198 protein-coding genes, 1 other RNA gene, 2 pseudogenes and 1 other annotated feature (2 of these 202 only partly in view) are annotated in these 229,667 nt (G+C 73.2%); of the genes and pseudogenes, 78 read left to right on the top strand and 123 right to left on the bottom strand.

Features of this window, described 5'->3' with window-relative positions:
- Positions 1 to 470 (top strand): IS5 family transposase gene (locus tag KGD83_RS11895; protein ID WP_212643818.1). Its coding sequence is split into 2 segments (ribosomal slippage): positions 1 to 6 and positions 5 to 470, totalling 798 coding nucleotides (it extends 326 nt beyond the left edge of the window); the frame shifts between segments, so codons are not numbered across the junction.
- Positions 471 to 543: 73 nt separating this feature from the next.
- On the opposite strand, the gene KGD83_RS11890 is transcribed toward KGD83_RS11895, so the two are convergent.
- The 3 genes from KGD83_RS11890 to KGD83_RS11880 are packed head-to-tail and all read right to left on the bottom strand — an operon-like array spanning position 544 to position 4,192.
- The gene (locus KGD83_RS11890) at positions 544 to 1,086 is read right to left on the bottom strand and encodes a hypothetical protein (RefSeq protein ID WP_212643817.1); all 543 of its coding nucleotides are present in this window, start codon (positions 1,084 to 1,086) and stop codon (positions 544 to 546) included.
- Between the two features lie 53 nt (positions 1,087 to 1,139).
- Complete coding sequence (locus KGD83_RS11885; RefSeq protein WP_212643816.1) at positions 1,140 to 3,830, bottom strand: TPR repeat region-containing protein; 2,691 nt, start codon at positions 3,828 to 3,830, stop codon at positions 1,140 to 1,142.
- A gap of 41 nt (positions 3,831 to 3,871) precedes the next feature.
- A complete protein-coding gene (locus KGD83_RS11880) occupies positions 3,872 to 4,192 on the bottom strand; it encodes a hypothetical protein (protein ID WP_212643815.1) in 321 nt (106 codons plus the stop codon).
- 330 nt (positions 4,193 to 4,522) lie between these two features.
- Between KGD83_RS11880 and KGD83_RS11875 the strand changes: the two genes are divergently transcribed.
- Both KGD83_RS11875 and KGD83_RS11870 read left to right on the top strand, forming a co-directional pair.
- On the top strand, positions 4,523 to 4,783 hold the full coding sequence (locus tag KGD83_RS11875) for a hypothetical protein (protein WP_212643814.1): 261 nt from the start codon (positions 4,523 to 4,525) through the stop codon (positions 4,781 to 4,783).
- 5 nt (positions 4,784 to 4,788) lie between these two features.
- Positions 4,789 to 6,057 (top strand): annotated as a pseudogene (locus KGD83_RS11870) (IS3 family transposase).
- Positions 5,067 to 5,180, top strand: a sequence feature (AL1L pseudoknot). (Overlaps the previous pseudogene by 114 nt.)
- Before the next feature lie 187 nt (positions 6,058 to 6,244).
- Here KGD83_RS11870 and KGD83_RS11865 read toward each other — a convergent pair.
- Entirely contained in the window at positions 6,245 to 6,499 is a 255-nt protein-coding gene (locus KGD83_RS11865) for a hypothetical protein (protein ID WP_212643813.1), read from the bottom strand.
- A gap of 367 nt (positions 6,500 to 6,866) precedes the next feature.
- Entirely contained in the window at positions 6,867 to 7,853 is a 987-nt protein-coding gene (locus KGD83_RS11860) for a bile acid:sodium symporter family protein (protein WP_212643812.1), read from the bottom strand.
- 225 nt (positions 7,854 to 8,078) lie between these two features.
- Between KGD83_RS11860 and KGD83_RS11855 the strand changes: the two genes are divergently transcribed.
- A complete protein-coding gene (locus KGD83_RS11855; protein WP_212643811.1) occupies positions 8,079 to 8,747 on the top strand; it encodes a restriction endonuclease in 669 nt (222 codons plus the stop codon).
- Between the two features lie 19 nt (positions 8,748 to 8,766).
- Here the strand turns inward: KGD83_RS11855 and KGD83_RS11850 are convergent, their stop codons facing one another.
- The 3 genes from KGD83_RS11850 to KGD83_RS11840 all read right to left on the bottom strand — a co-directional run bounded on the left by KGD83_RS11850 (position 8,767) and on the right by KGD83_RS11840 (position 11,203).
- Positions 8,767 to 9,549: a DUF4253 domain-containing protein gene (locus KGD83_RS11850; protein WP_212643810.1), complete on the bottom strand. Its 783-nt coding sequence runs from the start codon at positions 9,547 to 9,549 to the stop codon at positions 8,767 to 8,769.
- Between the two features lie 161 nt (positions 9,550 to 9,710).
- A complete protein-coding gene (locus tag KGD83_RS11845) occupies positions 9,711 to 10,676 on the bottom strand; it encodes a TIGR03557 family F420-dependent LLM class oxidoreductase (RefSeq protein ID WP_212643809.1) in 966 nt (321 codons plus the stop codon).
- A 209-nt stretch (positions 10,677 to 10,885) separates the two neighbouring features.
- A complete protein-coding gene (locus KGD83_RS11840) occupies positions 10,886 to 11,203 on the bottom strand; it encodes a hypothetical protein (protein WP_212643808.1) in 318 nt (105 codons plus the stop codon).
- Positions 11,204 to 11,795: 592 nt separating this feature from the next.
- Here KGD83_RS11840 and KGD83_RS11835 point away from each other — a divergent pair.
- Positions 11,796 to 12,599: an MBL fold metallo-hydrolase gene (locus KGD83_RS11835; RefSeq protein ID WP_212643807.1), complete on the top strand. Its 804-nt coding sequence runs from the start codon at positions 11,796 to 11,798 to the stop codon at positions 12,597 to 12,599.
- A 138-nt stretch (positions 12,600 to 12,737) separates the two neighbouring features.
- On the top strand, positions 12,738 to 14,423 hold the full coding sequence (locus tag KGD83_RS11830) for an ABC-F family ATP-binding cassette domain-containing protein (protein WP_212643806.1): 1,686 nt from the start codon (positions 12,738 to 12,740) through the stop codon (positions 14,421 to 14,423).
- A gap of 178 nt (positions 14,424 to 14,601) precedes the next feature.
- Here the strand turns inward: KGD83_RS11830 and KGD83_RS11825 are convergent, their stop codons facing one another.
- From KGD83_RS11825 to KGD83_RS11785, 9 genes are all read right to left on the bottom strand, one after another.
- Entirely contained in the window at positions 14,602 to 15,546 is a 945-nt protein-coding gene (locus tag KGD83_RS11825) for a hypothetical protein (protein WP_212643805.1), read from the bottom strand.
- A 294-nt stretch (positions 15,547 to 15,840) separates the two neighbouring features.
- The gene (locus KGD83_RS11820) at positions 15,841 to 17,091 is read right to left on the bottom strand and encodes a cytochrome P450 family protein (protein ID WP_212643804.1); all 1,251 of its coding nucleotides are present in this window, start codon (positions 17,089 to 17,091) and stop codon (positions 15,841 to 15,843) included.
- Entirely contained in the window at positions 17,091 to 18,305 is a 1,215-nt protein-coding gene (locus KGD83_RS11815; RefSeq protein ID WP_212643803.1) for a cytochrome P450, read from the bottom strand. Before KGD83_RS11815 ends, KGD83_RS11820 begins: the two co-directional genes overlap by 1 nt.
- A 137-nt stretch (positions 18,306 to 18,442) precedes the next feature.
- Positions 18,443 to 19,687 (bottom strand): cytochrome P450 family protein, encoded by a 1,245-nt coding sequence (locus KGD83_RS11810; RefSeq protein ID WP_212643802.1) that lies wholly within the window; start codon positions 19,685 to 19,687, stop codon positions 18,443 to 18,445.
- Positions 19,687 to 20,922 (bottom strand): cytochrome P450, encoded by a 1,236-nt coding sequence (locus KGD83_RS11805; RefSeq protein WP_394358115.1) that lies wholly within the window; start codon positions 20,920 to 20,922, stop codon positions 19,687 to 19,689. Before KGD83_RS11805 ends, KGD83_RS11810 begins: the two co-directional genes overlap by 1 nt.
- A gap of 11 nt (positions 20,923 to 20,933) precedes the next feature.
- Positions 20,934 to 21,590, bottom strand: a complete 657-nt coding sequence (locus tag KGD83_RS11800; RefSeq protein ID WP_212643800.1) for a GTP-binding protein — start codon at positions 21,588 to 21,590, stop codon at positions 20,934 to 20,936.
- Positions 21,571 to 21,930, bottom strand: coding sequence for a DUF742 domain-containing protein (locus KGD83_RS11795; protein ID WP_212643799.1), 360 nt, complete (start codon positions 21,928 to 21,930; stop codon positions 21,571 to 21,573). Before KGD83_RS11795 ends, KGD83_RS11800 begins: the two co-directional genes overlap by 20 nt.
- Complete coding sequence (locus tag KGD83_RS11790; protein ID WP_013153774.1) at positions 21,927 to 22,331, bottom strand: roadblock/LC7 domain-containing protein; 405 nt, start codon at positions 22,329 to 22,331, stop codon at positions 21,927 to 21,929. Before KGD83_RS11790 ends, KGD83_RS11795 begins: the two co-directional genes overlap by 4 nt.
- On the bottom strand, positions 22,331 to 23,680 hold the full coding sequence (locus tag KGD83_RS11785) for an ATP-binding protein (RefSeq protein WP_212643798.1): 1,350 nt from the start codon (positions 23,678 to 23,680) through the stop codon (positions 22,331 to 22,333). Before KGD83_RS11785 ends, KGD83_RS11790 begins: the two co-directional genes overlap by 1 nt.
- Before the next feature lie 999 nt (positions 23,681 to 24,679).
- Between KGD83_RS11785 and KGD83_RS11780 the strand changes: the two genes are divergently transcribed.
- Positions 24,680 to 25,063, top strand: coding sequence for an RNA polymerase-binding protein RbpA (locus tag KGD83_RS11780; RefSeq protein ID WP_013153776.1), 384 nt, complete (start codon positions 24,680 to 24,682; stop codon positions 25,061 to 25,063).
- 186 nt (positions 25,064 to 25,249) lie between these two features.
- Here the strand turns inward: KGD83_RS11780 and KGD83_RS11775 are convergent, their stop codons facing one another.
- From KGD83_RS11775 to KGD83_RS11760, 4 genes are all read right to left on the bottom strand, one after another.
- On the bottom strand, positions 25,250 to 26,041 hold the full coding sequence (locus tag KGD83_RS11775) for an HAD-IIA family hydrolase (RefSeq protein ID WP_249352284.1): 792 nt from the start codon (positions 26,039 to 26,041) through the stop codon (positions 25,250 to 25,252).
- A gap of 261 nt (positions 26,042 to 26,302) precedes the next feature.
- Entirely contained in the window at positions 26,303 to 27,055 is a 753-nt protein-coding gene (locus tag KGD83_RS11770) for an SCO1664 family protein (RefSeq protein WP_212643797.1), read from the bottom strand.
- A 58-nt stretch (positions 27,056 to 27,113) separates the two neighbouring features.
- Positions 27,114 to 27,695 (bottom strand): DUF3090 domain-containing protein, encoded by a 582-nt coding sequence (locus KGD83_RS11765; RefSeq protein ID WP_047872134.1) that lies wholly within the window; start codon positions 27,693 to 27,695, stop codon positions 27,114 to 27,116.
- Between the two features lie 224 nt (positions 27,696 to 27,919).
- Positions 27,920 to 28,714, bottom strand: a complete 795-nt coding sequence (locus KGD83_RS11760; RefSeq protein ID WP_212643796.1) for an MSMEG_4193 family putative phosphomutase — start codon at positions 28,712 to 28,714, stop codon at positions 27,920 to 27,922.
- A gap of 232 nt (positions 28,715 to 28,946) precedes the next feature.
- On the opposite strand from KGD83_RS11760, the gene KGD83_RS11755 reads away from it, so the two are divergent.
- Positions 28,947 to 29,900, top strand: a complete 954-nt coding sequence (locus tag KGD83_RS11755; RefSeq protein WP_212643795.1) for an aldo/keto reductase — start codon at positions 28,947 to 28,949, stop codon at positions 29,898 to 29,900.
- Between the two features lie 149 nt (positions 29,901 to 30,049).
- Here the strand turns inward: KGD83_RS11755 and KGD83_RS11750 are convergent, their stop codons facing one another.
- The gene (locus KGD83_RS11750; protein ID WP_212643794.1) at positions 30,050 to 32,323 is read right to left on the bottom strand and encodes an LLM class flavin-dependent oxidoreductase; all 2,274 of its coding nucleotides are present in this window, start codon (positions 32,321 to 32,323) and stop codon (positions 30,050 to 30,052) included.
- Between the two features lie 100 nt (positions 32,324 to 32,423).
- Here KGD83_RS11750 and KGD83_RS11745 point away from each other — a divergent pair, with 100 nt between their 5' ends.
- Together KGD83_RS11745 and KGD83_RS11740 are read left to right on the top strand one after the other, a co-directional pair.
- The gene (locus KGD83_RS11745; protein WP_212643793.1) at positions 32,424 to 33,077 is read left to right on the top strand and encodes a MarR family winged helix-turn-helix transcriptional regulator; all 654 of its coding nucleotides are present in this window, start codon (positions 32,424 to 32,426) and stop codon (positions 33,075 to 33,077) included.
- Between the two features lie 263 nt (positions 33,078 to 33,340).
- Positions 33,341 to 35,407, top strand: coding sequence for a helix-hairpin-helix domain-containing protein (locus tag KGD83_RS11740; RefSeq protein WP_212643792.1), 2,067 nt, complete (start codon positions 33,341 to 33,343; stop codon positions 35,405 to 35,407).
- A 329-nt stretch (positions 35,408 to 35,736) separates the two neighbouring features.
- On the opposite strand, the gene KGD83_RS11735 is transcribed toward KGD83_RS11740, so the two are convergent.
- From KGD83_RS11735 to KGD83_RS11720, 4 genes are all read right to left on the bottom strand, one after another.
- Complete coding sequence (locus tag KGD83_RS11735; protein ID WP_212643791.1) at positions 35,737 to 35,943, bottom strand: hypothetical protein; 207 nt, start codon at positions 35,941 to 35,943, stop codon at positions 35,737 to 35,739.
- Between the two features lie 138 nt (positions 35,944 to 36,081).
- The gene (locus tag KGD83_RS11730) at positions 36,082 to 36,252 is read right to left on the bottom strand and encodes a DUF397 domain-containing protein (protein WP_212643790.1); all 171 of its coding nucleotides are present in this window, start codon (positions 36,250 to 36,252) and stop codon (positions 36,082 to 36,084) included.
- A 3-nt stretch (positions 36,253 to 36,255) separates the two neighbouring features.
- On the bottom strand, positions 36,256 to 36,432 hold the full coding sequence (locus tag KGD83_RS11725; protein WP_130394115.1) for a DUF397 domain-containing protein: 177 nt from the start codon (positions 36,430 to 36,432) through the stop codon (positions 36,256 to 36,258).
- Positions 36,429 to 37,190 (bottom strand): Scr1 family TA system antitoxin-like transcriptional regulator, encoded by a 762-nt coding sequence (locus KGD83_RS11720; RefSeq protein ID WP_212643789.1) that lies wholly within the window; start codon positions 37,188 to 37,190, stop codon positions 36,429 to 36,431. The genes KGD83_RS11725 and KGD83_RS11720 overlap by 4 nt, the downstream gene beginning before the upstream one ends.
- A 229-nt stretch (positions 37,191 to 37,419) precedes the next feature.
- On the opposite strand from KGD83_RS11720, the gene KGD83_RS11715 reads away from it, so the two are divergent.
- Together KGD83_RS11715 and KGD83_RS11710 are read left to right on the top strand one after the other, a co-directional pair.
- The gene (locus tag KGD83_RS11715) at positions 37,420 to 37,872 is read left to right on the top strand and encodes an ATP-binding protein (RefSeq protein WP_212643788.1); all 453 of its coding nucleotides are present in this window, start codon (positions 37,420 to 37,422) and stop codon (positions 37,870 to 37,872) included.
- Positions 37,873 to 38,068: 196 nt separating this feature from the next.
- Complete coding sequence (locus KGD83_RS11710) at positions 38,069 to 38,281, top strand: helix-turn-helix domain-containing protein (protein WP_019608368.1); 213 nt, start codon at positions 38,069 to 38,071, stop codon at positions 38,279 to 38,281.
- Positions 38,282 to 38,424: 143 nt separating this feature from the next.
- On the opposite strand, the gene KGD83_RS11705 is transcribed toward KGD83_RS11710, so the two are convergent.
- Positions 38,425 to 39,051 (bottom strand): TetR/AcrR family transcriptional regulator, encoded by a 627-nt coding sequence (locus KGD83_RS11705; protein ID WP_212643787.1) that lies wholly within the window; start codon positions 39,049 to 39,051, stop codon positions 38,425 to 38,427.
- 63 nt (positions 39,052 to 39,114) lie between these two features.
- On the opposite strand from KGD83_RS11705, the gene KGD83_RS11700 reads away from it, so the two are divergent.
- Positions 39,115 to 40,533, top strand: coding sequence for a serine hydrolase domain-containing protein (locus tag KGD83_RS11700; protein ID WP_212643786.1), 1,419 nt, complete (start codon positions 39,115 to 39,117; stop codon positions 40,531 to 40,533).
- 73 nt (positions 40,534 to 40,606) lie between these two features.
- On the opposite strand, the gene KGD83_RS11695 is transcribed toward KGD83_RS11700, so the two are convergent.
- From KGD83_RS11695 to KGD83_RS11655, 9 genes are all read right to left on the bottom strand, one after another.
- On the bottom strand, positions 40,607 to 41,476 hold the full coding sequence (locus KGD83_RS11695; RefSeq protein WP_212643785.1) for a carbohydrate ABC transporter permease: 870 nt from the start codon (positions 41,474 to 41,476) through the stop codon (positions 40,607 to 40,609).
- Positions 41,473 to 42,345, bottom strand: coding sequence for a carbohydrate ABC transporter permease (locus KGD83_RS11690; RefSeq protein WP_212644387.1), 873 nt, complete (start codon positions 42,343 to 42,345; stop codon positions 41,473 to 41,475). The genes KGD83_RS11695 and KGD83_RS11690 overlap by 4 nt, the downstream gene beginning before the upstream one ends.
- A 118-nt stretch (positions 42,346 to 42,463) precedes the next feature.
- On the bottom strand, positions 42,464 to 43,723 hold the full coding sequence (locus KGD83_RS11685; protein WP_212644386.1) for an ABC transporter substrate-binding protein: 1,260 nt from the start codon (positions 43,721 to 43,723) through the stop codon (positions 42,464 to 42,466).
- Between the two features lie 254 nt (positions 43,724 to 43,977).
- A complete protein-coding gene (locus tag KGD83_RS11680; protein WP_212643784.1) occupies positions 43,978 to 44,739 on the bottom strand; it encodes an SDR family NAD(P)-dependent oxidoreductase in 762 nt (253 codons plus the stop codon).
- Between the two features lie 201 nt (positions 44,740 to 44,940).
- Positions 44,941 to 45,705 (bottom strand): enoyl-ACP reductase FabI, encoded by a 765-nt coding sequence (gene fabI, locus KGD83_RS11675; protein ID WP_019608363.1) that lies wholly within the window; start codon positions 45,703 to 45,705, stop codon positions 44,941 to 44,943.
- Between the two features lie 85 nt (positions 45,706 to 45,790).
- Positions 45,791 to 46,495, bottom strand: coding sequence for a 3-oxoacyl-ACP reductase FabG (fabG, locus tag KGD83_RS11670; protein WP_212643783.1), 705 nt, complete (start codon positions 46,493 to 46,495; stop codon positions 45,791 to 45,793).
- 196 nt (positions 46,496 to 46,691) lie between these two features.
- Entirely contained in the window at positions 46,692 to 47,123 is a 432-nt protein-coding gene (locus KGD83_RS11665; protein ID WP_212643782.1) for a hypothetical protein, read from the bottom strand.
- A 109-nt stretch (positions 47,124 to 47,232) separates the two neighbouring features.
- Positions 47,233 to 47,892, bottom strand: coding sequence for a response regulator (locus tag KGD83_RS11660; protein WP_212643781.1), 660 nt, complete (start codon positions 47,890 to 47,892; stop codon positions 47,233 to 47,235).
- On the bottom strand, positions 47,867 to 49,153 hold the full coding sequence (locus KGD83_RS11655) for a sensor histidine kinase (RefSeq protein WP_212643780.1): 1,287 nt from the start codon (positions 49,151 to 49,153) through the stop codon (positions 47,867 to 47,869). The genes KGD83_RS11660 and KGD83_RS11655 overlap by 26 nt, the downstream gene beginning before the upstream one ends.
- A gap of 334 nt (positions 49,154 to 49,487) precedes the next feature.
- Between KGD83_RS11655 and KGD83_RS11650 the strand changes: the two genes are divergently transcribed.
- Positions 49,488 to 50,255, top strand: a complete 768-nt coding sequence (locus tag KGD83_RS11650) for an ABC transporter ATP-binding protein (protein WP_212643779.1) — start codon at positions 49,488 to 49,490, stop codon at positions 50,253 to 50,255.
- A 5-nt stretch (positions 50,256 to 50,260) separates the two neighbouring features.
- Positions 50,261 to 53,008: an ABC transporter permease gene (locus tag KGD83_RS11645; protein ID WP_212643778.1), complete on the top strand. Its 2,748-nt coding sequence runs from the start codon at positions 50,261 to 50,263 to the stop codon at positions 53,006 to 53,008.
- A gap of 170 nt (positions 53,009 to 53,178) precedes the next feature.
- Here the strand turns inward: KGD83_RS11645 and KGD83_RS11640 are convergent, their stop codons facing one another.
- The 4 genes from KGD83_RS11640 to KGD83_RS11625 form a co-directional block, all read right to left on the bottom strand.
- Positions 53,179 to 53,610, bottom strand: a complete 432-nt coding sequence (locus KGD83_RS11640; RefSeq protein ID WP_212644385.1) for a hypothetical protein — start codon at positions 53,608 to 53,610, stop codon at positions 53,179 to 53,181.
- Between the two features lie 129 nt (positions 53,611 to 53,739).
- Complete coding sequence (locus KGD83_RS11635) at positions 53,740 to 54,558, bottom strand: polyprenol monophosphomannose synthase (RefSeq protein WP_212643777.1); 819 nt, start codon at positions 54,556 to 54,558, stop codon at positions 53,740 to 53,742.
- 128 nt (positions 54,559 to 54,686) lie between these two features.
- Positions 54,687 to 55,493 (bottom strand): DeoR/GlpR family DNA-binding transcription regulator, encoded by an 807-nt coding sequence (locus KGD83_RS11630; protein WP_212643776.1) that lies wholly within the window; start codon positions 55,491 to 55,493, stop codon positions 54,687 to 54,689.
- Positions 55,494 to 55,545: 52 nt separating this feature from the next.
- Complete coding sequence (locus KGD83_RS11625) at positions 55,546 to 55,773, bottom strand: hypothetical protein (RefSeq protein WP_212643775.1); 228 nt, start codon at positions 55,771 to 55,773, stop codon at positions 55,546 to 55,548.
- A 94-nt stretch (positions 55,774 to 55,867) separates the two neighbouring features.
- Between KGD83_RS11625 and KGD83_RS11620 the strand changes: the two genes are divergently transcribed.
- On the top strand, positions 55,868 to 56,692 hold the full coding sequence (locus tag KGD83_RS11620; RefSeq protein WP_212643774.1) for a 4'-phosphopantetheinyl transferase family protein: 825 nt from the start codon (positions 55,868 to 55,870) through the stop codon (positions 56,690 to 56,692).
- Between the two features lie 50 nt (positions 56,693 to 56,742).
- Here KGD83_RS11620 and KGD83_RS11615 read toward each other — a convergent pair whose 3' ends face one another.
- Positions 56,743 to 57,900 (bottom strand): acyl-CoA dehydrogenase family protein, encoded by a 1,158-nt coding sequence (locus KGD83_RS11615; RefSeq protein WP_212643773.1) that lies wholly within the window; start codon positions 57,898 to 57,900, stop codon positions 56,743 to 56,745.
- 220 nt (positions 57,901 to 58,120) lie between these two features.
- On the opposite strand from KGD83_RS11615, the gene KGD83_RS11610 reads away from it, so the two are divergent.
- Together KGD83_RS11610 and KGD83_RS11605 are read left to right on the top strand one after the other, a co-directional pair.
- A complete protein-coding gene (locus tag KGD83_RS11610) occupies positions 58,121 to 59,113 on the top strand; it encodes a LysR family transcriptional regulator (RefSeq protein WP_212643772.1) in 993 nt (330 codons plus the stop codon).
- 215 nt (positions 59,114 to 59,328) lie between these two features.
- A complete protein-coding gene (locus KGD83_RS11605; protein WP_212643771.1) occupies positions 59,329 to 60,639 on the top strand; it encodes an ABC transporter substrate-binding protein in 1,311 nt (436 codons plus the stop codon).
- 249 nt (positions 60,640 to 60,888) lie between these two features.
- Here KGD83_RS11605 and KGD83_RS11600 read toward each other — a convergent pair whose 3' ends face one another.
- From KGD83_RS11600 to KGD83_RS11550, 11 genes are all read right to left on the bottom strand, one after another.
- Entirely contained in the window at positions 60,889 to 61,545 is a 657-nt protein-coding gene (locus tag KGD83_RS11600; protein WP_212643770.1) for a TVP38/TMEM64 family protein, read from the bottom strand.
- 78 nt (positions 61,546 to 61,623) lie between these two features.
- Positions 61,624 to 63,015: a sensor histidine kinase gene (locus tag KGD83_RS11595; RefSeq protein ID WP_212644384.1), complete on the bottom strand. Its 1,392-nt coding sequence runs from the start codon at positions 63,013 to 63,015 to the stop codon at positions 61,624 to 61,626.
- Positions 63,016 to 63,135: 120 nt separating this feature from the next.
- On the bottom strand, positions 63,136 to 63,909 hold the full coding sequence (locus KGD83_RS11590) for a TIGR03943 family putative permease subunit (protein WP_212643769.1): 774 nt from the start codon (positions 63,907 to 63,909) through the stop codon (positions 63,136 to 63,138).
- On the bottom strand, positions 63,906 to 65,012 hold the full coding sequence (locus KGD83_RS11585) for a permease (RefSeq protein WP_212643768.1): 1,107 nt from the start codon (positions 65,010 to 65,012) through the stop codon (positions 63,906 to 63,908). The genes KGD83_RS11590 and KGD83_RS11585 overlap by 4 nt, the downstream gene beginning before the upstream one ends.
- 146 nt (positions 65,013 to 65,158) lie before the next feature.
- The gene (locus KGD83_RS11580) at positions 65,159 to 66,790 is read right to left on the bottom strand and encodes an alanine/glycine:cation symporter family protein (protein WP_212643767.1); all 1,632 of its coding nucleotides are present in this window, start codon (positions 66,788 to 66,790) and stop codon (positions 65,159 to 65,161) included.
- Between the two features lie 428 nt (positions 66,791 to 67,218).
- Entirely contained in the window at positions 67,219 to 68,826 is a 1,608-nt protein-coding gene (locus tag KGD83_RS11575; RefSeq protein WP_212643766.1) for a DEAD/DEAH box helicase, read from the bottom strand.
- A gap of 429 nt (positions 68,827 to 69,255) precedes the next feature.
- A complete protein-coding gene (locus tag KGD83_RS11570) occupies positions 69,256 to 70,095 on the bottom strand; it encodes an enoyl-CoA hydratase/isomerase family protein (protein ID WP_212643765.1) in 840 nt (279 codons plus the stop codon).
- 83 nt (positions 70,096 to 70,178) lie between these two features.
- Positions 70,179 to 70,385 (bottom strand): helix-turn-helix domain-containing protein, encoded by a 207-nt coding sequence (locus tag KGD83_RS11565; protein WP_013153820.1) that lies wholly within the window; start codon positions 70,383 to 70,385, stop codon positions 70,179 to 70,181.
- 210 nt (positions 70,386 to 70,595) lie between these two features.
- Complete coding sequence (locus KGD83_RS11560) at positions 70,596 to 72,194, bottom strand: ABC-F family ATP-binding cassette domain-containing protein (RefSeq protein WP_047868313.1); 1,599 nt, start codon at positions 72,192 to 72,194, stop codon at positions 70,596 to 70,598.
- 274 nt (positions 72,195 to 72,468) lie between these two features.
- Complete coding sequence (locus KGD83_RS11555) at positions 72,469 to 73,797, bottom strand: AI-2E family transporter (protein ID WP_394358106.1); 1,329 nt, start codon at positions 73,795 to 73,797, stop codon at positions 72,469 to 72,471.
- A gap of 127 nt (positions 73,798 to 73,924) precedes the next feature.
- Positions 73,925 to 74,332, bottom strand: coding sequence for a YccF domain-containing protein (locus KGD83_RS11550; protein ID WP_212643764.1), 408 nt, complete (start codon positions 74,330 to 74,332; stop codon positions 73,925 to 73,927).
- Between the two features lie 802 nt (positions 74,333 to 75,134).
- Between KGD83_RS11550 and KGD83_RS11545 the strand changes: the two genes are divergently transcribed.
- Positions 75,135 to 75,434 (top strand): WhiB family transcriptional regulator, encoded by a 300-nt coding sequence (locus KGD83_RS11545; protein WP_013153824.1) that lies wholly within the window; start codon positions 75,135 to 75,137, stop codon positions 75,432 to 75,434.
- A 181-nt stretch (positions 75,435 to 75,615) separates the two neighbouring features.
- Here KGD83_RS11545 and KGD83_RS11540 read toward each other — a convergent pair whose 3' ends face one another.
- Together KGD83_RS11540 and KGD83_RS11535 are read right to left on the bottom strand one after the other, a co-directional pair.
- Positions 75,616 to 76,959, bottom strand: a complete 1,344-nt coding sequence (locus KGD83_RS11540) for a phosphoribosyltransferase family protein (protein WP_212643763.1) — start codon at positions 76,957 to 76,959, stop codon at positions 75,616 to 75,618.
- A 130-nt stretch (positions 76,960 to 77,089) separates the two neighbouring features.
- Positions 77,090 to 77,650, bottom strand: a complete 561-nt coding sequence (locus tag KGD83_RS11535; RefSeq protein ID WP_212643762.1) for a GNAT family N-acetyltransferase — start codon at positions 77,648 to 77,650, stop codon at positions 77,090 to 77,092.
- Between the two features lie 447 nt (positions 77,651 to 78,097).
- On the opposite strand from KGD83_RS11535, the gene KGD83_RS11530 reads away from it, so the two are divergent.
- Positions 78,098 to 79,294 (top strand): MFS transporter, encoded by a 1,197-nt coding sequence (locus KGD83_RS11530; RefSeq protein WP_212643761.1) that lies wholly within the window; start codon positions 78,098 to 78,100, stop codon positions 79,292 to 79,294.
- 136 nt (positions 79,295 to 79,430) lie between these two features.
- Here the strand turns inward: KGD83_RS11530 and KGD83_RS11525 are convergent, their stop codons facing one another.
- From KGD83_RS11525 to KGD83_RS11505, 5 genes are all read right to left on the bottom strand, one after another.
- Entirely contained in the window at positions 79,431 to 80,291 is an 861-nt protein-coding gene (locus KGD83_RS11525) for a hypothetical protein (protein WP_212643760.1), read from the bottom strand.
- 30 nt (positions 80,292 to 80,321) lie between these two features.
- Positions 80,322 to 81,803 carry a hypothetical protein gene (locus tag KGD83_RS11520; RefSeq protein WP_212643759.1) on the bottom strand — a complete coding sequence of 494 codons (1,482 nt, stop codon included), beginning with the start codon at positions 81,801 to 81,803 and terminating at the stop codon, positions 80,322 to 80,324.
- 393 nt (positions 81,804 to 82,196) lie between these two features.
- Positions 82,197 to 82,970: a hypothetical protein gene (locus tag KGD83_RS11515; protein WP_249352279.1), complete on the bottom strand. Its 774-nt coding sequence runs from the start codon at positions 82,968 to 82,970 to the stop codon at positions 82,197 to 82,199.
- A complete protein-coding gene (locus KGD83_RS11510) occupies positions 82,967 to 83,440 on the bottom strand; it encodes a hypothetical protein (protein ID WP_212643758.1) in 474 nt (157 codons plus the stop codon). Before KGD83_RS11510 ends, KGD83_RS11515 begins: the two co-directional genes overlap by 4 nt.
- 147 nt (positions 83,441 to 83,587) lie before the next feature.
- Positions 83,588 to 84,598, bottom strand: a complete 1,011-nt coding sequence (locus tag KGD83_RS11505) for a YihY/virulence factor BrkB family protein (protein ID WP_212643757.1) — start codon at positions 84,596 to 84,598, stop codon at positions 83,588 to 83,590.
- 128 nt (positions 84,599 to 84,726) lie between these two features.
- Here KGD83_RS11505 and KGD83_RS29230 point away from each other — a divergent pair, with 128 nt between their 5' ends.
- The 10 genes from KGD83_RS29230 to KGD83_RS11460 all read left to right on the top strand — a co-directional run bounded on the left by KGD83_RS29230 (position 84,727) and on the right by KGD83_RS11460 (position 95,952).
- The gene (locus KGD83_RS29230) at positions 84,727 to 84,816 is read left to right on the top strand and encodes a putative leader peptide (protein WP_017564358.1); all 90 of its coding nucleotides are present in this window, start codon (positions 84,727 to 84,729) and stop codon (positions 84,814 to 84,816) included.
- A gap of 178 nt (positions 84,817 to 84,994) precedes the next feature.
- Positions 84,995 to 86,692 carry a nitrite/sulfite reductase gene (locus KGD83_RS11500; RefSeq protein WP_212643756.1) on the top strand — a complete coding sequence of 566 codons (1,698 nt, stop codon included), beginning with the start codon at positions 84,995 to 84,997 and terminating at the stop codon, positions 86,690 to 86,692.
- Between the two features lie 125 nt (positions 86,693 to 86,817).
- On the top strand, positions 86,818 to 87,024 hold the full coding sequence (locus tag KGD83_RS11495) for a hypothetical protein (RefSeq protein WP_013153834.1): 207 nt from the start codon (positions 86,818 to 86,820) through the stop codon (positions 87,022 to 87,024).
- Positions 87,021 to 87,725 (top strand): phosphoadenylyl-sulfate reductase, encoded by a 705-nt coding sequence (locus KGD83_RS11490; protein WP_212643755.1) that lies wholly within the window; start codon positions 87,021 to 87,023, stop codon positions 87,723 to 87,725. Before KGD83_RS11495 ends, KGD83_RS11490 begins: the two co-directional genes overlap by 4 nt.
- Before the next feature lie 103 nt (positions 87,726 to 87,828).
- Positions 87,829 to 88,620: a sirohydrochlorin chelatase gene (locus KGD83_RS11485; RefSeq protein WP_212643754.1), complete on the top strand. Its 792-nt coding sequence runs from the start codon at positions 87,829 to 87,831 to the stop codon at positions 88,618 to 88,620.
- Positions 88,621 to 88,792: 172 nt separating this feature from the next.
- Positions 88,793 to 89,482, top strand: coding sequence for a pyridoxine/pyridoxamine 5'-phosphate oxidase (locus KGD83_RS11480; RefSeq protein WP_212643753.1), 690 nt, complete (start codon positions 88,793 to 88,795; stop codon positions 89,480 to 89,482).
- 158 nt (positions 89,483 to 89,640) lie between these two features.
- Positions 89,641 to 91,272: an acyl-CoA dehydrogenase family protein gene (locus KGD83_RS11475; protein ID WP_212643752.1), complete on the top strand. Its 1,632-nt coding sequence runs from the start codon at positions 89,641 to 89,643 to the stop codon at positions 91,270 to 91,272.
- 468 nt (positions 91,273 to 91,740) lie between these two features.
- Entirely contained in the window at positions 91,741 to 93,903 is a 2,163-nt protein-coding gene (glgX, locus tag KGD83_RS11470; RefSeq protein ID WP_212643751.1) for a glycogen debranching protein GlgX, read from the top strand.
- Positions 93,904 to 94,191: 288 nt separating this feature from the next.
- Positions 94,192 to 94,992 (top strand): dihydrofolate reductase family protein, encoded by an 801-nt coding sequence (locus tag KGD83_RS11465; protein WP_212643750.1) that lies wholly within the window; start codon positions 94,192 to 94,194, stop codon positions 94,990 to 94,992.
- A gap of 174 nt (positions 94,993 to 95,166) precedes the next feature.
- Complete coding sequence (locus KGD83_RS11460) at positions 95,167 to 95,952, top strand: GntR family transcriptional regulator (protein WP_212643749.1); 786 nt, start codon at positions 95,167 to 95,169, stop codon at positions 95,950 to 95,952.
- A gap of 120 nt (positions 95,953 to 96,072) precedes the next feature.
- Here the strand turns inward: KGD83_RS11460 and KGD83_RS11455 are convergent, their stop codons facing one another.
- The gene (locus tag KGD83_RS11455) at positions 96,073 to 96,504 is read right to left on the bottom strand and encodes a hypothetical protein (RefSeq protein ID WP_249352276.1); all 432 of its coding nucleotides are present in this window, start codon (positions 96,502 to 96,504) and stop codon (positions 96,073 to 96,075) included.
- A gap of 205 nt (positions 96,505 to 96,709) precedes the next feature.
- Here KGD83_RS11455 and msrB point away from each other — a divergent pair, with 205 nt between their 5' ends.
- The 3 genes from msrB to KGD83_RS11440 all read left to right on the top strand — a co-directional run bounded on the left by msrB (position 96,710) and on the right by KGD83_RS11440 (position 98,873).
- On the top strand, positions 96,710 to 97,153 hold the full coding sequence (gene msrB, locus KGD83_RS11450) for a peptide-methionine (R)-S-oxide reductase MsrB (RefSeq protein WP_212643748.1): 444 nt from the start codon (positions 96,710 to 96,712) through the stop codon (positions 97,151 to 97,153).
- Positions 97,154 to 97,414: 261 nt separating this feature from the next.
- On the top strand, positions 97,415 to 98,083 hold the full coding sequence (locus tag KGD83_RS11445) for a phosphatidylserine decarboxylase (RefSeq protein ID WP_212643747.1): 669 nt from the start codon (positions 97,415 to 97,417) through the stop codon (positions 98,081 to 98,083).
- A complete protein-coding gene (locus KGD83_RS11440) occupies positions 98,070 to 98,873 on the top strand; it encodes a CDP-alcohol phosphatidyltransferase family protein (protein WP_212643746.1) in 804 nt (267 codons plus the stop codon). Before KGD83_RS11445 ends, KGD83_RS11440 begins: the two co-directional genes overlap by 14 nt.
- A gap of 239 nt (positions 98,874 to 99,112) precedes the next feature.
- On the opposite strand, the gene hemQ is transcribed toward KGD83_RS11440, so the two are convergent.
- Positions 99,113 to 99,823: a hydrogen peroxide-dependent heme synthase gene (gene hemQ, locus KGD83_RS11435; protein ID WP_212643745.1), complete on the bottom strand. Its 711-nt coding sequence runs from the start codon at positions 99,821 to 99,823 to the stop codon at positions 99,113 to 99,115.
- Positions 99,820 to 101,286 carry a protoporphyrinogen oxidase gene (hemG, locus tag KGD83_RS11430; protein ID WP_212643744.1) on the bottom strand — a complete coding sequence of 489 codons (1,467 nt, stop codon included), beginning with the start codon at positions 101,284 to 101,286 and terminating at the stop codon, positions 99,820 to 99,822. Before hemG ends, hemQ begins: the two co-directional genes overlap by 4 nt.
- A 199-nt stretch (positions 101,287 to 101,485) precedes the next feature.
- Here hemG and KGD83_RS11425 point away from each other — a divergent pair, with 199 nt between their 5' ends.
- Positions 101,486 to 102,583, top strand: a complete 1,098-nt coding sequence (locus KGD83_RS11425) for a DUF4349 domain-containing protein (RefSeq protein ID WP_212643743.1) — start codon at positions 101,486 to 101,488, stop codon at positions 102,581 to 102,583.
- Positions 102,584 to 102,790: 207 nt separating this feature from the next.
- Here KGD83_RS11425 and hemE read toward each other — a convergent pair whose 3' ends face one another.
- On the bottom strand, positions 102,791 to 103,816 hold the full coding sequence (hemE, locus tag KGD83_RS11420; RefSeq protein ID WP_212644380.1) for a uroporphyrinogen decarboxylase: 1,026 nt from the start codon (positions 103,814 to 103,816) through the stop codon (positions 102,791 to 102,793).
- A gap of 304 nt (positions 103,817 to 104,120) precedes the next feature.
- Here hemE and KGD83_RS11415 point away from each other — a divergent pair, with 304 nt between their 5' ends.
- The 5 genes from KGD83_RS11415 (at position 104,121) to KGD83_RS11390 (ending at position 111,455) form a co-directional block, all read left to right on the top strand.
- Positions 104,121 to 104,696, top strand: a complete 576-nt coding sequence (locus tag KGD83_RS11415; protein ID WP_212643742.1) for a DUF3000 domain-containing protein — start codon at positions 104,121 to 104,123, stop codon at positions 104,694 to 104,696.
- Positions 104,697 to 104,785: 89 nt separating this feature from the next.
- On the top strand, positions 104,786 to 106,039 hold the full coding sequence (locus KGD83_RS11410; protein WP_212644379.1) for a ribonuclease D: 1,254 nt from the start codon (positions 104,786 to 104,788) through the stop codon (positions 106,037 to 106,039).
- 200 nt (positions 106,040 to 106,239) lie between these two features.
- Positions 106,240 to 107,277: a tetratricopeptide repeat protein gene (locus tag KGD83_RS11405; protein WP_212644378.1), complete on the top strand. Its 1,038-nt coding sequence runs from the start codon at positions 106,240 to 106,242 to the stop codon at positions 107,275 to 107,277.
- 888 nt (positions 107,278 to 108,165) lie between these two features.
- Positions 108,166 to 109,365 (top strand): thiolase family protein, encoded by a 1,200-nt coding sequence (locus KGD83_RS11395; protein ID WP_212643741.1) that lies wholly within the window; start codon positions 108,166 to 108,168, stop codon positions 109,363 to 109,365.
- The gene (locus tag KGD83_RS11390; RefSeq protein ID WP_212643740.1) at positions 109,362 to 111,455 is read left to right on the top strand and encodes a 3-hydroxyacyl-CoA dehydrogenase NAD-binding domain-containing protein; all 2,094 of its coding nucleotides are present in this window, start codon (positions 109,362 to 109,364) and stop codon (positions 111,453 to 111,455) included. Before KGD83_RS11395 ends, KGD83_RS11390 begins: the two co-directional genes overlap by 4 nt.
- Before the next feature lie 81 nt (positions 111,456 to 111,536).
- Here the strand turns inward: KGD83_RS11390 and KGD83_RS11385 are convergent, their stop codons facing one another.
- The 3 genes from KGD83_RS11385 to KGD83_RS11375 form a co-directional block, all read right to left on the bottom strand.
- Complete coding sequence (locus KGD83_RS11385) at positions 111,537 to 111,836, bottom strand: YrhK family protein (protein WP_212643739.1); 300 nt, start codon at positions 111,834 to 111,836, stop codon at positions 111,537 to 111,539.
- Between the two features lie 428 nt (positions 111,837 to 112,264).
- Positions 112,265 to 112,858, bottom strand: coding sequence for a hypothetical protein (locus tag KGD83_RS29120; protein WP_212643738.1), 594 nt, complete (start codon positions 112,856 to 112,858; stop codon positions 112,265 to 112,267).
- A gap of 96 nt (positions 112,859 to 112,954) precedes the next feature.
- The gene (locus KGD83_RS11375) at positions 112,955 to 115,171 is read right to left on the bottom strand and encodes an MMPL family transporter (RefSeq protein WP_212643737.1); all 2,217 of its coding nucleotides are present in this window, start codon (positions 115,169 to 115,171) and stop codon (positions 112,955 to 112,957) included.
- Positions 115,172 to 115,321: 150 nt separating this feature from the next.
- On the opposite strand from KGD83_RS11375, the gene KGD83_RS11370 reads away from it, so the two are divergent.
- A complete protein-coding gene (locus tag KGD83_RS11370) occupies positions 115,322 to 116,104 on the top strand; it encodes a TetR/AcrR family transcriptional regulator (protein ID WP_212643736.1) in 783 nt (260 codons plus the stop codon).
- Between the two features lie 94 nt (positions 116,105 to 116,198).
- A complete protein-coding gene (locus tag KGD83_RS29115; RefSeq protein WP_212643735.1) occupies positions 116,199 to 117,539 on the top strand; it encodes a neutral zinc metallopeptidase in 1,341 nt (446 codons plus the stop codon).
- A 36-nt stretch (positions 117,540 to 117,575) separates the two neighbouring features.
- On the opposite strand, the gene KGD83_RS11360 is transcribed toward KGD83_RS29115, so the two are convergent.
- From KGD83_RS11360 to KGD83_RS11325, 9 genes and pseudogenes are all read right to left on the bottom strand, one after another.
- Entirely contained in the window at positions 117,576 to 118,976 is a 1,401-nt protein-coding gene (locus KGD83_RS11360) for an FAD-dependent oxidoreductase (RefSeq protein WP_212643734.1), read from the bottom strand.
- A gap of 54 nt (positions 118,977 to 119,030) precedes the next feature.
- Entirely contained in the window at positions 119,031 to 120,959 is a 1,929-nt protein-coding gene (gene dxs, locus KGD83_RS11355) for a 1-deoxy-D-xylulose-5-phosphate synthase (protein ID WP_212643733.1), read from the bottom strand.
- A gap of 222 nt (positions 120,960 to 121,181) precedes the next feature.
- The gene (locus KGD83_RS11350) at positions 121,182 to 121,967 is read right to left on the bottom strand and encodes a sulfite exporter TauE/SafE family protein (protein WP_212643732.1); all 786 of its coding nucleotides are present in this window, start codon (positions 121,965 to 121,967) and stop codon (positions 121,182 to 121,184) included.
- A gap of 37 nt (positions 121,968 to 122,004) precedes the next feature.
- Positions 122,005 to 122,442 carry a hypothetical protein gene (locus KGD83_RS29110; protein ID WP_338036954.1) on the bottom strand — a complete coding sequence of 146 codons (438 nt, stop codon included), beginning with the start codon at positions 122,440 to 122,442 and terminating at the stop codon, positions 122,005 to 122,007.
- Positions 122,443 to 122,656: 214 nt separating this feature from the next.
- A pseudogene (locus KGD83_RS29105) lies at positions 122,657 to 122,944 on the bottom strand (styrene monooxygenase/indole monooxygenase family protein); the annotation flags it as partial.
- 178 nt (positions 122,945 to 123,122) lie between these two features.
- On the bottom strand, positions 123,123 to 124,403 hold the full coding sequence (locus KGD83_RS11340) for a sugar ABC transporter permease (RefSeq protein ID WP_212643731.1): 1,281 nt from the start codon (positions 124,401 to 124,403) through the stop codon (positions 123,123 to 123,125).
- Positions 124,403 to 125,200: an ATP-binding cassette domain-containing protein gene (locus KGD83_RS11335; RefSeq protein WP_212643730.1), complete on the bottom strand. Its 798-nt coding sequence runs from the start codon at positions 125,198 to 125,200 to the stop codon at positions 124,403 to 124,405. The genes KGD83_RS11340 and KGD83_RS11335 overlap by 1 nt, the downstream gene beginning before the upstream one ends.
- Positions 125,201 to 125,288: 88 nt before the next feature.
- Positions 125,289 to 126,431, bottom strand: coding sequence for an ABC transporter substrate-binding protein (locus KGD83_RS11330; RefSeq protein WP_212643729.1), 1,143 nt, complete (start codon positions 126,429 to 126,431; stop codon positions 125,289 to 125,291).
- 906 nt (positions 126,432 to 127,337) lie between these two features.
- Positions 127,338 to 128,528, bottom strand: coding sequence for an ROK family transcriptional regulator (locus KGD83_RS11325; RefSeq protein ID WP_212643728.1), 1,191 nt, complete (start codon positions 128,526 to 128,528; stop codon positions 127,338 to 127,340).
- A 111-nt stretch (positions 128,529 to 128,639) separates the two neighbouring features.
- On the opposite strand from KGD83_RS11325, the gene KGD83_RS11320 reads away from it, so the two are divergent.
- Complete coding sequence (locus KGD83_RS11320; protein WP_212643727.1) at positions 128,640 to 129,248, top strand: uridine kinase family protein; 609 nt, start codon at positions 128,640 to 128,642, stop codon at positions 129,246 to 129,248.
- A gap of 16 nt (positions 129,249 to 129,264) precedes the next feature.
- Here the strand turns inward: KGD83_RS11320 and KGD83_RS11315 are convergent, their stop codons facing one another.
- On the bottom strand, positions 129,265 to 130,155 hold the full coding sequence (locus KGD83_RS11315) for an alpha/beta hydrolase (protein ID WP_212643726.1): 891 nt from the start codon (positions 130,153 to 130,155) through the stop codon (positions 129,265 to 129,267).
- A 163-nt stretch (positions 130,156 to 130,318) separates the two neighbouring features.
- On the opposite strand from KGD83_RS11315, the gene KGD83_RS11310 reads away from it, so the two are divergent.
- Positions 130,319 to 130,975 (top strand): TetR/AcrR family transcriptional regulator, encoded by a 657-nt coding sequence (locus KGD83_RS11310; RefSeq protein ID WP_212643725.1) that lies wholly within the window; start codon positions 130,319 to 130,321, stop codon positions 130,973 to 130,975.
- Here the strand turns inward: KGD83_RS11310 and KGD83_RS11305 are convergent.
- From KGD83_RS11305 to KGD83_RS11290, 4 genes are all read right to left on the bottom strand, one after another.
- Positions 130,965 to 131,657: a potassium channel family protein gene (locus KGD83_RS11305; RefSeq protein ID WP_249352274.1), complete on the bottom strand. Its 693-nt coding sequence runs from the start codon at positions 131,655 to 131,657 to the stop codon at positions 130,965 to 130,967. The two genes, KGD83_RS11310 and KGD83_RS11305, sit on opposite strands and share 11 nt — an antisense overlap.
- Positions 131,658 to 131,734: 77 nt before the next feature.
- Positions 131,735 to 134,077, bottom strand: a complete 2,343-nt coding sequence (locus KGD83_RS11300) for a serine/threonine protein kinase (RefSeq protein ID WP_212643724.1) — start codon at positions 134,075 to 134,077, stop codon at positions 131,735 to 131,737.
- A gap of 204 nt (positions 134,078 to 134,281) precedes the next feature.
- Positions 134,282 to 135,619, bottom strand: coding sequence for a hypothetical protein (locus tag KGD83_RS11295; RefSeq protein WP_212643723.1), 1,338 nt, complete (start codon positions 135,617 to 135,619; stop codon positions 134,282 to 134,284).
- Entirely contained in the window at positions 135,609 to 137,618 is a 2,010-nt protein-coding gene (locus KGD83_RS11290; protein WP_212643722.1) for a hypothetical protein, read from the bottom strand. Before KGD83_RS11290 ends, KGD83_RS11295 begins: the two co-directional genes overlap by 11 nt.
- 348 nt (positions 137,619 to 137,966) lie before the next feature.
- On the opposite strand from KGD83_RS11290, the gene KGD83_RS11285 reads away from it, so the two are divergent.
- Entirely contained in the window at positions 137,967 to 138,218 is a 252-nt protein-coding gene (locus KGD83_RS11285; RefSeq protein ID WP_017564305.1) for a hypothetical protein, read from the top strand.
- 572 nt (positions 138,219 to 138,790) lie between these two features.
- Positions 138,791 to 139,054, top strand: a complete 264-nt coding sequence (locus KGD83_RS11280) for a hypothetical protein (protein ID WP_150252605.1) — start codon at positions 138,791 to 138,793, stop codon at positions 139,052 to 139,054.
- 175 nt (positions 139,055 to 139,229) lie between these two features.
- On the opposite strand, the gene KGD83_RS11275 is transcribed toward KGD83_RS11280, so the two are convergent.
- From KGD83_RS11275 to KGD83_RS11265, 3 genes are all read right to left on the bottom strand, one after another.
- Positions 139,230 to 139,661, bottom strand: coding sequence for an SRPBCC family protein (locus KGD83_RS11275; RefSeq protein WP_013153883.1), 432 nt, complete (start codon positions 139,659 to 139,661; stop codon positions 139,230 to 139,232).
- Positions 139,662 to 139,869: 208 nt separating this feature from the next.
- The gene (gene acnA, locus KGD83_RS11270; protein WP_212643721.1) at positions 139,870 to 142,593 is read right to left on the bottom strand and encodes an aconitate hydratase AcnA; all 2,724 of its coding nucleotides are present in this window, start codon (positions 142,591 to 142,593) and stop codon (positions 139,870 to 139,872) included.
- A gap of 812 nt (positions 142,594 to 143,405) precedes the next feature.
- Positions 143,406 to 144,341, bottom strand: coding sequence for an LLM class F420-dependent oxidoreductase (locus tag KGD83_RS11265; protein ID WP_212643720.1), 936 nt, complete (start codon positions 144,339 to 144,341; stop codon positions 143,406 to 143,408).
- 125 nt (positions 144,342 to 144,466) lie between these two features.
- Between KGD83_RS11265 and KGD83_RS11260 the strand changes: the two genes are divergently transcribed.
- From KGD83_RS11260 to KGD83_RS11240, 5 genes are all read left to right on the top strand, one after another.
- A complete protein-coding gene (locus KGD83_RS11260; RefSeq protein WP_212643719.1) occupies positions 144,467 to 145,054 on the top strand; it encodes an RNA polymerase sigma factor in 588 nt (195 codons plus the stop codon).
- Complete coding sequence (locus tag KGD83_RS11255) at positions 145,051 to 145,851, top strand: zf-HC2 domain-containing protein (protein WP_212643718.1); 801 nt, start codon at positions 145,051 to 145,053, stop codon at positions 145,849 to 145,851. The genes KGD83_RS11260 and KGD83_RS11255 overlap by 4 nt, the downstream gene beginning before the upstream one ends.
- Positions 145,848 to 146,738: an ATP-binding cassette domain-containing protein gene (locus KGD83_RS11250; protein WP_212643717.1), complete on the top strand. Its 891-nt coding sequence runs from the start codon at positions 145,848 to 145,850 to the stop codon at positions 146,736 to 146,738. The genes KGD83_RS11255 and KGD83_RS11250 overlap by 4 nt, the downstream gene beginning before the upstream one ends.
- Complete coding sequence (locus tag KGD83_RS11245; protein ID WP_212643716.1) at positions 146,735 to 148,366, top strand: hypothetical protein; 1,632 nt, start codon at positions 146,735 to 146,737, stop codon at positions 148,364 to 148,366. Before KGD83_RS11250 ends, KGD83_RS11245 begins: the two co-directional genes overlap by 4 nt.
- A gap of 104 nt (positions 148,367 to 148,470) precedes the next feature.
- Positions 148,471 to 150,828 carry a M64 family metallopeptidase gene (locus KGD83_RS11240; protein WP_212643715.1) on the top strand — a complete coding sequence of 786 codons (2,358 nt, stop codon included), beginning with the start codon at positions 148,471 to 148,473 and terminating at the stop codon, positions 150,826 to 150,828.
- 138 nt (positions 150,829 to 150,966) lie between these two features.
- On the opposite strand, the gene KGD83_RS11235 is transcribed toward KGD83_RS11240, so the two are convergent.
- Positions 150,967 to 152,253 (bottom strand): class I SAM-dependent RNA methyltransferase, encoded by a 1,287-nt coding sequence (locus tag KGD83_RS11235; RefSeq protein WP_212643714.1) that lies wholly within the window; start codon positions 152,251 to 152,253, stop codon positions 150,967 to 150,969.
- 217 nt (positions 152,254 to 152,470) lie between these two features.
- Here KGD83_RS11235 and KGD83_RS11230 point away from each other — a divergent pair, with 217 nt between their 5' ends.
- Positions 152,471 to 153,142 carry a potassium channel family protein gene (locus tag KGD83_RS11230; RefSeq protein WP_212644376.1) on the top strand — a complete coding sequence of 224 codons (672 nt, stop codon included), beginning with the start codon at positions 152,471 to 152,473 and terminating at the stop codon, positions 153,140 to 153,142.
- The gene (locus tag KGD83_RS11225; protein ID WP_212643713.1) at positions 153,135 to 153,824 is read left to right on the top strand and encodes a potassium channel family protein; all 690 of its coding nucleotides are present in this window, start codon (positions 153,135 to 153,137) and stop codon (positions 153,822 to 153,824) included. Before KGD83_RS11230 ends, KGD83_RS11225 begins: the two co-directional genes overlap by 8 nt.
- Positions 153,825 to 153,849: 25 nt before the next feature.
- Here the strand turns inward: KGD83_RS11225 and KGD83_RS11220 are convergent, their stop codons facing one another.
- Complete coding sequence (locus KGD83_RS11220) at positions 153,850 to 154,692, bottom strand: DUF3159 domain-containing protein (RefSeq protein WP_212643712.1); 843 nt, start codon at positions 154,690 to 154,692, stop codon at positions 153,850 to 153,852.
- 275 nt (positions 154,693 to 154,967) lie between these two features.
- On the opposite strand from KGD83_RS11220, the gene KGD83_RS11215 reads away from it, so the two are divergent.
- On the top strand, positions 154,968 to 156,071 hold the full coding sequence (locus KGD83_RS11215; RefSeq protein ID WP_212643711.1) for a serpin family protein: 1,104 nt from the start codon (positions 154,968 to 154,970) through the stop codon (positions 156,069 to 156,071).
- A gap of 43 nt (positions 156,072 to 156,114) precedes the next feature.
- On the opposite strand, the gene KGD83_RS11210 is transcribed toward KGD83_RS11215, so the two are convergent.
- From KGD83_RS11210 to valS, 4 genes are all read right to left on the bottom strand, one after another.
- Positions 156,115 to 156,855: a PIG-L deacetylase family protein gene (locus KGD83_RS11210; protein ID WP_212643710.1), complete on the bottom strand. Its 741-nt coding sequence runs from the start codon at positions 156,853 to 156,855 to the stop codon at positions 156,115 to 156,117.
- Between the two features lie 81 nt (positions 156,856 to 156,936).
- A complete protein-coding gene (locus KGD83_RS11205; RefSeq protein WP_212643709.1) occupies positions 156,937 to 157,800 on the bottom strand; it encodes a DUF3710 domain-containing protein in 864 nt (287 codons plus the stop codon).
- Positions 157,801 to 157,856: 56 nt separating this feature from the next.
- Positions 157,857 to 158,333: a dUTP diphosphatase gene (gene dut / locus KGD83_RS11200; RefSeq protein WP_212643708.1), complete on the bottom strand. Its 477-nt coding sequence runs from the start codon at positions 158,331 to 158,333 to the stop codon at positions 157,857 to 157,859.
- A gap of 235 nt (positions 158,334 to 158,568) precedes the next feature.
- Positions 158,569 to 161,145: a valine--tRNA ligase gene (gene valS / locus KGD83_RS11195; RefSeq protein WP_212643707.1), complete on the bottom strand. Its 2,577-nt coding sequence runs from the start codon at positions 161,143 to 161,145 to the stop codon at positions 158,569 to 158,571.
- A 204-nt stretch (positions 161,146 to 161,349) separates the two neighbouring features.
- On the opposite strand from valS, the gene KGD83_RS11190 reads away from it, so the two are divergent.
- Positions 161,350 to 161,628 carry a DUF4235 domain-containing protein gene (locus KGD83_RS11190; protein WP_047869069.1) on the top strand — a complete coding sequence of 93 codons (279 nt, stop codon included), beginning with the start codon at positions 161,350 to 161,352 and terminating at the stop codon, positions 161,626 to 161,628.
- Between the two features lie 183 nt (positions 161,629 to 161,811).
- On the opposite strand, the gene KGD83_RS11185 is transcribed toward KGD83_RS11190, so the two are convergent.
- The 3 genes from KGD83_RS11185 to KGD83_RS11175 form a co-directional block, all read right to left on the bottom strand.
- On the bottom strand, positions 161,812 to 162,108 hold the full coding sequence (locus KGD83_RS11185; RefSeq protein ID WP_013153901.1) for a DUF4193 domain-containing protein: 297 nt from the start codon (positions 162,106 to 162,108) through the stop codon (positions 161,812 to 161,814).
- A 461-nt stretch (positions 162,109 to 162,569) separates the two neighbouring features.
- The gene (locus KGD83_RS11180; protein WP_212643706.1) at positions 162,570 to 163,820 is read right to left on the bottom strand and encodes a sensor histidine kinase; all 1,251 of its coding nucleotides are present in this window, start codon (positions 163,818 to 163,820) and stop codon (positions 162,570 to 162,572) included.
- The gene (locus KGD83_RS11175; RefSeq protein ID WP_026338173.1) at positions 163,817 to 164,470 is read right to left on the bottom strand and encodes a response regulator transcription factor; all 654 of its coding nucleotides are present in this window, start codon (positions 164,468 to 164,470) and stop codon (positions 163,817 to 163,819) included. Before KGD83_RS11175 ends, KGD83_RS11180 begins: the two co-directional genes overlap by 4 nt.
- A gap of 686 nt (positions 164,471 to 165,156) precedes the next feature.
- On the opposite strand from KGD83_RS11175, the gene KGD83_RS11170 reads away from it, so the two are divergent.
- Positions 165,157 to 165,321 (top strand): hypothetical protein, encoded by a 165-nt coding sequence (locus tag KGD83_RS11170; RefSeq protein ID WP_200904074.1) that lies wholly within the window; start codon positions 165,157 to 165,159, stop codon positions 165,319 to 165,321.
- A 107-nt stretch (positions 165,322 to 165,428) separates the two neighbouring features.
- Here the strand turns inward: KGD83_RS11170 and KGD83_RS11165 are convergent, their stop codons facing one another.
- From KGD83_RS11165 to KGD83_RS11155, 3 genes are all read right to left on the bottom strand, one after another.
- Positions 165,429 to 166,241, bottom strand: coding sequence for an inositol monophosphatase family protein (locus KGD83_RS11165; protein WP_212643705.1), 813 nt, complete (start codon positions 166,239 to 166,241; stop codon positions 165,429 to 165,431).
- Between the two features lie 97 nt (positions 166,242 to 166,338).
- A complete protein-coding gene (locus KGD83_RS11160) occupies positions 166,339 to 168,375 on the bottom strand; it encodes a S9 family peptidase (RefSeq protein ID WP_212643704.1) in 2,037 nt (678 codons plus the stop codon).
- 286 nt (positions 168,376 to 168,661) lie between these two features.
- A complete protein-coding gene (locus KGD83_RS11155; protein ID WP_249352272.1) occupies positions 168,662 to 169,681 on the bottom strand; it encodes a ferrochelatase in 1,020 nt (339 codons plus the stop codon).
- Between the two features lie 145 nt (positions 169,682 to 169,826).
- On the opposite strand from KGD83_RS11155, the gene KGD83_RS11150 reads away from it, so the two are divergent.
- Positions 169,827 to 171,125 (top strand): D-arabinono-1,4-lactone oxidase, encoded by a 1,299-nt coding sequence (locus KGD83_RS11150; RefSeq protein WP_212643703.1) that lies wholly within the window; start codon positions 169,827 to 169,829, stop codon positions 171,123 to 171,125.
- 640 nt (positions 171,126 to 171,765) lie between these two features.
- Here KGD83_RS11150 and KGD83_RS11145 read toward each other — a convergent pair.
- A complete protein-coding gene (locus KGD83_RS11145) occupies positions 171,766 to 172,836 on the bottom strand; it encodes a hypothetical protein (protein ID WP_212643702.1) in 1,071 nt (356 codons plus the stop codon).
- 578 nt (positions 172,837 to 173,414) lie between these two features.
- On the opposite strand from KGD83_RS11145, the gene sepH reads away from it, so the two are divergent.
- Positions 173,415 to 174,842: a septation protein SepH gene (gene sepH, locus KGD83_RS11140; RefSeq protein WP_212643701.1), complete on the top strand. Its 1,428-nt coding sequence runs from the start codon at positions 173,415 to 173,417 to the stop codon at positions 174,840 to 174,842.
- A 55-nt stretch (positions 174,843 to 174,897) separates the two neighbouring features.
- Here the strand turns inward: sepH and KGD83_RS11135 are convergent, their stop codons facing one another.
- Both KGD83_RS11135 and KGD83_RS11130 read right to left on the bottom strand, forming a co-directional pair.
- Complete coding sequence (locus KGD83_RS11135; protein WP_212643700.1) at positions 174,898 to 176,829, bottom strand: PH domain-containing protein; 1,932 nt, start codon at positions 176,827 to 176,829, stop codon at positions 174,898 to 174,900.
- On the bottom strand, positions 176,829 to 177,401 hold the full coding sequence (locus KGD83_RS11130; RefSeq protein WP_394358105.1) for a PH domain-containing protein: 573 nt from the start codon (positions 177,399 to 177,401) through the stop codon (positions 176,829 to 176,831). Before KGD83_RS11130 ends, KGD83_RS11135 begins: the two co-directional genes overlap by 1 nt.
- 214 nt (positions 177,402 to 177,615) lie before the next feature.
- On the opposite strand from KGD83_RS11130, the gene KGD83_RS11125 reads away from it, so the two are divergent.
- Together KGD83_RS11125 and KGD83_RS11120 are read left to right on the top strand one after the other, a co-directional pair.
- A complete protein-coding gene (locus tag KGD83_RS11125) occupies positions 177,616 to 178,590 on the top strand; it encodes an ATP-binding cassette domain-containing protein (protein WP_212643698.1) in 975 nt (324 codons plus the stop codon).
- On the top strand, positions 178,587 to 179,420 hold the full coding sequence (locus KGD83_RS11120; RefSeq protein WP_212643697.1) for an ABC transporter permease: 834 nt from the start codon (positions 178,587 to 178,589) through the stop codon (positions 179,418 to 179,420). The genes KGD83_RS11125 and KGD83_RS11120 overlap by 4 nt, the downstream gene beginning before the upstream one ends.
- A gap of 175 nt (positions 179,421 to 179,595) precedes the next feature.
- Here KGD83_RS11120 and KGD83_RS11115 read toward each other — a convergent pair whose 3' ends face one another.
- Positions 179,596 to 182,877, bottom strand: a complete 3,282-nt coding sequence (locus tag KGD83_RS11115) for an AfsR/SARP family transcriptional regulator (RefSeq protein ID WP_212643696.1) — start codon at positions 182,875 to 182,877, stop codon at positions 179,596 to 179,598.
- A gap of 303 nt (positions 182,878 to 183,180) precedes the next feature.
- On the opposite strand from KGD83_RS11115, the gene KGD83_RS11110 reads away from it, so the two are divergent.
- The 3 genes from KGD83_RS11110 (at position 183,181) to KGD83_RS11100 (ending at position 189,287) form a co-directional block, all read left to right on the top strand.
- Positions 183,181 to 183,837, top strand: a complete 657-nt coding sequence (locus KGD83_RS11110; RefSeq protein WP_212643695.1) for a YbhB/YbcL family Raf kinase inhibitor-like protein — start codon at positions 183,181 to 183,183, stop codon at positions 183,835 to 183,837.
- Positions 183,838 to 184,189: 352 nt separating this feature from the next.
- The gene (locus KGD83_RS11105; RefSeq protein WP_212643694.1) at positions 184,190 to 186,580 is read left to right on the top strand and encodes a hypothetical protein; all 2,391 of its coding nucleotides are present in this window, start codon (positions 184,190 to 184,192) and stop codon (positions 186,578 to 186,580) included.
- Between the two features lie 340 nt (positions 186,581 to 186,920).
- Positions 186,921 to 189,287, top strand: a complete 2,367-nt coding sequence (locus KGD83_RS11100; RefSeq protein WP_212643693.1) for a SulP family inorganic anion transporter — start codon at positions 186,921 to 186,923, stop codon at positions 189,285 to 189,287.
- Here the strand turns inward: KGD83_RS11100 and KGD83_RS11095 are convergent.
- From KGD83_RS11095 to KGD83_RS11070, 6 genes are all read right to left on the bottom strand, one after another.
- Positions 189,236 to 189,385, bottom strand: a complete 150-nt coding sequence (locus KGD83_RS11095) for a hypothetical protein (protein WP_013153920.1) — start codon at positions 189,383 to 189,385, stop codon at positions 189,236 to 189,238. The genes KGD83_RS11100 and KGD83_RS11095 overlap by 52 nt on opposite strands.
- Before the next feature lie 373 nt (positions 189,386 to 189,758).
- Positions 189,759 to 190,144: RNase P RNA component class A (rnpB, locus tag KGD83_RS11090), an RNA gene on the bottom strand.
- Positions 190,145 to 190,196: 52 nt separating this feature from the next.
- Positions 190,197 to 190,838, bottom strand: coding sequence for a histidine phosphatase family protein (locus tag KGD83_RS11085; RefSeq protein ID WP_212643692.1), 642 nt, complete (start codon positions 190,836 to 190,838; stop codon positions 190,197 to 190,199).
- Complete coding sequence (locus KGD83_RS11080) at positions 190,835 to 191,596, bottom strand: zinc ribbon domain-containing protein (RefSeq protein WP_212643691.1); 762 nt, start codon at positions 191,594 to 191,596, stop codon at positions 190,835 to 190,837. Before KGD83_RS11080 ends, KGD83_RS11085 begins: the two co-directional genes overlap by 4 nt.
- 98 nt (positions 191,597 to 191,694) lie before the next feature.
- Positions 191,695 to 192,558, bottom strand: a complete 864-nt coding sequence (locus KGD83_RS11075; protein ID WP_212643690.1) for a Nif3-like dinuclear metal center hexameric protein — start codon at positions 192,556 to 192,558, stop codon at positions 191,695 to 191,697.
- Between the two features lie 53 nt (positions 192,559 to 192,611).
- The gene (locus tag KGD83_RS11070) at positions 192,612 to 193,574 is read right to left on the bottom strand and encodes a helix-turn-helix transcriptional regulator (RefSeq protein WP_212643689.1); all 963 of its coding nucleotides are present in this window, start codon (positions 193,572 to 193,574) and stop codon (positions 192,612 to 192,614) included.
- Between the two features lie 62 nt (positions 193,575 to 193,636).
- On the opposite strand from KGD83_RS11070, the gene KGD83_RS11065 reads away from it, so the two are divergent.
- Together KGD83_RS11065 and KGD83_RS11060 are read left to right on the top strand one after the other, a co-directional pair.
- Positions 193,637 to 195,040, top strand: coding sequence for an FAD-binding oxidoreductase (locus KGD83_RS11065; RefSeq protein ID WP_212643688.1), 1,404 nt, complete (start codon positions 193,637 to 193,639; stop codon positions 195,038 to 195,040).
- 244 nt (positions 195,041 to 195,284) lie between these two features.
- The gene (locus KGD83_RS11060; RefSeq protein WP_212643687.1) at positions 195,285 to 196,148 is read left to right on the top strand and encodes a deoxyribonuclease IV; all 864 of its coding nucleotides are present in this window, start codon (positions 195,285 to 195,287) and stop codon (positions 196,146 to 196,148) included.
- Positions 196,149 to 196,167: 19 nt separating this feature from the next.
- Here KGD83_RS11060 and KGD83_RS11055 read toward each other — a convergent pair whose 3' ends face one another.
- Entirely contained in the window at positions 196,168 to 196,827 is a 660-nt protein-coding gene (locus KGD83_RS11055) for a winged helix-turn-helix domain-containing protein (RefSeq protein WP_212643686.1), read from the bottom strand.
- 99 nt (positions 196,828 to 196,926) lie between these two features.
- Complete coding sequence (locus KGD83_RS11050; protein WP_212643685.1) at positions 196,927 to 198,228, bottom strand: MFS transporter; 1,302 nt, start codon at positions 198,226 to 198,228, stop codon at positions 196,927 to 196,929.
- A 230-nt stretch (positions 198,229 to 198,458) separates the two neighbouring features.
- Between KGD83_RS11050 and KGD83_RS11045 the strand changes: the two genes are divergently transcribed.
- Together KGD83_RS11045 and KGD83_RS11040 are read left to right on the top strand one after the other, a co-directional pair.
- Positions 198,459 to 198,809 carry a hypothetical protein gene (locus tag KGD83_RS11045; protein WP_212643684.1) on the top strand — a complete coding sequence of 117 codons (351 nt, stop codon included), beginning with the start codon at positions 198,459 to 198,461 and terminating at the stop codon, positions 198,807 to 198,809.
- A gap of 413 nt (positions 198,810 to 199,222) precedes the next feature.
- Positions 199,223 to 201,592, top strand: a complete 2,370-nt coding sequence (locus KGD83_RS11040) for a Tex family protein (protein ID WP_212643683.1) — start codon at positions 199,223 to 199,225, stop codon at positions 201,590 to 201,592.
- Between the two features lie 164 nt (positions 201,593 to 201,756).
- Here the strand turns inward: KGD83_RS11040 and KGD83_RS11035 are convergent, their stop codons facing one another.
- The 3 genes from KGD83_RS11035 to KGD83_RS11025 all read right to left on the bottom strand — a co-directional run bounded on the left by KGD83_RS11035 (position 201,757) and on the right by KGD83_RS11025 (position 206,797).
- A complete protein-coding gene (locus KGD83_RS11035) occupies positions 201,757 to 203,784 on the bottom strand; it encodes a CocE/NonD family hydrolase (RefSeq protein WP_212643682.1) in 2,028 nt (675 codons plus the stop codon).
- Positions 203,781 to 205,082, bottom strand: coding sequence for an ATP-grasp domain-containing protein (locus tag KGD83_RS11030; protein WP_212643681.1), 1,302 nt, complete (start codon positions 205,080 to 205,082; stop codon positions 203,781 to 203,783). Before KGD83_RS11030 ends, KGD83_RS11035 begins: the two co-directional genes overlap by 4 nt.
- A 209-nt stretch (positions 205,083 to 205,291) precedes the next feature.
- Entirely contained in the window at positions 205,292 to 206,797 is a 1,506-nt protein-coding gene (locus KGD83_RS11025) for a carboxylesterase/lipase family protein (RefSeq protein WP_212643680.1), read from the bottom strand.
- Positions 206,798 to 206,995: 198 nt separating this feature from the next.
- Between KGD83_RS11025 and KGD83_RS11020 the strand changes: the two genes are divergently transcribed.
- Entirely contained in the window at positions 206,996 to 207,952 is a 957-nt protein-coding gene (locus KGD83_RS11020) for a quinone oxidoreductase family protein (RefSeq protein WP_212643679.1), read from the top strand.
- 166 nt (positions 207,953 to 208,118) lie between these two features.
- Here KGD83_RS11020 and KGD83_RS11015 read toward each other — a convergent pair whose 3' ends face one another.
- Positions 208,119 to 208,412 carry a GNAT family N-acetyltransferase gene (locus tag KGD83_RS11015; protein ID WP_212643678.1) on the bottom strand — a complete coding sequence of 98 codons (294 nt, stop codon included), beginning with the start codon at positions 208,410 to 208,412 and terminating at the stop codon, positions 208,119 to 208,121.
- A gap of 150 nt (positions 208,413 to 208,562) precedes the next feature.
- On the opposite strand from KGD83_RS11015, the gene KGD83_RS11010 reads away from it, so the two are divergent.
- Genes KGD83_RS11010 through KGD83_RS10995 form a run of 4 tightly spaced genes read left to right on the top strand, consistent with a single transcriptional unit; the run spans position 208,563 to position 212,332 of the window.
- Positions 208,563 to 209,318 carry an SDR family oxidoreductase gene (locus KGD83_RS11010; protein ID WP_212643677.1) on the top strand — a complete coding sequence of 252 codons (756 nt, stop codon included), beginning with the start codon at positions 208,563 to 208,565 and terminating at the stop codon, positions 209,316 to 209,318.
- Between the two features lies 1 nt (position 209,319).
- Positions 209,320 to 210,096, top strand: coding sequence for an SDR family oxidoreductase (locus tag KGD83_RS11005; protein ID WP_212643676.1), 777 nt, complete (start codon positions 209,320 to 209,322; stop codon positions 210,094 to 210,096).
- Positions 210,093 to 211,118, top strand: a complete 1,026-nt coding sequence (locus tag KGD83_RS11000) for a phosphotransferase family protein (protein ID WP_212643675.1) — start codon at positions 210,093 to 210,095, stop codon at positions 211,116 to 211,118. The genes KGD83_RS11005 and KGD83_RS11000 overlap by 4 nt, the downstream gene beginning before the upstream one ends.
- Positions 211,119 to 211,120: 2 nt before the next feature.
- Positions 211,121 to 212,332: an acyl-CoA dehydrogenase family protein gene (locus KGD83_RS10995; protein WP_212643674.1), complete on the top strand. Its 1,212-nt coding sequence runs from the start codon at positions 211,121 to 211,123 to the stop codon at positions 212,330 to 212,332.
- A 6-nt stretch (positions 212,333 to 212,338) separates the two neighbouring features.
- On the opposite strand, the gene KGD83_RS10990 is transcribed toward KGD83_RS10995, so the two are convergent.
- The 3 genes from KGD83_RS10990 to KGD83_RS10980 form a co-directional block, all read right to left on the bottom strand.
- Complete coding sequence (locus KGD83_RS10990; RefSeq protein WP_212643673.1) at positions 212,339 to 212,953, bottom strand: TetR/AcrR family transcriptional regulator; 615 nt, start codon at positions 212,951 to 212,953, stop codon at positions 212,339 to 212,341.
- Positions 212,954 to 213,051: 98 nt separating this feature from the next.
- Positions 213,052 to 213,807: an HD domain-containing protein gene (locus tag KGD83_RS29225; RefSeq protein WP_212643672.1), complete on the bottom strand. Its 756-nt coding sequence runs from the start codon at positions 213,805 to 213,807 to the stop codon at positions 213,052 to 213,054.
- A gap of 67 nt (positions 213,808 to 213,874) precedes the next feature.
- A complete protein-coding gene (locus KGD83_RS10980) occupies positions 213,875 to 214,291 on the bottom strand; it encodes a VOC family protein (RefSeq protein WP_212643671.1) in 417 nt (138 codons plus the stop codon).
- An 84-nt stretch (positions 214,292 to 214,375) separates the two neighbouring features.
- Between KGD83_RS10980 and KGD83_RS10975 the strand changes: the two genes are divergently transcribed.
- Both KGD83_RS10975 and KGD83_RS10970 read left to right on the top strand, forming a co-directional pair.
- Positions 214,376 to 214,972, top strand: a complete 597-nt coding sequence (locus KGD83_RS10975) for a TetR/AcrR family transcriptional regulator (RefSeq protein ID WP_212643670.1) — start codon at positions 214,376 to 214,378, stop codon at positions 214,970 to 214,972.
- A gap of 103 nt (positions 214,973 to 215,075) precedes the next feature.
- On the top strand, positions 215,076 to 215,567 hold the full coding sequence (locus KGD83_RS10970; RefSeq protein WP_212643669.1) for a GbsR/MarR family transcriptional regulator: 492 nt from the start codon (positions 215,076 to 215,078) through the stop codon (positions 215,565 to 215,567).
- 84 nt (positions 215,568 to 215,651) lie between these two features.
- Here the strand turns inward: KGD83_RS10970 and KGD83_RS10965 are convergent, their stop codons facing one another.
- The 4 genes from KGD83_RS10965 to KGD83_RS10950 are packed head-to-tail and all read right to left on the bottom strand — an operon-like array spanning position 215,652 to position 219,598.
- On the bottom strand, positions 215,652 to 216,434 hold the full coding sequence (locus KGD83_RS10965; RefSeq protein ID WP_249352270.1) for an ABC transporter ATP-binding protein: 783 nt from the start codon (positions 216,432 to 216,434) through the stop codon (positions 215,652 to 215,654).
- Positions 216,431 to 217,537 carry a FecCD family ABC transporter permease gene (locus KGD83_RS10960; RefSeq protein WP_394358104.1) on the bottom strand — a complete coding sequence of 369 codons (1,107 nt, stop codon included), beginning with the start codon at positions 217,535 to 217,537 and terminating at the stop codon, positions 216,431 to 216,433. The genes KGD83_RS10965 and KGD83_RS10960 overlap by 4 nt, the downstream gene beginning before the upstream one ends.
- On the bottom strand, positions 217,534 to 218,559 hold the full coding sequence (locus KGD83_RS10955; protein WP_212643667.1) for a FecCD family ABC transporter permease: 1,026 nt from the start codon (positions 218,557 to 218,559) through the stop codon (positions 217,534 to 217,536). The genes KGD83_RS10960 and KGD83_RS10955 overlap by 4 nt, the downstream gene beginning before the upstream one ends.
- A gap of 7 nt (positions 218,560 to 218,566) precedes the next feature.
- Positions 218,567 to 219,598: an iron-siderophore ABC transporter substrate-binding protein gene (locus KGD83_RS10950; protein ID WP_212643666.1), complete on the bottom strand. Its 1,032-nt coding sequence runs from the start codon at positions 219,596 to 219,598 to the stop codon at positions 218,567 to 218,569.
- A 289-nt stretch (positions 219,599 to 219,887) separates the two neighbouring features.
- On the opposite strand from KGD83_RS10950, the gene KGD83_RS10945 reads away from it, so the two are divergent.
- Together KGD83_RS10945 and KGD83_RS10940 are read left to right on the top strand one after the other, a co-directional pair.
- Complete coding sequence (locus tag KGD83_RS10945; protein WP_212643665.1) at positions 219,888 to 220,112, top strand: hypothetical protein; 225 nt, start codon at positions 219,888 to 219,890, stop codon at positions 220,110 to 220,112.
- A 311-nt stretch (positions 220,113 to 220,423) separates the two neighbouring features.
- Positions 220,424 to 221,230 (top strand): cyclase family protein, encoded by an 807-nt coding sequence (locus KGD83_RS10940; protein ID WP_212643664.1) that lies wholly within the window; start codon positions 220,424 to 220,426, stop codon positions 221,228 to 221,230.
- Positions 221,231 to 221,241: 11 nt separating this feature from the next.
- Here KGD83_RS10940 and KGD83_RS10935 read toward each other — a convergent pair whose 3' ends face one another.
- Positions 221,242 to 222,462, bottom strand: a complete 1,221-nt coding sequence (locus KGD83_RS10935) for a PP2C family protein-serine/threonine phosphatase (RefSeq protein WP_212643663.1) — start codon at positions 222,460 to 222,462, stop codon at positions 221,242 to 221,244.
- A gap of 95 nt (positions 222,463 to 222,557) precedes the next feature.
- Positions 222,558 to 223,844 carry an ATP-dependent Clp protease ATP-binding subunit ClpX gene (clpX, locus tag KGD83_RS10930; RefSeq protein WP_212643662.1) on the bottom strand — a complete coding sequence of 429 codons (1,287 nt, stop codon included), beginning with the start codon at positions 223,842 to 223,844 and terminating at the stop codon, positions 222,558 to 222,560.
- A 330-nt stretch (positions 223,845 to 224,174) separates the two neighbouring features.
- On the opposite strand from clpX, the gene KGD83_RS10925 reads away from it, so the two are divergent.
- Genes KGD83_RS10925 through KGD83_RS10915 form a run of 3 tightly spaced genes read left to right on the top strand, consistent with a single transcriptional unit; the run spans position 224,175 to position 227,469 of the window.
- Positions 224,175 to 225,260, top strand: coding sequence for an AAA family ATPase (locus KGD83_RS10925; RefSeq protein ID WP_212643661.1), 1,086 nt, complete (start codon positions 224,175 to 224,177; stop codon positions 225,258 to 225,260).
- Positions 225,257 to 226,681 carry a vWA domain-containing protein gene (locus tag KGD83_RS10920; RefSeq protein ID WP_212643660.1) on the top strand — a complete coding sequence of 475 codons (1,425 nt, stop codon included), beginning with the start codon at positions 225,257 to 225,259 and terminating at the stop codon, positions 226,679 to 226,681. Before KGD83_RS10925 ends, KGD83_RS10920 begins: the two co-directional genes overlap by 4 nt.
- Positions 226,678 to 227,469, top strand: a complete 792-nt coding sequence (locus KGD83_RS10915) for a hypothetical protein (protein WP_212643659.1) — start codon at positions 226,678 to 226,680, stop codon at positions 227,467 to 227,469. Before KGD83_RS10920 ends, KGD83_RS10915 begins: the two co-directional genes overlap by 4 nt.
- Positions 227,470 to 227,591: 122 nt before the next feature.
- Here the strand turns inward: KGD83_RS10915 and KGD83_RS10910 are convergent, their stop codons facing one another.
- From KGD83_RS10910 to KGD83_RS10900, 3 genes are all read right to left on the bottom strand, one after another.
- Positions 227,592 to 228,674, bottom strand: coding sequence for a TetR/AcrR family transcriptional regulator (locus KGD83_RS10910; protein WP_212644373.1), 1,083 nt, complete (start codon positions 228,672 to 228,674; stop codon positions 227,592 to 227,594).
- A gap of 185 nt (positions 228,675 to 228,859) precedes the next feature.
- Entirely contained in the window at positions 228,860 to 229,378 is a 519-nt protein-coding gene (locus KGD83_RS10905) for a 3'-5' exoribonuclease (protein ID WP_212643658.1), read from the bottom strand.
- Positions 229,379 to 229,611: 233 nt separating this feature from the next.
- Positions 229,612 to 229,667, bottom strand: the 3' portion of a protein-coding gene (locus KGD83_RS10900) for a pectate lyase family protein (RefSeq protein WP_449411850.1). The gene runs 1,501 nt beyond the window's last position; the window shows 56 of its 1,557 coding nt (coding positions 1,502-1,557); its start codon lies off the right edge, out of view — the gene reads right to left on this strand; the stop codon is at positions 229,612 to 229,614.

Below are 229,667 nucleotides of genomic sequence, written 5' to 3'. Positions count from 1 at the left end.
AGAACACGGGGCCAAACCCCACTGATAGGGGCAAGTCCGGCTCCAAGCTCCACCTGCTGTGCGACAACCAGGGTCTCCCGCTGACCTGCGCCGTCTCCGCGGCCAACGTCAACGACATCGAAGCACTCAAGCCCCTGGTCCGAGGTATCCCCGCGGTGCGATCGCGGCGAGGTCCCCGGCGGCGGCGTCCGGCCAAGCTCCACGGCGACAAGGCCTACCACTCCAGGGCTCAGCGCCGCTGGCTGCGAGAGCGCGGCATCGGAGTGCGTCTGGCCCGCCCTGGCATCGAGTCCTCCCGACGCCTGGGTCGGCACCGGTACAAGATCAAGCGCTCGATCGCCTGGCTGGGCTCCTACCGCAGGTTGAACGTGCGCTGGGAACGCAAGGCCTCCACTTTCCTGGCCATGCTCGGCATCGCCTGCATCCTCATCTGTTACAAGCACCTGGCCAAGCATGCTGATGGCTTTTGAGATGAGCTCTGAGGAGGCAATCCGAACTGGGAGGGTATCCCCGTATCACCCATGAGCCGCACCCGTCAGTCTTTTACAGTTCGCCGGAGCCGCAGTCGACATAGTCGCTGATGCTTTCCGAATACTCTGCGGGGGAACGGTAGGAGTCTGCGTACAGATCTATGTACTGCTGCACGAAATCACCACCTGAGAGGGATGGCGAGCTGCACCACGTGACGTCGTTGGCTTGGAGGACCTCGGACAGCCCTGCGTCGACTGCGTTCATGTGGGTGCCCTCAGCCGGCTGCTCAGATGTCTCCCATTCAGAAATACTTGTCTCAGCGACGTACGAGCCCTCGGAGACGAAGACGGCACCAGAACCGACAAGGCTTTCTTTGAAGTCCTGCCCGGCGCTTTCGATGATCTGCTCAGAATCCCCCTCACCGAGCATGCGACCGAGGGTTTCTATACTGACCTTCCTCCTGATGAATTCCGCGCTGGGCGGGTTGCTCTCCTGAACCTCCGATGTGATCGACGACGGGCCTTGGCCACCCTGGGATGAACACCCAGCGGACTGGACGAGGAGGGCAGCCAGCAGTGCAACTGACAGGACCCTGCTGATTGCCTCGCTACTCACCCTTCCTCCACACTCTTCTTCTCACTGCACCTTCCATGATCCGCACCCTCTTTTCACCCTCCACCGGCCTCACCCTCCTCCTCGGTCTTTTCAGCCTCTTCCTGAGGGTTCAGGATACCGTCGATGAGCTTATGGCGATCGCCGTAAGCCTCTCCGAACGCACCAGCCATATCTTGGCCGTTCTTCAGCCCCCGATCGGACGTAGAAAATGTCGTGTTTTCAAGAGCAGAAGCCACGACATCATCCAGGTCGTCGAACTCACCTGCATCGTGACCCTCATCCTGCCATACCTCGGAGTCAATATCGATAGCCATGGACCCGTCGCTCCTGCGCTCGGCTGCACCGGATTCGATGAGGATATCAATGTATTCCTGAGGCGGCGGGCTTTCGAAGTTTCCAACCCTGGAGTTCAGGATGTGCTCCAGGATCATGATTCTCTGTTCGCTTCTGTTGGACTCATCACTCTGACCGATCGGCAGACGAGGAGAAACAACGGGCTCATCGCCCGCCAGGATTCCAGTAAGCCACTCCGCCCCCAACCCCAGCCCTTGGCTGAGACTTTCTCCGATGACGGGTATGCCGCTGGCAAGCTCCGCCGAAGTTTCCAAAGAAAGCCCGTACAGCATTTCCTTTCTCTCGTGCGCCTCCTGCTGGTCCAACTGTCTGCGACCCGATTCCTCCAGCAATGCGTTGTCTATCAGGGAACTGAGGGTTGCCGAGCCTCTACCTGCGGCGTATTGGTCACCCGTTTCCAGGTAGGTCTCCATGAGGAGCCCTTGGTAGGTGGACGCGGAACCGATCGTCCGCACTGCGGTGTCATCGTTCCCCATCAGATACTCCATGAACGACAGTCGCTCTTCGAGTCCTATTTCGAACCAGTTGTGCTCAGAGTCGTAATTCCCCACTCCGGTGGTGGCGATCTCCTCTTCCACCGGCTCACCGCTCTCGTCGAACATCTCGTTCCCGTCCTCGTCCAGCGCTACGCTGGTTTCCGAGGGGTCGCTGTGGGCGAAGCCGAATATGTAGGCGTCGAAGATGTCGGCCAGGTTGTCGGCCAGTTCGGTGTTGAACGCGGTGAAGGACGCGTTGCTGTAGTCCGTGCCCTCGATGTCCACACCGGTGTTGGTGAGCGCCTCGTGCATCTCGGCGGTCGTGATCATCTCGACGAAACCCGCGGCGGCACGGCCAGCCCGGTCGCGCTCTTCCTGGTCCTGGCTGTGTGCGTCCTGGGCGATCCACTCGATCATGTCGCCCACGGTCTCCCCGTTGTCCTCCCACGGGTGGGTGAAGAGGCCTTCGACGGCGGTGTTGATCATTTCCTCAGGGGAACCCCACTGTTCGGTATGGGGGCTGAACCGCTGGAACTGCCCTTCCTCGCCGTGGTAGGTCCCCATGAGGTTGGGGTGGACGTAGGGTTCGCGTTCGCCGTCCTCGTTCTCGGCACCGGCGAAGAGGTCGTGCATCGCGTCCTCGTTGCGGTTTGCCACGTCCATGAGCGAAAGAACGTCGTCCTCAGGGATGAACTGGTCCATGACCGCGGAGTACTCGTCCGAGTACATGCCCATGGACAGGCTCAGGGTCATGGAGAGCGTGTACCCGGGCTCCATCGACTCGTGAGCGTTCCCCAGCATCGCGGCCAGGGATCGGGCGTCCTCCGCCCAGGCGTGCGACGAGGGCGGCGTACTGCCGGAAGGCGTCAGATGCGGTCCTTCGGCAGCTTCCCGGACACTGGGGGGCAGGTCGTAATAACCTCCGCCCACATGGGGGTCCGAGAGCGCGAGGAGTCCGTCACCCAGCACACCGAGCGCGTGTTCGCGCTCCTCGTCGGTCAGGTGGTCCCCCTCCATCGACGCGGGTATGTCGATGACCCCGCCGGGCTGGCTGCGTTCCAGTTCGTCATAGAACACATCGAGGAAGTCCATCTCCTCGGAGCGGTAACCAGTGCCTCCCTGCTGGGCCTGCATCGCGTTGGTGGTGACCATGCTCATCATGAGCATGAGTTCGTGGTAGTTCTCGTCCAGGGGCTTGTCACCGGACCAGTAGGACGAGAGTTGGTCGGCCCACTCCTGGGCGTTCTCCTCGGTCAACTCCTGGCCGTCCACGAGCATCGTGTAACGGTTGGGGTCGAGATTGTAGAAGGCCCAGGAGTTGATCCCGGCGTCGATGAGGGCCTGAACGTTGGCCTTGGTCGGCCCCTCTCCCAGGTCCGCGGCGACCTCGTCGGCGTGCTCCTCGAAGTTGCGGTAGTTGGTGCGCTCGCGCTCCTGGAGTTCGGTCAGCTTCGCGGCGACCTCGTCGTAGATGTCGCGGCACTTGCTGGCGTCGCTGATGCCGAACACGCCCCCGCGCTCGGGATGGGCGGCGGTGATGGTCTGGCCCTGGAAGTCGGCCGGGATCTCGCCTTCCTTCTTGGTGCGGAAGTCGAACCACTCGGTGTTCTGCGCCTCGCGCTCGTCCTTGAACTCCTCGACGTGCTGCGCCCACTCCTCGAGCTTGGAGGCGGCGTAGGTGATCGCCACCCCGGCGTCCCGCCAGTACTGGTAGTCCTCTTCCGACAGTCCCTTGACGTTCCATGCCAGGAGGTCGGTGAACTGCGTGGCGGTGGAGTTGAACTGCCCGGTCAGGTCGTCGGACCGTCCCAGCAGACGTGCTTGGAGGATGGTGAGCTCCTCCGCCCGTGTCCGAATCGCTTCCGGATTGGCGGTCGTGGAACGGGGCTCGAAGGAAAGGTCGAAGGTGGCCATGGCTCACTTTGAGTTCGGGGAGGTCAGGGGCAACGAGGAGGTCAGAAGTTGACGTCGAGGTCCCAGGGGGTGTCGTAGTGCTCGGCGGCCTCCAGGTCGTTCAAGGCTGTTTCGGAGGCTCCCGCCTGGATGTTGTTGGCCAGCCGCAGACCGTGTTCCTGCATCTCGACGAGGGTGGGGGCGTACTCCTCCTTGTAGGCACGCAGGGCCGAGGAGACCTCGTCACGCTGGGCGACGGTCTCGGCGTCCTCCATGATCAGATCGAACATGTCGGCCAGCCCTGCCATGGCCTCAGCGAGGGCTTCGGCGAGCTCGCCGCCCTGGAGGGCCTCGATCGGGTTGGCGCCAGCCTCGCCTGCCATGTTGGGGAACTCCTTAGACCAGGTGTGGGGTGTGAAGGGTGGGAATGCTCGTAAAATTAGCAGCCGTAACCAGGGGTAAGCACACCGGCATCGAATTCCGTATTGGCAGAAAGGCTGGTCAGTTGGACTCTCTGGCGGGAATGACCGATTCCGGCCACCTTAAGAACGAACTCCCTGTTCGCCGTCACACACCCAGCTACACGAAACGAGGGCTCCGCCAGAGTGAGCGTGAGCACCATACCTGCCGAGACGACAGATAGCCCGTCCTCGACATGTAGGCAGCCTGGTCGTGTACACGCAAGAACTGGCCGGTTGGGAAAGGACTCAACCATGGCAGCGCAGGGGCCCAGCCTGTGGCAGATCAACGACACGGCCATGAGCGACCTGACCGAGAAGATCTTCAGCGACCACGGTCAGACCGGAGAGACGGGCTGGATGGAGGGGTGGCCACTCGGTAACGCACAACCATTACGCCACCGGCGGTCCAAGGCTCAGCCGATGCCCGCCTCGGTCAGGAACCGGCTGGGCTGGCCCGACCACGACATGTTTCGTGCCGGGTGTGATGGAGGCTCTCAAACCTGGGAAGGATGAGAGTCATGCCAGCACCGAGGAAGTACCCGCCTGAGCTGCGCGAACGAGCGATCCGGATGGCCGTGGACGCCCGCCGCAACCCGACCACCCGCGACGGGGCCATCGCCCGAGTGGCCGACCAGTTGGGCATCAACCGCGAAACGCTGCGCAACTGGGTCACCCAGGCCGAGATCGACCAGGGGACCCGGCCCGGCACCACCACCGACCAGGCCCACAAGATCGCCGAGCTCGAACGCGAGGTGCGGGAACTGCGCCGGGCGAACGCGATCCTGAAGTCAGCGTCGGCTTTCTTCGCGGCGGAGCTCGACCGCCCACACACCAGGTAGTCGCCTACATCGACCTGTACCGGCAGGAGTTCGGGGTCGAGCCGATCTGTCAGGTGTTGCAGATCGCCCCGTCCACCTACTACGCGGCCAAGAGCCGAGCCCCGTCGCTGCGTTCGCGCACCGATGAGACCACCACCGCCAAGATCCGGCAGGTGCACACCGACAACTACGCCGTCTACGGGGTGCGCAAGGTCCACGCCGAGCTGAACCGCCAAGGCCACCGGGTGGCCCGCTGCACCGTGCACCGGCTGATGCGCCAGGCCGGACTACGCGGGATCACCCGCGCCAGAGGCCCGCGCACCACCACCCCGGCTCCGGGACCGGACACCAGGCCGGACCTGGTCGAGAGGGCGTTCACCGCGGACGCTCCGAACCGGTTGTGGGTCGCCGACATCACCTACGTCCGCACCTTCGCCGGGTGGGTCTACGCCGCGTTCGTGATCGATGTGTTCTCCCGCCGGGTGGTGGGCTGGCAGGTGTCGCGGTCGTTGCGCACCGATCTGGCCCTGGACGCGTTGGAGATGGCGGTCTGGAACCGGTCCCATGTCGGCCGACGCATCGACGGCTTGGTTCACCACTCCGACCGCGGGGTGCAGTATCTGGCGGTGCGCTACACCCAGCGCCTGTTCGAGGCGGGTGCGGTGGCCTCGGTCGGCACCACCGGCGATTCCTATGACTGTCATTCTCTTCGTACCGGATCCCGCAAGGATCAACGCTCTGGCCGAGGCGTTCCACTCGTTGTTCAAGGCCGAGCTGATCCGCAACCGGGGCCCGTGGAGGAACCTGGACGAAGTGGAGATCGCGGTGGCCGAGTACGTGGACTGGTTCAACCACCGACGCCTGCACGGCGAGATCGGCTTGGTCCCGCCGGCCGAGTTCGAAGACGGCTTCTACGGGCAGCGGGCCGGGTCAACAGAGGACGAAGCGTTGGTTCCGAGCCTCCAATAAACCCGGCACGAAACACGGTGTCACCACGTCGATCCTCGGGTTCGTCCTCTTCAACCTCTTCTGCCTCGGATTCGGTCTGGTGTTCGCCCAGGCCGCGTTGGGCCTGGGTACCGCACTCCTGAGGAGGGCGTGGTTGCGCCGGAGCGCGCCCCCGGAACCGTGAGCCCCCTGCGAAAGGGCGCGTGCGTCAGTCGTAGGAGCAGCGGGGGTGCGGGACGATCCCGCGTTCGGTCCTGCGGGGGCGCGGGCAGCGGCCGCGCACGCGGTCGCGGAGGGCCTTGCGGCGCGGGTCGGCCTCCGCGGCGGGTGCGGTGACGGGCGTGGTGTGCGCGGGAGGGGCGCACGGCGCGAGGAGGACGTGGGGGTCTCCCAGCGCGGCGGTGAGGGCGAGTGCGAGGAGTCCGGAGCAGGGGCGCAGGAACCGACGGTGTCGCTCGGGCATGGGCACCAGCCTGACAGCCGTCGCCTTGCGCGGTGGGTCGATCACGCGAGGAGAGGTGTCCGGTTCAGGCCAGGGACCGCACGTGTGAACCGTGTTGCGCCCGGGTAGCCGGTTCGGCCGGTGAGGTGGAGACACGCGTTCTGGGAACGAACCCCGGCGCCGCCCGCAGCGTTGCCGCGCCCGCGGCATGCACGCGCCCGGCGCGGGCGCGGGCGCGGGCGCGGGTGGCGAGGAGGAGGGTACGGGTAGGCAGGGCCTCGGCCGAGGGCGGGAGGCGATCCGTCCACCGGGGATAGCGGACCCGGCGCGAGGCGGCGTCCTCGGACCGGGGCGCAAACGGGCGGAGCGGAAGCGGGCGGGGCGCGGGTCAGGCCCCGGGCGGGCCCTCCGCACCGCTCCCGGTGGGCGCGGACTCGGCCGGGGCGTCCGCGGGCGGGCGGCGGGCCCAGTAGGTGGCCACGAGCGCGCCGGAGATGTTGTGCCAGACCGAGAACAGGGCGCCGGGCAGGGCGGCGAGCGGTGCGAAGTGGGCGGTCGCCAGGGCCGCGGCCAGACCGGAGTTCTGCATCCCCACCTCGACGCTGACCGCGCGGCGGGCGGCCTCGGGCAGCTTGGTGACCACTCCGACCAGGTAGCCGAGCGCCAGTCCCAGGGAGTTGTGCAGCACCACGGCCAGGGCGACCAGGAGGCCGGAGGAGAGCACGGCGTCGGCGTTGGCGCCCACCACCGCGGCGACCACGACGACGATACCGAGGACGGACACCAGCGGCAGGAGGGGCAGGACCCTCTCCACGAACCGGCGCGCTGCCATGCGCAGCAGCAGTCCGGCCAGGACCGGGACCAGGACGACCTGGAGGATGGAGACGAACAGGTCGCCGGCGGCGACGGGCAGGGTGGAACCGGCCAGGGCCAGGACCAGGAGCGGGGTCAGCAGCGGGGCGAGCAGGGTGGAGATCGAGGTCATCGCCACCGACAGGGCCACGTCGCCGCGGGCGAGGTAGACGATGACGTTGGAGGCGGTGCCGCCGGGGGCGGAGCCGACCAGGACCATGCCCACAACGAGCAGCGGCGGCAGGCCGAGGGCCTGGGCGATTCCCCATCCCAGGAGCGGCATGACCGTGTACTGGACCAGGACGCCGAGGACGACGGCCTTGGGGTGCCTGGCCACGATCGCGAAGTCCACGGGGCGCATGGTGAGCCCCATGCCGAACATGATCACCCCGAGCAGCAGGGAGATGTAGGGGGCGAGGAGGGCGGCCTGCCCGGGGGCGGCCAGGCCCACGATCCCTCCGGCGAGGACCAGCAGGGCGAACCACCTGCCGACGAGGTCGGCGACGCGCGTGAGAACTGACATCGAAGGACTACTTCCCGTGGGTGCCCCGGGGCGGCGGGACACCGCTCCCCGGGCGGTCGCCGCCGCGAGGGTCGGCCGCCGCGCGGCCATGGTAGTCCCCGCGTTCGGCGCGAGCGGTGGTCAGGGCGGGTCCCGGACCGGAAACGGCTCCGCGCCGTGGCGTTCCCCACAGGGCACCGGCGCCGGGGCGGGTGACGAACCGCCCGGACGGGGAAGAGGCAGTCCATGACCGACATCTCCCCGGACGAAGCGGCCGAAGACAGGACGTACCCCGACAGGACACACCCCGGCGGGGGCCGGACCGGGCCCCGGGAGTGGCGGTTCGTGTGGCGCCACCGGTACGCCCTCGTGCTGGCCCTGGTCGTGGCGCTGATGGTCGGCGCGTGGGTGGCCCAGAGTTCGGCGCGGCCGCTGCTGTGGGCGGTGGCGGCGCTGGGGGTGGCGGCCCTGCTGTGGTGGTGCCGCATGCGGCTGCGCCTGGCCCGGGAGAAGTGGCGGGTGGCGCGGGTCGACCTGTCGGAGGTCGACCGGATGACCGGTGTGGAGTTCGAGGAGCACGTCGCGGGGCTGATGCGCACGCACGGCTACACCGCCGTGACGGTGGTCGGCGGGGCCGACGACGGAGGGGTGGACGTGCTGGGCCGGGCACCGGACGGGCAGGCCGTGGTGGTGCAGTGCAAGCGGTGGAACAGCCCGGTGCCCCCGAACGAGGTCCGTGCCTTCCTCGGCGTCCTCGCCACCAGTTACGAGGGGTACCGGGGGGTGTTCGTGGCCTCGAACGGCTTCACCGAGGCCGCCGCCCGTGAGGGCGAGGGGTACATGACCCTGGTGGACCGGGAGCGGCTGGCGCGGTGGATGGGCGGTTCGGGCGCTCCCGAACCGCCTCCGGCTTGACCGGCGCGGTGCCGCTCGCTCAGTCCCACCAGAAGCGCCAGACGGGGCAGCCGACCAACTGCTCCGCGTAGACCTCCAGCCTGCCGGGGCTGGTGTTCTGCCAGATGTTGTCCGGGCAGAAGGCGAAGTGCTCGGCCGCCGCGCGCAGGGCGGCCCCGGTGTCGGCGGGCGGAGCCGCGACGCTCAGGGTGAGGGTGCCGAAGCCCATGCCCAGCACGCGCGCGCCGAAGCGGCGTTCCCAGTCGGACACGACGGCCGCGAACACGGCGGTGTCGTTGTCGTAGTTGAGCGGTCCCGCCCAACCGGACGCGGCCACGGCCTCGGCGCCCGAGGAGGCCGGGACGAGCCCCAGGCGCGAGCCCACTCCGTTCTCGACCAGAATCTCCGCGCACTCGGCGGCTGACTCCCCCGGGTCCTCCTCCACCTGCGCGGCCGGTGCCCGTCCCGGCCAGGACGCTCCGTAGGGCGCGGTCACCGACAAACGGTCGGCACCGGGATCGGCCTCCTCGCCGCAGGCGTGCTCCTTCCACCACCGGGCCAGCAGTGCCTCCGGGTCGTGGTCGGAGGGCGAGGAGGTCCATTCGGGGTACAGCTCCTGGGACTCCCAGGGCCGGTCCGGTTCGCCGCGCAGTCCGTCCAGGAGCAGCGGCCACAGCCCGGAACGGGGGTGTTCGGCCTGCAGCCGGGACCACAGTCCGAACGGCGCGGGGTCATCGCTCAGCCACAGCAGCGGGGCGCCCTCCTGGGAGGACACAGTGCGTCCGGGCGGGAGCGGGACGGACAGCCTCTTCTGGAAATCCATGGCCGCCACCGTAGGCGTCCCCGGTGACAGTTCCGGCGGCTCGGGCGCGTCCGAGCCGCAGCGCCGCACCGGTTCCGACCGGCGCGGCACCGTCCGGTCCGCGCCGGACCGGACGGTCACCGGTGCGCGCCCCGGCCGGTCAGTCGGCACGGGCGGACCGGTCAGGTGGCGAGTGCGCGCAGGGGTCCGTCCAGCTCGCGCCGGTAGAAGTCGACGAACCCGTCCGGGTCGGGCCCGGCGTTCTGCATCACCAGGCGGTCGAAGCCCGCGTCGACGTACGCGCGGACGGCCTCGACGTAGCGTTCGGGGTCGGGACCGCAGGCGAAGTGCCCGAGGACGTCCTCCTCCCGGACGGTGGTGGTGGCGGCCGCGAAGTTGACCGGGTTGGGCAGCTCGCTCATGACCTTCCAGCCGGTCAGCGCCCAGCGGGAGGTCTCCAGGGCCGCCTGCGCGGCGGTGTGCTCGTCCTCCGCCCAGGCCATGGGCACCTCGGCGTAGCCGGGGCCGTCTCCCCCGGCGTCGCGGTAGTCCCGCACGATCTTGGACTTGGGTTCGGTGGCGAACAGCCCGTCGCCGAGTTCGGCGGCGAGTTTGGCCGACTGCCCTCCGCTGGCGGCGACGGCGATCAGCGGCGCCTCCTCGGGCAGGTCGAACACCCGGGCGTCCTCCAGGCGCAGGTACTCGCCCTCGTAGGACTGGTAGCCGCCGCCCCACAGGAGACGGATGATCTCCAGGGCCTCGCGCAGCATGTGGTGGCGCACCTGGACGGCGTCGGGGAACTCCTGGCCGACGACGTGTTCGTTGAGCCGCTCCCCGGAGCCGACACCGAGGACGAAGCGTCCCTTCGACATCAGGGCGAGGGTGGCGGCGGCCTGGGCGATGATCGCCGGGTGGTAGCGCACGGTCGGGCAGGTCACCCCGGTCGCCAGCCCGATCCGCTCGGTCCTGGCGGCGATGGCGCCGAGCACGGTCCAGGCGAAGGGCGAGTGGCCCTGGTTGTCCAGCCAGGGGTGGTAGTGGTCGCTGATCTCCACGAAGTCGAACCCGGCGCGCTCGGCCAGCTCCGCCTGCCGGACCAGCTCCTCCGGCCCGAAGGCCTCGGCCGCCAGTTTGTACCCGATCTGCATGCGTCTCCCCTGTTCGGTGGTGTCGAGCCCGGTCCGCGCACACCGGCGGGGCCCGCCCTCGGTAAGACCGGTGGCACAACGCGGGCCCCTGACACCACTCACCGTTCACCCAGGGCACCCATACAACTACCGCTCGAGGTCACGAAGGGGTTGCGACACACACCCTCCCCGGATCCGGGCCGGAGCGGGCTCCCGTTCGCGGCTCCACGTCACCCGACGGACAGCAGCACGTCCAGACCGGTATCCGGATGATAGGCCCAGGATGCCTGAATACCGTTCCACTCCGCTGACTGCCGCCCGTCCAGAGCACGTGTCTGCTCCATTTGGGAAACCACGCTGTCCGGCGCCTCCAGTTCGTCGAGAACGCAGTGGAGTTCAGCGACGGAGATTCCCGCCGAATCCGTCGCCCCCCGGTTGTCGAGGTCCAGAGAACGGCCTTCGTCACCGATACTGGCAGTCGGCCGGTTGTACAGGCCGCATACTTCCACCGCACCCTCGAAAGGGTTCCCGGAGAAGTCCGCACTCACCACCGTGAGAGTGCCGCCGATACCGAGAAAAAGTCCGGCAGCGACGCCGCAGCAGACCAGGAGCGCCGCGGACCGGGGACTGCGCTCCAGAGGCTCCTGTGAGCGGAGAGGGGGAGCGGTCGGAGCTGAACCGGCGAGGACCGGCGGGGCCGGGGGAGGCGGGAACCGAGAGGGCGGAGACGGATACGGAGCGTGCTGACCGGCCGGATCCTGACGCATGTTCGGTTCAGGGGTCACCGAAACCTCCACGGAGCAAAGGAGAACAGCACTGGAAGGGCGGAAAGCAATTACTACCACAAGAACCGGCGGCTGAACTCAGCTCTCCCAAAATACGTACGGGCCGGCACACGGAGCGATCAGAGAAGCACATTGCGCCGACACCGCTTCCGTAAGACGCGAAGAAGGGCGAAAGGTTGACGGGACGAACGTTTTTTGGATGCTCTCACGGACCGCTCGCTCCTGTGCGCGGTCACGTACTCCGATCGGCCTTTCGACGGAGCGCCGGTCCTCTCGACCGGGACCCGCGCTCGCGGCCGAGCGAAGGACCCCGGTACGGCTGGTAGCCCGGAGCCGGGCCGGGTAGTGCGGGGGCATGGACGGTAGCGAGCACGACCGCTGGATCCAGTTCGTCGGAAACGCCACGGTGCTCATCGGCTGGGACGGTCTCGTGGTGATGACCGACCCCAACTTCCTGCACGAGGGGCAGTGGGCCTACCTGGGGTACGGCCTGGCCACCCGCCGCCGGATCGGCCCCGCCCTGGACGTCTGCGACATCGGCCGGGTGGACGGGATCGTGCTCTCGCACATGCACGGCGACCACTTCGACCGGGTCGCGCGGCGCGGCCTGGCCAGGCAGACGCCGATCCTGACCACCGGCCAGGCCGCCCGCCGCCTGGACCGGTGGGGGTTCGACGCCGCGGTGGGCCTGCGGACCTGGGAGGAGGAGACCATCACCCGCGGCCGCGTCCGGGTCCGCGTCACCTCGGTCCCCGGACGCCACGGGCCCCGGCTCGTGCACCGGCTGCTGCCGCCGGTCATGGGCAGCATCCTGGAGTTCGGCGGGACCGGGGAACAGGACGCGTTCCGCATCTACGTCACCGGCGACACCCTGGTCTACGAGGACATCGCGCGGATACCCGAGCAGTATCCGCACATCGACATGGCGCTGCTCCACCTGGGCGGCACGGCGCTGCCCGGCGGGATCCTGGTGACCATGGACGACAGGCAGGGCGCCGAGATGTCCCGCCTGGTGAACCCGGCGGTCGCCGCGCCCATCCACTACGACGACTACCGGCGCTTCAAGTCCCCGCTCAGCCGCTTCCTCGACCGCATGGAGGGCCTGGGCCGGGGCGAGCGCGTCCGACTGCTCCCCCGAGGGCAACGCGTGCCCCTCTGACCTGGGCCGTGCGCTGCCCGGCGCCGCCGCCTGTACCCGGGAAAACCGGTTGCGGGCGCGCGTCGCGCCGTGGAAACCTGCCGGGGCGCTCGCGGCGGTGACAGGGCGCCTACGGCGGAACCCCTGTGGAGAGCGGTCTTGGGCTACATCGACGTCAACCAGGTCGGCCACACCCTGTCCGACGGCAGGGTCCTGCTGGACTCGGTGTCCTTCCGCGTCGGCGAGGGGTCCAAGACGGCGCTGGTCGGGGCCAACGGCGCGGGCAAGAGCACCCTGCTGCGGATCGTGCGCGGCGAGCAGCGCCCCCGGAGCGGCGCGGTCACCCTGGACGGTGAACTCGGCGTGATGCCGCAGTTCATCGGGCACGTGCGCGACGAGACCACCGTGCACGAACTGCTGGTGTCGGTCTCCCCCGCACCGGTGCGCGAGGCGCACGCGGACTTGGAGGCTGCCGAGGCGGCCATGATGGTCGACGACGGCGAGAGGACGCAGATGCGCTACGCCGCGGCCATCGCCCGCTACGGCGACGCCGGGGGCTACGACGCCGAGGTCGTGTGGGACCAGTGCTGCACGGCGGCGCTGGGCGCCCCCTACGAGCGCTGCCGGTGGCGCGAGGTGCGCACGCTGTCGGGCGGGGAGCAGAAACGGCTGGTCGTCGAGGCCCTGCTGCGGGGCCCGGCGCCGGTGCTGCTGTTGGACGAGCCGGACAACTACCTCGACGTGCCGGGCAAGCGCTGGCTGGAGGAGGCGCTGCTGGCGACCCCCAAGACGGTCCTGTTCGTCTCGCACGACCGGGAGCTGCTGAGCCGGGTCCCGGACCGGATCGTCACGGTCGAACTGGGCGCCGCGGGCAACACGGCGTGGGTGCACGGGGGCGCGTTCGACACCTACCACGACGCCCGCCGGGAGCGGTTCGCGCGGCTGGACGAGCTGCGGCGGCGCTGGGACGAGGAGCACGCCAAGCTCAGGGCGCTGGTGGCCGCCTACAAGCAGAAGGCCGCCTACAACTCCGACATGGCCTCGCGCTACCAGTCGGCGCGGACCCGGCTGCGCAGGTTCGAGGAGGCGGGGCCGCCGCAGAAGCTGCCCCGCGAGCAGAACCTGCGGATGCGGTTGCGCGGGGGCCGGACGGGCAGGCGGGCGCTGGTGTGCGAGGGGTTGGAGCTGACCGGGCTGATGCGCCCGTTCGACCTGGAGGTCTGGTACGGCGAGCGGGTGGCGGTGCTGGGCTCCAACGGCTCGGGCAAGTCGCACTTCCTGCGGCTGGCGGCCGGGGGCGGCAGCGACCCGGAGTCGTCGGTGCTGCCGGAGGAGGAGCGGACGAAGGTGCCGCCGGTGGAGCACAGCGGAACGGCCAGGCTGGGCGCGCGGGTGCTGCCGGGATGGTTCGCGCAGACCCACGAGCACCCCGAGTTCGCGGGGCGCACGCTGCTGGACATCCTGCACCGGGGTCAGGGCACCCGCCGGGGCGTGCCCCGCGACGAGGCGGGGCGGGCGCTGGACCGCTACGAGCTGGCACCGGCCGCGGAGCAGACCTTCGACACGCTCTCGGGCGGTCAGCAGGCGCGGTTCCAGATCCTGCTGCTGGAGCTGTCGGGGGCGACGATGCTGCTGCTGGACGAGCCCACGGACAACCTGGACGTGGTGTCGGCGGAGGCGCTGGAGTCGGCGCTGGAGGCCTACGACGGCACGATCCTGGCGGTGACGCACGACCGCTGGTTCGCGCGCGGGTTCGACCGGTTCGTGGTGTTCGGCGCCGACGGAGGTGTCTACGAGGCTCCGGAGCCGGTGTGGGACGAGGGGCGGGTGCACCGCGAGCGGTAGGGGGCTCGGAACCGGTGTGTGAGCGCCGCTGGGGAGCGCCGGAACGGGCGTGCCCGCGCGGGTCATACGCGGTGAGCACCTCCGGTCTGGGCAGCTACCGGGTACGGCATCCTCGTCTCGGACCTGCCCGCGCGGATCATGCTCGGCGAGCACCGCGGGCAGGGGCACGGCCCCGCCGCTATCCGACGGGCAGTTCGATGTCGATCACGGCCGAGCACTCCTCCAGGCAGCCGCCCACGGTGAGCGTGCCGCCGGGTTCGGCTCCGGGGAAGAGGAACGCGGCGTGGGTGCCCTCTCCGCGGTCGAGCGCGTAGCGCCCCACCGCCTCGCTCGCCCGGAGCCCGCCGCCCCCGCCCTGGCCGCCGTCGCCTCCTCCGCCGGCGTAGGAGGCCTGGAACAGGTCCAGGCTGACCCTGTCGGCGGTGGTGAACTCCACCGTCACCGCCAGGGGTTCGCCGGAGGCGGCCCGGTGGGCGGTCAGCAGCCGGGCGCGCACCCCCTCGGACTCGTCCGTGACGTCCTCGGCGACCAGCAGGCCGGGGCCCGGATCGCGGCCGTCCACGCGCAGGTCGGCGAGCAGACCGTCCTCGGCGGTGAAGCTGCCGTAGGCGACGCAGACCGGCTCGGTGTCCGGATCTTCGCCGGAACAGAGCTCGTAGCCGTCCGGGGTCTGCCCGACCTCGGCGTCCGGGGCGGGGCGGCCCCCGTCGGCCCGGGCCTGGGCGATGGCCGTCTGGTGGAGCAGGTGGGCGCGGGCGGCGGAGTCCTCGGCGGTGCGGGGCAGCCCCTCCCGCATCCGCCCGGGGTCCCCGGTCCGGGCCAGGGAGTCCATGTAGTCCGCGACGCTCCGGCTCGGCGCAGCCACCGCGCGCGCACCCTCCGCACCGGTTCCGGCGAGGGGTCCGTGCGGGGAGGGCCCGCCCCGGGGCTCGGCGCTCGGGGCCGCGGACCGCTCGGGTCCGTGCGGCGCGCCGTCGGCGTCCGGCTGTCCGGGCCGGGGTCCGGGCAGGGCGGTGGGGTGGAGCGACCACTCCTCCCCCGGGGCGGCGTCCGGCGGCGCCCCGCAGCCGGAGGCGACGAGCGTGGCCAGGGCCGCGGCGGCGGCCAGCCTGGTCGGCGTCATGTCCGTTCCCTTCCCCGTGCGGACCGGCGGCCAGCCGAGCCTACGGCCGGGAGGCGTCAACACGGGGGTCGCACGGCGTAAGGACTTCTTGACGCGGGGCGGGAGCCGTCCCGGGACACCTGCCTGCCCCGGGACGGCGGGGAGGCCGGGCCCGGTACCGCCCGCCCCGCGACGCGGACCACCCCGGCCGCGCCGCCCCGGCCGGAGCGCGGCGGGGCCGCACGGCGCGGACCCCGCTCCCCGGCCGTGGCTGCCCGGGGCGCGGGGCGGTGCGCACGCCGTGCGGCCCACCGGTCAGGGGCGCAGCAGGACCGGGAACTTCCTCAGGCTGGTGACCGAGAGCGCGGACTGCACCCGCAGCTCCTCGTCGGGGACGGCCAGCCGCAGCTCGGGGAAGCGCTCGAAGAGCATCGGCAGGATGATCCCGGCCTCCAGGCGCGACAGCGGCGCCCCGGGGCAGATGTGCGGGCCGTACCCGAAGGTGATGTGGCGCCCCTTGGTGCGCTGCGGGTCGAAGACGGACGGGTCCGGGTCCTCGCCGAACTCCGCGCGGTCGCGGGTGGCCGCGCCGTAGTGCGTCATCAGCGCCTCGCCCTTGCGGATGGTCTGTCCGCCGACCTCCACGTCCTCGGTGGCGAAGCGGAACATCATGACGTTGTTGGGCGGGTCGTAGCGCAGCGTCTCCTCCACGACCTGCTCCCACGTGACCTTGTCCGCCTTGAGCAGGGCGAACTGGTCGGGGTGGGCGAGCAGGGCGCGCACCACGTTGTTGAGCAGGTTGACGGTGGTCTCGTGCCCGGCCGCCACCACCGTCAGCAGGGTGATGGTGACCTCGGTGTCGCTGAGGGAGTCGCCGTCCTCCCGGGCCCTGAGCAGGTCGGCGGTGAAGTCGTCGTGCTCGTCCAGGCTGGCGCGCTTGCGGGCGACCATCTCGGCGAAGAACTGGAACAGGGCGCCGTAGATCCGCAGGTGCTCGCCCTCCTCGGTGGTGCCGGAGAAGAGCTTGGCGTACATCTCGCCGAGCTGGGCGTACTCGGCCTCGGCCACCCCGTACAGTTCGCCGATCACCCCCATGGGAACCCGGAAGGTGAACTCCGACTTCAGGTCCAGGGGTTCGTGCGCGCGCGGCTCCAGGGCGTCAAGCGCCCGGGCGGTGACCTCCTCGATGCGCGGGCGCAGGCGCTCCACCCGGCGCGCCGAGAACGGGCTGGCGGTGAGCCTGCGCATGCGCCGGTGGGCGGCGCCGTCCTGGGCCAGCATGTTGGAGCCGTCGGTGGGGATCGTGCCCATCAGCGGCCAGCCCTCGGGGACCCGGCCGCTCTGGTAGTCGTCCCAGTGGTCGACGCTCTTGACGAACCGGGGGTCGTTGAGGGTGGCGCGGCTGACCTCGTGGTGGGTGGTGGCCCAGGCGCGGACCCCGCCGGGGAGTTCGACCCGGGTGACGGGTCCGGCCTGGTGGAGGCGTTCGCGGTCGGCCTGCACGTCGTCGGGGACGGCGTGCACCAGCGGGATTCCGTCGGGGGTGTGCTGGACGGGGCAGGGCATCACAGGACTCCTTGCGGGGGTGTGGGGGTGAAGGCGACCGGCAGCGAGACGACTCCCCGCACCCAGGGCGAGGGCCGCCAGCGGACCTCCTCGGCGGGGATGGCCAGTTCGACGTCGGGCAGGCGGTCCAGCAGCACCTCCACCGCCGTGACCGCCATGACCTCGGCGATCCCCTGCGCGGCGTGGGGGCAGCTGTGCTCGCCGTGGGAGAAGGACAGGTGGGCGTGGTTGCCCCGGACGGCCGAGGAGCGCTCGCCGGTGTGCAGCCGCGGGTCCTTGTTGGCCGCGGCGTAGCCCAGCAGGAGCAGGTCGCCCCTGCGGATGACCCGGCCGTCCAGCTCGACGTCGCGGGCGGCGAAGCGCCCGGCGTTCATCTGGGACGGGGAGTCCTCCCAGAGGACCTCGGCCAGGGCCTCGCGGACGCTGCTGCGGGCGCCCGCCATGGAGGCGGAGAAGCGGTCGTCGGTGAGCATCAGGCGCAGCGCGTTGCCGATCCACTCGGAGGTGGTCTGGTGGGCTCCGCCCAGGACGGCGACCAGTTCGGCGACCAGGTCCGCGTCGCCGTAGCCCGCCGGATGGGCGATCATCCGGGACACCACGTCGGGCCCGGGCTCGGCGCGGCGGGAGGCGACGAGCCGGGTGAACTCGGCCGCGATCTCGACGTGGGCCCCGACCGCGTCGGGACCGGCGTCGAACATGGTGCCCATCAGGGTGGTGACCGCCTCGCCGCGGTCGTCGTCGAGGCCGTACATCCAGCACAGGACCAGGGACGGGAGCCGCTGCGCGTAGTGCGTGCGCAGGTCGGTGCCGCTGGAGGCGCAGAACCCGTCGACGAGGCGGTCGGCCAGGCGCGCGGTGACCGCGCGCAGCTCGTGCGGGTCGGCCCCGTTCAGGGCGTCGTTGACCGCGGCGGTGCGGCGCCGGTGCTCCTCGCCCTCGGCGGAGAGCAGGTTGGGCTGGGGCGCGAGCACCGGCAGCAGCGGCCAGTCCCGCGGCACCCGGTCCCAGGCGTTCCAGCGGCGGGGGTCGCGCGCGAACACCTCGGGGGTGTTGAGGACGTGGTGGAGCTCGTGGTAGCCGATGACCAGCCACGCGGGCACGTCGCCCTCCATGAGCACGGGCACCACGGAACCGTGTTCGGCGCGCATGGCCCGGTAGGAGCCCTGGGGGTCGGCGTTGAAGCTGGGGTCGTACAGCCGGACGGGGTCGGCCACTCTCGGTCCTTTGTGGTGAAGGGTACGGGCGGCCGCTCGGCTCGGCCGCCGGGGACGGGTTCGGGGCCGCCTCCGGGGTTCCGGGGACACCGGAGGCGGGTCCGATGGGCGCGTCGGCCGGGTCTTGGGCCGAGGCGCTAGGGACGCAGCAGGACGGGCAGTTCCCGGAGGCTGTTGACGATGATCGAGGGGTGGCGGCGCAGCTCCCCGTCGGGGACCGCCAGCTCCAGGTCGGGGTAGCGCTCGAAGAGCATGGGCAGGGCGATCCGTCCCTCCATGCGGGCCAGGGTGGCCCCGGGGCACACGTGCGGCCCGTACCCGAAGGAGATGTGGCGGCCCTGGGAGCGGGTGAGGTCGAAGGCGTCGGGGCGGGGGTCCTCACCGTGCTCGGCCCGGTCGCGGCTGACCGCCCCGTAGGAGACCATGAGCGCCTCCCCCCTGCGGATCGTGCTCCCGGCGGCCTCGACGTCCTCGGTGGCGAACCGGAAGATCATGTTGGAGGTGGGCGGGTCGTAGCGCAGCGTCTCCTCCACGACCGCGTCCCAGCCGACCTTCCCCTCCTTGACCAGGGCGAACTGATCGGGATGGGCGAGCAGGGCGCGCACGGCGTTGCACAGCAGGTTGACGGTGGTCTCGTGCCCGGCGGCCACGGTGACCTGGAGGGTGCCGCGCACCTCCAGGTCGGTGAGGGCGTCGCCGTTCTCGTCCGCGCGGAGGAGCTCGCTGGTCAGGTCCTGCCCGGGCCGGGCGCGCCTGTCGGCGACCATGTCGTCGTAGTACTTCTCCAGGGTGGCGTAGACCCGCATGAACTCCTCGGGGCCGGTGACCGAGGAGAAGAACTCCACGTACAGCTCACGCAGGTGGTCGAACTCGCTCCGGTCCACCCCGTACAGCTCGCCGATGACGTTCATCGGCAGCCGGAAGGCGAACTCCGACTTCAGGTCCAGGGGTTCGTGCGCGCGGGGCTCCATGGCGTCGAGCAGTTCGGCGGTGAGCTCGTGGACGCGCGGGCGCAGGCGCTCGACGCTGCGCGCGGAGAAGGCCCGGGCGGTGAGCAGGCGCAGCCTGCGGTGCTCGGCCCCGTCGGCGCCCAGGAGGTTGGTGGGGGTCGGCGGGATGGTGCTGAGCAGCGGCCAGGCCTCGGGGACGCGGCCGCTCTGGTAGTCGTCCCAGTGGGCGACGTCCTTGACCAGGCGGGGGTCGGTGAGCAGCGCGCGGGCGGCCTCGTGATGGGTGACGGCCCAGGCGGTCACCCCGCCCGGCAGTTCGACCCGGGTGAGGGGCCCGGCGGCGTACAGGGCCTCGCGCTCGGCGCGCAGGTCGGTGACGTGGGGGTCCAGGACCACGGTGCCGTGGGGGTCGTGCTGTAGGGGGCAGGGCATCAGTTCGCTCCCAGGGGCGGTACGGGGGTGAAGGCCACGGGCAGTGAGGCGACGCCCCGCACCCAGGGTGAGGGGCGCCATCGCAGCTCGGAGGGGTCGACGGTGAGTTCGAGGTCGGGCAGCCGGTCCATGAGCACCTCGATACCGGTCACCGCGACGACCTCGGCGATCTCCTGGGCCGGGTAGGGGCAGGAGTGCTCGCCGTGGGAGAAGGACAGGTGGGCGTGGTTGCCCCGGTCGCCGGGAGCGGGGCCCGCGGAGCGCACACGCGGGTCGGTGTTGGCCCCCGCCAGCCCGAGCAGCACCATGTCGCCCCGGCGGATGACCTGTCCGCCGAGCTCCACGTCGTGGGCGGCGAAGCGGCCCGCGTGGACCTGTGTGGGGGTGTCCTCCCACAGGACCTCGTTGAGGGCCTCCCTGGCGCTGCGGCGGGCGCCCGCGAGGGAGGAGGCGAAGTGGTCGTCGGTCAGCATCAGGCGCAGCGCGTTGCCCAGCCACTCGCCGGTGGGCTGGTTGCCGCCCCCGAGCAGGACGACCAGCTCGGGAACCGCCTCCTCGTCGGTGTAGCCCGCCGGGTGGGCGAGCAGGCGCGAGACCACGTCCGGCCCGGGCTCGGCGCGCCGTCGGGCGACGAGTTCGGTCATGGCGGCCAGGAGGGCGCGCTGGGCCTCCAGTGCCCGGGCCCCGCCGTCGATCATGGTGGTCATGAGGGAGGCGACGTGGTCGCCGCGCTCGTCGTCCAGCCCGTAGAGCCAGCTCAGCACCAGGGCCGGCAGGCGGGCGGTGTAGGAGGGGCGCAGGTCCGTCCCGGCCGAGGCGCAGAAGCCGTCGACGAGGCGGTCGGCCAGGCGCGCGGTGACCGCGCGCAGCTCGTGCGGGTCGGTCCCGGCCAGGGCGTCGGCGACCGCTCCGGCGCGCCTGCGGTGCTCGTCCCCTTCCGAGTACAGGACGGTGGGCAGCCGCATCACCAGCGGCAGCAGCGGCCAGTCCGGCGGCACCCGGTCCCAGGCGTTCCAGCGGTGCGAGGCGCGCGCGAACACCTCGGGGGTGTTGAGGACTTGTTGGAGCTCGTGGTAGCCGATGACCAGCCACGCGGGGACGTCGCCCTCCATGAGCACGGGCACCACGGAACCGTGTTCGGCGCGCATGGCCCGGTACAGGCCGCCGGGGCCGGTCCGGAAGTCGGGGCCGTGGAGGCGGACCGGGCAGGTCCCGGTACTGTTCACCGGGCGGATCCGGGGGCCGCTCACCGGGCGGCTGCCGCGACCAGGGCGCGGACGTGGCCGACCAGCGCGATGAGGACCTGTTTGGCCGAGTCGCGTGCGCGCGCGTCGCAGCGCAGCAGGGGGACCGAGGCGTCCAGGTCCAGGGCGGCGCGCACCTTCTCCAGACTGTGCTCGGCCTCGCCGAAGTCGTTGTGGGCCACGACGAAGGGGGTGCCCTGGGCCTCCAGGCGGTCGATGGCGTAGAAGGAGTCCTCCAGGCGCCGGGTGTCCACCAGGACCACCGCGCCCAGGGCTCCGGAGAAGAGGCGGTCCCACAGGAACCAGAAGCGCTCCTGGCCGGGGGCGCCGAAGACGTAGAGCACCGAGGCGGCGTCCAGGGTGATACGGCCGAAGTCGAAGGCGACGGTGGTGGCGCGCTTGGACTCCACCCCGTCCACGTCGTCGACGCCGTGCCCCGCCCGGGTCATGGTCTCCTCGGTGCTGAGCGGGCGGATCTCGCTGACCGAGCGGACCAGGGTGGTCTTGCCGACCCCGAAGCCGCCCACGACCGCGATCTTGAGGGCGTACTCGGCGGTGTCGGGCAGAGGGGCGCGGGCGGCCTCGCGGGCGCGGTCCGCCGGGGCGGGCGGGGAGTCGGGGGGCGGGGCCGAGGGGGGATCAGAGGTTGTGGAGTGCAACGAGCACCTTCTCCAACACTTCCGGGGAGGCGAGGGGGTGGGCCGGTGAGGGCGCGGGGCGGGGGTGGCGCGCGGTGGCCAGGCCGGTGTCGAGCAGGTCGGTGACCAGGATGCGCACGATCGCCACGGGCAGGCGCAGGTGGGCGGAGATCTCCACCACCGCCGTCGGGCCGCGGCACAGCCGCAGGATCCGGGCGTGCTCGGACTGCATGCCGGGGGCGGGCGCGCTCTCGGCCACGATGAGGGTCACCGCGTCCAGGGAGTCGTCGGCCCCGCCGCTGCGGCCCGAGGTGATGACGTAGAGGCGGTCCGGACCCTCCTGCTGGTGCGGGCGCGTCATACCGGTCCGGCTCCGGCGCGGGGCGGGGTGGTCAGGTGCTCGCCCATCTGCTCGACCAGCTCGTTCATGTTGTGGCCGACCAGACCTGGTTCGGCCTCCTCGGAGGTGATGACGGCCAGGTGGGCGCCGTGTCCGGCCTCGACGATGAACAGCAGGCCGCCGTAGAACTCGGCCATGGCCTGGCGGACGCCGCCCGCCCCGTCGCCGAACTCCACCGAGGCGCTGTGCGCCAGGCTCTGCACCCCGGCGGCGATCGCGGCGAGGTGGTCGGCGCTGTCGGCGCGCAGGCCGGAGCTGTGGCAGAGCTTGAGCCCGTCGCGGGAGAGCACGAGGGCGTGGCGGGTGCCGGGCGTGCGTTCCAGGAGGCCTTCGAGGAGCCAGGTCAGCGTGTCGAGGTCCATCATGCGTCCTTGTCGTTCGGGCCGCGCACCGCGGAGCGGAACTCGCCGAAGCCCCTCGCCACGGCGGCGGGGTTGCTCCTGCGGGGTGCGGGCCTGGTGTTCTCGGCCGCCGCGAGGGTCCGGCCGCGGCGGCGCCGGGGCAGTCCGTCGACCTCCTGCGCGGCGGTCTCCGCCGCGGCCGGGGGGATCGCGGCGGGTGTGGGGGCGGTGCCGGGTTCCCGTGCGGGCCCGGGCAGGGACGCCGGGGAGTCGGGGACCACGGGCTCGGGGAGGGGTTTGACGAGCTTGCGGGGCAGCAGCAGGACGACCGCCGTGCCGCCTCGCGAGGAGGAGCGGAAGGACACCGACAGGCCGTAGCGGTGGGCGATCTGGCCGACGACCGACAGACCGAGGCGGGTTCCGGAGATGGCGGCCAGGTCCAGGCCGTTCTCGACGGCGCGGCGGGCGCGGCGCAGCGCCTCCTCCCCCATGACCAGGCCGCCGTCCTCGACCATGACCGCGATTCCGGCCTGGACCTCCTCGACGTGGACGTGGACCTCGGCGGTGGGCGGGGAGAACCTGGCGGCGTTGTCCAGGATCTCGGCCAGGGCGTGGATGACGCCCTCGGCGGCGAACCCGGCGACCGCCCGCGTGGAGGCGTTGTGCACGCGGACGCGCTGGTAGGCGCCGATGCGGGCCATGGCTCCGCGGACGACGCTCTCCATACCGATGGCCCGGCCCCAGCGGCGGCCGGAGCGGGCCCCGGTGAGGACGGCGATGCTGTCGGCGACGCGTCCGACCTGGGCGGTGCTGTGGTCCAGGTGCATCAGGTCGCCGAGGACGTCGGCGCTGGTGTCCCCGTCGCCGTGGCGCTCCTGCATCCGGCGCAGGTCGGCGAGCATGGTGGTGCTCAGTGCCTGGACGCGCCCGGCGGCGGTGGCGCAGGCGGCCATGGCGGCCGAGCGGCGGCGTTCGGCGGCGGCGATCTCGGTGGCGGCGGCCCTGAGGACGGCGCGGCCCCCGTGGTCGGCGGGCAGGGGCAGGGCGCGCAGGGCGGTGTCGGCGGAGTCGCCCGCGCGCAGGCGCCGGGCCAGGAGCGGCAGGTGCTCGTCGGCCAGGGAGGCGGTGTCGGCGCGCAGCGCGTCGAGCCGGGCGCCCAGGCCGCTGATCCGCCGGGCGCGCCGGTCGAGCAGCACCGCGAGGACCAGCAGGAGCAGGAGGGGGACCGCGGAGGCGGCCAGGACGGGCAGGGTCCGGGCCTCGGGCGCGGCCCAAAGGGGCACGGCCCAGAAGGGCAGCGCCGCGAGCGGGAGGAGGAACCAGCGCGACGCGGGCACGGCTCCTCGGGGGAGGGGGGTCTCAGCAGTCATGGGGCTCCACGTCCGGCCGCGCCGTCGCTCCTGGTTCCGGCACGTGAGGACGCACCGAAGGGGACATTTCCGGCACGATGTGCACATCCAAAGGAAGGGATTAATTACCCCTACCTACGCTTTTCGGTGCACGGCGAGTCAACATACCACCAGACACCTCGGGCGGCCATGGCGGCACAATGGAATCCTTATCGCACACGGGTGGCGGAGAGCTGGATTCCCTACCACAGCGCGGATTCCGGAGAGTGATAATCAGCGGAGCGAGAACGTCCGACCTTTTCTGGAATCCATTGTCGGGCGCACGGCTTTTCCAGTCGTGAACTGCGGGAACCGTACGTCGGCGGGCGCGCAGGGAAGCGCGGTGAGGGTGGACGCAGTGTGACGGGCGGGGTCGGTGCGGGGCCGCCCCGCGGCCACGGGTGGCCGGGAGCGGCCGCGGACGTCGGCGCGGAACTGGCCTGAGTCGGCCACGGGTCCGGCCGGGGACGGACGCCGACCGACGGGACGGCGCGGCGGGTCGCGAACGGCGACCGGAGGAACCGCGCGGCGGTCGAGGGGACGAAGAGGACGGCGACCGGCTGGCGGACGGAAGGAACACGACCGGCCGCCGACCGACGGCGGCGGGCCGTGCGGAGGGAACGTGCTCGACGACGACGGACACGCGGCCGCGCATCCATCGGCGGGACCCCGCCGCTGCCGATTCGGCCCCGGGGCCGCGTCCCCGCCCCCACCAGGCAGGAGGGTGCGCCGGGAGGGCGAAAGCGGGGCTTAGCGGATGTTTTTCGCCCCTGGCGGGCGTATATAGAGACACACCCGAAACAGTCAGCCTGGAGTGTCCCAGGTCACATGTGCCACACTCAGCGCACCGGACGATGTTTTGGGATCGGGGTGGCCCCCGGACGCCGGAGGTGGTTCGACCTCAGGTCAGCGGGGAATCTTGACGTGGACCGACGCGTTACACCCCGCGAGACCGCACAAGCGCCTGGAGGCACCCACACGATGGCCGAGCGAGCACTTCGCGGCACCCGGCTCGGGGCGACGAGCTACGAGAACGACCGCAACACCGACCTGGCTCCGCGGCAGGAAGTCACCTACGACTGCACCCGGGGCCACCGCTTCTCGGTCACCTTCGCGACCGAGGCAGAGATTCCCGCCGAGTGGGAGTGCCGTTTCTGCGGCGACCGCGCCCTGCGGCGGGACGGCTCCGGCGAGGAGCCCAAGAACGCCAAGCCCACGCGCACCCACTGGGACATGCTGCTGGAGCGCCGGAGCATGGAGGACCTGGAAGAGGTCCTCGCCGAGCGCCTGGCCCTGCTCCGCGCCCGCCGCCGCGAGGAGGCGGCCAAGGTGGAGGAGATCGCCAGGCAGCGGCAGAGCGCCTGAGCACCCGCGACACACGGGGGCGGCGGACACGGTCCGCCGCCCCCGTCGTCGTGTCGGCCCCCGGCGGCACCCGGGCCGGGGGAGCGATCCCGTTCCCATCGCCGTGCGGGCGCCCGCACGGCGATGGGAGCGGGATCACCGCGGGAAGACGGCGTGCGCCCCTCCGCGGCGGCCCCGGCGCGGACCCTAGTCCCGCTGGAAGGGGTCGCGGGTGATGCCCACCAGGTCTTTGACCGACCCGATCACACGGGTGGGGCGGTAGGGGAACTGCTCGGCGGTCTCGCGCTCGGAGATGCCCGAGAGCACCAGCACGGTCTGGAGGCCCGCCTCCAGACCGCTGAGCACGTCGGTGTCCATCCGGTCGCCCACCATCAGGGTGTTCTCCGAGTGCGCGCCGATCCGGCGCAGCGCCGACCGCATCATCAGCGGGTTGGGCTTGCCCACGAAGTAGGGGCGGCGGCCGGTGGCCTTCTCGATCAGCGCGGCGACCGCGCCCGTGGCGGGCAGCGGACCCTCGGCGCTGGGACCGGTCTCGTCGGGGTTGGTGGCGATGAACCGCGCGCCGCCGCGCACCAGCCGGATCGCGCGGGTTATCGCCTCGAAGCTGTAGGTGCGGGTCTCACCGAGCACCACGTAGTCGGGGTCGCGCTCGGTCATCACGTAGCCGACGTTGTGCAGGGCGGTGGTCAGGCCGGACTCGCCGACGACGTAGGCCGACCCGTTGGGGCGCTGGGTCTGGAGGAACTGGGCGGTGGCCAGGGCCGACGTCCAGATCGACTCCTCGGGGATGTCCAGGCCCGAGCTGAGCAGACGCGCGCGCAGATCGCGGGGGGTGTAGATGGAGTTGTTGGTCAACACCATGAACGGAATCCCGTTCTCGCGCAGCTCCGCGATGAGCTCGTCCGCGCCCGGGATGGGGTGCTGCTCGCGTACGAGCACGCCGTCCATGTCGAATAGGTAGTTCCACTCGTTGCTCACGTGCCCATTGTGCCGTCCGGGGCAAGGAGCACGCCATTCCCACCCCCTGGTAGGCGAGTACCCTCACACCGCTCCGGTCCCGGCGGCGGGCTCCTCCTCAAGGAAACGCCCGTCCGGGCGCGGGGGGAGCGGTCCTCCGGCCCCGGCCCGCACGCACCCGATCTCCGCCACGGGGTTCCCTCCCACCGGTGCCGCCGGGCCCTACGACGTCCCCGGAGCGGCTCGGGTTCGCGGTCGGGCGGGCGGAGGCCGTCCCCGGACTCAGATCGGCGGCCAGGGCACCGCGGGCCAGTCCGGCGCCGGGTAGGGGTGGATGCCGTGCCGGATGAGCAGGTCCACCCGGCTGCGCACCGCGTAGGCCTCCGGTCCGGTCAGGTGCCGCGCCAACTCCTCGGACAGGGCGCTGTCCGCGTCGGCGAGCTGGTCGCGCACCGACCCCAGGGCCTCCAGGGCGTCCTGGGGCAGCGGCTGGCCCTGCCACTGCCACAGCACGGTGCGCAGCTTGTAGTCCTCGGCGAGGGAGACCCCGTGGTCGCAGCCGTACAGGTGGCCGCCGGGGGTGGGCAGCAGGTGGCCGATCTTGCGGTCGGAGTTGTTGATGACCGCGTCGAACACCGCCATGCGGCGCAGGTCGGTGTTGTCGGTCTCCCGTGCCAGGGCGACCAGGTCCACGGTGGAGTCTCCGTGCACCCACAGCTGCACCATGCCCTCGCCGAACGGGCCGTCCCGGTGCACGGTGGGCGGGACGATCCCCCAGCCCAGGGCCTCGGAGACGGCGTGGGCGCTCACCTCGCGCCCGGCCAGGGTCCCGTCGGGGAAGTCCCACAGCGGCCGCTCCCCCGCCACCGGCTTGTACACGCATGCGGCCGAGCGCACGCCGTCGGAGACGGTGCAGTACAAGGTGGCGTTGGAGGCGGCGGTCAGCCGCCCCTCGACGGTGATCTCTCCGGTGCGGAGCAGATCGAGCCCGACGGCCGGACTGAGGCCGTCGAAGGCGTCGGCTGTGTCCCTCATCGCGGGCCCCCGGGTCTGCGCGGCCGGCGGCCCGCCGGTGGTGTGCTCATCGGCGTGCTCAGACGAGGCTGTCCGGTCGGTAGCCGTTCTGGCGTACGCAGATGTGGCCGCTGGGGTCGAGCGGGCGTCCGCACAGCGGGCAGTCCGGGCGTCCGGCGGCGACCACCTTCAGCGCGCGTCCGGCGAAGGAGCGCGCGGCGCCGGGGGTGAGGTAGACGCGCAGGACGTCGCGGTGGGCGGGGGCCTCCTCGGCGAAGACCTCCAGCTCCTCCTCGTCGTCCTCCAGCAGGTCCTCACCGGCGGTCTCGTCGATCTCCTGGGCCTCGATGATGACGCGGGCGGCCTCGGCGTCCCAGGCCAGGGCCAGGGTGCCGACCCGGAAGTCCTGCTCGATGGGCTGCTCCAGGGGAGCGTCGTCCTCGGGCGGAGCGGTGTCCTCCGGCGGGGAGCCGAAGCGCCGGTGCACCTCTTCCAGTAGTTCCTCGATACGGGTGGCGAGCGCCTCGACCTGCGCCTTCTCCAGGACCACGCTGGTGATGCGCCCCTCGCCCACGGCTTGGAGGAAGAAGGTGCGGTCTCCCGGCTGGCCCACGGTCCCCGCGACGAACCGCTCCGGCGGATTGAACTGAAAGACGGGCATGCCAAGAACCTTACGGGATGCGGGCCTCCCGGTGCCAAACCTGCCGGAAGCGCTGGTGGACCCGGGTGGGACCGAAGGGCCGGGCACCGGGCGGGTGCGCGCCGCGCCGCGGTGCCGTGGCCTCGGCCGTCGAGGTCGCAGCCCGGCCCCGGCGGCCCGCCGGGGCCGGGCTGGACGCGCGCGGGGGCGAGTCCCGGCGTCCCGCCGACGCGGAGGCGGGACCGTCAGGGGGCGTCGGCGGCGGTCTCCTGGGAGCCCGCGCCGCCGCCCACGGCCGCGTCGCCGCTGGCCTCGGCGGGGGTCGGCAGGCTCGCGGTCAGGCTCTCCCCCGTGTCGTTGAGCTTGTTGAGGAAGGGACGGGTGCGCGTGTAGGTGATGGAGGTGACCGAACAGGGGTCCACCCGCAGCCGCTGGAACAGGTCCAGGTGCATGCCGAGGGCGTCGGCGACGACGGCCTTGATGATGTCGCCGTGGCTGCACACCACGTACACGGGCGGGTCCTGGGGCGCGGACGGGGCGCCCGGGGCCGGGTCCCGGGGCGGTGCAGTGAGCAGGCGGGCGTTCCAGTCGCGCACGGCCGCGACCGCGCGGGCCGAGGACTCGGCCAGGGCCTCCCCGCCGGGGAAGCGCGCGGCGCTGGGGTGGTCCTGCACCACGCGCCAGAGGGGTTCGTCGGACAGTTCGCCGAGGCCGCGACCGGTCCAGGAGCCGTAGTCGCACTCCACGAAGCGCTCGTCGGTGGTGACGGGGACGCCGAGCTGCGCGGCGACGGCCTCGGCGGTCTCCTGGCAGCGTTCGAGCGGGCTGGAGACCAGGGCCGCCGGTCGGAGCCCGGTGAGCCGACCGGCCAGGTGCGCGGCCTGGACGCGGCCGGTGTCGTTGAGGTGGACGCCCTCGGCGCGCCCCGCCAGGCGGGGGCCGGTGGCGTCGGTCATCCCGTGCCGGACGAGGAGGAGGGTGACCGCCTCGGGTGCGGGCGGCGGGGGCGGAGTGTCCTGGGGTGCTGCGGGTGTCGCCATGGTCACAGGGTAGGCCCGCGGCGGACGGGAGGGCAGGACCCCGGCCGCGGTCGCGGGAACGCTGTGCCGCGGCGGGCGCGGCGGATCCGGGCCACCAGGTTCGCGGAGCCCGTTCGCGGAGCCGGAACACGGGCGCGGGCGCGGCGAACGCCCCGGTCACGGCCGCGTCCGAGGGGAGCGGCGGGGGTGTGCCCGAAGGGCCGCGTCGGACGGACGCGGTACTCTCCGCCGCATGGAACAGCGACAGGTGGGCAGATCAGGGCTCTGGGTCTCTCGTACCGCTCTCGGCACGATGACCTGGGGCAAGGACACCTCCGAGGAGGAGGCCGGGCAGCAGCTCACCGCGTTCGTCGACGCGGGCGGCACGCTCGTGGACACCGCGGACATCTACACCGGCGGCCAGAGCGAGCGGATCCTGGGGCGCCTGCTGCGCGCCTCGGTGCGCCGCGAGGACGTGGTGGTGGCAACCAAGACCGGCCACACGCCCGACGGCTACCGGCCGGTGGACGCCTCCCGACGGCACCTGCTGGCCTCCCTGGACGCCTCGCTGCGACGCCTGCAGACCGACTACGTGGACCTGTGGCAGCTGCACGTGTTCGACCCCTCCACGCCGCCCGAGGAGTCGCTGGCCGCGATGGAGACGGCGGTTGCGGCGGGCAAGGCGCGCTACGTGGGCACGGGGAACCTGGAGTCGTGGCAGTTCGCGACCCTGGCCACCTGGCAGCGCGCGCGGCCCGGGAGCGTGCCCCTGGTGAGCGTGGGGACCGAGTACTCGCTGCTCAACCGGGGCGCCGACCACGGCCTGCGGCCCGCCGCGGCGGTGTCCGGGGCCCACCTCATCTCGTGGTCGCCGCTGGGACGCGGCGTGCTCACCGCCAAGTACCGCAACGGGACTCCGCCGGACTCGCGGGCGGCCTTCCCCCACATGGCGCCGTACGTGGAGCCCTACCTGGACGAGCGCAGCCGCCGGGTGGTGGAGTCGGTGTGCACGGCGGCCGAAGGGCTGGGCGTGTCGCCGCTGGCGGTGGCGCTGAGCTGGGCGCGCGACCAGGAGGGCGTGGCCGCGGCGGTGGTCGGTCCGCGCACCCTCGCGCAGCTGGAGGAGATCCTCGGCGTGGAGGGCGTGGAACTGCCGCCCAAGATCCGCGACGCGCTCGACGACGCCACGGCTCGCCCCGAGCGCTGACACCCCTCCCCGTCGTCGGCGCGCCCCCGGACCCTCCTCCGGAAACCACGCGCGGCGAACGCGCGGAGCGGCACCGAACGGCGGCGACGCCCCCGGCGCACGCGCGCGGGAGAAGCCCCACCGGCCGTCCGGCTTCCGGCCGTGCCCGGTCAGCCCCGGGTCGCGGGCGGGATCGGGAAGTTCTTGTCGAACACGTTGTGCGGGTCGTACACGGCCTTCAGGGCCCGCAGCCGGTCCAGAGTGGGCTCGGGGAAGGCCTGCGCGAGCACCTCGGGCCCGGTACGGGTGTCGAAGCTCAGGTACATGCCCTCCAGGTGCTTGTCCAGGTCCGCCCACCGCTGGTCCATGCGCACGGCGCTCCGGGTCGCCGTCATGGCCGCCAACACGAAGTTCTGCGACCGGTGGGCGTAGGCGGTGGCGTCGGCCGCCAGGTCGTTGACCGCGCCGCCCACCTGTCTGAGCTGCATGAACATGACGTCGCCCGAGGTGAGCAGCCCGGCCAGGCCCTCGGCCGCGTCCGGGGTGACGTGGTGCAGCAGGCCCGAGCGCGCCTCGGGCAGCCCGTGACCCTGGTGGGGCCCGTCGGGTCGGGCCAGGATCGCGGGGTAGGGGGCGAGCTGGGCGCGCTGGTCCAGGACCGGGCCCACGGACAGGAAGGGCTCCAGCGCCCGCACGGCCAGGTCGGTGTCCTCCCCGGCGTAGACCACCATGGCCTGGGCCGCCGGGCCGCGCCCGCCGCGCGCGGGGCCGGTGGTGAGGAAGGCGGTGACCTCGCGCGGCGCGGCCTCGGCGACCTCGCCCCAGGCCCGGAGGAAGGCGGCGGTGTCGGTCGCGTCGTAGACGAACTGGCCGAGGACGACGTCGCGCACCGGGGCGGCCGTGGCCTCGACGGCGGTGAGCACGCCGAAGTTGGCGCCCGCGCCGCGCATGGCCCAGAACAGGTCGGGGTGGTGGTCGGCGTCGGCGCGCACGGGCGTTCCGTCCGCGGTGACCACCTCGACGGCGGTGACGTTGTCGATGGTCAGACCGTGGGCGCGGGACATGTAGCCCACGCCGCCGGTGGTGGCCAGGCCCCCGACGCCCACTCCCCCGTGGTCGCCCGAGCTGAGCGCCAGGCCGTGGAGGGCGAGGGTGTCGGCGACATCGCCCCAGCGGGCCCCGGCGCCGATCCGGACCAGGCCGGAGTCCGCGTCCAGCACCTCGGCGCCGTTCATCCGCGACAGGTCCACGACGACGCCGTCGCCGGTGGAACGTCCGCTGATGCCGTGGCCGCCGCTGCGCACGTGCAGGTCGGCGTCCTGGGCGCGGGCGTGGGCGAGGGCCTCGGCGACCTCCTCGGCGCTGCCGGGGCGCAGGACCAGGCCCGGTGAGCCCTTCTGCATGTAGCCGTGGCGGACGCGGGCGTAGGCGCGGTCACCGGGTTCGACGGCGTGCTCGCGCAGGCTCTCGGGAACGCCGTCGTAGTCGATGCCCGAACGGCGCGCGGCCAGGGAGGCGGCGGCGCGGGCCGGGCCGGTGTCGGTGCCCGCGTCGGCGCGTTCGCGGTCCACGGCCTCGCGCAGGGCGGGGGCGACCTCGGCGCCGAAGGTCTGGATGGTGCGCGGGTCGTCGGTGCCCACGATGAACGTGGAGTAGCCGTGTTCGAGGACCAGGGGCAGCAGGTCGTCCACCCACTGCTCGGGCGGGCCCTGGAGGAAGTCCTTCCCGGTGGGCAGGAACGCGATCTGGGCGAGGTTGAGCATGCGGCGGACCTGGCGGGGGTCGCGCCCGGCGGCCTGCGCGGCCTCGTCGATGGTCCGGTGGGCCCCGGCCATGTCCTCCAGCTTGAGGTAGCCGAGGCTGGGCAGCCAGCCGTCCGCCTTGGCGCCGACCAGGCGCAGCATGCGGGGCTTGTAGGCGCCCAGGCTGATGCCGATCTCGTGGGCTGGGGCGGGGCCGCGCTTCATGCCGCGCACGCGGTGGTGCTCCCCGTCGACGCGGACGCCGCCGCGGGCGTCGGTGTCCCAGACGGCGCGGATGACGTCGATGCCCTCGCTGAGCGCGTCGACGGCTTGGCGCGGGGTGAGGCGCTTGCCCCCCATGCCCTCGATCCCGTCCCAGAACGCTCCGGCGCCCAGGGCGAGTTCGAAACGGCCGTGGGAGAGAAGGTCGAGGCTGGCGGCGGAACGGGCGAGCATCGCTGGCGGGCGCAGGGGCAGGTTGAGGACGTTGGCCGACACGCTCAGGCGCGTGGTGCGCGCGGCCGCCCAGCTCAGCAGGGTCCAGGTGTCGAGGAAGCCGGGGTTGTAGGGGTGGTCCTGGAAGGTGGCCAGGTCCAGTCCGGCCGCCTCGGTGAGTTCGGCGAGCGCGACGGTGCGGTCGGGGTCCTGCGCCGCGGGTGTGATGAAGGTGCCGAACCTCAGGGGGTGTCCGTAGTCGGGCATTGGGTTCTCTCCTCGGGAGGAAGCCGGAACTAGTTTGTCGAACCAACGATGCTGGCAACAACTTATCTTGTGTTCCACCTATTCCTGGTAGCCTCGGAGCATGGCACTCCCCACTTCCAAGCCCGGTCGGACCCCGGCCGGGGACGCGGGCCCGAACACGGGCACGGCCGCCGACACGGGCACGGCACCGGAAGCGGGCGCGGACCCGGCTCCGGGACAGGACACCGACCTGGGGTGGTCGCTGGCCGTGCTCCTGCGCCGGTGGCACGAGCGGGTGGAGGCGGTCCTGGACGGGGTCCCGCACGGCAGCCGCGGCTACCACGTGCTCACCGCGGTCTCGCTCGACGAGCCCCCCACCCAGGCGGCCCTGGCCGAGCGGCTGCTCATCGACCGCAGCGTGATGACCTACCTCCTCGACGACCTGGAGGAGGCCGGCCTCGTGCGGCGCCGGGTGGACCCCGGCGACCGGCGGGTGCGGCGGGTGTGCGCCACCGCGCACGGCCACGAGGTGCTGGCCTCGCTCAGCGAACGCGTGCGTGAGGCGGAGGAGCACGTCCTGGCGGGACTCGACCCGCCCGCGCGAGAACTGTTCCGCCGGATCGCCCAGCTCGCGGCCGTCTCCGTTCAGGAGTCCTCCCCCACGACCGACCCGTGCGCGGCCGTGCGCCGGGTCGTCGGTCCGGACGATCCGGGAGGGAGGCCGGTGAAGCGGGAGGGGCGGCGGGGGCGCGGCAACCGGGCGAAGCGGGAGTAGCGGGCGGGCCGGGGGCGCTCCCAGGGCCGGAATGGTCCGGCGTCGGGGAGGTTCCGGAACGCGTCCGGGAGACGCTCGGGGTCCGTGCGGCCGGTGCGGACGACGACCGGCGCGGACGACGGCGACCGGCCCGGACGGCGGCAGGCGACGGCGGGCGGAGCGCGTGGCGGCGGGGGCGCCCCGGAAGCGGGAACCGAGCGTCGTCGCCAGTCGATAGGCTCCCCCAGAGTCCGTGAACCGTATGACGAGGGGAACCGCCCGAGGTGTCCGAGGCAGAACAGGTCAGTGCCGTCCTTGACCGGATGGGCGCGCCGGGCGCCCTGGCGCCGCGGCTGCTGGGCGTGCTGGGGCCGGGGGCCGCAGCCGCGCTGGACGCGAACCCGTGGCTGCTGCTGCACCTGCCGCAGGTGACCCCGGAGCAGGCCGACTTCTGCGCCCGCAGACACCTGGGCGAGGGCGCGCGGCCCGGCGACCCCCGGCGGCTGGCGGCGCTCACCGGGCACGTGCTGCGCATGTCCGCCGCGCGCGGGCACACCGTGGTCGAGGAGAAGAAGCTGGCCTCGGTCGTGGGCGGGTTCGGGGTGGCCGATCCGGCCGCCGCGCTGGAGGCGGCCGTGGCCGACGGGAGCGCGGTGGTGCTCGAGAGCACCGACGAGGACGACGACGAGGACTTCGACTTCAGCGGGGGCGGGGTCCCGGACCTGCCCGACACCGAACTGTTCTACGCCCTGCCCGAGGTGGGGCACGCCGAACAGCGGCTGGGCGAACAGCTGCTGCGGCTGATCGGCGGCAACGAGCCGATCATGGACTCGGCGACCGCGGGCGAGACGGTGGACGCGGCCGTGGAGCAGGGCGGGTTCACCATCTCGGATCGCACGCGCGAGGCCCTGGTGACGGCGACCCTGCGCCCGGTGACGGTGCTGCGGCACGGACCCGGCGACGCGGCGGAGATCGCGCGGGCGCTGGTGTGCCTGGACGCGATCGCCACCGACAGCCAGGTGGGGATCGCGGTGGCGGCTCCGACCGCGCAGGCCGCGGCGGCCGTCAACGCCGACCTGGCGCGGGTCCGCGGGGAGCGGGCCGCGGCAGGGGGTTCGGAGGAGGCGCGGGCTTCCGGGGGTGCCGGAGGGGCGCCGGAGGCCGGGGCCGGGAGCGGGGCCGCCGAGGAGACCCGGGGTGCCGGGGAGGACGAAGCGGCGCGGGGGGCTGAGGGCGCTGAGGCGGCCTCGGACGCGCAGGAGACTCCGGAGGCACAAGGGGTTTCGGAGGCACAGGAGACACCGGCTAAGCAGGGGGCTTCGGACGAGCAGGGGTCCGAAGAAGCTGACGAAGCGCGGGAGCAGCCGGAACAGCGGAGCCCACAGGGACAGCAGGGCCAGGAGGGACAGCAGGGGCCCGGCGAGGACGTGCAGCCCCCCGTGCGGGCGGTGTCGCTGCCCGTGCTCCTGGCGCAGGCGCCGCTGAATGCCGGTCTCGTGGTGCTGTGCGAGGCGATGTCGGTGGGCGCGGCCCGTGCCGCCGAACTGGCGTCGGTGTGCGCGGACGACGCCCACCTGGTGCTGCTGGCCGACCCGAACCAGGCGCCCTCGGCCACGCCGGGCCAGGTGGTGGTGGACATCGCCGCGTCGCGGACCGCGCACGTGGCCGAGGTGGCCGACGAGGACGCCCCGGGGCCGATCGCGGAGCTGGCGGCGGGCGTGGCCTCGGGCGGGGTTCCCGAGGTGGAGGCGCCCGGACGCGAGGTGGTGCGGGTTCCGGCGGCGTCGGCCGAGGAGGCGGTGCACCGGGTGGTGCAGCTGGTGACGGACTCGATTCCGCGCGCGTTGGGGATCGGGGCCGAGCACGTGCAGGTGGTGACCGCGCGGGAGGACGGCCCGGCCGGTGCGCGGGCGGTCAACGCCGCGTGCAAGGAGAGGCTGAACCCGGGGCCGGGTGCGCACGGCGGATTCGACGTGGGCGACCGGGTGCTGTTCACGGCGGAGGGCCCCGGTTACGGGCCCGGTGACACCGGTCGTCTGCGCGGGGTGGACGGCGGTGCCGTGGTGGAGCTGGTCGGCGGCGGTCGGGTGAAGGTGACCGACCCGGCGGCGCTGCGCCCGGGCTGGGCGGTGACGGTGGCAGCCGCGCACGGGGGCCGCTGGCCCGCCGTGGTGGCGGTGTTCCCGCCGGAGGTTCCGGTGTCGCGGCCGCAGGTGTACACGGCGCTGACCCGCGCGACGCGGCACGTGTCGCTGGTGGACGCGACCGGCGGCGGGCTGGAGACCGGTGTGCGGGAGAACGCGGCGAAGGAGCGGACGACCCGCCTGGTGAGGATTCTGCGCGAGGGGTAGGCCCGCGGTTCGGGAAGCACGCGCCCCGCGCACGCGGGGATGGTTCCGATCGAGCCGGGTCGGAGTGCGGCGGTTTCCCAACGCTCCCCGGGCACGCGGAGGCGGTCGTCCACAGGCGGAAGCCGGGGGTTGGCGGCGGGTGGGAAGGCCAGCCAGACTGGATTCGGGGGCGCGTTACGCACCTGCGCGGAGCGAGCACTCCCCCGAATCGAGCGTAGCCCGCCCGTCCGGCACCGCACCAGACCGCTCTTCGCCCTGTGGACAACCTGCGGTCCCGCGCACGCGGGGGAGGGTCCCGATCAAGCCCAGTCCGTCGGCGCGGGGCGTCGTCATCCCATCTGGCCGGGGTACTTGACGGCTCGGGCGACGACCTTCGCGTACCGGTCGGCCTGCTCGTCGGTGTGCGCGTACATGATGATCGTGTCGGAGCCTCGGGACCGGACCTCCCAGACCGCACCCGTGCCGTGTGCTCCGGGCGGCAGGTTGGTGAAGAGGACGTCGGGATAGCGGGAGGACAGCTCCTCGTGAGTAGCCATGGTGGACACCGTAGCCAGGTGTGGCCGGTTACGGGTCCGGTTTGGCGGTGTATGCGTGGCTGGTGCGTAGCGGGTGACGGGTGGGAAACAGAAACCGGCCCTGCCCGGGCGCGGGCAGGGCCGGATCGAGGTACTTCGCTACCGGACGCGCACCGCAGCCAGTAGTGCCGTCCACTCCGAGGCCTCGGCCGACAGATGGCCCAGCTCCCGGTTCTGGGTGTCCCGAACCAGTGTCTCAGAGCCCTCGCTAACCTCGACGCAGCTTCCGCTACCACTGCTGTAGCTGGACTTGTGCCAGCCAGACTTCACGGCTCATCCCTTCGTGACAGCGAGAACGGCGGCCCACTCCTGACGAGCGAACGTCAGATGCCCCTGGTTCCGATTCTGAGTGTCACGCACGTCCGAACCAGCCTTGTGCTCACGGATCTCAACGCAGTTGCCCCCGTTGGCGCTGTAGCTGGACTTATGCCATTCGGTGGTGGTGTTCATGTGAGCTTCCTCAGTACATCGAGCGAGAGTGCAAGTGGCAGGGATGCTGCCAGCGCGGTGGTGGCTTGAGCGGACAGTCTGTCGTGCGTGCTGTCCTCGTGGATCACGTTACCGTCAGCATGATCACTGACGACCGCGAGTTCCCCTGACTCCAGACGGAAGAGCATCAACGGAGCCGAAGGGCCGAGGAGCGTCGTTCCGTCAGGCACAAGGTGCACCGCGACCCGCCCTGTTTCAGCCCACTCGATGAGGTACGGCACCTGCGCCCGACGAAGGGGCTCAGGGAGGCCAGATACAGCCGCAACAGGAAATACAGCAGTCACTTCGAGGTCAGGCAACTCTTCCAACCTGCCTGTGCGCAGAGCCACCAAGCGATCAAGCTCCTTCGCGGTGGCAAGCGGCTGTGCTGTCCGAAACACACCACGGGCGACCTCCGGACACTGCAACAGCCCAGGAATAAGAGCAGGTGCCACAATGCTGAGCTGCCTTGCGGCACGCTCTATGGCTTGCAAATCTCGTGCCCACTCGGGCAGGGCATGTCCACTCGTAGCCTGACGCCACGCAGCGATCAGCTTCCCATCCGCGCGGAGCACCTTGTCCATTTTCTCCGCAAGAGGGAGGTGGGGAAGGGATTGTCCGTTCACCCACCGGGATACGGAAGCGGCAGAACAGCCCACGCGGGCAGCCAACTGCTCCTGAGTGAGGCCTTGCAAATCGCGGAAGGTCTTAATGAGTTCACGAAACGGAGGGTCGCTCATGCTCGGAATATTACGCCTAGCTTCCGAGGCCTGTCCGGCCTTTTCGCAAGTTCTTCAGGTAGTGGCGTGAGGAGAGCAAGAAACACCAAGGTTAGGGCTCGAAGGCCCGATGCAACCGCGAGGTAGCCAAGGCGCACAACTATGTGATGGCAGCAAAAAGCCCCGGAGACCGAAGTCGAAGGCGGCCTCCGAGGCAGAGCGCTCCACCCCGAAACCCCCGAGGTGAAACATGCAAAAGTCTACCGTTCCGCCCATCCCGCTTCCACGCCGACTGTGCGGAACCGCCACCAAATCAGGCATTCTGCTCGGCCCCGAACTCGGCCACGTCAGGATCGCCCGCCGCTGGGCCGCCCAGGCCACCCGCTCCAGGCCGAGCCTGGCCGAACCCGTCGGCATCGCCGTCTCCGAGATGACCACGAACGCCCTGCGTCACTCGGCGTCCGGACTTCCCGGCGGCAGCATCCGCGTCGAGATCGAACGCACCTCACGCCACCTCGAACTCCGCGTCACCGACAACGGCCCCCGCCCCGGCGAGGAACCCATGTTCCCGAGCGTGCCCGACCTCGAACCCCTGCGCCCCAGCGGCAACGGTCTGCGCCTGGTCGAAGCCCTGTGCTCCTACTGGGACTGGAAGCAGCACTCCTGCGGCGCGATCACCGTCCGCGCCGTCTTCCCCTGGTAGCCCGCTTCCCGGCAGGCGAGCCCTTCCAGGCTCCGCACCACCCGACCTGTCCCCCGGGCCGGTGCGGACGGGCCGATGCGGAAGGCACCGGCCCGAAGCCCCGCCTCCTCCTTCCCCGGGGAGGCGGGGCCACCCCACTAGCCACCTGCACAACACCCAGCGCAGAACACCCAACACCGGACACGGAAAGCTCCTCATGCCCGACTACAGCTACCTCCTCGACGGCCGCCCCGACGTCCTCACACCCAGCGAAGTCGCCGCCCTGTTCAACATCCGCCCCCGCAGCCTCCACCGAGGCCAATGGGACAACGTCCTCAAACCCTTCCGCACCCCCGGCGGAGCACGCCGCTACCCCAAAGAACACATCGCCACCCTCCTCAACCAGCCGGACCCCCCGACCTCCCCCTGAACCCGCGCGAACACCTCCAGAGCCCACACGAGGACATCGACAGCACGTCTGCTGGGAGGCAACCCGCCACACGACCGGGGCGCTCGGGCCGCTCCGACCCTCCCGGAGGCGGCACCGCCACCGCAGCCGGGAAAGTCAGCGGTTCAGCGCGCGTACTGGCGGCACTCTCCCGTGAACACCGAACCCAGTTCCGCGCGCAACGCCTCCCGGGCGCGCTCGGCGGCTCCGGGTCCGCCCCGGTAGACCTGGGTGGCCAGCCCCTCGGCCACGGCGGCGACGCGGGAGGCGGACGCGGCGGCGTCCACGTCCGCCTCCACCTCACCGCACTCCACGCCGTTGCGCACCGCCCGGGCGATCTCGGCGTGCAGCGCGTCCGCCGTGCGCGCGTCCACCTCGGCCAGGGCCGGGTTCTCCAGGGCCCGTCCGGCGAAGACGCGGATCACCCGGAACTCCGCACGGCGGGGCTCGTCCAGCGGCAGGTGCTCGGCCAGCGCGGCCAGCAGGATCTCGGAGATCGTCCTCTCGTGCCGGGCGCCCTCGCTGACCACGTCCGCGACGCGGGTGGCGACGGCCGTGCTGACCCGCTCGAACGCGTGCAGCAGCATGTCGTCCTTGGACGGGAAGTAGTGCTGCACGAGCCCGACGGAAATCCCCGCGCGCGCGGCCGTGCGGGCCACGGTCACGGCGTCCAGCCCCCGTTCGGCGATCAGCTCGCACACGGCGCCGGTGATCTGCGTGCGCCTCTGGGCGTGGTCTGCGGTTCTCGGCACCGGATAACCGTATCATGGTACGGTCATAATCGTATGGATATACGGTTATCGAAAGGCCCCCTCATGCCCCTCCCCCTCACGCACGTCCCCCTCGCCCTGCTGCTCGCCCTGTCCCCCGTGGTCACGACTCCACCGGACGACGCGGCTCCCGCCGACTCCGTCGGGATGGACGCCTACGTACAAGAACGCATGGCGGCCACCGACACCCCCGGCCTGGCCTACGCCGTGGTCGGGCCCGGGGGCGTCGAGCACCAGGGGACCTTCGGCGTGGACGGCGACGGCGCCCCGGTGGACGAGCACACCCCGTTCCTGTGGGGGTCGGTGGCCAAGCCCGTGACCGCCACCGCCGCGCTGGTCCTGGCCCGGGAGGAGCGTCTGGACCTGGACGCCCCGGTCGAGGAGTACCTGCCGGTCTTCGCGGGGTTCGGCGCCGACCCCACCGTGCGCGACCTGCTCACCCAGACCTCGGGGCTCACCGGGCGCACCGCCGCCGCCACCAGCGACCTCTACGGCGGGCGGGCCCCGGACCTGGACGCGCGGGTGGCGTACGCCGCCGCCTCGGAGCCGGGGGACCCGGGCACGCACGAGTACAGCAGCGCGAACTACCTCGTGCTGGGCGCCGTCATGGAGGAGGTGACCGGCGACTTCCGCGGGTACCTGCGCGAGAGCGTCCTGGAGCCGACGGGGATGGACGGCGTCTTCACCGGCGCGGCCCAGGCGCGGGAGGCCCGGCTGAGCCCGGGGCACCGCACGCTGTGGGGTGTGCCGGTGGCCGACGCCGACGGCGTGGACGACGCGGGAGCCGCCTACGGCTACCTGGGCGGGGACGTCACCGACCTGGCCGCGTTCGCGCGGGCTCAGGTGGCGGCGGAGCCGCCCGTGCTGGACGCCGCCGCGCTGGAGCGGGCCCGCACGGGGCTGGTCCCGGTCCCCGGCTCGGCGCAGGAGTACGGCCTGGGCTGGCGCGACACCGCCCTGTCCGACCTCGGTGAGCCGATCGTCTTCCACGGCGGTTCGACCCCGGGGTACGCGGCGATCGTGGTGGTGCTGCCCGAGCGCGGGAGGGCGGTGGTGGTCCTGCAGAACACCTACGACATGCTGCGCGACGGCGAGATCCAGGCGGTCGCCTTCGGGCTGGCACACATGCTCGCCGGCGGGGACTCCCCCTCCTCCCCCGGCACCGACCCGCTGTACCTGGCGTCGGTGTGGACGCCCACGGCCGCCGCGGCGGCGCTGGGCGCGGGCGCCGTCGCGGCCGTGCGGGTGCGGCGGCCCCGCCGGTGGGCGACCGCGCTGTGGTCGGCCCTGGGACTGGTCGCGGTGAGCGCCGCGGCGGGGGTGGCGGCGAGCCACGGCCCGCGCCCGGCACTGACGTGGCTCCCCGACGTGACGGCGGCGACGCTGGCGGCGGGTGCGCTCGGCGCGGCCGTCGTGGCCCTGCGCCTGCTGGCGCACCGGCGCGGCGACCGCGCACGGGCCTGATCCCCGGGACCACGGGCCGGGGTCCGGTCCGGCCCCGGCCCCCGGTGCCGGGTCCGGCACCGGGACGCAGCGATCAGCCCTTGAGCGCACCCGCCATCAACCCGCGCATGAAGTAGCGCCCCAGCAGCAGGTAGATGACGAGCGTGGGCAGCGAGGCCAGCACCGCCGCCGCCATCTGCTGGTTGTAGGGCACCACCATCGACCCGGCCACGTTGTTGAGCTGCACCGTCACCGGCCAGCTCCCCGGGCCGGTCAGGAACACGGCGAACAGGAAGTCGTTCCAGGCGGAGGTGAACTGCCAGATCAGCGTCACGGCGAAGGCCGGGGCCGACACCGGCAGCACCACCAGGGCGTAGGTGCGCAGCAGCCCGGCCCCGTCCACGCGGGCGGCCTCGATCAGGGTCGGCGGGATGCTCGCGTAGTAGTTGCGGAAGATGAGCGTGCAGATCGGGATGCCGTAGACGGTGTGCGCCAGGATCAGCGGGAACACCCCGCCCATGAGCTGGGCGTTCACCAGCAGCTGCTGCAACGGGATCATCACCGCCTGGTAGGGGATGAACATCCCGAACAGGAACAGGGTGAAGACGGTGTCCGCGCCGGGGAAGCGCCACCGGGCCAGCACGTAGCCGTTGAGCGAACCCAGCACCGCCGATATGACCGCGCTGGGCACCACCATGCGCACGCTGTTCCAGAGCCCGGGGGCCAGCTCGGTCCAAGCCGTCGTCCACCCCTCCAGGCTCCAGTTCCGCGGCAGCAGCCAGGCCTGCGCGGCGGAGGCCTCGTCGAAGGGCTTGAAGCCGGTGACCACCAGCACGTACATCGGCAGCAGGAAGAACGCGGCCAGCACCACCAGGACGGCGGCCTTGACCGCCTGACCGCTCCGGGTCGTCCCGGCCGCCCCGCCTCCGGGGGCGGTCACACGTTCGGGGGCGCTCGCGGTCATCGACCTTCGCTCCGTTCCTTGCGCACGGTCCACACCAGGTAGGGGATGACGAACACCGCCACCGCGATGAGCAGGTAGGCGGCGATGGTGGCGCCCTTGGCCGGGTCACGCACCTCGAACACGGTCGTCCACATGTACACGGCGGGCACGTCGGCGACGATCTGCTGTCCGGCGATCGCGATGACCAGGTCGAACACCTTGAGGGACATGTGGCCCAGGATGATGACCGCGCTCAGCACGACCGGCCGCAACTGGGGCATGACCACGCGCCAGTACACCCCCCACTCCGAGCAGCCGTCCACCCGGGCGGCCTCGCGCAGCTCCTCGGGCACGCCGCGGAACCCGGCCAGGAACAGGGCCATGATGTAGCCCGCGAGCTGCCAGACCGCGGGCAGTGCCATCGCCGCCATGCCGAGGTCGGGGGCGGTCCACCAGTCGTTGACCAGGAAGTCCAGGCCGAGGTGGACGAACAGGGCGTTCAGGCCGGTGGCGCGTTCGGCCGGGGCCGGGTTCATCAGCCACCGCCACACCACGCCGGTGGCGATGAAGGACACCGCCATCGGCGCCAGGAACAGGGTGCGGAAGACGGCCTCGCCGCGGATGCCCTTGTCCAGCAGCAGGCCCAGGAGCCAGCCGAGCAGCAGGGCGCCGCCGACGAACACCAGCGTGAACACGACCGCGTTGGCCACGGCGGCGGGCCAGCGCTCCTCCTGCCACAGGGCGACGAAGTTGGCCAGACCGACGAACTCGCCGTCGTCGATGGGCCTGTGCTTGTCGCTGAGCGCCAGTCGGGTGTTCCAGCCGATCATCCCGTAGACGAACACGCCGATGAGCAGGATGGAGGGGGAGACCAGCAGCAGGGCGGGCAGCCAGGTCCGCGCCCGGGCCAGCAGGCGGCGCCCCCGGCTCGGGCGGCGGCGGTCGCCGCCGGGGCGGGCGGGCCCGGGGCCGCGGTCGGCCGCGGCCCCGGGTCGTGGAGAAGGGTGCTCATTCGCTCTGCGCGGCCGCGTGCAGGGCGTCGTTGAGGGCGTCCAGGTCCTCGTTCTGGAGGTAGAGGCCGACCGCGGTGTCGATCTCGTTCTTCCACCGGTTGCCCACGGTCACCCCGTGCCAGAAGGACCCCGCCAGCTCGGGCCCGGACTGCCACTCCTCCAGCGCCGACTCCAGGTAGGGGCTGTCGGCGTAGTTGGCCGGGTCCGCGTCCTCACGGGCCGGGATGGACCCCTTGAGCGGGTTGAAGAGGTCCTGGCCCTCCTGGCTGGCCACCAGCTCCAGCCAGGCGCGGGCCTGCTCCTCGTGCGGGGCGCCCTGGGGCAGGGTGAAGCTGTCCGACAGCCACATGTAGGTGCCGTCCGTGCCGGGTGAGGCGGCCCAGTCGTAGTCCTCGCCCGGGACCGCTCCCAGTTCGTCGAAGTAGCCCGCGGCCCAGTCGCCCATGATGTTGAACGCGGCCTCGCCGTCGGAGACGCGGCGGGTGGCCTCCTGCCAGTCCTCGGCGGCCGACTCCTCCTGGGTGTAGGCCATGATCTCCTCGAAGGCGGCCAGTGCCTCGGCGACCTCGGGGGTGTCCCAGTCCGCGCCCGGCTCCCACAGGGCGTTGTAGGAGTCGGTGCCCAGCGAGCCGAGCAGCACCGACTCCAGGAGGTGGTCCACGGTCCACTGCGCGCCGACCGCCATGGGGATGGCGTCGGTCTCGCTCTCCACGGCCTCCAGTGCGTCCAGCAGTTCGTCCAGGGTCTGCGGGGGTTCCTCTACCCCGGCCTCCTCCAGCAGCGAGGGGTTGAACCACATGACGTTGGAGCGGTGGATGTTGACCGGGACGGAGTAGACGCCGCCGTCGTAGGAGATCTGTTCGACCAGCTGCTCGGGCAGGGCCTCGTGCAGGCCCTGTTCGTCGAAGAAGTCGTCGAGCGGCTGGAGGTAGCCCGCCTCGATGTAGTCCTGTAGCTCGGCCCCGGCGTGCCCCTGGAAGGAGTCGGGCGGGTCCTGGCTCTGGAGCCTGCCCTCCAGGACGGCCTGGGCGTTGGTGCCCGATCCCCCGGCCACCGCCGCGTTGACGAACTCGACACCGGGGTGGTCCTGCTCGAACCGCTCGATGAGCGCGTTGAGCCCGGCCTCCTCTCCGCCGCCGGTCCACCAGGAGAAGACCTCGACCCGGGCGGCCCCGTCCTCCCCACCCCCGCCGCAGGCCGAGGCGACCAGCACCAGTCCCAGAGCCGCCGGGATCGACCGCCAGCGTGACCGCATGAGCTTCCTCTCCGGACGGCCCTTGTGCTCCACCGCACCGCCCTGGGTGTTGTAAGTCACATGATTAAAGCCTTTGTCATCATTCACACCGGAAAAGGCCACCGTCAATACGAAAAGGACCACGACATGAAGTCGTGGTCCGCAGGGGCTGGTCACGCCAAGGGCACAGATTCCGGTCCGACAAAAAGCAAAGAAAACGGGGAACCGGAGTGCGCCGCCGCGGTGCGGTGGGCCCGGCCGCGGCGGGGGCGCGCTCAGATCCGGTCGAGGAAACCGCCGTCCACCATCAGGTTCTGTCCGGTGACGTAGTCCGCGGCCGGGCTGGCCAGGAAGGCCACCGCGCGGGCGACCTCCTCGGGGTGGCCGAGGCGGCCGTAGGGGATGCGCTCGCGGACGGACTCGTAGAACCCCGGGTCGCTTTCGCGGCGGCGCGCCCAGCCCCCGCCCGGGAACTCGATCGGTCCGGGCGAGACGGTGTTGACCCGCACCCCCTCCCCCGCCCAGGCGCGGGCCAGCGAGGACGCGTGGTGGTTGAGCGCGGCCTTGACCGCGCCGTAGGAGCGCGGTCCGGCGGGCACGGTGGTGTGCAGCGCCGAGGTACTGGAGATCAGCACCACCGATCCGCCGCGCCCGGAGGCCAGCAGGTGGGGCTTGGCCGCCTCGGTCAGGCGCACGAAGGGCATCAGGTCGGCCGCGAAGCCGCGCTCCCACTGGTCGGGGGTGGGCGCGCTGCCGCCGGAGACGTTGGACACCAGCACGTCCAGGCCGCCGAGCTCGGCCGCGGCGTCGTCGACGAAGGAGGGCAGCGCGTCGTGGTCGGTCACGTCAAGGGCGCGCGAGAACACGCGGGCGCCGGTCTCCTCCAGCTCCCGGGCCGCCTCGGACAGCGGTTCGGGGGTGCGCGCGCAGATCGCGAGGTCGGCGCCCTCGGCGGCGAACAGCTGGGCGATGGCCCGGCCGATCCCCCTGCTGGCGCCGGTCACGGCGACCCGCGCCCCCTTCAGTCCCAGATCCATTGCCCCGTCCCCTTCGCTCTCGGCTCGCACGGCCGCCTGCCGGGGGCGCACGCGCCGCTTCGGGCACACGGCGGGCAGCCGCCGCGACCGCCCCGCGACGGCAGACGGGCGGGCCGCCCCTGGGGGTGGCCCGCCCGCGTCAACCTATCGCACGCGTGTGCCGGGGCACCGGTTCCGGAGGAGCCGGTGCGTTCGGGGCGGTCAGGCCCCGGTGGAGTGGAAGCCGCCGTCGACGTGGACGATCTCGCCGGTGGTGGCGGGGAACCAGTCCGACAGCAGCGCCACGACCGCCTTGGCCGCGGGCTCGGGGTTGGTGACGTCCCAGCCCAGAGGGGCGCGCTCGGGCCAGTGCTTGGCCAGCTCGGAGAACCCGGGGATGCTGCGGGCGGCCATGGTGCTCAGCGGCCCGGCGGAGACGAGGTTGACCCGGATGTTCTGGTCGCCGACGTAGCGGGCCAGGTAGCGGGCGGTGGAGGTCAGCGCGGACTTGGCCACGCCCATCCAGTCGTAGATGGGGTAGGAGACGCTGTTGTCGAAGTCCAGGGCCACGACCGAGCCGCCGTCCTTCATCAGCGGCAGCAGCGAGGTGGTCAGCGACTTCAGGGAGAAGGTCGAGGTGTGCATGGCCGTGGCCACGTCCGACCACTCGGTGTTGAGGAAGTTGCCGCCCAGGGCGTCCTGCGGGGTGAAGCCGATGGAGTGCACGACACCGTCGAGGCCGTCCACGTGCTCGCCGACGCGGGCGGCCAGGGTGGAGAGCTGCTCGTCGTCGGTGACGTCCAGCTCCAGGATCGGGGGCGTCTCGGGCAGGCGCTTGGCGATGCGCTCCACCAGGCTCAGGCGGCCGTAGCCGGTGAGCACGACCGTGGCGCCCTGCTCCTGGGCCAGGCGGGCCACGTGGAAGCCGATGGAGGAGTCGGTGAGCACCCCGGTGACGAGGATGCGCTTGCCTTCGAGGATTCCCATGTTCGGGTCGTCCGTCCTGTCTGTGGTCCGTTGCGGAAGGGGAGCCCTTCCGGTGGCTGGAGGGGAAAAAGAGGGGCGAACCCGGTCAGTGGCCCATGCCCAGGCCGCCGTCGACGGGGATCACGGCGCCGGAGATGTAGGCGCCGCCGGGCCCGGCGAGGAAGCCCACCGTCCTGGCGATGTCGTCGGTGGAGCCGAGGCGGCCCAGCGGGACGTTCTTCTTGATCTCGGCCTGGCGCTCCTCGGACAGGGCCGCGGTCATGTCGGTCTCGATGAAGCCGGGGGCGACGACGTTGACCGTGATGTTGCGCGAACCCAGCTCGCGGGCCAGGGAGCGGCCGAAGCCGACGAGCCCGGCCTTGGAGGCGGCGTAGTTGACCTGGCCGCCGGAGCCGAGGAGGCCCACGACGGAGGAGATGAGGACGATGCGGCCCGAGCGCTTGCGCATCATGCCGCGCACGGCGCGCTTGGCCACGCGGAAGGCGCCGGTGAGGTTGGTGTCCAGCACGGAGGAGAAGTCGTCCTCGCTCATCAGGGCCAGCAGCTGGTCCTTGGTGATGCCGGCGTTGGCCACGAGCACCTCGACGGGGCCCTGCGCCTCCTCGACCTCCTTGAAGGCGGCGTCGACCTGGGCGGAGTCGGTGATGTCGCAGCGGACGCCCAGCAGACCCTCCGGGGGCTCGCCGGAGCGGTAGGTCACCGCGACGTCGTCTCCGCCCGCGGCCAGCTCACGGGCGATGGCCAGGCCGATTCCGCGGCTGCCGCCGGTGACCAGTACCGAGCGCGACATAGGTGCTCCTCTTCTCCTGCGGCTGCTGTGATCAGCCACGACGTGGTGTTGCGGGGGGTGGGATCGCATTGCAGCGTACCGAGCTACCCGGCGGTAGACGCAACCGAGGCGAACAGGGGCGCCGATCCGCCCATGTGCGGGGATTCCGGACACGCTGGGGGGACGCCCCGAGCACAGCGGCCGGTGGTGAGGTGTGTCACCGGTGCGGGTCCCCTTGCTCCTCTCCGTCCTCGGCCTCCGGTGGTCGGGGTATGCCGACGACGACCGCCAGGATGAGCATCGTGCCGGGGCTCAGCAGCCAGGTGGGCGCGGACCCCGTGGAAACCATCCAGGACAGGATCACCAGTGCGATGTGGCCCAGCCCAGCCCGCATGCCCGACAGGGGCCGTGCGTGCCCCGGGGGCGGTCGCCGCTCGGACGAACCCGGATACGGCTCCTCCCCGAAGATGAGGCCCAGACGGTCCAACCAGACGAACAGGAGCAGGACCGCGGACGCGTACAGCGCCAGGAGCGTGGGCGACTCGGTGAGCCTGACCACGAAACTGCCCGTGAAGGCGGCCATGAGCAGGCCCCACCCGCCGAGCACGCGGGGCAGGACCTTCCTGTGCCAGGAGGGGAGCGGTGACACGGCCGGTTCCTTCGTCTGGGGGAACGAAGTCGACAGCGACCCTATCCGGGACGGGACACGGTCCCGCCCCGTCCCGGAGCCCGGCCAACCGGTCGTACCGGTCCGGGTCTCAGGCCCAGCCCGCGTCGTGGGCCAGGATGGCGGCCTGCACCCGGTTGGACATGTCCAGCTTGGCCAGGATGCGGCTGACGTGGGCCTTGACCGTGGCCTCGCGCATGCCCAGGTCGCGGCCCGCCTCGGCGTTGGACCGGCCCCGGGCCACCGCGAGGAGCACCGACCGCTCGCGCTCGCTGAGCACCGACAGGCGGCGCACCGCCTCGGCGCGGCCCGCCGCGGAGTCGGCGGGGGCGGGCGCGGCGAAGCGTTCGAGCATGCGCTTGGTGACGCTGGGCGCGAGCATCGCGTTGCCCTCGTGGACGGTGCGCACCGCGCCGATGAGGTCGCGCGGCGGGGTGTCCTTGAGCAGGAAGCCCACCGCACCGGCCCGCAGGGCGCTGTGCACGTACTCGTCGAGGTCGAAGGTGGTCAGCAGGACCACGCGGGGCGGCCGGGGCAGAGCGGTCAGGCGGGCGGCGGCGGTGATCCCGTCGGTGCCCGGCATGCGGATGTCGAGCAGCACCACGTCGGGGACGAGTTCCTCGGCCAAGCGCACGGCCTCGGCGCCGTCGCCGCCCTCGCCCACCACCTCGATGTCGGGGGCGGAGTCCAGGATCATCCGCAGGCCGGATCTGACCAGGAGTTCGTCATCGACCAGGAGCGTGCGGATCACCTTCGGAAACCTCTTCCTCCGTACCGGATGGATCGTCGGTTCGCACGATAGCGCGCAGACGCCATCCGCCGTCGGGGCACGCCCCCGCGCTGAGGCTTCCGCCGGAGAGCACGACGCGCTCGCGCAGCCCGGTCAGGCCGAAACCGCTGCGGGGCATGGGCGCGGCCGGGTCCCGCCCGGGCGCGTTGGCCACCTCCACCTCCAACTGGCGGTCGGCGTAGTGCAGGCGCAGGGTGACGGCGGCGCCGGGCGCGTGTTTGGCGGCGTTGGTCAGCCCCTCCTGGACGATCCGGTAGGCGGTGCGCTGGACGCCCGTCGGCAGCGGGCGGGCCGGGCCGGTCTCCTCGCGGTCGATCGGCATCCCGGCGGCGCGCCACTCCTCGACCAGGCGGTCCAGGTCGGACAGGACCGGTTGGGGTGCGGTGGGCGCCGCGTCGGTGTCTTCGCGCAGCACCCCGAGGATGCCGCGCAGTTCGGTCAGGGCCTCGCGGCCGGTGGTGCGGATGAGTCCGGCGGCCTCGACGGTGCGAGGGTCCTCGGCGGAGACCTCCAGCCCGCCCGCGTGCAGCACCATGAGGCTGACCCGGTGGGCGACCACGTCGTGCATCTCCCGGGCGATGCGGGTGCGCTCGGCGGTGATGGCCTGCTCGGCCATCATGTGCTGTTCGCGTTCGAGACGCTCGGCGCGCTCGTGGAGCCGGTCCATGAGCTGGCGGCGGGTGCCCACCCACAGGCCGAAGGTCATCGGCACGACCAGCACCATCACGATCAGGGAGATCGGCATGAGGACGCTGGTCGGGTAGGCGACGACCATGGCCAGGCTGAACAGGGCGAACCAGCCCACCAGCAGGCGCCGGTCGGCCTGGTACACCGAGTACGAGTACAGGGCGATCACGGCCGGGACGAAGTTGGCGGAGCACAGCAGCAGCACGAACGCGGTGACGAGCATCCACTGCGGGAAACTCCGCCGCAGGAGCACCGTGGCCCCGGCGAACAGGACCGGGACCACGTAGAGGACCACCCCGGCGGCCAGGGCGAACGCGAAGTTCACGTTGGCCATGAGCCCCAGGAGCCCGGGGGCGAGCCCGCCGAGCAGGCCCAGCTGCATGCTGCCCACCAGTTGCAGGAATCCGCTGAACGGCAGCGGCAGCACGGCGTAGAGCCAGTCGGCGATGGCCAGGCGGCGGGCCCACCACCACTCCCGGTTCTTGTTCCACAGGGCGCCGGCGTCCCTGCCACGGTCGCTCACCCAGCTCCTCATGCTGGGGAGTCTACGGCGGCGCACCCGGTCGGCCCGTGCGCGCTCCGCGCCCGGTCCCGCGCGGTCCGATCGTCGGTCCGCCCCCGAAAGCCCAGGCGGGCAGGGGCGCGTCGCGGACCCGTGACGGAGGGTGTTCCGACGACCCCCGACGAAAGTCGGTACGTCGGCCAGACGAAGGAGTCGCGAACCCGCCCGCCACCGTTCCTTTGGCCGAGTCGCGAATCGGCCCAGCGGGGGACGCCCGGGCCGGGCGGGCGGACCTAGCGTTGTGGACAACCGCGACGGAGAGCCCGTCCGGCCCGCACACCATCCCCGATTCCTGGAGCTGTCTGCCGTGACCGAGTTCACCGTGAAGCCCGACCCGACGGTCACCTCACCGCCGGTGGTGGTCGCCCGGGGCCTCACCAAGACCTACGACACCGGCGACAGCCAGGTCCACGCCCTGGCCGGGGTGGACGTGGAGTTCCACCGGGGCGCGTTCACCGCGATCATGGGCCCCTCGGGTTCGGGCAAGTCCACCCTGATGCACTGCCTGGCCGGGCTGGACGTGCCCACCTCGGGCACCGTGCACCTGGGCCGCACCCAGATCACCGGCCTGCGCGACGCCGAGCTGACCCTGCTGCGCCGCGACCGGATCGGATTCATCTTCCAGTCGTTCAACCTGCTGCCGATGCTGACCGCCGAACAGAACATCCTGCTGCCGTCGCAGATCGCCAAGCGCGGGGTCGACAAGCAGCGCTTCGACCACATCATCGACGTGGTGGGGCTGCGCGACCGGCTCAACCACCTGCCCGCCAAGCTCTCCGGCGGCCAGCAGCAGCGCGTGGCCGTGGCCCGCGCCCTGCTCAACGCGCCCGAGGTCGTCTACGCCGACGAACCCACCGGCAACCTGGACTCGCGCTCGGGCACCGAGGTACTGGCGTTCCTGCGCGACTCGGCCCGCGACCTGAACCAGACCATCGTCATGGTCACCCACGACCCCGTGGCCGCCTCCTACGCCGACCGCGTGGTCTTCCTGCGCGACGGCCGCCTGGTGGACGAGGTCGTCGACCCCACCGCCGAGCTGGTCTCCGCACGACTGCTGAAGCTGGAAGAGGCCTGAGGGACATGCTGCGCACCACACTCGCCGGGCTGCGTCTGCACAAGTCCCGGTACGTCACCACCGTGCTGGCGATCCTGCTGGGGGTCATGTTCGTGTCGGGGACCATGGTCTTCGCCGACACCCTCAACGCCAGCTACGAGAAGTCCGTCATGGGCTCGGCCACCAGCGTCGACGCCATCGCCGTGCCCACCCAGCCCGAGTTCGACCCCGCGAGCACCGAACCGCCCGAGGAGCCGGTTCCGTTCACCGACGAGCAACTGGACGCGGTGCGGGCGCTGCCCGAGGTCGCCGAGGCGGGCGGAACCCTGCGGGGCGAGGCCGTGCTCCTGGACGCCGACGGCCGGGCGACCGGCTTCCTGCCGCCCAGGGCGCTCGGGTTCAACGGGGTCAGCAGGTTCTCCGCCGACGAGGGAGCGCTGCCCGCGAACGGGGACGAGATCGCCCTGGCCACCTCCACCTCGGAGCAGCTCGGGTTCACGGTGGGCGACACGGTGACCGTGCTCGACCCCGAGGGCGACAAGCGCGACTTCACCCTCACCGGACTGGTCGAGTTCGGTGTGGACCGGTCCTACAGCGCCGCGGGCGCCGTCGTCTTCGACCCGGACACGGCCCGGGAGATGACCGGTGTGACGGACTACACCGAGATCGACGTGCTCGCCGCCGGGAGCCACACCCCGCAGGAGGCGGCCGACGCCGTCGCCGCCGAGCTCGGGGCGGAGGCCGACGTGCGCACCGGCGAGGAGGTCGGTCTGCTGATAGCCGAGGAATCGGGCGGCGAGACGGAGCTCATTCGCACCGCGCTGCTGCTGTTCGCCTTCATCGCGATGTTCGTCGCCGGAATCGTCATCTACAACACCTTCGCCATCCTCATCGCACAGCGCCAGCGCGAGCTGGCCCTGCTGCGGTGCGTGGGCGCCAAGCGGGGCCAGGTCTTCCGGTCGGTGCTGACCGAGTCGGCTGTGGTGGGCCTGGTCTCCTCCGCCCTGGGCGTGCTGGCCGGTGTGGGCGTCGGCATGGCCGGTGCGACCTACGGCGGCCCGCTGTTGGGCACGGGGGAGGCGGTGCCCGTGGTGATCACTCCGACGGCGGTCCTGGTCGGCCTGGCCGTGGGCACCGTGGTGACCGTGTTCTCCGCCATGGTCCCGGCCGCGCGCGCCACCCGGGTGGCGCCGCTGGCCGCCCTGCGCACCAGCGCCACCGCCGCCGGCCTGGAGAAGGGCACCGGCCGGGTCCGCGTCGTCTTCGGTCTGCTGGCGTTCGCGGTCGCGGCCGCGCTGGTGGGCCTGACACAGATGGCGGACCTGCAGACGGCGGGCCTGATCGTCGTCACCGCCGCCGCACTCACCGCGTTCGTCGGCGTGGTCGTGCTGGGACCGCTGCTGGTGCGCGGCATCGTGCGCGTGGTCGGCGCCCCCCTGCGGAAGGTGGGTGTGCCGAGCATGCTGGCGGTGGACAACTCCACCCGCAGCCCGCGCCGCGCGGCCACCGCGATGATCGCCCTGACCGTGGGCGCCACCCTCATCACCGGCTACTCGGTGATCAGCTCCTCCGTCGAGACCACCCTGACTCGGCAGTTGGAGGAGCAGTTCCCGGTGGACTACCAGATCACCCCGCAGTTCTCCATGCCGGAGCCGGGGACCGGCACCGAGGCGGCCGAGACCCCGGAGGGGACCGGGGACGCGGAGGGGACCGAACAGCCCGGAGGCGAGGAGGGCGCGCCCGTCGACGGCGCCGCCGACGGCGCTGAGGGTCCCGACGAACCCGCGGAGCCGGCCGAGGACGCGAGCGCCGGTGAGGGCTCCGGGGCGGAGGCCGGAGCCGACTTGGAGCAGCAGGACCCCACCGTCCCGAACGGGGTCCGTGTGGCGCTGGAGGGCCAGCCCGCCCTGGGCAAGGTCTTCGGCCAGCGCAGCACCTACCTAGAGGAGCACGGGGACTACGGCGTCAGCGTCTACACCTATCCGGGTGCCGAGATCGGCGCCGACCTCACCAGCGACACCGTCGAGGGCGACTTGGCCGACGTCGGCCCGGGCAGGGCCGCGGTGACGGAGGGCAACACCGAGGGCGCCGGGGTGGGCGACACCCTCACCCTTCCGGCCGAGGACGGCCGGGACCTGTCCGTGGAGATCGTCGCGGTCGTGGAGGACATGCAGACCCTGTCGGGTGTGACCCTGCACCCGCAGGACTTCGCCGCGGCCTACCCCTCCGTGGACGAGGACGACATGCTGTTCGTCAGCGCCGCCGAAGGAGCCGACGCCGCCGAGGTGCGCGACGCGGTCAACACCGCGGTCGAGGACTACCCCACCATGCAGGTCGGGTCGGCCGCCGAGATGAAGAACCAGTTCGCCGAGGTCCTGGACATCGCCTTCTACACCATCGCGGCCATGCTGGGCCTGGCGATCATCATCGCGGTGTTCGGCATCTCCAACACCATGGCGCTGTCGGTGCTGGAGCGCACCCGCGAGTCCGCGCTGCTGCGGGCGCTGGGGCTGGCCCGGGGGCAGTTGCGCCGGATGCTGAGCGTGGAGGCCGTGCTGCTGTGCCTGATCGGCGCCGGTATCGGCATCGTGCTGGGTGTGGTGTTCGGCTGGGCGGCCGGGGACTCGGTCCTGCCGGAGATGGTCTTCTCCGTGCCCTTCGGCCAGATCGCGGTGTTCATCGTGGTCGCCGTCCTGGCCGGACTGCTGGCCTCGGTCCTGCCCGCCCGCCGGGCGGCGGCCACCTCGATCACGGGGGCGCTGGCCAGCGAGTAGGCCGTCACGGCCCCGTGTCCACGACGGGAAACGCGAGGGCCCCCTTCCGCCTCCGGGCGGAAGGGGGCCCTCGCGCTCGGCGTTCTCCCCTGATCGAACCGGGTCCACCGTCGGAGGCCGTGCCTCACACGGCTCGCCTCGGGCAGCCGGGTCCTCAGACGGCGCGGTCCTCAGGCGTCCGGTGCGCCGGTGTCCCTGGGGTCCTCGGCGTCCGGAACGTAGTCCGCCGTGCCGGTGGTCCGGTCGCGCTCGTCGTCCCGGTCGCCGTGGGGCGTGTCCGCCGGATGCTCGTAGGGCCTGTCGGGGTGCTCGCTCCGCACGGCCGCGCCCTCGTCGACGTCGGGCGTGACGTCGTCGCTCTCCTCGTGCATGGCCTCCTGCTCGGCGCTGCGGGTCTCCCCTCCCCAGCTCTCGCGCGGGTAGAGGTCGCTGCGCTCGGAGCGCACCGCCTCGTCGATCCCCCGCGGCTCGGCCGAACTGTCGGTCCCCGGCATGTCGGGGTCCTCGAAGTCGTACTCCTGGATGTCGTAGTCGGCCTCGATCCGACGCTCCCGGGCGACGGCCTTGCTCAGCTCGGGGTCGTCCCCCATGTCGGTGTCCACGTCATAGGGCTCTTCAGTCATGTTCGCCCCCTTTCCCTCGTTAGTCCCGTGCCCCAAACCGGCGCACCTATGTCACCGGCCGGAGCGCGGGACGGCGGGCGGGCCGGGGGCGGCCCGCCGAACGGCCCGCTACCGGCGGCGGGCGCGCTCGGCCCGGCGCAGCAGCAGCGGTCGCAGGGCGGCCTCCAGCGCGACGGAGCCGTCGAGCTTGCTCTGGCCCACGACGCGGTCCTCGAAGTGGATGGGAATCTCCACCATCTTCTGCCCGCGCCGGTAGGCCCGGTAGTGCATCTCCACCTGGAAGGCGTAGCCGGTGCTCTCGATACCGGGCAGGTCCAGGACGAGCAGAGCCGAGGCCCGCCAGATCTTGAAGCCCGCGGTGACGTCGCGGATGGGGATGGACAGCACGGTCTTGACGTAGGCGTTGGCCCAGCCGCTCAACAGGCGGCGGCTGGGGTTCCACCGCTCGGACAGGCTGCCTCCGGGGACGTAGCGGCTGCCGATCACCACTCCCGCGTTGGTGGCGTGCAGGGTGCCGAGCAGCTGGGGCACGTAGCCCACGGGGTGGCTGAGGTCGGCGTCCATCTGCACGATGTAGTCGGCGTCCTCCTCCAGGGCGCGGGTCATGCCCGCGACGTAGGCGCGGCCCAGGCCGTCCTTGGCGGTGCGGTGGACGACGCCGACGCGTCCGGCGAACTCGACCGCGAGCTTGTCGGCGATCTCACCGGTGCCGTCGGGGGAGCCGTCGTCCACGACAACCACCCGAAGCCGCGGCAGGTCCAGGGCCATGAGCTGGCCCACCAGCACGGGGAGGTTGTCGGCCTCGTTGTAGGTGGGCACGACCACCGTCACCCTGGAGTCGGCCCACGGCGCCGGGAGCGCCACGGGTTCGGGGGTGACGCGCGCGGGCGGGGAGGACGGCTGCTGGGGAGGCGGCTGGGAGGACATGCGCGGCGGCTCCTGCGGATCGGACGGGTGGTGCGGGACGGGCGGAGCGTACGCGGGATACGCGTGTGAACGGTAGGGTACGCGGTCCTTTCCTCCGTTCGCAGAGGACAAGTCCGCTTCTCCTCCCCTCACTGCCCCCGTTCCTGGGCGACCACCGCGACGTGGACGAGGGCGCCCGTCTCCTCCAGGGTCATCAGGACCTCGGGGTCTGCGCTGCTGTCGGTGACCAGGTGGGCGATCCCCTCGGGGGCGACGGTGGGCACCATGGTGTCGGCGCCGATCTTGGTGTGGTCGGCCAGGACGATGGTCTCCTCGGCGCAGGCGGCCAGGGCGCGGTCCACGCTGGCCACGGCCGGGTTGGGGGTGCTCAGGCCGCGGTCGGCGCTGACCCCGTTGCCGGAGAGGAAGGCGCGGTTGACCCGCAGCCCGGCCAGGCTCTCCTCCGCCGCGGCCCCGACCAGGGCCCGGATGGGGCCGTGCAGGGTGCCCCCGGTCACGACCACCTCCACTCCGGCGGCCCCGGCCAGGACGTCGGCGACGCGCAGGGAGTTGGTGACCACGGTCAGGTCGGTGCGGGTGAGGAGCGCGCGGGCGAAGGCCTCGGCGGTGCTGCCGGGACCGATGGTGACGGCGTCGCCGGGGCGCACCAGGCGGGCGGCCGCGCTGGCGATGGCGGCCTTCTCGGCGGCGCACTGGCCGCTCTTGCCGGAGTAGCTCTGCTCGTGGCCGATCCTGCCGGGCAGGGCGACCCCGCCCCGGCGGCGGTCGACCAGCCCCTCGGCCTCCAGCGCGCGCACGTCGCGGCGGATGGTGACCTCCGAGGCGCGGACCCTGACGGCGATGTCGCGCAGGGACATGGTGCCGTTGGCGCGCACGAGTTCGAGAATGCGCTCCCGGCGCTCGGCGGCGAACGCCGGACGGTTCTCCTCGGCCATGGACCCACTTCCGTGCTCTGCTCGGGCACGGGCCACGGTCCCGCGCGACTCCCTAGACTACGGACCCGTCGGCGGTGGCGACGCGCCCGCTCCGGTCGGCGTCCTCGGGGGCCGACTGCTCCGGAACCCTCCCGGCGGCGGTCCCGGGCTCCCCGGCCTCCGCGGCGGCCTCCTCCCCGGTGGTCTGGGCCCCCTCTCTCAGGAGGGTGACCACGACGATCGCCGTGAGCGCCACCAGACCGACGAGCGCTCCCGCGCCGAGCAGTACCACGACAGACATCTGGGCCTCCCAGGGGACGGGCTGACCTGCCAATAACCGAATTCCCGGTTTGGGTTGACCTCACACCACCGAACGAGGGGGAGATCGGGACACAATGGGGGGCATGAAGCTCGATCCGGCACCCCTGTCCACCGAGGTGTGGTGGGTACGCACCTCAGCCGCCGACGACCGCCTGCTGCGCCTGTTGGACGAGGAGGAACGGTCCCGCAACGCCCGCTTCCGGCTCCAGGCCGACCGCGACCGGCACCTGCTGGGCCGGGCGGTGTCCCGGCTGCTGCTGGCCGAACGGGCCGACTGCCCGCCCGAGAAGGTGACCTTCGCTTTGCGCTGTCGTTCCTGTGAGGAGAAGGAGCGGACGGGCGCCAGCCGGGGCGGGGACTCCGGGCAGGGCCCGCACGGCAAGCCGCACCCCTCCGGCCCCGCCGAGGGGTGGGAGGTCTCCGTCAGCCACTCGGGCGAGTGGGTGGTGCTGGCCCTGGCCCGCGAGGTGCCCGTGGGCGTGGACGTGGAACGCGTGTCCCCGGCCCGCGACCTGGAGGGGCTGGCGGGCTACACGCTGGGCGGGCCCGAGCAGCAGGCCTGGGAGCGCCTCTCCCCCGCCGACCGGGTCGGCGCCTTCTTCCGCTACTGGGCCCGCAAGGAGGCGCTGCTGAAGGCGACCGGCCTGGGCCTGTCCGGCGGGATGCGGCGGGTGCTGGTGAGCCCGGCGGACGCCGCCCCGGAACTGCTGTCCTGGGAGGGCGGCGGGGCGCCGGAGGCGGTCGCGCTGGCGGACCTGGAGGTCGGTGCGGCCCCGGACCGGGACGGGGAGGAGTACAGCTCCGCGCTGGCGGCGCTGACCGACCGGCCGCTGGAGCTGGAGCCCCGCACCCACGAGGAGACCGTCCGGCTGCTGCGCTCCCGGCCGGGCGGCGGCTGAGAGCCGGGGGGCGGCGGGTGCTCCCCGCGAGCGCGCCGCCCCCGGACCCCTCAGGCGCCCTCGCGGGCCAGGTGGCGGCTGATGACCATGCGCTGCACCTGGTTGGTGCCCTCCACGATCTGGAGCACCTTGGCCTCGCGCATGTAGCGCTCGACGGGGAAGTCGCGGGTGTAGCCGTAGCCGCCGAAGACCTGCACGGCGTCGGTGGTGACCCTCATGGCGGTGTCGGTGGCCAGGAGCTTGGCCATCGCGGCCTGCTTGCCGAAGGGCAGCCCGGCGTCGCGCAGGCGGGCGGCCGCCAGGTAGAGCTCGCGGGAGGCGGCGACCTGGGTGGCCATGTCGGCGAGCATGAAGCCCACGCCTTGGAAGTCGCCGATGGCGGTGCCGAACTGGCGGCGTTCGCGGGAGTAGTCCACGGCGGCGTCGAGGGCGGCCTGGGCGAGGCCGACCGCGCAGGCGGCGATGCCCAGGCGCCCGGATTCCAGGGCGGACAGGGCGATGCCGAAGCCCTTGTCCCGCTCGCCCACCAGGGCGTCGGCCCCGAGGCGGACGTCGTCGAGGACGATCCCGGCGGTGGTCGAGGAGTTCATGCCCATCTTGCGCTCGGGGGCAGCCGCTCCCAGGCCGGGGGTGCCCGCGGGGACGTGGAAGCAGCTGATGCCGCGGGCACCGGAGTCGGGGGCCCCGGTGCGGGCGAAGAGCGTGTAGTAGTCGGCCCGGCCGCCGTGGGTGATCCAGGCCTTGGCCCCGTTGACGCGGTAGCCCTCCCCGTCGGCCTCGGCCCGGGTGGCCAGGGCGGAGGCGTCCGAGCCCGAGGCGGCCTCGGACAGGCAGTAGGCGCCCAGGAGGTCGCCGCCGAGCATGCCGGGCAGGTGGGCGTCCTTCTGCGCGTCGGAGCCGAAGGCGGCCAGGGGGTAGCAGGACAGGGTGTGGACGCTGACGCCCAGGCCGACCGCGAGCCAGCCCCGGGCCAGCTCCTCCACCACCTGGAGGTAGACCTCGTAGGGCTGGTCCCCGCCGCCGTGGCGGCCGGGGTAGGGCAGGCCGAGCAGACCGGCGCCGCCGAGCACGCGGAAGACCTCGCGCGGGAACAGGCCGCCCTCCTCGTCCCCGGCGGCTCGCGGGGTCAGCTCCTTGTCCACGATCTCCCGGGTCAGTTCCAGGAGTTGCTCCGCCTCGGGGGTGTGCAGAGTACGTGCGACCGTCATGAACCTCTCCCGCGCCTGTCCGTCATGTGGACACCTAGTAGGACGTCCAACTATATGGTGACGCACGGCACCCCCGCTCCACAAGCCGACGGGTCCGGGTGCTCCGGACCGTTGGACGGCGCACCGCTCTGGCGGCTGTCGCGTTAGACGGGGCGGCCCGCCGCGCCCGCGGCGACAGCACGTCTGTACACGAGCCCCCTCCTCGTCCTAGATTCCACGCATGGACCTCGAACTCCGCCACCTGCGCACCATCTGCCTCCTGGCCGACACCGGCAGCGTGACCAAGGCGGCCGCCGCGCTCTCCACCTCCCAGCCCGCGCTGACCACCCAGCTCCAGCGGATCGAGCGCGAGGTCGGCGGACCCCTGTTCCACCGGGGGCGTTCGGGGGTCCGCCCCACCGAGCTGGGCGAGTTCGTGCTGGTGCGCGCCCGCTCGGTCCTGCTGTCCATGGACGACCTGCTGCACGACATCACCGCGCGCGGGGCCTCCCCGACCACCCTGCGCGTGGGCGGGGTCGGGCCGCTGACGCTGGAGCTGTCGGCCCGCATGCCCGAGGTCTTCCCGAACGTGCCCGTCCACGTGCGCACGGAGTACTCCCCCAAGCTGGTCACCGACCTGGTGCGCGCGGGCCGCCTGGACCTGGGGACCACGATCGACTACGTGGACCGGGACCTGTCCACCGACGGCCCCCTGTCCTGGGCGATGCTCTCGGTGGAGCCGCTGCACGTGGCGCTGTGGGCCGACCACCCCCAGGCGAAGCGGTCGCTGGTCAGGCTGGGCGACCTCGCCGGGTCGCCGTGGGCGCTGACCCCGCCGGACGGCACCGGCTGGCCCGAGTGCTTCTACCTGGCCTGCCAGCGGGCCGGGTTCACGCCCGAGGTTCCCTACCGGCTCTACGACCGCTCCGAGATCCGCGACCTCGTCGCCGACCGTCGGGCGGTCGCGCCGTGCCAGCCGGACTTCGACACCGGACCGGACGTGGTGGTACGCCCCCTGGAGGGCGAGCCCATACAGCTGCGCCACCTGCTGGTCTGGCGGCGCGACAGTCCGATCCAGCAGGCCTCCGACACGATCGCGCGGCTGGCCCGCGAGATCCTGGGCGGCCCGTCCCGCACGCCGGAACCCCCGTCCCCGGGCGCCGCCGCGTCCGCTCTCGGCCGGGCTCCGGCCGAGCGGTGCGACGGGCGCGCGCCGGGGGCGCTCAAGGGCTGAACCGGCCGCGTCACATCCCCTCCCACCTGGACACATGCCACATGACGACCGGTCGGTTCGTGGGGTGGGGCGGCACGCGTAGAGTGTTTACTCGCAAGTAACGTACTCGCGAGTAGACATACCCCCGCCGTCCGCTCCACAGACACGTACTCCTCTCCCCCACGGGCCCGGCCCCGCCCGTTCCGCGAAGGCACGACCGAGTCCAGGACACCATCATGCGACCACTGAGCATCCTCTCCTCGACACTGGCCGTCACGGTTCTCCTCACCTCCTGCTCCAGCGGCACGGACGGCTCCGACCGGGCCGACACGCGCGGGGTGACGGACGACGCCGTCGTCATCGGCACGCACCAACCGCTCACGGGAGCGGCCTCCCCGGGTTTCCGGCACGTCTCCACCGGCGCCCGCGCCGTGTTCGACTACATCAACGACAACGGCGGCGTCCACGGCCGCCGGATCGAGTACCAGGTCCAGGACGACGCGTTCGACCCCGCGCAGACGCTGGAGGCCACCCGCGGCCTCATCGACGACCAGGAGATCTTCGCCATGCTCGGCGGCCTGGGCACCCCCACCCACGAGGCCGTGATCGGGGAGCTCAACGAGGCGGGCGTCCCCGACCTGTTCGTCTCCTCCGGCGCCCTGGCCTGGGACCAGCCCGAGGTCTACCCCTACAGCTACGGCTTCCAGGTGGACTACACCCGGGAGGCCAAGATCCAGGGCCAGTACATCGCCGAGAACTTCCCCGGCGACGAGGTCGGACTGCTCTACCAGAACGACGACGTGGGCCCCTCCTCGCACGCGGGGATCGAGCAGTACCTCACCGAGGAGATCGTGGCCTGGGAGTCCTACGACCCCGGCGTCCCCGAGCTCGCCGGACAGGTCCGGGAACTCAAGCGGTCCGGTGCCGAGATCGCCGTCTGCCACTGCATCCCCGCCTTCCTGGCCCTGGCCGTCCTGGAGGCCACCGCGATCGGCTACACCCCGCAGTGGGTGGCGCCCAGCTTCGGCGGCGACGTGGCGGTGGCCACCGGGCTGATCGAGGAGTACGCGCAGGGCACGGCGGCCGAGGACGTGCCGCCCGAGGCCTTCCTGGACGGCCTGATCATCACCGCGTTCCTGCCGATGGCCGCCCAGCGCGAGGACCCGTGGACGGAGTTCTTCCTGGAGGTCCACGAGAGGTACAACGAGGGCACACCCTTCACCGACACCACCGTCTACGGCATGGTGCAGGCGGTCCTGTTCGCCCAGGTGCTGATGGAGACCGGCCCCGACCTGACCCGGGAGAGCCTGCTCGCCACCCTCGACTCCCACGAGTGGGCGGGGCCCGGCCTGGTGCCGTTCAACGCCACCGAGGACGACCACAGCGGCTACGCCGGGGTGATGGTGGTGCAGCACCACTCCGGTGAGGAGCCCGAGGCCCTCCAGGAGCCCATGGTCACCGACAGCGGCGGCGGGCCGGTCCTGCCCTTCGAGCTGGACCGGCCCGCGCCCGACGAGGTGGCCCTCTTCGGGGGGTCCGGCGGCTGAGCCGTGCTTCTCCGAACCTCCGCTCCGCTTCGTCCCACCCGTCGCCCGCCACCACCCCCAACGGACGCTGCGCGCAGTCCTTCTTGCGTCCGGGCGCCCGGCGGCGCAGGAGGACATTCAAGGAAGCGGGCCCTGTACCGGCGGGGGCGCCGGAGCGGTGCCGCCGCCGGGGCGGGTACGGCGGACGGGTCGGCCCGGGGGTAGGAGGGCGCGCGACCGCCTCGGGAACGCGCGTGTTCGGCGCGGTCCTCAGGACCGGGCCCGCCCGCGGCGCGAGCGCACCCACCAGACCGCGCCGATCACCACCGCGAGCGCCACCCCGCCCACGGCCGCCGGCAGGCCCAGGTCCGTGCCGTCGACGCCGACCAGCACCAGCGCCGCCGTGCCCGGGACCCCGCCCAGGAGCGTGCCGAGCGCGAAGGGCCACATCCGCACCCGGGTCAGCCCGAAGCCGTAGTTGACCACCTGGTAGGGGATGACCGGGATCAGGCGCAGTTGGAGCACCGCCATGAGGGCGCGCCCGCCCGCCAGGGTCTCCAGCCGGGTGCGGGCCCCCTCGGGCAGCCGTCGGGCCACCGCGTCGCCCGCCACGTGGCGGGCGACCCAGAACTGGGCCAGGGCGGCGCACACCCCGCCCGCCACGGCCAGGACCAGGCCCAGGGACATTCCGAAGAGCAGCCCCGCGGCGGCGTTGAGGGCGGGCCGGGGCAGGAGGGCGAACACCCCCAGCATGTACACGCCCAGGTAGGCCAGCGGAGCGGCCGCTCCGGCCTCCTCAACCCAGGTCCGGAGGGCGTCCGGGTCGGGACCCCACAGCAGCGCCGACACCAACAGCGCCACCCAGAGCAGCAGGAGGGCGAGCCGCGACACGTCCGCGGCGCGCGAGCCGCGCGTGTCCTCACCCATGGCCACAGCGTACGCCCGGCGCCGGACTCCCACGGAACCGCGCGTACGCGCCGTCCGGTGCGAACGGGGCGGTTCGCGCTACTCCGGCCGGTCGGGGCGTCCGGGGTCCCCGGAGGCCTCGGGGAGGCGGAGGACGAACGCCGCCCCGCCGAGCAGTTCGCTGTGCGCGGCCAGCAGGCTCCCGCCGTGGGCCCGCGCGATCTCGCGGGAGATGGCCAGGCCCAGACCGCTGCCGCCGGGATCGCGCTCCCGCGACTCGCTCAGCCGCGCGAAGCGCTCGAAGATCCGCTCCCGCTCCCCGGGCGGAATCCCGGACCCGTCGTCGTGTACCTCCACCACGGCGAAGCCGCCCTCCCGCCGGACGATGACGTCGATGCGGGACGTCGCGTGCCGGTCGGCGTTGGCGATCAGGTTCGTCAGGACCCGCACGAGGCGCAGGCGGTTGGCCTCGACGTGGACCGGACCGGAGGAGTGCAGCCGCAGTTCGGGGATACGGCGCTCGAACGCGAACTCCTCCGCGACCAGGGCGGACAGGTCCAACCGTTCCCGGACGGGCGCGGTACCGGCGTCCAGGCGGGCGAGTTCGAGCAGGTCGGCGACGATGTTCTCCAAACGCTCGGTGTCCGAGAGCAGGCCGGTGAGCAGCCGCTCGCGCGCGCGGGCGTCGGGATCGGGGTCGGAGAGCTCCACCTCCAGCTTGGTCCGCATCCCGGCGATGGGGTTGCGCAGCTCGTGGGAGGCGTCGGAGACGAACCGCCGCTGCCGGGCCATCCCCTCCTCCATCCGTTCCAGGCTGTGGTTGGCGGTGCGGGCCAGGAGGGCGATCTCGTCGTCGCTGTCGGGCACCGGGAGCCTGAGGTGCAGGTCGCTGACGGAGAGGGTGTCGAGCTGGGCCCTGATCTCCTCCACCGGGCGCAGCGCCCGGCCGACCCCGTGCCAGATGACCAACCCGGTGGTGGCGAGCAGGACGCAGGACATCACCACCAGCGCGTCCTCAAGCACGTGGGTGGCCACGATCTGGGGCGTGCCCACGGCCGCCAGGACGACGACGTCGCCGTAGGCCGTGTCGTCGACGGCGTAGCCCGACACCAGCAGGCAGGTCCGGGGGTCGACGCCCGCGACCGGCCCGCAGACCGTGGTGTCCACCCGCGGGTCGGAGGCGGTGGGGCGCTCGGAGGTCAGCTGCGGCTGGCCCTCCATGGCGTCGCTGGAGGCGAGCACCGCACCGGAGTCGCGCGCGACGACCTGGATGCGCAGGACGGACTCCCCGTCGGGGATCAGCTCCGGGTAGCGCTGGACCGCGATGTGGTCCGCGACGTCGAGGGCCTCCTCCGCCGCCAGGTCGCGGACCTGTTCGACGATCGCCTCGCGGACGAGGAAGATGGTCAGGGCCAGGCCCAGTCCGGTGACCAGGGCCAGCGCCGCGACCGCGCCGAACGTGACCCGGGCCCGAATCGACCGGGGACGCATCCGCTCCCACACCCTCAGGGGCCCGTCATCCCAACCTGGCACCGACCCATTGTCACCCAGGGGGCCGGACATCCGTCGAAGCGACGGCGGTGTGGCGGCGGTCGGCGAACGGACCGTCCGTTACTGCTCGTAGGGGGAGGGCGGGTCGCTGACCTCCTCCATCTCCAGGACCTCGAACTCGTGCTGGCTGACGTCGGCGATGTCGCCCTCGGGCTCGACCCAGGTGCCGCGCACCGTCCACCAGCTGTCGGTCTCCGGCGCGGGCTCGTTGGACACGTGCACCTTGTTGACGATGGCGTCGGCGGCGCAGCAGGACATCTGGAGGCGGGCCAGGAACCAGCCCTCCCCCTCGGGGTCGGACACCGCGAAGCCGGTCAACTCGACCTCGCGCCCCGCCAACTGGCGCTCCTCGTCCACCCAGGCGCGCATGACGAACTGGCGGATGTCCATCGCGACGACCTCGCCCGGCCCGGCCTCGGCCAGGCCGTCGTCGAAGCGGCCGGGACGCGCCTGTTCGGGCGGCGGGGCGGAGGAGGCGGCGGTGGACTCCACGGTGTAGGCGCCCAGCGCGGGCGGTGCGACGACGAAGACCGCGACCACCGGCAGCAGGAGCAGCCAGGCCACTCTGGGCGCACGGGAGTGGTCGTGTCCGTGGTCGTGGCCGTCGCCGGGGTGGTCGGAGTGCTCCTCGGAGGCGGTCTCGGCCGCCCTCTCCCCGCGCAGTTCGGCCACGATTATGAGCACGCCGAGCACGGCCATGACCACGCCCGCGGCGATGAGGAAGGGACCGAAGCCCGCCTTGACCCAGTTGAGGTAGAGGTCGGTGGGCACCGTGCTGGTGAGCGCGGCGGCGCCGAGCAGGACGAGGGTGAGCCCCTGGGCGATGCGGTTCACAGGACGAGGCCTCCGATCAGGAAGGTGCTGAGCAGCCCGACCAGCAGGCACATCGGTGCGAAGCGCACGACGAAGCGCCAGCCGAACACGCCCGCCTGCATGGCGATGAGCTTGAGGTCGACCATCGGGCCGATCACCATGAACGCGAGCTTGGCGGTGGGCGAGAACTCGGTGAGGCTGACCGCGACGAACGCGTCGGCCTCGGAGCAGATGGACAGCAGGATGGCGAGCAGGGCGAGCACGAGCACCGAGACGACCGGGAGTCCGGCCACCGTGACCAGCCACTCGCGCGGGACCAGGACGTTGAGGGAGGCCGCGGCCAGGCCGCCGACCACGAGGTAGCCGCCCGCGTGCATCATGTCGTGCAGCATGGACTCGCGGAAGACGGTCCACCGGGACTCGCCGGGGACGTGGGTGCGCGAGGGCAGGCGCAGCCAGTCGGTGCGTCCGAAGCGCACCCAGATCCACCCGATGACCACGGCGGCCAGCAGCGATGCGACGAACCGGGCCAGCACCATCTCGGGCTGCCCGGCGAAGGCCACCGCGGTGGCGATCATGACGATCGGGTTGATGGCGGGCGCGGCCAGCAGGAAGGTCAGCGCGGCGGCGGGGGCGACCCCGCCCTTGATCAGGCTTCCGGCGATGGGGACCGAGGCGCACTCGCACCCGGGCAGCAGGGCGCCGGAGGCCCCGGCCACCGGCACCGCCCGCGCGGGGTTGGAGGGGATGAGGCGCTGGTAGACCGAGGTCGGGACGAACGCGGTGAGCGCCGCCGACAGCGCGACGCCGAAGACCAGGAAGGGCAGCGCCTGGAAGCTGATCGCGGTGAAGATGGTGGCCCAGGCCAGGAAGGCGTCGCTGGTCAGCCGGTCGGTGACCCAGGCGTGCCCCATCGCCATTGCGGTGATGAACAGGGCGAACAGCCAGACCGTCCCGGTCCTGCGCTGACCGCCCCTGCGCCCCCAGTCCTCGGGGGGTAGTTCGTCGCCGCGGTCGTTCCACCCTCCGGCGAGGGTGTCGCCGAGCGAGGCGGAGACTTTGGGCGGGGCGGAGCCGGGCGCGGCGGGGTCGGGTGCGGCGGCGGGCGTCGTCCGGTCGGACACGGTGGTACTCCGCGGTGGTCGGGTGGGAACTCCACGCATCGTACCGAAAATCGTTTTCGCCCGTCAGCGTCCCACTCCGGCCTGTGGACAACCGGGCCCCGGGGTCAGCCGAGGCAGCCCGTCCCGGCGAGGAGACCCGTGGCGGGTCACCGCTCCGTACCGGAGCCCCGGTCCCCCTCCTCGGGTCCGTCGTCGCCGCCGGACCGCTCGGCGTCACCGGCCCCGTCCACGGCCGTCGCGCCGTGCGAGTCCGCCTCCGCCGGGCCGGGCTCCTCCCCGTCGCGGCCCTGCTCCTCCGCGACCGCGCCCGGGTCCGGGGGCGCGTCGCCCTCGTCGCGGGGGACGTCCTCGGGCTGGGGTCCGGAGGCCGGGCCCCAGCACTCCACGTTGCGCAGGCCGGGCATCTTGGCGAGCGTGAACTGGGGGTCCAGGCCGTTGCGCAGCTGGCGGCTGTAGTCGGCCAGCAGCCGGAACGCGATCCCCGACAGCGGCGCCAGGGCCAGCAGGTTCACGGTGGCCATGACGCCCATGGAGATGTCGGCCAGGCTCCACACCAGGGTCAGGGGCGCCACGGAGCCGAGGAAGACCGCCGCCAGGACCGCGTAGCGGAAGTAGGTCATGTGCTGGGGGCTGCTGTCCAGGAACTGGAGGTTGGTCTCCCCGTAGTAGTAGTTGCCCAGCACGGAGGTGAAGGCCAGCAGGAAGAGGATCACCGTGAGCGCGTGGACCGACCACTCGCCCAGGCTGGCCTCCAGCGCGCCCTGCGTGACCTGGATGCCCTGGTCCCCGCCGTACCCGGGTCCGCTGACCAGCACGATGAAGGCCGTCACCGAGCACACCAGCCAGGTGTCGAAGTACACGCCCAGCGTCTGCACGAGCCCCTGCTTGACCGGGTGGGAGACCGAGGCGGTGGCACCGGCGTTGGGGGCCGATCCCAGGCCCGCCTCGTTGGAGAACATGCCGCGCCGCATGCCCTGGACGATGGCCGTGCCCACGCCCCCGGCGACGAACTCGCGCGCGCCGAACGCCGACGCGAAGATGTCGCCGACGACCCGGGGCACCTCCCCTATGTTGAGGGCGACCACCCACAGGCCGATCAGGATGTACAGGACGGCCATGAGCGGGACCAGCGCCTGGGCGGCGTGCGCGATGCGCCGGACGCCGCCGAAGATCACCAGCGCGGTCAGGCCCACGAGCACCAGCCCGATCACGGCCGACAGCAGCAGGCCGGGCGTCCCGCCGAGGGTCCCCACGGAGGTGGACACGGCGGCGGCGATGCTGTTGGCCTGCACCGTGTTGAACACGAGGCTGAAGGTCACGGTGATGATCACCGCGAACAGCACGCCCATCCACCGCCTGCCCAGCCCCTTCTCCATGTAGTAGGCCGGACCGCCCCGGAAACCGGTGCTGGTGCGCACCTTGTACAGCTGGGCCAGGGTGGACTCCACGAACGCCGCGGCGCCCAGCACCGCGGCCATCGTCCACATCCAGAACACCGCGCCCGGGCCGCCCAGGATGATCGCGGTGGACACGCCGACGATGTTGCCCGTCCCCACCCGTGAGGCGGCCGAGATGGAGAAGGCCTGGAAGGAGGAGATCTCCCGTTGGCCGTCGGGGGCCACCCCCGGGGCGCTGCCCAGGACGCGGAACATCTCCGGCAGCAGGCGCAGCTGCACGATCCCCGAGCGCACCGTGAAGTAGACGGCGAGGACGATCAGGAGCGGGATGAGGAAGTAGCTCCAGAAGAAGTCGTTGACGGCGACGACTGCGTTGTTCACGCGCTCCCCTTCAAGCGGTCCGGTCTTCGGCAAGTGTCCACGTCACCGGAGACGGGAGCCCGCGCGGACACGCGAAGGGGCGGTAAAGGACCGTAACGGGTCAACAACCCGCCGCGGGCACGTGCATCGCCGACCGAAGTTCGCGATCGGCCCGCTGGCGGCTTGCGCGGCCGTCGGCGCGGCCGCGCCGCTGCCGCTGCTGAGGGCGGTCCAGGGGTTCGCCCCGTGCTGCGGTCGGGGCGAAGCGGTGGGCTCTTCGTGGAGCACGGCAAGCCGCGAAACCGGGGGGCAGCGGACTGCGGAGGCGGCAGTGTCCGAGAGAAGAGGGTGACCCCGGTAAAAGGGCCCGGGCCCGGCAGGTGCCACCTGCCGGGCCCGGGTCTGTCATCGCACCGGATGCCGCTCCGAGCACGGGAGCGGCGACGGGATCAGTACTGCGGAGCGGAGTCGAAGCGCTCCTCGCGGCGCGGTCCGCGACGGTCGCCGCGGTAGCCGCCGCGGTTGTCGCCGCCACCCCGGTAGCCACCGCCGCCACGGCGGTCGCCGCCGCGGTAGCCGCCCTCGCCGCGCGGGGAGAAGTCGCGCCGGTCGCCACCGGGACGGTCGCCCCGGTAGCCGCCGCGGCCCTCGTCCCCGCGGCGCTCGCCGCCGCGGTAGCCGCCCTCGCCGCGCGGGGAGAAGTCGCGCCGCTCACCGCCGGGACGGTCGCCCCGGTAGCCGCCACCGCCACCCCGGCGGTCACCGCCGCGGTAGCCGCCGCCACCCCGGTAGCCGCCACTGCGGGGGCCGCCCCGACGGGGGCCGCCGCGGCCGCGGCGCTCGCGCACGGGCTCCGGCGGCTCGATCCACGGCTCCCAGGAGGGCTCCTTGGCTCCGGTCACCTCGCTGAGGAGCTCGTCGCCCGGGTTGACCAGGTGCTGCTTGGCCTCGACACCGGCGTCGCTGAGCAGGCGGCGGGCCATGCGGCGCTGGTTGGGCGCCACCAGGGAGACCACCAGGCCGGAGGCACCCGCGCGGGCGGTACGGCCGCCGCGGTGCAGGTAGTCCTTGTGGCCGGTGGGCAGGTCGACGTTGACGACCATGTCGATGCCGTCGACGTGGATGCCGCGGGCGGCGACGTCGGTGGCGACCAGGGCCTGGATGCGGCCCTCACGGAACTTGGCCAGGGTGCGGGTGCGCACGCTCTGGGTCTTGCCGCCGTGCAGGGAGGCGCAGGGGACGCCGGCCTGGGCCAGCTGCTCGCTGATGGTGTCGGCGCGGTACTTGCTGCGCACGAACAGGATCGTGCGGCCCTCGCGCGCGGCGATCTGGGTGACGATCGTGTTCTTGTCGCGGGGCAGCACCTTGAGCAGGTGGTGCTCCATCTTGGTGACCTGCGAGACCGGCGGGTCCACGGAGTGGGTGCGCGGCTCGTTCATGTACTTGCGGACCAGCTTGTCGACGTCGCCGTCGAGCGTGGCCGAGAACAGCAGGGTCTGGCCGTCGGGGCGGACCTGGTCCAGGAGCTCGCTGACCTGCGGCATGAAGCCCATGTCGCACATCTGGTCGGCCTCGTCGAGCACCGAGATCTCCACGTCGCCCAGGTCGCAGGCGCCCTGGTCGATCAGGTCGGACAGACGGCCCGGGGTGGCGACCAGGACCTCGACGCCGCGGCGCAGCTCGTTGATCTGGCGGGTGTAGGAGCTGCCGCCGACGACGTCGCCCACGCGAACGCCCACGACGCGGGCGTAGGTGCGCAGGGCGTCGCGGACCTGGTGGGCCAGCTCGCGGGTGGGCACCAGGATCAGGGCACGGGGCCGGTTGGCGGCGGCGCGGCGCTCGGCGGCGCGCATCAGGACCGGCAGGCCGAAGGCCAGGGTCTTGCCCGATCCGGTGCGGCCGCAGCCGAGGACGTCGCGGCCCTCGATGGCGTCGGGAATGGTGGCGGCCTGGATCGGGAACGGGGTGGTCACACCGTTCTTGGCCAGTTCCTCGACGATGTCCTGGGGCAGCCCCAGGCTGTCGAAGGCAGGCGTTACGGCAGTGTCCGTCGTCAAGTGACGTGTACCTTCCTCATCGTTTGGCGGCGTTTCGAGGAAGGCTTCACACGGCCATGACCGACCCAGCGAAGAAATCACACAAACGCGCCTGATCACACGCGGAAGCGGGCCCCATCATGTGCGTGGGGCTCCTGAGCTCGTGAGATCCTCACTGGCGTGGGGGGACGAGCGACTCTTCGGGTCAAGAGTGGCGCCGACCGGGTCGGCACGCTCTCCGCGTCTTGCGCGGCCTCGGCGCGCTCGGATGCGCGCGGCATGTCACGACCGCTCGTAGAAGACTACTAGAGATCGTCTCGCGGCGGGGACCGGGTGGGGGTTTTCGACCGGTGACAAGGGTCTCCCCTCCTGTCCACATCTTCGCGCAACCGCTGGGTACGCGGCTCCGCCCCCGGCCCGGAAGGCAGGGGGACGGGAGGCGGAGCGGGGCTAGCGTGCTCCGTCGGCCGTGGCGCGGGCCAGGGCGGCGAGCCGGGCGGCCTGCGCCGCGCGCTCGGCCTCGGCCTGCTGCCGGAGGGTGTTGCCCGCGGCCTGCTGGAGCAGGGCCTTGGTGGCGGTGGCGGCCGCGCGGTCGGTGGCGAGCAGGGCGGCCACGACGTCGTCCACAGCCGCGGAGAGCTCGTCCGCGGGGACCACGAGCTCGGCCAGGCCCAGGTCGCGCGCCTCCTGGGCGCCCACGCGGCGGGCGGTCAGGCAGATCTCGATCGCGCGGTTGACGCCGACGATGTCGACCAGGGGCTTGGTGCCGGTGAGGTCGGGGACCAGCCCCAGGGCGGGCTCCTTCATGCACAGCTGGGCGTCGTCGGCCAGGATGCGCAGGTCGCAGGACAGGGCGAGCTGGAAGCCCGCGCCGATGGCGTGGCCGCGCACGGCGGCTACGGTGACCAGGTCGGGGCGGCGCAGCCAGAGGAAGCCCTCCTGCAGACCGGCGATGTAGTCGCGCACCTCGGCGTCGGAGGCGGTGCCGTCGGCCAGGCCCGCGACCATGGAGCGCTCGCCGTCGACCCCCTCGGGGCTGAACATGCCGAGGTCGATACCGGCGGAGAAGATGTCGCCGTCCCCGTCGACGACGACGATACGGACGTCTTCGGGGAGGGTCCGGCCGACGCGGGCCAGCGTGGTCCAGGTGCGACCGGTCATCGCGTTGCGGCGGTCGGGGCGGCTGATGGTGACATGGGCGACCGGCCCCCGCACCACCAGCCTGAGCCGGGCCCGGGAGAGCTCCTCCTCGGTGGGCGCCGGTCCGGGCCCGTTCGTCGCCTGTGCCATGGGTTCCTCCGTCGTGTTCGGTGTCACCCCCGGATATTACCCATCAGTAACACAGGGCGGCGAGCGGGCCGGGCCCCGGCGCCTCACGCCTTGCGCGTGGGCCCCCCGCGTCCGCGCAGCTCCACCCCGGCCTCGCTCAGGAGCCGGTGGACGAAACCGTAGGACCGCCCGGTGGCCGCCGCCAGCATGCGGATGCTCTCCCCAGCGTCGTAGCGGCTCTTGAGCTGGGCGGCGAGCGCGGAACGGTCCTCCCCCGCCAGCCGTGGGCGCTTGATCGGCGCGTCGTTCACTCACTCGCTCCTCAGAGTCGTCGGATCACCCGTCGTGGGCCACCCTCATGATCCGGTATCGGGCCCGCGGACCGCCACACCACGCGGGCGTCCCGCCGAAGACGCCGTTTTCGGCGCGGGGCGGACACTGACCGAAAAGAGGGGGAGGTGAACCTCCCGGGTCCGCCGGGCGTCCACCTCCCCCGGGCGTCTCCTGCGCCTCGGGCGGCCTCAGGCCAGCGCGATGAGGTCCTCGAACTCGGCGTTCCACACGTCCTCCACGCCGTCGGGCAGGAGGATGACCCGCTCGGGCTGGAGCGCCTCGACCGCGCCCTCGTCGTGGGTGACGAGCACGATCGCGCCCTTGTAGTTGCGCAGCGCCGCCAGGATCTCCTCCCGGCTGGCCGGGTCGAGGTTGTTGGTGGGCTCGTCCAGCAGCAGCACGTTGGCGCTGGAGACCACCAGCGTGGCCAGCGCCAGCCGGGTCTTCTCACCGCCGGAGAGCACGCCCGCGGGCTTGTCCACGTCGTCGCCGGTGAACAGGAACGAGCCCAGCGTGCGCCGCGCCTCGACCTCCGGCAGGTCCGGGGCCGCGCTCATCATGTTCTCCAGCACGGAGCGGTCCACGTCCAGGGTCTCGTGCTCCTGGGCGTAGTAGCCGAGCTTGAGCCCGTGGCCGGGCACGACCCGGCCCGTGTCGGGTTTCTCGACGTCGCCGAGCAGGCGCAGCAGGGTGGTCTTGCCCGCGCCGTTGAGGCCCAGGATCACCACGCGGCTGCCCCGGTCGATGGCCAGGTCCACCCCGGCGAAGATCTCCAGGGACCCGTAGGACTTGGACAGGCCCTCGGCCATGAGCGGCGTGCGACCGCTGGGCGCCGGGTCGGGGAAGCGCAGCTTGGCCACCTTGTCGGACTTGCGCACGCCCTGCACGCCGTCCAGGAGCTTGTCGGCCCGGTTGAGCATCTGCTGCGCCGCGCGCGCCTTGGAGGCCTTGGCCCGGAACCGGTCGGCCTGCTTGCGCAGGGTGTCGGCCTGCTTCTCGGCGTTGGCCAGCTCGCGCCTGCGGCGGCGCTCGTCGGCCTCGCGCTGCTCCAGGTACAGCTTCCAGCCCATGTTGTAGACGTCGATGACGCTGCGGTTGGCGTCGAGGTAGAACACCTTGTTCACCACGTGCTCGACCAGCTCCACGTCGTGGCTGATCACGATGAGCCCGCCCTGATGGGACTTGAGGAAGTCGCGCAGCCAGGCGATGGAGTCGGCGTCCAGGTGGTTGGTGGGCTCGTCCAGGAGCAGGGTGTCGGCCCCGCTGAACAGGATGCGCGCCAGCTCGATCCGGCGGCGCTGACCGCCCGAGAGCGTGTGCAGCGGCTGGCCGAGCACCTTGTCCGGCAGCCCCAGGCTGGAGGAGATGGCGGCGGCCTCGGACTCGGCGGAGTAGCCGCCCAGCACGTGCAGCCGCTCCTCCCAGCGCGAGTAGGCGCGCACGCCCTTGTTGCGGGTCTTGGTGTCGGTGCTGGCCATCTTCTTCTCGGCCTCGCGCATCCCGCGCAGGGCCTCGTCGATGCCGCGCGCCGACAGGATGCGGTCCCTGGCGATCACGTTCAGGTCGCCGGTGCGCGGGTCCTGGGGCAGGTAGCCGATGCTGCCGGAGGAGGTGACGGTACCGCCGGTGGGCAGGCCCTCGCCCGCCAGCACCTTGGTCATGGTGGTCTTGCCCGCACCGTTGCGGCCGACCAGTCCGATCCGGTCCCCGGCGGCGACGCGGAAGGTGGTCGGCTCCAACAGGAGTCGAGGACCGACGCGCAGTTCGAGGTCGGTGGCGATCAGCATGGTGGGGCTTCCTACGAGGTGGTGGGACGTTGGTGTGCGGCCGCTCCGCGCGACCGCTCCGGGCGGCCGGGCAGGCGTGTGCGCCGCGGGGAGACGTGGTCTCCCTCGCGCGGCTGCGGGAGGGGCGGCTCGGGGCCTACCGACCCAGACTAACGGCACGGGTGGGGGGCGGCGCGAGGGATTTGCGCGGAACGCGGGCGCCCCCGCCCGGTCAACGGGGCGGGGGCGCCGGACATTCCCGGGACGGCGCGGACGCGGCGGCGCCGCCCCGCGCCTACTTCTGCTCGGGGGGATCGACCGGGGTGGCTCCGCCCGCGCCCTCCTCGCCGGGCTCCCGGACGGCCCTGACCACGACGGTGTCCGCCCTGACCTCGGCCACGTCCGCGTCCCCGTCCCCTCCGCCGGAGTCGTCACCGCTGGAGGGCGGACGGTTGCGCAGCAGCGCGGCCAGCACCGCGACCACCGGGGTGGACAGGAACATGCCGGGGATACCGCCGACGACCGCGCCGACGGAGATCCCGATGAGCACGATCGGCGAGGGCAGGTCGAGCGAGGCGCCGTAGATGCGCGGAGCGAAGACGTTGCTCTCCAGCTGCTGCACCAGGAGCACGGCGCCGACCACGACCAGGGCGATGACCCAGCCCTCGGTCACGAAGGCGACCAGGGCGGCGAGCAGGCCGGTGACGAAGGCGCCGATGATCGGCAGGAAGGCCCCGACGAAGGTCAGCACGATCAGCGGGATGGCCAGGTTGATGTCGATCAGGAAGACCAGGAAGATCCCGATGCCGACGGCGTCGAAGAAGCCGACCGCGGCCACGCCGCGCACGTAGCGGCCCATGACCCCGTAGGCCACGTCGCCCGCGTGGCGCATGCCCGGGCGCGAGCGGACCGGCAGCAGGGTGACCAGCCAGTCCATGAGCTGGTCGCCCGAGTGCACGAAGTACACGACCAGGGCGATGATCAGGACGATGCCGACCAGCACCGAGATCACCGCCGAGGTGGCGGTCCAGGCGCCGCTGAGCAGCTGGTCCTGGTTCTCGGTGATCATGCCCTGGATCTGCGCCCAGGCGTCGTCGATCATGTCGGTGAACAGGGCCGGGTCGGCGAAGGGCAACCGGATGTCCTGGAGCTCGGTGATCGCGCTGGTGACGCTGTCCACCAGCGGGCCGAAGCCCTGGACGGCGGGCGTGACGATCAGCGAGATCACGCCGCCGAAGACGATGAGTCCGACCAGGAGGGCGATGGTGGTCGACAGCCCCCGGCCCAGGCCCCTGCGGCGCAGCCCGTTGGCGATCGGCATGAGCAGGGCGGTGATGAACACCGCCAGGATCACCGGCAGGGTGACGACCGACAGGTAGACGAGCACGTAGACGAGCAGGCCCGCCACCACGCCGATGAGCAGCACACGCCAGGCCACGTCGCTGATGGACCGCAGGAGGTTGTCGTCCCCCTGGTGCTGGTCGATCGGTCCCTCGTCCGCGGCCTGGGGTTCGGCGGCGCGCTGGTTCTCCGCCTCCAGCCTGGCGAGGCGCTCGGCTCGGGCTCTGCGGGCGGAGAGCCACTTGTTCAGGAGCGCCCACACTCCCGGCCGCTGGGCTTGCACATGGACTCCATTCTCTGGACGTTGCGCGGTGGAGGTCGGCGGACCGACGGCCGCATGGGGGTGGTCTCGCGGGGGGCGAACGGGTGGGGCCCGTGTTTTCCACGGGCCCGGTGGGAGGTCAACGCTGTCAGAACTGCCAGGGTTCCCGGGGGCGGCCGCTCTCGACGATCTCGTTGCCGAAGGGCGCGAGGGCGACGGGGATCATCTTCAGCGAGGCCCAGGCCATGGGGATACCGATGATAGTGACGGCGAGGCCGATCGCGGTGGCGATGTGGCCGAGGGCCAGCCACCAACCGGCGACGATCACCCAGATGACGTTGAGGAAGGTGCTGCCCCCGCCCGCGCCGGGCCTGCGCACGAGGTCGCGTCCGAAGGGCCAGATCGCGTACCTGGCCATGCGGAAGGAGGCGACGCCGAAGGGGATCGTGACGATGAGGACGCAGCAGATGATGCCCGCGAAGACGTAGCCGACGGCCAGCCAGAACCCCGCGACGAAGATCCAGATGACGTTCAGGATGAACCGCAAGAGGCCCACGGTGTTCTCGTCCTCCCTTTTGTTGGTGTCCCGCTAAGGGGACGTGCGGCCGCGGAGCGGCCGTGTCCGTTGTTTCTACCGTCTGGGACGTCCGCGCACCACGACCCGTTCGGACGCCCCACCCTGGTACTTCCCCTAGGGGCGGCCTTCAGGCATGCGGGAGGCGTCGACGCGGGCGTCGCGGGACGGCGTGTCGTGTGGGGGTCGCGCGTCATCGGGGTAGGGGCACGGGACGCGACGGAGAGCACCCGGAAGCGGGCGCGGGAGGGACCGTAGGTCCTCCCCGACGGCGTCGACAGAGGGTGAGGACATACGGTCAGGTCCGAACTGGGAGCTCCGCGCAGACCGCAATGTGACCCGCACATCAGGAGGACCCCCTAGGCAGGAGGGACATCGCACCATACGATGTGCTGTGTCCTTCGCAAGGCCCCAGATCTTGCGATGCACAACAAACTCAGACAAAAGACCGCACACCGGTCAGTTGTCATCTGGTTTCGGTAACGGTTGTGCGAGTAATTTCCCTACCCCCCGTGCATGATCGGGATGAGGGATGGCATGATTACGTACCGGCTCGGACGGAGGCCGTCACCGCCTCCGCAGCCGTTCGCGTGAGAGCACTCCGCCCCTCGGCGGATCGGTGCCGCAGTACCTGTGCTTCTCGTGGTCTCAGCCACACCGGGGAACATCACTCGCACCGCTCGGCGTTTGCGTCGTGCGGGGTGACTCGCGCCGCATGACCAATTTTGGTGACTGAAGCTTTTTCCGACAGCTTACTAGTGATTTCAGTAGAGGTGGTTCAAGCATGTCTCAGGTACGTCGGCAGGCCGCGCTGCGCCCCCGCCCGCACTGGGGGTGGCAGGATGCCGCCGCGTGCCGGGGCGAGGACCTTGTGCTCTTCTTCGGTCCGGACGGCGAACGCCAGCCGGAGCGGGAGATCCGTGAGCGCAAGGCCAAGGAGATCTGTGCGGCCTGCCCGGTTCGAAACGACTGCCTGGACTATGCGATCTCGCGTCCGGAGAAGTACGGCACCTGGGGCGGGCTGAACGAGGACGAGCGCGCCTCCGAGCGCCGCCGCCGCATGCGTCGCGCGAACGCCGCGTAGTCCGGAAACTCCCGGCAGGCGGATCTCCCCCGGTGGCCCCGGCCCCCGAACAACCCGCGGCGCCCCGACGGACAACGTCGAGGGCGCCGCGGGTTTTCTCATGCCCGGCGTTGTCCTCCGGGTCCGCTGAAAGGCCCCGTTTCCGCGGAGGGGGCACGGCCGCGTCCGGCCCTGCTGCGCCTCACCCCCGGCCCGCGTCCAGGTACCGGTCGAACCAGTCCAGGGCCTCGGCCGCCACCCGGCGCCACTCGCGGGAGTCGCGGAGCAGCCGCTCGGCCCCCGACACCACCCGCAGGTCCGTGGAACCGCCGATCCGGGCGCGCGTCCACTCGCCGAGCTCGCGCAGGAAGGAGTCGTCTCCCTCCAGCAGCACCAGGACCGACGCCCGCACGTCCGGCAGGCTCGCCTCGGCCACGTCGATCCGACCCCCGTGCGCCACCACCGCGGCCACGTCCCGCGGGTGCCTGGCCGCGGCGACCAGGGCCGAGGCCGCGGCGTCGCCCGAGGCCAGCAGGCCCAGGGGCTCGTCGGCGGTGCCCTCCGTCCGGCGCAGCCAGGCCGCCGCGGCGCCCAACCGCTCGCCGAGTTCGTCGGCGCCGACGCCGGAGGCCGCGTCGGGAGCGTTGTCGGGGGCGGTGCCGGAGGAGCCGGACGAGCGCTCCCGTTCGGTCCGCAGGTCCATGAGGAGGGTGGCGTACCCGGCCTGCCCCAGGACCGAGGCGACCGACCGCCACCGTTCGTCCGCTCGCCCCTCCCCCGCGGCCATCACCACCGCGCCGCGCGTCTCGGCGGGCACGGTGAGGTCGCCGTCGAGGTGGACCGCTCCCACGGGCACCCGCACGTGCCGCGTCCGGCCCGAACGCGGCCGCGTGTGCGCGTTCTCGGCGAGGATGGCGGTGACGTGGTCGTCGGAGAGCTGGCCGAAGTCGCGGTACCACTCCCCCACCGCGCGGAAGTTGTCCGGCGCGCTGAGCACCACCAGGGCGTCGGCCTCCTCGCGCAGCAGCGCGACCGCCTCCGGCGAGGCGACCGGCACCGCCAGGACCAGCCGCGCCGGACCGGCCTGGCGGACCATGCGCAGCGCGGCGCGGGCGGTGCCCCCGGTGGCCACGCCGTCGTCCACCACCACGCAGTCGCGTCCGGCGATCCGCGGGGGCGGGCGCTCTCCGCGGTAGACGCGGCGTCTGCGGTCGAGTTCGTCGCGTTCGGCGGCGACGGTGTCGGACAGGGCCTGGCGGGGCACGTGCAGCCGGGCCAGGGCTCGGTCGTCGTAGAGGACGCGCCCGTCCTCGGCGACGGCGCCGACCCCCGTCTCGGGGTGCCCCGGCAGGCCGATCTTGCGGACCATGAGCACGTCGAAGTCGGCGCCCAGCCGCAGGGCGAGTTCCGCGCCGACCGGCACTCCCCCGCGGGGCAGGGCCAGCACGAGCGGTTCGTCGACGGCGAAGGGGCGCACCCGCTCCGCGAGTCGGCGTCCCGCCTCCGACCGGTCGGCGAAGGGCAGTGAAACGGGTACTGGGTTCATGGCCTCACCGGCGCCGGGGTACGGGCCCCGGTACCGCTCCTCTCGGCTGTGTGGATGAGCCGCTGGAAAGTGGTACCGAGATACCCCCCGACACGGCGGTTCCAATCCCGCGCCCGGGCAAAACCGTCCCTCAGGTGCGGCGGAAGCCGTTCCGGAAGACGGCCATCAGCAGCGCGTCGTAGCGGCGTCCGTCCCACAGCAGGGAGTCGCGCATCCGCCCCTCCACGGCGAAACCGCAGGAGCGGTAGACGGCGATCGCCCTCATGTTGAAGGCGTAGACGTACAGCCAGACGCGGTGCAGGCCGATGTGCTCGAAGGCGTACTCCAGCACGAGCTGGGTGGCCTCCCTGCCCAGCCCCCGGCCGGTGAACTCGATAGCGGACAGGGCGATGCGGTACCCGGCGCTCTCGTCGTCGGGCTCGACGGCGTAGAGCGACAGCTCACCCAGGTAGCGCCCGTCCTTGGGCGCGGTGATGGCCAGGTCCAGGCGGTCGGTGCGGCCCGCGCGGGTCTCGCACCACTCCTTGGCCTGCGCGTAGGTGACGCGCCGGTGGGTGCCGGTGAGTCTGCGGACCTCCTCGTCGAGGCTGGCGGCGAAGTAGGCGTCGGTGTGCTCGGCCGACAGGGGTGCCAGGCGTACGCTCCTCCCGGTGAGTGTGGGCTTCTCTCGCAGCGCGCTCGTGTTGATCATGGGCTCTTCCGGTTCCGTCCGGGCCGTGCGGACACGGTTCCCGGCGTGGGGGAGGCGGCGGACAGCGGGCTGGACGCCCTGCGCGGGAGCGGGCCGCTGGGCGGGGGCTCGGTTCGGGGACCTGGAGGCGGTGGCGGGCGGGGGCCGGGGCGGAGGACGTCGGTCGGGGTGGAGGCGGGACCTGTCGGGGGCGGCCGGGGGCCTGTCCGGTGACGGAGCAGGACCTCTATTTGACTTCCTCTTCCACCCGAAGGCAAGAAGGGTCCGGCGGGACCCGCCGGGGCGGTGCCGCCGCGGACGAGGGCTGCGCGAGGCGGGGCGTCCGCACGGGCGGTGAGGCGGGGGCGCCCAGGAGACGAACCCGTTCGGGGCGGCCGAAAAGGCCTGCCATCCGATGACCGGACTCGATAACATCTGCACGCACCGACAGCCGTCCTGGGAGCCGCCGTGAACGTCCAGACCCGAACCGAGTCCCCTCCGCCGGAGGCCCGCAGGGCCAGAGTCGCGGTCTCCACCCTCTTCTCCGTCAACGGCTTCACCTACACCAACGCCGTTCCGTGGCTGCCGGTGCTCAAGGCCCAGCTGGGGCTGAGCAACGCGGAACTGGGTCTGGCGATCGCGGCGATGCCGACCGGCGCGATCCTGACCGGCATGCTGGCGGGCCCGCTGATCCACTGGTTCGGCAGCGGCCGGACCGCGGTGGGGACCAGCCTCATCTCTTTGGGAGCGCTCCCATTCATCGCGCTGGCGCAGAACTGGTGGATGCTGGCGGCGGCGCTGTTCGTTCTGGGCAGCGCGGACGCCTGGACCGACTCGGCGCAGAACTCGCACGGGCTGCGCGTCCAGCGGCGCTACGGACGCAGCATCATCAACACCTTCCACGCGCTGTGGAGCCTGGCAGCGGTGGCCGGAGGCCTCCTGGGCGCGGCCATGGCCGGTACCGGCGTGCCCATCCTGTGGCACCTGGGCGGCGTGACCGCGGTGCTGGTGTGCGTGAACCTGGCGGTGAGCCGGATGCTGCTGCCCGGCCCGGAGAGCAGCGAGCGCGAGGACGGCACCGAGGCCGGGAGCGGGCGGCGCCTGCGCGTGCCCGGACGGGCCGTGCTGCTCCTGCTGGTGCTCGGCGTGCTGCTGATGTTCGCCGGCGGCGTCGAGGACTCCGCCGCCTCCTGGGGCGCGGTGTACATGACCTCGGAACTGGAGGCGTCGCTGTTCCTGGCGGCGATGCCGTTCGTGGCCTGCCAGGCGATGATGACGCTGGGGCGCCTGGCCGGCGACCGGGTGACCGACAGGTTCGGCGCGGCCAACGTGGGGCGCACGTGCGGGCTGCTGGCGGGCGGCGGGATCGCGTTCGCCCTGCTGGTGCCGCACCCGGTGGCCACGGTCGTCGGCTTCGGGGTGATGGGGCTGGGCGTGTCCACGCTCTTCCCGCTGACCCTGGCGGCGGCGGGGAACGTGCCGGGCGTGCGTACCGGGGACGGGATCACCGTCGTCGGGTGGCTGGGCCGCGCGGGCTTCCTGGCCTTCCCGCCGCTGGTGGGCTTCCTCGCCGACTCCTCCAGCCTGGGGAACGCGCTGTGGGTGATCGCGGGGGCTGGTGTGGGCGCCTTCCTGCTCGCCTTCGCCCTGCGTCCGCGCGCGTGAGGGCCGAAGGGCCGCGGCGCCGCTCCCCCCGGGTCGGCGCGGCCGCCTCCCCCGGCACGTGAGAGGGCCCCCGACCCGGCGGTCGGGGGCCCTCGTCGCCGTACGGCCTCAGGGACCGTGCGGCGGGGTGATGCCGTTAGGCGATCGGAGCCGGACGGCGGGCCCCGGCCCACAGGGCCAGAGCGCCGATGCCCGTCACCACGGCGCCGCCGAGCACGAAGCCCTGCATGTCGACGCCGGTGGTGGCGAGGGTCTCGTCACCGTCGTCGTCGCTGTCGCCGTTGCCCTCGCTCACCGGAGCGGCGGCCTCGGGGGCGGAACCACCGGGGTTGGTGGTACCGGGGGCCTGGATCTCGTCGCCGTCACCGGGAGCGGTGCCGCCGTCGCCGTCACCAGGGGGCGTGCCGCCGTCGTCACCGCCACCGTCACCGGGGGGGTTGCCGCCGTCGTCACCGCCACCGTCGCCCGGGGGGTTGCCGCCGTCGTCGCCACCACCGTCACCGGGGTCGCCACCGCCGTCGTCGCCACCACCGTCACCGGGGTCGCCACCGCCGTCGTCGCCACCACCGTCACCGGGGTCGCCACCGCCGTCGTCGCCACCACCGTCACCGGGGGGGTTGCCGTCGTCACCGCCGCCGTCACCCGGGTCACCGGGGCCGGGGTCGCCGCCGTCGTCACCGCCGCCGTCACCCGGGTCACCGGGGCCGGGGTCGCCGCCGTCGTCACCGCCACCGTCACCCGGGTCGCCAGGGCCGGGACCGGGGTTGCCGCCGTCGTCACCGCCACCGTCACCGTCACCGGGGCCGGGGAAGATGGGCGGGTCGAGCTGGGGCTCGACATCCTCGGCAGTGAGGTTGACGACCGTGGTCTCGGCGGCCTGGGGGGCAGCCTCGGTCGCGGTCGCGTCCAGGGTGTCGGCGAACGCCGGACCCGCGGAGAAACCGGCCATGAACAGGCCGGCCGCGGTCACGGTGAAAACACGCTTCTTGGGGGTCATCCCACTCCTTTCTTCTTCTCGTGTACTGATCTATTCAGAGGGGATGGCATAGAGGTGGTCCTCGTGGACCACGACGGCCCGCTCGCCGAGCAGGCCGATGGGTGGGACGGAATCGGCCGCGGCCTCCTCGACCCTGCCCTCGGCGTCGACGGCCACCGAGGCTCCGTCGATCTGGCCGAAGACGAGGGAGCCGACCGCGATCTGGGGCTTGAGGCCGGGGACCACGGCGGTCCGGCCGTTCTCGGGGTTCATCACCGCGGGCCCGTAGGCGACCAGTCGGGTGCCGACGGCCTCCGAGCGGTGGCGCACGTCCTCCAGGTCGGCCGGGTCGATCTGGGCGCTGCCGACCACGCTCCCGTCCTGGGTGTCGTGGAAGGCCAGGACCGTGCCCTCGCCCCGCAGGGGCTCCCAGCGGATGACGACGTACTCGCGCAGCGCGGTGAGCACGGCCTCCATCTCGCCCGCGTTGTCCGGCCGCTGGGCGGTGACCTGTACGGGGTTGTCGTCGGGGCTGACCCAGGTCCAGGGCCCGTTGACCACGGCGGCGAGGACGTCGTGCCCGTCGGCCAGCATGGGCGCGGAGCCCTCGGGGAGCGGGACCGGCTGGAGCTGCGCGCCGACGGGCACGAAGGCCCCGCCCTCGGTGCGCACGAGCACGGATCGGCCCACGTACTGGACGGAGGCGTTCTCGGGTAGGTCCACACCGGTGGGATCGCCGCCGGCGACGGGCCAGAACCACAGGGTCCCGGCGGTCTCCATGACGACAGCCTGCTCACCGCCGTACTCCAGGATCCGGAGTTCACCGAGGGCCTCGGTGGCCTCCACGGGCAGGTCGGCCGCCCACAGGCGCTCACCGTCGGCGTCGAGCAGGTTGAGCCGCTGCTCGGGGTCGACGTAGGCGAGCAGGTCGCCCCCACGGCCGACCCCCGGTCGGCTGCCCGGGGCGACCTGAGCGCTGAAGTCGACGGTCGTGGAGAAGTGCGGCGGCGCGGGGTGGTTGAGGGTGGTCACATCCGCGACGACATCGCCCCCGCCCCCGCCGAGGCCGGGCAGGAAGCGCCAGGCCGCGGCGCCCGCACCGGCGAGCAGCACCAGGGAGAGCACGGCGGCGCCCACGATGACGAGGGTCCGGCCGCGCTTCTTCTTCGGCTCGGCCTCGGGCCGGGCGCCGGTCTCGGCACCGCTGGCGGGAGGGTCGGCCGGGGCGGGAGGAGGCGGCGGCGTCGGCTCGTGGCCGGCCACGACCTGGTCGGCGGCCTGCACCACGCCCGTGGGCGTGGCGACCAGACGCCAGTAGCCGTTGGCGTCCCGGGCGTCGATGAGGACCGGCTGGCCGATCCTGGCGGCGTAGCCGGTGGCGACGTCCAGGGCGGCGCGCCGCGTCTCCTTGGGCGCCTGGCCCGTGACGACCTGGCGGCGCCCCTCGACGAGGATCTCGGCGCTGCGTTCGTCGGGCGCGATGACGATGACGGCGGTGGGCCGGGACTGCCCCGGGTGGGACTCCCGGCTCATGGTGCCTCCGAAGGCATGGGGAACGTGGACCTGTTCGTGTACGGGGGTACGGGGACCTAGGTCAGCGATGACGGTGGTTCGCGGCCGGGGACTACCTGGAGACGGTGCCGAACCACGCGTAGTCAGTGCTGCACGAGATCATACTGATCGTCGCTCGTCACGCCTATTCCGGCCATGCGCCGAGACTGCGCGCACGAACCGGCGTACCTGGGGCAGTTGTCCCGCCCTCCCCTCCGTGACCTGGAGAATCAACCGAACATGGGATGTGGCTGGTGCCGTGGACATCGCCGTCACCATGGAGTGGACACCTGGGGAAGATATTTAGTTCACACCGAAAATGGCCGGATCTGGCCACCTGGTTCCCACCGGTCGCGCGCGTGGCAGCTCAGGGCCTCACCGGGGCGGGACCCGGACGAGGCGGAAGTACTCGCCGGGGCGCGAGCGCCGGTCGGCGTTGGCCCGGCGGTCCGGACTGGCCGGTTCGACCGTGAAGTGGACCGCGGCGTCGGGTTCGGCCGTGAAGGGGACGGGGGTGTTGGTGAGTCTGCCGAGGCCGCCCTGGACGCTGTGCGGGCCCGGAGGGAGGCCGAGCACGAGGGTCTGGCCGGGGCCGAGCGTGCCGACCCGGTCGCCGTCCACGAGGATCCGGTAGTCGACGAGCATGTCGAACATCCCGCGGTCGATGCGGTGGACCAGCACCGGGCTCCAGCCCGGCGGCACCTGATCCGGGCTCCGGATACCGATGACCTTGGGGCCGGTGAGTTCGGGCCGGGCGAGCGCCTCGCGCAGCCGTCGGCGTTCGCGTCTGCCGGCGGAGAGGGAGAGCACGCCCGCCGTACAGGCCACCAGTAACAACGGCACCAGTGTCCACACGGCGTTGTAGACGATCAGGAACAGCGCGAGCAACCCGTTGCCGACGATCAAGAAGCACCACAGACGCGTCGTGCGGAACGGATGCCGCGTGTTGTGCACCCGGTGGAGTTCGCCGGAGGTCAGTTCCGCATCGGTACCCGCCCAGAGCGCGACCGGGTAGAGCAGCAGGAACGCGAGGAAGATCCCGGCGGCCACCGGCACGGGGTTGCCGGTGGTCCCCACCCATCCGGCGATCAGGGCGCACGCCACCAGGCCGAGCCCTGCACTTTGGAGCAGCAGGAAAGACGCCCTCACGACCGCCACCGCCGTTCGCGCACGAAGGCCTCCGTGCCGAGGGCCGGTGGGACGAGGGCGACCAGGTTCAGCGCCAGCAGGGGCCACGGAAGGACCTCGTAGAGGTGGTCCCCGACCGCGACGACGAGGTAGACCACGCCAGCGGCCCACAGCGTGCCGAGCAGGATGCCCTCCATCAGCGGCGACTTCACCGGCTGCCGCCGCCGTTCGATCATCCCCGGGAGGAAGCGCATGTACATGAGGGGCATCAGGACCAGGACCGACAACACCATGACGAAGAGCCCGAAGTAGATCTCGCTGCCACTCCTCAGGTACATGCGCAGGGTGTGCGTGAACATCAGGACGGGCAGACCGAACGAGGCGTAGAACATGGTCTTCGATCCGCCGAGGACGGTCTCGACGGTGACGGGCACGGAGTCCTGATCGCCCTCGTCCTGCGGGGGAACGGCGTCCGGTGGGGGAACGGTCATGGGGGACGGCCTCTCACGGGCGGCGCCGTCCGGGCTCGGGTGCGGCGGGATCGCGGCCTCCCGCCCGTCAGCAGGACAAAACTACCGGCGCTACAGGACTTTCCGGGCTTTTCGGACACCGAAGGACGACCGGACGACCGGAACCGGTCAGTGCCCGTTACTCTCCACGATCGCGTCGATGAACGCCTGCTCCCGGCGCTGGACGAGCCGGTTGGCCCTCTCGAAGTCCCGGTTGGCGATCTCCGCCCGGGCGGCGGCCGTGCGCGGCATGGGCCACATGGCGTCTATCTCGGCGTTGAAGGACGACCCCACCAGCACGGCGATCGCCATCACGAACAGCCAGGCCAGGATGGCGATCGGCGCGGCCAGGGAGCCGTAGATGGTCACCTGCCCGAAGGAGGCGTCCAGGTATACCCGCAGCGCCACCGAGCCCGTGATCAGCACCAGCGCGGCCAGCAGCGCCCCCGGCAGGTGACGCCACAGCGGGGTGCGCACCGGCACGCTCAGGGCGTACAGCAGGGTGACCGCGGCGACGGCGAGCAGGGCGACGGTCGGCCAGTAGAGCAGGTTGAGCCGCCCCACGGTCATCGGCAGCAGCCGGTTGACCAGGTCCGGTCCGGCCACCAGGACCGGCAGCAGGAGGATGGCGAACAAAAGCCCGCCCAGGTAGGCGACGAAGGCCAGGACCCGCTGGCGCACCCAGCCGCGCAGTTCGTCCAGGCCGTAGGAGATCGTGATCGAGCGGATGAAGACGTTCATCGCCCGCGACCCCGACCACAGCGAGACCAGGAACGTCACCGACAGGACTCCGCCCGGAACTCCCCCGAGGAAGTCGTCCACGAGCGGCTCGACCACGCTGTCCACCGTGTCCGGGGTCAGCACCCGCGCGGTCAGGTCAAGGATCCACAGCCGGATCTCCTCGACGAAGTCCTCACCGAGCACGACGGTCAGCGGGCCCAGGGCGCCCAGGAGGCCCAGCATGAGCGCGGGCAGCGAGATGAGGGTGAAGAAGGCCGACTCGGCGGCCAGCCCGACGACCCGGTCGCGGGCGAAGGCCCGGGCCGTGCGCAGGACGAGGAGCATCCCGCTGCGCAGGCGGGCACGACGTCTCAGCCACCCGTCCACGGCGTACCACAGCCGCTCCCAGAAACCCGCCACGGAGGAAACGTTAGCGCTCCTCGGGAACCGTCCCGCGCCACGGGCGCACGGACCTAGTGACGTGACTCACTCCGGGGCGGTCAGACCCCGTCTGGACAAAGCCTCGACGCCCGTGACATTCTCATTACATGATCGCTGCTCTGGACCCCATGCTCTACGTGCGCCGTCACGTGGACTTCCTGCGGGTCGGCAGCGCCATCTGTTGCAGCGTCGGTTAATCCCACCGCCCTTTGACGCACCCCAGGGGTGCGCGCGGCACCGGCGCCCTGCCTCTTCTCCTTATCCCACACGCGGATCCCTCCCGATCGCCAGCACGACGATGTGCGGCGACGCGGGCGTGCGGTGTGGACGCCGGGGCTGTGAGCACCCCGCGACACCTCATCGGAGACACCCGCGATGCCTCCCTCTTCCGCGCAGCCCGGCAGGACAGCGACCGCGGCCAAGCCGCGACGCCGCCGTGGTGAGGGCCAGTGGGCCCTCGGCTACCACGAGCCGCTGAACAAGAACGAGGAGAACAAGAAGAACGACGACGGGCTCAACGTCCGCGATCGGATCATCAACATCTACTCCAAGGGCGGGTTCGACTCGATCGACCCCGCCGACCTGCGCGGACGGTTCCGCTGGTTCGGCCTGTACACCCAGCGCGCGCCGGGCATCGACGGCGGCAAGACCGCCGTCCTGGAGCCCGAGGAGCTCGACGACCGCTACTTCATGCTGCGGGTGCGCATCGACGGGGGCCAGTTGACGGTCGCCCAGCTGCGCGCGGTCGCCGAGATCTCCCGCGACTACGGGCGCGACACCGCCGACATCACCGACCGCCAGAACGTCCAGTACCACTGGATCCGGGTGGAGGACGTCCCGGCGATCTGGGAGAAGCTGGAGTCGGTGGGCCTGTCCACCATGGAGGCCTGCGGCGACACCCCGCGCGTCATCCTGGGCTGTCCGCTGGCGGGGGTCGCCGAGGAGGAGGTCATCGACGCGGGTCCCGCGATCCGCGAGATCTACGACGACCACATCGGCAGCGAGCTGTACTCCAACCTGCCGCGCAAGTTCAAGACCTCGGTGTCGGGGTGCACGGTGCACTGCGTCAACCACGAGATCAACGACGTGGCGTTCGCGGGTGTGCGCAACGAGGCGGGCGAGGCGGGCTACGACCTGTTCGTCGGCGGCGGCCTGTCCACGAACCCGATGTTCGCCCAGCGTCTGGGGACGTTCGTGCGACCGGACCAGGTGAGCGAGGTGTGGGCCGGGGTCTGCGGGATCTTCCGCGACTACGGCTACCGGCGCCTGCGCACCCGCGCGCGGATCAAGTTCCTCATCAAGGACTGGGGCGCGCAGAAGTTCCGCGACGTCCTGGAGAAGGAGTACCTGGGCTACGCCCTGCCCGACGGCCCCGCCGTCGAACTGGACTCGGGCCTGCGCCGCGACCACGTGGGCGTGCACCGCCAGAAGGACGGCAGGTTCTACGTGGGCTTCGCGCCCAAGGTGGGCCGGGTGTCGGGCACCGCGCTGCTGCGCGTCGCCGACATCGCCGAGGAGCACGGTTCGGACCGCGTGCGCACCACCGCCGACCAGAAGCTGGTCATCCTCGACGTGGAGGAGGAGCGGATCGCCTCGATCACCTCCGCCCTGGAGGCGGAGGGCCTCCAGGTCAACCCGAGCGTGTTCCGCCGCCAGACGATGGCCTGCACCGGCATCGAGTTCTGCAAGCTGGCGATCGTGGAGACCAAGGACCGCGCGGCCACCCTGATCGACGAACTGGAGAAGCGGCTGCCCGACTTCGAGGAGCCGCTGACCATCAACGTCAACGGCTGCCCGAACTCGTGCGCGCGCATCCAGGTCGCCGACATCGGCCTCAAGGGCCAGCTCGTCATGAACTCCGAGGGCGAGCAGGTCGAGGGCTACCAGATCCACCTGGGCGGCGGCATGGGGCTGACCCAGTCCTTCGGCAAGAAGATCCGCGGACTCAAGGCCACCGCCGACGAACTGCCCGACTACGTCGAGCGGGTCGTGCGCCGGTTCCAGGACCAGAAGAAGGACGGCGAGTCGTTCGCCTCCTGGGTCGGCCGGGCCGAGGACGCCGACCTGAAGTAGTTCGTCCGGGCGGTCCGGAGCGCCGCGGCACCGGCCGCGGCACCGGGTCCGGTCCGCGTGCGGACCGGCCCGGCCCACGGCCGCGAAACGACCTGGAAGACCCGAGCGAGAGGAAGAGGTGCGCCGTGTCCGAGAGGGCCGCACCCCACTACTGCCCCTACTGCGGCGACGAGGACCTCGTGCCGGAGGAGGGCGCCGCCGTCAAGGGAGAGGGCTACCCCTGGGCCTGCCTGTCCTGCGCCCGGGTGTTTCGGGTCAAGTACGTCGGGTTGCGCTCCGCGTCCTTCTCCGCGGGAGGCGCCCCCTCCAGACCGACGGAAGGCAACTCATGAACTCCACCACCATCACCCCCGTGGGCGGTACCGAGCTCGCCGAGCGGGCCGCACGTGAACTGGAGGAGGCCTCCGCCCCGGAGATCATCTCCTGGGCCGCCGAGACCTTCGGCGACCAGCTGTGCATGACCTCGTCCATGGCCGACGCGCTCATGGTCGACCTGGTCTCCAGGACGGTGCCGGGGATCGACGTCATCTTCCTGGACACCGGCTACCACTTCCCCGAGACCATCGGCACGCGTGACGCCGTGGCCTCCGTGTACGACATCAACCTCGTCAACGTCGAGCCCACCCGTACGGTGGCCGAGCAGGACCTGGCCCTGGGCCCGCGCCTGCACGGGCGCGACCCCGGCATCTGCTGCCACCTGCGCAAGGTGGAGCCGCTCCAGCGGGCCCTGGAACCCTACGCCGCGTGGCTGACCGGCCTGCGCCGGGAGGACTCGGCGACCCGCCGCGACACCCCGATCGTGCAGTGGGACCGGCGCCGGAGGATGACCAAGGTCAACCCGATCGCCCGGTGGACCCAGGAGCAGGTGGACGCCTACATGGCCGAGAACGGGGTCATCGTGAACCCGCTCCAGTACGACGGCTACCCCTCGATCGGCTGCGAGCCGTGCACGCGGCGGGTGGCGCCGGGCGAGGACCCGCGCAGCGGCCGGTGGTCCGGCACGGGCAAGACCGAGTGCGGAATCCACGTTTGAGCGCGCACGCGGCGGCCGGGCCGCGCGGCCCGGCCGCGGCTCCGCCGGGGTTGGGCGGGGCCGGGGGCGGCTGCGGTACTCGGAAGCGACGAGGAGGACGGCCATGACGGTGGGCGGAACCGGGGCGCGCGGCGGCGGAGGCCGGGACGGGGGCGTGCCCCTGCTGGCGGTGGCGCACGGCAGCGCGGACCCGAGGTCGGCGCGGGCCGTGTCGGCGGTGTTCGACCGGGTGCGGGCGCTGCGGCCGGGGCTCGACGTGCGCGTGTCCTACCTGGACCACGTGGCGCCCTCCGCGCGGGACGCTCTGGAGGAGCTGGCCGCGCGCGGGGCGGGTGAGGCGGTGGTGCTGCCGACGCTGCTGACGGCGGCCTACCACAGCAAGGTGGACCTGCCGAAGGTGCTGGCGGACGCGCGCGGGCGCAGCCCGTGGCTGCGGGTGCGCTACGCCGACACCCTGGGCCCGCACCCGCTGCTGACGGAGGCGGTGGAGCGGCGCCTGGACGAGGCGGGGGTGCGCCCCGACCCCGACACGGCCCTGGTGCTGGCCTCGGCCGGTTCCAGCGACCCCGGCGCGAACGCGACCGTGGCGGCGATGGCCGCCGAGCTGGCCGGGCGCGGCCCCTGGCGGGAGGTCGTGGCGGCCTACGCGTCCGCGGCCTCCCCCGGCCCGGGGGAGGCGGTGGCCGCCCTGCGCGAGCGGGGGGCGTCGCGGGTGGCCGTGGCCACCTACCTGCTGGCGCCGGGGTTCTTCGCCGACCGGGTGCGCGCCCGATCGCTGGAGGCGGGTGCGTACGCGGTGTCCGAGGCGCTGGGGGACGTGCCCGAGATGGCAGGGGTGGTGCTGGACCGCTACGACGCCGCGGTGGCGTCGCGGCAGGCGACCAGCTTCCGCTAGGGCGGGTGGCGAGGAACAGGGCGCGAAACGAAGGAGCGGACGGGCGGTCCGCTGGACGGGCCGCCCGTAGTTGTCCACAACCTCGGAAAGCGGCTTGTCCGCGCGGCCGCGGCCCAGAAGAATCGAAGGTGGGCGCCGCGAACGCGCGCCGACCGGCCGAGGAATCGTGGGGGTGTCCGTGTCGGAGGAACGGAGTGTGGTGCGCGGCGGTGTCCGGGACCTGTTGCGGGGACTGCCGGTGTTCTCGGGGGCGCTGCCGGAGTTCGACCCCGCGGCGGCGCCCGGGGACCCGGCGGAGCTGTTCCTGGAGTGGCTCTCCGAGGCGGTCGAGAGCGGTGTGGCCGAGCCGCACGCGATGACGGTCGCGACCGTGGACGAGGCGGGGGCTCCGTCGGCCCGAGTGGTCATCATGAAGGACTTCACGCCCGAGGGCTGGTGGTTCGCCACCACGACCGGCTCGCGCAAGGGGCGGGAGCTGGCCCGCAACCCGGCGGTGGCGCTGCTGTTCCACTGGATCGGGCAGGGCCGTCAGGTGCGGGTGCGCGGGCGGGCGGAGCTGGCCGCCCCGGAGCGGTGCGCCGCCGACTACCTGGCGCGACCGCTGGAGTCGCGGGTGGCCGGTCTGCACGGCAGACAGAGCGAGCCCCTGGACGACCTGGCGGACGTCGACCGCGTGGCGCGGGAGAGCCGGGGTCGGCTGGAGCGCGACCCGGAGCTGGTTCCCGAGGACTGGGGCCTGTACCTGGTCCGCCCGGCCGAGGTGGAGTTCTGGCAGGCCGACCGGGACCGCCGCCACACGCGCCTGCGCTACACCCGCCCGGGCGTCGACGCGGCCTGGGAACGCGGTCTGCTCTGGCCGTGACCGGGCGGAGGCGCCACGGTCGGATCCGTCGTCCCCGAGAGCGGCCGCCCACCCGGGACCCAAGCGTGACCGAACCAGGTTCTGTTCGGTGTCCCGTCCGGGGATAGGATTCCCGCACTCCGACCGCCCACGACCAGCAACGAAAAGAGGTGGCCGCCGTGCCCCCCACACACGAGGTGTTCAACCAGGCGCCCCCGCTCGGCGACTACGCGGCGGCGGAGGACCCGGCGCTCGTGGAGGGCCTGCGGCGCGAGGGCGCCGGATGGGCCGAGGCCGAGGTGCGCGAGGTCGGCGACGCGGCCGGTTCGGAGCGGGTCCGCGCCTGGGGCGAGTCCGCCAACGCCTACCCGCCGGTGCTGCGCACCCACGACCGCTACGGCCACCGGGTGGACGAGGTCGACTACCAGCCCGCCTACCACGTGCTCATGGACCAGGCGGTGGAGCACGGCATGCACGCAGCGCCGTGGGCGGACGGGCGCCCGGGCGCGCACGTGGCCCGGGCCGCCAAGTTCTTCCTGTGGTCCCAGCCCGAGGCGGGCCACGGGTGCCCGGTGTCGATGACCTACGCGGCGGTCCCGGCCCTGCGCCACTCCCCCGAGCTGGCGCGGCGGTACGAGCCGCTGCTCACCGCGCCCGTCTACGACTTCGGGCTGCGGCCTCCGCACACCAAGCGGGGACTCCTCGCGGGCATGTCGATGACCGAGAAGCAGGGCGGCTCGGACGTGCGCGCCAACACCACCCGCGCGGTCCCCACCGCCGAGGGGCACCACGTGCTGACCGGGCACAAGTGGTTCACCTCGGCGCCGATGAGCGACTTCTTCCTCACGCTGGCGCAGGCGCCCGAGGGGCTGAGCTGCTTCCTGGTGCCCCGGGTGCTGGAGGACGGCGGCCGCAACGCGCTGCACATCCAGCGGCTCAAGGACAAGCTGGGCAACCGCTCCAACGCGTCGGCGGAGCTGGAGTACGACGGCGCCGTCGCCCATCTGGTGGGCGAGCCGGGCAGGGGCGTGCCCACCATCATCGAGATGGTCAACAGCACCCGGCTGGACTGCGTGATCGGCTCGGCCGCGGGCATGCGCGCCGCGGTGGTGCACGCCCTGCACCACGCCGAGCACCGCAGCGCCTTCGGCGGGGTGCTGGTCGAGCAGCCGCTCATGCGCAACGTGCTCGCCGACCTGGCGCTGGAATCGGAGGCGGCGACGGCGCTGATGACCCGTCTGGCCGGTGCCGTGGACCGCGCGGTGCGCGGGGACGAGACCGAGGCGGCCTTCCGCCGGCTGGGGGTGGCCGTGGGCAAGTTCTGGGTGACCAAGCGCCAGCCCGCGCACGCCGCCGAGGCGCTGGAGTGCCTGGGCGGAAACGGATACGTGGAGGAGTCGGGGATGCCCCGGCTGTTCCGGGACTCCCCGCTCAACTCGGTCTGGGAGGGCTCGGGCAACGTGGCGGCGCTGGACGTGCTGCGCGCGATGGGCCGCAGCCCCGAGTCGCTGGAGGCCTTCCTGTCCGAGCTGCGCGCGGCCGCGGGCGTGGACGACCACTACGACGCGGCGGTCAAGCGGTTGGAGCAGGCCCTGGGCGACCGGGAGGAGGCACAGTACCGGGCGCGGACGGTGGTGGAGCTGATGGCGCTGGTCCTGCAGGCGTCGGTGCTGCTGCGCCACGCGCCCACCCCGGTCGCCGAGGCGTTCACCGCCTCGCGTCTGGGCGGCGAGTGGGGGCGCGTGTTCGGCACCCTGCCCAGAGGGGTGGACACCGAGCTGATCCTGGACCGGGCCCGCCCGAGCCGGTGAGGCCGGGGGCGCGCCCCCGCCGCACGGGGAGGGCCGGGGGCGCGCCGCCCTTCTCCGTACGGGGGTCCGGGGCGCTCTGCCGCGGGTGCGGCGGGCACCGGTGGGGGCCGGGTCCGTGCGCCCCCTGCACGGCCCCGCTCGCACCGGCCCCGGAAGGCGCTGGAGGCGAGGGGAACCCGAGGCGCGCCGAGAGCACACGGACACCATTTCTTAATCCCATAAATCACGATTACCACCCTTAACCCTGATAATTCCCACAAAAACCCGCAAGAGGGACGGCCGATGAATGATCATCGGCCAGTTCGGCATACTTCGGCGTCCGGAGCGGAACAAAGAAGTCGTCACAGACCACGACCGCCTGCTTTCGGACGGGGGGCGGGCCTGCGCAGACCCTCCGGCAAGGCCGGAGGCGCGCGGGTCAGAAGCGCCCCTTCCGAAGGCCCTGATACCAAGAGACTGACGACGCCTATGGTGGAAGTCTGGCCAGGTAGCTCCTATCCGCTCGGTGCGACCTACGACGGGTCCGGCACCAATTTCTCCCTGTTCTCCGAGGCCGCCGAACAGGTGGACCTGTGCCTGTTCGACGACGACGGCGAGGAGACGCGTATACCGCTGACCGAGTACGACGGTTTCGTCTGGCACGGTTACCTTCCCGGCGTCGGGCCGGGACAGCAGTACGGGTACCGCGTCCACGGGCCCTACGCCCCGGAGCAGGGGCTGCGGTGCAATCCGAACAAACTGCTCACCGACCCCTACGCGAAGGCGCTGAACGGCAACCTCACCTGGCACGAATCCCTGTTCAGCTACCACTTCGCCGCGCCGGAGCGCAGGAACACCAAGGACAGCGCGCCCTACGTGCCCAAGTGCGTGGTGGTCAGCCCGTTCTTCGACTGGGGCAACGAGTCCCGGCCCCGTACGCCCTACCACCGCACGGTGATCTACGAGGCGCACGTACGCGGGCTCACCATGCGCCACCCGGGCATCCCCGAACACCAGCGGGGCACCTACTCGGGGCTGGCCCACCCGGTGATGATCGACTACCTCACCTCGCTGGGGGTGACGGCGGTCGAGCTCATGCCCGTGCACCACTTCGTGCCCGAGCACGCCATGGTGGCCCGGGGGCTGACCAACTACTGGGGGTACAACACCCTGGCCTTCCTGGCCCCGCACAGCGGGTACGCGGCGCGCGGCTCGCGCGGGCAGCAGGTCCAGGAGTTCAAGGCGATGGTCAAGTCGCTGCACGAGGCGGGCATCGAGGTGCTGCTCGACGTGGTGTACAACCACACCGCCGAGGGCGACCACATGGGGCCCACGCTGTCGCTGCGCGGCATCGACAACCTCAGCTACTACCGGGTCAGCGACGAGGACCAGCGCTACTACCTCGACTACACCGGCTGCGGCAACAGCCTGAACGTGCGCCATCCGCACTCGTTGCAGCTGATCATGGACTCGCTGCGGTACTGGGTCCTGGAGATGCACGTCGACGGGTTCCGCTTCGACCTCGCCTCGGCCCTGGCCCGCGAGTTCCACGACGTGGACCGGCTGAGCACGTTCTTCGACATCGTCCAGCAGGACCCGGTGATCTCGCAGGTCAAGCTGATCGCCGAGCCGTGGGACGTGGGCCCGGGCGGCTACCAGGTGGGCAACTTCCCGCCGCTGTGGACCGAGTGGAACGGCAAGTACCGCGACACCGTGCGCGACTACTGGCGGGGCGAGCCCGTGGTGGGCGAGCTGGCCTCGCGCCTGGCCGGGTCCAGCGACCTGTACCAGGACGACGGCCGCCGTCCGGTGGCCTCCATCAACTTCATCACCTGCCACGACGGCTTCACCATGGCCGACCTGGTGTCCTACGACCACAAGCACAACGAGGCCAACGGCGAGGACAACCGGGACGGCACCGATGACAACCGGTCCTGGAACCACGGTGTGGAGGGGCCCACCGAGGACCCCGGGATCATCACGCTGCGCCGCCGCCAGGTGCGCAACTTCCTCACCACCCTGTACCTGTCGCAGGGGGTGGTGATGCTCTCCCACGGTGACGAGGTGGGACGCACCCAGAACGGCAACAACAACGCCTACTGCCAGGACAACGAGATCGCCTGGATCGACTGGAAGGGCGCCGGGCTCGGCGAGGACGAGGAGCCCGACAACGACCTGCTGGACTACGTGCGCGGGCTGGCGCGGCTGCGCCGCGACCACCCGGTGTTCCGGCGCCGCCGGTTCTTCCGGGGCAGCCCGGTGGGCGGCGCCAAGGCCGGGAAGAGGGGGCTGCCCGACATCGTGTGGCTGCGCCCGAACGGAAAGAAGATGACCGGCGACGACTGGAACTCCACGGGCCAGGCCCTGGGCGTGTTCCTCAACGGGGACGCCATCACCGAGCCCGACCCGCGCGGTCGGCGGATCCGGGACAGTTCGTTCCTGCTGCTGCTCAACAGCGGCCCGGAGACGGTGGACTTCACCGTTCCGGGCACCGAGTACGGCATGGCCTGGGAGACCGTGCTGGACACCGCCGAGCCCGACGTGGAGGGACGGCCGTTCGTGGCGGCCTCCGGTCCGGTGCGGGTGATCGACCGGGCGCTGCTGCTGCTGCGCCGGGTGTCGCACAAGCACACGCCGTCCTCCCGGTCCTGAGGGGTGCGGGCGCACGGGCCCCGGAAGCTCCCTGGCGGGAGCTGCCGGGGCCCGTCGCCGTGGACGGCCGGTGGAATGCGAAGACGCACGAGGACACCAACGGGGGCAACGGAAAAGCCGGTTCGGCCGGGGCCCGCAGCCGCGCACGCGGCGTCCCGGTTGTCCACAGGAAAGGATCCGCTCTGGCGGTGGCACGGCGCGTTGGAGATGCCGGATGAAAAAGGCTGGGCAGGGGGGCTCGCGCCCCCTCCTCGGGGCGCCCCGGGCCACCGCCTACTCTGGGTGACCATGTCGAGTACACACACCGGCGCGGACGGCACCGCCGCCCCCATCTCCTTCCGGCAACTGCTCCCCGTCCCCGGAGGTGCGGACGCGGACCCGGCCGCCGCCTACGCCTACCCCGCCGACCTGGACCGTCCCTGGGTGCGCGCCAACATGGTGGCCAGCGCCGACGGAGGCGCCGTGGGCCCCTCGGGGCGCAGCAGGGACCTGTCCTCGGCGCCCGACCGCAGGATCATGGGCGCGCTGCGCGCCCTGTGCGACGTGGTGCTGGTGGGCGCGGCCACGGCGCGCGTGGAGGGGTACGGGCCGGTCCGCGTCCGCAGGACGTGGGAGGTGCTGCGCGAGGGACGGGCGCGGACACCGGCCGTGGCGGTGGTCTCCCGCTCCCTCGACCTGCCCGCCGACCTGCTCACCGAGGCGCCGGCGCACGCGCGCACCCTGGTGTTCACCACGGGCGGCGCACCCGCGGACCGGCGCCGCGAGGTGGCCGCACGCGCCGACCTGGTAGTGGTCGAGGGTGACTCGGTGACGCCCGCGCACATCGTGGACGCGCTGGCCGAGCGCGGGCTGCACCGCGTGCTGACCGAGGGCGGCCCGCACCTGCTGGCGGAGTTCGTGGCGGCGGGGCTGCTGGACGAGCTGTGCCTGACCCTGAGCCCGCACCTGCTGGGGGCGGGGCCGCCGCGCATCGTGGCGGGGGGACCGGGAGCGCCGGAGCCCGCCACCGGCGCGCGGAGCACGCCCGTGCGGCTGGCGCACCTGCTGGAGGCGGAGGGGAGCCTGTTCGCGCGTTACGTCAGGGAATAGGGCGTCCGCGGAGGACACACGGGTAACCGCTCGGTTTCGGCCTCCTCACAAACACGCATGAACCATCCCGCAACCGGACATACCCGAGGTGTGCCCTCCACTGGAAACACCGCTGCTGGACCCAGCACACACCGCATTGACGGGGCTTACCGGCTTGGCCCCCCGGCCGAGAGGATGAACGTGGTGCCGACGTCCGAAAACGGACCCCCTCCGGTCTATCGCGGAATAGCCGAGGAACTACGCGAACAGATCCGCTCCGGACGGTACGCCGACGGCGACCGCCTGCCCGGGGAGAACACCCTCATGGAACGCCACGGCGTCGCACGGGCCACCGCGAGGCAGGCGCTCTCCGTGCTGATCAACGAGGGTCTGGCCGTGGCCGTGCGCGGCTCGGGCATCTACGTCCGCCTGTTCCGGCCGCTGCGCAGACACGGCGCCCGGCGGCTGTCCCAGGACCTGTGGGGCAGCGGACGCGCGATCTGGCGGGTCGACAGCGAGGACCGCGAGTACGAGGTGGACAGCCTGCGCGTGGACGAGTCGGTGCCCGCCGCGCACGTGGCGCGCGCGCTGGGTCTGGCCGAGGGGGCCGGGGTGGTGCGGCGCTCGCGCCGCTACCTCGTGGACGGGCGTCCGGTGCAGCAGGCCGTCTCGCACCTGCCCCTGGCCGTGCTGGGGGACGGCGGGGATCCTTCGGCCCGGCGCGTGCGCGACTACGACAGCGGGCCGGGGGGCATCTACGCGCGCCTGACCGAACTGGGGCACGCCCCGGCGCACTTCACCGAGGAGATCCGGGTGCGCATGCCCACCCCCGAGGAGAACGAGGTGCTGGAACTCGCACCCGGGACCCCGGTGCTGGAGGTGGCGCGCACGGCGCTGACCGCCGACCACCGGCCGGTGGAGTTCAACGAGATCACCATGGACGGCTCCGCCTACGTGCTGCGGTACGACTTCGACGCCTGAGCCGGGTCTTCGTCCCCGCTAGCGCGGCCCATCCGCTCCCGGGGCCGCGCCGCGCCCCCCAGTCCCCGAAAACGGAGGGAGGGACGCCGCTCCGGCGCCCCTCCCCCTCTCGGACCGACTTCAGCGACCGCCTCGTCTGGAGGCGAACACCAGGTACGCCAACGGCAGGAGGACGAGTCCCACCGCCAGTGCACCGGCGGCGGCGAAGGGCAGGGAGTCCGACGCGGTCATGGCCCACCGCGACATGCCGACCCCCAGGACGAGCGCGACCGCCAGCGCGCACACGGCGACGGCCGCGGCGGCGAACAGCAGCGTGCGTTCGCTCCAGGGTTCGGGTCGGGCGCGGTCGGCCCGCACGACCGCGGAGCGGACGCTGAGCTCGGCGGCCCAGCGAAGCTCACGGCCGGTGGTGGCCGCTCCGTCCGTGACGGTCCTCACCAGGGACCGCGCTCCCGCGGTGTTCTGGTCGAGCCACCACAGTCCGTATCGAATCCTGCCCACGCGCAGCGGTCGCCTGTTCAATCCGAGTGCCTGATGCGTTGTAACGGTCATGTCACCTGCCTCAAGTGCACCGTTCGACCACTGACCCTGGCTACAGCCGTACCCTTACCTTTGACTACCGAACGTCGTATAGACGGAAGTTAGGAGGATCTGGCCGTTTGGGACGGTTTTCCTGTCTCAGATGTCATATGTGAGTATTTGCGGCACGAAGGGCGCTGAGGCGGCATCCGGAGCCGATTCGGGGTAGCGTCGTCCCATGGCTGACTCAGCGGACCAGGCCCGGGACAACGGCAGCGGGCCCAAGGACATCCCCCGGACCGACCAGGAATGGCGCGAACGGCTCAACTCCCAGGAGTACGCGGTACTGCGCCAGGCCGCCACCGAGCGCCCGTGGACCGGGGAGTACGTGGACACCACGACGGCCGGGGTCTACCGCTGCCGCGGCTGCGGCGCCGAACTGTTCCGTTCCGGTGAGAAGTTCGAGTCCCACTGCGGATGGCCCAGCTTCTACGACCCGGCCGACTCCGACGCGGTGGTCCTGCACGAGGACCGCACCCTGGGCATGGTGCGCACCGAGGTGCGGTGCGCCGCGTGCGACTCACACCTGGGCCACGTGTTCCACGGCGAGGGGTACGCCACCCCCACCGACGACCGGTACTGCATCAACTCCGTCGCCCTCACCCTGGAGCCGACCGAGTAGGTTGCCGTACGATCCTGGTGCCGGACGGCGGGACCGGGACCGCCCGAGAACGGCGGCGCGCACCCGCGACCCGTTCTCGGCGGAATCAGGAATAATCGCATCCAGCGCACCAACGGCCGGGCCCCCGCCGGCCCGCGGGGCGCGGCGCGCAGGGCCGGTCACATCCGAACCCTCCGCCAGCCGGCCCGGGAGCCCCGGGCCGACCCCCGCAGCGGCAACCGATGTGCGGGCGAACCGACAGACCCGCGACGAAAGCGCTCGATGACCGACGACTCACCATTCTCATCCGTCTCCCACCGTCCCTCGGCGCGCCCGCGCCTGGGCATGGCACAGGGTTCGGCCCCGTGGCTGCTGCCCGCGCTGGGAGCCGCCGGAGCCGCAGTCCTGGCCGCACGGGGCTCGCGGGCCCGCACGGCGCTCGCCGTCCCGGTGGTCGCGCTGGCGGCGGGGATGACCTGGTTCTTCCGCGACCCAGAGCGCGGCCCCGCGACCGGCCGGGTGCTGTCCGCGGCGGACGGCGTCGTGCAGAGCCTCGACCCCCAGCCCGACGGGCGGACCAGGGTCGCGGTGTTCATGAACCCCCTCAACGTGCACGTCAACCGTGCCCCCCTCGCCGGCGTGGTGATAGGCGTCGAGCACCGACCCGGCGGCTTCCGCCCCGCATTCGACAAGGACAGCGAGCGTAATGAGCGCGTCATCTGGACCCTTGAAACCGAGATCGGTGCGATCACGGTCGTTCAAATCGCCGGCGCGATGGTCAGGCGTATCGTCCCGTATCTCGCTGCGGGGCAGAAGGTCGAGCAAGGGGAGAGGATCGGTCTCATCCGGTTCGGGTCCAGGGTCGACGTCTACCTTCCGGCCGGGATCGCCCCGGCGGTGGAGGTCGGCCAGAAGGTCCGTGCCGGAGAAACCCGCCTTGACGCCGACTGAGAACGCCCTGGCGGCCGACGGGGCCGCCCCAACCGTTCCGCAGGAGGCTCCCAGGCTGCGCCTGGGCGTGGCCGACTACCTGACGCTCGGCAACGCCCTGTGCGGCTTCCTGGCGGTGTGGGCGCTGGTGGTGGCCCAGTCCGCGCAGGAGGCGGCCGGGATCGCCGGGCCGCTGCCGCGCACGGCCATGGCCACGGTCGTGGGCCTGATGCTGGTCGCGGCCGCCCTGGACGTGCTCGACGGCCGGGTCGCCCGCAAGCTGGGCGGCAGCGGCATGGGCGCGGAGCTGGACAACCTGGCCGACGTGATCAGCTTCGGGTTCGCGCCCGCGTTCTTCTTCGTCGTGTGGGGCATGCGGACCGGGGGCCCGGACCTGCTGCCGGTCGCGGCGGGCGGCGCAGTGCTGCTCGCGGTCATCGTGCGCCTGGCCCGGTTCTCCTGTCAGGCCCCGGGCTCCAGCTACTTCACCGGGCTGCCGTGCCCGTTCGGCGCCATGGCCGTGGTGACGGTGGTCCTGCTGGACCCGCCGCTGATGGCGGGGGTGACGGCGGTGCTGCTCATCTCCTGGCTGATGGTGAGCCGGATGGAGTACCCCAAGCCGCGCGGGCGCAAGGCCTACGCGGTGCTGGGCATCCTGGCCGTCGGGGTCGCCCTCATGGCCGCGTGGGGCATGGGCCTGCCCGCGGGACAGACGCTCATCTACCTGATGAGCGCCGCCGTGCTGGGCTTCATCGTCACCATCCCGTTCTACGTCCTGGCCGTGCGGCGGGCCGCCGCGGCGCAGGACTGACGCAGAGGCGCGGGGCGCCCCGGGGAAGGAGTTCCTTCCCCGGGGCGCCCCCGTTCGCGCCGTGGCCGTGCCCCGCCCCGGCGACTGTTCTGGGCGGCCTCGGCCTGTGCGGGTCGGTCCGGGCGCCCACGGGGCTCTGGAGGGGCCGGAGACGGGTTCGCGAGGAACGGGCGAACCCGTCGCAGGCGTCCGTTGAGGGCGGTGGCGGGCGGGACGAAGCGGAGCGGAGGTCCGAAGGACTACGGCAGGGACTCGACCAGCTCGGCGACGCTCTTGCGGCGACCGGTGTAGAACGGCACCTCCTCGCGGGTGTGCAGGCGGGCCTTGGCGCCGCGGAGGTGGCGCATCAGGTCCACGATGCGGTGCAGGTCGTCGGCCTCGAAGGCGAGCAGCCACTCGTAGTCGTTGAGCCCGAACGAGGACACCGTGTTGGCGCGCACGTCCGGGTAGGGGGCGGCCATGCGGCCGTGCTCGGCGAGCATCGCGCGGCGCTCGTCGTCGGGCAGCAGGTACCACTCGTAGGAGCGCACGAACGGGTACACGCACAGGTGCTCGCGCGGCTCCTCCCCCGCCAGGAAGGCGGGCACGTGGCCGCGGTTGAACTCGGCGGGGCGGTGCAGGCCCACGACCGACCACACCGGGGTGCTCACCCGGCCGATCCGCGTGCGGCGGAAGGCCGTGTAGATGTCCTGGACCTGCTCGGGGGAGTCGGCCACCCACCAGAACATGATGTCGGCGTCGGCGCGGAAGCCCTGGACGTCGTAGCTGCCGCGGGTGGTCACACCCTGCTCGGCGGCCTTGTCCAGGAGCGCGGCCAGTTCGTCGGCCGCGGCGGCGCGGTCGATCCCGTCCAGGGCCTCGACCTTGAAGACCGACCACATGGTGTAGCGGATGAGGGAGTTGAGGTCGCTGCCGTCCTGCTCGACGGCTTCGTTGTGCTGGCCCGTCACGGGTTGACTCCTTGCTGGTTCGTTCCGGCGGCCTCGTCGCCGCCGGTGGGACTGTTGGTCGTGAGGGCGCCCGCCAGGAGGTCCGCCTGCCGGCGGGCGTCGGCGACGCAGGCGGGGACGCCCACGCCGCCGTAGACCGCGCCGCACACCCCCAGGCCGGGGCTGCGGGCGACGTCGGCGCGCACGCGCTCGACGAGGGAGGCGTGGCCGACGGCGTACTGGGGCAGGCCGTCGGTCCACCGGGTGACCCGGGTCTGCGCCGGCGCCCCGGCCATGCCGGTGACCGTGGCCAGGTCGCGCACGGCGGCCGCGGTCAGCTCCTCGTCGGAGCGCTCCAGGACCCGCTCCTCGCCGAAGCGCCCGATGGAGCAGCGCAGCACCACCAGGTCGTCGCCGGGGTTGGCCGCGGCCAGCTCCTCGGCGATCCAGGGCCACTTGTTGCTGGAGAAGGTGGCGGCCTTGACGGTCAGCCCCTCCCCCGCCGGGACGAGGAAGCCCGTGCCGGTGAGCGGCTCGGGGAACGCGGACGCGGGCAGGGCCATGGTCACCAGAGCCATGCTGGCGTACTCGACGCCGCCGAGGTCGCGGGAGGCGCCGGGGGCGTGCTCGGCGAGCAGGCGGGCCGCCTCGGGGGCGGGGCAGGCGAGCAGGACGCCGTCGCAGGCGATACGCTCGTTGCTGTCCAGGCGCACCCGCCAGCCCTCGGGCAGGCGCTCCAGGGCGCGCACCCGCGAGCCCACGCGCAGGCTGTCGGCGTGGCGCTCGGCGAGCGCGCCGACGAGGCCGGCCACGCCGCCGCGCAGGGAGGCGAACACCGGCCCGGCCTTGGTGGGCGCCGCCCCACGGCCGCGCAGGCTGGTGCGCACGGCGTGCATCAGGGAGCGGTCGCGGCGGGCCATGGGCGCGATCTGCGGCAGCGTGGACTCCAGGGAGAGCCGGTCGGCGCGGCCCGCGTACACGCCGCCCAGGAGGGGCTCGACGAGGCGGTCGACGACCTCCGGGCCCATGCGGGCCCCGACGTAGTCGGCGACGGACACGTCGCCGCGCACCGGTGTGCGCGGGAGCACGAGGTCGAGTCCGGCCCGCAGGGTCCCGGCCCCGGAGAGCACCCCGCTGCGGGCGAGCGCGCGCAGGTCGCCGGGCACGCCCATGAGCTGCCCCTTGGGCAGGGGGCGCACCCGTCCGCGGCTGTAGACGGCGGCGGCGCCGGGCCCGGGGTGCACCACCCGGTCGTCCAGGCCCAGCTCGGAGAACAGGTCCAGCGCCTCGGGGCGGCGGGCGAGCACGGCCTCGGCGCCCGCGTCCACGGACACCCCCGCCACCGGTGAGGCGCGCAGCTTGCCCCCGGGGGCGTCGGAGGCCTCCAGCACGGTGACGGCGGCGCCCAGACCACGGAGGCGGTGCGCGGCGGTGAGTCCGGAGACCCCGCCCCCGACCACGACGACGTGCGGTGCTTCAGGCATACCCCCAGCTTCCCAGATGACCTGGGTCACCGTGATCCGCCTTCCCCCGCGACACCCCGTGATTCGCGTCGCGCCCGCGGCGGTTCCGCGCGCGGCGATCCGGGCTCCCGGCTCCGGGCTCCGGGGCGGCCCCGCCGCCGTTGCGCGGTCGTTACCGCGGCGCCGCAACGGGCGCGCGGCGGAGTACGTCGAAGCGGGCATGGTTACCTCAGCCCTCCCCCCGGCCCGGCGTGTCGCCGGGACCGTGCTCTCCGCGGGCCTGGCGGCCCTGCTGGCCACGTCCTGCGCCTCCCCCGTGTCCGACGGCGGCGCCGGGGCCGTAAACGAGTCCGCGGCCGTGGCCCCCGAGTCCGCTGACCGGGCCCTGCCCGAGGAGCAGGCGGGCCCGCAGGGGGCCGCCGAGGAGGGCGGCGGCTCGGCCGTCGGCTCCGAGGTGGAGATCGGCGACCGGGAGCTGGTCCACACCGCCGACCTGGCGGTACGGGTCGAGGACGTGTCCGAGGCGGTCGGGCTCGCCAAGGAGCTGACCCTCGACGCGGGCGGCTACGTCGCCTCGGAGCGGGTGTCCACCCCCCAGGGCGGCTCCCCCGAGGGGTCGCTGACGCTGCGCATCCCGGGCGAGGACTACGAGGGCGCCCTGGAGGAGCTGTCGCGGTTGGGCGACCGCTCCAACCTGGAACGGTCGGTGCGGGACGTCACCGAGGAGGTGGCCGACGTCGAGAGCCGCATCGAGTCCTCCGAGACCGCCCTGGAGACGCTGCGCGGCTACCTGGAGGAGGCCGAGAACGTCGACGAGCTGCTGCGGGTGGAGGGCGAGATCCAGAACCGCCAGGCGGAGCTGGAGGCCTTCCAGGCGCGGCTGGAGACGCTGCGCGACCAGACGGCGTACTCGACGGTGAACCTGACCCTGCTGCCCCCGGAGACCTACCTGGAGGAGCCCTCGCAGGACTCCATCGGGTTCCTCGGCGGCCTGGAGCGCGGCTGGCGCGCCCTGGTGGCCTTCGGCCGGGGCGTGGCCGTGGTCGCGGGCTGGCTGCTGCCGTTCCTGGCGGTGGGCGCCGTGCTGGGCGCGGCGCCGCTGTGGTGGTACCGCTCGCGTCGGCGCGCGTCCGCCAAGGACGCGAAGGGCGCCTCCTCCGCGGGCGGGACCGGGACCGGCTCCGCGAAGGGTGCCGCCCCGGTGGACGCCGCGCGCGACCGCCCGGCCTCCGGCGGCTCCGCCGACGACAGCGCGAAGGGCCAGGACCCCGGCGCGTCCTCCGGGACCGGCGGGAGGCCGCCCGGGGACGGGGAGTGAACCCGCGCCGACGGCGCCCGGCCCCGCGCGTGGGGGAACGGGCGCCGTCGGCGTCGAGGGGGCGGGGACCCGGCGGACCGGCCGGAAGCGCTTCCGGCGCGCCGCCAGGGGCCTGGTCCGCGGTGGCCCCGCTCACGGCGGGGCCGGGCGGGGCGCGTTGGGAGCGGGGCCGCGGCGGAGGCGGCGGGTCCCCGTGGGCCGGTAAGGCTAGACGGCGGTCTCCTCGTGCACGAACGCGGTGAGCCGCTGGAGCATGTCCGGGTCGGTGCTGGGCAGCACGCCGTGGCCCAGGTTGAAGACGTGGCCGTCGGCGGCGCGGCCCCGGGCCAGGATGTCGCGGGTGCGCTCGGCGACGACCTCCCAGGGCGCGAAAAGGGTGGCCGGGTCGAGGTTGCCCTGGAGGGCGGTGCCGGGCTGGACTCGCTGGACCGCCTTGTCCAGCGGCACGCGCCAGTCCACGCCGACGACGTCGGCCCCGGCCTCGCTGAGCAGGCTGAGCAGTTCGCCGGTGCCCACGCCGAAGTGGATGCGCGGCACCTCGTGCTGGGCGAGCTGGCCGAAGATCCACGAGGTGTAGGGCAGCACCGAGGCGCGGTAGTCCTCCGCGCTCAGGGCGCCCACCCAGGAGTCGAAGAGCTGGACGGCGCTGGCGCCCGCCTCGATCTGGGTGCGCAGGAAGCCCAGGGCGATCGTGGCCAGGCGGCGCATCAGCTCGTCCCACAGCTCGGGCTCGCCGTACATGAGCGCCTTGGTGTGCTCGTGGTTCTTGGAGGGGCCGCCCTCGATGAGGTACGAGGCCAGGGTGAACGGCGCGCCCGCGAAACCGATGAGGGGTTTGTCGCCCAGCTCGCCGACCAGCTGGCCCACGGCCTCGGTGATGTAGGGCACGTCGCCGGGTTCTAGCTCGCGCAGCCGCTTGACGCCGGTCGCGTCGCGGATCGGGTCGGCGACCACGGGGCCGACGCCGGGCTTGATGTCGAGGTCGATGCCGATGGCCTTGAGCGGCACGACGATGTCGCTGAAGAAGATCGCGGCGTCGACGTCGTAGCGGCGCACCGGCTGCATCGTGATCTCGGTGATCATGTCGGGGCGCGCGCAGGCCTCAAGCATCGGCACGTCGGCGCGGACCCGTCGGTACTCGGGCAGGGAGCGCCCCGCCTGGCGCATGAACCACACCGGGGTGTGGGACACGGGAAGGCGCCGGCAGGCGCGGAGGAAAGGAGAATCTTGCAGGGTCACCCCTCGATCGTGCCATGCCCCGCCCGGTGCTCCCACTCGGATCGCCGAACCCGTACGCGCCGGTGCGCGCACCGGCGGCGGGGGCCGGGGAGGGCGGGAAACCGGCGCAGTCGGCGACCGGCCGGTCCCAAGATCATCACAAAACGCCGACACGCCGGGCGAACTCCGGCTCGCGGCCCGTGACTCATGCCACGGTCTTTGACGTGCCCACCGTTCCGCCTCCGGCGGGGAGGCGGAGCACGTCCACACGCCCCCGCCCAGACGTGATCACCCCAGAATGAAGGCTGACGTTCCCACCATGCCCGATGTCGGTAGCGCCGAGGACGCACACGAGACGTTCCGGCGAGCGGTCGAGGCCCTGCGCTCGCTCCTCCTGCGACCCGAGATCACCGTCCGGGAGATCCCCGCCCCCCAGCGGCTGGCCCCCCACTCCGCCGCGGTCTCGGCCGAGGTGACCGTCCACGGAGAGGAGGTCGCCTGGGGCAGACTCATCGTCCTGTACGACCCCGAGGGCACCCGCGACTGGCCGGGGCCCTTCCGGGTGGTCTGCCAGGCCAACTCCGAACTGGAGTCGGAGATCGCGACCGACCCCCTGCTCGGACCGGTCGCCTGGAGCTGGCTCACCGACGCCCTGGACGCGTGCGGCGCCACGCACCACACGCTGAGCGGCACGGTCACCCGTGCCACCACCGAGGGCTTCGGCACCAAGGCCGACCAGGGCGCCACCACCGAGGTGGAGATGCGCGCCTCCTGGACACCGGAGTCCGACGACCTGTCCGGACACGTCCAGGCGTGGACGGCGCTGCTGGCCTCGGCCGCGGGGCTGCCGCCGCTGGACGTCACCGACATCACCGGAAAGCGCTCACGGCCCTGACCGCGGGCCCCTGTGCCCCCGGGGCCCGCGGCCGGTCCGAATCCGCGTCCGGTGGCGACAGCGCATACCGTAGTGGTGTGGCGAACGCGTTGAACTCCAAGACAGAACCCCGCGAACCAGGCAACGACGACGACGCCGAGAGGGCCCCCCTTCTCCGGGAACCTCGCGAGGGCCTGCCCGAGGTCACCTCCGACGCCGACGCGCTGGCCGGTGTGGTCGCCGCGCTCTCCGCCGGGAGCGGCCCCGTCGCGGTGGACGCCGAACGCGCCTCCGGCTACCGGTACGGGCAGCGCGCCTACCTGGTCCAGCTGCGCCGCGAGGGAGCGGGGTCGGCGCTGATCGACCCCGTCGCCTGCCCCGACCTGAGCACGCTCAACGACGCCGTGGGCGAGGCCGAGGTGGTGCTGCACGCCGCGCACCAGGACCTGCCCTGCCTGGCCGAGATCAACCTGCGCCCCCGGAGCCTGTTCGACACCGAACTGGCCGGGCGGCTGCTGGGCTACCAGCGGGTCGGCCTGGGGTTCATGGTGGAGCGGCTGCTCCACCTGCGGCTGGCCAAGGAGCACTCGGCCGTGGACTGGTCCCAGCGCCCGCTGCCGGAGGACTGGCTGCGCTACGCGGCGCTGGACGTGGAGATCCTCATCGACCTGCGGGACTCCCTGGAGGTCGAGCTGGAGGAGACCGGCAAGCTGGAGTGGGCGCGCGAGGAGTTCGCCGCGGTCCTGTCCGCGCCGCCCAAGGAACCGCGCGCCGACCCCTGGCGGCGCACCTCGGGCATCCACCGGGTGCGCAACCAGCGCGCCCTGGCCGCCGTGCGCGAGCTCTGGTACGAGCGCGACCGCATCGCCCAGGAGCGGGACATCTCGCCCGGCCGGGTGCTGCCGGACGCGGCGATCGTGGAGGCGGCCACCTCCATGCCGCGCACCACCACCGAACTGGCCAAGATCCGGCAGTTCGGCATCAAGCTGGCACGGCGCTACCTGACCACGTGGATCAAGGCGGTCAACCGGGCGCGCGACATGCCGCAGGCGGAGCTGCCCCGGCCCAACGCGCCTGGCGACGGCCCGCCGCCGGTGAACCGGTGGGGCGACCGGGCGCCGGAGGCGGCGCGGCGGCTGGAGGCGGCCCGGGCCACGGTCACGGGGATCGCCGAGGACGTCGTCATGCCGACCGAGAACCTGCTGCTGCCGGACACGGTGCGCCGTCTGGCGTGGGCGCCGCCGAGGGCGGTGGACCCCGACGCGGTGGGCGCGTTCCTGCGTGAGCGCGGAGCCCGTGAGTGGCAGGTCGCCCTGACCGCGGAACCCCTGGCCACAGCGTTGCGGACGGCCGATCAGGCGTAGCGTTTTACCCCGTTCTGACACGATCAACACAGGAGTGAGCGAACTCACCGTGCCCGCAGGGCGTTTGGTGCCTGTTCCGTAGCCCGGTGTCCGATTAAGTTATAGAAACGTGCCCTGGCGATTTCGGGGTACGGGTTGTCCAACGGGTGTTACGCCGCAGGCCTGGGGCCTCGGTGCGCGATCAGGGGAATGTGGTGATTGTGCTGTCGTTCTGGCGTGCGTTGCTGCGCGAGACCGGACTCAAGGGCGCGACCAGGACCCGGTCCGCCGATACCACCGTGCCCGCGCGTGCGGAGCAACCCGTGGAGGAGCCGACGGAGCGGCCGGCCGAGCGCCCGACGGGGGTCTCCGTGCCGAGCCCGGCGTCGGCGAGCGGTGCGCCCACCGAGCCGCTGGCCCTGACCGGGGCGCGCGAGGAGGCGGCGCGGACGGCCTCCGGGGTGGTCCAGGCACCCGCCCCCACCGCCGGGATGCGGGCCGCCTCCCTGGAGCGGACGCTGCGTTCGCTGGTGGAGCGGCTGGGCACCGAGCACCCGGACACGATCACCGCGCGCAACAACCTGGCGACCAAGTACGCGCAGATGGGGCGCCGTCAGGCCGCGGTGCAGCAGTTCGAGCTGACCCTGGCCGAGGCGGTGGCGGTCTTCGGCGAGGAGCACCCGCGCACCGAGATCATCCGAGAGAACCTGGCCTGGGCCTACGAGGACGCCGGCCGTCCGGCGGACGCCGCGGGGCAGTGGGAGATGCTGCTGCGCGAGCGCGAGCGCCAGTTCGGCTCGGCCGACGAGGACACCGTGGAGGCGCGCATGCGCCTGGCGGTCTGCTACCGGCGCAGCGGCCGCCTGGACGCGGCCGTGGTGCACTACGAGCGGGCCATCGAGGACGTGGCCTCGACCGAGCGCCGTGAGGAGCTGCGGCTGGGGCTGAGCGCGGCGCAGAGCATGTCCGGGCGCTACGAGGACGCGATCGGGCAGCTGCGGATGGTGCTGGCAGGGCGGCGGCGCCGCCTGGGCAAGGGGCACCTGGACACCCTGACGGTGCACCACCGCCTGGGCCGCGCCTACACGCAGGCGGGACGCTCCGACGAGGCGGTGGACGTGCTGCGCGACGCCTACCGGGTGGCGCTGAACTCCTCCGGCGACCCGGAGGTGCGGCGGCTGACGCTGCGGCTGCGCCGCGACCTGGCGGGCGCCTACAACGCCGCGGGCCGGTACCGCGAGGCCAACGCGCTGCTGTGAGCGGACGCGTCCGCCCGGGCGCGGCCTTGGGGGGCCGGGGTCGCACGACCCCGGCCCCCTTCGTGTTCAGGGGGCCTTCGGGGTGAGCGGCTGCCCGGCGGCGAGGTCGCGGTAGAGGTCGTCGGCGGCCACCGGTTCCTCGCGGGTGCCCACGGCGCGCACCCGTCCGGCGTCCATGACCACGATCCGGTCGGCGCCGCGTGCCCCACGGCGCGAGCCGGTTCCCGCTTCACCGACACGGCTTGCCAGAGGTCTCCACAGGCCGGCACGGTTCACCCCGCGGGGCCAGTCCATCCGTGTCGTCCTTGGCCACCGGGCCAACGCGAGTAGCGCGCCTTCGTCGTTCCGAGGACGGCTCTTCCGCCCCGGAGGACGGGGATACTCCGCTGACGAATCCGATGACGGCGGTCGGGGCCGGGACCGGCCCGAGGACGGGCTACCCCGCGCCGAGGGCGTCGATGACGTGTATCCGCAAGGAGGGGCTGGGACGGGCCGGTGGGGCCGCCCGGGAGGGTGAGCGCCCCGCCCAGGACGAGCACCCGCCAGCGGGGGCGGGCGCACCCCCACGGGCGGCGCGGGGACGCCTTGGGCGCGGTCTCGGTGTTCGCGGCGCGGTCGGCGTCGCGCACGCCCGGATCTGACACGCGGGCCCCCGACGTCGTCGCGCGGCGCCTTCGGGCCGTCCGCTGCGGTTCGCTGCGTCCGGTGATGGAGCGTCCGGTCAGCCAACCGCGCGCCGGGCGGGCCGTGCCACCGCCGGAAGCCGGGGATCGCCCCCGACTCACGCCCCTGACCGGAGTCGGGGGGCCGCTGCTCGCAGAAGTTGTTACTGACGAGTAGCATGGTGGTCGACGAGTCCATCCACCCTTGGAGAAGGAGGGGGCCATCGTGCCGCGAACTGCCCGCGATGTCGTGTTTGTCGACGGGGTCCGCACCCCGTTCGGCAAGTCAGGCAAGGGCCTCTACGCCGAGACGCGCGCCGACGACCTCGTCGTACGCGTGATCCGCGAACTGATGCGCCGCAACCCGGGCCTGCCCCCCGAGCGCGTCGACGAGGTCGCCATCGCCGCCACCACCCAGATCGGCGACCAGGGCCTGACGATCGGGCGCAGCGCCGCGATCCTCGCCGGGCTGCCCCGCAGCGTCCCCGGCTACGCCGTCGACCGCATGTGCGCCGGTGCGCTCACGGCCGTCACAACCTCCGGCGCGGGCATCGCCTTCGGCGCCTACGACGTGGTCATCGCGGGCGGCGTCGAGCACATGGGCCGCCACCCCATGGGCGAGGGCGTGGACCCCAACCCGCGCTTCCTCTCCGAGAAGCTCGTGGACCCGTCCGCGCTGGTCATGGGCAACACCGCCGAGAACCTGCACGACCGCTACCCCTCCATCACCAAGGAGCGTGCCGACGCCTACGCGGTGCGCAGCCAGGAGAAGGTCGCCAAGGCCTACGCCGACGGCCGGATCCAGCCCGACCTGGTCGAGGTCCTGGTCCGCTCCCTGGAGAAGGGCTACGGCCTGGCCACCCAGGACGAGCCGCCCCGGCCCGGCACGACGATGGAGTCGCTGGCCTCCCTCAAGACCCCGTTCCGCGCGCACGGCAACGTGACGCCCGGCAACGCCGCCGGTCTCAACGACGGCGCCACCGGCGCGATCCTGGCCGCCGAGGACGTGGCCGAGGAGCTGGGGCTGGGCACCAGGATGCGCCTGGTCGACTTCTCCTTCGCCGGTGTGGAGCCCGAGGTCATGGGCGTGGGCCCGGTCCCGGCCACCGAGAAGCTGTTCGCCCGCCAGGGCATCTCGATGGACGACGTCGGCCTGATCGAGATCAACGAGGCCTTCGCAGTGCAGGTGCTGGCCTTCCTGGAGCACTTCGGCCTCGCCGACGACGACGCCCGCGTCAACCCCTGGGGCGGCGCGATCGCCCTCGGCCACCCGCTGGCCTCCTCGGGCGTGCGCCTGATGATGCAGCTCGCGCGCCAGTTCGCCGAGCGCCCCGACGTCCGCTACGGCCTGACCACCATGTGCGTCGGCATGGGCATGGGCGGGACCGTCCTGTGGGAGAACACCAACTACGAGGGGGGCAAGTGAGCACCGTCATCGACGAGGCACGGGAGCTGTTCAGCGACGAGGTCGTCACCAACGCCCTCTCCCGCGACATCGAACTCCCCTACGGCGCGGGCACCGCGGTCCTGATCACCCTGGACAACGGGCACGACCACACCAAGCCCAACACCTTCGGCCCCGGCGGGCTGCTCAGCCTGGACGCGGCGATCGAGGCCGCCCGGGCGCGCACCGACATCGTCGCCGTGGCCGTCACCGGCAAGCCGTTCATCTTCGCCGTGGGCGCGGACCTGACCGGTGTGCCCGCACTCCAGAACCGCGAGCAGGCGCACGCCATCGGCAAGCTGGGCCACGACGTGTTCCGCAAGCTCGGCGAGCTGGACGTGCCCACCTTCGCGCTGGTCAACGGCGCGGCCATGGGCGGCGGCGTCGAGGTGGCGCTGCACTGCACCTACCGCACCATCTCCTCGGGCGTCCCGGCGCTGTCGCTGCCCGAGACCTTCCTGGGCCTGGTGCCCGGCTGGGGCGGCACCTACCTGCTGCCGAACCTGATCGGCGCCGAGAAGGCCCTCAAGGTCATCATCGACAACCCGCTCGCCCAGAACAAGGTGCTCAAGGGCGCGCAGGCCTTCGAGATGGGCATCGCCGACGCGATGTTCGAGCCCGCCGACTTCGTCGAGGAGTCGCTGCGCTGGGCCGCCCAGGTCGTCAAGGGCGACGTCGTGGTCGAGCGCCCCGAGGTCGACAGGGGCGAGGCCTGGGACAACGCGGTCAACATGGCCCGGTTCACCGTCGAGGGCAAGCTGCACGGCGCCGCCCCGGCCCCGGCCCGCGCGGTCGAGCTGGTCGCACAGGCGAAGACCCGCACGCGCGACGAGGGCTTCGCGGCCGAGGACGACGCGCTGGCCGACCTGATCATGAGCGACGAGCTCAGGGCGGGCCTGTACGCGTTCGACCTGGTGCAGAAGCGCGCCAAGCGCCCCGCGGGAGCCCCCGACAAGGCGCTGGCCCGCAAGGTCACCAAGGTCGGCGTCGTCGGCGCCGGTCTGATGGCCGGGCAGCTGGCGCTGCTGTTCGCCCGCCGCCTGGACGTTCCGGTCGTCATGACCGACCTGGACCAGGAGCGCCTGGACAAGGGCGTGGCCTACGTGCACGGCGAGGTGGACAAGCTCCTGAGGAAGGGCCGGGTCAACAGCGACAAGGCCAACCACCTCAAGGCCCTGGTGAGCGGTTCCCTGAGCAAGGACGCCTTCTCCGACGCCGACTTCGTCATCGAGGCCGTGTTCGAGAAGATGGAGGTCAAGCAGCAGGTGTTCGCCGAGGTGGAGGCCGTGGTCTCCCCCGAGGCGATCCTGGCCACCAACACCTCCTCGCTGTCGATCACCGAGATGGCCTCCCAGCTCCGCCACCCCGAACGGGTCGTGGGCTTCCACTTCTTCAACCCGGTCGCGGTCCTGCCGCTGCTGGAGATCGTCCGCGGCGAGGCGACCGACGAGGCGTCCCTGGCCACGGCATTCGCCACCGCCAAGAAGCTGAAGAAGACCGCGGTGCTGTGCAAGGACGCCCCGGCGTTCGTGGTCAACCGCCTGCTCACCCTGTTCATGGGCGAGGTCCTGGGCGCCGTCGGCGAGGGCACCGAGCCCGAGACGGCCGACCGCGCGGTGGCGCCCCTGGGCCTGCCGATGTCGCCGCTGCTGCTGCTCCAGCTGGTGGGCCCGGCGGTCGCGCTGCACGTGTCCGAGACCCTGCACCGGGCCTTCCCCGAGCGCTTCGCGGTCTCCGCCGAACTGGCCGAGATCGTCAAGGCGGGCAAGACGGCGATCTACGCCCCCGACTTCAGCATCGACCCCGAGGTCCGCGCGCTGCTCGTGGGCGGCGACCAGCCGTCCGAGGAGAGCGAGATCCTGGACCGGGCGCTGCGCGCGCTGGCCCGGGAGATCCGGATCATGCTGGACGAGGGCGTCGTGGCCGAGGCCGCCGACATCGACCTGTGCCTGATCACCGGCGCGGGCTGGCCGTTCCACACCGGCGGCATCACCCCCTACCTGGACAAGGTCGGGGTGTCGGAGGCCGTGAACGGCAAGCGGTTCCACGAGGGCGACCCGAAGGCTTTCTAGCCTTCGAAACCCCGAGGCGGGCCCGGCAGCGGATGCCGGGCCCGCCGTTCCGCGTCCGGGAGGCCCCACCCGTCCGGCCGGTCAGAAGTCCTGGGAGGACTCCTCACCGGTCGAGCCGGGGCTTGAGGAGCGTACGCGCCGGATGTGCAGCTGCCTGCTCAGCCGGATCACCGGGCGGATCAGCAGCTCGACGCTGCCGACGAGGAAGCACCAGGTGCCCGCCGTGGTCCAGGCCTCGGAGAAGAACATGACGCTTCCGGCGATGAACCACAGGGCGATGAGGATGTCGTTGACGATGCTCGCGGCCTCGTAGCGGCGCCGGACGACGAGTTCGTCGTGCCCCACGTGTAGGACCAGGGGTCTGCTCTGCTCTTCGGACATGTGCGGCCCTTCCCACGGGGGCGTCTCGGTACCGCGTCTTCCCCTGCCCGAAGTGGGCGAACGTGAAAAGTCACCACATAACGACTACTCATACATACTCGCTGGCAACCCTGTGCAACGGCTGCCTCGTGGCGCTATCCGCTGAACACCAGATCTGCTCCGCGTTGTTCGCCGACGCGCCGGACACGGCCGTCGGCTTCCCGCTCGGCCTCGGCGTGGACGTACCCGACTACGACCGCAGCGAGGTCACCTCGTGCGGCCTCGGCCACGTCGATCCCGTCGAGCGCCGATCGGGCGTCGCGATCATGCTGCGCGGCCCCGGCCCGAAGGACCCCTTCGACAGGCTGATGGGCATCGCCGTGGAGGTCCAGCGCGACGAGAAGGAGCGCAAGCGCTTCACCCGGCCCGAGTACGCGGCCTCGCTGCGCTCACGGCACGAGCGCCCGGTCGTCCTGCTGACCGTCTGTCCGAAGCGGTCCGTCGCGGACTGGTACGCCGAGCCGATCCACCTCGGCCGCCCCGGTTTCGTCCTGCGCCCCCTGGTGGTGGGGCCGTCCGGGATCCCGGCCAGCACCGGTCCCGGAGAGGTGGAGCGTCATCCGTCCCTGGACGTGCTGTCCGCCGCCGCGCACGGCGGTCGGGACATGGACGTGCTCGAAGCCCTGCGCACCGGCCTCGACGCGATCGACCGGGAAAAGGCTGCGGAGTGCATTGGATTCACGTTGAACCTGCTGGCGAGGACCGAAGGCCAGGCCGCCCCGGAGGAACTCATGATGGCGGACACCTCTGAGTACAGCAGCGCCTGGACCGAGAGCCTCAAGGCCGGGGGAGAGGCTCGAGCCGTCTTCCGACTCCTCACCCGACGCGGAATCGATATCCCCGAGGAAGCACACGAGCGCATCAGCGCATGCCGCGACCTCGATCGGCTCGACGCCCGGATCGACCGGGGCTTCGCCACCACCCACATCGACGAACTCTTCGCCGAGTGGCCTGGGAACCGTGACCGGCCCGGCGGCACGCACCCGACGCGTTCCCGCCGCGGACGGCTGCGTCACAGCACCGCCGACGGCGAAACGACCCCGCCCGGGAGCTCCCGGGCGGGGTCGCGCAACGGGCGGTCACACCCCCGCGTGCACCCTCCTGCGCCCGTCCCGCTCCACGGCGGGTTCGGGCCCGTCCTCGTCGCCGCCCTCGGAGATCCCGATCCGGTCGTGCAGCCAGCGCAGCGGCCGGGGCAGCCACCAGTTGGCCCCGCCCAGCAGGCGCATCGTGGCGGGCACCATGACCGCGCGCACCAGGGTGGCGTCCACCAGGACAGCGATGGCCAGGCCGATGCCGATGATCTTCAGGAAGAGCAGGTCCGAGGTGCCCATCGCCAGGAGCACCACCATCAGCAGGATCGCGGCGCTGGTGATGATCTGGCCGGTGTGCTGGAGCCCCGCCGACACCGAGCGCGTGTTGTCGCCGGTGCGCAGGTACTCCTCGCGCACCCGGCTGAGCAGGAACAGCTCGTAGTCCATCGCCAGGCCGAAGGCCACGACGATGATCAGCACCAGGTAGGTGGGGTCGATGGTGCCGACCGCCTCGAACCCGAGCAGCCCGGAGAAGGCGCCCTCCTGGAAGCCCCAGACCACAACGCCCAGGGAGGCGCCCAGGGACAGCGCCCCCATGAGCACCGCCTTGATCGGCAGGACGATCGAGCCGAAGGCGAGGAAGAGCAGGAGCAGGGTGGCCGTGGCGACGAAGCCCACGGTCATGGGCGCCGCGTCGACGATCGCCGCCACGTTGTCCTGCTGCATGGCGGCCACGCCGCCGACCAGGCTCTCCTCCGCGCCCTCCGGGACCGGTTCGGCGCGCACGTCGCGCACCAGGTCGGCGACCTCCGGGGAGTCGGAGGCGCCCCGGTAGGCGACCACGACGTGGGCGACGTCCTCGCCGGTGCGCTCCACGGTGGCCGACACGGCCTCCTCCAGGCCCGCCAGGCGCTCGGTGTACTCCTCCAGGGCCCCGTCGTCGGCGCCGCCGACCACCGCGACGTCGAGCGTGCCCAGGCCGCCCGCGGGGAAGTCGTCGGAGAGCGCCTCGGTGGCGATCCGGCTCCCGGAGTCGGCGGGCAGGTAGCGCTGGTCGGTGGATCCGAGTTCAGTGGAGGCCAGGCCGGCGCTGAAGACCAGCAGGACGCCGCCGACCGCGACCAGGGACACGGCGGGGCCGCGCATGACGACGCGGGCCAGGCGCGACCAGGCCCCCTCGTGCACGGCGCCGGTGACGGTGCGGCGGGGCAGCGGCAGCCGCAGGCGGTCGATCCGGTGCCCGACCGCGGCCATCAGCGCGGGCAGGAAGACCAGCGCCGCCAGCAGGTCGAAGACCACGACGGCGATGCCGCCCCAGCCGATCGACTTGAGGATGGGCTGGGGGAAGAAGAGCAGGCCCGCGAAGGCGATGCCGACGGTGATGCCGGAGAAGGCCACGGTGCGTCCGGCGGTGTCGACGGTACGGCTCACCGCGTCGGCGATGCCGCGGCCCCGGCGCAGCTCCTCCCGGAAGCGGCTGACCATGAACAGCCCGTAGTCGATGGCCAGCCCCAGGCCCAGGATGGTGGCGACGTTGATCGCGAACACCGACACCTCGGTGACGTGGGTCAGCGCGCGCAGGAGGGTCAGCGAGCCCAGGATGGCCAGACCGCCGACGGCGAGCGGGACCAGGCCCGCGACGAGGCCGCCGAAGATCAGGACGAGCAGGAACAGCAGGATCGGCAGGGTGATGAGCTCGGCGCGGACGACGTCGCTCTCGGCGCTCTCGGCCAGCTCGTGCTCGATGGCCACCGAGCCGCCCAGGTGGACCTCCAGGTTGCTGGAGGACAGGTACTCGGCCACCTCCTCGTACTGGTGGAGGCGGTCGGCGTGGGTCTCCCCGCTGAGGGTGACGGGGATGTAGGTGGCGTCCATGTCCTCGGCCACGAGCATGCCGCGCTCGGTCTCGCCGAGGTCCTCGTCGAGGTAGGTGTCGAAGTCGGCGACCGCGTCCTCGGGCATGCCGTCGGCGATACGCTGGACCGCCGCGGCGAAGGTGGGGTTGTCCACCTGGATCTCGTCGCTGCGGTAGACCGCGACGACGTCGACGCCGTCGTGGCCCAGCTCCTCCTCCAGGACGCGCGTGGCCCGCGCGGACTCGGAGTCGGGGTCCTCGAACCCGCTCTCGCTGACGTCGGAGAAGAGCCCCGAGCCCCAGATCCCGGAGAAGACCGCGAAGGCCGCGGTGGCGGCGAGGACCGCCCAGCGCCAGCGGTGGACTCCCCGCCCCAGCCGACCGAAAAGCCCCGTTTGTGTCGGCATACGCCGCCCTTTCAGGAAACAGACCCCGTGTCCGTTAACGGTGTTTGCTAACGGTGTTCACTAAAGCGTGCGGGCGTTACGATGTCAACGTCGTCGACGAGGACCACGGCGCCCCGACCGGGTGCCCGAGACAGGGGTGTAGCGCAGCAGATGGCGAAACCGCAGCTGGACCGGGTGACGGGGAGGCCGAGCCGACGCGAGCGTGTGCGCGAGGCCACACTGGCGGAGATCAAGGGGATCGCCCGTCGGCACCTGGTCGAGCACGGGTCCGGCGGGGTGTCCCTGCGCGCCATCGCGCGGGAGATGGGGATGACCGCGCCGGGACTGTACCGCTACGTGACGGGGATCGACGCGCTGCTGGTGCTCATCACCGCGGACATGTTCCAGGAACTGGGCGACGCGGTGGCCGCGGCGGACGCCAGCGTGCCCGCCGAGGACACCGACCTGCGCATCCTCACCTCGCTGCGGGCCTTCCGGGCCTGGGCGGTCGGGCACCGGGCCGAGTTCGCCACGATGTTCGGCCCGCGCGTGCGACTGGCCCCCGAGACCGACGTCACACCGGCGGTGGAGGCCGGGCGGCGCTTCGGGGCGACCTTCTACACCCTCTTCGACCGGCTCCTGTCGGAGGAGCGGTTCGTGCTGCCCGACGGGGACCGCATCACCCCGGAGCTGGCCCGCGAGCTGCGCGCCTTCGCCGACACCTGCGGCTTCTCGGCCCCGCACATCCCGGTGGAGGCGGTCATGGTGCTCAGCACTTGCTGGGTACGCCTGTACGGGGTGGTGTGCATGGAGGTGTTCGAACACCTCGACTTCGTGATGCGCGACATGGAACCGCTCTTCGAGTCCGAGCTTCAGAACATGCTGACGGGCCTGGGGGTTCGCTACCGGCCGCCGGAGAGCGGCACCCCGACGTCCGTGGGTACGTCCGGTTAAGCCTCATACTGGAGTTCTGCGACTCTTGCCGGATTCGCCCCCGGGCGGAGACGACACCCCGGCACGCTGCGGCACGATAGCGAGGACTGACCCCGTGGAGAACCCATCCGGCGGTGAGCGGCCCGGAGGCGAGACCCCCCGACCCGAGCGGTCCGGTACCGGAGGCGCCGAGGAGGCCGCCGGACGCGGAGCGGACGGACGGGAACCCGGCGGAGCGGAGCAGGGGCGGGACGGAACCGCACGCACGCACGCTCCCGCACGCCCCGGACCGGGCGCCCCGCCGTACCGCACCGCTCCCACCTCCCCCGGGCTGACACAGGCCGGTGCGCCGTACCGCCACGTCCTCCCCGCCGCCCTCTACGGCCACCCCGTCCACCCGGGTGCCGGGTACGGCCAGCCCGCGACGGGCCCCGGCCCCGCGCCGCACCCCTGGCGGGCACCGGGCGCCCACACGCACCCCCACCCCTTCGCGCTGCCGCCCGGCGGCCACCCCGCCGCCCATCCGGGGACCGCCTGGCAGCCGACCGCGCCGTCCTGGCCGCAGCCGCCGGAGCGGCCCTCGCGCCGCGGCGGCGCGAGCGTCCTGCTCGGTTCGGCGGGCGCGGCCGTGATCGCCCTCGTGGCGCTGGGCGCGAGCATCCTCATCGTCGCCACCACCCCCCAGGAGGAGCCCCAGCCCACCGGTGTCGACCTGTCCGCCCACTACGACGACCGCCTCAGGGCGCGGCCCAACCAGGTGGAGGTCGACGTCGTCGACCACCCCCTCTACGACGTCGCCACCCCCGAGCCGGTCGAGTGCGACGTCCCCGAGCTGGACATGGACTCCGACGAGTCCTGGGAGGAGTTCGCTGCCGTCTCCGGGGACTGCCTGAACACGCTGTGGGCACCGGTGTTCGAGGACCTGGGCCTGTCCGTGGAGCTGCCCGAGTTCGCCGTCACCCGGACCTCGCCCGACCCCCCGGACGCCAGCCCGGAGGACGGGTACACGCTCGCCTACTACGAGAGCGACCTGAGCCGCATCACCGTCGTGCTGCCCAACGTGCGCCACCTGGGCGCCCTGCTCCCCCCGAGCGAGCGCGAGGAGGTCTGGCTCGCCCTGATGGGCCACGAGTACGGCCACCACGTGCAGTACGCCACCGGCATCCTGGGCGTCGCGCACGGCATGACCTGGAAGGCCGAGAACGAGCAGGCCGAGCTGGAGGCGATGCGCCGCACCGAACTCCAGGCCGAGTGCATGGCCGGGGTGGGCCTGCGCGGGATCACCGGCGCCGACGAGGGGGCCCTGCGCACGGCCAACGAGCACTTCAACGGCGGCGGCGACCTCGACACGCACGGCACCGCCGGCAACCGGGCCCTCTGGCTGGAGAGGGGCTGGTCGCAGGAGACCGTGGAGGGCTGCAACACCTATGGCGCCGACACCGACCAGGTCGCCTGAGCCCTCCCCGCGGCCGCGGGGAGGGCGGGGCGGGAGTCAGCCGCCGACGACCCTTCGGTAGGCCTCCCAGCCGTGGAGCTTGACCCGCTCGCCCCGGTCCAGCTCCACGGCCTGGTCGGCCTCTGCGGTGTCGATGCGCAGCCAGTCCTCGTAGTCGCTGTGTGCCACCCCGCGCTCGTCCAGCACGGTCTCCAGCGGGACCAGTTCCGGAGCCGCCTCGCGCAGCGCCCCGGCGTCCTCCAGCAGGGCGCGCACGGTCGCGGCGGCGTCGGACTTGTTGGTGCCGATCACCCCGGTGGCGCCCCGTTTGATCCAACCGGCCACGTAGTCGCCGGGGACCGCGACGCCGTCGGCGTCCAGGACGCGCCCGCCCTCCTGGGGCACGGTGCGCCCCTCGGAGTCGAAGGGCACCCCGGGCAGAGCGACGCCCGCGTACCCCACCGAGCGCAGCACCATCCCGGCGGGCAGGTCGGTGGTCCGGCCGGTCCCGGTCAGACGCCCGTCGGCGTCCAGGCGGGTCTCCTCCACCCGCACGCCGCTCACGCGCCCCTCCTCCCGGCCGAGGACCTCCACGGGCCGGGCCCAGAAGTGCAGCCGCACGGTGCGCCCCCGCCCGCGTGGCCCGCGGGAGGCGTGTTCGGCCAGGAGCCGCAGGTTGGTGCGGGCGGCCCGGGCGACGTCGCGCAGCTCGGGGGCGCCGGTCCCCACGGCGGTGGGGTCGATGTCGACCTGTTCGGGGCGCACGACGACGTCGGCGCCGGGCAGCGCGAGCAGGTCGCGCAGCTCGGGCGCGGTGAACTTGGCCTGGAGGGGGCCGCGCCGCGACAGCAGGTGGACGGTGCGCACGCGGCTGGCGGCGAGCACGTCCAGGACCGGCTGGGGGATGTCGGTGTGGCGGAGCTCGTCGGCGGTCTTGGCGAGGATGCGCACCACGTCCAGGGCGACGTTGCCCGCCCCGACCACGACGACCTCCTCCGCGTCGAGCACGAACCGCTCCAGGGCGGTGTCGGGGTGCCCGCAGTACCAGTTGACGAAGTCGGTGGCGGCGACGCTGCCGGGAAGGTCCTCCCCCGGCACGTCCATGCGGCGGTCGACGCTGGCGCCGGTGGCGTAGACGACGGCGTGGTGGGTGCGGGCCAGGTCGGCGCGGGTGAGGTCGGCGCCGAACTCGACCCCGCCGACGAAGCGCACGTCGGGGTGCTCCAGAACCCGGCGCAGCGCCCGGGCCACACCCTTGATCTTGGTGTGGTCGGGGGCCACCCCGTAGCGCACCAGCCCGTAGGGCGTGGGCAGGCGGTCCACGACGTCGACCCGCACGGGCACGCGCCGCTGCCGCGTCAGGGCGTCGGCGGCGTAGACGCCCGCCGGGCCGGAGCCGATCACGGCCACCCGGAGCGGTGCGGCGGTGCTGTGCTGCTCAGGTTCGGAGGAGCTCATGTGCCCATTCTGGCAGCCCGGGGGCGTCCCCCGGGCTGCCAGGGACGCGTGCGCTCAGGCGGTCTCGTCGGCCAGTTCGCCGGCGGACTTGGCGCCGTCGGTGTGCCGGGAGACCGTCTCGGTGAGGCTGCGGGACAGCTCCTGGGGGGTCAGGCCCTGCTCGCGCAGGATGTCGTCGCGCTTGGCGTGGTCCAGGAACTCCTGCGCGATGCCGAACGTGCGCACCGGCACGTCCACGTCGTGGTCGCGCAGCAGACGGGCCACGGCGTCGCCGACCGCGCCGGTGCGGCCGTTGTCCTCGATGACCGCGACGACGCTGTGCTCGGCGGCCTCGGCGACCAGGGCCCCGTCCAGCGGCTTGACCCACAGGGGGTCGACGACGGTGACGCCCAGCCCCTGGGCGGCCATCCGGTCGGCGACCTCGCAGGCGACCTGGGCCATGGTGCCCACGCCCACGATGAGCAGGTCCTTGGAGTTGCCGCCGTCGGCGGCGCGGCGGAGCAGGTCCATGGAGCCGATCCTGCCCACGGCGTCCAGCTGCTCGGCGACCGCGCCCTTGGGGTAGCGCACGACGGTGGGCGCGTCCTCGACCGCGACGGCCTCGCGCACCAGGGCGCGCAGGCGCTCGGCGTCGCGGGGCGCGGCCAGGCGCAGGCCCGGGACCACCTGGAGGATGGACATGTCCCACATGCCGTTGTGGCTGGCGCCGTCGTTGCCGGTGATCCCGGCGCGGTCCAGACAGAAGGTGACGCCCTGGCGGTGCAGGGCGGCGTCCATGAGCACCTGGTCGAAACAGCGGTTGAGGAAGGTGGCGTAGACGGCCACGACCGGGTGCAGGCCGTTCATGGCCATGCCGGTGGCCGCGGTGGCGGCGTGCTGTTCGGCGATGCCCACGTCGAAGGTGCGCTCGGGGTAGGCCTCGGCGAACTTGTTGAGGCCGGTGGGGTGGAGCATGGCGGCGGTGATGGCCACCACGTCGGGGCGCTCGGCGCCGATCTCGACCATGGTTTCGGCGAAGACCGAGGTCCACTTGACGGCCTTGGGGCCGGGCTTTGCCCGGCCGGTGGCCACGTCGAAGGGGCCGGGGGCGTGGAACTGGTCCTCGTCGTGGTTCTCGGCCGGGGCGTAGCCCTTGCCCTTCTGGGTGATGCAGTGGACGATCGCCGGGCCGCCGAAGTCCCGGGCGCGGCGCAGCGCCTTCTCCAGGGCCTGCTCGTCGTGGCCGTCGATGGGACCGAGGTACTTCAGACCCAGGTCCTCGAACATCATCTGCGGCTGGATGGCGTCCTTGAGGCCCTTCTTGATGCCGTGCAGCGCCTCGTAGAGGGGCTGGCCGACCACGGGCGTGCGGTTGAGGGTGGTCTTGGCCAGGTCCAGGGCCTGCTCGTAGCCGGGGGCCATGCGCAGGGAGGCGAGGTGGTCTGCCAGACCGCCCATGGTGGGCGAGTAGGAGCGGCCGTTGTCGTTGACCACGATGACCAGGCGCCGGTCCCGGCGCTCGGCGATGTTGTTGAGCGCCTCCCAGGCCATGCCGCCGGTGAGGGCGCCGTCGCCGATGACGGCGACCACGGTGCGGTCCTTGCGGCCCCGCACCTCGTTGGCCTTGGCCATGCCGTCGGCGTAGGACAGCGCGGTGGAGGCGTGGGAGTTCTCGACGAAGTCGTGCTCGGACTCGGCGCGGGAGGGGTATCCGGACAGGCCGCCCTCGGACTTGAGGTTGGTGAAGTCGTGGCGGCCGGTGAGCACCTTGTGCGCGTAGGCCTGGTGCCCGGTGTCGAAGATGATGGGGTCCTTCGGGGAGTCGAAGACCCGGTGCAGCGCGATGGTCAGCTCGACGACGCCGAGGCTGGGGCCCAGGTGCCCGCCGGTCTGGGAGCAGGAGTCGACCAGGAAGTCCCGGATCTCCTGTGCCAGCGCAGGGAGCTGGTCGGCCGGAAGCCTCTTGAGCGCTTCCGGATTGTGTATCGACTCGAACAGTGCCACTGTCTCGTCAGTCCCCTCGTCCCGCGTGTCCGTTGAGTTTGCCGTTCCGTGCCCCTGACGTGGGCCGGGCCTGGCTACCGGCAGGTATGCATACCCGAGTTTATGGGCGTACGTCCACGGGTCCTACCCAACCCCGCGCGGGAGCGGCCCATGGAACCCCTACGCCGTCCGGTTACCGGGTTTTCGCGTACATTACTCGGTCCCCGGCGCGGTGGCCGCGCGTCATCCCAGGAAGGCCCGGGCGAGCAGTCCCAGCGCGGAGGCCGCCACGACCGCCAGCAAGGCCGCGCGCAGCCGCCCGGCGTCGACGCGGCGGCGCAGCGCGGTCCCGGCGAAGAAGCCCGCTACGACGAGGGGGACCGCGCAGGCGCCGACCGCGGCGCTCCGGGCGTCCATCTGGCCGCCCAGGGCCAGGGCCGCCAGCGAGACCGCGCCGCCCAAGAGGAAGAACGCGGCCAGGGTGGCGCGGACCCGGGCGGGCTCCTCGTACTGGTAGAGCAGGGCCATGGGCGGGCCGCCGATCGTGGTGGCGGTGCCGGTGAGTCCGGACAGGGCCCCGGCCGCCACGAGCGAGACTGGGGTGATGCGCACCCGCAGGGACCAGAGCGAGAGGGCGACGGCCACCAGCACCATCGCCCCGACCGCGCCCGCCAGCGCGCGGGGCTCCAGGGCGGCCACCACCCACACGCCCAGGGCGGTTCCGGGCAGGCGAGCGGGCAGCCCCCAGGCGAGGCCCCGCCAGTCCACGTGCCGCCACTCCTGGAGGAGCGTGAGCCCGGGCAGGGCGATCACGGCGACCAGGAGCGCCCCCGGCACGAGGGTGGGGTCCAGGAAGGACAGGACGGGCGCGGCGACCAGCCCGAGGCCGAGGCCGACGGTGCTCTGCACCGCGGCCCCGGCGAAGACGGCGACCACCACGGCGGCGGCGAACGCCGCCACGTCGGTGGGGGCGAGCAGGCCGTGACCGCTGGGGGCCAGGAAGGATGCGGCGGAGAGTTCTACGGGCACGGCGTGCGACGCTACATCCCCACCGTCCCGACCGGGTTCAGGAGGTAGGGAGATGGGACGACCGCGCGGGCTCGGCGCGCCGGACGCCGTCCACGTAGGCCGGGGCCCGTTCGGGGTGCGGGAACCACCCGGTCAGGTCGCCGGGGTCGCTGAAGCAGTTGGCGAAGCGGTCGGCCGTCTCCTGGTGGCGCGCGGCGAGGCGGTACGGCTCCTCCAGGTGCGGCGGGGCGGTGAGCAGGCCCCCGCTCCACGCGGTCACCTGGCTGGCCAGGCGCCAGTAGGCGGCGAACGCCGAGCGCGTTAAGGCCCCGTCGAAGGGCCGTAGGCCGTGGTCGACCGCGGCGCGGCGGTAGACCTCGGCGGCGAAGGAGGCCATGTTGGTCCCCTGCGCGGTGACCGGGTCGTTGGCGGCCACGGAGTCCGCCACGCCCAGCACCGGGGTTCCGTTCGCCAGGCGGGCGACGGGTTCGCGCACCACCGGCGCGTAGCCGCCGCGCAGGGCCGCCCCGGGTCGGCGGGGCGGGCGTGGGCCAGGCGCTCGTACTCCCAGGGCGCCTCCCGGTACAGCGCGTCCGGCAGGCCCGCGAGGACCTCCTCGCCGGAGGCGCCGGGGGGCAGCTGCCGGTCCGGGGACCGCCGGGCACCGCCTCGACCATGACGGCCTCGCAGACCCCGGCCAGGGAGTAGGTGGGCAGCGTGGTGACCTCACCCGCGCCGGGGACGGCGGTGCGGCTGAGCACCGGCCCGTCGGGGTGGGGCCCGGCGCCGGTCACGTAGGCCAGCGCCAGGGAGCGCTGCGGGGACCGGAAGCGCGAGCGCCGGGTGTCGCGGGGGAGGACCTCGGAGAGCGCGCCGCGCCCGGAGGCGACGACGGTGAGCTCGTGGTCGGCGGCGAGCCGTTCCAGGTCCTCGGCCAGGACGCGCCCGCGCAGGAGGGTGCCGCCGCGCCGGACGGACAGGGCGAGCCAGGCCGACATCTTGAGCCGCTGGTCGACCGACTGGGCGTGCTCGTCCAGCGCGCGGGAACCCGGGAGGAGGGGGCGGCGCGAGGGCCCGGTCCGGCGCCTGGGGCGCCGGACCGGGCGGGAGGGGGCGGGGACGGCGGGGAGTGGGCGCCGTCCGCCGCCCGGGGATGGCTCGCGTAGCCGTGCCGGGTCAGGCGCCTCCCCTGGCGTGGGTCTTGCGTCCCCGGCGGGAGACGGAGTCCAGGATGACCGCGATCAGCAGGACGGCGGCGGTGATCATGAACCGGACCGAGGTGTCCATCTGGAGCAGCAGCAGACCGGAGGTGATCGCGCCCAGGACCAGGCCGCCCAGCAGGGCGGAGTAGGCGTTGCCGCGCCCGCCGAAGAGGCTGGTGCCGCCGATGACCGCGGCGGCGATGGCCATCATCAGCTCCTCGCCGCCGCCGGTGGCCACGCTCGCCGCGAAGTTGCGCGAGGTCAGCATGATCCCGCCCAGGGCGGCCAGGGCGGAGGCGATCCCGAACACGGAGATGCGGATCATGTCCACGTTGATGCCGGCGCGGCGCGCCGCCTCGGCGTTGCCGCCGACGGCGTAGACCATGCGGCCGTAGCGGGTCTTGCGCAGGACCAGGTCGAGCACGACCACGAAGCCCACGAAGATCAGGAAGGCCAGCGGCACGCCCTTGTACTGGTTGAGCACCCACACCGCGACCAGGATCGGCACGAACAGCAGGGCCGCCCGGAAGAGGATCTCGGTCCAGGGCTTGTAGGGCAGGTTGGCCTGGCGCCTGCGCCGCTCCACCACCGCCACGGAGACCACGTACAGGACGACGGCCAGGACGGCGAGCGCCCAGCCCACCACCGGGACGAAGAAGGTCTGCGTCAGCAGCGAGATCGGACCGCTCGGGCTGGTGTTGATGGTGCCGTCGGCGCCCATCAGGTACAGGTGCAGGCCCTGCCAGCCCAGCAGTCCGGCGAGGGTGACCACGAAGGCCGGTACCCCGAGTTTGGCGAAGACGACGCCGTGGAGCAGGCCCACCACGAGGCCGACGGCGAGGGCCGCGCCGATCGCGATCCACTCCGAGACGCCCTGTTTGACGGCCAGCACGCCCAGGACCGCGGCGGCCAGTCCGGCGACCGAGCCGATGGACAGGTCGATCTCGCCGAGCAGCAGGACCATGATGACGCCGGTGGTCATCAGGCCGATGGCGGCGATCTGCACGGTCAGGTTGGACAGGTTCTGCGGCGACAGGAACCGGTCGTTGGCCGACTGGAAGACGACGGCGATGAGGATCAGGCCGATGACCACGGGGATCGGGCCCAGTTCGCCGCCGCGCAGGTTGCGGCGCAGGGCGTCGAGCCAGCCCTTGGGCGAGGCCGCCGTGGTCAGCAGGCGCGGGTCGCGCTTGGACTCGGCGGAGCCGCCCGCACCCGTGGCGGGCGCCTTGGAGACGGGGGTCTGCTGGGTCATCACTTGTCCTCCGTGGCCAGGGCCGAGGCGCCGGTGCGCTCGGAGCGGCGGCTGACCGGGTTGTCGGCGGCACCGGTGATGGCGGCCACGATCTCCTCGTAGCTGGTCTCGGCGACAGGGAAGTTCCCGGCGTTGCGGCCCAGGCGCAGGACCACGGCGCGGTCGGCCACCGCGCGCACGTCGGCCATGTTGTGGCTGATCAGCAGCACGCCCAGGCCCTGGTCGCGCAGGCGCTCGATGAGGTCGAGGACCTGGGCGGTCTGGGCGACGCCCAGGGCGGCGGTGGGCTCGTCGAGCATCACCACGCGCGGCTTGCCCAGCAGGGAGCGGGCGATGGCGATGATCTGGCGCTGGCCGCCGGAGAGGGAGGCCACCGGGACGCGCAGGCTGGGGATGCGCACGGACAGCGAGTCCAGCAGCTCCATGGCCCGGCTCTCCATCTCGACCTCGTCGAGGGTGCCCGGGAAGTGCAGTTTCTCGTTGCCCAGGAAGAGGTTGCCGACGATGTCCAGGTTGTCGCACAGGGCGAGGTCCTGGTAGATGGTGGCGATCCCCAGGCGCTGGGCGTCGGAGGGGGCGTTGATGCTGACCGGCTTGCCGTCCCAGGTGATGGCACCGCCGCTGTCGGCGGGGTGCGCTCCGGAGATGACCTTGACCAGCGTGGACTTGCCGGCGCCGTTGTCACCGAGGAGGGCGACGACCTCGCCCTCGCCGACGTGGAAGTCGACGTCGCTCAGGGCCCGGACGGCACCGAAGGTCTTGGAGATCCCGGACAGTTCCAGGACTGGTGTGCTCATGCGTTCGCTTCTCTTCTCTCGCCCTGGCCGGGGACGGCGGGGCGGCGGGGCGCCCCGCCGTTCCGGGCCCGGAACGTCCGCACCGGCTCTACAGGGCTTCCTGGCAGAAGTCCGTGTCGGCGTAGTCGTCGGTGCAGATCTCCTCGATGCTGTAGATCCCGTCCGAGACGACCGTGTCGCCGACGTTCTCCGCGGTGACCGCGATCGGCTCCAGCAGGACGGCGGAGACGGTCTCGCCCCCTCCGTCCTCGACCTCGGTGAGCGTGTGCTCGCCCAGCTCGGGGTCCTCACCGGTGGCCAGGCCGACGGCCATGGCCGCGGCCACCTGGGCCTCGGGCTGGATCGCCTTGTAGACGGTCATGTACTGCTCACCGGCGATGATGCGCTGGATGCCCGCGAGCTCGGCGTCCTGTCCGGTCACCGGGGGCAGGTCCTCCACGCTCACGCCCGCGCTGCGCAGGGCGGAGATGATGCCGGAGGCGATGCCGTCGTTGGCGGCGTAGACGCCGGTGATCTCGTCCAGGCCCAGGGAGGTGATGGCGCCCTCCATCTGGGCGTTGGCCTCGTCCGGCGACCACTCGGGGGTGTCGAACTCCTGGCCGATGTCGATCTGGTCCTCGAGGACCCCCATGGCCCCGGCCTTGAAGCTGGCCGCGTTGGGATCGGTGGGCGAGCCGTGCATGACGACGATCGAGCCGTCACCGGTGGTGTCCTCCTCCTCCAGGGCCTCCAGCAGCGACTCGGCCTGGACCTGGCCGACGCGGTTGTTGTCGAAGGAGACGTACATGTCCGCGCCGCCCTCGGCTAGGCGGTCGTAGGCGATCACGGGCACGCCCTGGGACTTGGCCTCGTTGACCGTCCCGGCCGCGGCGGCGGCGTCCACCGGGTCGAGGACGAGCACGTCCACACCGTCGGTCAGCATGGCCTGGGCCTGGGTCTGCTGCTCGCTCACGGACTGGTCCGCGTTGGCGTAGGAGACCTCGCAGTTGGGGCACAGCTCGCCCATCGCCTCCTCGAAGAAGGGGCGGTCGAAGGCCTCGTAGCGGGCCGTGTGGAGGTCGGGCAGGAGCAGTCCGACGTGGAAGCCCTCCTCCACGGTGTGGGTCTCCTGCTCGGCCTCGCCGCCGGTGGTCGTGAGCGAGCCACAACCGGAGACGAGGAGGGCGAGAGCGGCTCCCGCGGCGGCGAAGCCGGCGGACGTGTACCGCGGTGTGAAGCGTCGTGCGTTCAACGCTAGGTACCTCTCATGACGGGGGATACGGGCGGTGGAACTCGCGAGTGGTGGAGTGAAGTCAAACCCCGCCGCCACCTTGCCGTCAACTCCTGAACACATAACCGAAACATCACGGGCCTTGCGTTCAGAGCGTGAAATAATGGAAAACCCAGGCCAGAGCGGGATTCTGGGCGTGTGAGCTCACGTGAAGGAGTTTCGGTTTTTACCGAGCGACGGCCCGTTCCGGCACTGACCTCGGTGTTCGCGGCATCGTCAGCCTACGTGCGGGCTCCGTTCAGCGAAGCACCCGCCCGCGGCCCGACCTGCTGCGGGCCGCGCCGGGAGCCCGCGCCCCCCGCCGTGGGAACGCGGCGCCACCGCGCGATTCCACCGCGTCACCGGTGGTACGGGAATCGGCTTCGCCTTGGCGAGGAACCCCGGGGCTCTAGCCCCAGGGGGAATCACCGCGCACGCCCCATCGGTCCGCCAGTGACGGGGGCACAGTGGGCTGCTTCGGCTCGGTCTGTCACTGGCCGGGTGCACGATGGTGGGCGTGTCGAAGATCGTGGTGCCGCTCAGGCTCAGGCCGCCGCCCGAGCGGGCGGCGGTGTCGGCCTCGACCCTGCGCGCGCTCAACACCCACGCCACCTGGGTGGCGAAGGTGGCCCACGAGCAGGGCCTGATGCGCGACTACGAGCCGCGCAAGCACACCTACCGGCAGCTGCGCGCGGCCGAGGTGGGCTCACAGGCGGCCCAACACGTGGTCAAGAAGGCGTGCGACGCCCACCGCACTCGCCGCGCCAATCTGGACAACGGCAACTACGGGCCGAGCTGCGAAAAACAGACCTTAGACGGCGCGGTCGGGTCGGACGCGGTGAACTCCCCCGCACCCAGCGGGGTGGCGCAACCGCACACTCGGTCCCTTCAGGACCAAGAAGCTGACTTCGCCTGCTGGGCGGCCATGCGCAGCGCCCCGTACAGCGAGGCGTCCCTGCCCAGCGCGCTCGGCACCAGTTCGAGCCGCTCCAGGGCGCTGCTCAGCGAGCCCAGTTCCATCGACCGGCGCATCGGGTCCAGCAGCAGTTCACCGGCCTGGGCCAGGTCCCCGCCCACGATGACCCGGTCCGGGTTGAACAGGTTGGCCACGATCGCGGTGCCCTGGCCCAGCGCGGTGCCCGCCTCGGCGATGATGCGGCGGCTGCCGGGGTCGCCCTCCAACGCCGCGGCCACCATGTCCGGGATGCGGACGGGGTCGGGGCCGCGGGCCACGTCGGTGTTCTGCGGCAGCATGTCCAGCAGGTAGCCCGCGCCGACGAAGGTCTCCAGGCAGCCCCGGTTGCCGCAGCGGCACACCTGCCCGCGCGGGTCCAGCGCGATGTGCCCGATCTCCCCGGCCGTGCCTCCCGCGCCGCGGAAGAGCTGGCCCGACATCATGATGCCCGCGCCCACGCCGTCGTTGATGACCAGGTGGACCACGTGCTCGGCGCCCACGCCCGCGCCCCGGTGCTGTTCGGCCATGACCGCGAGGTTGGCGTCGTTCTCGGCCAGCACCTCCAGGCCCAGCCGCTCGGTCAGCGCCTTGGCGGGGCGAAAGCCCGCCCAGCGGGTCAGGCAGGAGATGCCGCCGACCTCGCCGGTGCCGGGGTCGATCGGTCCCGGGATGGAGGCCACCACCGAGGACACGGTGCCCCGGTCGACCCGGCTGCGCAGCAGGATGGTCTCGGCCAGCCAGGCGGCGCGGCGCACCCCGCGCTCGGCGTCGGAGGCCACGTCGTAGCCGATCTCCTCGCGGGCCAGCATGTTGCCGTCGCTGTCGCCCACCGCGACGCGGACGCTGTCGGCGGTGAAGTCCACGGCCACGACCGCGCCGGGCCGGCGAACGAGGGTGATGGCCTTGGCCCGGCGGCCGTTGGAGGAGGTGTCGCGCACCAGGACCGTCCCGGCGGCGCGCAGGCCGCGGACGATGTTGGAGACGCTGGCCGCGGACAGGCCGGTGGCGCGGGCCAGCTCTGCCTGGGTGCGGGTGCCCTCGCTGCGCAGTACGTCCACGACCCGCCGCTCGTTGGCCCGGCGCAGGGCTGACTGTGATCCCGGTGTCGCGGCGGCCTCGGTCACCAGGTGCCCCTCCCCCTGCTTTCGTGGCCGCGTTTTCGGCGCTGTTGCGAGGAATGCTACAAGCAATGAACGCAAGCAGGAACTTCACATCCGCCGCGTTAGGGTCCGAAGGTGAGCAGAGCACGCATCAGCACCGCCGAGTCGGGGTGGGCCGACCTCCTGGCCGGGGCGGTCCCGCCGCCCGCCCGGGCCCCGGGCCGGACGCGCGCCGTGGCGGTCGAGGGCCGCTCGGGCGCGGGCAAGAGCACGGTGGCCGACGCGCTGCGCGCGGCCCTGGCCCGGCGGGGCGAGGCCGCCGCCGTGCTGACCATGGAGGACCTCTATCCGGGCTGGCGCGGCCTGGTCGAGGGCTCCGAGCTGCTGCGTGAACGGGTCCTGGCCCCGCTCGCGCGCGGGGAGCGGGCGGCCTGGCGGCGCTACGACTGGGAGCGGGGGGAGTTCGCGCGGGAGTGGACGGCGCTGCCCGGCGACGTGGCGGCGGGCGGGGTCCTCGTGGTGGAGGGCGGCGGCTCCGGGGCCGCCGCCGTGCGCGGCCTGCTGGACCTGCTGGTGTGGGTGGACGCGTCCGACGCCGAGCGCGCGCGGCGGTTGGACGGCCGGTGGGACGCGTCCGTCTACGCGCCGCACCGGCGGGCGTGGGCGGAGCAGGAGGAGGCCTTCCACCGGCGCGACCGCCCCCGGGAGCACGCTGACGTGGTGGTCGCCAACCCGGCCCGGTGACCTGTGCCGGGAGCGGTCAGGCCCCGACCGCTCCCGGCACCTCCCCGTCGCCGAGGGCCGGTTGACCGGACCCGCGCACGAACCCGGTGACGGCGTCGAGCACGGCCGGATCGCGGAGCAGCGCGCTGTGTCCCAGGCCCGAGGTGGTGACCAGGCGCGCGCGCCCGTGGTGGGCGGCAAGCGTCAGGTGCGACTGCGCCGTGGGGACGACGGTGTCGTGCTCGTCGTGCAGCAGCAGGAGCGGCTGGGCGAGGGCGGCCCCCTCTCCCACGGAGAAACGGCTCCACACGGTCGGGTCGCCCTCGAAGTGGTGCCCCTCGACCGCCCGGCGCAGGGCCGCGGCGGCGCGGGGGCCCAGTCCGAGCGCCGCGGCGAAGGCGTGGACGGTGAAGGCGAAGTCCGACACCCCGGCCACCAGGACCGCCCGGTCGGCCTCGACCCCCTCGCGCAGGGCGTGCACGGCGAAGGGCGCGCCCAGGGAGTGCGCGACGACGGCGGCGAAGCGCCCGTGGCGGGACTGGAGCAGTCCCATGATCTCGCGCGCGTCCAGAACGGTGCCCACCGGTCCGGGCGTGGCTCCGTGGCCGGGCGCGTCCCAGGAGACGGGGCTGTAGCCGAGGTCGAGCAGCCTCCGGACGAGCGGCGCGAAGCGGGAGGCGCGCGACCTCCAGCCGTGGACGAGCAGGACGGGGAGCGCGCCGTCGCCCCAGGAGTAGGCGGCCACGTCCCACCCGCGCACCCGCAGGGTGTGGACGCGGGCCCGCTCGTGCAGGTCCAGGTCGGCGGCGGCGACGGGGCGAGGGCGGCCCGCGTGGGACCACAGCCCGCGCAGCAGTCGACCGGTCAGGCGCGGGGCGGGCACGGCGGCCGCGTTGAGGACCGCGCCGACGAGACGGGTGGTGTTCACGGGGGGCTCTCTTCCGGTGGGGTGACTGGCGCCAGAAAACTATACGAACGATCGTATTATTTGTTTGGCATGCCGCCTACGTCAAGTGGCTTGTACCCTGATGGCCTGATCGACCGACCGTTCACTCTTCGCCCCTGCGGGCGCCACCCCGGGAAGGACGCCTATGACCGCACGGACCGACGGACGGCTCCAGCGGGGCGACCAGACCCGCCGGGCCGTGTTGGAGCACGCGGTGCACACGGCGTCGGTGGAGGGTCTGGAGGGCCTCTCCCTGGGGCGGCTCGCCAAGGAACTCGGGGTCAGCAAGAGCGGGGTGTTCGCCCACTTCGGCTCCAAGGAGGAGTTGCAGCTGGCCACCCTGGAGGCCGGACGCGCCGTCTTCGTCCGGCACGTGGTGCGCGACGCCCTGGAGGTGCGCCCCGGTGCGGGACGGCTGTGGCGGCTGTGCACGGCCTGGATCGGCTACTCGCGCGGGCGCGTGTTCCGGGGCGGCTGCCTGTTCTACACGGCCATCGCCGAGTTCGAGTCCCGGCCCGGGCGGGTGCGCGACGCCCTGCGGGAGAACAGCCGCCAGTGGCAGGACCTGCTCGTGCGCACCGCTGGGGACGCCCGTCAGCTGGGCGAGCTCTCCGAGGGGACCGACCCCGCGCTGCTGGCCTTCGAGCTGCGCGCCCTCATGGAAACCGCCAACTCGTTCTCACTGCTGGAGGACGACCTGGAGACGCCCTACGCCGCCGCGCGCGCCGCCATCGCCGCCCGCCTGGACTCCCTGTCCGCCCCCGGCGCCCCGCGCCCGTGGTCAGGACCGGTCAACCGGTGACCGCGCGGCCGTCCTCCCGGCGCGGGCCGGTGAAGGCGCCGACGAGGCGGGCCACGACCGTGGTCAGGAACAGCGTGCCCACGACGCCCTCGGCCGCGGACAGCGAGCGCGCCCACGCCGAGACCGGCACGACGTCGCCGTAGCCCGTGGTGGCCAGCGTGACGTAGGAGAAGTAGACGAACTGCTGCCAGGTGACCCGGCCCCCCGGGTGCGCGGAGTCGGCGAAGCTCCCGGGCCACAGGCTCTCCAGGGCGCCGAACACCGTGGTGAACAGACCGCCGAGCAGCAGGTAGACGCACACCGCCGCCAGGACGATCTCCAGCTCGTGGGTCCGGCTCCGGCGGTAGACGAACCGCAGCAGGGAGTACATGAGCGCGAGCTGGAAGGCCGCTCCCGCCGCGAACATCGACACCAGCGCCGCGCCCCCGCCGCCCGTCGCGCCGACCCAGGCCGCGCAGCAGAGCAGCGCCGCGCCCGTGGCGGCGGTGGGGGCGATCCGGTCGTGCGCCCCGCGCACCAGCACGACGCCGGAGAGCACCACTCCCACGTAGGCGACCAGGTAGAGCCCCGTCCAGACGGGACCGTGGAGGGTGACCGGGTACCCGAACTGGAGCAGGACCACGAACCCCAGGAACGCCCCCAGGCGCACGGGACGCCCCGGACCGCCTCCTGCTCTGCGCACGGTCACCACTCTGGCACGGCCGCTCCGCCGGGCGGCGGAGGCCGCGCCGGGCCCGGGCGCGGTCGGCGCGGCGCGGGTCAGCTCCGCCCGCAGATCTCCCTGGCCCTGCGCAGGTCGCCCTGGATGCGGGCGACACCCGACGTCAGCTGCGGCAGCTGCGCCGCCGCGCCGTTGAGCTCCTGGGAGCGCTGGTTGCGCCGGGCCACGCCGCCGGAGACGACCCGCACGGTCACCTCCAGGGCGATCGCCCCGACCAGGCCGAGCAGGCCCACCGACATGAGCAGGCCCGCGGGCCCCTCCACCCCGTTGCCCGTCGCCAGTCCGGCGAGCAGAGCGGCGGGGATGCCGAAGACGGCGAACCGGCAGATCCGCAGGCCCAGGAGGAGGCGCTCCTGGAGCCTGACCCCGCGGCGCAGGTCGGCGTGGTCGGTGCTGACCTTGTTGTGCCGGGTCTCCCAGCTCCGGCGCTGCTCGGCCAGCGACCGCATGGTCGGCAGGGCGCCGTAGACCACGGCCGCGTACCCGGCGCTGACGGGCACCGGCGCGCCCTCGACGCGGCTCCACAGGATCGCCACCCACTCCCCCAGGCCCGTGTCGCCGCCGTCGCCGGGTGGCACCAGGCGCTCGGGGCGCAGCAGGAAGGCCAGGATGAGGGCGGCGCTCACGTTGACACGGGCCGCGCGCCAGCCCTCCAGCTCGCCGGTGAGCTGTTCCTGGAAGGCGTTGGCGGCCCGTTCGGCCTCGTCGAGCTGGTCGGCGAGCCGCATCAGGTCGGCGGAGTCGGCACCGTGGTGGGCGCCCATGGTCCTGAGCACGCTGGGGCGGGCCATCAGGACCATCTCGTTGGCCTTGGGCGCGCCGGTGAGCAGGGGGCGCGGGTCGTCGAACATCTCGCCCAGCTCGGCCACGGTGGCGCCCCGGCCTCGGAAGATCGGCGGCAGGTCGGGGCGCAACTGTGAGACGAACGAGGCCAGCGCCAGGTTGGCGTCGTTGTTGACGTGGCCCCGGAACAGGGACCGGTCCACCGTGGTGTCGCCGAGGTCGTCGACGAGCCAGGCGCCCAGGGCCGCCCGCTCGGCCGGGTCGCTGAAGACCTGGACGGCCGCGCTCCAGTTCTGCTGCATGGCCTCGGCCAGATCGCCCGGGTCGGTGAAGCGGATGCCGTGGAAGTGGTACGGGGGAACGCCCGTCCGGTGGAGCGGGGTGTGGGGGCCGCTCACCGCACCCGTCCCGAACGCCCGGGAGTAGGACGGCGGGGTGTGGGGGCCGCTCACCGCACCCGCTCCGGACGCCGGGGGGTGGGACGGCGGGGTCGTGGAGTACGGCGGCGCGGTCGGCGGCGCCAGACCGGCCGGGGCGGCGCCCGACGCCATCTGCGTGTAGGCGCGGGTCGCGTCCGCCCTCGGGGCGTCGGCGGGGGCGGCCCGGGTCGGGTCCACCGGGACCGGAGGGGCCACGCGTGTGGCGTGGGCCCCCGGGTGCTCGCCGGGGGCGACCCGGGTGGGGTCGCTCTCCCACGGGGTGCGCGCGTCGGCCGTGGGCGGGACCCGGGTGCCGCCGTCGCCCGCCGCCGGACGCGCGGCCGTGGCCTCGGAGGGCGCGGAGATCAGCAGGTTGAGCAGGGTGGTGGCGTCGGGGCGGCGCTCGGGGTCCTTGTCCAGGCAGGAGCGGACGATCCCGGCCAGCGGTCCGGTGAGGGGGCCGAGGTCGGGCTCCCCGCCCAGGATGCGGGCGATGCGGGAGGCCTGGGTCGGCCCGGGGAAGGCCTCGTGGCCGGTGGCGGCGTAGACCATCACCGACCCCCAGGAGAAGATGTCCACCGCCGAGGTCAGCCGCATGCCCTCCAGCTGCTCGGGCGCCATGTACCCGATCGTGCCCACCACACCGCTGGCGGTGACAGAGGTGGTCTCGACCGCGCGGGCGATGCCGAAGTCGATCACGCGCGGCCCGTCCGCGGCCAGCATGATGTTGTCGGGTTTGAGGTCGCGGTGCACGACCCCGGCCGCGTGGATCGCGGCCAGCGCGGTGGCCGTGGAGACGGCCAGGCGGTGCAGCTCGACGCCGCTGCGCGGGCCCTCGGCGGCCACGGCCCGCTGGAGCGTGGGGCCGTCGATGAACTCGGTGGCGATCCACGGCTCGGCGGCCCCGGGGTCGGCGTCCAGGATCGGGGCGATGCAGAAGCCGCTCACCCGGCGGGCCTGCTCGACCTCGGTGCTGAAGCGGCGGCGCATCTCCGGATCCCCCGCCCAGCTGGCGTGCAGGATCTTGACCGCGGCGCGACCGCCGTCGGGGTCCTCTCCGAGGAAGACCTCGCCGAAGCCGCCGCGCCCCAGCGACCGCACCAGCCGGTAGTTCCCCGCAGTACGGCCGGAGGGCTGCCCCGCCCCGCCGTTACCCGTCTGGACGTGCTGGTCCTCCACCAGGCCACCCCGTATCCGTCGTCATCGCTTCCCCCGGCGGACCCTTGACGGGCCCGTGGGAACTATAGCCACGTTTCGGTCGGCCCGGACCCGGGGACATGGGCGGGCACCGAACTCCCGTTCTCTGAGGTCGGATGCGGTGCCCGAGGGAAACGTTCTCTCCCCGTCCCCGACCGAATACCTTCCCTCGTCACGTCCGGATCGTCAGCGGGGCCGGTGGTCGCCGCGCTGGACGCGCTGGACGAGGTCGTCGGTGAGCGTGCCGTAGCCGGTGGCCGCCCACACGCTCTCCTCGGCGGGCACCTCGTAGTAGGCCACCTGCGTTCCCTCGTGCTCGGCGGGCAGGACCACGGGACGCGCCCGGTTGCGGACGGCCTTGGCGCAGTCGGCGCACAGCGGGACGCGGATGGTGCGCGTGCCGCCGAACTCCCGCCAGGGCGTCACCTTCGTGTTCGTGCCGTGCAGCGGGTTGGCGTAGCAGTGGCGGCGCCGGACGGCGGAGCGCGAGCCCTCGGCCGCGCTCTCCAGCGCGTCCTCGGCTATGTCGAGCAGCACGAGCACGCCCACGGCGTCGGGCAGGGTGGCCCCCTCCGCGGCCATCCTGTCGTGGACCGCGGCGGCGGCGGAGCGGGCGTCCAGGGCGCGCTGGAGGTCCTGACCCGATCCGGTGCCGGCCCCCGGGTCCGCGTCCATGCGGCTCAGGCGCTCGCCCACCTCGATGAGGTCGCGCTCGCCCTGTTCGACCAGGGAGTCCAACTGGGCGCGGTCGGCGTTGTCGAAGGCCGCGTGCTGGGTGATCGAAGCCGCCCTGCGCCTGCCCACGCGCGCGGTGAGGCGGCCGCGCACGAACAGCGCCAACATGATCGCGAGCAGGACCGCGACGAGGGCCCCGACCGCGAGCAGCGGGCCGGACCCCGTGTCCGAGGCCGCCCGCGACCCCGTGCCGGTCTCCCCTCCCGGGTCCATGAGGTGGGGGTTGGCCTCCTCATAGGACTGGAGGGCCGCCTCGTAGGCCGCGCGGGGATCGTCGGACAGCGCGGCCTCCACGGCCGCGTCGGCCTGCTGGAGCATGGATCCGTCGAAGTCCGTCTCGTAGGAGGCGGACAGGGCCCCGTAGTGCGCGGGTGCCGCCTCCTGGGCGCCGGGGCCGAAGTCCTCCCCCTGGTACCCCGACACGTCGTCGTAGGCCAGGTAGTGGCCCTCGCCGCCGCCCCTGCGGTCGTGCACGACCGACACGAGCGTGGCCGCGTCCCCGCCCCAGGCGTCGCCGCCAGTCAGGGGCACCGCGATCACGTACAGGTCCAGGTCGGAGGACTCGATGATCCCGGCGACGCGCTCCTGGTCCTCAGCCGGGAAGGCGGACTCGTAGGCGGGGTCGACGTAGACCGGCGACTCCTCCAGCGCGTCGACGACGGTCTGGGTGCGGTCCTGCGCGTCCAGGTCCTGGGCCAGGGCGGCGGTCGCGGGGCACAGGAGCAGCACGGCGCAGGACGCGGCCAGCGTCCGCGCCGCGTACCGGGCCAGCGGGGAGTCAGCGGGCATCGATCTCCTCCAGGAGCCTCTCGGCCATGCGCGCGGGGTTCTTGGCCCCGAAACGGTACTGGACCCACGCGCGCTCGTTCATCGACAGGTGGTCCCGCCGCGTCCCCGCGCCGTCGCGCACCTGCAGCAGGGCGGCCGTGCGCTGCCGGTCGGTCAGGTCGGCGCACGGCCGGCACACGGGGAACAGGCCCCGCCGCCGCGGCGGACCGGCGCGTTTGAACGCCTCGGCGGGGCCGTGCAGGGGGTTGACCATGCACGGGGAGGTCTCGGCGGAGCCCGGGTCCTCCAAGGCGGCGTGCGCCCTGCGGGAGACGACCGCCACACCGACCAGGTCGAGGTCGTCGGGGTCGGCGTCCATGACCATCAACGCCGCCTCGACGGGGGGCATCATCGAGGCCGGGAGGCGCCCGGCCCGGCCGGAGGAGAGCAGAGCGGCCAGCCGCGCGCGCTCGCGCTCGGCCGTGCGGCGCAGGGCCCGCGGGGAGGGCTGGTGTCGGCCCCGCACGAGCGCAACCCGTATCAGGGCCACCGTTCCCAGCACCGCACCCAGCAGGGTCGCTCCGACGACGGGCCCCAGGAACAGCACCCCGGCCCAGAAGTCCTCCCAGAAGCGGACCGTACGCGGTTCGAGCGGGTCCGTCGAGGTGTCATAGGGCACCGGGTCCGCCGCCTCCGGGTCGCGCGGAAGCTCCTCGACCGCTTCCAGCAGCAGGGCGAGCTCCTGCGCCGGGGTCGTGGCCTCGCCCTCGTCCAGGGCCCGGTCCAGGTAGTAGGTGTCCAGGTCGGCGCCGAAGGCGAGCACCGTCGTCTCGGGCGTCTCCTGGTAGGGCTCATGGGTGATGACCGCGTAGACGCCGTCCTCGCCCAGGACGTGGTGCATCGCGTGCGCGAACCGCTCAGGGTCGCCCTCGCTCTCGTCGGTGTCGGCCATCGGCAGGAGGACCGCGTACACCGGGACGGAGGAGCGCTCCGCCCGCTCGGCGACGTCCGCGAGCCCTTCACGGGACAGCGGGCTCAGGGGGTCCGCGTAGACGGAGCCGTCCGCGAGCCCCTGCACCACCCGTTCCACGCGCACGGTGGAGGGCACGTAGGGCGGCTGCGTCCGGACCCGTTCCAGGGGGTCGGGGAGTTCGTTGGCGCCCAAGGGCACGCTGTCCAGGTAGTACAGGGACCCGGCCACACCGGCGGCGGGCAGTGCCAGCCCGAAAACCGAGGCGACGGCCACCGCGATGACCGTGCTGCCTCCCCTGCGGCGCGTCCACCACACGTGGAAGAGGGACAGGGTGAGCAGCGCGCCGGTCACGGTGCTGACCAGGAAGCCGAGGTTGTCGGGCCCGACCGACGTGGTCGGGTCCAGGTCCTCCAGGAACTCCTCCCAGACCGTGGGGCTCCGGTAGGCCTCCTGCTCGGAGGAGTACTCCTGCCGGAGCCGGTCGGCCGTGGCCTGCGCGTCCGGGTCGGCCAGGGCCGCCGCGAAGGCGTCGGCGACCTCGTCGAGCGGGGCGCCGTAGTAGTCCGTTCCGGGCGCGTAGAAGACCGCGTCGGCGGCGGCCTCCACCGGCAGGTCCACCCCCTCGGCCACTGCCCGGGGAACGCTGTCGGGCTGGAGGAGGACGTAGAGGCCGTCCGCGCCGACCCGGTCGGCCAGGGCGGGCAGCACGTCCCCTCCCCACTGCGGCTCCGCGCCGGGGAAGGGGCTGGCGACGACGTGGTAGGGCACGTCCAGGGCGCCGAAGGATTCGTGGAGGTCGGCCTTCAACTCCTCCGGGACGTAGCGGCCGGCCAGGGCGTCGTCCACGACCACGGCCGCGCCCTCGGGCTGCTCGGCCAGCAGGGCGGCGTAGTGCTCCGCGGGGGTCACACGCTCCTCGCGGGTCCCGGTCCCCGTCTCGGGCTGCGCCGACGCGGGGACGGCGCCGAGGACCGGGAGGAGGCTCAGCAGCGCCGGGAGGGCGACCGCCGAAACGAGCCGGAGGAGGGGGCTGGTGGGGCCGGGCATGCGGTGAGCATAGCGGAGGTTTACGGACATCATCCGTGGTGGGGCCCGTTTCCGGCGGGTGGCGCGGACGGGCCGGCAGGCCCGGGAGGACCCGCCCCGTGGGCGATCCGAGCGCCGCGCCCGGCGGCTTCGGCACGCTCCGCACACGCTTTTTTGCTGAATGTCCCGATTTTGGATTTTAGTCAGCTTTCTGGTGTTCCCCCTTGGCCCGCCCCGGCCGCAGTCTGGGAAGCGGGGAGAACGTCCGGCGGTTCCACACGCTTCCGCGCCTCGCGGACAGCGTCGACCTGCGACCGCCCGCACGGCGTCGGAGTCCCCGCACCAAGCCACGAAGGGAAACCCACTGTCATGCAGAAGAAGACCCTGCGCCGCATCGCGATCACGGCCGTCGCCGCACCCGCCCTGGCCTTCGGAGCTCCGGCCCTGGCCTCGGCGGACGCGTACTACGAGGCGGAGTCCAGCGGAGCCAACTCCAACGGTGCGTTCCACTACGAGCTCGAGGCCTTCGCCGGTGACGGCAAGTCCTGGTTCGAGGAGTCCTTCAGCGTCGCGGGTGAGGGCGGCGCCTACTCCTCCGAGACGGAGAGCGGCGCAGGCTAGGGTCGCTGACTCCCGAGGACGACTCCCGGCGCCGCACGGCGGCGCCGGGAGTTCGCGCGTCCGGGGCGCAGCGGTCGCCGCGGCGCCCCGGACGACCCGCCTCCGCACACGCGGGGTCGCGCGCCGGTGGCGCCCGGTCCAGACGCGCCCGAAGGCCCGGCCCGAAGACGCGGGGGCCGAGTGGCGCCGCGTGGGACCCGGGTGGGGGTGAGATGTCCGGGGTTTACCCTCCTCCGCCGCCGAGGGGCCCCTCGCGGACGCCCCCCGGGGACGCTCCGGCGCGTCCCGCCGAGCAGAACCCGCGCCAGCAGGCGGATGCCGCCGCCGACCCGGCTCACCGTCGGCGCCGCGCACCCGCCGGGGGCGCGACATCCCGATTTTGGTGTTTGCGCAGATCCCCAGTGTTCCCTCTTGGGCTGCCCCGGCGTCAGGATGAACAAGGAAGACAAAAGGGACGAAAGGGACGCAGTCCGGTGGTGCCGGACGTCCGGTGCCGCGCCGACGGTGCGGCTGGAGACGACGGCACCCGCACGGCCGCTCCCCGCACCGAGCTTCGAAGGGAACCCACCACCATGCAGAGGAAGACGCTGCGCCGCTTCGCGTTCACCGTCGTCGCCGCACCCGTCCTGGCTCTCGGGGCTCCGGCCCTGGCCTCGGCGGACAGCTACTACTCGTCCAGCTGGTCGGGGGCGGGTTCCGACGGGGCGTACAGCTACGTGGTCAAGTCCGGCAGCGGCCACGGCCACCACCACGGCCACAGCTGGTACTACCACTCCTGGTCGCACGCCGGTCCCCACGGGGCCTACCACTCCAGCGTCAGCAGCGGCAGCCACTGACACACCGGACGCGAGGGACGACTCCCGGCGCCGCACGGCGGCGCCGGGAGTCCGCGTGTGCGGGGCGCGGCGGACCGCCCCGGCGTCCGGGAGGGTCCGCCCCGCGCACGGAACGGTCCCCCGCGGCCGAGGAGGCCGCGGGGGACCGGGACCAGCTCCGGACCTGGGCCCGGCGTCAGCCGGTCGGGTTCTCCCGGCCGGGCTCGACGAAGGCCTTGAAGCGCTTCATGTCGCCCTTGGCGCGGGTCTTGACCAGCCCGAGCTTGTCCCCGAGCTGCTCGACCACGCCCTCCGGGACGGTCTTGAGCTGGAGGGTGATCCTGCTGCTGGTGTCGGACAGGCGGTGGAAGGTCACCACCCCCGCGTGGGTCGTGCCGTCCGTGGTCTTCCAGGCGATCCGCTCCCCGGGGACCTGTTCGGTGACCACGGCCTCGAACTCCCTCTTCTGGCCACCGATCTCGATGGTCCAGAGCATGTGCCCGTCACCGGTGCGGACGACCTTGTCGACCCCCTCCATGAAGGAGGGGAACTCCTCGAACCGCGTCCACTGGGCGTAGGCGGCGGTGACGGGGACGTCGACCTCCACCGTCTCGATGATCTCTGACATTGATCCGGTTCCTTCGCCGTAGGTTGCGTTCGTTCCCTACCCGTGCCGCTACCCGAGCCGACGCGGGCAAACCGCGATGGCTATACCTTTTCGTTACCTTCCAGGGAAGGGAAAACGCGAACGGGGCCGCCACCGTCGCTCGGACGGTGGCGGCCCCGCGAAGCCGCGTGGGGCGTCCGCGCACGGGCCCATCCGCGCGCGGACCCGCCTACTTGGCGATCAGCTGGCGCAGCACGTACTGCAGGATGCCGCCGTTGCGGTAGTAGTCGGCCTCACCGGGGGTGTCGATGCGCACCACGGCGTCGAACTCCACGCCGGTGTCGGTGCTGACCTTCACCGTGGCCGGGGTGGCGCCCTCGTTCAGCTCGGTCACGCCGGTGATGGAGAAGGTCTCCTCGCCGGTCAGGCCGAGGGAGTCGGCGGACTGGCCCTCGGGGAACTGGAGGGGCAGGACGCCCATCCCGATCAGGTTCGAGCGGTGGATGCGCTCGTAGGACTCGGTGATGACCGCGCGCACGCCCAGCAGGCTGGTGCCCTTGGCCGCCCAGTCGCGCGAGGAGCCGGAGCCGTACTCCTTGCCGCCCAGGACGACCAGCGGCGTACCCTGCTCGGCGTAGTTGCGCGCGGCGTCGTAGATGAACGACACCGGACCCTCGGGCTGGGTGAAGTCGCGGGTGTAGCCGCCCTCGGTGCCCGGCGCGATCTGGTTGCGCAGGCGGATGTTGGCGAACGTGCCCCGGATCATCACCTCGTGGTTGCCGCGGCGCGAACCGTAGGAGTTGAAGTCGCGGCGCTCCACACCGTTGGCCTTGAGGTACTCGGCCGCGGGGGTGCCCGGCTTGATGGCGCCGGCCGGGGAGATGTGGTCGGTGGTGACCGAGTCGCCCAGCTTGGCCAGCACCCTGGCGCCCGTGATGTCGGTGACCGGGGCCGGGGTGGTCTCCATGCCCTCGAAGTAGGGGGGCTTGCGGACGTAGGTCGACTCGCCCTCCCACTCGAAGGTGTTGCCCGTCGGGGTGGGCAGCGAGCGCCAGCGCTCGTCACCGGCGAACACGTCCGAGTACGCGGACTCGTACATGTCCGAGGCGATCGCGGAGTCCATGACCTGCTGGATCTCCTCGGCGCTGGGCCAGATGTCGGCCAGGAAGACGGGCTCGCCGTCCTTGTCGACGCCCAGCGGCTCCGTGGTGATGTCCACGTCCAGCGACCCGGCCAGCGCGTAGGCGACCACCAGCGGCGGCGAGGCCAGGTAGTTCATCTTCACGTCCGGGTTGATCCGGCCCTCGAAGTTGCGGTTGCCGGACAGGACCGCGGTGACGGCCAGGTCGTTGTCCTGGACGGCCTGGGAGATCTCCTCCGGCAGCGGGCCGGAGTTGCCGATGCAGGTGGTGCAGCCGTAGCCGACCAGGTTGAAGCCCAGCTTGTCCAGGTACGGGGTCAGGCCGGAGCGCTCGTAGTAGTCGGTGACGACCTTGGAGCCCGGGGCCATGGAGGTCTTGACCCACGGCTTGCGGGTCAGGCCCTTCTCCACCGCCTTCTTGGCCAGGAGGGCGGCGCCCAGCATGACCGAGGGGTTGGAGGTGTTGGTGCAGGAGGTGATCGCGGCGATCACCACGGCGCCGTGGTCGATCTCGGTCTCGGTGCCGTCGGCCATGGTGACCTTGACGGCCTTGTGCGGACGGGCGCCGTTGGCGGTCTGGGCCGGGGCGTCGGAGGCGGGGAAGGACTCCTCGCTCGCCTCGTCGACCTCGTCCTCGACGTAGTTGCGCACGTCGTGGCGCCAGGTGCTCTTGGCCGCCGACAGCGCGATGCGGTCCTGCGGGCGCTTGGGGCCGGCGATGGAGGGGACCACCTCGGCCAGGTCGAGCTCCAGGTACTCGGAGAACTCGGGCTCGTTGGCCGGGTCGTGCCAGAAGCCGTTGGCCTTGGCGTAGGCCTCGGTCAGGGCCACCTGCTGCTCGGAGCGGCCGGTCAGCTTCATGTACCGGATGGTCTCGTCGTCGATCGGGAAGATCGCGGCGGTGGAACCGAACTCCGGGCTCATGTTGCCGATGGTGGCGCGGTTGGCCAGCGGCACGGAGGCCACGCCCTCGCCGTAGAACTCGACGAACTTGCCGACCACGCCGTGCCGACGCAGCATCTCGGTGATGGTGAGCACCAGGTCGGTGGCGGTGGTGCCGGGCTGGAGCTCACCGGTCAGCTTGAAGCCGACCACGCGCGGGATGAGCATGGAGATCGGCTGGCCGAGCATGGCGGCCTCGGCCTCGATGCCGCCCACGCCCCAGCCCAGGATGCCCAGGCCGTTCTGCATGGTGGTGTGCGAGTCGGTGCCGACGCAGGTGTCGGGGTAGGCCTGGCCGCCCCGGCTCATGGTGACGCGCGCCAGGTGCTCGATGTTGGCCTGGTGCACGATGCCGGTGCCGGGCGGGACGACCTTGAACTCGTCGAAGGCGGTCTGGCCCCAGCGCAGGAACTTGTAGCGCTCGTAGTTGCGCTCGTACTCGATCTCGACGTTGCGCTCGAAGGCGTCGGGGCGGCCGAAGAGGTCGACGACGACGGAGTGGTCGATCACCAGCTCGGCGGGGGCGAGCGGGTTGATCTTGTCCGGGTCGCCGCCCATGTCGCGCACGGCCTCGCGCATGGTGGCGAGGTCGACGACGCAGGGGACGCCGGTGAAGTCCTGCATGATCACCCGCGCGGGGGTGAACTGGATCTCCTGGCTGGGCTGGGCCTTGGGGTCCCAGCCGCCCAGGGCCCGGATGTGGTCGGCGGTGACGTTCGCACCGTCCTCGGTGCGCAGGAGGTTCTCCAGCAGCACCTTCAGGCTGTAGGGAAGCCGCCTGGAACCCTCAACGGTCTCCAGACGGAAGATCTCGTACGACTCGTCGCCAACGCGCAACGTGTCACGGGCGCCGAAGCTGTTCGCGGACACGGTGTCTGCCTCCTGATCTCGCCACTTACGTTCCCAGCATCCTCCCCCATGGGGCGGACGCGGGACCTACTGAGGCCGCCTTGACCGGTTACCGGGGGCGAAGGGCCGCGGGGGTGACCTCCGCCTGCCTCCCGGCCTCCGTCAGGCCAGCCGTGGCCCGCGGCGACACCACTCGCCACCGGCCGGGCGGCCCGCTGGTAGCGGGCGCCCACGTTGTCCGGCCCGGGTGCGCTCAAGCGGTCGACTTCACACATCCGAACCGGGAGCGGGCCGAGGGGAACCCCGCTGTTATCTTGATGTCAAGGTATCTAACTTGTATCTCGATATCAAGTTATCGGGCGGTCGCCAACGGTCCGCGACCGCCCCCGACTGAACCTCTTTGGGGCTCCGCTCCGCTTCGCCCCGTGTCCGGACGCCCGAAGAGCGGGAACCTTCGGCGCCTACACCGGGTCGACTCGTCCCTCGCGAACCCGCCTCCGGCACCTCCAGAACCCCGCGGGCGCCCGAACGTCACTGAACCTCTTTGGGGCTCCGCTCCGCTTCGCCCCGTGTCCGGACGCCCGAAGAGCGGGAACCTTCGGCGCCTACACCGGGTCGACTCGTCCCTCGCGAACCCGCCTCCGGCACCTCCAGAACCCCGCGGGCGCCCGAACGTCACTGAACCTCTTTGGGGCTCCGCTCCGCTTCGCCCCGTGTCCGGACGCCCGAAGAGCGGGAACCTTCGGCGCCTACACCGGGTCGACTCGTCCCTCGCGAACCCGCCTCCGGCACCTCCAGAACCCCGCGGGCGCCCGCACGTCTGGGCCCGCGGGTCAGTCCAGCTGCGGCGCGACCCGCGAGGCCACCAGTTCCAGGTGGTCCAGGTCGGACATGTCCAGCATCTGGAGGTACATGCGCTCGGCGCCCGCCTCGGCGAAGCGGCCGATCCTTTCCACCAGCTCGTCGGGGGTGCCCGCCAGGCCGTTCTCCCGCAGCTCGGGGACCTCGCGGCCGATCCGCTCGGCCCGCCGGGCCACCTCGGCCTCGTCCCTGCCCACGCACAGGACCTGCGCGGCGGAGTAGACCATCGGCGCGCTGCGCCCCGAGGCCCGCACGGCGGCCCGGGTCCGCTCGAAGGCGGCCGAGGTGTCCTCGATCGAACTGAAGGGCACGTTGTACTCGTCGGCGTACTTGGCGGCCAGGCGCGGCGTGCGCTTGGGGCCGGTGCCGCCGATCAGCACCGGCGGACGCGGGCCCTGCTGCGGCTTGGGCAGCGCGGGCCCCTCCGCCAGGCGGTAGTGCTTGCCCTCGTAGCGGAAGGTCTCCCCCACCGGGGTCGACCACAGGCCGGTGATGATGTCCAGCTGCTCCTCGTAGCGGTCGAAGCGCTCGCGGGCGGTGGCGGGGAAGGGGATCCCGTAGACCGCGTGCTCCTCCTCGAACCAGCCCGAGCCGAAGCCGAACTCCACCCGGCCGTCGCTCATGCGGTCGACCTGGGCGACGGAGATCGCCAGGGGCGCGGGGTGGCGGAAGGTCGCCGCGGTCATCAGCGTGCCCAGGCGGATGCGGGAGGTGTCCCGGGCGAGCCCGGCGAGGGTGATCCAGGCGTCGGTGGGCCCGGGGAGGCCGCTGACGTGATCCCCCATGCGCAGGTAGTGATCGGACCGGAACAGGGCGTCGAAACCCAGGTCCTCGACGGCCCTGGCGACGGTGAGCTGGTCCTCGTAGGTGGCCCCCTGTTGGGGCTCAAGGAAGATCCTCAGACGCATAAGCCCCATTTTCTCCCACGCAGCAGACCAGACCGGAACCGCCGCGCGGTTACCGTGGAAAAGGCGCGTCCGCGCCCCGCCCGTCCGCCGAACCGAAACGCGCGCCTCCCGCGATAGTCCCTCCTGTGAAGCTGCTCCGCCGCGCGCGCCGCCGCGCGCCCTCCTACGACCCGGACAGCACCGACCCGGTGCTGCTGGCCGCCGTCGCCGCGGGCGAGACCCGCGCGCTGGAGTTCCTGCACCGCAGGCACGCCACCTGGCTGCGGGCCCGGCTGCGCTACCGGTGCTCCGACCCCGACCAGCTCGACGCCGCCCTCCAGGAGACCTTCCTGGCCGTGTGGAGGAACGCGGGCTCCTTCACCCCCCGCCCAGGCGACACCGACGCCGGGGCCTGGCTGTGGACCATCGCGATCCGCCAGCTCATCTCCCAGCTGCGCAAACGCGCCAACCGCTGGATCGCCGACAGCGACACCGAACCCTACGAGGCCATCGGCGACGCCTCCGCCGAGGACACCGTGCTGCTCAACATCGAGCACGGCCCGCTGGGCGCCGCCCTGCACTCCCTCTCGCCGGAACTGCGCTCGGCCATCCAGGCCACCGTGCTCGACGGGCTCACCGTCCGGGAGGCCGCGCAGATCCTCCAGATCCCCGAGGGAACCGTCAAGACACGGGTCATGCGCGCCAAGGCGCGACTACGGGAGGCACTGACATGAGCTGGCACCTGACCCCTGCCCAGGCACACGAGTACGCCCACCACCGCTCCGACGACGTCACGGCCATGTCCGTGGAGGCCCACATCACCCACTGCGCGCCCTGCCGCGACCTGCTGCCCGTCGACGAGCCCTGGCTGGCCCGGAGCTGGGAGGACCTGCGCGACGTCGTGGACCGCCCCCGGCGCGGCCCGGTCGAGTCCCTGCTGTCCTCGCTGGGGCTAGGCGAGGGCACCGCCAAACTGCTGGCCGCCACCCCCTCCCTGTACCGGGCCTGGCTGCTGGCCACGGTCGTGGTGCTGACGGCCGCCCTGCTGGCCGCCCACCACCTGCCGCACGGCTCGCTGATGTTCACCTTCACCGCCCCGGTGGTGCCCCTGGCCGGGGTGGCCCTGGCCTACGGGCGCGGGGTGGACCCGGCCCACGCGCTGACCTCGGTCACGCCGCTGGCGGGGCAGCGGCTGCTGTTCCTGCGCACCTGCGCGGTGCTGGTGCCCGCGCTGACCCTGTGCATGTCCGCGGCGCTGCTGCTGCCCCACGCGCACACCCCGTGGAAGGCGGTGTTCTGGCTGCTGCCCGCGCTCACCCTGGTCGCCGGCTCCCTCGTGCTCAGCCGCTGGATGCACCTGGGCGCGGCCAGCGCCGCGGTCGGGCTGCTGTGGCTGGGCGCCCTGGGCGTCCTGACCACCTCCGAGGACGCCACGCCCCTGCACCTGCTCGCGCCCCAGGCACAGATGTGGTGGGCGATCGCGCTCACCGCCCTGCTCGGCGCGCTCCTGCTGCGGGTGAGGACGGCTTGAACGCGGCGACCGCACGGGACGCCGTCAGCGTCCGCGGGCTGGGGCACCGCTACGGCACCCGCACCGCCCTGGCCGGGATCGACCTGGAGCTGGGCCCCGGCGTGACCGGGCTGCTGGGACGCAACGGCGCGGGCAAGACCACCCTGCTGCGCTGCCTGGCCACCGACCTGGAGGCCGACGACGGCGAACTGCGCGTACTCGGCCACGACCCCGCGCGGGCCGCCGAGCGCACCGAGATCCGCCGCCACCTGGGCTACCTGCCGCAGAACCCCGAGTTCTACCCGTACTTCACCGCGTTCGGGCTGCTGGACTACATGGCGGTGCTCAAGGAGCTGGGCGGGCGCCGCGCCCGCCACGACGAGGTGCGCCGGGTCCTGGAACGGGTCGGACTGCACGAGCGCCGCCACAGCCGGGTCCGCCGCCTGTCCGGCGGTATGCGCCAGCGGCTGGGCCTGGCCTCGGCCCTGCTCGGCGACCCCCGGGTGCTGCTGCTGGACGAGCCGACCATCGGCCTGGACCCCGAGCAGCGCATCCGGTTCCGCGGCCTGGTCTCCGAGTTGGCCGTGCGCAGCACCGTGGTGCTGTCCACCCACCAGATCGAGGACGTGGCCGCCCTGTGCCAGCGCGTGGTGTGCCTGGACGCGGGCCGGGTGATCTTCGACGGGACCCCCCGCGCGCTGGTGGACCGGGCGCGCGGGCACGTGTGGGAGTGCGACGGCCACCCCGGCCGGGAGTACACCGCCTGGCGGCTGGCCGACGGGCGCTACCGGGTCCTCGCCCCCGCGGGCGGCGGCGCGCCCGGCCCCTCCGACGGCCTGGAGCCGGTCGAACCCAGCCTGGAGGACGCCTACCTGCTGCTCACCGGCGTGGAACAGGGCGACCGGTGAGCCCCGTCCGGCACGGGGTCGGCACAGCACCGGCGGAGGTGGCACCCGCCGGGCAGGAGGCCGCGGCCCCGGACCGCGGCGCGGCCCGAAGACGCGCCGCACGAAGGCACGCCGCCCGGAGCACGGCCACGTTCGCCCGCCTGACCTGGTTCAACGCGTTCCGCCTGGCCCGCAACCCGTTCGTGCTCCCGGGCTCCCTGGTCGCCGTGTACCTGCTCATGTCCCCGGACCGGGTGAGCGGGACGGCCACCCTGGAGGGCTGGTACGACAACGCCAACTCCGCCGCGTCGGCCGTGGGTGCGGTGCTCTTCGCCGCGGTCGCCTTCCCCGCCATGCGCGAGGCCCGCTACTCCCCCCGCCTGGTCTCCCCGCTGGGCCGGACGGGACGGCTGCTGGCGCTGATGGCGGCGTCCTCGCTGGTCGGCACGGCGCTGGTCGTGCTGTGGGCCGGGGTGAACCGCTGGCTGTCCCCTCCCCTGCTGGGCACGCTGAGCCCGTCCGCCTACCCGGCGCCCCTCCTGTTGGCGGCGGCGGGCCCGCTGCTGTCCATCGCCCTGGTGGCGTGGACACGCTCCTACCTGCCGCTGGTCGTGACCCTGCTGGCCCTGCCCGCCTACTGGCTGTACGGCGTCTCGGCGGTGGACGCCAACCTGTCGAGCGCCGTGCTCCGGGTGGAGTGGGCGGCCCGCGTGGCCCTCGACCCCTTCAACGTGAGCGCCCCCTCCGTCACGGACGTGACCACCGTCTACCTGGTCTACTCGGTGCTGGTGGTGGCCCTCCTGGCCGTCCTGGCGATGGCCGCGCGGGGCCGCCGGACCAACCGGGCGGCCTGCCTGGGCGCGGCCGCCGTACTGCTGGCCGCCGCCGTCGGCACCGTCGTCCACGGCCGCCTGGCCCAGCCGCTGTACTCCCCCATCCCCGACAGCCGGGTGCACGGCGCGCAGGGGCCGTCCTGCCAGACCAGGGAGGGCGTCACCTACTGCCCCCTGCCCGGCTTCGAACCGTGGGTGGAGCACTGGCACGGCGTCCTGGGCCCGGCCATGGACCTGCTTCCCGAGGTCCCGCCCGAGCGCATGCCCGTGGTGTGGCAGGAGAGCTTCTCCTACCACCGGGAGCTGGACGTGCCCCGGGACCGGGACGTGGTGGTCCACGCGTACACGGGCGACTGGGACCACTACTGGCAGACCGCGGTGGTGGGCGATGCGGCCCGGGTGGTCCTGGGCCTGTCCGACCCCTACGAGACCGACTGCCTGGGTACCGGGCAGGCGCGCGTGCTGCTGGCGGCGTGGCTGGCCGCCGGTGTGGAGGGCCTGTCCCGCTACGACACGCTGGACACTCTGGCCGCGAACCTGTACGCCTACCGGCCCTCCCCGGTGGACCTGGAGCTCTCACTGGCCATGGCCGGCCTGCCCGAGGAGCGGGTGAGCGGGGTCCTGGAGCGGAACTGGGAGAGGCTGACCGACCCGCGCACGACCAGCCTGGAGCTGGCGCGGCTGCTGGACACGCCGCTGCGGGAATCCTCCACCGAACCCGCCGGGCCCGGGGACTGGCGGCGGCTCTACCCCGATCACCAGTACCACACCGACGAGGAGGACCCGGGGCGGTACGCCCGGCCCGTGTGCGGCTGAGCCGCGACCGGGTTATCGAATCACCTATGCCCCGCGCTCTGGATCGGCCCCGCCCCCCTCCCTAGGCTTCCGGGCACGCCGCACCAGAAACGAGGCCACTCCCCGTGCGCAGAATCCCGGCGGCACTCGCCGCCCTCCCCCTCCTGACCGCGGTCCTGACCCCCGCCGCACCCGCGGCGGCCGGGACCTCCCCCTCCGAGGCGGAGGTGGTGCCGATCCAGGTCACCGGCGACCCCTCCGAACGCTTCAACCTGGTCATCCTCGGCGACGGCTACACCGCGGAGGAGATGCCGCTCTTCCGCGAGCAGCTCGACCAGCACCTCAACGTGCAGTGGAGCATCGAGCCCTTCCGCACCTACCGCAACTACCTGAACGTGTACGCGGTGCAGACGCCCTCGGCCGAGTCGGGCGTGGACTGCGACCCGGCCCGTGAGGACCAGGAGCGCGACACCGCCCTGGGCATGGGCTTCTTCAACGGCTGCGACCCCGAAGCCCTGGAGCGGCTGCTGACCGTGGACGAGGAGGCCGCCGGGGCCGCGGCCGACCTGGTGCCCGGGGTGAGCGCGGACAACCGGCAGATCCTGGCCCTGGCCAACAGCGGCACCTACGGGGGACGCGGCGGCGCCACCGCCACCGCCTCCTCGGGCAACGCCCTGTCCGCGCTGATCAGCCCGCACGAGCTCGGGCACTCCCTGGGAGGGCTCCAGGACGAGTACCCCTACTACTTCCGCGACACGAGCCTGGGCCGCTACACGGGAGGGGAACCCGACTCGGCCCACCACACCCTGATGTCGTCGCGGGAGATGCTCGAACGGCGGGAGAAGTGGTGGCGCTGGCTCGGCGAGGAGAGCGAGGCGGGCGGGACCATCGGCGCCGCCGACCCCGACGGCCACGAGGGCGGGCTGTACCACTCCGAGGGCGTGTGGCGCCCCAGTGAGCACTCCATGCTCAAGTCGCTGGGCTACTACTTCGACCAGGTCGCCCGGGAGGTCATGGTCCAGCGGATCTCCGGCCTGCGCGACCGGGGCGAGATGCCGCTGTCCTCCACGCCCGAGGGCGAGGTGGGGCCAGAGGACGCCGTGTGGGTGGAGGGCCCCCACCCCGTCTTCCACGAACTGGAGTACACCTGGTCGGTCGACGGCGAGGAACTGCCCGAGGCGGCGGGCTCGCGCGCCCTGGACCTGTCCGGCCTCGACCTCGACGAGGGGGCGGGGGTGAGCGTGCGCGTGCAGGACCCCACCGGCTTCGTCCGCGATCCGCTCATCCGCGAGTCCGCCGCCCTGACGCAGACGCGCTCCTGGACCGTCGGGGAACCGCTGCCCGCGGACGCGGGCGCCGTGGAGTTCACCCGCTTCCGCGACACCGCGCGCGCCGTCGGCGGCGACGAGGTGGTCTACGCCGAGACCTCCCGCCCCACCGACCGGGTGCTGGACGTGTCCTGGACCCTGGACGGGCGCGAGGTGTCCACCTCCGCCGACGGGCGCACCCTGGACCTGGGAGAGGTCGCCCCCGGCTCGGGCACGCACACGCTGACAGCCACGGTCACCGACCCGGCCGCCCCGGACGGGGACTCCCAGACCCTGGTCTGGGAGGTGGACAACACCGGACCCACCGCGCCGCGGGAGCTGTCCGAGCCCGCCGCCACAGCCGGGGAGGACCACCACATCCACCTCAACGCGTTCTCCATGCGGCTCTCGCCGAGCGACGACGGCGAGGGCCACGTCGTCGGGGAGTTCCGCGTCGACGGCGACGGCTGGCACCACTACTACGGCTGGCCCGACGACCCCGGGGCGCCGTTCAGGTTCACCCCGGACGGCACCAACGTCGACGACCTCGTCTACGGCAGCCTGGGCAGCGGCGGGCTGTCCACGGCGGTGTTCGAGGTCGACGGGCACGAACCGGGCTGGGGGACGCACACGGTGGAGCACCGCGCCATCGACGCGGCGGGCAACACAGGCTCCCCCGACTCCTTCCGCGCGACCGTCGTCCCTGCGGCCGACCCCGAGTGCACCGAGACCGTCACCGGAACGGTGCGGGGCGGCCTGGACGTGGACTCGGGCGTGGTCTGCCTCGACGGGGCCGTGGTGAGCGGCGGCGTGGACGTGGCCGCGGGCGCCTCACTCGTCGTGGACGGCGGGGCGCTGCGGGGCGGGCTGAACGCCGACGGCGCCCACACCGTCCGGCTCACCGACACCGAGGTCCGCGGCGCGGTGCGCGTCAGCGGGACCACCTCGGAGGTCATGGTCCTGGGATCGGAGCTGACGGGTTCGGTGAGCCTGCACGACAACACCCAGGTCCCGTCCCCGACCTGGACCGGGGACCCCGGTGGCTACGGCCCGGTGCTGGCGGGCAACAGCGTCCGGGGCTCGCTGTCCTGCACCGGCAACAGCACGGCGATCGCCGACTTCGGCGCCGCCAACGACGTCACGGGCTCGGCCGCGGGGCAGTGCGCGCACCTGTGACCGGCCGGGGCGTGAGGCCCCCGCCTCCCGCCCCGGCGGTCCCCCGCCGACCCCACGGGTGCGCTTCCGGGCCCGCGTGCCGCCGCTCGGGCCCGGAGCCGGTCCGGCGGGGCTGACCGCGGCCCCGCCGGGCCGCGGTCAGCCCTCCCGGTGGCGGCGGGCCGGGTGGACCGGCTCCAGCACCGCCAGGCACTCCACGTGGTGGGTCATCGGGAAGGCGTCGAACGCGCGAAGGTCCGCCAGGCGGTAGTCGGCCCGCTCGAACGCGGCCAGGTCGCGGGCGAGCGTGGCGGGGTCGCACGAGACGTAGGCCACCCTGCGGGGGCGCGTCCCGGTCAGGGAGCGCACCACCTCGGCGCCCGCACCGGCCCGGGGCGGGTCCAGCACGACCACGTCGGCGCGCACGTCCGCCCACTCACGCAGCTGGGCGGCCACGTCACCCAGCTCGACGCGGACCTGCTCCATGTCCTTGAGGTTGTACCGGGCGTCGCGCACGGCCTCGGCCCCGCTCTCCACGCCCATGGCGCGGCCCTCGGGGCCCACGGCGGCGGCCAGCGCGCCGGTGAACAGACCCGCCCCGCAGTACAGGTCCAGAGCGGTCTCGCCGGGCTTGGGCTCCAGGGCGTCCATGACTGCGGCGGTGAGCACCTCGGCGGCGGCCGGGTGCACCTGCCAGAAGCCGCCCGCGCTGACGCGGTACTCGCGGCCGTCGGCCCTCTCGCGCACGCCCCTGCGCCCGCGCACCTGCTGGACGCGGCCGCCCTTGAAGCGGCGCAGCACCGCGCTGGAGGCGCCCAGCTCGGGCAGGGAGTCCAGCTTGGCCCCGGTCGGTGTGACGACGACGGCGCGGTCGGCGCAGGAGGCCGAGGCGACCGCCTCCACGTCGCGTACGCCCTCCCACCTGACGTCGGTCACGCCTAGCTCGGTCACGCCGGGGTGGGCGATGAGGCAGCGCTCGACGGGCTCGATGTCGTGGGAGCGGTGGCGGCGCAGTCCGGCACGGCCGTCGGAGTCCACGGCGAAGCGCACGCGGGTGCGCCAGCCCAGGCCGTCGGGGGTGCCGGGCAGCTCCTCCACCTCGACGCGGCGGTCGATCCCGGCGATGCGCCGCAGCTGGTCGGCGACGACCTTGCCCTTGAGGGCCCGCTGGGCCTCCGGGGCGGCGTGCTGCCAGTCGCAGCCCCCGCACTTGCCGGGCCCGGCGGCGGGGCAGGGGGCCTGGACGCGGTCCGGGGAGGCCTGGAGGACCTCGACGGCGTCACCTCTCAGGAAGCGGGAGGTCTGCTCGGTGACGCGGACGCGGACCCGCTCGCCGGGCAGGGCGTGGCGGACGAAGACCACCTGGTCCTCGTGGCGCCCCACGCACCAGCCCCCGTGCGCGACGTCGTCCACGGTCAGCTCGAAATCCTGTCCCACACGGTTCATGGCGGTCGTCCTCAGAGATGGTCGGGTCACATGACGGGTGACCCTGCGCGCACAGCCACCAACCGTTCCCAATCTACCTGGCGGAATCCGCCTCCAGGACGGGCCTGTGGACGGCCGGGGCGGCCGAGCGCGTCGGCCGCGTCTGTGCCAAGGTGTCACTGTGCGCACGCGTAACCACGGCGTGCGCGGCGGCTATCGCGACGGGAGTGCGGGCGAGGTGCACATCGTGATCATGGGGTGCGGCCGGGTGGGGTCCACCCTCGCGCACACCCTGGTTGACCTGGGGCACACGGTGGCGGTGATCGACCAGGACCCCGAGGCGTTCCGGCGCCTGCGCGGCTCCGTGGCCAAACACGCGGTACGGGGGCCGGGCCACGACCGGGAGGTCCTGCTCGCCGCCGGGATCGACCGCGCGGGGGCCTTCGCCGCGGTCAGCAACGGGGACAACTCCAACATCATCTCGGCGCGGGTGGCCCGCGAGGCCTTCGGCGTCGACAACGTGGTCGCGCGGATCTACGACCCACGCCGGGCCGAGGTCTACCAGCGGCTGGGCATCCCCACGGTGGCGACGGTGCGCTGGACCGCCGACGCGGTCCTGCGCCGGATGGTGCCGGGCGACGGTCGGCTCACCGCCGGGCCGGAGTGGCAGGACGCGTCCGGGACCCTGGCGATGAACGAGATGAACCTGCCGCCGGGGTGGGCGGGCCGCCGCGTCGCCGACCTGGAGGAGCGGGCGCCGGTGCGGGTGGTCTACCTGACCCGTGCGGGCCGGATCCTCCTGGCCGGTTCCGGCGAGCCCATGGAGGAGGGCGACGTCCTGCACGTGGTCGCCCGCGGCCGCGACCTGGACGGGCTGCGGCTGGACGACGACGAGACGGGGCGTGGGTGAGATGCGGATCGCCATCGCGGGAGCCGGGAGCGTGGGGCGCTCCATCGCCACGGAGTTGGCGGGCAGCGGCCACGACGTGCTGCTGATCGACCGGGACACCCGCGCCATCGGCGTGGACGACCTCCCCCAGGTGGAGTGGCTGCTGGCCGACGCCTGCGAGCTGGCCACGCTGGAGGACGCCCGCCTGGAGGACTTCGACGTGGTGGTCGCGGCCAGCAGCGACGACAAGGTCAACCTGGTGGTGTCCCTGCTGTCCAAGACCGAGTTCGGGGTGGACCGGGTGATCGCCCGCATCAACGACCCCGACAACGAGTGGCTGTTCAACGAGTCCTGGGGCGTGGACCTGGCGGTCTCCCCGCCTCGGCTGATCGCCGACCTGGTGGAGGGGGTCCCCGAGGAGGAGCCGGGCGGGGAGGACTCCCTGCCGCCGCTGCCGGGGGCCGAGATCGCCGAGTCGGTGCTGCACGCCGCGAGCCCGTTCGCGGGCGGACCGGAGGGCGCGCTGGCGGAGTCGCTGCCGGAGGGGGTGGCGCTGGTGGCGGTGGTGGGCCCCGGCGGGGTGCGCCCGCCGGACCCCGATCGGACCCTGTCGGTGGGCGACACCGTGGTGTTCCTGGCCGAGCCCGAGGGGCTGGGCGCCCTGGAGTCCCTGCTGGGCTCGGCGGACGACCCCGACCTCTAGGCCCCGCGTCCGCCGGGGCGCCCGCTCAGTCCGCCGTCTCCTCCCGGGCCGGGTGCTCCCGCTCCTCCAGCGGGGTGCGGCCCCGGGCCAGCACCCAGACCATGGCCGCGAACGCCGCGACCTGGAGCGGCCATCCCATGGCGACCTTGGACAAGCCCAGCAGGGCGAAGGTGTCGGCCCAGCCGTAGTGGTCGGCCAGCCACAGCGGGTACTGCACGAGCACGCGGATCACGCAGGGCAGGACCAGCAGCCAGGTCAGGCGTGAGGCCAGGGTGACCACGGCCGGGTTGGCGCGCCAGGAGGTGAAGTCCTCCTTGTCGCCGATGAACGGGCCGATCATCAGTCCGATCGCGGGCCAGCGCACCAGCACCGACAGGCTCAGCACCACGGCGTAGACGGCGTTGTAGATGATGCCCGGCAGGAAGGCGTCGGCGGCGTTGCCGCTGCGCATGGCGAAGACCGCGGCGATGCCGATGCCGAACAGGCTGGTGAGCACGTACTGCACCGAGGAGCGCTGCACGAGCCGGACCGCGCCCAGGACCAGGGCCGCGACCACGCCCAGGACGATCGACAGCCGCAGTTCCGAGCTGACGATGTAGGAGACGGTGAAGGTCAGGGTGGGCACCGCCGCCTCGACCATGCCGCGCTTGCCGCCCAGCGCCTTGGCCAGCTGCGAGCGCACGAGCGCCTCGACCGTGTCCTCGGTGACCGCCGGGCGGTCCGCCGCCGTGGCGCCCCGGTCGGAGTCGCGCTCCCGGGCGGGGGCGCCCCCCGCCGGGTCCGGGGCGTCCGCCTCGGCCGCCTCGGCCCTGTCGTCCGCCCCGGCGGCCGGGGCGGCCTCCTCGGCGGCCCGCTGGTGCTCAGTCATCCTGCTCCTGCTCGGGTTCGGTCGTGGGCGGTCGGTCGTCGCCGCGCGCGGCGTCCAGCGCGGTTCCGCGCGCCGTGTGGGCCCAAGCCTATGTGACGTGCGACCGGTCGCGGGGTACGCGCGGTGGTCGCGCGGATGCGCTCCGCCCGCCTTTGCCCCCTTGGGTCCGGGCTTGTCGCGTGCGGCTTCTCACCCGGCGGCGCACCCTGGCGGCGGAGGAGGGCCGTTCCGTACGCTGGCGACCAGACACCGGAGCCGAGAGCGAGCAGGAGCCCATGCAGACGAACACGTCCCCGCGCCGGGACCATCTGGAGTTCGCCGCCGCGCTGGACCGGGTGCTGGCCCGGCCGGGGGAGTCGCACGTGTGGTCCCCCCACTCGGTGGGCACGGTGCTGGCGCTGCTGGCCACCGGCGCCCGGGAGCGCACCCTGGCCGAACTGGAGGCGCTGCTGGGCGCGGACGTGCGGGGCCAGCTGGAGGCGCTGGACGCGGCCGTGGCCGCCGAGCCCGGGCTCGACCTGGCCAGCCTCAACGGCCTGTACGTGCCCGCCGACCTGGAGGTCCTGCCGGGTTTCGCGTCCCGGGTGCGCGAGCGCGCCGGGGCCGAGGTGGAGAACGCCGACTTCGAGCACGACTCCGAGGGCGTGCGCTCACGGGTCAACGCCCGGGTGGCGGAGGTGACCCGCGGCCTGATCGAGGAGCTGCTCCCCGCGGGCAGCGTCCACCCGGGTGTGCGGCTGCTGCTGGTCAACGCGCTCTGGGTCAAGCTGGCCTGGCCCGACCCCTTCGACCCCGCCCGGACCCGGGACAGGGCCTTCCACACCCCGTCGGGCAGCCGGAAGGTGCCCACCATGCACCGTTCGGCCCGCCTGCCGCACGCGCGGGCCCGGGGGTGGAGCATGGTGAGCCTGGAGGGCGACCACGGCCTGACCCTGGACGTGCTGCTGCCCGACGAGCGCTCCGCCTCCCCCGGCCCGGTGACGGCCGACGCGCTCGCGGACCTGTACGGCCACCGCTCCTCCCAGCAGGTGGAACTGGCCCTGCCGCGCTTCAGGGTGGAGACCGACACCTCCCTGCTCGAACCGCTGGCGGCCCTGGGCGTGCGCGACCTGGCCACGGACGAGGCCCGCTTCGACGGGATCAGCCCGGAACCGCTGCGCGCCGACGAGATCCTGCACCAGTCGGTGCTGCGGGTGGACGAGAAGGGCGCCGAGGGCGCCGCCGCGACCGCCGTGATGATGCTCCGGGCGGCAGCGGTCGCGCCGAGGCCGGTCCAGTTCACCGTGGACCGGCCGTTCGTGTTCGTGCTGCGCCGCGGCGGAGCGGTGCTGTTCCTGGGCCGCGTCACCGATCCCGTGGACCCCGGCCCCGCCTCCTGACCCCGCCGGGGCCGCACCGCCGCCCGCGCCCGCGGGCGGCGCCTCAGACCTCGAACACCTCGAAGGCGGTGGCGAGGGGGACCCCGGCCCACTCCCCCGCCCGGGCGGCGGCCTGGGGCAGGAAGGACTTCTGGTCGAACCCCTCCAGGTTGGCCAGGTAGAGGGCGTGGGCGTCCAGCGACGCCACCCCCGCCGCCAGGTCGGCCTCGCCCAGCTCGACGTAGTGGGCGGCCAGGGGCGAGGCGCCGAAGGCCGCGAAGCGCACGCCCGACCACGGCTGGAGGCCCTCCTCCAGCTGCTCGCGGAACACCCACCGGTTGGCCGCGTCGCGGACCGCGTCCAGCAGGGCCGGACCGAGCACCCGGTGGTCGGCGTGGTTGAGGGCGCCCGACCCCGCGAAGTGGTCGCGGAAGTTGATGGAGACGATCACGTCGGGGCGGTGGCGCCGGATCGCCCCGGCCAGCGCGGCGCGCAGCGGGATCCCGTACTCCAGGGTGCCGTCGGGGAAGTCGAGGAACTCCACGGCGGCCACGCCGACAGCCGCCGCCGAGGCGCGCTGCTCGGCCATGCGCAGCGGCGCGCACTCCTCGGGGGCGATGGTGTCGATGCCAGCCTCGCCCCGGGTGACCAGCAGCTCCACCACGTCCTTGCCCTGGGCGGTCCAGCGGGCGATCGCGGAGGAGCAGCCGAACTCCAGGTCGTCGGGGTGGGCCACCACCGCCAGGGCCCGGTTCCAGTCCTCGGGGAGCGGCCGGGGCGCGCTGTTCTCCGTCGTCTGCGTCATGTGCCACAGACTACGGAAGACGGCGCGCCCCGCCCGGCACCTCCCCCGCGACGCGGGATCCCGCTCCGCACCGGAAGGCCCCTACTCCCCCGAGCCGCCCGCGGCGCCGCCCGGCTGGCCGCCGGTCCCCCCGGATCCCGCGCCGGGCGCGGCGCCGTTGGGGGAGCGGCCCGCGTTGCCGCGCTGGGCCGCCTGCTGGGCGGCGCGCGCCTTGGCGGCCTCGGCCATCTTCTCCTGGATCTGCTTGGGCACGGTGATGGGCAGCAGCTCGCTCGGCGGCACCGGGTGGTCCCCGCGCACCACCACGATGTTGGCGAAGAGGTGCTCGACCTCGGCCATCACCTCGGGCTTGGAGGCGCCCTCGCCGCGGATCACGCCGCGCAGCACCCAGCGCGGCCCGTCCACGCCGATGAAGCGCACCCGCTGGGCGAGCTGCTTGCCGTCCTCGGTCGTGCGGCCCTTGACCGGTACCAGGGCCTTGAGCTCGGGGCCGAAGGTGCCGTCGTGCTCCTCGGCCTTGCCGCCCTGCTTGACGACCTGCTCGCGCAGCTCCTCGCGCATCTCGTCCCATAGCCCGGAGGACTTGGGCGCGGCGAAGGGCTGCACCTGGAGGGCGCTCTTGCCGCGCACCAGGGTGACGCCGATGATCTTCTGCTTGCCCTGGGAGTCCTGGGCGACGTTGACCTGGATCTCGGTGCCCTGCTCCATGGGCAGCCGCATGCTGCCCAGGTCCATCCGCTCGGCCTCGGGAGCGTCCTCGGTGGAGTCCCACGGCCCGGAGGAGCGGTGGCGGTCCGCGTCCTTGGGCTGCTGCTCCCGGGAGCGCTCCGGCTCGATCTCGTTGCCGAAGGAGACCGCTCCGGCGGCGCCCTCGCGCCCGGGCTCGGCCCGCGTCCCCGTTCTCTCGGTCTCTTCGTCCCGCTTCTTGCGGCGGCGTCCGAACACGCCTTCACCTCTTCGCTTCCGTCGGTCCCGGATGACTCCGGGGATTCGGGGCGCCGTCACCGCTGTGCGGCGTGCCCCCCGGTCGAACCGAAACCACCCGTTCCCCGCACCGACTCCGGGAGGGAGTCGGCCTCGACGAACACCGCCCGTTCCACGCGCTGGACCACCAGCTGCGCGATCCGGTCCCCCCGGGTCAGCTTCACCGGGGTGTCCCCGTCGGTGTTGATCAGGGTCACCCTGATCTCGCCGCGGTACCCGGCGTCGACCGTGCCGGGCGCGTTGACGAGCGTGACTCCGCAGCGCGCCGCCAGGCCCGAACGCGGGTGCACGAAGGCCGCGTACCCGTCGGGCAGGGCGATGGCCAGGCCGGTGGGGACCGTGGCCCGCTGCCCGGGCTCCAGGGTGACGTCGACGGCGGTGTACAGGTCCGCGCCCGCGTCACCGGGATGGGCGTACTCGGGCAGAGGGAGGCCGGGGTCCAGGCGGTGGACCGTGACGGGGATCCGTCCGCCTTCCAGGGATGTGGTACTCACATCGGCCGAGCCTATCGCTCTCCGGGCGATGAACCGGTGTCCAGCACCGCCGGTACGCGAACGGGGGCGGCCCAGGCGGACCGCCCCCGGCTGAACCCCTTCGGGGCTCCGCTCCGCTTCTCCCGCCCGTCGCCCGCCACCACCCTCGAACGACGCCTACGGCGCAGCCCTTCCGCGAAAACCCGTCTCCGGCGGCTCCAGAACCCCGCGGGTGCCCGAAGCAACCCCGCAGGCCCTACTCGGCGGGGGCCTCGGGCAGGGTCACCTCGACGGTGAGCTCGGCGTCGTCGGTGGTGCGGAAGTCGATCCCGGCGGCGCGCCCCGCGGCGGCGATGTCGGCGCTGGCGGCGCGCGCGGCGTCGACCCGCTTGCCCGAGACGCTGACGTGCTCGACCTCGGCCCGCATGGACAGCTTGGCCTCGGACTTGGCCTTGCGCACTGCGCGCAGCACCTCGGCGGTGGCGGCCAGGACGGCGGGGTCGCCGTCGGCCGCCGCGGCGCGGTACTCGGCGGTGACGGGCCAGCGCTGGGCGTGGACCGAGCCCTCCTGCCACCAGCTCCAGACCTCCTCGGCCACGAAGGGCACGAAGGGGGCGAAGAGCCTGTGCAGGGCGCCCAGGGCGACCAGCAGCGCGGCGCGGGCGGAGGCGCCCTCGGCCGACTCGGTGTCGTAGGCGCGGGCCTTGACCAGCTCGAGGTAGTCGTCGCAGAAGTCCCAGAAGAAGCGCTCGGTGCGCTCCAGGGCCCGGGTGTGGTCGTAGGCCCGGAAGGCGGAGGTGGCGTCCTCCACGACGTCGGCCAGCGCGGCCAGCATCGCCCGGTCCAGGGGCTGCGTCACCTGCGCGGGGTCGGCGGCGGCGCCCTCACCGGCCACGGACATGACGAACTTGCTGGCGTTGAGGATCTTGATGGACAGCCTGCGGCCGACCTTCATCTGGCCCTCGTCCATGGCGGTGTCGGTGCCCAGGCGGCCGCTGGCCGCCCAGTAACGGACCGCGTCGGAGCTGTACTTCTCCAGCAGCGCCAGCGGGGTGACGACGTTGCCCTTGGACTTGGACATCTTCTTGCGGTCGGGGTCCAGGATCCAGCCGGAGATGCCGGTGGTGTTCCAGGGCAGGGTGTCGTTCTCGAAGTGGGCCCGGACCACGGTGGAGAAGAGCCAGGTGCGGATGATGTCCTGGCCCTGGGGCCGGTAGTCCATGGGGAAGACGCGCCGGTACAGGTCCGGGTCGCGCTCCCAGCCGGAGGCAATCTGCGGGGACAGCGAGGAGGTCGCCCAGGTGTCCATGACGTCGGGGTCGCCCATGAACCCGCCCGCCTGCCCGCGCTGGTCCTCGGTGTAGCCCTCGGGCGCCTGCGAGCTGGGGTCGACGGGCAGCTGGTCCTCGGCGGGGACGATGGGCTCGTCGTAGCGCGGGTTGCCGTCGGCGTCCAGCGGATACCAGACCGGGAAGGGCACGCCGAAGAAGCGCTGGCGGCTGATCAGCCAGTCGCCGTTGAGGCCCTCGACCCAGTTCTCGTAGCGGGCGCGCATGTGCTCGGGGTACCAGGTGAGCTCGCGCCCGCGCCGCAGGAGCTGCTGGCGCAGTTCCTCGTCCCGCCCGCCGTTGCGGATGTACCACTGGCGGGTGGTGACGATCTCCAGGGGCTTGTCGCCCTTCTCGTAGAACTTCACCGGGTGGGTGATGGGCGCCGGCTCGCCGACCAGGTCCCCGCTCTCGCGCAGCAGGGCGACGGTGCGCTCGCGCGCGGTGTGGACGGTGGCGCCCACGAGCGTGTCGTAGGCCTCGCGGGCGGCGCCGCTCTCCAGGCCCTTGGGCGGGTCGGCCATGATGCGGCCGTCCCAGCCGATGACGGGCCGGGTCTCCAGCTGCAGCTCGCGCCACCAGGTGACGTCCGTGGTGTCGCCGAAGGTGCAGATCATGGCGATGCCGGACCCCTTCTCGGGGTCGGCGAGGCGGTGGGCCCGCACCGGGACCTCCACGCCGAAGACGGGGGTGCGCACGGTGGTGCCGAACAGGTCCTGGTAGCGCTCGTCGTCGGGGTGGGCGACCAGGGCGACGCAGGCGGCCAGCAGCTCGGGGCGGGTGGTCTCGATGTGGACCGGGGTGCCGTCGGGCTTGTGGAAGGCGATCTTGTGGTAGGCGCTGGGGCGCTCGCGGTCCTCCAGCTCGGCCTGGGCGACCGCGGTGCGGAACGTGACGTCCCACAGGGTGGGCGCCTCGGACATGTAGGCCTCGCCGCGGGCCAGGTTGCGCAGGAAGGCGCGCTGGGCGGCGGCGCGGGAGTTGTCGTCGATGGTGGCGTAGGTGTGGCGCCAGTCGACGCTCAGCCCGAGGCGGCGCCAGATCGACTCGAAGACCTTCTCGTCCTCGGCGGTGAGCCGGTCGCACAGCTCGATGAAGTTGCGCCGGGAGACGGGGACCTGCCGCTTGGGGTCGGGCTTGGCGGGCGGCTGGAAGTCCGGGTCGTAGGGGATCGACGGGTCGCAGCGCACGCCGTAGTAGTTCTGGACGCGCCGCTCGGTGGGCAGGCCGTTGTCGTCCCAGCCCATGGGGTAGAAGACGGCCTTGCCGTTCATGCGCTGGAAGCGCGCGACGGTGTCGGTGTGCGTGTAGGAGAACACGTGGCCGATGTGCAGCGAGCCGGACACCGTGGGCGGCGGGGTGTCGATGGAGTAGACGTCCGCGCGCTCGGCCGTGCGGTCGAAGTGGTAGACGCCGGACTCATCCCATACGTCGACCCACTTCGCCTCGATACCGTCCAGCGAGGGCTTGTCGGGCATGCGGAAGGAATGAGAGCCGTTGGTCATGGGGCAATGGTAGTGCGCTCGGGGCCGTGGTCGCTCCGGGTTCCGGGCCGTCACAGCGGGGGGTCGGCACACCTCGGGCACGCTGGCGCGGGGTTGGCCCCCGACTCCCGGGAAAGGACGTGAAAGGATCGCCCCGTACGCACGGGAGGGTGTGCGCAGGCCGCGCATCCTCCGTACACCCAACGGAAAACGGTGAAGGATTCGATGGCTAAGAAGGACGGCGGTGACCTCGGCCCCGCCCTCGTGGGCTTCGCGGCCGGGTTCGCCGCGCAGTACGTCATGCGCAAGGCCCTGAACTTTGCCTGGACCCGCGTGACCGGCGAGGAGCCGCCCACGGACGTGGACTCCCCCGACATCAGCCTGGGCACGGCGCTGAGCTGGGCCGTGATGGCCGGTGTCGGCACCGAGGTGGCCCGGGTGCTGGCCGTGCGCGCCGCCCGCGCCAGGATGTTCGGCGCCGGCCCCGGCGAGCTGGAGGTCTGACGCCGCGAAGGCGACGACGGCGGGCGGCCGACCGCACCGCAGTGTGGTCGGCCGTCCGCCGTCGTGTTCCACCGCGCTCCCCGGAAGCCCTCACGCGCTTCCTCCGGACGGCGGCGGGGTGGTCTCCGACCGCGCGGTCGGGAGCCGCCGGGGACGGGACGGTTCAGGGGCCGTCCCGTCCGCTCAGGCGCACTCCTTGCAGACCAGCTGACCGGCGCGCTGCTCGGCGAGCTGGCTGCGGTGGTGCACCAGGAAGCAGCGCGAGCAGGTGAACTCGTCGGCCTGGCGCGGGAGCACGCGCACCGCGAGTTCCTCGCCCGACAGGTCGGCACCGGGCAGTTCCATGCCCTCGGCGACCTCGTCGGGGTCGACGTCGATCGTGCCGGTGCCCTTGTCCACGCGCCGCGCCTGCAGCTCCTGGAGGCTGTCCTCGTTGATGTCCTCGTCAGTCTTGCGCGGGCTGTCGTAGTCGGTGGCCATCTCTGCTAACTCCCATCCCCCTCGTTCAGTGCCTCGTCGCGCGGGTGTAACGCTTGAGAGACCTTGGTTGTGCCCGGTTCGGCCGATGAGTTTTCCCGACGTCGGCGGACCGTGTCCCCTCCCGGGCCACTGTCCACAGGTCAGCAGCACTTTCGCCGCCTCGTGACCGAAGGCGGCCACGTGTGGCTGCGCCGGGGCCGTACCCCTGTGTACTACCCAACGTCGGCTGCCTCGTAGACCTGGAAAATCCGTTTTCGCCCACTCCGGACAAAGCGCGGGACACTCCCCCAAGGGCGGACGAAAAGCAGGACATGCCCACGTCAGGAGGGATTCCCTCCGTGTCCACGCCCGGGGAAGCATACCCACCCGGGGTCGGCACCCGTGACACGGGTCGGCGTGTCATCGGACACGTATAGATACCACGAAGACCGGCCAAACGCAGCTTGGCCCGGTGAGCGGTTTCAGCGCCGCTCCGCGCCCTCTCCCGGAGGAGGGGGAAGGCGGACGGTGACGACCAGTCCTCCCCCGGCGCGCGGCCAGGCGGTCACCGCGCCCTCGTGAGCGCGCACCACGGACCGGACGATGGACAGGCCCAGCCCCGCGCTGCGGCCCGAGCCGACCCGGTCGCCGGAGCCGCGGCGGAACGGCTCGAACAGGCCCTCGATCTCGTAGGCGGGGATGACCTTGCCGGAGTTCTCCACCTGGACCGCGGGAGTGCCCTCGTACATGCCGCTGCGCACGGTGATCTCGCCCTCCTCGACGTTGTACTTGAGGGCGTTCTCCACCAGGTTGCCCACGAGCCGCTCCAGCAGCACGGGGTCGCCCACCACCGTCGCGGGGCGCAGGTCCTGGCGCAGGCTCAGGCCGGAGTCGGCCACCGTCGCGCTGAGCTGGCTGAGCACCGTCCCGGCCACCTCGCCCAGGTCGACCTTGGCGCGGACCTCCAGCTCGCGGTCGCTCTTGGCGAGCAGGAGCAGCCCCTCGATGAGGCGTTCGTGGCGGGCGTTGGTCTCCAGCAGGGTCTGTCCGACGCTCTTGAGGTCGGCCGAGACGTCGGGGGCGCTGAGCGCCACCTCCAGCAGGGTGCGGTTGATCGCCAGCGGCGTGCGCAGCTCGTGCGAGGCGTTGGCGACGAAGCGGCGCTGGCCGTCGAAGGCGCGGTCCAGGCGCTCCAGCATGCCGTCGAAGGTGTCGGCCAGCTCGCGGATCTCGTCGTCGGGCCCGGACAGGGCGATGCGTTCGTGCAGGGAGCGCTCCGACAGGCGGCGGGCGATGCGGGTGATCTTCTGGAGCGGGGACAGCGCCCTTCCGGCCACCGCGTAGCCCAGGGCGACCGCGAGCAGGCCGACCAGGAACAGCGCGAGCAGCGAGAACCGGGTGACGTGCGTGAGCACCTGCTCGATGAGGTCCCTGTGCGCCCGCAGCTCGGCGAAGCTCTGCTCGACCAGGAGCGCGTTGAGCAGGACCGCGACGATCAGGTAGTTGACCAGGACCAGCACGGAGCCCGCGGCGAAGAACAGCATCCCGTAGATGAGGGTGAGCCGCGCGCGCAGGCTGAGGTTGTCGGTGAAGTGGTGCACACGGGCGGCGGCCGCGGAGCGCTCGGCCCCCCCGCCCTCGGGCGTGAGGGTGTTGAGGCGTCGCCACGTACCGGTGTCGCCGGGGCGGGTGGGCTCGACCTGTCCCGGTTCGGTCCGCTCCGCCGGTCTCACAGCCGGTACCCGGCGCCGGGGACGGTCTGGATGACGGGCGGGTCGCCGAGCTTCTTGCGCAGGGTCATGACGGTGACGCGGACGACGTTGGTGAAGGGGTCGGCGTTCTCGTCCCAGGCCTTCTCCAGCAGCCCCTCGGCGCTGACCACGGTCCCCTGGGCGCGCATGAGCACCTGGAGGACGGCGAACTCCTTGGGGGTGAGGGTGACCTCGCGGCCGTCGCGGTGGACGCGGTGGTTGGCCGGGTCGAGCGTGATGCCGTGGCGCTCCAGGACCGGGGGCAGCGGGGGCGCCGAGCGGCGGCCGAGGGCGTGGACCCGGGCGATGAGCTCGGCGAAGGCAAAGGGCTTGGCCAGGTAGTCGTCGGCGCCGATGGTGAGGCCCTCGACCTTGTCCTGGACGCCGTCGGAGGCGGTGAGCATCAGGATGCGGCCGTTGTAGCTCTCCTGGACCAGGGCGCGGGCCACGTCGTCGCCGTGGGTGCCCGGCAGGTCTCGGTCCAGCACGACGACGTCGTAGTCGTTGACCGCGGTGTACTCCAGGGCGGCGTCGCCGTCGTAGACCACGTCCACGGCCATCGCCTCGCGCCGCAGTCCGACCGCCACTGTGTCGGCCAGGACCCGTTCGTCTTCGACCACGAGTACGCGCACGTTGTCCTTCTCGAGCGTTGGTCCGCAAAGAAAGGGGGCCGCTGCCGGCGCATCCCCCAACACACCGGCAGCGGCGTTCTTGGTCCCGGCCGCGTCATCCGTTCTTTCACAGTCGGGGTAAGGAGACGGTAAACCCGTCGGGGCGGTTTCGCGAACCGCCCGCTTTCCTCGCCCCGCGTGAACGCGGGCGCTGGGCCGGGAGCTTCACGCTCCCCTGGGCGCGGGGAGCCGCCGCCGGCGAATCCCCCAACCGCCGGCAGCGACTTAACCCCGCACATCTCAAATCTGACACATCAAGAATAAGAAACAAGTAAGCACCAGCCCTCCCGGGAAAATGTGTCATGGGACACCCTTGTCCGACACATGGTGTAATGCGCGCCCAGGGGTCCGGCTCCGGGCCCCCGGCGCGCCTCCCCGGTCCGGCGCGGCGGCACCGGCCTCCCGTGGGCGGGGGGCGACCGCGGTGGATCACGAAAGCATCACACCGGTTTCCGGTGGTTTGGGCGAAGGTGCGGCGGGGGTACAGGAGGAGGACGCACGCGTGGACACCGGCCCCGGCCGGACCGCGACGCGCACGCATGTCACAGGGACGTGACACTTCGACCGTGCGCACGCCGTGGCGTGCGCCAACGGATTCCGCGCCGGAGCACGGTCGTGCCCCGGCGCTTACCCCTGGAAGAGGTGCAATGGGCGAGTTCCTCGCGGAGATCAAGGTCCGTATCAACGAGACCTACCGGTCGTTCCAGGCTGCTCAGGCCGCCGGAGACGAATTCCTCGCCGACACGCATGCGTCGGAGCTTGAGGACCTGTACCGCATCGCGGCTCGCAACGGCGTCGACACCTGCGCCTGAGAAGCACGAGAAGCACTGAGGGGCGCGGTGGGCACACGGCCCGCCGCGCCCCTCGTGTGTTCCGGGGAACCCGGGGCCCCGCCGGGCGCCACGGGGACCGGGCCCAGTCAGCCGTCGGTGTCGGCGCCCAGCGGGGCCAGGAGGTCCTCCAGGGCCTCGTAGAGCCCGGGGCGGGCGGCGATGACCAGGTCGTTGCCGGGCGGCCCCGAGCGCGCTCCTCCCAGTCGCAGGCCCGCCTCGCTCGCCACCAGGCCCGGGGCGCACCAGTCCCAGGGGTGGAGGCCGCGCTCGTAGTAGGCGTTGCATCGGCCCACGGCGAGCCCGGTCAGGTCCACCGCGGCCGACCCGCCGCGGCGGATGTCGCGGATGCGCGGGACCACCTCCAACAGGACCCTGGCCTGCTGGACGCGGCGCTCGGGGAAGTACCCGAAGCCGGTGGCCACCAGCGCCTGCTCCAGCGGCACGGCGGGCGGGGCCTCCAGGACACGGCCGTTCAGGCGCGCGCCGCCGCCGAGCACCGCCTCGTAGGACTCACCGAGCCGGGGGACGTTCACGGCGGCGGCCACCACCACGCCGTCGACCTCCGCGGCGACGGACACGGCCCAGTCGGACCGGCCGTACAGGTAGTTGACGGTGCCGTCGATGGGGTCCACGACCCAGCGCACACCGCTGGTTCCGCCCTCGCCGCCGCCCTCCTCCCCCAGGAAGGCGTCGTCGGGGCGCGCGGCGAGCAGACGGGTGCGGACGAGCTCCTCGGTGGCCCGGTCCATCTCGGTGACGACGTCGGTGGGGCTGGACTTGGTGTCGAGCACGGTGATGCCCGCCTGCCCCTTGGCGGCGAGCTCTCCCGCCTCCGCGGCCACGCTCACGGCGAGGTCGCGCAGGCTCTCGCGGTCGGGTGCGGCGTGGGTGGTACTCACTGGCTGTCCTCCGTGGCGTGGTGTCGCGCGCCGGGGTGCGTCCCGGACGCGGGTCCGGCCGGGGCCGCGGTCGCGGCCCCGGCCGGTCTTGGGCGGATCAGAGCAGTTCGGGCCTGCTCCACTCCTTGCCGTGCACGTGGTGGTCGAGGAAGGCGAAGATCGTCTCGTACCAGATCCGGGCGTTCCCGGGGGTGAGGATCCAGTGGTTCTCGTCCGGGAAGTACAGGAACTTGGCGTCCACCTCGTGCAGCAGCAGGTCGCGCCACAGGCGCAGGCCCTCGGAGATGGGCACCCGGTAGTCCTTGTCGCCGTGGATGACGAGCATCGGAGTGCGGATGCGGTCCGCGTGCAGGTGCGGGGAGTTGAGGGCGTAGCGCTCGGGGCGCTCCAGCGGGGTGCCGAACTCGCGCTCCCACACCGGCGGGTAGTCGGTGGTGCCGTTGAAGCCGTCCAGGCCCCACAGGGAGGCGTGGGAGACGATGGCCCTGAACCGGTCGGTGTGCCCGGCGATCCAGTTGGCCATGTAGCCGCCGAAGGAGCCGCCCATCATGGCGGTGCGCTCGGCGTCGATGTCCTCGCGCGCCTCGGCGGCGTCGGTGACGGCCATGACGTCGGCGAAGGTGCGCGGCCCCCACTGTCCCCAGGCGCGGCGGAGCATGTCCTGGCCGTAGCCGGTGGACAGGGCGGGGTCGGGCAGCAGGACGGCGTAGCCGCGCGCGGCGAGCAGCCACGGGTTCCAGCGCCAGGACCAGCCGTTGAAGCTCATGTAGGGACCGCCGTGGACCCAGAGCATGAGCGGGGCGGGCGAGTCGGCCGAGGCCTCCTCGGGCAGCACCAGCCAGGAGCGGATCACCGTGCCGTCGTCGGCGGTGGCCTCGATCTCGGTGAGGGTGCCGGGCATGGTCAGCTCGGAGCCGGGGGTGCGCAGGCGCACGGGCCGGCCGTCGGCGGCGTCGGCGGCCAGGCGTACGGGCGCGGGCGGTGCGTCCCAGGCGTCGCGCAGGGCGTAGACGTGGCGGCCGTCGGGGGACGGGTTGAGGTTGCTGTAGGCGCCGTGGTCGCCGGTGATGCGGGTGAGCGCGCCGCTGGCCAGGTCGATCCGGAAGACGGGTCGGCGGCCGCCGTGGTCTGCGACGAGGAAGACGGCGCCGGAGTCGGCGGCCCAGGCGAGTTCGCGTGGCCACAGCTCGTGGTCGGCGAGCAAATCGCGGCCCTGTCCGGTGGCCAGGTCGACCAGCCAGGCGGTCTCGTCCCGGGGTTCGCCGTCGTAGTCGCCCTGGGAGCTGCGCACGAGCAGGACGTGGCGGCCGTCGGGGGAGACGAGCGGGTTGTCGAAGTCGTGGTCGGGGTCGGTGGCGAGGGTGCGGCGCTGTCCCGTGGCGGTGTCGATGGCGACGACGTCGCGGCGCCGGGCGCCGCGGCCGACGGGGACCTGCCACTCGGTGACCAGGGTGGTGCCGTCGGGGGTGAGGTCGCCGATCGCCCCCAGGAGCGCCATCCCGGCGTCGGGGGTCAGGTCGCGCGGGTCGCCCAGCCGGGAGTCCTCGTCCGCGGGCGGTTCGGCGACCAGGTAGCGGGGGTGTCCGGGACCGATGTCGCTGTCCCAGGAGCGCACGGGCAGCGCCTCGTGCAGGATGGCGGTGACCCCGGCCTCCTCGCGGGCCTTGCGCGCCTCCCTGTCGGACTCCTCGTCCTCGCTGCGGGGGAGGGTGTCGGAGGTGAGGGCGACCAGGCCGGAGTCGCGGGCGACCGCGAAGGAGCCGATGCCGCCGGGCCGGGAGGCGACCTGGCGGGCCTCGCCGCCGTCGGCGGGCAGGAGCCACAGGGCGGTGCGGGCCTTGGCGTCGGCCTCGGCCTCGGGGTCGGGGCGGCCGGTGGTGAACAGGACCGAGCCGTCGGGGAGGAAGCCGACGCCGCTCTCGCCCTTGGCCGAACGGGTGAGGCGTCTGGGGGCGCGCCCGCCCTCGGACTCGGGGGCGGTGTCGATCTCCCACAGGGCGCTGCGGAAGGACTTGGCGTCGGGGGCGAGGCCGCTGACGGACGCGACCAGACGGGTTCCGTCCGGTGAGAGGCGCAGTCCGTTGACGCGGCGAAGTCGGACGTACTCCGGCAGTTCATACCAGGAACGGACCAAGACACATACTCCCTGAACGTCGACGTGGGGTCGGGGCGGACACCGTCGAGCGGGCCGTGGGGCGACTGTGGTCCCCCGCCCTCCCGCGGGCGGTGTCAGCAGCGTTTACTCACCTTCCCACACGTCCGGGACGGCGGGTCGGGTCGGGTCGCGGATCCCGCGGGGGGGGACCGCGGGAGGCACGCCACTCCAGGATGACCCGCCCGGGGCCGTCGCACCAAGCCCTTTCGCGGACCTGTGGACGGCCCCGCGCCGACCCGCGCCGGCGGCCGCGCGGTTCAGCGGCTCAGGCCGGGCACGTGCAGTTGGTGCAGCGCGCGAGCGAGCTCAGGCGCCGGGGCCCGGCCCGTTCGGCGTACTCGCGGACCAGGTCGGTCACCATGGACACGAACGCGGGGTGCGTGCCGGGGCTGAGCGCGCGCTCGTAGCCGATGCCGAGCTTCTTGGCGGTGTCGCGGGCCTCCACGTCGAGGTCGAACTTGACCTCCATGTGGTCGGAGACGAAGCCGTGCGGGACCACGACCACGGCGGGCACGCCCTCGGCGGCCAGCTCCTCCATGCGGTCGTTGACGTCGGGCTCCAGCCAGGGCTGGCTGGGCGGGCCGCTGCGGCTCTGGTAGACGACCTCGTACGGGTAGTCGCGGTCGAGCCGCCCGACCACCAGGCGCGCCACCTCGGCCAACTGGGCGCCGTAGGCCCCCTCGGGGCCGAAGGCCTGTCCGGGGCCGCCGCTGGTCTCGGCCATCGTCGTGGGGATGGAGTGCGCGGAGAAGAGCAGGCGCGCGCCCTCGCGCTGCTCGTCGGGCAGGGCGTCCAGGGCGGCGCGGGTGTGCTCGACCAGCGGTTCGACGAACCCCGGGTGGTCGTAGAAGGGCCGGATGAGGTCCACCTCGGGGGCGTCATCGCCCAGCGCGGCGCGGGCTCGGGCGATGTCCTCCTCGTAGGCGGTGCGGCTGGACCAGTTGCAGTACGCGGAGGTGGGCAGCGCCAGGATGCGGCGCACGCCGTCCTCCTTCATCCGGGCGAGGGTGTCGGTGAGCATCGGCGCCCAGAACCGGTTGCCCCAGTAGACGGGCAGGTCGATCCCGTTGGCGGCGAAGTCGGCGGTGACCGCGGCGAGCAGGTCGCGGCACTGCTGGTTGATCGGACTGACACCGCCGAAGAGGAAGTAGTGCTCGCCGACCTCGGCGAGGCGCTCACGGGGGATGTTGCGGCCCCGGGTGACGTTCTCCAGGAACGGGATGACCTCGTCCTCCCCCTCCGGGCCGCCGAAGGAGATCAGCAAAAACGCGTCGTAGTAGCTCACAGCTCTTATGAAACCAGCTTCGCCGGACCGGCTCGCGCGACCCCCCGGATGCGTGTCCTGTGGTCTTGGCTTCCCCTCCCCCGGGCACGCCGTCCGGGGGCGTTCGGCTCTGGCCGGGCGGGTGACCGGTCGGTAATGTCGCCGCATGACAGATGTGACGTGGAACACATGGGCGGGTACCCACCGGGCCCGGCCCAGGCGCACGGCGGCTCCGGGGAGCACCGCGGAGGTCGCCGCGGCGGTCTCCTCGGCCGCCGCGGAGGAGCTGCGCGTCCGCATGGTCGGCACGGGTCACTCCTTCACCGACGTGGCCGTCACCGACGGCCTCCTCCTCTCCCCCACCTCCCTGACCCGGGTGCGCTCGGTCGACCCGGCCGCGGGCACGGCCACCGTCGAGGCGGGCCTGCCCCTGTGCGACTTCAACGACGTGCTGGCCGGGCACGGGGCGGCCCTGGCCAACATGGGCGACATCGCCGTGCAGACCGTGGCGGGCGCGGTGCAGACCGGCACCCACGGCACCGGCCGGGACGCGGGCGGGCTGGCCGCGCAGGTGGTCGGAATGGAGATGGTGCTCGCCGACGGTTCGGTGGTGGAGTGCTCTGCCGGGCGGGAGCCGGAGCTGTTCCAGGCGGCCAGGGTGGGCCTGGGCGCGTTCGGCGTGGTCACCGCGCTGACCATGGCGGTGCGCCCGGCCTTCCTGCTGCACGCGCGCGAGGAGCCGATGCGGTTGGAGGAAGTGCTGGAGCGGCTGCCGGAGCTGCGCGCCGGCAACGACCACTTCGAGTTCTACTGGTTTCCGCACACCGGCAACACCAACACCAAGCGCAACAACATCAGCGCGGGTCCGGCTCGGCCGCTCTCGCCCTTCCGCGCCTGGCTGGACGACGATTTCCTGTCCAACACGCTCTTCGAGGGCGTCAACCGGGTGTGCCGCCGCTTCCCCCGCGCGGTGCCCGCGGTGAACCGGGTCAGCTCGCGCGCGCTGACGGCGCGCAGCTACACCGACGCCTCGTACCGGGTGTTCGCCTCGGTGCGCGACGTGCGGTTCGTGGAGATGGAGTACGCGGTCCCCGCGGAGCACCTGGCCGACGTGCTGCGCGAGGCCGGGTCGATCGTGGACCGGGGCGGCCACCGGGTGAGCTTCCCGGTGGAGGTGCGCTTCGCCCCGGCCGACGACGTGTGGCTCTCCACCGCCTACGGGCGCGACACCGCCTACGTGGCGGTGCACATGTACCAGGGCACCCCCTACGACGCCTACTTCGCCGACCTGGAGGCGCTGTTCACCTCCGTGGGCGGGCGCCCCCACTGGGGCAAGGTGCACACCCGCGGCCGCTCCTACCTGGAGGGCGTCTACCCGATGCTGGGCCGGGCCCTGGAGGTGCGGGACCGCGTGGACCCCGGGCGCCGGTTCGGCAACGCCTACCTGGAGCGGGTGCTGGAGTAGTCGCACGGCCGGTCCGGGCCCCGCGTCCGCGCCGGCCGGTGGCGGCACCGGCTTCCGGGCGGGGCCCCGCGCCCCGCCCGGAGGCGGTCACACGGGCCGCGCCTGCGGGGTCGCGCCCGTGACGCCGCTCCGAGGAGATCGACGACCTCGCCGGGTGGCTGACCACCGTGGTGGCGCGGGTGTGCCTGAACACGCCGCGCCCGCGGGAGCGGAGGCGCGAGGCCCCCTCGACGCGCGCGTGCCCGACCCCGTCGTCAGCCCCCGAGGAGGACGGCGGCCCCGAGCGGGGGCGGTGCTGGCCGACACCGTGGGACTGACGAGCGTGCCGGACGCCGACGTCGTGCCGCGCTCGGACGGGGGCGCCGCGCGCACCGGGCACACCCGGGTGGTCACCGGCGCGCGGGCCGCGGCCGGTCAGGCCGTCACACGCGGGGACCTGTCACCGTTCGTCCGGTCCGTGCTGGTCAACGGGGCGGCCGGGGTGCTCGTGGTCGTGCGGGGGCGGGCGGTGTCCGTCATGGGGTTCACCGTCACGGGCGGCAGGATCGCCGCCATCGGCGTGCTGGCCGGCCCCGAGCGCCTGCGGCGGCTGGACCCGGCCGTCCTCGACGGCTGGGGGCCCGGCCGCCGCCGTGCGCGCTCAGCCGGTCTGCGGCACGGCGGGCGGGGGCGCGGGGACGGCCTCCTCACCGCCCTGCCCGCCGGTCCCGGGTCCGGGCGTCTGGCCGCCCGGGTCCTGGGCCCCGCCGTCGCCCTCCGGCGGTTCGGTGGGCTCGGTGGTCCCGCCGGTGCCGTCGGGGCCCTCCTGTTCCGTGCCGCCGCCGTCGCCGGTCCCGTCGTCCTCGGGCTCTCCTGTCTCGGGGGCGGGCTCGGTCGGCTGACCGGTGCCCGGGCCCTGCTCCTGCTCCCCGAGCGAGGGGTCGGGGGCGTCGCCTCCGGTCTCGGGTGCCTCGGGCTCCTCCTCCTGGGCCGGGGGCGCGGAGGCGGTGCCGCCGAACAGCGTGGGCGCGCTGGGCTCCTGCGAGCCCTGGGTCCAGGAGGTCAGCGAGCGGCCGGTGAACAGCTCGAACACCAGGATGACCAGCATGACCAGGACGAAGACCGCGGTGGCCGGGACGACCAGGGAGCGCCAGCCGCGCCGCCGACCGCCCTCGCGGTCGCCGGTTCCGCCATAGGCGCCGACGTGGTCACCGGGGTCGTCCGCGTCCGCGGGCCACGGGCCGACGGCGGGCATCCGCGCGGTGGCGCCGGGGTCGGCCGGGGTCCGGCCGTCCAACGCGGGCAGGGCCGTGGTGCGGGTGGCGTCGGCGTCCTCCCCGCCCCGGGACGGGGGCGCGGTCCCGGTTCCGGAGACCTGGCGCAGCAGGGCGGTCTCGGAGATGCCCTCGGGCGGCGGCGCCACCGGAGCCCCCGGGGCGTCCGGCACCGCCGTGGCGCCCCGGGGACCGGAGGCCCGCCCGGCCAGCTGCCTGGCCTGCTCGCCCCCGCGCGAGAACCAGTGCTGCAACAGCGGGCTGACGAGCGTGCTGAGCGCGGCCATCCCGGCGGCGCCGACGACCGTGCCGTACACGTTGAGGTAGGAGGCCGCGGTGGCCGCGGCCAGTGTCGCGGCTCCGGCACCGGCGACCTGGGAGACGCTCAGGTCGAACTTCTTGCCCTTGGCGCCCTCCTCCCCTTCTTCCTGGTCGTCGTGGTGTGCGGTCCGACCCATCCGGTCGTCCCCCCTTCGTCTTCGTCGGCCGCGCGCGGGCGCGACGGGACTGTCAGCGCGGGATGGGCGTGTGGTGGGGCATACAACCCCACAGACCCCGAACTTCACATTTCGCCCATAGCTTGATAACTCAGGCTAAGGGCGACAGGTTTCCGATAACGCCATGAAATAAGAAGCATCACCCTCTGGCACACATCGGCGTGTCGAGTTGCGTCCCGGAGGGTCCGCGTACCCGTGGAACGGTCCGGGATCGGAGTTTTTCCCAGACCTGGGGGGATTCGGGGGACGCGGGATACCATCACGGCTGAGCCCTCGTGCGGGATCGGCGACATTCCCCCGCGATCGCTCCCGGTCGCGGAAGGGTCAGCGTGCCAAGATTGGCACCGAAGCGACCGTGAGGGCCCCGGGTACCCCCGGGGCGGCTCCCAACCGCGGCGGCAGCCGCGGATCGGGAGGCGGGCACACAGTTCGGACATGCCGGGCGCGGTACTGGCCGAACAGTTGTCGGCCGACCAGACTTGGAGAACGCGGGGGCGGGTCGCGGGACCTGCCCTCGACGGGACGCGAAAGGGAGGGCGATGCACGAGCTTCGCCTCGTGGCCGTGAGCGAGGACGGCACCTACCTGGTGCTCGCCAGCGCCGGCCGTGGAACCCGTTTCACGCTGCCCGTCGACGACCGCCTCCGCGCCGCAGTACGCGGCCAGTTCTCCCGGCTCGGCCAGTACGAGATCGAAGTGGAGAATCCGTTGCGCCCCAAGGAAATCCAGGCCCGTATCCGGTCCGGCGAGACCGCGGAGGCCATCTCCGAGATCTCCGGTATCCCCATCGAGCGGGTCCGCTGGTTCGAGGGCCCCGTCCTCCAGGAACGCGAGTACATCGCCCAGCAGGCCCAGCGCGCCAGCGTGCGCGCGCACGGCGACGCCGCCCCGGGCCCCTCCCTGGAGGAGTTGGTCACCAAGCGGATCGGCGCGCACCAGTTGGAGACCGGTGACGCGGCGTGGGACTCGTGGAAGCGCGAGGACCGGTCCTGGCAGCTCAAGCTCGTGTTCCTGCACGGCGGCGAGGAGCGCGTCGCCCACTGGCTGTACGAGCCCAGACACAACAGCGTGGCCCCCGCCGACGAGGAGGCCGCCCGGTTCTCCTCACCCGACCCCGAACCCGCGACCTCTCCCGGGGCGACCGTGACGCCCTTCGCGCCGCGCCGCACCGAGACCTCCCCGGACCTGCTCCGGTCCGAGTCCCAGCCGTCATCCGAACGCGAACGCCCCGCGCCCCTGCGCCCTTCCTCCGCCGCGCACCGGGACGAGCAGCAGCGCCCGGCGCCGCCCGCGCGTCCGGCCGCCGCCGAGCGCCACCCCGCCGAGCGCCGTCCCGTCGAGCGCGAGCGCGCCCCGGAGCGTCCCGTCGAGCGCGAGCGGCCCGCCGGGCGCCGGCCACTGGAGTGGGACCAGTACCCGGAGCCGCAGGCGGAGCGGTACGAGCGTCCGCGCAGGGAACAGCCCGCCGCGCGCACCGAGCCCGAGCGCTGGCCCGCCTACGAGCGCGGCTCCGAGCCCGAGCGGCGGCAGCGGAGCGAACACTGGTCCGAGTCCGGGCGCCGGCCCGAGACCGCCGCCCGCGACGAGTCCCCCGCACGGGAGCGCCACCGCCCCGAACGTCGGACCGAACCGGCCGCCTACGACGAGCCCGGGTTCGAGGAGCGGCGCCGCCCCGAACGGCGTGCGGACTGGCTGGAGGCCCGGCCCGGCGGGCCGGTCGAGCCCGAGGCCGCCCCGCCCGCCGCGGAGGGCCCCGCCCAGCAGCGTCCGGCCCCGCGCCGCCGCCGCGCCACCATCGACCTCAACGACAACGGCGTCCCGCGCCGCGCCGCCGAGCAGCCGCCCGCCGCCGCGGTCCCGGCCGCCGCCAACAGCGGCCCTTCCGCGGCCAAGCGCAAGGGACGCGGCCGACGCGCCTCGGTCCCGTCCTGGGACGAGATCATGTTCGGGTCCAAGAAGGACGAGTAGGGCGCACCCGCACCCGCGGGGAGGGGTCGGACGCACGGTGCGGCCGACCCCTCCCTCACGTGTGCTCCGGTCCGCGCGGGTCCCGCCGCGCGGACCCGGCCTCCGGCCCGGCCCCCTGCGGGCCGACCAGGAAGGGGCGCACCATCTCGGGGGTGACCCGGGCGGCGAAGGCCACCGACTCGTCGAACGAGGCGTCCTGCGCGGTGTAGCCGCCCGCGCCCGCGCCGACCGTGACCTGGAGGTCGGCCAGCGAGGAGGGGCGCTGGAAGAGGGTCTGGGTCCAGGACCAGCCGATCACCGCCGAGTGCTCCACCGTCGCCTGGGAGCGGCGCAGCGACCCCGAGCGCACGCTCACCCGTTCGCCGTCGTGGCCGTGGCCCAGGGAGCGGTACCGGTCCACGCCCAGGGGCACGCCCAGCACCGCCAATGCCGCGGCCGCCCAGGCCAGCCACGCCGCGTCCACGGCCAGGGCGACCGCCAGGATCAGCACGAACGGCCCCGAAGAGCGGGTCAGACGACGATGGAGCGCGGCGCGCGGATGCCGGTCGAGGCCGCCCCGGTACCGGGCCAGCGCGCGGTCCACGACGTCATCGACCACCGCGCGGGGCCCGATCGGCAGCAGCACCGCGCGGTTGGCGGTGTCGCCCAGTCCGGTGACGATGGCGCGCAGGCGCACCGCTCCGCGCAGGCGTTCGAGGGGGTTGTCCAGTAGCTCGTACCCGCGGATGCGGCGCTTCTCCAGCGTCACGCTGCGCCGGGTGAGCAGCCCCCGCTCGGCGACCAGGGAGCCGTCGCGCTCCCTCAGGGTGAAGCCCCAGTGCGTGAGCGCGTAGGAGACCACGGCGAACACCGGCATCAGCAGCACCAGCACGCCGGCGAAGAGGGCCGCGGACAGCAGGATCAGGCTGTGGTCGGACGTGGTCACCCAGTCCACGGCGTAGTCGGTGGCCAGTTCCCCGGCGGTCTGCTGGACCATCCCGAACAGGGTGGCCAGGACCGCGAACGGGGTGAGCAGGTACCCCAGGCTCAGCGTCCCGTACAGGTACCACGAGCGGGGCATGGCGAAGTGGGTGACGGTGTCGTCCTCCACGGAGGGCCCGGGCGCCTCCCCGGGTTCCGGGACGCCCTCCCGCGTGCCGGGCCCGCCCGGCACGGCGGGTGAGGCGGCGGCCCCGGCCCCGTGACCGGTGAGCACCGCCCTGCGGTGCAGCAGCACCCGGCGCAGGCGGTCGGCCTCGCCCGCCGAGACGGCGTCGAGCTTGCCGTCCTCGGTGGCGCCCGCGGAGCCCGCGGCGGCCTCGACGCGGACCACGGCCACGCCCAGCAGCCGGTGCAGCAGGGTGCTGGTGACGTCCACGCCGCGCACCCGCTCCAGCGGAATCGTGCGCTGGGAGCGGCGGAGCAGGCCCCGGCGGATCTCCAGTCGGTCCCCGGCGACCTCGTAGCGGGTGGTGCGCCAGGTGACGATCCCGCCGACGAGCAGTGCCACGACGGTCGCTCCCGTGGCGGCGAGCACCCAGGCGTTGAACCCGCCTAGCACCAGCCCGGCGGCGATCGGCACCAGGAGGCCCCTGAGCTGGTTGATGGGGCCCACGACCACGCTGCGGGGGCTGAGGCGGCGGGCGCGCTCGGCGCCGAAGGCCTCCGCGCCCCCGCCGTCCTGCCCGCCCCACCAGTCGCGGGGGCCGTCCGAAGGTTCCGGCCCCGGCTCCCGAGGCGCCTCGGCGCCGGGGTCCTGGAACGCGTGCGCGCCGGAGTCGGGGGGCGTGTGAACACCGGGGTTCCGGGGCGCTCCGGGCCCGGGGTCACGCGGCGCGTGGGCGTCAGGGCTCCAGGGCGGCCGGGGGTCGGCGGCCGGGGGTCGGTCGGCGGTCTCCCCCGTGCCCCGGCCCGAGGACGCGGGACCGCTTCCGGGGGCGACCCAGCCGCCCCGGTCGTCGGGGTCGGCCGGGTCCGGCGGGCCGTGGTGTCCGGCGTGTCCGTCCATCAGGTCGCGTCGTCCCGCAGCGTGCCGGCGCGCACGGCCAGTTCCTCGCTCAGCAGTCGCGCCTCCTCGGCGTCCAGCCCCTCGATCGTGGACGAACCGGCGTAGGAGGCGGTCTGCACCTCCAGCGTCGCCACGCCGAACAGGCGCTCCAGCCACCCCTGCGTGTGGTCGACCGTCTGCAGGCGGTTGACCGGGACCAGCTGCCAGGAGCGGCTGACCCAGCCCGCCCGGGTGTAGATGACGTCCCCCGCCACCTCCCAACGGTGCACCCGGTACCTCCACGAGGGGACGACGGCGATCTCGACCAGGGCGTAGAGCGCGTAGACCCCCGGCAGCAGCCAGGCGTTGTCCCGCGCCCACGGCGGGATCCACGTCCAGCCCAGCGACGAGACCGCCCAGGCGACCGCCGACAGCAGGAGCAGGAGGAACACGCTGGCGAACAGCAGGCGCAGGGTCCACACACCGATCGCCCGGCCGCTCACGCGGCGCAGCGGCGGGCGCAGCCGCACGGGCGCCTCGGGTCCGGGCGTTCGCGGCGGCTCCTGGGGGCCGGGGGTTGCGGGGGTGTCCATCACGCGCACGAGTCTAGGGCCTCACCCCGCTACGCCGCGGGCCGCGGAGGCGACGGCGGCGGCGTCCGCGCGGGCCGCAGACGGAACGAATCCGCCGCCCGGCACGCGCTGACACAGGCGCCCGTTTCCTGAGGGTTTCTCCGTCGTGCGCTGTCAGCGTTCTGTCAGACCGGTTGGTCAGACTTGACAGCAGACGTTGACATCTGGAGGAGCGATGACTGACGCCATCCGCGCGGAGGGCCTGGTCAAGCAGTTCAAGGGCAAACGGGCCCTGGACGGCGTGGACCTGAGGGCCAGGACGGGGGCCGTGCTGGGCGTCCTGGGACCCAACGGCTCCGGGAAGACCACGACGGTGCGCATCCTGGCGACCCTGCTGCGCCCCGACGGGGGGCACGCCGAGGTGGGCGGCTTCGACGTGGCGCGCCAGCCCCACGAGGTGCGCCGCCTGATCGGGCTGACCGGCCAGTACGCGGCGGTCGACGCAGACCTGACCGGAACCCAGAACCTCGTGCTCATCGCCCGGCTGCTGGGCTTCGACCGGGCCGGGGCGCGGGCGCGCTCGGCGGAGCTGATGGAGCGCTTCGAGCTCTCCGACGCCGCCGGCCGCCCCGCCAAGACCTACTCGGGCGGCATGCGCCGACGGCTGGACCTGGCCGCGAGCCTGGTCGGCCGCCCGTCGCTGCTGTACCTGGACGAGCCGACCACCGGCCTGGACCCGCACAGCCGCAACGGGCTGTGGGACGTGGTGCGCGGGCTGGTAGACGACGGTGTGACCGTCCTGCTCACCACCCAGTACCTGGAGGAGGCCGACCAGCTGGCCGACGACCTCATGGTGCTCGACCACGGCCGGGTGATCAGCGAGGGCACGCCCGAGGAGCTCAAGAGCCGGGCGGGCAACCAGGTGCTGGAGGTGCGCACCGTCGAGACCGGGCAGCTGTCCCTGACCACCAGGATCATCGAGGCGGTCACCAGCACCCCGGTGTCCTCCGACGGGCTGCTGGCAAGCGTCCCGGTCACCGACTCGGCGGTCCTGCCCGAGGTGGTGCGCCGCCTGGACGAACAGGGCGTGGCCGTAGCCGAGCTGTCACTGCGCAAGCCCAGCCTGGACGAGGTCTTCCTCGCCCTGACCGGGCACGGCGCCGAGGAGGAGGCCCCCCGGGGGGCCGTTGACGAAGGGACACCGGCATGAGCGCCGTGACGACCCGGACGCCGTCGACGCGGCCGGAGGACGCGCCGACCACCCCCAAGCGGATCAGTCCGCTGATCACCGTGCGCAACGGCCTGCAACTGGCCACGCGCAGCGTGCTGAAGATCAGGGCCAACCCCGAAGAGGTCTTCGGGCTGATGTTGCAGCCGGTCATGTTCGTGACCCTGTTCGTCTTCGTCTTCGGACAGGCGATGATGGGTGACTGGCAGACCTACCGCGACTTCCTGATGCCCGGCATCATCGCCCAGTCGGTCATCTTCGCCACGCTGGGCACCGGCTTCTCCCTGAGCGAGGACGTGGAGAAGGGCATCTTCGACCGGTTCCGGTCGCTGCCCATCGCCCGCTCGGCCCCGCTGACGGGCGCCATCCTCGGCGACCTGGTCCGGTACTCGATCACCGTGGTGATGGTGCTGGTGGTGGGCCTGGCCATCGGCTTCCGCCCCGAGGGGGGCGTGGCGGGCGTGGTCGTGGCGGCCGCCCTGGTGCTGCTGTTCGCGTTCGCCCTGTGCTGGATGTCGGCCTTCATCGGCATGATCGTGCGCACCCCCATGGCGGTGCAGGCGTTCGGGATGATCCTGATGTTCCCGCTGACCTTCAGCAGCTCGGCGTTCGTCAGCCCCGACGACATGCCCAGCTGGCTGCGGGTGGTGGCCGCCAACAACCCGGTCACCCACGTCGTGGACGCCATGCGCGCCCTGATGCTGGGTTCGGGCGATGCCACCGGCCCGGTGCTGTGGACCGTGGTGTGGGCCGCGATCATCACCGCGGTCTTCTTCCCGCTGGCCGTGTGGGCCTACCGGCGCCGCACCTGAGCCGCTCCCAATGAGACCCCCTCGCGCGGCCGCCCCGGACACCCCGGGGCGGCCGCGCGCCGTTCGGCGGCGCCCCCTCCGTGCGGGGGACGGCCTCCGGGCCGCGCACCCGCGCCCCGCCGGAGCGCGAACGCCCCGCCGGGAGCGCAACGCCGCGGGCACCGCGGCCGAGGGGTCAGGGGTGCTCCGCACCACCGGGCGCGTCCCCGGCCAGCCAGGCGTCCACGAGTCCGTGGACCCGGTCGGCGCTCACGTCCCGGACCCCGGCGAGGACGAGGCCGTACTCCCGCTCGCCCAGCTCCCGGAGCGCGCTCTCGCGGGCCCGCACCACCAGGGGCGTGGCGGTGTCGGGCATGCCGCGCAGCACCTCGGCGCAGGCCAGCAGCCAGGCGCCGCGCCGCGGGTCGTCTCCGACGGCCAGCACGGCGAAGGTGTCCAGGACCTCCGCGCACACCGGGCCCAAGCCGTGGTCGGCCAGCCGCCACGCGAGCCGGGCCTGCTCCCAGGCCTCCCCGGTGTCACCGGCCCTCCAGGTGACGGTGGCGTACAGGGTCCGCCAGCCCGCCTCCACGTAGACGGGCGAGAACCCGCCCAGGCCCTTGAGGTCCTCGCCGACCCGCTCCAGGACCGCGCGGGCCGCGTCCGGCTCCCCCGCGTCCCGCAGCCACTGGCCCTCGGCCAGGCGCAGCAGCACCATCTGCTCCCTCTCCACGGGCCGCTCAGAGCCGAGGAGCTCCCACAGGTCCGCGCGCGCGGCATCCAGGTCGCCGATGTCGGTGAGGACCTGGGCCCGGCGGACGCGGAACATCCAGCCCAGCGCCTCCAGCCCCGCCTCCTCGGCCCTGCGCACGCCGAGGGTGAGCAGGTCGCGGCAGCGGTCGAGGTCCTCGAACCGGTACAGGTCCACGACATGGACGAGCGCCTGGCACTCGCCCCAGGTGTCGCCGCACGCGCGGAACCGCTCCAGGGCGGCGTTCGCGCGCTCCATGGACCGCCCGGTGCGCCCGTTGACCGCGTCGAACAGCGACAGCAGCACCCCCACGAGGGCCCGCATCCACGGGTCGGCCTGGTCGGCCGCGACGGCGAGGCGTTCGTGGGCGGCTCCGGTCGTCCCCTCCAGCAGCGCCCTGTAGACCAGGCCGTAGACGAGCATGTGGTGCTCCTCCAGCCGCTGACCCGCCTGTTCCAGGACGGCCTCGACCTCGCGTATGCGCTCCAGCACCGTCTCGTGGTCGGTGGTCGTGTCGGCCCGCTGCAACAGGCAGCTGGCGTAGGCCACGGCGCGCCCCTCGGGCACCCGGTCGCCGACCATGTCCAGGACGGCCACGGCCCAGTGGTGGAGCTGGCGCCAGGAGCCGCACAGGGTCCAGTACCACTGGGTGCACTCGACCAGGTCCAGGGCCAGCGCGCGGTCCCGGCGCTCGACGGCCCAGCGCACGGCGGCGCCGCAGTTGTCGGCCTCGGCGGCCAGGCGGGCGAGCAGCTCCCCCTGGCGCGGGCCGCGCAGCAGCGGGTCGGCCCAGCGCCACAGGTCGCGGACGTGGCGGGCGTGCGCGTCGCGCACGCGCTCCTCCTCCCCGCTCTGCGCCAGGCGTTCGGCGGCGTAGGCGCGCACGGTCTCCAGTTGCCGGTATCGGGGCGGGGTGTCGTCACGGTCGGGGTTGTCGGCGATCACGAGGGACTTGTCGACCAGGGCGAACAGGACGGTCCACGCGTCGTGGCCGCCGATCTCCCCCTCGGTGCCGGGGTCGGCGCAGACCCGTTCGACGGCCTCCAGGGTGGCTCCCCCGGCGAAGATCGACAGGCGGCGCAGCAGGCGGCGCTCGGGTTCGTCGAGCAGATCCCAGCTCCAGTCGACGACGGCGCGCAGGGTGCGGTGGCGCGGCAGAGCCGACCGGGCGCCCCCGGTGAGGAGCCGGAAGCGGTCGCGGAGCCGGTCGGCGAGCTGGGCGGTGCTCATGGAGCGCAGGCGCGCGGCGGCCAACTCCAGGGCCAGCGGCAGGCCGTCCAGCTCGCGGACGACGCGGACGACGTGGGCGACGTTGTCGGGGGTGACGCGAAAGCCGGGGCGCACGGCGGCGGCGCGTTCGGCGAACAGGACGACCGAGGAGCAGGCCGCGGCCCGGTCGGCCGGGGCCCCCTCGGGCGGCATGTCCAGGGAGGGGACGGTCAGGAGCTGTTCGCCGGGCACGCCCAGGGGTTCGCGGGAGGTGGCCAGGATCCGCAGGCCGGGGCAGCGGGCCAGCAGCGTCGCCACGGCGGGGGCGACCTCCTCGACGATGTGCTCGCAGTTGTCCAGGACGAGGAGGACGGGGCGGTCGCCGACGAAGGAGACCACCCGTTCCAGGAGCGGGACGAGTGCGGCGGGCGAGGCGGGGGCCGCGGAGCGCGCCTGGAGCACGGCGTGCTCGCGCAGTTCCAGCGCGGAGGCCAGTGCCTGGGGGACGTCCGCGCCCGTCCTGGAGGCGAGTTCGACGAACCAGCCGCCGCGGGAGAGCAGGGAGGGCGACCGCGCGGCCAGCGCGGAGGCGCTCTCGACCGCCAGGCGGGTCTTGCCCGCGCCGCCGGGGCCCAGCAGGGTGACCAGGCGCTCGCGGGTGAGCAGGTCGACGGCGGTGTCCACCTCGGTGTCGCGCGGGACGAAGCTGGTCAGGGAGGCGGGCAGGCGCAGGGGCGGGGCCGGGGTCGGAGGCGGGGAGGGCTCGGCGGAGGGGGGCGCGTCGAGTTCGCCGCGCAGGAGCCTCAGGTGCAGGTCGCGCAGTTGGGGCGAGGGGTCGAGGCCCAGCTCGTCGGCCAGGTGGGAGCGGAAGCGCTCGTAGGCGGCCAGGGCGTCGGCGGTGCGGCCGGTGGCGGCCAGCGCGCGCACGAGGAGCGCGAGGGGGCCCTCGCGGTGCGGTTCGCGTCGGCACAGGGCCTCCGCCTCGGGCAGGACCTCGGCGTGCAGTCCCAGGTCGGCCAAGGCGCTCAGCCGGTCCTCCAGGGCCGCGCGGCGGGTCTCGGCCAGGCGCAGCGCCGTGTCCTCGGCCAGGCCGCGGGCGGTCAGGTCCGAAAGGGCCGGTCCGCGCCACAGGGCGAGGGCCTCGCCCAGGTCTCGGGCGGCGTCGGCGGCCCTGCCCGCGGCGAGCCCGGCCCGCCCCCGTCTGACCAGGGACTCGAACTCGGGCAGGTCCACCTGTCCGGGCTCGACCGCCAACCGGTACCCCGAGGCGTCCCCGTCGATGCGCGCGCCCTCGCCCAGCGCGCGGCGCAGGCGGGAGACCAGGGCCTGGAGGGCGTTGCCCGCCGACGCGGGCGGGCTGCCCGCCCAGACGGCGTCGGTGAGCTCGTCGTTGGCGACCCGCTGGCCGGGCCGGAGCAGGAGGAGGGTGAGCAGCGTGCGCAGGCGAGCGCCGCCGATGGCGACGGGCCGCCCGGTCGCGTCGTGGACCGCCAGGGGCCCGAGGATGGAGAACCGCACCGACCCATGATCACCGATCGTACGGACGAACGCTCTCCGTGAGGGGCCGTCCCCGGCCCGTTCTCGCCGGACCGCGACCGGCGGGCCCCGGACGCGGGCCGCGGCGTCGCGCGCGGGAGCGCAGTGGCGCGGACGGGAGACCGAACGCCCGCCCGACCGCAGTAGGGTTCGCTGGGGAACGTGTCGTCGGCGCCCGCCCGCGGAGCCGCCCGTTCCCCGCCGGTCCGGCGCCGGGTCTCCTCCGAGCGCCGCACCCGCGTCACCGAGATGTTCGCCTCCACGGCCCGAAAAGCAGGAGTCCCATTGTTCCCGGCCCTCCCCTTCCCCCGGACCACCGGTGCGCCGCGTGCGGCCCGCCCGTCCCCCGGTACGCGCGCCGGCGCGGTGGCGGCCGGGGCCGTCGTGGCACTGACCACGGGCTGCGGGATCCTCTCGCCCGCGCAGAACGGCGACATGCCCGACGACATCAACGTCACGAGCCCGCTGATGCAGGAGGGCGAGCCGCTTCCCGCGGCCTACTCCTGCGAGGGCGAGGCCGAGACCAGCGCGGAGGGCGGGGACGGCACGGGCGGCGCCGAGGACCCCGAGGAGGCACAGCAGGCGTACTCGCCGCCGCTGAGCTGGTCGGGGCTTCCCGACGAGGCCGGGTCGATCGCCCTGGTGATGGACGACCCGCAGGTGGCGCAGGTGTTCTGGGTGGTCTACGACTTGGACCCCGAACTGGTCGAGCTGCGCCAGGACACCGTTCCGGCCGACGCCAAGCAGGGCCAGAACAGCATCGGCGAGTCCGCCTACGACCCGCCCTGCCCGGAGCCCGACGAGGCCTACGAGTACCGGTTCACCGTGTACGCCCTCCGGGGCCCGCTTGACCTGCCCGAGGGCGCGGCGCTGAGCGCCTCGCTGGAGGCGATCGCGGACCAGGCCGTCGCACGCGGTTCGCTGGTCACGCGCAGCGAGTGACGTAGCTCACCGCGGGCGCTGCCTCCGGAACGGCCCCGGACGAACCGACGGATCCGGGGCCACGGTGATTCCTGGAGGAAGCTCCCGTAGCCCTCTGCACACGGAGCACGACAACGCATACAGTGGGTCTGTGCCCCCGCCCCATTTCAGATGACCGATACTCGTCCACTCGCCGCGCGGCGCCCTGACCCTAAACCGCACCGGACCGCCTGCGTCCCCCCGCGAGCGCAGGCCGGACCCACCGGATCACCGCGGTCCCCGGAGGTCACCGCCTCCCCTCGACCGGCCTCCTCCCGGCCGGCCACCGGTGCGACCCGGGCGCGGCCGACCTCCCCAAGGTAGTGCGTACACCATGACCGTCACCGTCATCATCATCATCGCCGTCATCGTCGTGCTCGCCGTGCTCGTGCTCCTGCTGCTGGGCATGCGCGCGCTGAGCTCCGGCTCCCGCGAGGACGACTACGACGACGAGTACGAGCACGAGGACGCCGAGGGCGACGACCGCGACGAGGAGCGGCCGCGCGGTCGCGGGCGCGGTCGGGAGCGGGCCCGCGGCGGGGGCCGGGGCCGCGACCTCGACGAGGACGACGACGAGGAGCAGGAGCCGCGCGGACGCGGCCGCAGGTCCCGTCCCGGCGGCGGCGCCAAGGCGGAGCGGCGGCCACGGAGCAGGCGCAAGCTCGACGCGGACTGGGACGACGATGACGACTCCCTGTCCGACAACGACTTCTGGTCCAGCCTGGGCGAGGACGGACCGGCGCAGCGGCCCTCCGGTGCGCGGGACGGGCGCGGGGACCGGGACTCCGCCGTCACCGTGACCGCCCACGAGTACGAGGACGACGACTATGACGACGGGTACGGGGACTACGAGGACGAGGAGGCGTCCGGGCCCCCTGGAGCCACCACGGTGATGCCCGCCGCGGGAGGCCGCGGGAGCGGCGACCCCTCCGCCGACCTGGCCGTGCTGGCCAGCCTGGGCCAGGGCAGCGGCCCCCGGCCGGCGGAGGACGACGCGGAGGAGCCGTCGCGGGGCCGGGGCCGCAGGCGGCGCGGGGCCGAACCGGTCGGCGAGGACGAGCGCGCCCTGCCGCCGGGGGCTCCGCAGCGTTCCGCGCTTCCCCCCGCGCGGGAGGCCACGCCCCCGCAGGGCGTACCCCAGCCCTCCCAACCCGCCGCACCGGCCGCACCGGCCCCGGACGACCCCCTGGGCACCGGTTCGTGGTCGCCCCGTTCCTCCTACACGCCCTCCTCCACCGATCCGCTGGGCTCCAGCACCGGCGCGCACGACCCGCTGGGTGCTTCGTCCGGCACGCCCGACCCGCTGGGGTCCTCCCCGGGACGCGACCCTCTCGGCGGTTCCGGTTCCGTTCCGTCGACGGGGGACCCGTTCCAGGGCCGCTCGTCCTACGACAGCGGGTCGATGAACCGCTCGGACTACCCGGGGACCGCCGGTGCGCGGAGCGCGCCCCCCGCCGATCCGCTCGACCCGGCGTTCCAGCCCCCGGCCCCGGACACCGGCACGAGTTCGCCGATATGGTCCAGCATGGACACCGGCGCGCACCAGCGCTCCGAGCTCGGCTTCGGCGGCGGACAGGGCGGCTCGGGCACGGGTCAGACCCCTCCGGGCGGCGCGGGCGATCCCGCCGACCCCCTGAGCGGCGGTTACCGGCCGCGGCCTGAGACGTCCCACACCACCGGCGCGCACCAGCGCCCGGCCTACGACACGGGGTCCCACCAGCGTTCGGCCTACGACACCGGCGCCCACCAGAGGTCCTCCTACGACACCGGAGCGCACCAGCGCTCCTCCTACGACACGGGCGCCCACAGCCACGCCGACTACGGCGTGCCCGGCACCGGACGACCCGAGTACGACACCGGCGACCACACCCGCCCCTCCTACGACACCGACTCCTTCAACCGCAACGACTACGACACCGGAACCCACCACCGCTCCCCCTACGACAGCGGGACGCACCAGGGGCCCTCCTACGACACCGGGGCATACCGGCGCTCCCCCTACGACACGGGCGCCCACAGCCACGCCGACTACGGCGTGCCCGGCACCGGACGACCCGAGTACGACACCGGCGACCACACCCGCCCCTCCTACGACACCGACTCCTTCAACCGCAACGACTACGACACCGGAACCCACCACCGCTCCCCCTACGACACCGGCGCCCACAGCCGCCCGGCCCAGCCGGACCCCAACCCCCCGCTGTGGGGCGCCCAGGAGGACGGCGGCGCCTTCGGCGCCCCGGGCGTCCACGGGGGTCCCGGCTCGGCGGGTTTCCCGGGCGGGGCCGCGGGCACCGGAGTCCCGGAGACTCCGGTGCCGTTCGACCCGGGGGCGGTCGGCCAGCCCGCCTACCCGTCCGCGTTCCCCGGTGAGGCCCCCGGGTACCCGCAGGGCGGTTACCCGACGGGCGGCTACCCGGTGGACCAGGTGCGCGGGGACGCCCCGGCGGGCTACGGCGAACAGGCCCCGTTCGGCTACCCGGCCGCGGACCCCGGCGGCTACCCCGGCGCCCCGGGCGGCTACCCGTCCGGCGGCCAGCCCCAGCAGCCGCAGCAGCCCGGCTACGGCGGCTTCCCGCCCGCTCCGGACTGGCGGTCCGGTGAGGAGGAGCGGCACCCCGGCGGGCCGCAGGCGCCGGGCCCGTACCCGGCCGACCCGCACGACCCGCACGGCCACGGCCGCAACCGTTACGAGGGCGGGTACGAGGACGGCCGCTTCATCTGATCTTCCGGACGTCCGCAACACGCGGTAGCGCCCCTTTTCCGGCCCCCTGGTCGCACGAGAGGTACATCACTTCACACCCCGAGGCGGTGGACGAACCCACCACCTCGGGGTTTTCTCTGTCCGGGTTTGTCCTCAGGACATGTGAAGACAGGAAAATGGTTACCAAGCGAACCACAGACCGTAACACTCCGTGGCGGATACTGGCTACAGTTGGTAGCGCGAAGGACACCCTCAGGAACGTCCTCTCGTCCCGCGTCTCCACGCACGCCCCCCGATCCGAACACCGCAGTCCCCGTGCGCCCACGCATCACTTGCCTGGTCCAACCCGAACGGAGTAACCATGCGCAACGACGCCCAGGGAGTCACGCCCGAGAGGTCGCCCACGGCCCCACCCGGGCAACGTTCCGACCGCCGCAGGGGGATCGCCGCCGACGTCGGCGCCTCACTGGTGGTCTTCCTGGTCGCCGTCCCCCTGTCCCTGGGGATCGCCGTCGCCTCCGGCGCCCCCCTCATCGCCGGGATCATCGCCGCCGTGGTCGGCGGGATCGTCGCCGGACTCGTCGGCGGATCCGTGGTCCAGGTCAGCGGCCCCGCCGCCGGTCTGACCATCATCGTCGCCGACCTGGTCATGACCTACGGCTGGCGGGTGACCTGCCTGATCACCCTGCTGGCCGGGCTGGTCCAGCTCGCCCTCGGCGCCTTCCGCATCGCCCGGGCCGCCCTGGCCGTCTCCCCCGCCGTGGTGCACGGCATGCTCGCCGGGGTCGGCGCCACCATCGCCCTGGCCCAGCTGCACGTGGTCCTGGGCGGGGAGCCGCAGAGCTCGGCGGTGGCCAACATCGCCGACCTGCCCCACCAGATCGCCAACAACCACACCCCGGCCGTCGCGGTCGGCGTCATCACCATCGCGATCATGTTCACCTGGAACAAGCTGCCCTCCATCGGGCGGCTGCGGCCCGCCGTGGTGCCCGCCGCGCTGGTCGCCGTGGGCACCGCGACCCTCATCTCCACCACGAGCGGCTGGCAGGTGCAGACAGTCGTCCTGCCCGGCTCCTTCGCCGACGCCTGGAACGGCCCGATGCTGCCCGAGGCCGGACAGTGGGACGGCATCGCCCTGAGCGTGGCCGCCGTGGCCATGGTCGCCAGCGTCGAGTCCCTGCTCGCCGCGATCGCCGTGGACCGCATGCACAGCGGCCGCCGGGTGATGCTCAACCGCGAACTGTGCGGCCAGGGCGCGGCCAACACCATCAGCGGCGCCCTGGGCGGGCTGCCGGTGGCCGGTGTGATCGTGCGCAGCACCACCAACGTGCGGGCCGGAGCGCGCAGCCCGCTCTCGACCATCCTGCACGGCGTGTGGATCCTGCTGTTCGTCGCCCTGTTCGCGCACGTGGTCGAGCTGATCCCGATGCCCGCGCTCGCGGCGCTGCTGGTGTTCATCGGCGTGCAGATGGTCTCGATCGCCCACCTGCGCGACCTGCGCCGCCACCACGAGGCCAGCGTCTACCTGGTGACCCTGTTCGGCGTGGTGTTCCTGGGGCTGCTGGAGGGCGTGTTCATCGGCTTCGGACTGGCCATGATCGTCTCCCTGCGCAGGCTCACCAAGCTGACCGTGACCACCGAGGAACGCGACAGCCGGGTGCACATCACCGTGCACGGCTCGCTCACCTTCCTGGGCGTGCCCCGGCTCGCGCACGTGCTGCGCACCGTCCCCGCGGGCTCACGGGTCGACCTGGACCTGCACGTGGACTTCATGGACCACGCCGCCTTCGAGGCCATCCACGCCTGGCGGGTGGACCACGAGCGCACCGGCGGCAGCGTCGACATCGACGAGGTGCACGAGAAGTGGTACACGCACAGCTCCAACCGGTCCGCGCCCGCCGCCAAGACCGCGCCCGGCGGCCTGGCCCGCTGGTGGGCGCCCTGGGACATGCGCGGTGACGGCGAGCGCGAGGTGAACGCGCTGGGCCTGCTGTCGGCCGGCGCCCGCGAGTACCACTCCAGCACGGCCGGCCGGATGCGGTCGGTGATGAGCCGCCTCTCGCACGGCCAGAACCCGACCGCGCTGTTCATCACCTGCGCCGACTCGCGCGTGGTGCCCAACCTCATCACCGCCAGCGGGCCCGGCGACCTGTTCACCGTCCGCAACATCGGCAACCTGGTGCCTCCGCGTGAGGCCACCGACGACCAGTCGGTGGGCGCGGCGATCGAGTACGCGGTGAACGTGCTGCGGGTGCCCTCGATCGTGGTGTGCGGCCACTCGCACTGCGGCGCGATGCAGGCGCTGATGGACAAGGCTCACCTCGAACCCGGTGAGGTACAGACCTCGCACCTGCGCGGCTGGCTGTCCAACGGCTCGGAGAGCCTGGCGCGGGCTGGCGGGGAGTCCGGCGCCCTGACGGGCCTGCCCGTCGCGGAGGCGCTGCGCCGGCTGTCCCAGGCCAACGTGGAGGAGCAGATCGGCAACCTCATGAGCTACCCGGCGGTCCGCGAACGGGTGGAGGCCGACGAACTGACCCTGACGGGGATGTACTACGACCTGGAGACGGCGAGGGTGCACCTCCTGGACGCCGGAACGGGGGAGTTCGTCCCCGTGCAGGACGTCCAGGACGTGAACGACCCCGTGCCCCACCCTAGGACGGATGCGGACCACGGGGATCAGCTGGTGGAGGAGTCCTCGTCGGGCGCGTCGTCGCGTCCGTCCTGCTGAACGCCTGAGGCCTGGTAGGAGGCGAGCAGGACGATCACCACGATGGCCACGACCGGCAGACCGAAGAGAGCCACCCAGAAGGCGGTGGAGTCGAACAAGAGTCACCCATTCCCGTGAACGCGGATGCCCGCTGGGTCCGACCCCGGACGTCGGCCCACGGGCGTACGCGCTCCGGAGTTCGCCCGGGGTAGGGAGCGCAGGGGCCAATCTATCGGTGCCCACGGGCACGGGGCCATCACCGGCGGGCTGTAGGACTGTACCCGTGCCCCAGGAGCTGCCCCTGGGCTCCGGGCCGACCCGCCGACACGCGGGGGCCGCGGCCTCCGGCACCGCGCCCGGGGGCCGCGCCGCCGCAACACCACGGGTGGGCCCCACCGTTCCGCTCCTGCGGTCCGGGTGGTCCCTCAGAGCAGACGGGGAGCGAATACGGCCGTCTCCCCCGCGCTGCGCCGCTGGTCAGGAGGGTGTGTGAGGGGGAGTCGGCCGGTAAGCCGGATTCTGTCGGTTCCGAGGAACCGGGCGGCCATCCATCTGGGACCGCCGTTGCCGACGGCCTCGGTGCGGTCTACCCGCGGACTCGGGCGGGCCGCCCTCGAACATCCGCGCGGGAACCCGAAGGCTCCCTTTTTGACCTTGCTCCGGGTGGGGTTTACCGAGCCGACCGGATCACTCCGGCCGCTGGTGGTCTCTTACACCACCGTTTCACCCTTACCACCGCGAGCGGTGGCGGTCTGCTTTCTGTGGCACTGTCCCGCGGGTCGCCCCGGGTCGGTGTTGCCGACCACCCTGCCCTGTGGAGTCCGGACTTTCCTCGAACACGCGCACCAGGCGCGGTCCGCGACCGCCTGGCCGACTCCCCTCGCCGCCCATTCTACGCCCGCCGCGGCGGCCCCGCTCCCCCTCGGGACCTCACTCCAGGTGGGCGGTGTCGTTGAGGGAGCGCACCACCATGGGCCCGTCGGCGAACACGTCCACCTCGGTCAGGCAAGCGGTGTCCAGGTGCATCCTGTACAGCGCCTCCAGCGGGGCGAGCAGGGCCTGCTGCACCAGCGCCTTGATGGGGGTCACGTGGGTGACCAACAGGACGGTGCGCCCCCGGTGCCGCTCGACCAGGTCCCGGCGGGCGGCGGCCACCCTGCGCGAGGCCGCGGCGAAGCTCTCCCCGCCGGGCGGCGCCGTCTCCGGGTCGGCCAGCCAACCGTCCACCGCGGCCGGGGCCTGCGCCCGTGCCTCGGCGAACGTCATCCCCTCCCAGTCGCCGAAGTCGGTCTCGACGAACCCCTCGTCGATCTCCACCGCCAGCCCGAGCGCCTCGGCCGCGTACGCCGCGGTGTCCCTGGTGCGGCGCAGCGGGGAGGACACCACCGCGTCGAAGGGCCGCGGGGCCAGGCGGCGCGCGACCGCCCTGGCCTGCGCGTGCCCGTCCCCGGTCAGCGGGATGTCGCCCCGGCCCGCGAAACGGCGCTCCACCGACAGCGGCGTCTGCCCGTGCCGCAGCAGGACGAGCCGGGTCGGTGCGGTGTCGGGCGGCGCCCCCCAGCCGGTGCTCACTGCTCGGTCCGGCCGCCCAGCCCCGACTCCTCGGTGCGGACCAGGATGCGGCGGCAGTCCTCGCAGCGCACGACCTCGTCGGCGGCCTGGGCGCGGATCTCGTTGAGCTCGACGGTGCTCAGCGCGAGCTTGCAGCCCCCGCAGCGGCCGTAGCGCAGCGGCGCGGCGCCCACACCGCCGTACTGGGCGCGCATCTTGTCGTAGAGGGCGAGCAGGTCGGCGGGGATCTCCCCGGCCACGCGCTCGCGGTCCTGGGTGGCCCGGGTGCGGTCCCACTGGATCTCGGCGGCGGCGGTGTCGCGGCGGGCCACGACCTCGGTGTGCTCGGCCACGACGCGCTCGCGCTCGGCGGTCAGGCGGGCCACAGCGGCGTTGAGCTCCTCGGCGCGCTCCATCACCTCCAGGACGATCTCCTCCAGCTCGGCCTGGCGGCGGCCCAGCGAGGTGATCTCCGACTGGAGGTTCTGGAGTTCCTTGGCGTTGGTGATCTGCCCGGACTCCAGGCGCTTGGCGTCCCGGTCGGCGCGCGTGCGCACCTGGTCGACGTCGCTCTCGGCCTTGCGCTGCTGGCGTTCGACGTCGGAGACCCCGGTCTGCGCGGTGATCAGCTCGCTGTCGATCTGGTCCACCCGCTCCTTGAGCCGGGCCGCCTCGGCGACCTCGGGCAGGGTGCGCGCCCGGTGGTCCAGGCGCTGGAGGTCGGTGTCCAGGTCCTGGAGGGTGAGGAGTCTGGCCTGTGCGGCGGGTTCGGCTTTCACGTGTGACGTCTCCTGTGATGGCTGGGGAGGGCGAGTACGCCGCCCGCGCTCTACTCTGTGCAGTTTGGTCGGCGGTCCCGCGGGGCCCGTGGTCTCTGTCAGACGTGCGAGACGGCCTGTGACCAGGCGTCCGTGACCGTCGTCGAGACGCGGACCTCCACGTTAGCCCCATCCGGGCCGCCCGCGCGCCCGAGTGCGTCGACCAGGTGGCGCGCACCGTCGGCCAGCCAGGGCCACTCGCTGGCGAAGTGGGCGGTGTCGACCAGGGCGGGACCGCCCGGGTTCTCCACGAACTCCGAGGCGGGGTGGTGGCGCAGGTCGGAGGTGACGAACACGTCCACGTCGGCGGCCCGGGCCGCGCCGAGCAGGGAGTCCCCCGCTCCCCCGGACACCGCGACGGTGCTCACGAGGCGGTCCGGGTCCCCCGCGACGCGGATCCCGGCGGCGGTGGCGGGCAGCCCGCGGACCACCAGCTCGGCGAACTCGCGCAGGAGCACCGGCCGGTCCAGGGCGCCGATCCGGCCGATGCCGCGGCGCCCCTCGGGGTCGGTGGCGTCGGGGTCCAGGGGCCGCAGCGGCCCGGTGACGCCGACCGCGCGGGCCAGGGCGTCGGATACGCCGGGCGAGGCGGTGTCGGCGTTGGTGTGCGCGGTGTACAGGGCGGTTCCCGACCGGATGAGCCGGTGCACGATCCGCCCCTTGGGGGTGTCGGCGGCCACGCTGGTGACACCGCGCAGCATCAGCGGGTGGTGGGTGATGATCAGGTCGGCGCCCCAGGTCAGGGCCTCGTCGACGACCGCGTCGACCGGGTCGACTGCGAACAGCACCCGCGCGACCCGTTGCGCGGGGTCGCCCGCCACCAGCCCGACCGCGTCCCAGGAGGCGGCCCACGCGGGCGGGTAGACCCGCTCGAAGGCGGCGGTCACGTCGGACAGGGTCAGGTGCGCGGAATCGGTGTTCACGGCCCCGACCCTAGCGCTCCCGCGGCCGGTCGCGGGCCACGGGCGGTTGCGGTTCACGGGCGGGACAGGCGCGCGCCGACGTTCCGCAGGCGCTCGGCGACCCCGGGCGGGGCGTCCAGCGTGAAGGGGACGCCCAGGGCCAGGGCCGCCGCCGTGTACTGGCACACCAGGTCGAGGGAGTCCGCGCTGATCCGGATCCGGCAGCGCTGGTCGTCCAGCGGCTCGACCCGGCCGGGCAGGGGGCCGTGGAAGCGGCTGAGGAAGGCCTCGGCGGACAGCTCCAGGGTCAGGTGCGCGGTGTGGCTGTAGACGCCCGCGGCGAACAGGCGGGTGAGGAAGGCCGCCGGGTCGGGCGCGGGCAGCGGCCTCGGCTCGAAGCGACGGTGCGTGGGGCGCGGGCCGCCGACCCGGTCCACCCGGAAGGTGCGCCAGTCGTCGCGGTCGGTGTCGTGCGCGATCAGGTACCAGTGCCCGCCGTGGGAGACCAGGTGGTGCGGCTCGACCCGGCGCCCGCGGACGTTGCCCTCCCGGTCGCGGTAGTCGAAGTCGGTGACGGCGAGGTCGCGGCAGGAGGAGGCCAGCACCCCCAGGACGGAGGGGTCCACACCGGGGACGTCGGGGTGGGGCACCGCGCTGGTGGCACCGCCCACGGCGGCCAGCCGGGGGCGCAGGCGGGCTGGCAGGACGCGTTCGAGCTTGGCCAGGGCGCGCAGCGCGCTGTCCTGGAACCCGGTGGCGGTGGCCAGGCCCAGGGCGATCGCCACGGCCTCGTCGTCGTCCAGCAGCAGCGGGGGCAGGTCCCGTCCGGAGGCCAGGCGGTAGCCGCCCGCCACGCCGGGCGTGCCCTCCACCTGGTAGTCGAGCCCGCGGAGCCGTTCGACGTCGCGGCGCAGGGTGCGGGCGCTGACGCCGAGCCGCTCGGTGAGCTCCGCGCCGCTCCACTCGCGCCGGACCTGGAGCAGGGACAGCAGCCGCAGCAGTCGCTGCGGCATCTCCCGGCGTACGGACTCGCCCATGAACGCAGACTGCCAGAGATCGCGGCCACGTTGTGACCGCGTGGGTTCCTACGGTGGCCGGCATGAACGAGAACACGGGCACCAAGAGCACGATGAGCGACACGGACACGATGCGGGAGCTGGCCCGGCGGGTGGGCGGACCGGTGCACGCGCCCGGAACCGACGCCTACGACGGGGCCCGCACCGGAACGCAGCTGCTGGACCGGCACCGGCCCGACGTCGTGGTGGAGCCGGTCGACGCCCGGGACGTGCGCGCCGCCGTCGCCTGGGCCTCGGAACGGGGCCTGCGGGTGACGGCCCAGCTGACCGGGCACGGGCTCGGCGCGGGCATGGCGGGCGGCGTCCTGCTCGCCACCCACCGCATGGACGGGGTTCGGGTGGACCCCGACCGCGGCACGGCGTGGGTGGAGGCCGGGGCCACCTGGCAGACGGTGCTCGACGCGGCCGCCGAGCACGGGTTGGCTCCCCTGTCGGGCAGTTCCCCCGCCGTGGGCGCGGTCTCCTACACGCTCGGCGGCGGCGTGGGGCTGCTGGCCCGCCGGTACGGGTTCGCCGCCGACCACGTGCGGCGCGTGGACCTGGTCACCGCCGACGGCCGCCTGCGGCAGGTCACCGAGGAGGGCGAGCCGGACCTGTTCTGGGCGGTGCGCGGCGGCGGCGCGGGCGCGTTCGGCGTGGTCACCGGCATGGAGATCGACCTGTTCCCGGTCTCGCGGATCTACGGCGGGAGCCTGCTCCTGGACGCCGGAGCGGAACCGGGGGCGCTGGAGGCCTGGCGGCGGTGGGCCGAGTCGGCGCCCGAGGAGATGACCTCGGGGGTCTCCGCGATGGTCTACCCGGACATGGAGGGCGTGCCCGAGGCGATGCGCGGCCGCCAGGTGGCCCAGGTGTCGGTGGCCTGGTCGGGTTCCCCGGAGGAGGGGGAGAAGGTGGTGGAGCCGCTGCGCTCGGCCGCCCCGGTACTGGCGGACACCCTGCGCGAGATGCCCTACGGCGAGTCGGGCGCGGTCTTCGACGAGCACCGTGACCGGGCGGGGTTCCGCGGCCGCAGCGTGCTGGTGGACCGGTTGGACGCGGAGGCGCTGGCCGAACTGACCCGGATGACGGGCGGGGCGCCGTTCTTCTGCGTGGTCTGGCTGCGCCACCTGGGCGGGGCGCTGGCCCGGAAGCCGCGGGTCGCCAACGCCGTCGGGCGGCGGAACGCCGCCTACGCGCTGACGGTGCTGACCTTCGCCGATACCGGGGACACCGAGGGGATGCGCGACCTGCGCGAGCGGGCCGCGGCGCTGTTCGGGCCGCACGCGGTGGGCCGCTCGTTCACGCTGGGATTCGGGCCGATGGAGGAGGACGAGGTCCGCGAGGTCTTCGACGAGGACGACCGCGCGCGGCTAGCCCGGGTCAAGGCCGGGTACGACCCGCGCGCGGTGTTCCACTCCAACCGGCCGATCCCGCCCGGGGGCTGGTGACCGGGGCGCGACCCGCGCCGAACCCGCCGCCGGGAGCGGTGAACGCTCCCGGCGGCGGCACCGGCCGCGCAGCACCGCGGCCCCCGCCGGACGACCTTCCACGGGAGCGGCGGCCCGGCCGCGCACGCTGACCCGCGAAGCGCGGAGGGACAGCTCGGGGACGCCCAGCCGTCCCGGGCGGGCGGACCGGTGTGAGCACCGGCACGGACCGACGGCTCCGACCGGCCTCTAGGCTGGTTGGGCTATGGAGAAGAGCGAGCAGCAGCGACCCCCGTCCCCGGTCGGCGCACACGTCCCGGTCGCGGGAGGCATGGCGGACAAGGGCCTGGCCTACGCCGAGGAGATCGGCGCGGAGGCGGTCCAGGTCTTCGTGTCCAACCCGCGCGGGTGGGCGACCAACGGCGGAGACCCCGCGCAGGACGCGCGGATGCGCGAGCGCGTCGACCTGCCCGTGTTCGTGCACGCCCCCTACCTGATCAACCTGGGCACCCCCAGTGAGGAGACCGCCGAGAAGTCGGTGCGCTCCCTGGAGCACGCGCTGCGCCGCTCGGCCCAGATCGACGCGCTGGGGGTGGTCGTGCACACCGGTTCGGCCGTCTCCGGCGGGCGCGAGGCGGGCCTGTCGCGCACCCGTGAACGGCTGATGCCGCTGCTGGAGAGGCTGGGCGAGGACGTCCCGCCGGTGCTGCTGGAGCCGATGGCCGGTCAGGGCCAGGTGCTGTGCGCGACCATCGACGACCTGGCCGCCTACCTGGAGGTGCTGGAGTGGCACCCGCGCGTGGGCGTGTGCCTGGACACCGCGCACATGTTCGCCGCCGGGCACGACATCTCCACGGTGGAGGGCATGCGAGCGGCCCTGGACCGGTTCGGCGAGGCGGTCGGCGCCGACCGGCTGGGGGTCGTGCACTGCAACGACTCCAAGGCCGCGTGCGGCAGCTGCAAGGACCGGCACGAGAACATCGGCGCCGGGCACATCGGCGCGGAGCCGTTCGGCGAACTGTTCCGCCACCCGGTGAGCGCCGGTGTGCCGCTGATCCTGGAGACCCCGGGCCCGGCCGGTCCGCACGCCGCCGACGTGGCCGCGCTCAAGAAGCTGCGCGAGGCCTGAGGGAGGGTCGTCGGGGCGGTCAGTCCCGTTCGGCGGCGCTCCCCTCCGACCTGCCCTCGGCCTCGGGCAGGACCGGGAAGAGTGCGGTGTCCACCTGGACGACGTCGGTGTCGGGGTGGCTCTCGGGGGTCCGCCCCTGGAAGCGCCTCCCCCACGAGCCGAGGAAGTCGTTGAGCGCGTCGGCGAACTCGGCCGCCTCACCCGGGGTCATCCGGGCGTGGCTGGTGGAGTCGTTGGCGGCGTCCTTCCACCTGCGCACCGCGGGCAGGTCGGGACTGTCGGAGACCAGTGCGGTCCAGTCCCGGAACCGTTTCTGCTTCTGCTGGTAGAGACGGCCGAGGACGGCCTGGGCGGCGATCCGGGTCTCGGGGTTGCTCAGGAACTCGTGCCCGGACATGCTCCAGCCGCCGGGCCGCATCCGCCACCAGCGCTCGCGTCCGCCCGTGCGTCCCGGTTCGTTGTCGATGAACCCGTAGCGCGAGAGTTGACGCAGGTGGTAGCTGGTGGCGCCGCTGCTCTCCCCCAAGCGCTGGCCCAGGATGGTGGCGGTGGCCGGGCCGTTGAGCCTGAGCTCGTCCAGCAGGCGGGCCCGCAGGGGGTGGGCCAGGCCCCGCAGGGCCTGGGCGCTGACCCGCATCTGCTGGTGGGAGTCGGCGGGGACGTCGGCGTCGTCGGTCATGGCCCTCACCGTACTGGGGGCGCGCTTCCGCGAACAGTTCGCCGCAACGCCTTCTTGGCGCCGCTGGCCCACGAGTCGCCCTCCTTGGGTGCGGCGGAGTCAGCGGTCGCCGGCGGCGGACGCGGCGGCCTCGTCGGACAGCCGCGCGCACTCGGCGACGGACCTGCGGAAGACCAGGGGCGTGACCACCACGACCAGCCCGCCGACCAGGAAGGGCAGGGCGAGGTCGATCCGGCCCAGCAGACCGCCCAGCAGCGCGCCGACCGGGGACAGCCCCCACCCCACCATGCGGAAGGCGGCGGCCGCCCGGCCGCGCACGCGGGAGGGGACCACGGCCTGGAAGAAGAGGGAACCGGACACGTTGGTCACCGTCAGGAACAGTCCCATCAGCCCCCAGGCGAGGGCGGCGGACCAGGCGTTGGGCACCAGGCCCACCGCCAACAAGCACGCCCCCATCCCCAGGTAGCCGCCCATCATGACCGCCCTGCGGCCGAGGCCCGCGACGAGCCGGGCGGCGAGCACGGAGCCCAGGACACCGCCGACCGCGATCGACGCCATGAAGAGCCCGTACAGGGCCTCGGGAACGCCCAACGCCTTCTGGGCGTAGAGGACCAGCACCGAGGTGGCCATCTGGATACCGATCATGGACCCGGCGTTGTTGAAGGCCAGGCCCCGGGTCAGCGGTCGGCCGAAGACGTAGGCGAAGCCCTCCCGCAGGGAGCGCAGGACGCCCTGTCCGGACTCCGTGCCCTCGTCCCCCTCCGTGGCGTCGGTGGACTCGGCCGGGACGGGAACGCGCCGCAACGTGAGGGCGACGGTCACCACGAGCACGGCGCACAGGGCGTAGGACAGGGCCGTCCCTGCCACGGGCAGGGCGGCGGCGACCGCGAAGAGCACACCGGCGACGGGGGTGGCCACACAGTCCTGGGCGACCAGGCGGCCGCCCTCCAGCCTGCTGTTGGCGCGGTCCAGCAGGCGTCCGGGCACGATCCGCGACACGGTGATCCGGGTGACGGGGTCGGTGACCGTCTCACAGCAGATCACCACGAAGATCGTGGCGTACAGGGCCCACAGGGTGGCGCCGCCGGTGGCGATCAGCACGGCCAGTGCGGTGACCGCGATCGCGGCGACCGTGCTGGAGACCGTCATGGCGCGGAGGCGGTCGACCCGGTCCAGCAGCACGCCCGCGAACGGCGCGACGAGCAGCCAGGGCAGGAAGCGCGCCACCACCAGCCCGGAGACGGCGAGCGGGTCGTGGGTGAGGGTGGCGGCGATCAGCGGCAGGGCGGTGGCGAGCATGCCGTCGCCGAGGTTGGTGAGGGTTCCGGCCGCCCAGAAGCGGTGGAAGAGCCCGCCGAGGCGTTCGGTGCGCGGCGGCGCGGCGGAGGGTTCGGTGGCCATCGGGGTTCTCCTGTGTTCGGGGGTGCCACCACCGTAAGGCAAAGTTTTCTTTGCAAAGAGATACGTGCATAGCTTTCTTTGCATTACTTTCGGGCGCCCAGCCGTCACCCGTCGACAGGAGCGCGGGAGAGGAACCTCCCCGCCACCGGAAGCCCTTCATGGGCGACAATGGAGGACGTACGCCCCGGGCTCCGGGGCGGGTTCCGGCTCAAGGAATGAGGTGTCGCCGGATGGACCCGGTCTCCATGGTCTTCGGAGCCACGATCGCTCTCGGCGGGTTCCTGTTCGGCCGCCTGCTGACCAAACGCCAGACGCGGGCGGCGCTCGACCAGCAGCGCAGGCAGGAGCAGGCCCGGGTCCTGGGCACACCGCAGAACCCCCAGCCCCTCTGCGGCTGCGGCCACCACCTGGTCTTCCACGACCAGCAGAACAAGAGGTGCCAGACCCAGGTGGTCATCCCCGGCCGCTGGACCGGGCAGGCCAGCTCCACCTACCGCCAGTGCATGTGCCAGGGCTACCGGGGCCCGCTCCCCCTCGACGAGTACTACGCCCCCGACTACCTCAACGAGACCGACGGCTGACCGGGCGCGGGAGCGTCCCGTGCCCGTCGGCGGGGGCGCGGCGCGGTCGTCCACAGGCGGTGACGGGGGCTGGCGCGGACCGGCCCCTTCCGCTTTCCTGGAAGCAGGGAGCCCGGGCGCCGCCACCCCCGGGTTCCGTCCCTCCCGACCGCCTCCGACCGCCGCCCCTCGCCTTCGACCGCAGAGACCGGCCCCCCGCACGGGGACCGTTCCACCCCGTTCTTTGCGAAACCGACCCGTCGAGGACCCCGCGCCGCGTCCGCCGCTCCCCGCGCGGGGACCCGTGCGAGACCACCGCCACAGTGCGCGAACCTGGGACACGGGGCCGACGGGATGACAATGTCCTCCCCCGCCACCAGAATGTCCCCGCACCGAACAGCCAGAGAGTGGACGTTTAACCAGTGACGACGCCTGTGACACCCACGATCGACCAGCGCATCGCCGAGGAACTCGGAGTGGGCGCGCACCAGGTCACCGCCGCCGTCGACCTGCTCGACAGCGGATCGACCGTGCCCTTCATCGCCCGCTACCGCAAGGAGGTCACCGGAGCGCTGGACGACGCCCAGCTGCGCGCCCTGGAGGAGCGCCTGCGCTACCTGCGCGAGCTGGCCGAGCGCCGGACCGCGATCCTGGAGTCCATCCGCTCCCAGGGCAAGCTGGACGAGGCGCTGGAGGCCAGCATCCACGCGGCCGACTCCAAGGCCCGCCTGGAGGACATCTACCTCCCCTACAAGCCCAAGCGGCGCACCAAGGCCCAGATCGCCCGCGAGGCGGGGCTCGAACCGCTGGCCGAGGGGCTGCTGGCCGACCCCGGCCAGGACCCCCAGGAGGCCGCCGCGGCCTACGTCGACCCCGACAAGGAGGTGGCCGACGTCAAGGCCGCCCTGGACGGGGCCCGCGCCATCCTGGTGGAGCGCTTCGCCGAGGACGCCGACCTCACCGGCCTCCTGCGCGAGCGGCTGTGGGAGAGGGGCCGACTCGGCTCGGCCGTGCGCGAGGGCAAGGAGGAGGCGGGCGCCAAGTTCGCCGACTACTTCGCGTTCTCCGAACCGCTCACCGAACTGCCCTCCCACCGCGTGCTGGCCATGTACCGGGGCGAGAAGGAGGAGATCCTCACCCTCACCCTGGAGCCGGAGGACGCCCCGGCCGAGAACGCCGACGGCACCACGCCCCGCAGCAGCTACGAGAACGCCATCGCCCACCACTTCGGGATCGTGGACCGCGGTCGGCCGGCCGACCGCTGGCTCCAGGACACCGTGCGCTGGGGCTGGCGCACCCGCATCCTGGTGCGGCTGGACATCGACGTGCGCATGCGGCTGTGGCAGCGGGCCGAGGACGACGGCGTGAACGTGTTCGCCGCCAACCTGCGCGACCTGCTGCTGGCGGCCCCCGCCGGAAGCCGCGCCACCCTGGGCCTGGACCCGGGCCTGCGCACCGGAGTCAAGGTCGCGGTCACCGACGCCACCGGCAAGGTCGTGGCCACCGACACCGTCTTCCCGCACGCCCCCCGCCGCGACTGGGACGGCGCCGTCCACAGCCTGGCCGGGCTGTGCGCCGCCCACGCCGTGGAACTGGTCGCGATCGGCAACGGCACCGCCTCCCGCGAGACCGACAAGCTCGCCGCCGACCTGATCAAGCGCCACCCCGAGCTCAAGCTCACCAAGGTGATGGTGTCGGAGGCGGGCGCGTCGGTGTACTCGGCCTCGGCCTACGCCTCCGAGGAACTGCCGGACCTGGACGTGTCGCTGCGCGGCGCCGCCTCCATCGCACGCCGCCTCCAGGACCCGCTGGCCGAGCTGGTCAAGATCGACCCCAAGTCGATCGGGGTCGGCCAGTACCAGCACGACCTGGCCGAGACCAAGCTGTCGCGCTCCCTGGACGCGGTGGTCGAGGACTGCGTGAACGGCGTGGGCGTGGACGTCAACACCGCGTCGGTGCCGCTGCTGACCCGGGTGTCGGGCGTGACCTCCACCCTGGCGCGCAACATCGTCGCGCACCGCGACGCCAACGGTCCCTTCCGCACCCGCGAGGCGCTGCGCTCGGTGCCGCGCCTGGGCCCCAAGGCCTTCGAGCAGTGCGCGGGCTTCCTGCGGGTGCCCGGCGGCGACGACCCGCTGGACGCCTCGGCGGTGCACCCCGAGGCCTACCCGGTGGTGCGGCGCATCCTGGACCGCGTGGGGACGGACCTGCCCTCACTCATCGGCAACAAGGACGTGCTGTCGCGGGTGCGCCCCCAGGACTTCGTGGACGACACCTTCGGCCTGCCCACGGTCACCGACATCCTGGCCGAGCTGGACAAGCCCGGCCGGGACCCGCGCCCGGCCTTCACCACCGCCACCTTCAAGGAGGGCGTGGAGAAGCTCCAGGACCTGGCCCCGGGCATGCTCCTGGAGGGCGTGGTCACCAACGTGGCCGCGTTCGGCGCGTTCGTGGACGTGGGCGTGCACCAGGACGGCCTGGTGCACGTGTCGGCGCTGTCGTACAAGTTCGTGGAGGACCCGCGCGACGTGGTCAAGCCGGGCGACATCGTGAAGGTCAAGGTCCAGGAAGTCGACATCCCGCGCAAGCGCATCTCCCTGACCATGCGCCTGGACGACGAGGCGCCCGCACGCGGCGGCCGGGGCGGCCGCGAGGAGCGCGGCGGCAACGACCGCCGCCGGGGCAACAACGGCGGCGGTGGTCGTCGCAACAACGGCGGCGGACGCGGCCGCGACAACCGCGAGGGCGCCGCCCCGCAGGGCGCGATGGCCGAGGCGCTGCGCCGCGCCGGCCTGGGCAAGTAGCGCCCCCGTCGACGCCGGGCGCGGGGAGGGGGTGAGCGCCCTCCCCGCGCCCGCGCCGCGACCGGGGGCCGACGCACCCCGGCGGCACAGGCGTCACGGGCCTCGACTCCTCCCCGGGCCCGCGGCGGCGGGAGCGGGCAGCCCCCGACCGGTCCCCGCCCGGGTCAGACGTGGTCCCGCGGGATCACCGAGGTGTAGATCTTGGTGGCCACCCGCCGCGTGCCCTCGTAGGCGTCCAGCGTCGCGTGCAGGTGGAAGTCGGTCGCCGTGGACGTGAGCACCGTGTGGGTCCTGGTCCGCACGGACCAGTCGCCGCGGGCGAAGCCCATCGTCCACACCGCCTCGCCGCGGACCGAGTCGTGGTCGTCGCCGACCCTGCTGTAGCGCTCCTCCGCGCGACGGGTCACCTCCAGGCCGATGTCGTCGAAGCGCACCGTCCCCAGATCCTTGACCACCTCCAGCGCGGCCCCGTAGCGCACGAGGTCCTGGGTCAGGTCCCACCGCTCCTCACCCGGAACGATCCGGCTCGTCGCGATCGGTGCGGTGCCCTCGGGCTCGCCGAAGGCGGCCACGCCCGGCCCGCCGCCCCCGACCGGACGCACCGGCAGCAGCACACGGGTGTGCTCCCCCTGGAACACCGAGAGGGTCACCGGCTCGGGCGAGGGCCACACGAGCGGCCAGTAGGAGGTGGAGACCGAGACCCGCACCCGGTGCCCGGCCGGGAAGGCCTGGGCCACACCGTTGAGGGGGACCGAAACGCGGTACCGGCGCCCCGGCACGAGCTTGCGCGGCCTCTCGTGGCCGTGGGCGTGGGTGAGGTTGAGCAGCCCGTAGGTCACCCGCGTGGCCTGCCCCTTGGGCGTGACGTCGCACAACCGCACCGCGACCATCGCGTCGGGCCGGTCCACCGCCAGTTCGAGTTCGACCACAGCCGAGCCCAGGATCTCCAACCGCCGCGGAAGCGGCACGCTGTCGAAGACGATGGACCCGCCGTCGTCCTCGCGCTGGTCGTAGGGCAGGTCCGGAGGGGCGTTGTACGAACACCACTTGCCCGCGTGCTGTCCGGTGGACAGCGGGGAGGACAGGGTCAGCACGTCCTCCCGGCCCGAGGGCTCCCCCTCCGCGAGCACCCGGCCCGCGCCGAGGTCGCGCGGTACCAGCACGACGTGAGGCGAGGGCCACTCCCGCTCACCGACCCAGCGCCCCGGCCGGGCCTCGTAGGCGGTGGAGGGCGCCACGCTCTCCTGCATCCAGGCCCGCAGGACGGGCGCGTCCATCACGTCGTTGTCCACGCCCTTGAGCCAGCGGTCCCACCAGCGCACCACCTCCTGGAGGAAGCCGATGGCGGGGCCGGGCTGACCCAGGTGCGGGTACTTGTGCGACCAGGGGCCCAGCAGCCCCAGACGGGGGACGCTCAGCCCCTCCAGCAGCCGGAAGACCGAGTTGGAGTAACCGTCGGCCCACCCGCTGACGGCCATGACGGGCACCTGGATCGCGTCCAGGTCCTCGGCCACCGAACCGTGCCTCCAGTAAGCGTCCCGGTGCTGGTGGCGCAGCCAGGTGTCGAGCCACAGGCCGCTGCGGTCCAGCCGCTCGTGCCACATGTCGCGCCAGCGCTCACCGACCAGCTCCGGATCGGGCGGGCAGGAGTTGTAGGCGAACATCGTGGAGGCCCACGACAGGTTGTCCCCCAGCAGGCACCCGCCCATGTAGTGCACGTCGTCGGAGTAGCGGTCGTCGGTGGAGCAGGCCGTCACGATCGCCCGCAGGCTCTCCGGTCGCCGCGCGGCGACCTGGAGGGCGTTGAACCCGCCCCAGGAGATGCCCATCATCCCGGTGCGGCCGTCGCACCAGGGCTGCCCGGCCAGCCAGGCCAGCACCTCCTCCGCGTCCAGGAGCTCGCGTTCCAGGTACTCGTCGGTGAGCACCCCCTCGGAGTCGCCGCTGCCGCGCAGGTCCACGCGGGCGCAAGCGTACCCGTGCCCGGCCGTGTAGGGGTGGTGCACCGAGTCGCGCTGCGCGGTCAGGTCGCGCCTGCGGTACGGGATGAACTCCAGCACCGCCGGCACCGGGGCCTCCTCGCTCCCCACCGGACGCCAGATCCGCGCGGCGAGCCGGACCCCGTCGCTGATCGGGATCAGGACGTACTCGTCCTCGCGGACCTGGTGGGGCAGGTCACTGACGGTCCTCATCCGCGGACCCCCTCCTGTCGGACGTCACCGGTGTCATGGATCGTGAAGGGCAGCTCCGCGACGCAGGCCCGGTACCTGCGCTCGCACTCCGCACCGTCCCCGCCGCCCACGAACACGTGGGCCAGCTCGAAGCTGTAGCTGTCCTGGAGGGGCAGGTCGGAGAGCCGCTGGCCCCGGCGCGCGACGATCTCCACCTTCGTACCCGGCGCCGTCTTCTCCGCACGCGCGACGTCCTCGGCGGTGGGCACCGCCGCGACGAAGCCGTCCCGGAAGCGGCGCAGGAGCCACTTGGCGGCCACCGCGTACCGCCCGTCGCGCTCCAACTCGGGTTCCTCCCCCAACGCGACCCTCAGGCAGATCTCGTGGTTGGACACCCCGCGCACCAGCTCGAACAGCCGTGCGTGCGACTGGGAGTGGCGCGGGTTGATCTCCAGGAGCCGGACGTCGCCGCTGCGCGGGTCGTGGAAGTACTCGATGTTGAAGGTGACGTCGTCCAGGCCGATCCGGGAGATCACCCGTTCGGACAGCTCGGTCAGGCGCGCGCCGACCTCTGCGGACACCGTGGACGGGTACTCGTAGCGCAGGAAACTGGACGTGCCCGGATAGCGGTGGGAGTCGACGATCCCGTAGACGCGGGGAACGCCCCGGCGGACGTAGCCCTCGACGGTGAGCTGGTCGCCCGTGGCCTCCTCCTCGGCCAGCGCGGCCGTGCCCCCGCACCCGGCCACCTCCGGGGGCAGCCGCAGCAGGTCCATCACCCACTGGAAGGACGTGCCGAAGCGCCCGGCGCCCGCCCTGATCCGGCCCATCGCCGCGCGGAACTGGTCGTCGTCGGCGGCGCGGAAGGCCAGTTCGGAGGAGCACGACTTCACCGGCTTGACCCACAACGGGTAGGACAGCCCCTCCGGTTTGGCCGTGGCGTCGAGGCCGACCTCGGCGAACCGGGGAACGGCCTCGGGGATGACGGCGCGCTGTTCCAGACGGCTCCAGTACTTGTGCTCGCACCGGACGACGGCTTCCAGGGGCGCGCACGACAGCCCCCGGCCCCGGCACAGCAGCGGCACCAGCGAGCTGACCGGGAAGTCCCAGAACCCGATGACCGCGTCGACCCCCTCCCCGAAGGAGTCGAGCCTCCCCGCCGCCAGGGCCAGGACCGCGGGCAGGTCCACCGGCCGGCCCTGGCCGATCTCGGCGAGGTCGAGCAGTTGGAGGAAGCGGTATCCGCGCTCGGCGGGCAGCGAGAGCAGAACCTCCCGGTTCTGGTCGTCGAGCCCCAGGACGAAGACGTTCGTGGTCATCGGGCACCTCCGGCCGGGTGGTGCCAGCCGGCGGCCACGCCCCCGCACCGAAGACCCGATGCGCTCCGGCCACCGGCGCCACCCACTCCTACCTGTGAGGATGCCCCTCTCCCCCACCGGCCCCGACCGGACCGCCAGGCGTTTTCCCAACCTTTGCCGACCGCGGGCCGAAGCGGGACGGCGCCCCGGCCGCCGCGCGGGCGGACCGCCTACCGGGGAGCGAGTGCCACCCCGGCCCACAGCTCGCGCACCGGCGAGGCGTCGCTGGCGTGCAGCAGGTCTTCGGCGTCCCACACCTTGACCGCGGTGGCCTCGGCCGTCACCGCGGGCCAGCCCGGGTCCCCCGTGGCGGCGAAGTCGCGCCAGGCCGCGACCATCCGCCCCGACAGCGCCCGGTGGGCCTCGCCGGGCTCGCCGTCGAGCAGGAAACGCCCGAAGTCGGTGTCCAGGTTGCCGAACGCGAACGGCAGGTCGAAGGCGTGGCAGGCCCCCAGGCGCCCCTCCATGGCGGGGCTCTCCGCGGCCAGCCGGAAGAAGTGGGCGCGGCCCCCGGCCGCGGCGTGCGCCTCGGCGAAGCGAACCGTGTACTCGCAGAACAGCGCGTCGCCCTGGATCGCGGCGAACAGCTCGCGCAGCGTGGCCCCGGGGTGCGCCGAGCGGTAGGCGGCCACCGCGCCCTCGCCCAGCCCCAGGCGGGAGGCGGTCACCGCCAGCGATGACTCGCCGTCGATCTCCACGCTCTGCCCCAGCTCGGTGAACAGCCGGTACTCGTGGGCGTTGTGGCCGATCAGCAGGTCCACCCCCGAGGCGGCCCCGCGCGCGACCGCCTCCAGCGGGGCGTCGGGCAGTTCGGGGCCGCCGACCACGGGCGCGAAGCAGGTGAAGGGCTTGGTGCGCACTCCTCCCGAGCCCCCGGCGGGGGCTGAGGCGAGCACGGCGTCGGTGGCCTCCAGCAGCTTCTCCGGTGCCAGCGCGGCCAGGGCCCCGGCCTCCAGCGGCACGCCCGCGGCCGCGGCGATCCGCCCGGAGACCGCCCGCGCCGTGTCCGGGGTGAGCATGTCCCCCGGAACGCTGTGCGCGATCGCTCGCCGGAAGAGCCCCCGGGCGGACGGCGAGGCCAACAGGCACGCGACCGAACCGGCCCCGGCGGACTCCCCCGCCACCGTCACGTTGTCGGGATCTCCCCCGAAGGCGGAGACGTTCTCGCGCACCCACCGCAGGGCGGCGGCCTGGTCGAGCAGGCCGCGGTTGTCGGGGCGGCCGGGCACGTGCCCGAAGCCCTCGAAGCCCAGCCGGTAGTTGATACCGACCACGACCAGGCCGCTCTCGGCGAGCCGGGTGCCGTCGTAGGTGACCTCGGAGGCCGCTCCGACGATGTAGGCGCCCCCGTGGATCCACACCAGCACGGGGGCGCGGTCGCCCTCGCGGGCGGCGGTCCACACGTTGAGGGACAGGCAGTCCAGGGACGTGTGCGGGGTCCAGGGCGCCGCGCCCAGGAGCTGGTTCCCCTGCGGGGGCGGGGGGCCGAAGGAGGTGCAGTCGCGGACGCCGTCCCAGGGGGCGGGGGGCACGGGGGCGGCGAAGCGATCTTCTCGGAAGGGGGCGGCTGCGTAGGGCACGCCCCGGTAGACCGCGACCCCGCCGCTCTCGGAGCGCGGCGAGGCGGTGCCCCGGACCCGCCCGGCCGCTGTCGTCACTGTGTGCTCGGCGTCCACGTGCGTCCTCCCCATCGGTGCGCGACACCCCACACCTAACAACGTTAGGCAGACCGGCGCAAGACCCCGGGAACGACCCCGCGGCGACGCACCCGGCAGCGATACCCGTCCGATCAGCCGGGACGCGGCGGGCGCCCGAACCGACCGACCGGTAACATACCACCTGGTCGGTATGAACAGACGAAGGAGGGGTCGCCCATGCGCGCCATCCAGATCACCGAGTTCGGCGGACCCGAGGTCCTGCACCTCACCGAACTGCCCGATCCCCAGGCGGGCCCCGACGAGCTCCTCGTCGACGTCAATCGCGCCGGGGTCAACTTCGCCGACACCCACCAGGCCGAGAACAGCTACCTGTCCCCCGCCGCGCTTCCGCTGGTCCCGGGCATGGAGATCGCCGGACGCACCGCCGACGGCCGCCGCGTGGTCGCCCTGACCACCAGCGGCGGCTACGCCGAGAAGGCCACCGCCGACACCGCCACGGCCTTCGACATCCCCGACGGCGTCTCGGACGAGGACGCGCTCGCCCTGGTCGTGCAGGGCGCCACCGCCTGGGTGCTGCTGCGCAGGTCCGTGCGGATGGACCCGGGCGAGACGGTCGTGGTGCACGCGGCGGCGGGCGGCGTGGGCACGCTCGCCGTCCAGTTGGCCAAGCGGTTCGGCGCCGGGCGGGTCGTCGCCGTGGCCAGCAGCGAGGACAAGCGCGCGCTGGCCGCGGAGCTGGGCGCGGACGCCGTCGTGGACTCGGCCGCGCCCGACATGACCGAGGCGCTGATCGAGGCCAACGGCGGCCGGCGCGTGGACGCCGTCCTGGACATGGTGGGCGGCCGGGTCACCGACCAGAGCGTGCGGGCGCTGGCCCCGTTCGGACGCCTGGCCTTCTACGGAATGGCCTCGCGCGAGCTGCCCAGCCCGGTGCAGCCCGCCAACCTGATGCGCTTCTCCACCAGTGTGAGCGGCATGTGGCTGCCGCACGTGTCGACGCTGCCGGGCGAAGTGATGAGCCGGGCGATGGCCGAGCTGTTCACGCTGGTGGCCGAGGGACACCTGAGGCCCGTCCTGGGCGGCTCCTACCCCCTGGGCGAGGCCGCGCGGGCGCACGAGGCGCTGCGTTCCCGGGAAACCGTCGGCAAACTCACCCTCGACACCACCGCCTGAGGAAGCATCACCTTTACCACGTAGATCACCATATGTCCGACGTGCCGGATCCAGGCGGCCCGGAGGCGTACCGGCGCGAACCCGGTGAGCGCCGCGCCGGCACGCCGCGCCGGACGGGCGCCGCTCCGCCGAGAGGAGCCCGGGGGAGCCCTCCGGGCGGGCGGCCCTACTCGGCGGCGGTGCGGTAGACCAGGTCGGCGTAGTCGGGGTGGCGCTGGATCCACCCCTTGACGAAGGGGCACAGGGGCAGCACCGCCAGGCCCCGCGGGCGCACGTCGTCCAGGGCCCCCCTGACCAGGGTTCCGCCCAGGCCCCGCCCCTCGTGGGCGGGGTCGATCTCGGTGTGGGTGAAGGTCACCATGTCGTCGGTGAGGATGTACTCGGCGAACCCGGCCACCTCCCCGTCGATCCTGATCTCGTAGCGTTTCCGGTCCCGTACGTCGACCACGTCGGTCGTCATGGAAGCCCTCACTTTCAGGTCTGCGGGGGAACGTCGTCGGCCCGCGCCGCCATTGTCCCGCTTCGGCGCACCTTTCGCCCCTTGCGGCACGCACCTCCCCCGACGTAGAGTCGCCATGGCATACCGACCAGTCGGTCTAAGGAGAGCGGAATGACATCCCGGTTCGGCGGGCGGACCGCCATCGTCACCGGCGCGAGCCGGGGCATCGGCCTGGCCGTCGCCCAGCGGCTCGTCGACGAGGGCGCGCGCGTGTGCGTCACGGCGCGCAGGCCCGAGCCCCTGGAGGAGGCCGTCAAGGCCCTGGGCGGGCCCGAGCACGCCATCGGGGTCCCCGGCCGGGCCGACGACCCCGAGCACCAGGACGCCGCCGTGGCCGCCACCCTGGAGGCCTTCGGCAGTATCGACATGTTCGTCAACAACACCGGCATCAACCCGGTCTACGGGCGGATGATCGACCTGAACCTGGACGCGGCCCGCAAGATCTTCGAGGTCAACGTGCTGTCCGCGATCTCGTGGACGCAGAAGGCGTACCACGCCTGGATGGCCGAGCACGGCGGCGCCGTCGTCAACGTCTCCTCCGTGGCCGGGACCAAGCCCGCCCCCGGCATCGGCTTCTACGGCGCCACCAAGGCGACGCTCATCCACGTCACCGAGGAGCTGGCCGTCGAGCTGGGCCCGGGGGTCCGCGTGAACGGCGTCGCCCCGGCCGTGGTCAAGACCCGGTTCGCCGCCGCCCTCTACGAGGGGCGAGAGGAGGAGGTCGCCGCCCAGTACCCCCTGGGGCGCCTGGGCCAGCCCGGGGACGTGGCGGGCGCGGTGGCCTTCCTGCTCTCCGACGAGGCCTCCTGGATCACCGGCCGCACCCTCGTGCTCGACGGCGGCCTCACCCTCACCGGAGGTGTGTGACATGGACCTGACCGACACCGGGGCCGTGGTCACCGGCGCGGGCAACGGCATCGGCGCCGCGATCGCGCGCAGGCTCGCCGGAGCCGGGGCGCGCGTGGTGGTCAACGACCTGGACGCGGGCGCGGCCGAGGCCGTGGCCGCCGAGATCGGCGGTGTGGCCGTTCCCGGCGACGCCGCGAGCGAGGCGGGCGTCACCGCGCTCGTGGCCGAGGCCGGGGCGCACCTGGGCGGCATCGACCTGTACGCGGCCAACGCGGGCGTGGGCGTGAGCGGCGGCCCCGAGGCCCCCGAGGCCGACTGGGACCTGGCCTGGCAGGTCAACGTGATGGCCCACGTGCGCGCCGCCCGCGAGCTGGTGCCCGGCTGGCTGGAGCGCGGACAGGGCCGATTCCTGACCACGGTGTCGGCCGCGGGCCTGCTCACGATGCTGGGGAGCGCGCCGTACTCGGTGACCAAGCACGCCGCGCTGGCCTTCGGTGAGTGGATGTCGGCCACCTACGGCGACCGCGGGATCACCGTGCAGTGCGTGTGCCCGATGGGCGTGCGCACCAACCTGCTGGAGAGCAGCGGCGACGCCGGCAGGGCGATCCTGTCCCCGGAGGCGATCACCCCCGAGGAGGTCGCCGACGCGGTGATGGTCGGCCTGGCCGACGGGCGCTTCCTGATCCTTCCGCACCCCCGGGTCGCCGACCACTACGCGGCCAGGGCCGACGACACCGACCGCTGGCTCGCGGGGATGCGCCGCCTCCAGGCCAGGGTCTTCGAGGGGCAGGCGTGAGCGGCGAACGCGCGGACGCGCTCCCGGGCCTGGACCTGACCGGCCTGCGCGCCTACCTGGACGCGGCCGTGCCCGGCCTGGTCTCGGGCCCCCTGGAGGGCCGGGTGGTCGCGGGCGGCAAGTCCAACCTGACCTACGTGGTCACCGACGGCGCCGGCAGCTGGGTGGTGCGCCGTCCGCCGCTGGGCCACGTGCTGGCCACCGCGCACGACATGCCCCGCGAGTACCGGGTGATGAGCGCGCTGCGCGACACCGCCGTGCCCGTCCCCCGCACCCACGTGCTGTGCGAGGACTCCGAGGTGCTGGGCGCGCCGTTCTACGTCATGGAACACGTGGCGGGCACCCCCTTCCGCACCCGCGACGAGATCGCCCCGCTGGGCGCCGAGGCCGTCCGCGGCGTGGCCGGGGCGCTGATCGCCACCCTGGGCGAGCTGCACGCGGTGCAGCCCGAGGAGGTCGGGCTGGGCGACTTCGGCCGCCCGCGGGGGTTCCTGGAGCGCCAGGTGCGCCGCTGGGGCAAACAGCTGGAGGCCTCCCGCAGCCGGGACATCCCCGGTATCGACGAACTGCGCGACAGGCTCGCCGCGACGCTGCCCGAGCAGTCGGCGCCCGCGATCGTGCACGGCGACTACCGCCTGGACAACGTGCTGGTCACCTCCGCGGGGCGTGTCAACGCGGTCCTGGACTGGGAGATGGCCACGCTCGGCGACCCGCTCGTGGACCTGGGTCTGATGCTCGTCTACCAGGCGCAGCCCGTGGGCGTGGGCGCCGCGCCCGCCACCTCCGCCGAGGGCTACCCCTCCCCCGAGGAGCTGGTGGGCATGTACGCCGCCGCGACCGGCCGAGACGTGTCCCGGCTGGGCTGGTACGTAGCCCTGGGCTGCTTCAAGCTCGCGGTGATCGCCGAGGGCATCCACTTCCGCCACGGTCAGGGGCTGACCGTCGGGGCGGGCTTCGACGGGATCGGAGAGGTGGTCGCGCCTCTGGTGGAGCGCGCCCACACCATGCTGGAGGAGGACTGAACATGGACTTCGCCCACGACAAGGAGACCGAGGAGCTGCGCGAACGGCTGCTCGCCTTCATGGACGAGCGCGTCTACCCGGCCGAGGCCGTACTGGAGGAGCAGCTGGCCGCGCGCGAGGACCGCTGGTCGACCGCGCCGGTGGTGCGCGAACTCCAGGCCGAGGCGCGCGAGCGCGGGCTGTGGAACCTGTTCCTGGCGGGCCACCCCGAACACGGCGGCCTGCCCAACCTGCGGTACGCGCCGCTGGCGGAGATCACCGGGCGCAGTCCGCGCCTGGCACCGATCGCGCTCAACTGCGCCGCGCCCGACACCGGGAACATGGAGGTGCTGACGATGTTCGGCACCCCCGAGCAGCGCGAGCGCTGGTTGGAGCCCCTGCTCGACGCCCGGATCCGGTCGGCGTTCGCGATGACCGAGCCCGCGGTGGCCTCCTCCGACGCCACCAACATCACCACCAGCATCGTCCGTGACGGCGACGAGTACGTGGTCAACGGGCGCAAGTGGTACATCACCGGGGCCCTCAACCCCGAGTGCGCCGTGTTCATCGTGATGGGCAAGACCGACCCCGACGCCGAGCGGCACAGGCAGCAGAGCATGGTGCTGGTGCCGCGCGACGCCCCCGGGCTGACGGTCAGGCGGGGCATGACGGTGTACGGCTACGACGACAGCGACCACGGCGGCCACGCCGAGGTGGTGTTCGAGGACGTGCGGGTGCCGGCCTCGAACCTGGTCGGCGGCGAGGGCGAGGGGTTCGCCATCGCCCAGGCCCGGTTGGGGCCGGGCCGCATCCACCACTGCATGCGCGGTATCGGCATGGCCGAGCGGGCCCTGGAGCTCACCTGCCGCCGGGTGCTGGACCGGGTGGCCTTCGGGCGGCCGCTGGCCGAGCAGGGCGTGGTCCGCGAGTGGATCGCCGAGGCGCGCGTGGCCATCGAGCAGCTGCGGCTGCTGGTGCTCAAGACGGCCTACCTGATGGACACGGTGGGCAACAGGGGAGCGCACACCGAGATCCAGGCGATCAAGATCGCCACCCCGCGCACGGTGGAGTGGATCCTGGACAAGGCGATCCAGGCGCACGGCGCGGCCGGGGTCAGCCAGGACCTGCCCCTGGCCGGATGGCTGGCGGGGGTGCGGTCGCTGCGGCTGGCCGACGGGCCCGACGAGGTGCACCTGCGTTCGCTGGGCCGCGCGGAGCTGCGCAAGTACCGCTAGGGGCGCTCAGGTCCCGGGGCGCAGCCCCGCCACGAGCAGGTCGGCGAAGTGGCGCCCCACGTCCTCCCCGCCGAGCGCGCCGCCCGGGCGGTACCAGGTGCTCAGGTGGTGCACCGAGCCGAAGAAGTAGTTCACCACCAGGTCGGCGGAGACGTCGGTGCGAAAGACCCCCTCGTCCTGCCCCTGGGCGACCATGTCCCGGAAGATCTCGTGGTAGCGGCGGCGCTCGGCGCGCACGGCGCGCTGCTTGTCCTCGCTCAGCTGGTGCATGGAGCGGAAGAAGATGACCGTGTCGTCGAGGTTGGCGACGCTGGTGACGATGACGTCGGCCGCGGCGGCGTGCACGCGGTCGGCGACCGGTTCCTCCCGCGAGGCGATCCGCACCAGGTGCTCGGTCTGCATGCGCAGCACGCGCGCGTAGACCTCGTAGAGCAGGTCGTCCTTGGAGCCGAAGTAGTGGTACATGGCGCCCTTGGTGACGCCCGCGGCGGCCACGACCTCCTGTACGGAGGTGCCCTCGTAGCCGTTGGAGGCGAACAGGCGGGTCGCCGCCCCCAGGAGGCGCTCGGGCACCGATCCGGTCGGTGTGTCGGCCTCGGCCGTCCGCTGTCCTCGCGCCATGTGCTGCCCCACCTCGTGCCCCGTCAGTCCCGGAAATACCGGCCGGGACAGCATACCGACCGGCTGGTACCCGACGCCACGCACACGGGTGCCGCCGCTCACACCACCCGCAGGTCGACCTTGCGCCCGTCGGGGTCGGTGAGCACGCGGCGCCCCGGCTCCAGCGGTGGGACGGCGCGGTCTCCGCGCAAGGTGAACCCCAGGCGCGCCGCGCCCGTGGAGCGTTCGGCGGTGGCCGGGTAGATCTCGACGACCATGCCGTCGGCCAGTTCGGCCGCGTGGTGCTCGGGCCCCGAACCGTGCCGCTCGCGGACGAAGCGCAGGCCGAGCCCGGTGTAGAAGGCGCGGCACTCCTCGACCCGGTCGGTGTAGAGGACCAGGAGCGTGGCGCGCGGAAGCGCCGCCCCGGGGAGCCCGTCCGCCTCCGGGCCCTCCTCCAGGATCCGCCGGGCGCGGGCGTACTTGGCGCGCAGCCGCCGCGCCTGTTCGTCGGGCAGCAGGGCCAGGCGGCGCTCGTCGGAGTTGTGGGCGTTGTCGGCGAGCTTGACCAGCCTGCCCAGGGGGTCGGCGGCGGCGCGGCGCACCGCCTCCTCGTAGGGCTCCCCCGGGCGCCGGGTCACCGACTCCACCGCGCGCACGACCTCCTCCGGGCATCCCCGCGCGCGCAGGCCGTCGGCGGTGAGCGTGGTGTCCTCCAGCACGTCGTGCAGCACCCCGGCCGTCTGGGCGCGCTCGCCGTGCCCGGCGAGCAGGTCGCGCACCGCGAACACGTGCTCGGCGTAGGGCCGCCCGGCCCGGTCGGTCTGCCCGGCGTGGGCCTCCTCCGCCAGGCGCGAGGCCTGTTCCAGCGTCATCGCCACCGTCCTGCCGCCCCTCTCCCGTCACGCCGACCGTACCGGGCGCGCTGGGACGGGGCCGGCCTCAGTCCCCCACGAAGTTGTCCCCGTACTCCTCCGAGGGCGCCACGGGCGTGATGACGTCGACCAGCACCCCGCCGGGGTCGGCCACGATGAAGTGGCGCTGGCCGAACGCCTCGGTGCGGACCTCCAGTTCGGGACGCAGGCCGCCGCGCACCACCAGGCGCTCCCACTCGGCGTCCACGTCCTCCACCTCGAAGTTGAGCAGCAGGCCCTGGACGGGCCTGCGGTAGCCCTCGGGGACGGTGGGGTGCCCGGGGTCGAGCAGGGCCAGCTCGTACTCGGGCGGGCCGGGCCTGCGCAGGCTCACGTACCAGTCGGCGGCGAAGGTCTCCTCGAAGCCGAACAGGCCGACGTAGAAGTCGCGGCACTCGGCCAGACGGGGCGTGCCGAGCACCGGGTAGAAGCTGCTGAGCCGCATGGACTCCACCTTTCACGTACCTTCGGTATGTGAAGATAAGCTATTGGCATACCTTCGGTATGTCAACAAGGGGGAGGTCGGGACATGGCCGCGGAACCGGGCAGCCGCGCGCGGCAGCGCGAACGCACCAGGCGCGTCCTGTTGGGCGAGGCCCGCAGGCTGTTCGCCGCGCACGGGTACGGCGGGGTGGGGCTGGCCCGGATCGTGGCCGACTCCGCGGTCACCAAGGGCGCCCTGTACCACCACTTCGAGGGCAAGCCGGACCTGTTCCGCGCGGTCCTGGAGGAGGTGCAGTCCGAGGTCGGCGACGCCGTGGCGCGGGCGGCGGACGCGCACGCCGACCCGTGGGACCGGCTGACCGCCGGGTGCCGGGCCTTCCTCACCGCCAGCACCGCGCCGGACGTGCGGCGGATCATGCTGGTGGACGGGCCGGCCGTGCTGGGCTGGAGCACCTGGCGGGCCCTGGACGAGGCCGCCTCGGCCCGCCACCTGGCCGAGGCGCTCTCCGCGCTGGTCGGGGCGGGCGTCCTGGAGCCGCGGCCGGTCGCGCCCGTGGCCCACCTGCTCTCGGGGGCGATGAACGAGGCCGCGCTGTGGCTGGCCGACAGCGACGACCCCGAAGACCTGGAGCAGGTGTGGGAGGCGCTGTCGCGCATGCTGGAGTCCCTGCGCCGCACCTGAGCCGAGTCCGCCCCCGTCCGGCGCCGGGCGGGGGCGGACGAAGACGGACGGAGCCCTCGGTCAGGGCCCGGAACGCCCCGGGTCAGGCGCTATCGTGGCCCCCATGGCGGAGAGCACGCAGACGGACGAGGACACGCAGTTCCGCGACGACTTCGTCGGGCGCTTCTCCCAGTACTGGCAGTCGCAGGGCCGACCCCGCGCGGAGGGCCGCATCGTGGGTTACCTGCTCGTGGCCGACCGCGAGGCGGTGAGCGCCGAGGAGATCGCCGACGGCGCCCGGGTCAGCCGCGGGACGGTGTCGCAGTCGGTGCGGCGCCTGCGCGAGATGGGCTTCGTGGAGCTGGTCCCCTCCCCCGGGAGCCGCTCGCGGCTGGTCGCCATGGACGAGGACGTCTGGGGCGGGTTCCTGCGCAACGAGCGCTCCTACCTGAGACGGCAGAGGGAGCTCGCGGCGTCGGCGCTGGAGCGCCTGCCCGGCCTGAGCCCGCCCGCGCGCACCCGGCTGCGCAACATGCACGACTACATGACCTGGCTGGACGACTACCACGACACCCTGCTCTCCTCCTGGGAGGAGTACAAGGCCCGGCGGGACTGACGGCTCAGACCCGCCCGTCGCCCGCCACCGCCCGGGAGCCGCTTCGCGGAGGGCGGGACACCCTCGACCGGCGCCCCCGGCGCGTCACACCCTCTCGTGCGGGATGACCAGCGGCGTTCGGGTGCGCGGGTCGGGCACCACGTCGCAGGGCAGACCGAACACCTCCTCCACCAGGCGGGCGGTCACGACCTCCTCCGGGGGGCCGTCGGCGACCACCCTGCCCGCGTCCATCAGCACCAGGCGGGTGGCGAACCGGGCGGCCTGGGCCAGGTCGTGCAGGACCGCGACCACCGTGCGCCCCCGGCGGTGCAGGTCGGCGAACAGCTCCAACAGGTCGTACTGGTGGGCGATGTCCAGGTAGGTGGTGGGCTCGTCCAACAGCAGGACGCCGGTGTCCTGCGCCAGGACCATGGCCACCCAGGCGCGCTGGCGCTGGCCGCCCGAGAGCGAGCCCACCTGGGTGTCGGCCAGGCCGGTCAGCCCGGTCAGCTCCAGCGCGCGGCCGATCGCCGTCTCGTCCTGGGGGCTCCACTGGCGCACCAGCGTGTGGTGCGGGAAGCGGCCTCGCGCGGCCAGGGCACGCACGGTGATGCCCTCGGGGGCGGTCGGGCTCTGCGGCAGCAGCGCCATCTGACGCGCGACCGCCTTGGCGCGCTGGCCGCGCACGTCTTGGCCGTGCAGCAGCACCCGCCCCGACATCGGCTTGTTCACCCGGCCCAGGGCCTTGAGCAGCGTGGACTTGCCGCAGCCGTTGGGGCCGACGATGACGGTGAACTCGCCCTCGGCCACACCCAGGTCGAGGTCGCGCACGACCGGTTCGGCCCCGTACCCCAGGGTCAGGCCCTCCGCGGACAGCACCAGACTCACAGCACACCCTTTCGCCATTCACGAATCAGCAGGTAGCCCAGGTAGACGCCGCCGAGCCCCATGGTGAAGACGCCGACCGGCAGCCCGTCTCCGACCGGGGACTGCTGGACGGCCAGGTCCGCCGCCACCAGCAGCAAGGCCCCGACAAGGGCCGACAGCACCATGTTGGGGCCCGGCACGGCGGAGAGGCGGCGCGCGATCTGCGGCGCGGTCAGCGACACGAACGCGATCGGACCGGCCACGCTCACCGCGGCCGCGGACAGCACCGCCGACAGGCAGACTGCGGCGGTGCGCGTGGTGGAGGCCCGCGCGCCGAGGGCGTCGGCGAGCTCGTCGCCCATCTCGTTGAGGGAGACCGGTCCGGCCAGCGCCGCCACGAACGGCAGCGCCAGCAGCAGGACCGCCCAGATGGTGGTGGCGTGCTCCCAGGAGCGGGCGCCCAGACTGCCGTTGACGTAGGCGGACAGGACGCTGGCCTGGTCGCGGGCCATCACGGACACGACGAAGTGGGTGAAGGCCTGCGCCATGGCGGCCACCCCGATGCCCGCCACGATCAGGCGGCCGGGGTGGCGCAGCCCCGTCCCGGTCACCGCGGTCACGACGACCATGGCCAGCGCGGCGCCGGCCAGGGCGCCCAGCGGCACGGGGAGCACGCCGGGCAGCACCAGGGCGGCGAAGGCCGCGCCCGCCCCGGCTCCGGCGGCGAGGCCGATGACGTCGGGGCTGCCCAGGGGGTTGCGGGTGACGGACTGGAAGAGCGCGCCCGCCAGGCCCAGGGCCGCGCCCGTGCCCGCGGCCACCGCCAGGCGGGGACCGCGCAGCCGTTCGAGCACGAAGGTCTCGGTGGCCTCGCCCCCGCCCGTCAGGACGGCGGGCAGGCGGGTCAGGGGCACGCCGAGCCGACCGAGGGCGAGCGTGGCGGCCGCGGCGGCGACCATCAGGAGCAGGAGTCCGACCGCCCACAGCAGCGAGCGCCGGTGGACGGGCAGCGCGACCGGGCCCAGCCTCAGCACGGGAGGGGAGGCCTTCAGGGGTCGGGCGCGCCCGTGCTCCGGCCGGGCCGGGACCGCCGGGGCCGGGGACGTGCGGGTGGTTCGGGTCATGGGGTACTCCGCATCCTGCGGACCGCGTACAGCAGGACGGGCGCACCGACGAACGCGGTGACGACGCCGACCATGAGTTCGGTGGGACGCACGATGGTACGGCCGACGACGTCGGCGAGCAGCAGCAGGGTCGGGCCCACCAGCAGCGCGAAGGGAACCTGCGCGCGGAAGTCGACGCCGACCAGGGCGCGCACCACGTGCGGCACGGCCAGGCCGACGAAGGCGATGGGCCCGGCGGCCGCGGTGGCCCCGGCGGCGAGCAGGATCCCCGCCACGAGCCCGGCCGAGCGGGTCCACACCGTGTTGGCGCCGGTGGCGATCGCGGCCTCCTCCCCCAGGGCGAGGGCGTTGAGGCCGCCGCAGACCACGAGGGCGAGCAGGACGCCGGCGCCGATGACCGGCAGCACGGACACGATGACCTCGTAGCCGCGCCCGGCCAGGGAGCCGACCACCCAGTAGCGGTAACTGTCGAAGGTCTCGGGCAGGCTCAGGGCCACCGCCTGGACGTAGGCGGTGAGCACGGCGGAGACCACCGCGCCCGCCAGGACCAGGCGGACCATGCCGCCGTCGCCGCCGCGGCTGCCCACCGTGTAGGCGGCCAGCCCCGCGACCAGGGCCCCGGGCAGCGCCCACCAGACCGTCGCGGTGACCGAGGTGGGGCCGAACAGCGCGGTGGCCGTGACCACCGCGGCGGCGGCCCCGGCGTTGACGCCCAGTAGTCCGGGGTCGGCGAGGGGGTTGCGGGTGACGCCCTGCATGAGGGTGCCCGCCAGGGCCAGGGCGGCCCCGGCCACCACCCCCAGGACGGTGCGCGGGTAGCGGCTCTCCACCACCGTGGTGGTGAAGGAGTCCGCCCCGCCGGTGATCGCCGCCCACACGTCGGCGACCGGTGTGGGCCTGCTGCCCATCACGAGGCTGAGCAGGACCGCCCCCGCCAGCGCGGCGACGCCCGCACCGAGCATGAGCGCGGTGCGGGCGGGACGCGTGCGGGGCGCGGCCTCGGTTGTCTTCACCCTGACCATGGAGGGGCTAGTTCCCGATGTTCTGGGCGGCCTCTTCGATCATGGGCACGTAGCGGTCGATGACCCAGGGGACGGTCAGCGGGTTGATGATCGAGGAGGCGGTGACGAAGGAGTTGTCCTCGGAGGCGACCACGGCGCCGCTCTCGACGGCGGGGATGGCCGCGTACAGCTCCTGGGCCTCGATCTCGGCGCGGGTCTCGGGGTCGCTGTAGAACGTGAAGAGCAGGTCGCTCCCGGAGAGCTGGTCGGCGTTCTCCAGGCCGATGAGGGCCGAGTCGGTGCCCTCGGTCTCGGGGAAGGTCTCCACGACCGGGTCGACGGTCAGGCCCATCCCGCGGACCATGGCCACGCGCTGCTCGTCGGGCAGGAACACGCCGAGGGTGCCGAGTCCGTCGGTGTAGACGTAGGAGAAGGTCAGGTCGGCGAACTGCTCGTTGGCCGCCGCGGCCTCGTCGAACTGCGCCTCGATGTCCTGGATGAGGCCCCGGGCCTCCTCGGGCTGGCCGAGCGCCTCGCCGACGATCCCGATCTGCTGGTCCCAGTCAGTGCTCCAGGGCAGTTCGGGATAGGCGACCGTGGGGGCGATGTCGCTCAGGATGTCGTACTGCTCCTGGGTGACGCCGGACCAGGGGGCGAGGATGACGTCGGGCTCCAGTTCGATGATCGCCTCGAAGTCGATGTCGTCGGCGCCGGTGAACTGGACGGGCAGCTCCTCGCCCGCCTCGGTGACCGCCTCGTGGATCCACGGCAGGTAGCCGGTGTCGTCGCTGCCCCACTCGTAGCTCTCGACACCGACGGGCACGACGCCGAGGGCGATGGCGGTCTCGGCGGAGCCCTGGCCGAGGGTGACCACGCGCTCGGGCCGCTCGGGGATCTCGGCGGTGCCCAGGGCGCTGTCGATGCTGACGGGGAACTGGCCGCCGGCGGTGTCGCCGCCGCTCTCACCGGTGCTCTCCTCCGCGCTGCCGCACGAGGTGAGGCCGACCGCGAGGAGGGTGGTGAAGGCGATGCCGCTGACACGGCGAAGGGTGGAGGCCATGCTCACACTGCTTTCTTCGTCATGGGGAGTGGCCGCGCCGTGTTCGGGCGGGCCGTTTCCGCGCATGGGGCGTCCCGAGGGGAAACACGGAGGACAGAACGGGAGGATCCCGGCGAACCAAGGTTAGTCTAACCTCACTCGATTCGGATTTCAAAAGTTCTGAACTCCGGACGCGGACCCCGGCCGCCTCTTCCTGCCCCCGCCTGACGCAGCCTTGACCTGCCATGGAGCTTGTCCGAGACCTCCTCGGGAAGTGCCTCTAGAGGCAACCACCAACGCGAGGAGCACCATGATCGCCAAACTGTCCGAGATGGGCGTCACATCCGAGATGGCCTACGGGGCCGGTTTCGCCTCCATCGGCCTCAGCTTCGTGAGCTGGCTGGTCTCCCTGAAGAAGGAGGAGGACACCGGATTGGACCGCGCCGACCGGTGGGGGATCTTCATCGGCGAGTGGGCGCCCACCTTCTTCGCGGTCGGCGTCGCGCTCCGGCTGGAGGAGTCCAGGAAGAAGTAGGTCCGCGCCGCGGCGTCCGGGGCCCGGGCGCGACGCGGGCGGACGGATCACGCGCCCGGTCGGAGCCGTTCCGGCCGGGCGCGGCGCGTGCACGGCTCCGGCCGGAACCGCGAGCGCACCCGCACCGGTGGGGCGGTCCGCCCACCGCTCCCCCGCCCCTCGCACTCCCCCGCTCGGCCGCCCGGTCCTCCCAGTTGGGCGCTGGCCTCCCAGGGCCGCGGCACGGAGTCGTCCGCAGGAGGCCGGGGACAGGTTGGCGGACTCCGCCGACCGGGCATACGGGAAGCGACGCACACGACGAGGGGGAGCCCATGTGCCTGAACGGAACCGGTGAGACCGTCCGCTCGCGGAGCTGCGAGGCCGGGTCGGAACCCGCCGGACCACCCGGTTCGCCGGGCCGCCCGCGCCCGTGGCCCACGGGCTTTCGCAGGGTGGCCGACCTCAGCCACGTGCTCTCGCCGACGATGCCCTCGTGGGGGGAGGACAAGCCCCGGCGCGAGAGCCTGGGCGACCCGGTGCCCGAGGGCGGGTTCGGCTTCTACCTGCAGCAGTGGACCCTGACCGAGCACTCGGGCACGCACCTGGACGCGCCGGGGCACGTGATCGGCGGCGGGCGGCTGGTCCCCGACATCCGGCCGGACGAACTCCTCGCCCCGGCGGCGGTGATCGACATCCGCGCCCGGGCGGCCGAGGACCCCGACACCACGGTGACGGTGGACGACGTGCTGGCCTTCGAGCGCGCGCACGGGCGGATCCCGGCGGGGGCGGCGGTGCTGATGCACTCGGGGTGGAGCGCCCGGTGGGCGCGGGGCGACGAGGCGGTGCGCGGGGTGGCCGCGGACGGCTCCTGGCACTTCCCGGGGTTCGGCCCCGAGGCCTGCGAGTTCCTGATCGAGCGGCGCGAAGTGGCCGGGGTGGGCGTGGACACGCTGAGCACCGATCCGGGCGAGTCCACCGACTTCCCCGCGCACGAGGTGGTGGGCAGAGCCGACCGCTGGGGGCTGGAGTCGCTGACCGGGCTGGAGCAGCTGCCGCCGAGCGGGGCGCTGATCAGCGTGGGGGTCATGCCCGGCCTGGACGCCTCCGGAGGACCCAGCCGGGTTCTGGCCATGTGGTGAGGCGGCTCCGTTCAGCAGCCCTCGACCCGGGGCATCGCCCCGCCGTCGGGGTGCCACTCCAGCAGCATGATGGTGGCGTCGTCGGTGAAGCTGCCGCGCTGGTGGTCGTGGATGGCGTGGACCAGGCGCCGCAGCGTCTCCGGGGCGGGTTCGTCGGCGGCGGTGGCGCGGATGATGAAGTCGGCGAACCGTTCGAGGCCGAACATCCGCCCCTGGCTGTCGTGCGCTTCGGTCACCCCGTCGGTGTAGAGCAGGATCCGGTCCCCGGGTTCGAGCTGGACCCGGTGCACGGCGCGCGGCTCCGCCTCATCGAGCACGGCGCCGAGCCCGAGCGGCACCTCGGGGGACTGCTCCAGGGCGTCGTCCAGCAGGACTCCGCTCCGCAGGAGCAGGGGCGCGGGATGGGCGCAGTTGACCCAGGCGAACTCCCCGGTGGACAGGTTCAGGGAGGTGAAGACGGCGGTGCAGAAGCGGTCGGGGAGCCAGGAGGTGAGCGCGCCCTCCACGCTGTCGGTGAGTTCGGCGAGGTCGGCGCCGTTGCGCCGGGCGTTGCGGATCCCGGCCATGGCCACGGACGCGGTCAGCCCGGAGGCCAAGTCGTGCCCCATCGCGTCGAGGATGGCGGCGTGCAGGGTGTCCTTGGTGATCGAGTGGTCGAAGGCGTCGCCGCCCAGCTGGTAGGCGGGTTCGAGGACCGCGGTGGACACGCCCCGCGAGGTGCCCAGGGTGCGGGGCGGCAGGAAGGCCCGCAGCATCTCGGTGCGCAGGTCCATCGACTGGGTGCGGGTGTGGCGGACGTAGGTGTCGCTGTAGGCGCGTTTGGAGGTGACGACCAGGGCCAGCAGCGAGGCGAGCGCGTGGCAGCGGCGCAGGGTGGACTCGTCGAGCACGGGAGCGCTGATGTGCACGGCCCCCATGCGGTCGGCGCCGTCGCGCAGGGGCAGCCACAGGCTCAGCTCGCCGTCGCCGCCCTCGACCAGCCGCAGCGTCTCGGAACGGTAGGCCTCCCCGGCCGCGCTGGAGTCGATCTTGAGCGTCTGACCGTCGAGCAGCGGGACGAGGAGGCGCTGTTGCAGGTCGACCAGGTACACGGAGACGTCGCTGAGCCCGATCCGCTCGCCGTAGCGGCCCGCCGCTTCGAGGACCTCGATCGGGGCGCACCCGTGCACGGACCGGACCAGTTCCTCGAACAGCTGCGCGGCCTCGGCGGCCGGGACGGTCGTGTCGTCCATGTGCCCACCTCCCCCAGCAGTCTCACACCGCGGGCTCGGACGCGGGGGTTGCGGCGGGCCGCGTGTCCCGGGGCGGGGCCGGTCTTTACCCGGGGTCAGGCCGAGCGGTCGCGGCGTTCGCCGTCCCGGTCGGAGCGGACGCGGGGGACGATGGTGGGGTTGACGTTGTCGATCACGGTCTCCCGCGTAATGATCACCTGACCCACGTCCTCACGACTGGGCACCTCATACATCACCGACAACAACACCTCCTCGATAATCGCCCGCAACCCACGCGCACCCGTACCCCGAATAATCCCCTGCTCAGCAATCGCGTTCAAAGCATCCGGCGTGAACTCCAACTCCACACCATCCAACTCGAACAACCGCTGATACTGCTTCACCAACGCGTTCCGCGGCTCCGTCAGAATCCGGATCAACGCCTCACGATCCAGATCATGCACACTCGTGATCACCGGCAACCGACCCACGAACTCCGGAATCATCCCGAACTTCAACAGATCCTCCGGCATCACCTCACCGAACAACGCCGAACCACCCAGCTCACCCTTGGGACGCAACACCGCGTTGAACCCCATCCCCTGCTGACCCGTCCGCGACTCGATCAACTTCTCCAACCCCGCGAACGCACCACCACAGATGAACAACACGTTCGTCGTATCGATCTGGATGAACTCCTGATGCGGATGCTTGCGCCCACCCTGCGGAGGCACACTCGCCGTCGTCCCCTCCAAGATCTTCAACAACGCCTGCTGCACCCCCTCACCCGACACATCCCGAGTGATCGAGGGATTCTCACTCTTACGCGCGACCTTGTCGACCTCGTCGATGTAGATGATCCCCGTCTCGGCCTTCTTCACGTCGTAGTCAGCCGCCTGGATCAACTTGAGCAGGATGTTCTCCACATCCTCACCCACATACCCCGCCTCCGTCAGCGCCGTCGCGTCCGCGATCGCGAACGGCACGTTCAGAATCCGCGCCAACGTCTGCGCCAACAACGTCTTCCCCGACCCCGTCGGCCCCAGCAGCAAGATGTTGGACTTGGCGATCTCCACATCCTCCTCGCCCGGACGGTCCCCCTCCGAGCGCACCCGCTTGTAGTGGTTGTACACCGCCACCGACAACGCCTTCTTGGCCTGCTCCTGACCGATCACATACGAGTCCAGGAACTCGTAGATCTCCCGAGGCTTGGGCAGGGAGTCCCAGTCGGCCTCCGAGGGGAGGACGCCCTCCTCCTCTTCCATGATCTCGTTGCACAGGCCGACGCACTCGTCACAGATACAGATGTGGCCGGGCCCGGCGATGAGGCGGCGGACCTGGCCCTGGTCCTTGCCGCAGAACGAGCACTTGAGCAGGGGCCCACTGGCACCGGTGCGTGTCACTAGAAACGTTCTCCTCAAGCGGGCAGCGCCCGGGCGGTTCGGCGGGGTCGCCCCCGAAGCCAGATGATCTCAACATCCGGATTCTCACGGTAACCCCTGCCGGGACGGGCCGCAAAGCAGGTTCGCCCCGCATCCGCGCCCGTACCAGCACCAGCGCCCGCAACCGCGGGGACGGGCCGCGACCCTCCGCCCCGCGCCCGCCCGTCAACTTGTATTGACTTTTTCCATGAGTCAACCTAAGTTGACCCACGAAGGGAGTACACCCTCGCCGCCAGCGGGGACGCGCGCCACACGCCGCCGCGCCCCGCCCGCACACCCCTGGAGGACCGGATGACGTCCCACTCCGCCGTCCGCACGGCGCTCGCCCTCGCCGTCCGCGCCGACCTGCCCGTCCTGCTGTGGGGCGCGCCGGGGACCGGCAAGACCTCCGCGGTGACGGCGCTGGGCCGCGCGCTGGAGCTGCCCGTGGAGGTGGTGGTGGGCTCCATCCGCGAGCCCAGCGACTTCTCCGGGCTGCCCGTCGTCCGCGACGACGGCACCTGGTTCGCTCCCCCGCGCTGGGCCGAGCGCCTGGCCGCAAGGGGCTCGGGCCTGCTCTTCCTCGACGAGCTGACCACCGCGCCCCCGGCGGTCCAGGCGGCCATGCTGCGCGTGGTGCTCGAACGCGCCGTGGGGGACCTCGTCCTGCCCCAAGGGGTGCGCGTGGTCGCCGCGGCCAACCCGCCCGGGCTGGCCGCCGACGGCTGGGAGCTGTCCGCGCCCCTGGCCAACCGGCTCATCCACCTGGACTGGCAGGTCGGCGCAGCCGACGTGGCCGAGGGGTTCGTCCACGGCTTCGCCTCCGGGCCGCACCGGCCAGAGCCGCCCGGCCCCGCGCGGGTGGCCGCCGCCAGGGCGACCGTGGGCGCGTTCCTGCGGGTGCGACCCGAACTCGTGCTGTCGGTCCCCGACTCCCCCGAGCGCTCCGGGCGCGGCTGGCCGAGCCCGCGCAGCTGGGAGATGGCGGCGGTGGCCCTCGCGGCCGGGCGGGCCAACCCCGGCGCGCAGGAGGCCGTGGCGGCCCTGGTGGCCGGGGCCGTGGGCGAGGCCGCGGGCTTCGAGGCGCTGTCGTGGCTGCGCACCCTGGACCTGCCCTCCCCCGAGGAACTGCTCGCCGACCCCTCCACCGCGCTGCCCGACCGCGCGGACCGGCTGTACGCCCTGCTCGGCGCGCTGGCCGCGCACGTGGTCGCCGACGGGGGCACCGAGGTCTGGGAACGGTCCTGGGAGGTCGTGGCCCGGGTGGCGCGGACCGTGCCGGACGTGGCGGCGACCGCCGCGCGCACCCTGGCGGCCGGGCGGCCGGAGGGGGCGGCCACGCCCCGGGCCCTGCTCGACCTGGCCCCGGCCCTGCGTTCGGCGGGGATGCTGCCGTGAGCGCGCGGGATCGGCGGGACCCGACCCTGGACCGGTTCGCTTCCGCGCGGCTGTGGGCGGCGGCCCGCGCCCCGTACCTGGCGCACGCGCTCTTCGCGCTCACCCCGGTGGTCCTGGAGCCGCGTCTGGACGGGGCGGGCGGCGAGCCGGTGGCGGACCCGGACTTTCGTGCCCTGCCCGCCGACACCCGGTGGAACGTGCACCTGGACCCCGGCACGGTGGCCGCGACCCCGGTGGAGGAGCTGGGCTGGTGGCTGCTGCACGGGATCGGACACCTGGTCCGCCGCCACGCCGAGCGCTCACCGGATTCGGAGGGGGCCGCGGGTACGGCCGGGCCGGGGCGGGAGTCCGGTCCGGATTCAGGCGGGGGCGGGGACCGCGACCGGGACGCGCGCCTGTGGAACCGGGCCGCGGACGCCGAGGTCAACGACGACCTGGAGGCCGAGGGGCTGCCCGTCCCGGACGGGGTGCTCTCGCCGCGCGCGCTGGGCCTGCCGGAGGGGCGGATGGCCGAGGAGTACGTGTCGCTGATCGAGGTGCTGGAGGAGGCCCGTTCCCGGGGCGGACGGAGCGTCGCCGACCCGGTGGACTGCGGCGGCGCCGTCCACGGGACGCGGGGGCCGTCGGCGCCGGCGGGGGCCTCCGGCGGCCTGGACCAGCTGGATCGGGACCTGCTGGAGCTGGCGCTGGCAGGGGAGATCACCGCGCGGGCCGCCGGGCGGACCGGGGTTCCGGGCGGGTGGCTGCGGTGGGCGCGGGAGCGGCTGCGCCCGTCGGTGGACTGGCGGGCCAGGCTGGGCGCGGTCGTACGGCGGGGCGCGCACCGGGCCGCGGGCCGGACGGACTTCTCCTACCGGCGCCCGTCGCGCCGTCCCGGTCCCCGGGTTCGCGGCGGCACGGCGGTACTGCCGTCCATGGTCGCCCCGGCGCCGGAGGTGGCCGTGGTGGTGGACACCTCCGGCAGCGTCCCGGACCCGGTGCTGGAGGTCTTCCTGGCCGAGACCGCCGCCGTGCTCGCCCGGGTCTGCGGGCCCGGCCGACGGCTGCGGGTGGTCTGCTGCGACCTGCGCGCCCACCCCGCGCAGACGGTGCGCCGGGCCGGGGAGATCCGTCTGGTCGGAGGCGGGGGCACCGACCTGCGCGAGGGGATCGCGGCGGCGGTGGCGACTAGCCCCCGCCCGGACCTGCTGCTGGTGCTCACCGACGGGCACACGCCCTGGCCGGACCGGCCTCCGGCGGTACCGGTGGCGGTCGGCCTGGTCGGCTGTCCCGCCGCGCCGCCGCCACCGCCGGACTGGGCGCACGTGGTGCCCCTGCCCGCCGACCCCCCACACGGACGGACGGACGCCGGTGCCCACCGCACGGCGCCACCCGCGAACCCGGGCCCCGCCGAGGGCCCCGACGGACGGAGGAGAGCATGAACGTCGCGTTCGACGACCACGAACCCGGCCCCGAGGACCTGCATCTGTGGATCGCGCGCGGTTTCACCGTGGCGGACGCCCGCCGCTGGATCGACGCCGGGTTCGTGCTGGACTCCGCCGAACGCTGGCGCGGCAGCGGTGTGTACCGGCCCGGCCCCGCCCTGGAGTGGCGCGCGGCCGGGATGACCCCGTACACGGTCCGGCCCATGCTCCGCGCGGGGATGACCCCGGGGGACACCGTGCGCTGGCACGAACTGGGCTACTCCCACGCCGAGGCGGCCGAACGGCACCTGGCGGGCGAGCGCCCCCGGCCCCGTCGGCTGCTGCGGGCCCTGTTGCCGGTGCGGCGCGCCCCCGGGCTGGACCTGAGCGAGGGGCAGGCCCAGACCCTGGACGCCCTGCTGTCGGCGGGGGTGCCCGCGGCGACCGCGCGCGCCTACCTGGACACGGGCTGGGACGGCGCCGAAGCCGTGCCGTGGGCCCGCGCGGGGGTGGACCCCGCGCAGGCCCGGGTGTACCGGGCGATCGGGTTCTCCCCTCGGGAGGGCGCGGCGCTGGCGGGGGAGGGCCGCGACGCGCTGGCCCTCATGTGCGCGTGGTGGGACGCGGGCGTACCCCGCGGGGAGGTCGCGGCCTGGGCGGTGGCGGGGTTCGGCTCGGCCGAGGCGGCGCGGGCCCGGGCCTCGGGCACGGGGCCGGAGGGGGCGCGGGTGCTGCGCGCCCTGGGCGGTCGGCCCCCGGCGGCGGAACCGGGTACGGAGGAGGGGCCGGGGACGGAGCCCTCCTGAACCGGTCGGCCGCCGCGGCGCCCGGGGGACCGGCGTCACCGGACAGGTCGGGACCGCCGGACAGGCCTCCCGGTTCGCGGACCGCCTCTCGGGGGCCGACCGGCCCCCCGCCCGAGGGACGTCTACCCGCGGCCCGCCCGCTCGCCGACGAACGCGGAGACGGCGTGGCCCGCGCCGCGGGCGTCGGAGCGGGCTGTGATCCGTCCGCCGACGACGCGGACGGCGCTCTCGGTGGCGTCGCCGACCACGGGCACGCCCGCGGCCGCGGCGATCTCACCGGAGGGGTCGAACACCACGCGCAGGCGCGGCCAGGCCCGCTCGGGGAAGGACCGGCGCAGGCAGCCGCACAGGTCGGCCACGGCCAACCGCGCGAGCGGGGTCAGCTCGTCGGGGTCCCCGGTGACCACCACGGCGGTCACCGGGGAGCCCGCGGGCGCGGAGCGCAGTGCCTCCTCCGCCGCTTCGAGGCGGCGTGTGCCCAGGACCGCCACGGTCCCGTCCCCGGCCAGGGACACGGCGCGTCTGCGGACCGCGTCGAAGGCCTCCGGCGGCGACCACTCCTCGTCGACGGGTACCGCCCGGCGCACGTGCTCCAGGTGGGGCGGCGGCCATGCGTCCTCCAGGTCCAGGTCGGCCAGGCGTTCGCAGGCGCGCACCACCGCGAAGGGGTCCGCGGAGCCGGGCGCGACCCCGACCAGCTGGCCGGTTCCGTACAGGGTGGTGAGCACGGTCCCGGCCACGCGCACCCGGCGCCCGCCGAGGTCGGACGGGGGCGCCAACGCCTCCAGGGACAGGCCGAGCAGAAGCGCGTTCAACCGCATGAGCTGGGCGAAGGCGCTCCGGACCGGCTCGTCGGAGAGGACTTCGGGCGGAAGCGCGGCCCCGGTCAGCGGGGGCTCGCCGGTGCCGGGGAGCCGGGAGGCCCAGGCGCGGGCGAACGCGCCCAGCGCCGCACGGGCGGTGTGCCCCGGTTCGGGGCGGGCGGCGTCGGCGGAGCGCTCGGCGGCGTCGGCCAGCACCGACAGGTACAGGGCGCGCTTGCCGGGGAAGTTGGAGTAGACCGCGCCCCGGGTGAGGTCGACCCGTTCGGCGATACGGTCGACCTTGGCGTCGCGGAAACCGTGCTCGGCGAACTCGTCCCCGGCCGCGGACAGCACGCGCGCCCGGTTGCGGGCCTGGCGCTGCGCCCTGGTGAGCCGGACCATCGTGCTCCCCCTCGCTTCGGCGTCCACCCATCCTAGGGTGGGATGCCCCGAGTACCCGGATGCCCCGGAAATTCCGATGCCCGGCGTATCCGGACACGGGCGGGCCGACCCGGGGGCTCGGACGACCACCGGGGGCCGGGCCGCGCCGACCGGAACCGGGAGGGCCCCGACGGCGGGAGCGCGGGTCAGGAGTGCTCCCGCAGCCACCTCGCGCGCCGCATCAGGTGCCGGGCGTCGGCGAGGGCGTGGTGCAGCCCCGACCTCTGGGGCGGAAGCCTCGGGTCGCCCAGCCGGACCGCCTCCTGCTTGAGGTCGTGGGTGAGGAAGGGCACCTCGCGCGGCATCTCCCGGGGCGTTCCCCACAGCTGGCACAGCAGCACGTGGTCGTACGAGCCGTACCACGCCCACAGCTGCGGTTCGGGGGTGTCGCGCAGGAACTCGTGCACCATGCGCGCGATCTCCCCGCGGGTGCGCACGTGCCGGTGGCCGGTGTCCAGGACGGCGCCCTCCGGCCCGCCGCACAGGGGCAGCTGCGGCCAGACGTGCTCGGACAGCCACGGGTGCGAGCGCACGAGGTCCTGGTCGAACTCGGAGCTGACCGCGTACAGCTCGCGGCCGTCCTCGGCCACCATGCCGATGCTGACCAGGACCAAGGGGTGGTCCGGTCCCCGTTCGACGAACTCGGTGTCGTAGTACACGCGCATGTGTGCTCCCATCCGGGCGTCCGGACGGGCCGGTGCGCCCGTGCCGCGTGGAGTCCGGCCCGTCGGCCACGGTCGCACACGCGCGGGCCCCGCGTCAGCGGGTTCGCCGCCTCCGCCGGGCGAAGACGCACCCGTCGGCACGCGACGGCCGGTCCGCCCGAACGAATCGGGCGGACCGGCCGGTGTCCGGTCGGCTCAGGTGCCCCCGGGCCGGATCGGTCACGGGTGGGCTGCTAGCCGGCGTAGGTCTCGAACTCGGCGACGCGCGGCGTGCCGTTCGAGCTGATGA

Source organism: Nocardiopsis akebiae (assembly GCF_018316795.1).
Lineage (GTDB): Bacteria > Actinomycetota > Actinomycetes > Streptosporangiales > Streptosporangiaceae > Nocardiopsis > Nocardiopsis dassonvillei.
This window is presented reverse-complemented; position numbering and strand designations above follow the sequence as displayed.

Coding starts and splice junctions, on each gene's coding strand:
- KGD83_RS10970 (WP_212643669.1), top strand. CDS start 215,076: ATGGCGGAGAGCACGCAGACGGACGAGGACACGCAGTTCCGCGACGAC.
- KGD83_RS11545 (WP_013153824.1), top strand. CDS start 75,135: ATGTCTCAGGTACGTCGGCAGGCCGCGCTGCGCCCCCGCCCGCACTGG.
- KGD83_RS11760 (WP_212643796.1), bottom strand. CDS start 28,714: ATGGCGACACCCGCAGCACCCCAGGACACTCCGCCCCCGCCGCCCGCA.
- msrB (WP_212643748.1), top strand. CDS start 96,710: ATGGCTGACTCAGCGGACCAGGCCCGGGACAACGGCAGCGGGCCCAAG.
- KGD83_RS11500 (WP_212643756.1), top strand. CDS start 84,995: ATGCCTCCCTCTTCCGCGCAGCCCGGCAGGACAGCGACCGCGGCCAAG.
- KGD83_RS11795 (WP_212643799.1), bottom strand. CDS start 21,930: ATGACGCGCCCGCACCAGCAGGAGGGTCCGGACCGCCTCTACGTCATC.
- KGD83_RS11045 (WP_212643684.1), top strand. CDS start 198,459: ATGGACCCGGTCTCCATGGTCTTCGGAGCCACGATCGCTCTCGGCGGG.
- valS (WP_212643707.1), bottom strand. CDS start 161,145: ATGACCAACGGCTCTCATTCCTTCCGCATGCCCGACAAGCCCTCGCTG.
- KGD83_RS10955 (WP_212643667.1), bottom strand. CDS start 218,559: ATGGTCAGGGTGAAGACAACCGAGGCCGCGCCCCGCACGCGTCCCGCC.
- KGD83_RS11880 (WP_212643815.1), bottom strand. CDS start 4,192: ATGGCAGGCGAGGCTGGCGCCAACCCGATCGAGGCCCTCCAGGGCGGC.
- KGD83_RS11520 (WP_212643759.1), bottom strand. CDS start 81,803: ATGAGCCGGGAGTCCCACCCGGGGCAGTCCCGGCCCACCGCCGTCATC.
- KGD83_RS11190 (WP_047869069.1), top strand. CDS start 161,350: ATGGCTAAGAAGGACGGCGGTGACCTCGGCCCCGCCCTCGTGGGCTTC.
- KGD83_RS11620 (WP_212643774.1), top strand. CDS start 55,868: ATGGGGGGCATGAAGCTCGATCCGGCACCCCTGTCCACCGAGGTGTGG.
- KGD83_RS11360 (WP_212643734.1), bottom strand. CDS start 118,976: ATGAGCTCCTCCGAACCTGAGCAGCACAGCACCGCCGCACCGCTCCGG.
- KGD83_RS10905 (WP_212643658.1), bottom strand. CDS start 229,378: ATGCGCGTGTACTACGACACCGAGTTCGTCGAACGGGGACCGGACCAC.
- KGD83_RS11055 (WP_212643686.1), bottom strand. CDS start 196,827: ATGACCGACGACGCCGACGTCCCCGCCGACTCCCACCAGCAGATGCGG.
- KGD83_RS10910 (WP_212644373.1), bottom strand. CDS start 228,674: ATGGTCCGGCTCACCAGGGCGCAGCGCCAGGCCCGCAACCGGGCGCGC.
- KGD83_RS11635 (WP_212643777.1), bottom strand. CDS start 54,558: ATGTCCTCCCAGCCGCCTCCCCAGCAGCCGTCCTCCCCGCCCGCGCGC.
- KGD83_RS11785 (WP_212643798.1), bottom strand. CDS start 23,680: ATGACTGCTGAGACCCCCCTCCCCCGAGGAGCCGTGCCCGCGTCGCGC.
- KGD83_RS11735 (WP_212643791.1), bottom strand. CDS start 35,943: ATGGCTACTCACGAGGAGCTGTCCTCCCGCTATCCCGACGTCCTCTTC.
- KGD83_RS10980 (WP_212643671.1), bottom strand. CDS start 214,291: ATGCGGCTCAGCAGCTTCTACCCGGTGCTCGGCACGCCCCGTCTGGCC.
- KGD83_RS10990 (WP_212643673.1), bottom strand. CDS start 212,953: ATGGCGCGAGGACAGCGGACGGCCGAGGCCGACACACCGACCGGATCG.
- KGD83_RS11725 (WP_130394115.1), bottom strand. CDS start 36,432: ATGAACACCACCACCGAATGGCATAAGTCCAGCTACAGCGCCAACGGG.
- KGD83_RS11035 (WP_212643682.1), bottom strand. CDS start 203,784: ATGAGGACCGTCAGTGACCTGCCCCACCAGGTCCGCGAGGACGAGTAC.
- KGD83_RS10975 (WP_212643670.1), top strand. CDS start 214,376: ATGGCCGCGGAACCGGGCAGCCGCGCGCGGCAGCGCGAACGCACCAGG.
- KGD83_RS11265 (WP_212643720.1), bottom strand. CDS start 144,341: ATGCGTCTGAGGATCTTCCTTGAGCCCCAACAGGGGGCCACCTACGAG.
- KGD83_RS11695 (WP_212643785.1), bottom strand. CDS start 41,476: ATGACCGCGAGCGCCCCCGAACGTGTGACCGCCCCCGGAGGCGGGGCG.
- KGD83_RS11460 (WP_212643749.1), top strand. CDS start 95,167: ATGAACGTGGTGCCGACGTCCGAAAACGGACCCCCTCCGGTCTATCGC.
- KGD83_RS11050 (WP_212643685.1), bottom strand. CDS start 198,228: ATGGCCACCGAACCCTCCGCCGCGCCGCCGCGCACCGAACGCCTCGGC.
- KGD83_RS11715 (WP_212643788.1), top strand. CDS start 37,420: ATGCAAAAGTCTACCGTTCCGCCCATCCCGCTTCCACGCCGACTGTGC.
- KGD83_RS11645 (WP_212643778.1), top strand. CDS start 50,261: ATGCTGCGCACCACACTCGCCGGGCTGCGTCTGCACAAGTCCCGGTAC.
- KGD83_RS11120 (WP_212643697.1), top strand. CDS start 178,587: ATGAGCGCCGTGACGACCCGGACGCCGTCGACGCGGCCGGAGGACGCG.
- KGD83_RS11710 (WP_019608368.1), top strand. CDS start 38,069: ATGCCCGACTACAGCTACCTCCTCGACGGCCGCCCCGACGTCCTCACA.
- KGD83_RS11310 (WP_212643725.1), top strand. CDS start 130,319: ATGACCGCACGGACCGACGGACGGCTCCAGCGGGGCGACCAGACCCGC.
- KGD83_RS11030 (WP_212643681.1), bottom strand. CDS start 205,082: ATGACCACGAACGTCTTCGTCCTGGGGCTCGACGACCAGAACCGGGAG.
- KGD83_RS11370 (WP_212643736.1), top strand. CDS start 115,322: ATGGCGAAACCGCAGCTGGACCGGGTGACGGGGAGGCCGAGCCGACGC.
- KGD83_RS11215 (WP_212643711.1), top strand. CDS start 154,968: ATGCAGACGAACACGTCCCCGCGCCGGGACCATCTGGAGTTCGCCGCC.
- KGD83_RS10960 (WP_394358104.1), bottom strand. CDS start 217,537: ATGACCCGAACCACCCGCACGTCCCCGGCCCCGGCGGTCCCGGCCCGG.
- KGD83_RS10940 (WP_212643664.1), top strand. CDS start 220,424: ATGTGCCTGAACGGAACCGGTGAGACCGTCCGCTCGCGGAGCTGCGAG.
- sepH (WP_212643701.1), top strand. CDS start 173,415: ATGCACGAGCTTCGCCTCGTGGCCGTGAGCGAGGACGGCACCTACCTG.
- KGD83_RS11860 (WP_212643812.1), bottom strand. CDS start 7,853: ATGTCAGTTCTCACGCGCGTCGCCGACCTCGTCGGCAGGTGGTTCGCC.
- KGD83_RS11535 (WP_212643762.1), bottom strand. CDS start 77,650: ATGATCAACACGAGCGCGCTGCGAGAGAAGCCCACACTCACCGGGAGG.
- KGD83_RS11145 (WP_212643702.1), bottom strand. CDS start 172,836: ATGGGTCGGACCGCACACCACGACGACCAGGAAGAAGGGGAGGAGGGC.
- KGD83_RS11105 (WP_212643694.1), top strand. CDS start 184,190: ATGACCGTCACCGTCATCATCATCATCGCCGTCATCGTCGTGCTCGCC.
- KGD83_RS29230 (WP_017564358.1), top strand. CDS start 84,727: ATGATCGCTGCTCTGGACCCCATGCTCTACGTGCGCCGTCACGTGGAC.
- KGD83_RS11845 (WP_212643809.1), bottom strand. CDS start 10,676: ATGCAGATCGGGTACAAACTGGCGGCCGAGGCCTTCGGGCCGGAGGAG.
- KGD83_RS10950 (WP_212643666.1), bottom strand. CDS start 219,598: ATGGCCTCCACCCTTCGCCGTGTCAGCGGCATCGCCTTCACCACCCTC.
- KGD83_RS11560 (WP_047868313.1), bottom strand. CDS start 72,194: ATGCTGATCGCCACCGACCTCGAACTGCGCGTCGGTCCTCGACTCCTG.
- KGD83_RS11335 (WP_212643730.1), bottom strand. CDS start 125,200: ATGAGCACACCAGTCCTGGAACTGTCCGGGATCTCCAAGACCTTCGGT.
- KGD83_RS10935 (WP_212643663.1), bottom strand. CDS start 222,462: ATGGACGACACGACCGTCCCGGCCGCCGAGGCCGCGCAGCTGTTCGAG.
- KGD83_RS10915 (WP_212643659.1), top strand. CDS start 226,678: ATGAACGTCGCGTTCGACGACCACGAACCCGGCCCCGAGGACCTGCAT.
- KGD83_RS11490 (WP_212643755.1), top strand. CDS start 87,021: ATGAACTCCACCACCATCACCCCCGTGGGCGGTACCGAGCTCGCCGAG.
- KGD83_RS11425 (WP_212643743.1), top strand. CDS start 101,486: ATGGTTACCTCAGCCCTCCCCCCGGCCCGGCGTGTCGCCGGGACCGTG.
- KGD83_RS29225 (WP_212643672.1), bottom strand. CDS start 213,807: ATGACGCTGGAACAGGCCTCGCGCCTGGCGGAGGAGGCCCACGCCGGG.
- KGD83_RS11415 (WP_212643742.1), top strand. CDS start 104,121: ATGCCCGATGTCGGTAGCGCCGAGGACGCACACGAGACGTTCCGGCGA.
- KGD83_RS11185 (WP_013153901.1), bottom strand. CDS start 162,108: ATGGCCACCGACTACGACAGCCCGCGCAAGACTGACGAGGACATCAAC.
- KGD83_RS11280 (WP_150252605.1), top strand. CDS start 138,791: ATGCAGAGGAAGACGCTGCGCCGCTTCGCGTTCACCGTCGTCGCCGCA.
- KGD83_RS11875 (WP_212643814.1), top strand. CDS start 4,523: ATGGCAGCGCAGGGGCCCAGCCTGTGGCAGATCAACGACACGGCCATG.
- KGD83_RS11680 (WP_212643784.1), bottom strand. CDS start 44,739: ATGGATCTGGGACTGAAGGGGGCGCGGGTCGCCGTGACCGGCGCCAGC.
- KGD83_RS11060 (WP_212643687.1), top strand. CDS start 195,285: ATGGAGAAGAGCGAGCAGCAGCGACCCCCGTCCCCGGTCGGCGCACAC.
- KGD83_RS11885 (WP_212643816.1), bottom strand. CDS start 3,830: ATGGCCACCTTCGACCTTTCCTTCGAGCCCCGTTCCACGACCGCCAAT.
- KGD83_RS11615 (WP_212643773.1), bottom strand. CDS start 57,900: ATGACGGTCGCACGTACTCTGCACACCCCCGAGGCGGAGCAACTCCTG.
- KGD83_RS11865 (WP_212643813.1), bottom strand. CDS start 6,499: ATGCCCGAGCGACACCGTCGGTTCCTGCGCCCCTGCTCCGGACTCCTC.
- KGD83_RS11235 (WP_212643714.1), bottom strand. CDS start 152,253: ATGAACCGTGTGGGACAGGATTTCGAGCTGACCGTGGACGACGTCGCG.
- KGD83_RS10925 (WP_212643661.1), top strand. CDS start 224,175: ATGACGTCCCACTCCGCCGTCCGCACGGCGCTCGCCCTCGCCGTCCGC.
- KGD83_RS11610 (WP_212643772.1), top strand. CDS start 58,121: ATGGACCTCGAACTCCGCCACCTGCGCACCATCTGCCTCCTGGCCGAC.
- KGD83_RS11375 (WP_212643737.1), bottom strand. CDS start 115,171: ATGCCGACACAAACGGGGCTTTTCGGTCGGCTGGGGCGGGGAGTCCAC.
- KGD83_RS11170 (WP_200904074.1), top strand. CDS start 165,157: ATGGGCGAGTTCCTCGCGGAGATCAAGGTCCGTATCAACGAGACCTAC.
- KGD83_RS11285 (WP_017564305.1), top strand. CDS start 137,967: ATGCAGAAGAAGACCCTGCGCCGCATCGCGATCACGGCCGTCGCCGCA.
- glgX (WP_212643751.1), top strand. CDS start 91,741: ATGGTGGAAGTCTGGCCAGGTAGCTCCTATCCGCTCGGTGCGACCTAC.
- KGD83_RS11005 (WP_212643676.1), top strand. CDS start 209,320: ATGGACCTGACCGACACCGGGGCCGTGGTCACCGGCGCGGGCAACGGC.
- KGD83_RS11275 (WP_013153883.1), bottom strand. CDS start 139,661: ATGTCAGAGATCATCGAGACGGTGGAGGTCGACGTCCCCGTCACCGCC.
- KGD83_RS11015 (WP_212643678.1), bottom strand. CDS start 208,412: ATGACGACCGACGTGGTCGACGTACGGGACCGGAAACGCTACGAGATC.
- KGD83_RS11255 (WP_212643718.1), top strand. CDS start 145,051: ATGAGCTGGCACCTGACCCCTGCCCAGGCACACGAGTACGCCCACCAC.
- KGD83_RS11810 (WP_212643802.1), bottom strand. CDS start 19,687: ATGCCCTGCCCCCTACAGCACGACCCCCACGGCACCGTGGTCCTGGAC.
- KGD83_RS11340 (WP_212643731.1), bottom strand. CDS start 124,403: ATGACCCAGCAGACCCCCGTCTCCAAGGCGCCCGCCACGGGTGCGGGC.
- KGD83_RS11570 (WP_212643765.1), bottom strand. CDS start 70,095: ATGGCACAGGCGACGAACGGGCCCGGACCGGCGCCCACCGAGGAGGAG.
- KGD83_RS11465 (WP_212643750.1), top strand. CDS start 94,192: ATGTCGAGTACACACACCGGCGCGGACGGCACCGCCGCCCCCATCTCC.
- KGD83_RS10945 (WP_212643665.1), top strand. CDS start 219,888: ATGATCGCCAAACTGTCCGAGATGGGCGTCACATCCGAGATGGCCTAC.
- KGD83_RS11295 (WP_212643723.1), bottom strand. CDS start 135,619: ATGCCCGCTGACTCCCCGCTGGCCCGGTACGCGGCGCGGACGCTGGCC.
- KGD83_RS11020 (WP_212643679.1), top strand. CDS start 206,996: ATGCGCGCCATCCAGATCACCGAGTTCGGCGGACCCGAGGTCCTGCAC.
- KGD83_RS11100 (WP_212643693.1), top strand. CDS start 186,921: ATGCGCAACGACGCCCAGGGAGTCACGCCCGAGAGGTCGCCCACGGCC.
- KGD83_RS11445 (WP_212643747.1), top strand. CDS start 97,415: ATGACCGACGACTCACCATTCTCATCCGTCTCCCACCGTCCCTCGGCG.
- KGD83_RS11825 (WP_212643805.1), bottom strand. CDS start 15,546: ATGACGCCGACCAGGCTGGCCGCCGCCGCGGCCCTGGCCACGCTCGTC.
- KGD83_RS11750 (WP_212643794.1), bottom strand. CDS start 32,323: ATGCCCGACTACGGACACCCCCTGAGGTTCGGCACCTTCATCACACCC.
- hemG (WP_212643744.1), bottom strand. CDS start 101,286: ATGCCTGAAGCACCGCACGTCGTCGTGGTCGGGGGCGGGGTCTCCGGA.
- KGD83_RS11290 (WP_212643722.1), bottom strand. CDS start 137,618: ATGCCCGGCCCCACCAGCCCCCTCCTCCGGCTCGTTTCGGCGGTCGCC.
- KGD83_RS11125 (WP_212643698.1), top strand. CDS start 177,616: ATGACTGACGCCATCCGCGCGGAGGGCCTGGTCAAGCAGTTCAAGGGC.
- KGD83_RS11510 (WP_212643758.1), bottom strand. CDS start 83,440: ATGACCGTTCCCCCACCGGACGCCGTTCCCCCGCAGGACGAGGGCGAT.
- KGD83_RS11700 (WP_212643786.1), top strand. CDS start 39,115: ATGCCCCTCCCCCTCACGCACGTCCCCCTCGCCCTGCTGCTCGCCCTG.
- KGD83_RS11765 (WP_047872134.1), bottom strand. CDS start 27,695: ATGCCCGTCTTTCAGTTCAATCCGCCGGAGCGGTTCGTCGCGGGGACC.
- KGD83_RS11540 (WP_212643763.1), bottom strand. CDS start 76,959: ATGAACCCAGTACCCGTTTCACTGCCCTTCGCCGACCGGTCGGAGGCG.
- KGD83_RS11010 (WP_212643677.1), top strand. CDS start 208,563: ATGACATCCCGGTTCGGCGGGCGGACCGCCATCGTCACCGGCGCGAGC.
- KGD83_RS11455 (WP_249352276.1), bottom strand. CDS start 96,504: ATGACCGTTACAACGCATCAGGCACTCGGATTGAACAGGCGACCGCTG.
- KGD83_RS11130 (WP_394358105.1), bottom strand. CDS start 177,401: ATGGACACCCCCGCAACCCCCGGCCCCCAGGAGCCGCCGCGAACGCCC.
- KGD83_RS11600 (WP_212643770.1), bottom strand. CDS start 61,545: ATGGGTGAGGACACGCGCGGCTCGCGCGCCGCGGACGTGTCGCGGCTC.
- KGD83_RS11625 (WP_212643775.1), bottom strand. CDS start 55,773: ATGTCTGTCGTGGTACTGCTCGGCGCGGGAGCGCTCGTCGGTCTGGTG.
- KGD83_RS11150 (WP_212643703.1), top strand. CDS start 169,827: ATGACAGATGTGACGTGGAACACATGGGCGGGTACCCACCGGGCCCGG.
- fabG (WP_212643783.1), bottom strand. CDS start 46,495: ATGTCGCGCTCGGTACTGGTCACCGGCGGCAGCCGCGGAATCGGCCTG.
- KGD83_RS11780 (WP_013153776.1), top strand. CDS start 24,680: ATGGCCGAGCGAGCACTTCGCGGCACCCGGCTCGGGGCGACGAGCTAC.
- KGD83_RS11835 (WP_212643807.1), top strand. CDS start 11,796: ATGGACGGTAGCGAGCACGACCGCTGGATCCAGTTCGTCGGAAACGCC.
- KGD83_RS11525 (WP_212643760.1), bottom strand. CDS start 80,291: ATGACCCCCAAGAAGCGTGTTTTCACCGTGACCGCGGCCGGCCTGTTC.
- KGD83_RS11685 (WP_212644386.1), bottom strand. CDS start 43,723: ATGCGGTCACGCTGGCGGTCGATCCCGGCGGCTCTGGGACTGGTGCTG.
- KGD83_RS11135 (WP_212643700.1), bottom strand. CDS start 176,829: ATGGACGGACACGCCGGACACCACGGCCCGCCGGACCCGGCCGACCCC.
- KGD83_RS11745 (WP_212643793.1), top strand. CDS start 32,424: ATGGCACTCCCCACTTCCAAGCCCGGTCGGACCCCGGCCGGGGACGCG.
- KGD83_RS11630 (WP_212643776.1), bottom strand. CDS start 55,493: ATGGCCGAGGAGAACCGTCCGGCGTTCGCCGCCGAGCGCCGGGAGCGC.
- KGD83_RS11755 (WP_212643795.1), top strand. CDS start 28,947: ATGGAACAGCGACAGGTGGGCAGATCAGGGCTCTGGGTCTCTCGTACC.
- KGD83_RS11595 (WP_212644384.1), bottom strand. CDS start 63,015: ATGCGTCCCCGGTCGATTCGGGCCCGGGTCACGTTCGGCGCGGTCGCG.
- KGD83_RS11770 (WP_212643797.1), bottom strand. CDS start 27,055: ATGAGGGACACAGCCGACGCCTTCGACGGCCTCAGTCCGGCCGTCGGG.
- KGD83_RS11605 (WP_212643771.1), top strand. CDS start 59,329: ATGCGACCACTGAGCATCCTCTCCTCGACACTGGCCGTCACGGTTCTC.
- KGD83_RS11820 (WP_212643804.1), bottom strand. CDS start 17,091: ATGCCCTGCCCCGTCCAGCACACCCCCGACGGAATCCCGCTGGTGCAC.
- KGD83_RS10995 (WP_212643674.1), top strand. CDS start 211,121: ATGGACTTCGCCCACGACAAGGAGACCGAGGAGCTGCGCGAACGGCTG.
- KGD83_RS11385 (WP_212643739.1), bottom strand. CDS start 111,836: ATGTCCGAAGAGCAGAGCAGACCCCTGGTCCTACACGTGGGGCACGAC.
- KGD83_RS11220 (WP_212643712.1), bottom strand. CDS start 154,692: ATGACTGAGCACCAGCGGGCCGCCGAGGAGGCCGCCCCGGCCGCCGGG.
- KGD83_RS11485 (WP_212643754.1), top strand. CDS start 87,829: ATGACGGTGGGCGGAACCGGGGCGCGCGGCGGCGGAGGCCGGGACGGG.
- KGD83_RS11065 (WP_212643688.1), top strand. CDS start 193,637: ATGAACGAGAACACGGGCACCAAGAGCACGATGAGCGACACGGACACG.
- KGD83_RS11790 (WP_013153774.1), bottom strand. CDS start 22,331: ATGGACCTCGACACGCTGACCTGGCTCCTCGAAGGCCTCCTGGAACGC.
- KGD83_RS11855 (WP_212643811.1), top strand. CDS start 8,079: ATGACCGACATCTCCCCGGACGAAGCGGCCGAAGACAGGACGTACCCC.
- KGD83_RS11070 (WP_212643689.1), bottom strand. CDS start 193,574: ATGGGCGAGTCCGTACGCCGGGAGATGCCGCAGCGACTGCTGCGGCTG.
- KGD83_RS11720 (WP_212643789.1), bottom strand. CDS start 37,190: ATGAGCGACCCTCCGTTTCGTGAACTCATTAAGACCTTCCGCGATTTG.
- KGD83_RS11850 (WP_212643810.1), bottom strand. CDS start 9,549: ATGGATTTCCAGAAGAGGCTGTCCGTCCCGCTCCCGCCCGGACGCACT.
- KGD83_RS11655 (WP_212643780.1), bottom strand. CDS start 49,153: ATGAGGAGCTGGGTGAGCGACCGTGGCAGGGACGCCGGCGCCCTGTGG.
- fabI (WP_019608363.1), bottom strand. CDS start 45,705: ATGGGAATCCTCGAAGGCAAGCGCATCCTCGTCACCGGGGTGCTCACC.
- KGD83_RS11210 (WP_212643710.1), bottom strand. CDS start 156,855: ATGACGCAGACGACGGAGAACAGCGCGCCCCGGCCGCTCCCCGAGGAC.